The organism is Enterococcus mediterraneensis (genome assembly GCF_900604485.1).
GTDB lineage: Bacteria > Bacillota > Bacilli > Lactobacillales > Enterococcaceae > Enterococcus_C > Enterococcus_C mediterraneensis.
Genome location: NZ_UWOP01000002.1, coordinates 1 through 230,686 on the forward strand (window position 1 = coordinate 1; position 230,686 = coordinate 230,686).

Consider the following 230,686-nt stretch of genomic DNA (forward strand, 5'->3'; position numbering starts at 1 on the left):
ACGGCTACGATAATCACGTCTTTTTGAAATTGTTTTCCTTTGAACTGAGTCATCTTCATTCCTCCAAGCTATCTTTTTCAATTATTTTACCTCAAAATGAGCTTATCGGAAACTTTGCAACAGAACCTTTATTCTCAACAGTAGAAACCTATGATAAACTTAGATTATCAGAATTTTCCAAATGATAATCTAAGTTGTTCAAGAATAGGGGCTGTATGATTTGGTCTATATATTATGACCATTTAGGAAGTTTTAATCATATCAAAAGTAGAGAAAAAATATTCAAAGCTATATTTTCTTAAAATTTCCATTAGTCAAAGAGAGGAGATTAACTATGATAGACAAAAATGAGAAAGAGATTTTATTATTGAATAGCGAGAAAAATTTCAAAGAACTACTTGAAATAATTGAATCAGTACCGAAAAGTAAAAGAGGAATTTCTATTGAAACTCCAGAGAGAGATAAAAATTTTAGAGATGTTTTAATGCATCTTTATGAATGGCACGCAATGCTTGAGAGATGGTATAGAGAGGGTATGGATGGGGATATTCCTTTTATGCCAGCACCTGGTTATAAGTGGAGTAGTATTAAACTCCTGAATATACGGATTTGGGAGAACTATCAAGATGTGACATTAAATCAAGCTATAAAAAAATTGAAGTTAAGTCACCAAAGAGTAACAGACTTAATTAAAATACATACGAATGAAGAAATCGTGACAAAAAAATATTATAAGTGGACGAAAACAAGTAATTTGTTCAGTTATTTTACAGCGAACACATCTAATCATTACATTTGGGCTGTGAAAAAATGTGAAGTTATCGCAAAGGCTTTAAAAGAAATAGAAAATGAAAATTTTGTAAAAACGTCTACTTAAACGAACGAGGACTTTAATAGAGTAAACAAAAGGGAACTTCTAAAAATGGAAGTTCCCTTAATTCTCGTAAAAAATCAACAATATAATTTAACATAGCCAAAAGTAAAAAAATATAAAGAATCTATATCAGACAAAGGTTTTTATGGTAACTATAGTAAAGATAATATTAGAAGTTTTCTAACAAAAAAAGTGGACTCCGTAATTGAAAAAGAAAAAAACAAAAAAAAAAGTAGTTTGTTTAATTTGGAAAAAATTGATTATAAAGCAAATTCAGTAATTAATGAAGAAGATAGTAGGAATGTTCAATTCTATGAAGATTTGATGGATATTTTTGATCCTATTGAATTTGATAATGATGAGAGATTGCTTTTAATCTATGCATTCATGGATGAAACAGCTATTTTTTCAACGGATGAGTCATTTTATAGGAAAGTTATTCAATGGGAAAGTGATAACAATTTAAACAGCTATTTGAGCGATAGAGTATTTGACGTACTAACAAAATTAAGTAACAAAGGGATTTTAAAGGAAGAATACTACAACTACTTAGATGAATATTCGGCACGCTATATTTTGCAGGCACACGATTACAAGAGACTAAAAAAATTTCTATTAGAAAAACAGGATAGAATCTCTACTGTTATTGAAAAATATAAAATGCCAGTAATGGTTGATCCGTTTGCAGATAATAATCTTGATGAATCAGAATTACCATTCTAATTTTGTAGGATAAAATGATGTGATATAAATAATTTTTAGTACTCAAAACCAGTGTTAACAACTATCTTATTTTTCACCTGTAACAACTTGACTAATAGTATTTTGTGAATAGTTAAGGTTATTAAAAATTTTTGGAGGTAATTCGATGCTTTTTTCTGAAAGATTAGGTTTTAAAAAAGTGGAAGATATTATACTTGTAGATAGATTGTCAGAAACTCTTAAAAATAGTTTAGCAAATGTGATTTATGATATTTTTCAAGAGAGTCATAAGATCCATAGTGAGTATGATTATAGGAAAACGGGTTCTTGGAAAATATACTACTTTTTAATAAAAGAGTTTTTTAAAGGACAAATAAATAATAGTTTGGATTGTGGGTATGGTTTTACTGTTTACTATGAGGAGATTATTGATCGTTTAGATAACATGGAGTGGTATGCATATTTTGATTTACTAGAGACTTTAGCAAAGATGAAAATAATAGATATACGAAAAAGGAAACGCATTAATAACATACTAGAATCGGAAAATTCAGGTTATAGATTAAGTGAAAGTAATGAATTTATACCGATAACAGACGACGTTGCTATTAAGAATATAGATGCTGCATCAGAATCAACATTTGAATATGCCAAAAATCATATTCAGAAATCTCTTACATATATAAGTGATAAGCAAAATCAAGACTATAATAATGTTGTCAGAGAAGCAATCAGTGCTGTTGAAAGCTGTATTATTGAAATTTCAGGTTTGCCAGCAACAAAAAAGAATACTTTAGGAACTGCTGTTAAAGCAATTAGGGATAACCCGAATATTGAAATTGATCTTACCTTTTTAAAACCGTTTGAGACTATGTATGGTTTAGCGAGTAATAATGGAATAAGACATGCTGGAAATGAAAAAGCGATTGTGTCTGATTTACCAGATGCAATTTTAGTACTAACAACATGTTCAGCCTTAATTAATTATTTGGGAATAAAATTGCTAAATAATCCTCCAAAATAATGAAGAGTATGTTCGTGAAAGAATAATTGTTCGAAACTAATACTATTTTTACAATGTATATGCATTGTAAAAAATCATAATTAAATTAAATATAAGAGATATTGAACAATATGGATATACGGTATATACTTAATTATAGGAGTTGATTTTATGAATATAAAAAAACGAAAAATTAGAGAAGTAGGTAACTCAATAGTTGTCACTTTATCAAAAGAGAGTTTATTACAAAAAGGATTGAAACCTGGAGATACTATTTTTATTGATGAAGACAAAATGATGGATGCAATCGTGAAAGAAGAAAGCAATTTAGATCTCGAAATTGATATGTATGTGAATCAAGCTCTATCTGAATATGATGCGGCGTTCAAGGAATTAGTTGATCGATGATTTATTTGAGCGAAAGAGACATTGTAAAATTGAATGTTATTCAAATAAAAAGATATTCACCAAAGGAAACAATTGGCGTTATTGATAAAAATGCTTTGAGTATGGCTGTAAATCAACCGAAACAGCATATTTTTGGAAAAGATCTCTATCCCGATGTGTTCAGCAAAGCAGCAGTTCTCTTAATAAATCTGATCAAAAAGCATCCATTTCACAATGCTAATAAACGTACAGCATTTTTAGCTACATATATTTTTCTTAAGCTAAACGGCTGTTCACTGAAAATGGAAAATCAGGAAGTTGTAGAATTTGTAGTTAGAATTGCTACGTATCAGGGGGAGTTTAATGACTTAAAAGAGGCAACAACTGATATACTAAAAAATAATTCCACAAAAATAGGAGCAAACTAGTTATCCAGTTAAATCTGGAGAGTTAGTTTGTTTTTGTTTTGGTTTACATAAGATAAATTATGCGAAGTTCATTATTTTAAAAGCTTAAATAATAAGCTTTTTTATAATACCAATTTATTTATGTAAACCAATGACCTTAATCGCTTAAGCAAGCACGTTATGTAATACTCTACTCTCTCCAAAACTAATGACTATCTATTTTCAAAGAAGCTAGAATGATTATCTGATCCAATGATAATTTATATTTAATTCCTGGTCTACTACTCTTCTTTTAATCAATTAATGTCTAACGTACTGTACACGATAAAGTAGGAAGACTTATTTTCAACTCCGGATTCATTTTTTTAATTCGGTGAAAATCACTAAATTAAGAGTTTATCCAAGTTCATTTTAGCTGAGAATACGCTTGAAAATAATTTTGATGAATTTTCCTGAATTAAAATTTATTAACTTGTTGAGTGATATAATTGTAATGTATTACCAAATAGTTAGCACTTAGATTAGTGATGGAAAGGAATAGTGAGAACAAGATGACTGGTAGAAATCCCAAAGTATTTATATCATATTCATGGGAGAATAAGGAAAATAAAGAATGGGCTAGAGAACTAGCAGACAAATTACTTGAAAACGGTATTGATGCATATATAGATCAGTATGATTTAAGTTTAGGTGATAGATTACCTCAGTTTATGGAGCAACAAATATCCGATTCAGATTATGTTCTAATTATATGTACACCAGAGTATAAAAAAAAGGCAAATAATCGTACAAGTGGTGTTGGGTATGAAGGTCATATTATCTCAGCAGAATTGCTTTCTGGAAAAAATGAACGTAAATTTATCCCAATAATTAAAGAAGGACGTGCAAGCGAAGTACTTCCTACTTTTCTTGCTGGAAAGCTTGGAATTGATTTATCAGATAGCCAACATTATGATGAAAACTTAGATGATTTAATTACAACTATATTTGGTGTTAAGAGAAAACCAGCATTAGGTGATATACCTAGGCATATTAAAGGCAGTCCCTTACTACCTATAGAACATAATGAAAATAAAGATATTGAAATCTTAGGAATTATCACTGATAAAGTAACTGTACCTAAAATGGATGGCTCAAGGGGTTCTGCATTATATAAAATTCCATTTAGATTAAATAGAGTACCAAGTCAGCTTTGGAAAGAGTTGTTTGTTAGAAATTGGAATTCACCACCACGATATACAACAATGCATAGACCAGGAATTGCTTCTGTTGTAGACGATGAAATTTTACTTAATGGAACAACTATTGAGGAAGTCCGGGAATATCATCGGGAAACTTTAAAACTTTGCATTGAAAAAAGTAATACTCAAGAAAAAAAAATATTGCTAGAGGAGGAACAAAAAAAAGAGAGAGAGAATGAGCGAGTCAGATCACATAAAGAAAGTGTTCAGAAATTAGCAGATGAATTAGAGTTCTAGTTGATAGTCAGTTCTTTCTTAATTCGATACACAGTTTGTCTAGTTACATTATAGTCTGTTGCTATTTTTGAAATAGCGACACCATTCTCCAGGTCCTGAACGATGCTTCTATAAACAAGGCGACGTTGAGGATCTTTTGTGTTCGCACTGTATAACTTAGGACGTCCTTTATAGACGCCGTTTGCTTTAGCAATCATTATCCCTTGTGCCTGGCGTCGTTTTGATTCAGTACGCTCTTGTTCAGCAATCATGGCCAAAATTTGAATGATTAGGTCTTTGATAAATTTATCCAGGAGAGGATTTCCGCTTGCTTCAGCCATGATCGGTAAACTGGTGATAATGAGTCGTACATTTTTCTTCTTTAAATAATTCACTGAATCGATAATCTCGTCATAATTTCGTCCAAGTCGATCAATGGCTTCTACAATAAAAATATCTTGCTCTCTGACAAAATCTAAAGCTTCCTGAAAAATCGGACGATGACTAATCGTCGCTCCAGATTGCTTTTCTATAAAAATTTTTTCAGCGCCAAACTTTTTCATTTCTTCAATTTGCCGTTGTTCATTTTGATCGATTGATGAAACTCGGATATATGCAATTTTCAAAAATTTTACCTACTTTCTCGAACTGTTTAAAACACACCCTAATCATACATTTAAAAACCATATTTTTCAATGTTATACCTATGTCTATTTAGGGTACACTTTAAATAGACAATACGGTCTTGAATTATAAAAGCTAAAAAGAAATAAGCACTCGTATAAAACAAGTATGGTTTTTTCCATTTCATAGACTTTTAAGAACAAATTTAGTATGCTCAATGCATGATGATAAAGGTCGTTATTTTTTACTATATTTGTAAATGAAATAAATCTAGTAAAAAATATGATAAAGAATAGATAATTTTTACACAGAGTAAAAGGGAGGAAGAGGAGTGAGAAGAAAACTATTTTTAGGGGGTGTTTTGCTGGTTTTGCTTTCATTTTTTTATGTTAGCGATTTGAAGAAAAAGGACTTAGCAGATGAGATACCACCAAATCGATTGATAGGAGTTGTAGTTAAACAGGATTATGATAAATTAATATTGATTGTAAAAACGACTGAGATTGCAAAAGAAAGTCCGTTAAGTGTTGGAGAAGAGGTTTACTTTGATTTTTCTACGCCAAAAATGAATGATCTAGGAAACTATCCAACTCGAACAGAAAGAATTCAAGCTTTAAAAAAATATACAGTTGGAAGTAAAATTGCATTTGGTTTTGTAAACGAGAGCGTTAACAAGGAACGGGTTTTTGACCTTGCTTTACTTGATAATATTTCAATTTTAGAAAATTAAGGATAGGGTTTAGTTGATAAGGTAAAAGACCTAATCATTGATACTAATGTGGATACTAATAAGATGAGTTATTATATTTCTCCTGCCAAAGTTAAGTCACTGAGTTCCCAAACTAAAAAATTAAATACTGTTAATGTGTTTGCTGCATTTATTGGTCTAACTCCTGGAATAATTCCCTTAGTCTTTGGTTCTTCGGTTTCTGCAAATCAAGTCTTTATAAATACAGCAAAAAAAGGTAAGGGCGTACAATTAAACTATATAGTAATAGTTCAACAGATACTTACAGCACGAATCAAAATTATGTAATAAAATAGTTTGGAGGTAACTACTATGCTAATAACAAAAATTTCTTTAGCTATTGCAGTAATATTAGGCATTTGTTTATATTTTGTGTTGCCACCGGTAAACTTCTTTATATATTTTACTATTCCAGCGGTTATTATTGTTAATGTGATAAGGATTGTTGTAAAAAAGAAACAAGAAAAGTATGCTTAAGATTGGTGAATGATCTCATGAAAGTAAAAAGAGTAGTCGTGATTTTAACGACTATTCTTTTTAAGATCGTGTAAACCATTGTGTAAAATAAAAATACATTAATTAATGTGTGATTATTATGAGTGATAATAGTTTAGAAGAATTTTTAAAATCTAGAGAATCAGATACTTGCAGTGACCCAAAAAAATTAGATTTTTTGGTCTAACTTTTGAGAGGTGGTACAAAATAATGAGTACAACAAAACTTTCCACTACAAAGAGATCACTGATAATAAATTGTTCAATCATATTATTTTGTCTCTAATGACAAATGGAGCTAAACAATTTCCAGAATTAAGAGAAAAAATTGCCACCTATTCTGAGGAGAATTTCGAGGAAGTCGATGAAAATTGATCCATAAATAATGATCAGGTGGTTCGTGAGGAGTTCGATTTACTTGAATTGTTGATCGATCATTTTGATTTAGAGATGCTCCAGATTCTAAAAGAAAAAATAGAGTCAAGAACCTTACGTTACACTGAGTAATTTCATTAATGCAAGGGGAAGACTGGTTGGAGTTTTCATCACTAATCTTTCTTTTTTTATCAGTTTACATAAGATGGATATAATAAACAAAAAAGAAAAACCGGCGCTTATTGATCGTCAGCGCCGGTTGTCATTAACAAAAATCAGTCAGGCGAGAGGATCACCGTATTTTTCCAAATACCCATAGTAGCCCATCTTATATAAACGAATCGTTTTCTGTCGGATTTCATCTGTCGCGAAATCGACAGCTTGTAAGATCAAGTCGGTGAATTCGATAGGGGCGATCCCATTGGCTGTAATCAGGTTTTTATCTCTCACAGCCTGTTGTTCCATAAAATCTTCTTTATTGCGATAATTTTCTATCTCCAACCAAGGGGACTGCGCGTTTCCTGTATGTTTATAGCCTTGCAGCAAACCATTCTTCGCTCTGATTCAGTGTACTGGTAACGTACACGCCTTCCCAATCCGCATATTCATCCAACAAAAATGTAATTGCTCTTTTCATTCTTGTACGCTCCTTTTTTCAGAAATATAATCAGCTGACCGTCGCAATTAAAACAGATAAATAGTCATGTTAGGTTTTCCATCAAAAAGCAAGAGTGTATTTTTTCAATTATCAACAGAGCAGATCTTGGTTTTTCCTACACATAGCTGATGCATTTGTTCAAAAATATCTTATCATTTTATAAAACTCACTACAAAGCATCCAATTTGGCTAAGGACTGTTTTAAGAATTTCTATTATTTATCCAAATTTTTGAAAATACGAGTTTAATGCTGTTTGTTATGGTTAATAATTAAGGTTTACTTAAATTGTTATTTTAGGTAAACTCTAATATTTTGTAATTAAAGTTTACTTTGTTGTGCTAAAAAAGTTAGAGTTCCTCTGCGTTTTTGTTGCGGCACGGATGCTTGACACTTGCAAAGCGTTCAACTTGTAAAGTCAATCAATTGACAGATGCAACACCCTAATGGATATAATTATTTATAAGCAGAAAGGGGAGTTGAAAATGAACAAGTATGTAAAGTTTTTGGTGATGATTCTTGTTTCGACAATTGTCATGTTTGGTATGATGTATTTGAATGTATTTTCTATCGACCACATCTTTTTTAGTCAAACCCGTATTTATATGGCGTTGATGATGGGAGCGGCAATGGCAATCATAATGCTGCTTTTTATGTGGAAAATGTATGAAAACAAAAAAGCCAATATTGGTATTTTAGTAGTGAGTGCACTGATTTTTTGTTTGTCGCTTTTCTTGGTTCGCAGTCAGGCGACAATCAAAGACACGGATTGGATGAAGGCAATGATTCCGCATCATTCGATTGCTGTTTTGACAAGTAATCGGGCGAATCTGGAGGATCCGGAAGTCAAGGAGTTGGCAGAGGAGATCATCGATGCCCAAGAAAGAGAGATCCAACAAATGAAGGAAATGATCAAGAGATTGGAATCTGAACAATAATAAAGGAAAAGAATCGCTACTTAGACGGGTAGAGTAAAGCAGGCAAAGTAGCGATTTTTTGTGGGCTAGTAATGAAAAGGAGAGAAAACCATATCACTATTTAAAAATTTTCTGTGAATAAATAAACCTAAAACAACTTCTCAAACAATTTGCTAAGAAGCTTCAAAATAACAGCGATTGTTCTTTAAAGAACCTTTAAAAATCAAGCGGGAAACTGCGGATTTCATTGACAGACGTGCTATACTATTCTCAGTTTGAAGATTAGGAGAGGTGGTCGCGCCTTGAATGAACGCATCAAAAATAAATTAGCTCTTTTACCGGATCAGCCGGGTTGTTATCTCATGAAAGATAAAAACGGTACGATCATCTATGTGGGAAAAGCGAAAATTTTAAAAAATCGTGTCCGGTCTTATTTCACTGGCAGTCATAATACAAAAACGGAACGTTTAGTTTCAGAGATCGATGATTTCGAATATATCGTGACGGAGTCGAATATCGAAGCTTTATTACTAGAAATCAATCTGATCAAGAAAAACGATCCGAAATACAATATCATGCTGAAGGATGACAAAACCTATCCTTTCATTAAGATCACTAACGAAAAATATCCTCGTTTGATGATCACTCGAAAAGTCTTGAAAGACAAAGCACTATATTTTGGTCCTTATCCTGATGTAGGAGCGGCTAACGAAACGAAAAAAATCTTGGATCGTCTGTTTCCGTTACGCAAATGCGGCGTACACCAAAAAGAGCCTTGTCTGTACTACCATTTAGGACAATGTTTATGTCCGTATGTATTTGATGTCGATCCTCAAGTTTATAAAGACATGGTGGAAGAGATCAAAAGCTTCTTAAATGGCGGGCATACGCATATCCAAGAAGAAATCATGAAGAAAATGGATACGGCGGCACAAAATCTGGAGTTTGAAAAAGCAGCGGAATACCGCGATCAGATCAAAGCGATCGAAACAGTCATGACCCGTCAAAAAATGACGCAAACAGATTTTATGGATCGAGATGTTTTCGGTTATGCAGTAGATAAGGGTTGGATGTGTGTCCAAGTCTTCTTTGTGCGTCAGGGGAAATTGATTGAACGCGATGTATCGATCTTTCCATTTTATAATGAAGCGACAGAAGACCTGTTGACTTATATCGGGCAATTTTATCAAGAAGCAGAGCATATCGTACCAAAAGAAATCTTGATCCCTAATGATATCGATCAAGAAGCAGTCGCAACAGTTTTAGAAACGAAAGTTCTGCAACCAAAACGCGGCGAGAAGAAGAAATTGGTAGAGTTGGCCAATAAAAACGCTCAAGTCGCTCTTTCTGAAAAATTTGATTTGATCCAACGTAAACAAGAACGAACGATTGGCGCAGTTGAAAAACTAGGGAATGCAATGAATATCCCCACGCCGGTTCGAATCGAAGCTTTTGATAATTCTAACATTATGGGGACCAACCCGGTTTCCGCAATGGTTGTTTTTGTTGATGGAAAGCCTTCGAAGAAAGATTATCGAAAGTATAAAATCAAAACAGTTGTCGGGCCAGATGACTATGCTTCTATGAGAGAAGTTATCTATCGGCGATATTCGCGAGTTATCAAAGAAGGATTGACCCCGCCGGATCTGATCATTATCGACGGAGGTAAAGGACAGGTAGATGCTGCAAGAGAAGTTTTAGCCAATCAATTGGGAGTAGATATCCCTATCGCTGGCTTAGCGAAAGATGATAAGCATAAAACGAGTGAACTGCTTTTTGGACCAACATTGGAAACCATTAAATTAGAGCGGAATTCCTCAGAGTTCTTCTTATTGCAACGGATTCAAGATGAAGTCCATCGGTTTGCTATCACTTTCCATCGTCAATTACGCAGCAAGAACAGCTTTGCGTCGAAGTTGGACGGCATTGAAGGACTGGGTCCGAAACGGAAAAAACTGCTGCTGAAGGAATTCAAGTCATTGAAAAATATTCAAGCAGCCAGCATTGAAGAAATAAAAGCAGTCGGTATCCCAGAAAAAGTCGCGGAAAATGTTTTGCAAGAATTAACAAATGAAGTGAAGAAATAGTTTTAATAAGAAACATATCATTGAATCAAAATAAAGTAGAAGCCGAATCGTTCGTGATTCGGTTTTTTCATTTTCCTTCTTAAATAGAACGTTATTTAAAAAGGTCTGGTATCATATTTTTGTTAGAGCTTATACTTGATGGTATAATTTTTTATAAGGGATGAAATGACATTCTTTATTAAACGGTATGTTTTTTTATAATGAAGGAGGAATGGAAATGAAACATGTAAAGGCGTTGGTGGTCAAGGCGATCGTGATTTGGGCAATTCTGTGGGTGGTGCTCACTGGATTCTATGGTGTAAGCTTCTTGGATTCTACGATTGTTGGAGTGATTATTGTAGTGATGATCTACATTTTAGGGGATTTGCTCATTTTAAGAAAGATCGGCAATGTCGTGGCAACGATCGTTGATGCAGGTTCGGCAGGCGTTATCCTATGGTTGTACTTGTATTTCATGAATGATACTGCTGACATCTGGATGAAAGTATTGATTCCGGCTGTGCTGATAGGATTGTTTGAATGGTTCTTCCATAAATGGCTTCTAAAAGAAGGTGTAGTTCCTGACGAAAGAAAGATGGAGGAACGACTTTAATCGATTAATAAATAAGCCAGAATAAAATAAGATATAAAATAAAACGTCCGAGCAATGATTGGTGGAAATTCCTTCTGTGATGTCCGATGAAATTCAACATCACTAAAGAAACGCCATTCTTGTTCGGATTGTTTATTTTAAGATGACTTTCATTTAAGGCATAGTTTTTTAGACATTAGGGGAATTTTGATATAATAGGACCACCTAATAACAGATAGGAGCGGAATAGTGATGGACTTTAAGGGAACGATTCATTTTAATCAGAAGAAACAAAAATCGATTTTCCTGAGTATGGCAGCCTAATCATCAGTAAAAATGAGACTGAAACCAAGCAGTCGGCAGTTAGTTTAGAAATAAAAGATAAAATTGTTGTAGCAATCAAGATGGGTAAAACAAACGAAGAAGGCAAGGAAGTTGATCAACTAGTAAAAATCTTGCCACCAGAAGATATCGAAACGATTTATGTAGCAGAGAAGCTGCTCCAACAAGCAGAAGAAGCAGGAATGACTAATTTGACTGAATCTGCTGAGCGTATAAATATCCCAACCAATCACTTGAAGCGGGTAGAGGAATATACTACACATATCCTGCTTGTTTTGGAAAAATTTGGGATCATTTTACAAACAAAACCTAAGAAAAAACCGGCAAAAGCGCAACACCGCTGGAATAAAGCGGTCAGCCAAATGGAATTTTTTGTGGATGATTTTGACAGCAAAGCGACAATAATCTGGCAAAAACGCAATGAGATGCTGATCAAGGCAGGGGCGGTCATGAAGCAAGAAATGCCTTTGAATAAGGATGGGTCTGTCGGTATGTCAGCGCGAATGGCAGAAAAGATCCGTGCCGAAAATGCGGATAAGTTCAAGGATTTTGTTACTACCGAAGACATTGTATTGAAAAGTGTCAATGAAGTCGGTTTGTTTTTATATTTTGCGGGAACAAACAGCTAGCTAGTATTGAAGGATAAAGATGGCAAGACGATCGATGAATGGACGGTTGTTAAATAACTGATTATGAACAACAAATAAAGCGAGACTGACTCTGAATCTTATAATGATTTAGAGTCTTTTTGTTTGAATTTTCAAAAAATTATAGTTAATTCTCAATTTATTCCTTTTATCCCAAAGAGGTATCTGCTAGAATGAGTGTTAATTATTTGAAAAGGAGTCGAAGTGAATGACAGTGTATAATTTTTCAGCTGGTCCAGCTGTTTTACCCAAAGAAGTATTGGTAAAAGCTCAATCCGAAATGTTGGATTATCAACAAAGCGGCATGTCGGTGATGGAGTTGAGTCATCGCTCCTCCTTATTTGAAGAAATCATTCAAACTGCAGAAAAAAAATTACGGGAATTAATGGAGATTCCTGAGAATTACCGAGTATTATTTCTACAAGGTGGCGCAAGTCTGCAATTTACGATGGTACCGCTGAACTTAGCACAGGAGAAAAAAACGCTGTACGTTGAAACTGGTGTTTGGTCGAAAAAAGCGATCGCAGCGGCACGGTCATTGGGTAATGTCGAGGTGGAAGTCGTGGCCTCCAGTAAAGATGATCAGTTTCGTCATATCCCCGAAATCAAAAAAGAGCAGATCGACCAATCGGCAGCCTATGTACATCTGACTACGAATAATACGATTGCCGGGACAGCTTTTCAGAAAATTCCTGATGTTGGAGATGTTCCTGTCGTAGCGGATATGTCCTCCAATATTTTGGCAAATGACTATAATGTAAAAGATTTCGGCTTGATCTATGCAGGAGCTCAGAAAAATATTGGTCCAGCAGGTCTGACAGTCGTGATCGTCAGAGAGGACCTTCTAGGAGATGGTGTTTTCGCGCCGATGTTGGATTATAAACTGCAGGCTGAAAACGGCTCTTTGTACAATACACCGCCAACGTATAGCATCTACATTGCCAAGCTGGTTTTTGAGTGGTTATTAGCTAAAGGCGGTGTGTCGGCGATTTTAAAAGAAGACAAAGAAAAAGCAGCTTTGCTTTATGAAGCAATCGACCGTTCAGCATTGTTTTCAAATCCGATTGAAAAAACGAGCCGGTCGATCACCAATATTCCTTTTTCAACGGGAAATGCTGAATTGGATCGGCGATTTATCCAAGCAGCGGAAGCACAAGGATTTATCAACTTAAAAGGTCATCGGTCGGTCGGCGGAATGCGGGCGAGCCTTTATAACGCATTTCCTAAAGAAGGAGTTATCGCATTGATCGAGTTTATGAAAGAGTTTGAAACATCTTGCGCTGACTAGCAATAAGCGCGTTTCTACTATTGTAAAAAGATTGAAAAACAGTAAAAAAGGAGGTTACTCAATGTTTCATATCAAAACTTTCAATACGATTGCCCCGGAAGGATTAGCTCGTTTTGACGAAAACTATATTCTCGATGGTAATGATCAGCCAGATGGAATTCTGCTGCGCAGTAAAAATCTGCATGACTATGCTTTTCCTGATTCTGTCACAGCGGTTGCAAGAGCCGGCGCTGGTACTAATAATATCCCAATCGATCAGTGTACAGAACGAGGAATCGTCGTATTCAATACACCAGGGGCCAATGCCAATGCGGTCAAAGAATTAGTGATCGCAAGTTTACTGCTTTCGGTTCGTCCAATCCTTCGCGGAGCAAAATGGGTTCAGACGCTGACAGGTGCAGATGTTGAAGAACAAGTAGAAGCCCAAAAGAAACAATTTGCCGGAACGGAGTTAGAAGGCAAGCGTTTAGGTGTTATTGGACTGGGTGCGATCGGTGCTATGGTAGCAAATGATGCGTACCGTTTAGGCATGGAGGTCGTTGGTTACGACCCTTATGTTTCAGTAGATACAGCTTGGAGCATTTCACGGCGTGTCAAACGAGCCGCGGAATTGTCCGAAATTTTTACCAGCTGTGATTTTATCACCGTCCACGTACCGTTGATGGAAAATACACGGCACTTGATCGATCAAGCTGCATTGGCCCAAATGAAACCAACTGCCTGTTTGTTTAATTTTTCTCGGGGAGAGATCGTGGATACCGATGCAGTGGTCGCAGCATTGGATTCAGAAAAACTAGCCAGCTTTACGACAGATTTTGCCAGTGAGAAATTGTTAGGCCATAAAAAAATCTTGGTACTGCCTCATTTAGGAGCATCTACGGAAGAAGCTGAGGTCAATTGCGCGAAGATGGCAACAGAAACGATCAAGCGCTTTTTAGAAACAGGCACCATCACAAACTCTGTCAATTTTCCTTCAGTGGATATGGCGTTTTACTCTCCTTATCGATTGACGATCATTCACAAAAATATCCCTAATATGCTGGGACAAATCTCGTCAACGATCGCCGAACTAGACATCAATATCGAAAACATGGTCAATCGCGGTCAAAAAGAGCACGCCTACACTTTAGTGGATGTTCAAGAAGACAGTCGGGAAAAAGTCGCACAAGTAGCGGATCGCTTGAAAGAAAATCCAGATATCATCCGGGTGCGAGTGATCACGCAACCAGAAGGAGGATACTGATGGTAAAGATTCGTCCATTTAAAGGAATTCGTCCCCCGGCAGATGCAGCAGAAAAAGTTGCTGCGCTGCCTTATGATGTGGTAGACAGTCAAGAAGCTCGTCAGCTGGCTGAAGGAAATCCATACAGTTTTTTTCATATTGACAAAGCAGAGATCGATCTGCCAGATTCAGTGGATCCTTATGATGACGCAGTGTATCAAAAAGCAGCGGATAATTTAGCGTCTTTCAGAGAAAAAAAGTGGCTGGTTAAAGAAGAGCGTCCCGTTTTTTATCTGTATCAGTTAAGTATGGGGCAACAAAGCCAAACTGGTTTAGTAGTATGTACTTCGATCCAAGATTATTTGGATAATAAGATCAAGAAACACGAATATACCCGTCCAGAAAAAGAACAAGATCGCATCCGCCACATGGAAGCCTGTGATGCCAATACCAGTCCTATTTTTTTAAGCTACCGCAAAGACAATGAGATCCAAGCTCAGATAGATCAATGGCAGAAAAATCACGCTCCATTGTTTGAATTTACTAGTTTCTATGACGTATCCCACAAAGTTTGGCAAATCGACGAACCAACAACGATCGATACCTTTGTAGAATTATTTGAAAAAGTGCCTGCACTATATATCGCTGACGGGCATCATCGAACGGAATCAGCGGTAAAAGTAGGGATGAATAAACAAGGGGGCAGTCCAGAAAGTGAAGTCTTCTTGTCGATCATCTTTCCTGACGATCAACTAAAAATCTGGGAATATAATCGTCTGTTAAAAGCAGATGTCCCGGATAATTTCATGGATCAGCTGCAAGAGGATTTTATAGTTGAAAAAACCGGTCAGACTAAACCTGACAAACTCCATGATGTTCATATGTACTGGGAAAGTGATTGGTATCGTTTGTCTGTTAAACCAGAAAAAATTCCTGATACATTGATCGAAAGCTTGGACGTTTCTCTTTTGCAACGCTATGTATTTGAAAAGGTCTTTGCCACTGAGGACATACGAACAGATCCGCGGATCGATTTTATTGGCGGAGTTCGCGGAACCGAAGAATTGGAACGTTTGGTTGATCAAAAGAAAGGAACCGTCGCTTTTTCTCTGTACCCGACAGCTATGAAAGATTTATTAGCGGTAGCAGATGCTGGAGAGATCATGCCTCCAAAATCCACATGGTTCGAACCAAAATTGTTGAGTGGCTTGTTCCTGCACGATTTAGAAACAAAAGAGCTTTAAACCAGCTAATAAAAATAAAATAACGATTTTCTCTTATCCGGATGACAATTGACTTTTGCTAAGTCGATTGTCATTTTTTTGATCAACCTGTCTATATCCGAACGATATATATTCAATTCCCATGAAATATTGCAAAAAACTAGAAAATGTTGATTAGAATGGTATACTAGTGAAAAATAAAACAAATTAAAATAACGAGGTGCCAATGAATAAAAACAAAGGATCAAAAAATGTATCTCTGTCTGTTATTAAAAAAATGAGTTATTTTATAAGCGGTATTTTTTTAATCACTATCAGTTTGCAGTGGTTTTTATTGCCTTTTAATATTGCATCAGCTGGTGTCGGAGCGATCGGTTTTTTATTGTCACATTTATATACGATTGAACAAACGATCGCGGTTTTTTGTATCAACGTTATTATGTTAGGATTTTGTTGGCTTTTATTAGAAAAGCGCACGTTTTTGAATACTGTATCCGGCAGTTTGTTGTTTCCGATTTTTTTAGGACTGATCCCCCAGTGGGAAATGGTTTCTCATCATGGCTGGTCGCTAGTGTTGGGAAGTCTGTTATTTAGTTTAGGAATATTTCTGCTTTATCAGATCGATGCGTCAAATGGCGGCGTGACGGTCCCACCGCTGATTTTTAAGAAGTATCTGAATTTACCAGTTGCTTACGGGATATTTATGACCAACTTTTTGATCATCTTATTGAACCTGAAAGCATTTGGCATTATTCAAGCGCTTTTGTCGGCCTTTTCTATTGTTTTGATCTCGCTTTCCATGAGTTTTTATCAAAAATACTGGGAAACGATGACAGGAAACTTAAAAAAATTGTTTTGATCAGCGACTGCCATCTGATTGGAAAAGTGCTAAACTGATTAATGAGAGACTGTTTTATTAAAGGGGAGCCAAAAATGGAAGGAATTATTTTTGATTTTAACGGGACTATGTTTCAAGATTCTAAGCTGCACGAACAAGCTTGGTTGGAAATGATCCGCAGATATACACCGCGAGATATTTCAGAACAAGAGATTTTAATGAACATCCACGGACATACCAATGATGAGATCTTGCGTCACTTCGTTTCTAAGGATCTGGATGCGGTGGAAGTTGCAAAGCTTTCTGAGGAAAAAGAGCAGAATTATCGAGAACTTTGTCTGAAAGATCCTGAACAGCTGGTTTTGACAAAAGGATTGCAAAAAGTGTTGGAGCATCTCAAAGAACAGGCGATCCCGCGGACAATCGCCACAGCAACCGGTAAAGAAAATCTGGATTTTTATTTTGATGTCTTTGATTTGGCTCGCTGGTTCACCTATGAAAAAGTGGTCTATGATGACGGGACATTCCCGGGAAAACCACAGCCGGATATTTTTCTGAAAGCCGCAAAAATGATTGAGCTTTCACCAGAAAAATGTATCGTGATCGAAGATGCGTATTCTGGATTACTGGCGGCTCAACGGGCTGGTATCGGCAAGATTATTGCCATTGATCCTTCTAAAAAGAACCAAGATATTTTTCGTGAAAAGAACATGCACCTAGAAGATATCATCCAAGATTTCACTGAGTTTCCGTTGTCGTTGTTTGGAAATTCGGTCGCTGTTGAAAAAAATCAGTAATTGATGAAATGATGCTGGGATAGTTCTTTATTTTAGTTGATAATTAATAGCATTAGAAGCCATCTGCAATGGTTTTCTTGCAGTATGGAATGAAGATTGCTATACTGGCAGTAAGAATTATAGGAGAGGGGGAAACGAATCAATGGTCAGCATGTCAAAAATAACAATGAACGAAATCAGTCTTCGTTATTTCATCAGCTTTTGTCATGCCCTTACCTTCAAAAAAGCGATCAAGGGAGCAGTACGTCCAAAAATCGCAAAAATTGAAGAAAATCAGTGACCATGAGAAGCGTTTCAATCTTCTATCTGTTTATAAAATAACGAGGTCATGATAATTGTCATGACCTTTTTTCGTGGTCTCTGATCTATAAGGAGAGAGACAAATGCTGATACAGGCAAATAAAATTACGAAAAATTTCGGCACAACGCCGCTATTCAAAGAACTAGATGTAACGATCCATCAAGGAGAGAAAATCGGTTTGGTGGGGACAAACGGTAGTGGGAAAAGCAGTTTACTCAATATTCTTGTTGGTACAGAAGGAATCCAAGCCGGGACCGTGGCCCGCAAAAAGGGGTTAGTGATCGGGTTTGTTCCGCAAAAACTATCTACGAGTCCCCAAACGGTAAAAGAATATTTATTGAACAGTTTCCAAGAAATTCGAAATCTGCGGCAGGAGATGCAGCGAATCGAGAGCCGCATGTCAGAGGAAACTAGCGACGTGGAACGATTGTTGAACCACTATGGCAACCTGCAGGAAACCTACGAAAAAATCGGCGGATATACATTGGAAGATCATATAATCGGCACCTTGAAAGGCTTGGGGATCGGAGATAAGTTTGAAAAGCCCCTTCACCAGTTGAGCGGCGGCGAGCGGGTCAGAGTCGAGCTTGCCCGAATCTTGGTGGGGGACGCCGAGATACTTTTATTAGATGAGCCTACCAATCACCTAGATCTTGAAGGGATCCAATGGCTGGAAAATTATTTAAACCATACTAATCAGGCATACTTAGTCATTTCCCATGACCGAGCATTCTTAGACAATGTTGTGGACCGTATCATAGAAATAGAAGATGAGCAGTTAGTGAACTATGCTGGCAATTACAGCAAGTATGCCGAGTTGAAACGAGAACGAGTCGCGGCACTTCAAAAAGACTTTGAATTACAGAAAAAAGAGATCCAACGACTTGTCCTGATGGCTCGTCGGTATCGGCAATGGGCCAATGAAGCGGACAATGAAGATTTTTATCGGAAAGCAAAAGAAGTCGAAAGACGCATCGAAAAATTAAAGACGCAATTAGTCAAGCCGCCGGTACCGCCTAAACGGCGATTGCAGCAGGTGACGCAGGCTGGACGTTCCGGAAAAGAAGTGGTGATCGCCAAAAACATCGGGAAAATCGCTGGTGAAAAGCTGCTGTTTTCTGACAGTCACTTTATCCTTTACCGTCAGGAACGAGTGGCGTTGATGGGGCAAAACGGCAGCGGGAAAAGCACATTGATCCGTTGTCTTTTGGGAGAGACTTCATTAGATGAAGGAGAGATCCGTTTAGGGGCGAATATCAAGATCGGTTACCTACCTCAAAAGTTTTCCTTTGAAAAACCGGATCAGCGGATATTGGATCACGTAAAAACGGTGATTTCCGATGAACAAAAGGCTCGACAAACGTTGGCTCGTTTCGGCTTTTTTGCAGAAGATGTCAATAAACGCATCAAAGATCTTTCCGGCGGGGAACAAATGCGTTTATACCTTTTACGATTGTTGCAGGCTAAAATCAATTTTCTGATTTTAGATGAACCAACGAACCATCTGGACATCTACGGCAAAGAAGAGCTGGAAGAAATTTTGTCTCATTACGATGAAACACTGCTGGTAGTTTCCCATGATCGTTATTTTTTGAAAAAAGTGACCGAGAAACAATTGTTGATCCAAGATAATGAAGTTGTGAAAAAATAATTTTTTTCTGATGGAGACATTGAGCTATCGACCATTAAAAGCTACTTTTCTTCAGGTAAAACGAATCATTTTATCATGACATCAATTATATTCGTTTAGATAACTGATTATATTTCCACCAAAAAGAGCGCGTGAAATGACCGATTTTCATCATTTCACGCGCTACATTATTGAAACTTATACCACAACTGTCTCTTTAAAAACAGGGACGGTTTTTTCTTTTTCTAAAATCAGTACAATCACTCTTCTTTTTTCCAAAAATCAGTAATTGCACCTTTTGCGGAGCTGGAAACCAGATGCGCATATTTTCCTAGGACACCGCGAGAATATAGCGGTGGAATCACAAGTTCGGTTTGGCGTTTGGCAAGTTCAGCTTCTGGAACTTTCATTGTAAGTTCTTTGGTATCTTGATCGATTACGACAATATCGCCGGTCTTCAGTAATGCGATCGGTCCGCCGTCTTGAGCTTCAGGCGCAATATGTCCAACCACCAATCCATGAGTTCCTCCTGAGAAACGTCCATCTGTCAGTAATGCGACTGTTTCTCCTTGACCTTTTCCGACGATCATACTTGATAATGACAGCATTTCCGGCATGCCAGGTCCACCTTTTGGCCCGACATAACGAACAACAACTACGTCTCCATCGACAACTTCATCCGCAAGAACCGCATCGATCGCTTCTTCTTCACTGTTGAATACTTTAGCCGGGCCTTCGTGGCGACGGACTTTTACGCCGGAAACTTTTGCGACCGCGCCTTCTGTAGCCAAATTACCGTGAAGGATGATCAGTGGACCATCTTTCCGTTTTGGATTTTCTAAAGGCATGATAACTTGTTGACCATCCTTCAATGAAGGGACATCCGCTAAGTTTTCTGCAATTGTTTTACCGGTAACGGTCAAACAGTCGCCATGAAGATAGCCGTTTTCATAAAGATATTTCATTACGGCAGGCACACCGCCGACTTCGTACAAATCTTGGAAAACATATTTTCCGCTTGGTTTCAAGTCTGCTAGATGTGGAACTTTTTCTTGGAAGTCATTGAAGTCATCCAACGTCAATTCTACGTTTGCTGCATGTGCCATTGCCATCAAATGCAAGACAGCATTGGTGGAACCGCCCAGTGCCATAACGACAGTGATCGCATTTTCAAACGCTTTACGAGTCATGATGTCTTTTGGATAGATTCCTTTTTCCAATAATTTCATAACTGCTTCGCCGGCTTCGTCGACGTCACGTAATTTTGCTTCGGTCGTTGCAGGGTGAGAAGAGGAGCCTGGCAAACTCATGCCCATCGCTTCGATCGCAGAAGCCATTGTGTTTGCAGTGTACATACCACCGCATCCGCCAGGTCCAGGACAGGCGTTGCATTCGATTCGGCGTACTTCTTCAGCGGTTATGTCATGGTGGTTCCATTGGCCGATCGCTTCAAATACCGAGACCAGATCAATATCTTTGCCGTCAAGATTTCCGGGAGCGATGGTGCCGCCATAAACAAAAATCGAAGGGATGTCTGTATTGGCGATCGCGATCATACAACCCGGCATATTTTTGTCGCAGCCGCCGATTGCTACAAAGGCATCACAGTTATGTCCGCTGATGGCAGCTTCAACTGAATCAGCGATGATATCCCGTGAAGGCAATGAAAAACGCATTCCGGGAGTCCCCATTGCGATACCATCTGAAACAGTGATTGTGCCGAATTGAACAGGCCAACCGCCAGCTGTGATGACCCCTTTTTTGGCAAGTTTTCCTAGATCTGCTAAGTGAATGTTGCAAGGAGTATTTTCTGCCCAAGTACTGATGACACCAATGATTGGCTGCTCAAGTTCTTGGTCGCTCATCCCTGTTGCTCGTAATAGCGCGCGATTTGGTGATTTGACCATACTATCATAAATATTACTTCTGATACGGATATCTTTTTTTGGCTGTTTGTCAGTCATAATATAACTTCCCTTCCAAAACAATCATTATTATTTCAGCGTTAACTTTGAATAATTTAATTGCATTCTAACACAATCTTTTCAAAATTCTAGCCTTAAATAAAAAAAATCACAAAAAACTATTGAAAAAAAGAATGTTTCATGAAAAAATACACATAATCTTTTCTGAATGGAGGAAAAAGGATGAGAGAAGATATCTTGGTAAATGATCGGGCAGCTGCGATCAGTGAACAATTGATTGAAAAATTCGAAATGATCTATGATCCTGAAATAGGATTGGATATATATAATTTGGGTTTGTTGTATGAAGTTGACTTAGACGAAAATGGGCATTGCAAAGTGGTCATCACTTTTACCTCGATGGGGTGCGGCTGCATGGCAACAGTCCCTGGTGAACTCGTGGCGGCACTTAAAGAAATCAAAGAAATCGAGGACGTAACTGTGGAGACAGTTTGGTCACCTGGGTGGAAAGTTACGCGCATCAGTCGTTTCGGCCGAATCTCTTTGGGGATCAGTCCAAAATAGAAAAAAATCCATTCTTGTTTAAATCTGGTCAACAAATAAATAATACGAAAAAATTTCTTTGGCACTTCAGTAAGTCATGAAGGACTAGGAACATCTATTTTCAAAACTATTAGAATATTTTGAAAATATGTTGACATAGATAAACTAAAGGTATACAGTTAGTAAAAATTAAGTTCCACTTAAAACAAAAGGAGAAAAACCTATGAAATTCAGACAATTGAAAGCAGTCATTTTAATTATTAGGTTTAGGACTTAGAACGAGAACAACATCGTTTAAGTCCTGTTTGTGTTTGAATGGGACTTCATGAACCCCATTCATATTGAGTGGGGTTTTTTATTTTAAAAAAATTGAGGTGTTTGTTTTGAGAAGTGATCAGATAAAAAAGGGTATTGATGCTGCGCCTGCAAGAAGTCTATTGTACGCAACAGGACAAGTGAAAAATTATCATGATATGGAAAAACCGTTTATTGCTATTTGTAATTCTTATATTGATATCGTACCAGGGCATGTTCATTTACGGGAATTAGCTGATATTGCCAAAGAAGCAATTCGAGAAGCAGGAGGAATCCCTTTCGAATTCAATACGATCGGAGTTGATGACGGAATCGCAATGGGATATATCGGGATGCGGTATTCATTGCCTAGCCGGGAATTGATTGCTGATTCAGCTGAGACAGTCATCAATGCTCATTGGTTTGACGGAGTTTTCTATATTCCAAATTGCGACAAGATCACACCAGGAATGATCATGGCAGCAATGAGGACTAATGTTCCAGCGATCTTTTGTTCTGGAGGCCCAATGAAAGCAGGTGTTGATCCAAGAGGTCATCAAATAACGTTGTCGTCAATGTTTGAAGCAGTTGGAGCTTACAAAGAGGGTGAAATCTCTAGTGAAGAATTCCGCTTTATGGAACAAAACGCCTGTCCAACTTGCGGCTCTTGTGCTGGAATGTTCACCGCGAATTCTATGAATTGCTTGTTAGAAGTTTTAGGAATGGCACTTCCTTATAACGGAACGACATTAGCTGTCTCAGATGATCGGCGCGAACTCGTTCGACAGTCAGCGTTTAAACTTATGGATCTAGTAAAGAAACAAATAAAGCCGCGGGATATTGTCACAAAAGAAGCAATTGATGATGCTTTTGCCCTAGATATGGCAATGGGCGGATCTACAAATACGGTATTGCATACGTTGGCGATTGCCAATGAAGCGGGAATTGACTATGATCTATCTTCAATCAATCAAATTGCAGAGCGTGTTCCATATATTTCTAAAATCGCTCCGTCTTCGGCCTATTCCATGCATGATGTCCATGAAGCAGGGGGAGTTCCGGCTATTATTAAAGAATTGCTTGATGTAGAGGGCGTCTTGCATCCAGATCGAATAACGGTAACCGGAAAAACATTGCGTGAAAATGTGTCTGAAGCGAAAATCAAAAATTATGACATTATCCATTCAAAAGAAAATCCCTATAGTTCAGTTGGCGGTTTATCCATTCTTTATGGGAATTTAGCACCAAATGGTTCAGTTATTAAGGTTGGCGGAGTAGATCCATCAGTCAAAGTGTTCACTGGTAAGGCAATCTGTTTTGATTCTCATGATGAAGCAGTGGCGGCTATCGATGATCATACAGTAGAAAAAGGACATGTTGTGGTGATTCGTTATGAAGGACCAAAAGGCGGGCCGGGTATGCCAGAGATGCTGGCGCCAACTTCTAGTATCGTTGGAAGAGGTTTAGGAAAAGAAGTTGCTTTAATTACTGATGGTCGTTTTTCTGGTGCTACCAGAGGAATAGCGGTTGGCCATATTTCTCCTGAGGCCGCGGCAGGTGGTCCATTGGCGTTAGTGAAAGACGGAGATGAGATAACCATTGATCTTATCAATCGCTCACTGAATCTAAACGTTGATGAAAAAGAACTTGAACGTCGACAAAAAGAACTGCCAAAATTTGTATCAAAAGTAAAAAACGGCTGGTTAGGTCGCTACACAGCTCTTGTTACTTCAGCAAACACAGGTGGAATAATGAAGTTACCAGAGTAAAAAAAGAGAGAAGGAAAAATAATGAAAGTTTTAGAGTCTATGAGTCAATTTATTTCCAAATATTTTACAGGATTAGTAATTTTGTTAGCTGCGTTATCATATTTGGATCCACAGCCAGGAGTAGGTATTGCACCTTACACATCCTATCTGCTGATGATCGTTCTATTTGGTATGGGGCTTAGTTTGCGGATAGAAGATTTTAAACGGATCGGGAAAAATCCGATACCGGTAGTTTTGGGGACCATTGCCCACTATGTCATCATGCCGGGTCTTGCATTTCTTTTAGTCCATCTATTTCACTTAGAAGGACCAGCGGCAGCCGGCGTTATTTTAGTGGGATCATGCCCTTCAGGAACTTCCTCGAATGTCATGGCTTACTTAGCAGGCGGCGATGTTGCTTTAGATGTTTCCATCGGTTTTCTATCAACATTATTAGCACCATTCATGATTCCATTGCTGGTTTCAACACTGGCTGGAAGTTACGTTGACGTTCCGGCAAGTCAAATGTTTATGAACACGGTAAAGATCGTCCTTATTCCAATTGTCCTTGGTGTAGCAGTTCATACTATTTTTGGTCATAAAGTGGATAAAGTCAACCATGTGACCCCGTTGATCTCACAAACAGCGATTTTATTGATTATTGTAGCTGTTTTTTCCGCAAATCATTCTCAATTTACAAATACTAAAACGTTACTAATTGTTCCTGTAGTGATGTTGCATAATCTATTAGGCTACTTATTGGGGTTTGTGTTTGCAAAAATCGTTCATTTGAACAAACCTCAACAAAAGGCGATTACCTTTGAAGTTGGTATGCAAGATTCTGCGTTAGGAGCGACACTGGCAATGAAGTTCTTTTCTCCTGAAGCAGCGATTGCTTCAACCATTTTCTCCGTTTGGCATAATATATCTGGTTCGATCTTGTCCTCTTGGTGGCGTAATAAATCATTGAAAAAGGAACAAGTTGTTGTCCAACAAGTTAATGTCTAAAATGAATCATTGCAGATAAAGTAGAAAAAATTTTACTAGAGGAAAAATCAGCTTGTCCGAAATCGCTGGGTACAACAAAAGGGCGTGGAGACAGTCTTTAGGTTTGTAAGGCTTATCTGGGCTTTGCGCGATACACTACCAAAAGTTCTCAAAAAACAGTTCTGTTTTTTGAGAACTTTTTCTTTTCCTAGGGATAAAACAAAAAAATAGGATACAGCTTCTTTTACAAAATGTTTTTAGAAGTGCTGGCGAACTCTCAAAAAATTTTTGATGTAGTTATTGACTTCCATATAAATATCAGCTATTATTTGTACAATTCAAAATTATTTAAAAATTCTGTCAATTTAATTGAAAGTTGGTATCTGCATGAATACAATCCAAACGAAAACAGTCTTATTATTATGATTGAGGGCTCGCCTAATTGAAGGAGAGTCCTGTTTCGCATTGTATGGAGCGGGATTTCAGCATCCCATTTCCATGGGATGCTTTTTTATTACTATTGGACAGAAAAAGGAGGAAACAAAATGAGAAAGATTCAATTTTTTGATACAACACTACGGGATGGAGAACAAACGCCGGGTGTAAATTTTGATACAAAGGAAAAAGTTCAAATCGCAAAACAGTTGGAACGATGGGGGATCGATGTCATTGAAGCAGGTTTCCCAATCGCTTCGCAAGGAGATTTTGAAGCAGTAAAAGCCATCGCCGAAACAGTGACCAATATGACGGTTGCCGGCTTAGCCCGTTGCCGAAAACCAGATATCGATCGCGTAACTGAGGCACTGGTCGATGCGAAAGATCCCCAAATCCATGTATTTCTTGCTACAAGCCCGATCCATATGGAAGAAAAATTACACATGACAGAAGAGGAAGTGTTAGCTTCGATCGATGAACATGTCCGCTATGCCCGCGAACGTTTTGAAAAAGTGCAGTTTTCGCCGGAGGATGCTACCCGAAGTGAGAAAGCGTTCTTGTTAAAAGCTGTTCAGACAGCTGTTCGTGCCGGTGCGACGATCATCAATATTCCCGACACGGTGGGTTATTCCAATCCTACTGAGTACGGGGCACTGATTCGCTTTTTGATCGATGGTGTAGCTGATCCGTCCATTATTTTTTCTTCCCATTGTCATGACGATCTGGGAATGGCGGCAGCAAACGCATTGGCTGCGATAGAAGCAGGTGCCAATCGTGTGGAAGGAACGATCAATGGAATCGGCGAGCGGGCAGGAAACACACCTTTGGAAGAGATTGCTTTGAGTTTAGCTACCCGTAAAGATTTTTACCAAGCGGAATCACAAATCACCTTTAAAGAAACCAAGCGGACGAGTGATCTGGTGGCACGTTTGTCTGGGGTAAGCGTACCTCGGAATAAAGCGATCGTGGGAGCAAATGCCTTTGCCCATGAATCAGGCATCCATCAAGATGGGGTACTAAAAAATCCCGGCACCTACGAAATCATCACTCCGACATTCGTTGGCGTAGCAAATAATTCTTTGCCCCTTGGAAAACTTTCCGGACGTCATGCCTTTGCAGAAAAAATGAAAGATCTTGGTTTTAATTTCTCCGACGAGGAACTGCAGCCGATTTTTAAAAAGTTCAAAGACTTAGCTGATAAGAAAAAAGAAATCAATGATGATGATTTATTGGCATTGGTTGCCAGCCGCAAAGCAGCACCTTGCCGCTTGACCGGTCTGCGAGTCAGTTATTCGTTGGAAGGGGTAGAGGCAACTGTCACGATCACAGAAAATGAAAAATCTTTTTCAGAAACCGTACAAGGATCAGGAAGTATTCAAGCAATCTATCAAGCAATCGATCAATTGCTACCTACGACAACCATTCTGGAGGATTATCAAATCAAGAGCATCACAGCAGGAGAAGATGCTCAGGCTGAAGTATATGTGGCACTGATCGATCAAGAGGGACGAATCGTTCATGGGACAGGGATCGATTTTGATGTATTGCATGCTTCTGCCAAAGCTTATTTAGAAGCAAAGAGTCGGGTAAAAAGCCGGGGTGAAAACAAGTGAGTAAAAAAGTTGTTGTACTTGCCGGAGACGGTATTGGACCAGAGATCATGGATGCGGCATTAGTAGTATTTCGAGAATTGATCAAGATCAAAAATTGGAGCATCGACATTGAAGAATTGAATTTTGGCGGAGCAGCGATCGACCATGAAGGCAGTCCGTTCCCGGAAAAAACACGCCAAGCCTGTGAAACAGCGGATGCGATTTTATTAGGAGCAATCGGCGGACCCAAATGGGATCAGGCTACAGAACGACCAGAGCAAGGATTATTGGCGCTGAGAAAACAATTGAATCTTTACGCAAATGTTCGGCCGATCACGATTTCTCCTGTTTTGACAAAATTTTCTCCCTTACGGCCGGAAATCGCCTCAGGAGCAGATTTTGTCGTCGTTCGCGAGCTGACTGGCGGGATCTATTTTGGAGAACCGCGATCACTTTCTGAAGAAGAAGCCATTGATACTTGTTCCTACCAACGTTCAGAAATCGAACGAATTTTACACTTTGCGTTTTCTCTAGCCCGTACTCGAAGAAAAAAAGTGACTTCTGTGGACAAAGCAAATGTTTTGGCCACCAGCAAGCTATGGCGCAAAATCGCAGAAGAAGTGGCGCAAGAATATCCTGATTGCCAATTAGAGCATCAATTTGTCGATTCTGCCGCAATGTCTTTGATTAAGGAACCACGCCGCTTTGATGTCATTGTGACGGAAAATCTTTTTGGTGATGTATTAAGTGACGAAGCATCCATGATCCCAGGTTCGTTAGGAGTGATGCCAAGCGGCAGTTATAGTGAAAACGGCCCATCCTTGTATGAACCGATCCATGGCTCGGCACCGGATATTGCCGGCTTAGGAATTGCCAATCCTGTTTCTATGCTGCGTTCATTAGCGATGATGTTGCGGGAAAGCTTTGGTGAACCAGAAGCCACTGGTTGGATCGAAGAGGCTTGTAATGCTGTGATGGAAGATGGGATCTTTACTAAAGATTTAGGGGGTACTGCATCAACACAAGAGTTTACCGATGCAGTCATGGAAAAGATCAGGAGGTATGCAGATGAGTACACTATTTGATAAATTATGGGAAAGACATGTCGTGGCAGGAGAAGAAGGCGGCGCGCAATTACTGTATGTGGATCTGCATCTGATCCATGAAGTAACTAGTCCCCAAGCGTTTGAAGGTTTGCGTCAAGCGGGACGAAAGCTGCGGCATCCTGAAAAAACCTTTGGAACGATGGACCATAATGTGCCAACTAAAGATATTTTTAATATCACTGATATGATCGCAAAAAAACAAATGGATGCGTTGCGGAACAACTGCAAGGAATTTGGTGTAGAATTTTGCGACAATGGCAGCCAAAATCAAGGGATCGTTCACATGGTGGGCCCGGAATCAGGTTTGACACAACCCGGAAAGGTAATTGTTTGCGGCGATTCCCATACAGCGACAAACGGGGCTTTTGGCGCATTGGCATTTGGGATTGGAACCAGTGAAGTTGAACACGTTTTTGCGACACAGACGATTTGGCAGCAAAAGCCCCAAAACATGGGAGTGAAAATTACTGGTACTCTTGCGCCAGGAGTCTTTGCCAAAGACATCATCCTTGCCTTGATCGGAACATATGGAACAGATTTTGGAGTTGGCTATGCCGTTGAATTTTTTGGTGATACGGTTGCGGCTCTTTCTATGGAAGGCAGAATGACGATTTGTAACATGGCCATCGAAGGCGGGGCAAAAATGGGAATGATCGCTCCGGATGAAAAAACGTTTGAGTACGTCAATGGGCGTCAACATGCACCTAAAAACATGGAAGAAGCAATCGCAGACTGGCAAACGCTATATACGGATCAAGAAGAAGATTACGATGTCATTATTGAATTGGATGCAAACAAGCTCGCACCATTTGTCACTTGGGGAACAAATCCGGAAATGGGGATTCCTGTGACGGGGGTTTTTCCAGAAATCAAAGATATGAATGACGAACGGGCGTATCAATATATGGATCTTGCTCCCGGGCAAAAACCGGAAGAAATTGAGATCGGCTATGTATTTATCGGTTCCTGTACCAATGGCCGACTTTCTGATCTGAAGGAAGCTGCGGCGATGATCAAAGGACGAAAAATCAAAGAAACTGTTCGGGGGATCGTAGTTCCCGGTTCCCGTCCGGTCAAACATGCGGCTGAAGCGATCGGTCTGGATAAAATTTTTACCGAGGCAGGATTTGAATGGCGGGAGCCGGGATGTTCTATGTGTTTGGGAATGAATGCCGATAAAGTACCAGCCGGTGTCCATTGCGCCTCAACAAGCAATCGGAATTTTGAAGGACGTCAAGGAAAAGGAGCGCGTACGCATCTGTGCAGTCCGGCTATGGCAGCAGCTGCTGCAGTATACGGAAAATTCATTGACATTAGAAAGGAAGCTGTTTATGGAAACATTTGATCAACACAAAGGCAGAATCGTTCCATTGATGAATGACAATATTGATACCGATCAGATTTTACCCAAAGAATACCTTAAACGAATCGAAAAAACCGGATTTGGTCGCTTTTTATTCGATGAATGGCGGTATCTGGAGGATCATTCGCCAAATCCAGAGTTCTCATTGAATCAGGAACAGTATAAAGGAGCCTCGATTTTGATTACTGGAGATAATTTTGGTTCAGGATCATCCAGAGAACACGCAGCGTGGGCTTTACAGGATTTTGGGTTTCGGGCAATCATTGCAGGAAGCTATGGGGACATTTTTTTCATGAATGCAATGAAAAATGGTTTGCTGCCGATTACTTTGTCATTAAGTGAACGACAACAATTGGCAAACATTCCTGGTGAAGCAGAAGTTATCATTGATCTGCCTAATCAAACAGTTAATACACCTGTCGGCAACTTCTCTTTTGATTTCGATCATGATTGGAAGGAAAAACTGGTCAACGGGTTGGATGACATCTCTATCACGATGACTTATGAAGACAAAATAGCCGCTTACGAAAAAACGATCCCAAGTTATTATTGAGAAAACAAGTAAGGAAAAAAATGAACATTGAATTATTCAGCACTTATACGACCACCCGCCTGATTGTTATACTTCAATCAGACGGGTGGAATTTTATAGTAGAAAATAATCGATGAAAAGAGAGAAGCTTATCTATATATGTAGTGAAACTTCTATAATAGAAGGATAAAGCTTAGTTATTGAAACTGATTTTCTGGGTTCTCCATAGGCCGTAACCAGCGCTAAGGATAATAATAAGCAATAGGATTACTGTCAGAGTAAGTCTTGTTTTTTCAGTGAAATATTGAACTAAGACCCACATACAAGTTAGCATACTAGAAGAAATATAATAAAGACGTGGTTTATTACGACCAAAATAACAAATAAATAAAAAGTCGACAATTAAAAAAGTCAGCAAAAATGCAGTAATTGCGATAAGCATGGCATTTCTTTCCGATCTGAAGTCATAATAACTTAAAATAGATAAGACGAATGTCAGAATCATCATGATGTATCCAATAAATTTACTTGATTTTAACTTCATAAACTCACTCCTATATAAATTTGTAGTCTGTTAATAAAAAAACAATCTATTACAGATAGTATAACTTGAAACTTCTATATACGTCGTTTACTTTACATAAAATTTTTAAATAAAAAACATCATATTTTTTTTGCAGTAAAGGAAAGTTTCACATCTCATCTTAGAAAAGATTGCCTTTTTCTAAAGGAAGGTCTGGCTTTTTGACGTGGAAACCGTTTTCGTGAGATGATATTTCTATCAAAGTGGAGGTGAAAAAGATGTCAACGATGGTATTTGCTAACTTTCCTGTACAAGATTTAGCAAAAGCGACGGAATTTTATACGAAACTTGGATTTACAAAGAATGAAGAATTTTCTGATGAACGAGCAAGTGGGATGGTTTGGGATGCTAACTTCTGGGTCATGTTATTGACCCATGATTTCTATAAAGAATTTATTGGCGAAAGAGAGCTTATTGATCCTCACAAAATGAGTGGCGTGTTAGTGGCATTCAGTCTTGAAAGTGCCGATGCTGTAAGAAAAATCGCGAAAGCAGCAGAAGAAAATGGCGGGTCTTACTACAAGTCAAAACCTAACCAAGCAATTCCTGAAGAAACGATGCTTGGATATGAAGTTGTCGATTTGGATGGCAATATCTTAGAACCAACTTGGATGGCGATGCCGTAAAAAATGAGCTCTTGAAAAAAACATGCGAAACAGGATAATACCTGTCCCGCATGTTTTGATTTTCAGGGCTATTTTCCGATATCTTCTGACGTGTTGATGATCTTGCCAACAATGCCGTAATCTTTGGCTTCGTCGACGGACATCCAGAAGTTTCGATCAGTATCTTTTTGGACTTTTTCGATGGATTGGCCTGTTGCTTCAGCAATCAATCGATTGATCCGTTCCCGTGTACGGATGATTTCTTTGGCCTCGATTTGGATCTCAGTGGATTGACCCTGAACGCCGCCAGCCGGTTGATGGATCATGTAGCGCGTATTAGGCAAGCTGTAACGGTTTTCTTTTTCCGCGCCTAAATAAATCGTGATCCCTGCACTGGCTACCCAGCCGGTACCGATCACATTGACTTTTGGTTTAATGAATCGGATCACGTCATGGATCGTATCACCGGATTCCACATGGCCGCCTGGACTATTGATATAGACGTTGATTGGATCATCTGATAGAGCGGCCAACAGTAACAATTGGGAAGTCACATCTTTAGCTAGTTCTTGCGTGATTTCACCATAAATCAATACAGTTCGTTGTTCCAAAAGTTTTTTGCGGTAAATACTGGATAGATCATTGCTTTGTTTTTCATTTTCATCTTCTTCATCTAAATAAAACATAAAAACACCTCTTTCATTAGTCATCACTAAAATGATATAGCAAAAACGGTAGTAAAACAATTATTTGCCATCGAAGAAAGACTAACTGACATTAAAATTGAAAAAATATCCGAAAGCCAGCCATTATCCTATTCATTTGTACAAACGAATAGGAGAAAACTGCTTTCGGATATTTATATTACAATGTTAGATTCTGCTCCATCAAGCAAACATTTTCTTCGCTGCCCGTGCCAAGGTCTTCAGGTCTTTATCATAGCGAGGCGTAGGCACTAAGCGGGACATTGGAATACCGGCAAAATGATACGCGGCGATCTCGCCGGAACGAACAGCACTTTGTTCGGTAAAGATCATTTGATAAGGCTGTTCCACAAACTCACCGGTAAACGCCAGATTCGTAGAATGTTGCGGAATGACTTTTGGCCGGTCGGTTTTTGCTCTATTGTTGAAGAGGGCAGAAGCATAAGGCATGTAGACAGGGATGTTGTTGATGACACTGTCTAAGATCTCTGCTTCTTTGTCGCGAATATTACCAGGACCAGGATCGACTTTAGAAAGTTGCCCGATCAGTTCCAGCAGCATTTCCTTGCCGTTCATCTTGATATATTGTTTGTCCACAAACTCTCCGCGGCGGCGAGGGTACAAGAAATAGCCCCAGATAACCGTTTCATTGGGTTTTTGTGTCGTAAAGTGTGGTTGATGATGGACAACGATCGACATATTGACGTCTTTTTGACCCAATGGTGTGATCGGTGAAGTCGAGATAAATGAGTTCAACGCATTCCCCGGTACTTGGGTAGTGATCCGTGTGATTTCATTCAGCAGCAAATGGTTTTTTGTAGTCAGTGTGAAACTGACCCATTCGCTGGCATTACGATCGGCAAAGAATTTGTCGGGATTGCCTAAATTGTAAAAATGTTCACTGGCTTTTTTCCATAGACTGGAAGCGGCGCCGTAATCCATATTTTCAGGAGCAGGGGTTTTATAATCTCCTAATGTCGCGGAATCGGTGATAGAGCCGTTGGTAAAGAACACGGCGGTATCTTCATCTACGGGAATATTTTGTTCTTCATTTGTTTTGGTGTTGATCATTTTTAAACCAGTTACGGTAATTTCATCTTGCATGGCAGTCTTTTTGAATTCCCAATCAATTACTCGACGATTCAAGATGATTTTACAGCCTTGTTCTTTCAAGTAATTGATCAATGGCAGCATGATACTTTCATATTGATTGTAGCGGGTACGGTTGACACCGACTAAATGTTCGATCTGCGTGAATTCATAGATCATTTGATGCATGTAGCGGCGCAGTTCTTGAGCGGAGCTTTGGGTACGGAAGGCAAATGTCGTTTCCCACATGAACCAAAAGTTCGTTTCAAAAAAGTGCGGAGAATCTTTGAAATAATCAGCGATCGTTATATTGTCCAGCTTTTCTTCTTCCGAATCCGGCATAGCAACTAATTTTGTCAGAAGTACGCGGTCTTTGTTGTCCAATCCTAGATGACCGCCGTCGATGATGCCTTTGCCGCCTTCTAATAGACGAGCTTTGTCGAATGTCCGATGTTTCGCATCAAAATCTCTTGTGTCTTCTGCGGCAGTCATCTCTGGTTCAGTCGCAGAAGGAATCCGGTCCAAAAGATCCATCAAATCCACATAAGTCCGATAATTCAGCATCCGCCCACCGCGAGCGACATAGCCTTTTTGGTTTTCCAGCGGGTGATTCTTGTTCCAATATTCATCAGTGACATCTTCAGTGGGCGCGCCGTCATTTGAGCCATGGTCGTCCAATGAATAAAAAGTGATCTGTTCGCCGGACCAGCGGCCTTCTTGGATCAAGTAGACTGCTGCCGCCATATTTGCTAAGCCGGCTCCGATCATGATTGCTTTTGTTTTCATCGTTCTTCCTCCATTCTGATAGGTTTCAACTGTTGCCTAACTAGCGTCATATTCGTCATAGAGATGCCGATCATCTTCAAAAAAACCGGTCTTTTTAGCAAGATAGGCAACACCTAAACCAAGGATACCGGCTGCTAAGCCAAGGTGGAATAGTTTCTTTTTCATGGAAAACATCTCCTTTCTGAGTTCCGTCGTTCTTTCTATAATTCAGCATAGTTCTGCTTAAAAATGAATGCAAATCATAAGCGGAAAAACGATTGCCTCTTTAGACAAATGAGAGTCACTGTCTAATTTTTAGTCAAAAAGGGAGTATTTTTGAAATCAATACAAATGACTTTTGCAAAAAAACAGTCTTTCGGTTTTCCGAAAGACTGTTTTGGATAATACAATCATAATAGATTTAAAAGGAAAGTAAGTGAAACGCTGCTAAGGTTTCAAGACGACTTTGACATTGTTGTCAGCTTTTTTGTCAAAGATCTCGTAAGCCTCTGCCGCTTGGTCCAACGGCATGGAATGAGTAATGATTTGTGTAGGATCGATTTTTTCTTCCGCGATCATCTGATAGATCTCCGGCATCAGATGGATTATCGGAGCTTGACCATGTTTCACGGTGATGTCTCTCATGAACAGCTCGTTCAATGGGTAAGAAGAAGCAGGAGTCATGTAAACACCGGTGATCTGGATCGTCCCGAATTTTTTGACGGCTTTGGCTGCCATCTGGATCGGCAAGATCGTCCCAACTTGGAAGCTCACTAAGTTTTTAGCTTTTTCTTTCAACGGTTCGACACCGTCCATACCGACACAATCGATCACTACATCAGCACCGCCTTTTGTCAGCTCGTAAAGCTCTGTACCTGAATCAGAAGAATCGGTAAAGTCAAAGGTCTCAACCCCATTGTAGCTTTTCGCTAATGACAGCCGATGCTCCACCGCATCGACAGCGATAACTCGTTTTGCGCCTGCCATAACGGCGAATTTTTGGGCGAACAATCCCACTGGTCCGGAGCCTAAAACGATCACTGTATCGCCTTTTTTAACACCGGCGTTCAAAACACTCCAGTAGGCGGTAGGCAAGATATCAGATAAAAACAACACTTTTTCATCAGGGATCGTGGTTTCCGGAACGATAAAAGAAGTCGTATCCGCAAAAGGCACTCGTAAAAATTCTGCTTGTCCGCCTGCATAATTTCCATTCAATTTACCAAATCCGAAAAGACCGCCATAGATTTGATCAGGATTGGAAATGTCACACTGGCTTTCCATATGATGTGTGCAAAAATGACAGTGTCCGCAACTGATATTGAAGGGGATGACGACGCGATCACCTTTTTTTAGCTTTTTGACATCAGCGCCCACCTCTTCTACGATACCCATCGGTTCATGCCCAACAACATAATCTTTTTCAAGGACTGCTTGTCCGTGATGGTACAGATGCAGATCAGATCCGCAAATAGCGGTGGCAGTGATTCGAATGATCGCATCGCGACTATCTTGGATCTGAGGATCGGGAACATTCCGTACTTCCATTTTTTCTTTGCCTTGCCAAGTTACTGCTTTCATAATGGCCTCCTTTGTTTATCAACCGAGTGCTTCTTACAAAAAAATAGGTAACAACAAATATAGTGTGTTCAAAAAATAATCTCTTCTAACAGAACTATATTCTCATTATTTTTTACTTTATTCAAGAAAATGGAACTTGAGGAAATAAAAAAAGTCATTGCTCCTTTCGTTTTAGAAGTATTTAAAAAACAAATAAAAGCTGCTTTTTTATTCTATAAAATGTTTGTTTTTTTATCTTTTTGATAAAAAAGATTGCCAAAAGAAAAGGATAGCGCTATCATTATAGTATCGCAAGATTTAAATTTTGGTTATTTTATAATTTTGGAAAATAATTTTTTTTGTAAATCTAGCGATAATTTGTTGATGGGAACAAGGAGGAAAAAATGAAATCGAAACTATTGAAATGGAGTATTGTACTAGCTGGTACCGCGATCTTGACTAGCGGCTGCGGCAATGGCAGTCAAACTGCCGCGAACACAGATGGCAAAGATGAGGACGGCAAAGTGACCCTTGACTTTTGGTCTTTCTGGGGATCTGGTGCCAGAAAAGATGTCATCAAAGAAATCATTGACGATTTTAACAAATCTCAAGATGAGATCACTGTAAAATATACATATCAGCCATGGGGCGATATTTGGACAAAATCACTTTCGGCGATCACTGCGGGAAATCCGCCTGATGTCATTGTTCAAGACATCAATTCTGTCGGACAGCGAGCAGAAGCCAAACAAGCAACAAATCTGAACGAGTTTATCGCAGACGATTATTCTGAACAGTTTTATCCGCAATTATGGGACACTGTTTTATATGAAGATGATGCTTATGCGGTTCCTTTCAATACCGACACACAAGTGATCTTCTACAATAAAAAGATCTTTAAAGAAGCAGGTATCACAGAAAGCGAATTGCCTAAAACTTGGGATGAGCTGGAGACGATCGCTCACAAGCTGGATGAAAAATCCGGAGATAATTTCTCCCGGATCGGATTTTATCCTCTATGGAGTATCGGAACAGATGTCTGGGCGATCAACGCAGACGATGGGACCAGCTGGTTTGATGAAGATGAGAATGTCAAAGTGGACACACCTAATAAAGTCGCTGCCCTTGAATGGATCCAAAAATGGCAAAAACATTACGGTACAGATACCATCAACCGTTTGGAAGCTGAGTTTGGTTCTGGGGTCTCTGATCCGTTCCTATCAGGCTTAGTAGCGATGAGAGGGCAAAATATCAACTACTATTCAAACTTGCAGGAAAATGCTCCGGAAGATTTTGAATTTGGTGTTATTCCATTACCAGAAAGAACAACTGGTTCCGGACACTGGACTTGGGGCGGCGGTTTTGTGCTGGAAGTACCTTACGGCGCGAAACATCCGGAAGAATCCTATGAGTTCATGAAGTATCTGACTTCTCCAGAGGTTCAGGAAAAATTCGGCGAGAAAAGTTTTGATATCATGGCGAACAAAGAAGCCAATGAAAGTTTGGCCAACAATGATAACTTGACTGATAATGGCCGGATGATCTATCAAATCGCAGATGAAAATCTCGCAAATACCGTCATCACGCCAGTCCCACTGACTGCTCCTGATTATACTTCGTTGATCAAAGAACAATTGGATCAAATTTTACTAGGTAGAAAAACTGCGGAACAAGGTCTGAAAGATGCTCAAAAGAGTGTGGAAAATCTGGTGGAACAAAATAAATAATCAGATGAAGGTACAACTGCGTTTAAAAACGAGTTGTACCTTTGTTTTACCAAAAATCAATGAGCGTATAAGTCTGTTGGGTAGTTTATTAAATGAAGAAGGTGATGGATGCAATGGCAAAAAAAACGTACTCAAAGAAAAAACGGCGAGAGATTTTCTGGGGATATCTCTTTATCGCGCCTTTCATCATAGGATTTGTCGTATTTATGTTAGGACCGATGCTGTTCTCATTTATCGGAAGTTTTACAGATTATAATCTGACCTCCAAAATGAATTTTATCGGATTGAGAAATTTCCAAAGGATGTTTTTCCACGATGATCTTTTTTGGAAGTCATTATACAATACAGTTTATTTTGTTGTCTTCAATGTTCCGTTGACTACGGTCTTCAGTATTTTTTTGGCAGTTTTATTAAATCGAAAATTGAAAGGAATCTCTTTCTTTCGGACCGCTTTTTATCTGCCGGCAATTTTATCTGGTGTTGCTGTTTATATTTTGTGGATGCAGCTGCTTTCACCGTCAGCAGGAATGATCAACACCGCATTAGGCTGGTTCGGTATTCAAGGACCATCTTGGCTGTTTGATCCTCAATGGACCAAGCCGGCATTGATCATTATGAAGATTTGGAGTTCTGGAGGAGCGATGCTGCTTTATCTGGCAACCTTGCAAAATGTTCCACCGGCACTTTACGAATCGGCTGAGATCGATGGTGCCGGAGCGTGGCAGAAGTTTCGCAATGTGACACTGCCTTTGATCACGCCGATCATTTTTTATGATGTGGTCACTTCTTCTATCGGCTCTTTCCAGATCTTCCAAGAAGCATACGTCATGACTAAAAATGGGACAGGGGGACCGTCCAATTCATTGCTTTTTTACAATCTGCATATGTGGAACAAAGCGTTTGTTGGGTTTGATATGGGGTATGCCATGGCGATGTCCATGATCCTTTTTGTGATCGTATTAGTATTGACGTTTATCAATTTGAAATTCGCTAATAAGTGGGTTCATTATTCTGGAGGTAAGGCACATGAGAACAAGCTATAGTGAATGTGATGCAAATCAAACCGTCAAAGTGAAAAAATATGCCAGCTTGAAACGGACCACAAAAATCAAAAACATTGCCAGCTACGCTGTATTGATCTTAGTGGGCGCGATTTTGATTACGCCGTTATTGTGGATGGTCTTTACTTCCCTGAAGCCGATGGAAGAAATCGTTCAATTCCCGCCGACTTTTTTCCCGGAAACGATCCATTGGGGAAATTACGCAGAAGCGATCCGTTCTTTTCCGTTTTGGCAATATGTAAAAAATACATTGTTTATCACCACACTAGTAGTGATCGGCAATGTATTGTCTAATTCGTTTATTGCGTACGGTTTTGCAAAGCTGAATTTTCCAGGTAAAAAAATCTTTTTCGCATTGGTACTTTCTACGATGATGATTCCTGGTTTTGTGACGATGATCCCTCAATATGTACTCTTTTCTAAAATCGGTTGGGTAGGGACCTATCTGCCGTTGATCGTGCCGTCTTTCTTCGGGAGTGCCTTCAATATCTTCTTGATGCGGCAATTTTATTTATCTATCAATGATGAATTGATCGAAGCCGCAGAAATGGATGGAGCCAATCATTTGTATATTTGGAGCCATCTGATGATCCCGTTGACAAAACCTGCGTTGATCACGATCGCCATCAATTCTTTCAATGCAGCATGGAACGATTTCTTAGGTCCCTTGCTTTATATCCAAGATCAAGACAAATACACGCTGCAGATCGGTCTGCAAGTGTTTCAAAACCAATCGACGACCCAATGGAACTATTTGATGGCCGGTGCGACATTGGTATTGTTGCCGACGATCCTGCTGTTCTTCTTTGCTCAGAAATACTTTATTGAAGGAATGGATCTTACGGGAGGCACGAAAGGCTGATGGATACAAAACTGAATAGGTTTATCTTGCGGGTTTGCTTTTGGGTGCCTAAATTAGTTTATTTAAACATTTTATGGGCAATCCATGCATTGCCGCTGATCACGCTGGTTCCTTCAACAAGAGCATTGATCCGAAGTATTCTTCATTTTCAAACAAATACGGAAACAACAGGGATCCGCGCAGTATTCATTGTTTATTTTAAAGAGAACACTTATTTTTCTCGAAAGAAAGAATGGCTGTATTCTCTTTATTTCTGGTTGATCCTCATTGATTACTGGGTGCTGAACCCTGAAACATTTATCGGAGCCAGTATTCGAATCGCGTTGCTCTTATTTTGTTTACTGAGCAGTTTCATTTTGGTCTATCAAACGCTTTTGAGTCATAATCAAGATCGATCGATCTCGTTCTTTTTTGCTTTTTTCAGTTTTTTACGCAATCCATGGATCGCGTTAGGACATGTCGTGCTTACAGTGAGCGGATTTCTTCTCTTGCTTTCTTTTAGTCCGGCATTACTGATTTTTTCAGGGATAAGTATTCTTTTATTTTTCAATCTGCAATATCTACAAGCACTCCCTAAAAAGCATCTATTTTCATTTGAAAAATAATGACAATTCTAGAATTATTAAAAAGAACAAAACAAATATATCCGTGTGTTAGCAGAAGACCTCTCCTGTTGAAGAGAATATCTGCTGATACACGGATATTTTTTGATTTTTTAGCGAGATTAAAAAAGCAAAAAAACTTTTTAATCGTTTTTAAGTCATAATATTTGATTAAATTTGTTGTTTTTGACAAAATTTTAGTAGTGAAAGGAATTCTTATCCCGGAATTTTAAATTTTAGGGAGGTGAGAACATGATCGAATATTATAAAATGACAAAAAGCGGCGTGAACAGTAGCGGGAAAGAAGAAGCGAATTGGCTGAATTTGCAAAATCTTTCAGAAGAAGAGCTGATAAAGGTAACCGATCAATATGATCTTCCACTGGATCTGTTTGCTGGTATCGATGAACCGGAAGAAGTCTCTCGAGTCGAACGTATCCATTCGGAGAAACTAACAAATGTGTACTCGTTGATCGTTTTAAACTTAAGTGCAGAAACAGAACGATCGATCGAAGCGCGCTTGCATCCGATCTCATTTGTCAAAGCAGACGGGTTGCTGATCACTTATTCTAGCAGAGAATCTGACTTTATCCATTCTGTGATCGAGAAATATCGGCAGGAGTTCAACAGTTTTGAAAAAGTCATCAGTTATTCCCTCTTGTCCATTTACAATCACTACCTTATGGAGTTGGAAGAGATCAAGAAACGGATCGACAAATTAGATCAATCGGCACGAAATACGACTGAAAATGAAGAACTATTCAAGCTGGCAGACACCACTCGTGACATTGTTTATATCGATCATACATTAAGAGATCAAGATGAAACACTGAATTATCTTATGGAGCATACCGATTTTCAAAATAAGATCGGCGATAAAGAATTGCTTTACGAAGTTCGTCTGAGACACCGGCAAGTCAATAAATTGATTGAAATTTATCGCGATCTGCTGGAAACAGTCGGAGGATTATTTACCGATATGATGGACAATAATCTGAACCATTTGATGAAGTACTTGGATTCAGCTGCACTGGTCATCTCGATTCCGGCACTGATCTCAGGAATCTGGGGAATGAATACTGGGGGATTACCGGGAGCGAAATCAAACTTAGCGTTTTTTGTAGTGCTGGTTCTTTCAATCATTCTAGCAGCGATCGCTGCGGTTTACCTGCATCGTAAAGATTATTCTAAGTGAGCAAAATCGTTAATAAGAAGCTGAGACAACTTTGCTTTGGGAAATGTTCATACTATCAGCGGAAAATGCCGAAAGTCATTCTTTAAAGCAAGGAGCACAATAATATCTGTATGGATAGTTGTTTTGCCGCAGCTCTTTTTATAACAGAACATTTTAAAAGGGGGGAGAAGAGTTCTATAAAATTCCAGAAAAGAAAGGAGGCGCGAAATGAAAAAAGGCTGGAAAGTTTTACTGGTAATCATATCCATCATTTTAATCTCTACCTTGTTGCCAGTCATGTTGATGAACAACTCGTATTTTGAATTACCATTTGGTTTTGCGTCGATTCGATCATTTTCAGAAATCAATTATTTCTTGCGGCAATATCTGTTTTGGAGTGCTACGATCTTCATTCTTTTATTGCTGATTCTGATAGTAGTGATCCTTTTCTATCCAAAAGCAAAAGAGACGTTTGTTTTAAAAGAGGATAAAGGAACACTGACTTTGAAAAAGAGCGCGATCGAAGGCTACGTCAGTTCTAAACTGAATCAGCGGGAATTTGTGGAAAAACCGCGGATCAATGTTCATGCTACGGAGCGAAAAATCAAAGTCAACGTCAATGGGAAATTAAAGAGAACTTCTTCCCTTATTGGAAAGATGGATGTCTTGATGAAAGAAATCCAACAAGAACTGCAACAAATGCTTGGAAAAGAAAAAGCAATCGATGTCAACGTCAATTTTACCAATTTTGATACAGAGAAATCGAAAAAAAATACTGACTCGCGGGTGCAATAGGAGGGCAACGTCATGAAAGATCTACTTTTAGACTACAAGCTCCCCATCATTGGCGGGGGCATTGGATTAGTCTTAGCAATCTTGCTATTAACAATCGGATTTTTTAAAACCCTTTTGCTGCTGATTATTACATTTTTGGGAGCGGCGATTGGAATGTATGTAAAAAACCACGGACTGTTAGATAATTATCTAAACAATAAATAAAACTTAGGGGGAATCCAGTAATGAACAACAACATGAAACCAGGAAACAACGATGTAAAACCAGTATCAGCACATCCAGATCCAGTTGATCCAAACATAACAGAAAACAAAAAACCATTAACTGAACATCCAGATCCAGTTGTACCAAACGCAACAGAAGAGATCGCTAAAGAAAATGCGAAACGGGAACATGACAGCATGGGCGCTGGACATCATTCAGGACCAGCGGCACCGCATCATGGCGACTCTCAATCCATGCCGCACAACGCTTCTTCTGAAACAGACGGATCAGATATTCGAGGCGAAGTAACTTATGATGATAAAGTAGTCCAAAAAATTATCGGGATCGCTTTAGATAAAATTGATGGACTATTGACTGTTGATGGCGGCTTCTTCTCGAATGTTGCCGAAAAATTAGTGAATACAGATAATCCAGCAGCCGGTATCAATACGGAAGTTGGTAAAAAACAAGTGGCTGTAGATATGGATGTCGTGGTAGAGTATGGCCGCAATATCAAAGAAATCTATAACCAAATGAAGACACTGATCCATGATGAAGTGAAGAAGATGACTGATCTTGAAGTCATTGAAGTCAACGTCAATGTGGCGGATATCAAATCAAAAGAAGAGTACGAAGAAGACAGCGATACAGTACAAGACAAAATGTCTCGCGCTGCCGCAACGACTGGCGAATTCGCTTCACGTCAAACAAATAAAGCTAAACACGCAGTCAACAAAGGCGTGGATAAAGTACAAGAAAACAGAGAACCTCGCGTAGAGTAATCCTCAAATAACTGATCAAAAAGACCTGTGACAGAAGTCAGAGCTAATCGATTATTAGCTTGAGCGGCTTCTATCACAGGTTTTTTAGTGTCACAAATCTGTATCTGATAAATTTTTGAGATACCAGACATTCATTGCCGAATGCTCACTGCCATTCAAAGGATGACCCAGAGATTCGAAACCATACTTTTCATAAAGGGCACAGGCAGATTTCAGATCAGTATGGGTCTCTAAATAACAAGATCTGTAATGTTTTTTCGCAAATGACAAAGCGGTAAGCATCAATTGATGAGATAAACCTGATTTTTGAAATTCCGGATAGAGATAAAGCTTCTGCAATTCACAAATACTTTCAGAAGCTGAAAACGGAGCGATCCCGACCCCGCCGATGATCGTATGTTCATGTTCCAGCACCCAGTAATTTCCCGGAGTGTGTGTCTGATAATAGTCATATAAATGATCAAGATGAGGATCGAAATAGGCGGTACCGGGAAGTGCCAGATCCAGATGTTCAAGAGATCTTTTGACTAAGGTCATCACCGCTTGATTGTCCTCTTTGGTCATAGGGCGCACGTGCATAGAAAAGCCGCTCCTTTTTAAGAATTAGTATAGTGGTCGTTACTTGATTACTAGCATTATACATAACTTCGGTATTTCTGTATAATAAAATAGAAAGAAAATAATTTGCAATTTGAAGGAGAGTTTTTATGAGCCGCATCTATCAAATGACATTTGCCAGTATCTACCCAATGTATGTTCAAAAAGTCGAACGTAAAGGACGGACCAAAGAGGAATTAGATCAAGTCATTGAATGGCTGACAGGTTTTGATGAATCGAAACGAACAGAAATGATCGATACAAAGGCAACTTTTGAAGAATTTTTCGATCAAGCACAACTGAATCCTAATGTATCTTTGATCAAAGGGGTAGTCTGCGGTGTTCGTGTCGAAACCATCGAAGAACCATTGATGCAAAAAATCCGCTATTTGGACAAACTTGTTGATGAGTTGGCAAAAGGAAAAGCTTTGGAAAAAGTATTGAGAAGTTAACTGATCAAAATCAGACATAAATATGAGAACAACAATGAATATTGGAGAATCGAACTTTTTACGCCGTTTTTTAAGTGCTCCCATACAAGTTGCTTCTATTTTAATTAAAACAGCGAAATTGTAAACGGTGTCAATCGGAACTGTCTCGCTTGTCGTGCAAGAATTTTGTTAGTTTGGTTGTTTACGGATTTATTAAATAGAGATTGAAAGCCTATTCTTCAAACAAAATACTAAACAAATCGAAAAGACCATGCTATACTAGCTAATGCAACAGGGCTAAAAACTGTACTAATATTGATGCTTGTTTTTTCTTTATTTAGAAAAAACAGAGCATAAAAGGGGTAATTTTCAATGACCAAAGAGATAAAACAAGGTTCTAAAACTGTAGTAGAAAGTTTGATCAATCATAAGGTAGATTATGTTTTTGGAATCCCGGGAGCAAAGATCGACGGGGTTTTTAATGAATTGGAAGATCAAGGTCCTGAATTGATCGTTACAAGACATGAACAAAATGCGGCGTTTATGGCTCAAGCGATCGGTCGGATCACTGGAGAACCTGGAGTCGTGATCGCTACCAGCGGTCCAGGAGCTAGTAATCTAGCTACAGGTTTAGTGACCGCAACCGCTGAAGGAGACCCGGTGTTAGCGATCGCTGGACAAGTCAAACGCAGCGATCTATTGAAACTGACCCACCAAAGCATGGACAATGCAGCGTTGTTCAAACCAATCACTAAATACAGTGTGGAAGTACAAGATCCTGAAACCATCTCAGAAATCATTGCTAATGCCTATCGTATGGCAAAAAGTTCTAAAAAAGGTGCCAGTTTTATCAGCATTCCTCAAGATGTAGTTGATGCGCCTGTAAAAGGCGAGGTCATCAAACCATTGAAAGATCCACAACTAGGTTCAGCATCAGCTGATGATATCCGCTATTTGGCAGAAAAGATCCGTGACGCAAAATTGCCGGTTTTATTGGTAGGTATGCGTGGTTCCAGTGAAAAAGAAACAGCTGCGATCCGTAAACTAGTAGATAAAACTGACTTGCCGGTAGTTGAAACCTTCCAAGCAGCCGGTGTCATCTCACGGGAATTGGAGGAACACTTCTTTGGACGTGTGGGACTTTTCAGAAATCAGCCTGGAGACATGTTATTAAAACGCAGTGACTTAGTGATCGCGATCGGTTATGACCCTATCGAATACGAAGCTCGCAACTGGAACGCAGAAAAAGATGCACGGATCATCGTGATCGATGAAACACCAGCGGAAATCGATCCTTATATGCAGCCGGAAAGAGAATTGATCGGTAACATCTCCGCTACGCTGGAACTCTTGAACGATTCTTTAGAAACCAATCAAGTTTCAACAGACGCAAAAGAATATCTTGCCTCTTTACAAGAAAAATTGACCGCTCGTGATGTAGTGGAAACACAAGGCGATGAAGGGATTTTGCATCCATTAGAAGTCATCAATACGCTGCAATCAAAAGTCACCGATGATATGACAGTCACAGTCGATGTGGGCAGTCATTACATTTGGATGGCACGACATTTCAGAAGTTATGAACCACGCCATTTGTTATTCAGCAATGGGATGCAAACATTAGGTGTTGCTTTGCCATGGGCGATCTCTGCGGCGTTGGTTCGTCCTGATACGCAAATCGTTTCAGTTTCAGGTGACGGCGGCTTCTTGTTCTCTGCCCAAGATTTGGAAACGGCGGTTCGTAAAAAATTAAACATCGTCCACTTGATCTGGAACGATGGACACTATAATATGGTGGAATTCCAAGAGAAAATGAAATACCAACGTTCATCTGGTGTGGATTTTGGCTCAGTTGATTTTGTAAAATATGCAGAAGCATTCGGTGCTAAAGGACTTCGAGTAACCAATGTAGAAGAATTGGAACAAGCGTTGGAAGAAGGGTTCGCAACAGAAGGTCCTGTGATCATCGATATCCCTATCGATTACCGCGACAATGAAAAATTAGGTGAAACGATTTTACCAGATCAATTTTATTAAGGAAGTGTTAACGTGTTAGAAAAAAATTTATACCAACATGGAACGATGGGTGCTTTAATGGCCGGATTATTGGATGGAACAGAAACAATCTCGAAGATACTTGAACATGGATCTTTGGGAATAGGTACATTACATGGATTAGACGGCGAACTCATTATTTTAGACGGAGTTGCTTATCAAGGTCGTTCAGACGGCGCATTGATCCAGTTATCTGGTACAGAAACAGCATCCTACGCTGCGGTGACCAACTTTATGGCGGATAAGCAATATGATATCGAAGCGATGGATGGGGAAACGCTGAAAAAAGAGATCCTGTCTAATGAAGCAGGAGAAAATCTTTTCTTGGCCGTCAAGGTCACCGGTCTATTCAAAAATATGCACATTCGAATCATGCCAAAACAAGAAAAACCTTATAAACGACTGGTGGAAGTGTCAAAAGTACAGCCGGAATTTCAACAAGAAAACATCCAAGGAACATTGATGGGTTTCTTTACGCCAGCGCTGTTCCAAGGTATAGCTGTCGCAGGATTCCATCTGCATTTTGTCGATGAAGCCAAGACATTTGGCGGTCACGTAATGGATTTTGAAGTGGAAAAGGGGCATGTTGAGATCAGTCAGATCGAATCATTGATCCAACACTTTCCTGTGAACGACCCAACTTTTGTTGAAGCTAAGATCGACTATGCCGATCTGGAAAATGAGATCCAAGCAGCAGAATAACAGAAATATCATTAAAAATAGGATCGTAACGTAAGTAGTTTTGTTTCGATCTATCAAAAAAGGAGTTCTCGAAATATTTCGAGAACTCCTTTTTTATCTCTCATCATCCATCTATAAAAGAGGAGCGATGAATTGTCTAATCCATTGAAGCAATTAAAAATCAGACGAGCAATCCGGTAATGATCGCACTTAAAAAGCTGACCAGTGTTGCGCTCAATAAGATTTTCAAGCCGTGTTTTGCAATCAGATTGCCTTTTTCTTCGTTTAAGCCTTTCATCGCACCAGAGATGATTCCAATAGAAGCGAAGTTTGCGAATGAAACTAAAAAGACAGAGATGATCGCTGTTGTCCGATCACTGAAAGCATACGTACCATTTGCTAATTCTGTCATTGCGACGAATTCATTTGTGACTAATTTGGTGGCCATGATACTGCCGGCATCGACTGCTTCTGACCAAGGAATCCCTGTCAAAAGTGCTAATGGAGCAAAGACATAGCCCAAGATTTCTTGAAAAGAAATCCCGAAAATCCCTGAGAAGATCGCATTGATCATCGCGATCAACGCTACAAAACCAATCAACATAGCTGCTACCGTTACCGCAACATGAAAACCATCTAAGATATATTCTCCCAGCATTTGGAAGAAGGTCTGTGATTTGTCTTCTTCAATCACTAATTCATCTTCATTTTCGTTTAATTCATAAGGATTGACGATGGATGCGATAATAAAACCGCCAAATAAATTCAAGACCAGTGCAGTAATCACATATTTCGAATCAATCAGTGCCATGTAAGAGCCGACGATCGACATGGATACGGTAGACATCGCTGAGATTGCCATCGTGACTAAACGTTTTTCTGTTAAAAGCGGAAGCTCTTTTTTGACAGAGATGAATACTTCCGACTGACCAAGGATGGCTGAAGCAATTCCGTTGTAAGATTCCAGTTTGCCCATTTTATTGATTTTGCTCAATCCTAAACCGATCATACGCATGAACCATGGCAGAATCTTGATATATCGCAAGATACCAATAATTGCGGAAATAAAAATAATCGGCATCAAAACGTTGAGGAAGAAAGGAAAACTGCCTTTATTTGCGATGCCGCCAAAAACAAATTCAACACCGGAATTAGCAAAAGACAATAATTGATCAAACATTTTTGATAAACCAGCGACAACCGTTGTCCCGGCAGTTGTTCGTAACAGCAGAAAGCCTAGAACAAATTGCAGGAAAAACATCCAGACCAATGGTTTCAAACGGATTGCTTTTTTATTTGTACTGATCAGGTAAGCAACCCCTAAAACCACAATAAAACCAATAAAACTTAAAAGATAATTCAAATAATCACTCCTTATAAAATTCGATTTATTGTATCTATTTTTATTTAAAAAAACTATCGAAATCCGATATTTTTTAGCACATTCTTAGATAAAACGTTATCAAAAAATAACGAAAACGGTTTATCGGTAAATAGGTAAGATCATCGGCTTTTTATGTCTGGGATAAAAGAGTTTCACTTAAATCTAAAAGTCTAATTTTTTTCTGTATGTTAGAAACAAGCAGTGTTCTTGCTCCTGTTGATTACTGCGTCGCTTTGGAGAGACGAATCAAAGAAAAAATTTTTTAAGCAAAAAAATTTCAATAAAGGCATCAGAACAAAGAAGAAAAACAGTCGACATTCAGGAGAAACATCTCTATCTAAAAAAATATAAAATAACGTCACTGAAATCATTCAATCACAAGAAGATTTTACAGGAATGGAACGGCTAAATGGTCGAGGATATTTTTCCTTTTAAAAAATCTCAATTTTTAAGAGTAGCAAACTAAGTACAAGAAAAATTTTGCAGTGATGTATACAAATGAGATTTTTCTGGTCAACTCAGCTAAAAGATGTTCTTCAGTAGGTAAAGGTAAAACCAGATCATTGAAGGGATCCAGTTGGGGATCAGAGGTGATCAATACGCTTAAAAATAACTAATAGCAACTGATTTGAAAATAAAAATGGAATTTTCAGAATTTTTAGCAAAAAATGTGTTGACAATAAAAAAAACGAGGTATATATTTAGTTCAACAAATTTTTACACATTTTATTTTAATTTTATAATGAATTGGAGATACCCATCATGGTTAAGAATTTTGCAAACATCGTCATTGTTTTACGATCGAGGACTTAAGACATTGCGCTAAACGCTAATGTTTAAGTCCTGTTTGTCTTAACCAAATGGGATTTAAGACATCCCATTAAATTTTAATGGGGTGTCTTTTTTTTAAGAAGAATGGAGTGGATATATGAGAACAAATAAAAACAAAATGAGATTCTTCGATACATCAACTCAATTTTGCAACAAAATTTATGGAAGGAGGATAGCCAATGACCGATAAAAACTACACGGGAGCAGAGATTTTACTAAAAGTCTTGAAAGAACATGATGTCGATACGGTATTCGGCTATCCAGGAGGAGCAGTCCTTCCACTTTATGATGCGTTGTATGACGATAGTATCCACCATATCTTGACTCGTCACGAGCAAGGCGCAGTACATGCAGCAGAAGGTTACGCAAAAGCAACCGGCAAACCGGGAGTAGTGATCGTTACAAGCGGACCCGGGGCAACAAATGCTGTGACTGGGATAGCAGATGCAATGAGCGATTCTGTACCGTTGATCGTATTTACCGGTCAAGTAGCGACCTCTGGTATCGGCAAGGATGCCTTTCAAGAGGCTGATATTGTTGGAATCACCATGCCGATCACTAAAAATAATTATCAAGTTCGTTACCCAGAAGATTTACCGAAAATCATTGATGAAGCTTTTCATATTGCGACCACTGGCAGAAAAGGTCCAGTCGTGATCGATTTGCCGAAAGATTTGACTGTCAGTCGTATCCAATATACAGCACGCAAGCCAGTTCATCTGGCAAGTTATCAGCCGACATACCAGCCAAATAAATTACAGATTCATCGTTTGATAGAAGCATTGAAGCAATCGAAAAAGCCTGCTGTGTTAGCTGGCGGAGGGATCCATTACGCAGATGCAGTCCCAGAGTTTCGTCAATTTATTGAAAAATATCGTATTCCTACATTGTCAACTTTGTTGGGATTGGGGGCATTGCCGACAGATCATGAATTGTTTTTAGGTATGGGAGGAATGCATGGTACATTTGCCGCTAACATGGCATTGACTGATTGCGATTTGTTGATTAATTTTGGCGCTCGATTCGATGATCGGCTAGCAAGCGCGCCGCAATCATTTGCGCCGAATGCCATCATCGCACACGTCGATATCGATCCAGCTGAAATCGGAAAAGTAGTTAAAACGCAGTTGCCGATCGTTGGTGATGCGAAGGCCGCACTCCAAGCCCTGTTAGCAGAAGACGCTACTGTTTCTTGTAGCAAGTGGCAAGAGCTGAACCAACTTCGAAAGAAACGCCATCCTTTCCATTACCAACCAAGTGAAGAGGAAATCAAACCGCAAGCGATCATTGAAGAAATCGGCAGAATCACCGATGGAGAAGCGATCGTTGTAACAGACGTTGGACAGCATCAAATGTGGGCTGCGCAGTTTTATCCATTTAAAAATACCAATCAGCTGATCACAAGCGGCGGCTTAGGAACAATGGGATTCGGGATCCCCGCTGCGATTGGGGCGCAATTAGCACACCCGGATAAAACAGTCGTATTATTTGTTGGCGATGGCGGGTTTCAAATGACTAGCCAAGAGCTTGCGATCTTGAATGATTATCAATTACCGATCAAAATCATTCTTTTGAACAACGGTTCTCTTGGTATGGTTCGACAATGGCAAGAACGCTTCTTTAACGGCCGCAAATCAGAATCCGTTTTTCACAGTCAGCCAGATTTTATCAAACTTGCGGAAGCTTACGGTGTACAAGCGAAAAAATACGAACAGCAAAATCAGCTTGCGGATTTTGCGGATTTCTTCCAAAAACAGGCACCGGTTTTGATGGAAGTTATGATTCCGGGAACAGAAGAAGTTTTGCCGATGGTTCCTGCTGGTAAACCAAATGATCAAATGTTGGGGGTGGACTAAATGCGGCGAACGATCACAGCGACAGTACAAAATAATTCCGGTGTCCTTAACCGTTTTACCGGTGTTTTAAGCCGGCGGCAAGTAAATATCGAGAGTATCTCGGTAGGTTCTACTGAACAACCAAATATTTCCCGCATTACCATCGTGATTCACGTAAAGTCACCTGCAGAAGTAGAACAAGTGACCAAACAGCTAAACAAACAAATTGATGTCGTGAAAGTCACAGACATCACCGATGAACCACATTTAGAAAGAGAATTAGCGTTAGTTAAAGTGAATGCACCAGCGGCGATCCGCTCGGAACTTTTATCGGTTATTGATCCGTTTCGGGCCAATATCATTGATGTTGGCACAAAGTCAGTGGTGATACAAGTAACAGGAACCAGCGAAAAGATCGATGCGTTTGTGGATATCATCTCTTCCTACGGTGTGAAAGAATTGGCACGTACAGGAGTCACCAGTTTTATCAGAGGAAACTAAATTGCTCTTACAAGCATTTGCTTTTGAGATAGAGAAAAAATTGGAGGAATTAATTATGGCAAAAGTATATTATGACGAATCAGTAGCTACAAACTTCTTGGAAGGTAAAACAGTTGCCATCATCGGCTATGGTTCACAAGGCCATGCCCATGCACAAAACTTACGTGACAATGGTAACCACGTAGTCGTTGGGATCCGTGAAGGAAAATCAGCAACTGCAGCCAGACATGATGGCTTCGATGTCAAATCAGTAGCAGATGCAACGAAAGAAGCAGATGTTGTAATGGTGTTGGCACCAGATGAAGTACAAGGAACACTCTATGAAAATGAAATTGCACCAAACTTAGAAGCTGGTAACGCATTGGCTTTTGCTCATGGTTTCAATATCCATTTTGATGTCATCCAACCACCAAAAGATGTTGATGTCTTTTTAGTAGCGCCAAAAGGACCAGGACATTTGGTTCGGCGGACTTTTGCTGAAGGGTTTGGGGTACCTTCCTTGTTTGGTGTCCATCAAGACGCAACGGGGAATGCTCGAGAAGTCGCATTATCATACGCAAAAGGAATTGGTGCAACTCGTGTAGGTGTATTGGAAACCACCTTTAAAGAAGAAACAGAAACCGACCTTTTTGGTGAACAAGCTGTTCTTTGTGGAGGATTGACCAGCATGATCGAAGCCGGATTTGAAACATTGACTGAAGCCGGCTATCAGCCAGAACTTGCTTACTTTGAAGTTTGTCATGAAATGAAATTGATCGTCGACTTGATCTATGAAGGTGGATTTGAAAAAATGCGTTACTCAATCTCAAATACCGCGGAATTTGGCGATTACGTTTCCGGTCCTCGTGTAATCACAGAAGAAACGAAAAAGAATATGAAAGCCGTATTGACAGATATCCAAAATGGTTCATTTGCGAAAAAATTTGTTGATGACAATAAAAATGACTTTAAAGAATTCCACAAATTACGTGAAAAAAACGGTAATCATCCAATGGCAGCAGTCGGCGCAGAATTGCGTAAAATGATGCCTTTTGTAAATCAGGATTAGAAAGTTGGGGAGCGGATGGAAGAGTTAACATATATGGATGTCGAGGCGGCCTATCAAGTCTTGGCTCCAGCAGTAAATAAAACTCCGTTACAATATGATCGTTATCTTTCAGAAAAGTACGATTGTCAGGTGTATCTAAAAAGAGAAGACCTGCAAAAAGTTCGTTCATTCAAGTTGCGGGGAGCCTACTATGCGATTCATCAGCTGCCAAAATCAGAATTAGCAAAAGGGATCGTCTGTGCCAGCGCGGGAAATCACGCACAAGGAGTCGCTTTTACATGTAAGGAAATGGATGTGAAGGCAACGATTTTCATGCCTACAACCACACCAAACCAAAAAATCTCGCAAGTGGAATTTTTCGGCGGAGAGAATGTCGAAGTCAAATTAATTGGGGATACATTTGACGCTTCTGCTTCAGCAGCAAAAAACTTTGCTGCTGAAGGAGGACAAACATTCATTCCACCCTTTGATGATTATGCGATCATTGCTGGACAAGGAACGACTGCCGTAGAGATTTTCAATGAAGCAAAAGCAAAACAGGTTTCCGTAGACGTTCTCTTAGCAGCGGTTGGCGGAGGCGGCTTGCTAAGCGGCGTTTCTCTTTACGCGAAAGGCGTATCTCCAAATACAAAAGTAATAGGGGTCGAGCCAACAGGAGCAGCATCAATGGCCGCTGCTTTTGAAGCTGGCGCACCTGTAGATTTAGCGGAGATAGAAAAATTTGTTGATGGCGCAGCTGTAAAAAAAGTCGGTCAGCTGACTTATGATATTTGTAAAAAGAACGTTGATCAGCTCTTAGCAGTTCCGGAAGGACAGGTTTGTTCAACGATTTTAGAACTTTACTCAAAACAAGCGATCGTTGCTGAACCGGCTGGCGCGCTAAGTGTCACAGCTCTTGAAGTTATCAAAGATGAAATCAAGGGAAAAACAGTTGTTTGCGTCATCAGCGGTGGGAATAATGATATTAATCGGATGGCGGAAATTGAAGAACGTTCCTTAGTGTTTGAAGGATTAAAACATTATTTTGTGATCAATTTTCCGCAGCGTCCAGGAGCTTTGCGGGAGTTTGTTACCGATATTTTAGGGGAAGGTGACGACATCACTCGATTTGAGTATACAAAAAAGGTCAATCGGGGAACCGGCCCGGTCGTTCTTGGTATCTTGTTGAAGGAACCAGAGAGCTTAGCGCCTCTTTTGGCTAGAATCGCTGACTTTGACCCGTCATTTATTGAATTGAGTCAAAATCCATCCCTATATTCGTTATTAGTATAGTAGAAAAAAGAAAAAGGTATTATTGGGTGAAAGTATAAAATAACGAAATAGATTTTCTTTTATAAAGGAGCGCGACTTATGGAAAAAATGGATTGGGCAAATCTGGGGTTTCAGTATCATAACTTACCCTATCGTTTTGTTGCACATTTCAAAGAAGGGCAATGGCAAAAAGGTACCTTGCAAGAATCAAATGAATTAACAATCGGCGAAGCTTCGACGGCGTTGCATTATGGCCAACAGTGTTTTGAAGGATTAAAAGCCTATCGACGCAAAGACGGAAAAATCCAATTATTCCGTGCAGATCAAAACGCGCAACGTTTGAATCAGAGCGCTAAACGTTTGTTGATGCCGGAAGTACCAGAGAGTATGTTTTTAGAAGCAATCAAAACTGTTGTTCGGGCCAATGAGGAGTTTGTTCCTCCATATGGCTATGGGGCTACATTGTACGTGCGGCCTTTATTGATCGGTGTGGGGAATTGTTTAGGTGTTCAGCCAGCAGAAGAATATCTCTTTATCGTCTTCTGTTCACCAGTAGGCGCCTACTTTAAAGATGGGCTGAAACCTGCTGATTTTATCGTTACGGATTTTGACCGGGCAGCACCTGTCGGGACGGGCGCAAGCAAAGTCGGCGGGAATTACGGCGGTAGTTTGTACCCCCATCTAGAAGCGGTGAAAGCTGATTTTGCGGATTGTATTTATCTTGATCCTGCTACCCATACAAAAATCGAAGAAGTAGGAGCAGCAAACTTCTTTGGGATCACTCAAGATGGAGAATTTGTTACACCGTTATCAGAGTCCATCTTACCATCCATTACGAAATATTCATTGCTTTATTTGGCAAAAGATCGCTTTGGTATGCCAACAATCGAGGGCGATGTCTATATCGATGAGCTGGATCGATTCAAAGAAGCCGGTGCATGCGGAACCGCTGCAGTCATCACACCAATCGGTGGCATTCAATATAGAGATAATCTTCATGTCTTTTACAGTCAGACCGAAGTTGGACCGACGATCCGGAAACTATATGACGAATTGGTCGGTATACAATTTGGTGATGTTGAAGCTCCTGAAGGCTGGATCCAAGAAGTATAGAAAAACGATTCATTTGATCGACTTATAAAGTGGTCAAATGAATCGTTTTTGCGTAGAAATCAAAAAGGAAGCTGTTCATTCGTGTCAGCTTTCTTTTTGATCATTTTTATGTTCAAAATAGGGGATGATCGCTTCAGTTTTTTTTCAATTCGTCCCGCAAAATTCCGTACTTCACGGAATCAAAATATTGGTTCTGCCAGAATCGTACTTTGCGGATGACACCTTCTTTTTGCATCCCAATCTTTTCGCCGACTTTTTGCATCCCAAGATTACCGGACCATGTGGTAAAACCAAGATGCGGTAAATAAGGATAGCGGTCAAATAATTCATGGCACCAAAGTTTTAACGCGGCAGAACCGATCCCATTTCCCCAATCGGCTGGATCATAAATCGTGATACCTGTCTCAAGCCATTGTTTTAACTGACCATCTTCCCAATAAGCAGTGACCATACCTACTAGCTGATTTTCAGTCATGATCAATTTCCGATGAGGATGATTCACCGAGTCTTTGCCCCAACCGGTAGAAAATTCTTGCCAGTTCAACACCGGGTCCTGAAAATACGGACCATTAAATTCCATCCATGTCAAATCAGCATTTGGACCATAACTGATTTCCCATAATGGTTTCAAATCTTCTTGCGTGATTTCTTTCAACCAGATTTTTTTCATAATTACCCCATACACGCTCTCTTTTTTCACATAGTATAGCACCACGACAGAGGCAAAGCAAAAAGAATTTGTGAGAAAAAAGCTGTTGTATGGCCGTTTTTTTAATTACATCGTATTCTTTGAAAACAAAGATATTTGCCGTTCTTTCATCCAAAATAGGTCTAAAGTCCTAGCAAAATTTACTTTACCTGTCGTAGTAGTTGGAGTATACTGATTACAACGACAGATGAAGTAATAATGGAGGAAGCAAAATGATCTCAAGTGATGGCATTCGCGGGTATAATGATGCGATTATTTTGTCAATCCTGAAAAAAAATGATTCTTACGGGTATGAGATTTCAAAAACGATCCGTGAAGTGACGGATGAAAAATACATCATCAAAGAAACGACACTTTACTCCGTTTTTGCGCGCCTGGAAAAAAATAATCTGATCAGTTCTTATCCTGGAGAGATCACACATGGTAAGAAACGGACCTACTATAAAATAACGGAACCTGGATTAGAATATTTGAAGGAAAAACAACAGGAATGGCAATCAACAAAAGCAGTTGTTGATCAGTTTATGGAGGGAAATTAAATGGATACGATTCGCAATTATTTAGAAAGTCTTTTTATCGAAGTACCGAAAACAACAGAGACTGAAAAACTAAAATCAGATTTATTAGCAAACATGGAAGATCATTATCATGAATTGATTGAAGAAGGAAAAAGCGAGCATGAAGCTATCGGAGCTGTTATCGCTACGTTCGGTTCCATTGACGAGTTGTTGGAAGAGTTGAATTTGGAAAAGGAAATGGAGTTTACGCAGCAAGAAACCAACGTCTTCGATTTGGAAGACGCGGAACATTACTGGAAAGAATACAGGAAGGCCAGTTTGCAGATTGCGTTTGGTGTATTCACCAGTTGGGGAACATTGGGCAGTTTTCTATTTTTCATAACGATTGATGGAGTCGCATTGGCGTTTTGTAGTTTATTTTTAGGGATCGCAATATCAGTGGGACTATTCATTATCGGCGGTATGAGATATACAAAGGCGAGTCGGTCAATGGCAAATCTTGTGGTCTCCAGCAAGGTGATGCGAGAAGCAGCATTACGAGAAGATGCCTATCGACGCAGTTTTGCTTTTTCTTTAGTAGTAGGGATCGGATTATGTGTCTTTTCTCTATTTCCGATCATGGCAAGTATCAGCGGCGGCTTTCACCCAGCGTTGGGTATTTTTATGTTCTTTTCAACAGCATCTTTAGGAATCTTTTTGCTGACATACGGCAGTATGATCCGCAATTCTTACCATAAACTAACCAAAGACGGATTTTTATGGTAAAGCCAACATTGAGAAAATTGTATAGCAATATAAAAAGTGGAAACCATTAGTTTGATGATTTCCACTTTTTTGTTGGATCGAAATATTTAAGCACCCAGCCGGAAAGATTTTAGAGAAGTGGCTACTTCATCGTCAGTGATCCCGATATATCTTTTCGTGATCTCTTGAGAACTGTGATTGAAAATATACATCAAAATGGCGATATCTTTAAATTCTTGATAATGATGGTAGCCAAATGTCTTTCTTAGAGTATGGGTCCCTATATCGTGCCGATCCAATTTTTCAGCAGCATCAGTCAAAATTTTATAGACTGTGTTCCGTTTGATGTGCCCGCCTTGTTGACGGGAAGGAAAGAGCCAGTCTTCATCTTTCATATCTTTGATGTATTCATTGATCTCATAGCGGATATTTGTCAGAAAGAGAGGTTTTCTTTTTCTGGTTTTTTCTTCTATTATATAGGGCTGATCACTGTAACGGACATCACCGACTTTCAGCTTCACGATGTCACCCATCCGAAGCCCATTGTTGATTCCAAATAAAAATAAAAATTCATTTCGCTTGCCGAACTCCGTTTTTGAAAGTTCGTGTTGAAAAAGAATAATATCTTTTTCCGTACGAAGGGGTTGGACGTTGTACGTCATTTTTGCTTTAGCCAAAAATCAAACCTCCTGGCATTCTTTTGCGTATTTATTTATGAAAATTCTGACTTCATCATTAAGAGAATTTTGTCTCGTTTTGATGAACTGAAAAAACGATATTTCTAAAAATGGCGATTTAATAGGATTTTCAGTTCACTATTTTAAACAAAATAGTGAACTTATTATAGCACACTCATTTAATTAGTAAAGGATGGATAAAAAAGACAAAAAACAAGTGATGTCGCAGAGGAGGATTCTAAGCCCATGTTTATATTTTTTATGAGTAGGTGTAGGTAACTTGATCTCTGAGTGCGTATTTTTGAGAAACCCAATATTTAGTGGGAAAATACGTGTTTAAATGGCGATTTCTGTAATCTTTATCATAGAAAATCAAAATAATTTATTTAGCGTCCTTCAATCAAAAATGCTTGTGATATACTGAATATAAGGAAACTAGGTGAAAAACAACCTGAAAGGAGAGCGACAAAATGGAAGAATCGATTTTTTTTAATTTGGGAAATGCTATCGCTTCTAACTATGATACAAAGGAATTAGCCCGCACAGCTCAAATTGAATATTCAAAACGAAAGCTTGGAGGTCATTTAGTGATCGTAAAAGATCCTGAGACCGGTGAACAATTTCTTTTTGATACCAGTGATCAATTGGAATCAGCTGAAGACGGAAAACCATTTGTTGAACAATATATCGTGGAGCGGAAAGAATAGCCTTTTTCGATTGGTGTATGCAGTTAGCAAAGAGTCAGAAAGTCATTTTTATTAGTGACAGATTTTTATGGTTATTGTTATTTTAAAAGCAAAATGTGTTGCGTTAAAATGTAAGGGTTTTCTTAGGTGGTGTGTTTCTACCGAACACAAACTAATTGGGTGAATGAAATTTGTTTTCTTCACTTTAATTAAATAAAAATTTTTGGAGGGTTCACATGGAAAAAGTATTTGCCAGTCCATCAAGGTATGTACAGGGTCGGGATGTTTTAACAACAGGGATCACGCATCTTCAAAGTTTGGGAAAGACACCTTTGTTGCTGTGTGACGACGTAGTCTGGGGAATCGTTGGTGAAAAATTCCAAATGAATTTGGAAAAAGCAAATATGCAAGTTACACGAGTCGAATTCAACGGCGAAGCATCAACAGTCGAGATCGATCGCGTCAGTGAAATCGGGAGATCCAATAATTGTGATCTAGTCATTGGTTTAGGCGGCGGAAAAACGATCGATGTGGCCAAAGCCATTAGTGATAATTTGGAAATGCCAGTGGCGATCCTTCCAACGATTGCGTCCACTGATGCTCCAACCTCTGCTTTATCTGTTATTTATTCGGAAGAAGGAACCTTTGAGAAATACTTATTTTACAAAAAGAATCCAGAATTGGTATTGGTGGACACTTCAGTGATCGCAAAAGCTCCTTGTCGATTATTAGCTTCCGGGATCGCGGATGCTTTAGCAACATGGGTAGAAGGTCGATCAGTCATTGAAGCCCACGGGTCAACAATGAGTGGTGGTGCGCCAACATTAGCTGCCGAAGCGATCGCTGCAAAATGTGAAGAGGTTTTATTCGAAAATGGTCTTCAGGCTTTCGAAGCCTGTCGCGCAAATGTTGTTTCACCAGCGTTAGAAGCCGTGGTAGAAGCGAACACATTGCTCAGCGGGATCGGTTTTGAAAGCTGTGGACTTGCTGCGGCACATGCGATCCATAACGGGTTCACTGCATTACATGGAGAGATCCATAGTTTGACTCACGGTGAAAAAGTGGCCTATGGGACATTAACACAACTGTTTTTAGAAAATAAACCGAAGGAAATGTTGGATCGCTTCATCTATTTCTATCAAGCTCTTGATCTGCCGACAACATTGCAAGATTTGAAGTTGGAGGGTGTTTCTTATGGTGATTTGCTGAAGGTCGGTAAATTGGCGACTCAAGAAGGAGAGACTATCCATCAAATGGCTGAAAAATTCACCGCCGAAGATGTTACTGACGCACTTTTTGCAGTTGATGCGTACGTTCGGTCGTTGAGGAATGGATAAGTAATGATCAATTGGTCCATTTAACGGAGACAAAGAGGAAAAAGGGGTATTGATCCGCAATCAATCAATGAGATTTCTGAACTATATAAAAGCGTAGACTGGACGAATTACACAAATAATACCAAAAGATTGTCCAAAGCTTTTGATAAATCTGAATATGTGATAAAACGTGATGAAAAAGACAAAATCAACGCTTTTGTTCGGTGGATCACTGATTTTAGCTGTTTTAGCATTCAGTCACCGTTGGTTGCTCGTGATCATTAAAGGAAACAAAAAAGGTGAGTTGAAGTTCAAACCATATTATTATGACAGCCCTTAAGCAAATCTTTTTGTGATTAAATAAGTTTCTGAAAGCACTGGAAATAAAAGAATATTTACAAAAGCGTGTATGAGGAAAGCGCCATTTGAAGGTTGACCTGATCCAAAAAGTTAGACTTTTATGGAGTGGAGAAATCCACTCCTTTTTCATATGCTAAAAATTATATTTTTAAGCAATTGCTACTGTTTTATGAAATTGGACTGGATTTTGCTAGTTCGATTTTTATTTAATTTATTATTGTAATAGATATAGCAATCGTTCCTTTCAGATTATTCCAAATCGGAAAACTTCTAACTTTAAAAACTTCATCGATTTAACCATAATATACCGAATCCGATGATCATTATCACTCCACCCCATAAAAATTGCCAGAACATACTCCGATCACCTAACATCCAACGAAAAAGGAAAAATTTTCTGCCAAACGCAAATAATAACAGGCCGATCGTAAAAACGATAAATCCAGTAAAGCCTAAGGGATTATTGTTGTATTCATTTATCAATTGATCCATGATGTTACTCCATTCATTTGAATTCTAGTCAGAAAATTTTTTGCCACATCTATTATCCAACGAGTTTATACGTGGTTAAGTGGGTAAACAAGGAATCTGACTGTGTACAGTTTTTACTTTAGTATCTGTACTCCGATAGTATACAGGTGTAGCTGTAAGGTTACTATAAGTTGCCATACGGGTAATCAAATGATAGAGGAAGGGAAAAGAAAAATCAATGTAAAGGGCAAAAGACTAAATTTTTTTAAGTTATAGATAATACACTTGCGGAAGTATTCCTTAGATTTATTAGCTTTTATGTACAAAATAATGATCTTATTTTATATTGTTATATGACCTTAATGCTAAACTGGAAAAGGAAAGCCGTCAACAAAGTACATAACTAGGAGCATAGGGATGAGAAAACAGAGTATTGAGTGTTGGATTTATAACAAAGACTTAAAAAAGTTTTTACTGTTGGAGGTAAAAACACAGGATCTGCAATTTTGGCAGCCGGTAACCGGTGGGATCGAACAGGACGAAACGCCTGAAGAAGCTGCAATTCGCGAAATATGGGAAGAAACAGGTTTGAAAATAAATAGACAGTCTATTTTCGAACTAGGCACCCAGATTGTTCCAATAAATGAGACATTGATCATAGAAAAGACTCTTTTTTTGACATCGGTTGTTGAAGATGAGGTTCGTATTTCCAATGAACATGTCGATTGGAGATGGGAAGACTGTCAGCGTATTCATGATTTTCTTTATTGGGAGAATAATAAAAGCAGTTTCAAATTAGCAGTGGAGCTTGTGGGGGGAAAGTTGTAGATACTGTAATTGAAGAAGTAAGAGCAGATATCCAATGAACTAGGTATTGAAACGTATATTGATTTAAGACAAATATAGTTTAAAAAATCGGCCAAAAGAAGGAGTTTTTTCTACTGAATGTATGGTATTGTTTATATACTTACTTAGGAAAAAGGAGTTTACAAGATGAGTTGTTTAGGAAATATTATTTGGTTCATTTTTGGCGGATTAGCAGGTGCTATCAGCTGGTTTCTCGCTGGCTGTTTATGGTGTATCACGATTGTGGGAATCCCTGTTGGCAAACAGTGTTTTAAATTAGCCTCGATGTCATTAGCACCTTTTGGAAAAGAAGTCGTTTATGAGGGGAATGGAGTCTCAGTTATTCTAAATATTATTTGGCTGTTGGTTTCTGGGATCCCGTTGGCGTTAGCTCACGTCGCAAGTGCCATTTTATTGGCAATCACGATCATCGGTATCCCATTTGCTAGCCAATCATTAAAGATGGCTCGCTTAGCATTGATGCCGTTTGGTGCGAGAATCATCTATACTGATCGTTAGGAAATTTTGATTTGTCGAACCAGTAGTTTTTGAGGATATAAGATTTCATGTTTTAAAAATAAAAAGTGCTGAAAACCTTGATGTGGTGGTTTTCAGCACTTTTTCTGGTGTTAACAGATGGAACAACACCAACAGAAGTGAAGCGGGAGCAGAAAAATCTTCTGTGTCATTTTCGTAGAAAGATTAATTGATCCTATAAGAATATTCCATCTCAAAAATTCTGCACTTGCGGATGTTCTGTTCAGCCTGTTTTTTAGTTTCGTAAATCGCGGCTTCTAACCGATGACTGCCTACTGAAAGAAACGGGCTGTTTTTATCCTCGTTTACATTGAAGCCAAATGATCGCAGTGTTGCTTTTGTTGCCGGCATCACTTGTTTTCCATCTAAATAAATCGCGGTATAGTACTTGTTGGGCAGGTTATCAAAGGTAAAAATGATTTCACCAGTTTTTAACTGGGCTAGATTGATTTTTCTTCCGATATCCTGATAATCGGGATCAAGGTTATTAACTTCGGAAATCGTAAATATTATAGGGAAATCTGCTTTTGGGGATGAGACGCAGGTTTCCTCCTTGGTACTATTCTTACTCCGTCTATCAAAGCTAAGGAATAGGACACTAATCAACAAAATAATCAGAAACAAGAACGCTACGAGTTTCTTCACAGATCGATCCTCCTTTAGTATGAAAAATTTTTGAATCTGAGACGATTATCTTCAAAAACGAAAATATCTTTCCTGAGAGTGTTGATTTCAGAAAAAGCATACAGCTAAAAGAAATCGTTATCAATGAAACAAAAAGTATTTAATTATCTGGTCATCGAACACTTTTTTATACTCTTTCGTCAAGGTCAGTTTATTCTTGTTTTTCACGTTGGATTTTTCAAAAAAGATACTTTAAAAAGGATTGTATTGTAAGCGGTTTTATGATAACGTCCTTTATAGAAAGATAAATGACGAGAAGATTATAACGGATTTGATTAAGGACAAACAACAAGCAGAGGATTTATTGATATGGTTTGAGAAAATGGAGGGCATTCATGAAAAGTAAAGACTCTCATTTAGGCGTCTATGTAGCAATTCTTCTCTACGGTCTGATACCAAGAATTACTATAAATCTACACTTTTTTAATTCAGAATCAAGATCTTCCATTGTCAGTATGGTTACCATTCTCATGTTCGTGATCGCTTATCAAAAGACTGAGAAAGGAAAGTGGGAGCGTCTTGATCTAGGAAATATGGTATTGGCAGCTTATGTACTATGTATTTTATTCACCATTATTCAGTTTTTACCGACTGAATTCATGTAGTAGGCAGTAAAGGAGAAGGCTAAAGATAGAAGAACATAGATTTGTTGCAATTTTGAAAAGAAACTTGGTTACGAGGACTCAAATCAAAACCAAAGGCAGGACACATTTTCGTGGGTAAGCTGATTTTGGCGACTTATACTATTGCTGTATTGTTGCTTTATCTAAAGTTTAGAAAACACAGGAATAAGGAGACGAAAACAATCTTTATTTTAGCGCTGATTGCTTGGGTCGCCTTGTTCTGTCTTTTCTACAGTATTCCAGGATATTTGTAACTAATTTTGCTTTTTAAATCCACATCACGTTAAAAAGCCCGCCGATCCTGAGATCAACGGGCTTTTTTTGTCCAGTAAAATAATTAAAATCTACATTCTAACTAATGAATGGGACCAATATAGAACATCTACTTCCGGTATTTAGAATTATGCTTTCTTCCCAGTCGCCAAGAAAAGTGACGCGTCTTGGTGCATAAACAGTTTTTCCCCATGATGGAAAGTGTGGCTGGTGACAGAAGAGAAGCCGGCTGCTTTTAACTTCTGATGTAATTCTTGCTGGTCAAATCCATTGTGGACCTTTGGATGATTGATTCGATCGTTTTTATCAAAATCCACGATCATCAGCTGTCCTTCAGGAGCTAAAAGTTCATAGAGTTTCTTTAAAATAGTTTCTGTATCAGGAATATGTAAAAGAACCAGTGAAACGAGGATCACATCGGCTTTGACAGTAGGAAATGAAACCGAAGCGTCAGCATGAATCGTTCGTACGTTTTTCAGATTCGCTGTATTGATTTTTTCTTCTGCCATTTTCAGCATCGTTTCCGCAGCGTCCGCAATAATCAACTCTTTAAAAGCATCAGCAAAAGGCAAGCTGACAAGTCCAGTGCCGCCACCGTAATCAAGTAAAACTTTTTGATTGGTGTTTACAGGGAAATACTTTACTACTTCCTCACGGATAATTGCAGCTAATGCCTGCCGGTCTGGTGTGTCGTAATGGTTCGCTATCGTATCAAAAATATTTTTTGTCAAAAGAATATCTCCTTACTGATGGTTACAAATTTTACTCATTATACCACATATAAGTGTGCTTCAAATGCTATACTTACATCAAAGAAGCGATCAATGGAGGAAATATGGAGATTATTTTTGTAAAAGAACCTGCAGAAAAGAGCAGATGCGTGCAGGAAGTATTGTTGGATCTACCTGAATGGTTTGGTCTGCCTGAATCAACACAAGAATACATCGAAAAATCAAAGGAGTTTCCTTTATGGTGCGTGAAGAAAGAAGAAGAGTATCTTGGATTTATCAGCCTTTCTTCAACCAGTGAAGACACAGCAGAGATTTATTGTATGGGTGTCAAAAAAGAAGCGCATCATCAAGGAATAGGGAAGCAACTTTTTCATACGGCAGAAGAATATGCAAAAAAGCAGTATAAATTTCTGCAAGTAAAAACGGTCGATGAAGGGCTTTATCCGCAATATGATCAAACAATCCGTTTTTATAAGTCATTGGGTTTTTCAAAGTTAGAGGTTTTTCCGTATTTGTGGGATGAGTGGAATCCTTGCTTGGTACTGGTAAAAAAATTGGCAGTATAATGAACGGAAGCCATTGGAACTAGCCAAGTATGGCGGATTGCGAAATGGAATATCAGGTGTTATACTTACCGCAAGATCCTAGAGGAGGGACAATCTATGAAAATCTTTATTTTGGTTTTTACCTTATTAGCGGCTCTGATTGGTAGTTATTTTAGCTACGGGATTTTTGCCAGTGATTTGGGACAACTGATCAGCAATAAAAAAGATTCGGGAGCGTCCACAAGTTCTATGATCAAATTTATTTGGCAGGAACTTCTCGACAATTTCAAAAGCACTAAGTAGTCATGTGATTGCAGTTTAGAAAAGCCTCAGCTATGGTCGAGCCTAGACGTACTCAAAAAGCGGTAAAATGATCTAATCAATAAAAAGCAAGACCCGCGGAAATTGCTCCACGGGTCTTTTTATCTATTCATGTTTATTCTGCTTGGTAAGTTACTTCGATATTGCCGTGGACTGCTTTTGAATAAGGGCAGATGTGAGAAGTTTCTTCCATATAGTTTGTGATTTCTTCTTTTGAAAGTCCATCGATGTGGCCGATGATGTTTACTGCAATATGCAGACTTGTTGTGTCGCTCATGTCTCCTAGCAAGCTTACTTCTGCACGGACACTGCGAGGTTTGTCGCCTAAGCCGTCACGTTCTAATGGAAATGACATAGCGCCGTTGAAACAAGCGGAGAAGCCGGCAGCAAATAATTCTTCAGGATTTGTATATCCTTCTTTTTTCGTCATTGTTGTCTTAACATTCAGGTAGCCGGTAACGGATTTGCTTTCTCCTTCGCGTCCGCCTTCGTTGATCACTGTCGCTACTGATAATTTTTTAACCATTTGAATCATCCTCTCTTATTTTTACACCATGATAAATCAGACAAGTAACTCTACTGAAATTACACACATAAAAAGTATGCGAGAGATCTTCCTATTGAATATTCTGCTAATCCCAGTAAAAAACAGCTGTCTGTTTTTTCACGATTAAGTATAAAATAAATATATAAAAAAGTATATTAAATTGCTTGAGGGTTTGTTGGTAAAAAACACACTAAAAGAGGTATTCATAGGTAAAACAAAATTATTTTTTGTATTTATTATATAAAAAAATATATTAAAAATTATTTGGTTGTAACATACTAAATAGAGAAGATTGATGTTATCCAATGATATCTCCATAGTTCGGTAAGAAAATTAATTGAAACAATGAGTAACTCACATGAATATGATGAACATTCGTTGTCTTTCCCGTTATGGAATGGTTTCTTAAACCCTTTTCAATTGTAGTTAGCCATCTAATAAAACGATGTGATACAATGATAACAGACATTACATACTAGGAGCATCAACGAATGGATATACAACGTTTTATTGCAGCCCGAAAAGCGCAAGGATTTTCACAAAAAGAGTTAAGTGAAGGAATCTGCACCCAAGCCACACTGAGCCGCTTTGAAAATAACGGTCAGATTCCGACGATCAAGATTTTGATCAAACTATGCAACCGCCTGCAGTTAAGTTTAGGGGAACTTTTCCCAAATGTAGGGATTCAAGCGTCTAAAGTCAATAAACAGCTGGAACAGTCGGAATTTAATCTGGTTACCAGTGAATATGAAGAAGCACAAAAAATTTTGGATCAGATTTCACAAAGCGAATTGCAAAGTCCAACACAAAAATGGCACTATCTTTTTTTAAAAGGTTATTTAAGTGCTTTGCAAGGCGGCGAGATCACAGAATCTTTCTTTTACTTTAATCAAATCTTATCAGAGTCTCCCAAAGAGAAATCATATATTTTTGTCCTATTAGCGTATACGGGTTTGGGGCTGACATATGCGAATGAAGGGGATCAAGAGAAGGCGGAATACTTTTTTGATAAAGCAGTCAGCGATGTCTATCAATATCCTATTGAAACGTCAGAGGATATTTGGCGGATATTGAATATCTTGTTTTATTCCGGAACATTTTATGCCAGCATCAAAGATTATAGTGTCAGTGATGCGTTGTTGCAGCATGGAGTCGCGATCTGTTCAGATAACCATGTGACCTATTATCTTGCGCGGCTGATGTTCCAATTGGCAAAAAATGCCCTAGTACAAAATAAAGAAACTGAGATCGTTGAAGAGTTTATTTCCGATGCGCGAGCTTTTGCGAAGATCAATAAGAATGCGGTGGAGCTTCGTGAATTAAAAATCTTGCAGGAGCGCTTGAAGAAACGCAAATCGCAAGATTGACCTAATGATTTTTTCCAAATAGCGGACATTAAAAGACAGTTTTTACGATTCAATAAAAATAGATATGTTATTTATACGCATCAAAGCAATAAATTTTTATTTGCTTTGGTGCTTTTTATCGTGCGGTTGATAATCTAGGAGAAATAGCGGACCGGGTTGGAGCAAAACACAAAAAAGCACTTTGGAATCAACTGTTAAAGCTGATTAATTGAGAGTCATTCTCAACTATAACAAATAAATTCTACAAATACAACATTGAAAAATACGATATATAGTGTGATAATGATTTTCGAACACAATATATTGTATTTTTTAAAAGGAATGTTATTTAGGAGTGATTCATTTGCCAAAAATATATACCGCAAAATATGAAGAAAAATTGAACCAAGATATTCAGCAATTTGAAGGACTGTTTCCTATCAAACCGGAGATGTCTATGACATTTGAAGGCATTTCTCGCTTGATCATGCTGGATCGTTATGCGTCTAAAGATCCTAATGGTCATACGATCACTGTAGGAGACTTAGTTGTTTTAACAACACAGCCCCATCCCCAATATCCAGCACGGGGAATCGGTATCGTTAGGGATATTACAGATGACCGTTTGATTATTGAAGTGGAGGAAGAATTTCGCAGCACGCTGACAGATCCGCTAGAAATGTCTTCAGGATTAGTAGAACGAAATAAAAACGAAGTCGAGAAACCTTTAGAAATCTATTATGAGCAAATAGCCAAACGTGTCGCTCATGGTATCGCTAAAATGGAAAAAGATCCTCAAAAGAATGACTTTGAACAAGTATTCTATAAACAATTGGTCGAGCAAAATCTGATTCCTGCTGGGCGTGTACTATACGGCGCCGGGACAGATTCCGAAGTTACCTACTTCAATTGTTTCGTGATGCCTTTTATCCATGATTCACGGGGCGGATTAGCCAAACATCGGCAGGAAGTCATGGAAATCATGAGCCGCGGCGGCGGTGTCGGTACCAACGGCTCAACGTTACGTCCGCGGGCGGCGATCGTTCATGGCGTCAATGGCAAATCATCAGGATCCGTTTCATGGTTGAACGATTTAGCCAATTTGACCCACTTAGTAGAGCAAGGCGGTAGTCGTCGCGGTGCACAAATGATCATGATGGCAGATTGGCATCCGGATATTTTTGAATTTATTATTTCGAAAATCCAAAATCCCTCTGTCTTGCAGCGCTTGATCGCAACGACAGACAGTCAGACGGTAAAACAACTTGCCACAGAAAAATTATCCTTTACACCTTTATCTGATGCGGAACATGAATTTTATACAACTGTTCTTGAACATAAAGAAAGCTATGCTTTAGAACAAAATGCTTATTTGAAAGAGATACAGCAAAAAATCAAACAAGGTGGAAGCTATTCTGTCAAAAACAGCGAATTTTTATCAGGAGCCAATATCTCAGTATGTTTAACAAAAGATTTCATGACAGCAGTAGAACAGAATGCGGACTATGAATTGCGTTTCCCAGCGATTGAGGAATACAACTCAGAAGAAATGGCAGACTATGATAGAAACTGGGCAGAAATCGGCGATGTCAGAGAGTGGGAAGCAAGCGGGCGAAAAGTGAAAACCTATGCTACCATCAAAGCTCGAGAGCTATGGGATCTGATTACATTCTGCGCGACATATTCCGCGGAACCAGGGATCTTTTTTATTGATAACGCAAATGAAATGACAAACGCCACGGCTTATGGGCAAAAAGTCGTCGCTACCAATCCTTGTGGAGAACAACCCCTTACGCCGTATGCAGTCTGCAATTTGGCTGCCATCAACTTGGCCAATATGGTAAATCGCAAAGAGAAGAAAGTAGATTTTGAAAAATTAGCGGAAGTCGTTCGCGCAAGCGTCCGTTTTCAAGATGACGTTATCGATGCAACGCCGTATTTCTTTGATAAAAATGAAACACAAGCAAAAGGGGAACGTCGTGTTGGGTTAGGTGTGATGGGTCTTGCAGATCTATTGATTTATTGCGAGAAAGTTTATGGTTCTGAAGAAGGCAATCAGTTAGTTGATCAAGTCTTTGAAAAAATCGCTACGACTGCCTATACAGCTTCGATCGAATTGGCAAAAGAAAAGGGCAGTTTCCCTTTTCTTATTGGGAAAAATGAAGAAGAAACCCAAGAGTTGCGGAAAAAATTTATTCAAACAGGTTACATGAAAAAAATGCCGCAAGAAATCCAAGAAGACATCCTGAAATACGGCATCCGCAATTCCCATTTGCTGACAGTTGCACCTACTGGATCAACGGGCACAATGGCTGGTGTTTCGACTGGTTTAGAACCATATTTCGCCTTTTCGTATTTCCGAAGCGGCCGTTTGGGTAAATTTATTGAAGTCAATGCCGAAATCGTGGATGAATATCTCACTGAGCATCCAACCTGTACCAAAGAACAATTACCAGAATTTTTTGTTTCAGCTATGAGTCTTGATCCAGAAGCACACGTTGGGGTACAGTGTACGATCCAACGTTGGGTGGATAGTTCGATCTCTAAGACTGTCAACGCACCAAGAGGTTCACAAGTAGCACAAGTTGCTGAAATCTACGAACAACTGTACAAGGGTGGAGCAAAAGGCGGTACCGTTTATGTCGATGGGAGTCGAGATAGTCAAGTGTTGACTTTGGAAGCAGAAGAGAACGAACAGATGGATCTTTTAGATGAGCAACAAATTGTGTCTGTCGATGAACAACTTGCAGAAGGCGAGATTTGCCCCATCTGTCATGAAGGAACGATCGAAGAAATCGGTGGATGCAGTACCTGCACAAACTGTAAAGTTCAACTTAAATGCGGGTTGTAAAAACAATGAAAAAAATTGTTATTGTATTTTAACTGCTCTTTTTTTAAAATAAACGAGGACCATAACGGCAAGAATTTTTAAGGAGTGAGAATAATGAAAAAAATCATCACCGCGAGTCTTCTCGTGATAAGTACCTTGGTGATCGGTGGTTGTAGTACTCCTGCAACAGATACTGCTGCAAGTACGACTACGGAGAAAACAACTCAACAAACTGTGACGATCACTTTAAAAGAAGACAAGCAGCAAATCGATTCTAAAAAAATCGAAGTCAAAGAGAAGGCAAATCTATTTGATACGATGAAAGAAAACTTCACGATCAAAGATGAAGATGGGTTCATCACGTCAATTGAAGGCCATGAGCAAGATCCAAAAGAAAATAAATACTGGACCTATACTATTAATGGAGAGCCTGCTATGAAAGGCGCAAAAGAAACCATCCTGAAACAAGGCGACAAGGTTGTTTTTGAATTGGAGAAAACGCAGTAAACAATTATTTTAAAAAAAGTAATGTAGATGTTACTTGTAGCACCGTAAATGAGTTATTGAATGATAATAAAGAGACGATTCATAAAGGCACGGGGTGGATGCTATAAGCAATTGAGGAGATTATCCAAATAGATTACTTGCTTTTTTAGAAACTACTGTAAGTAATACTGCTGATATTAAAAATTAGTACCTATAATTGTAAAAAGCAGTTAACTCTACTCTATACATGGAAAATAAGTTTTAGAATTAGTACAAAAGGTATTGTTTTTATTCGTTTTATGATACGATAATTACGTAAGATTCCTTGAAAATCTTACTACCAGGTAGGCATTGCTTATCTGGTATTTTTTATGCTCCTATCTCACAAATAAGAAGTAAATCATGTTGGCAAATATATTCTGCTGAATTAAAATGAGCATAATAGATCATATACCCATTGAAGGCTTTTCAAAAGGAGTTGGATAAAAGTGTGTCATGACTCAAATGGATTATTTACTATCGCGGCAGGCAGACGTCACAGTGTGGCTATCAGATCGGACACTACCGTTGTTGTGACTCCAGATAAAAGCAAGCAATTCAAGACTGATCATTGGAAGGATATCCAATCTGTTGCGATCGGTAATGTGCATCTTGCGACGAATACCGGTAATGAACACATCGTTGGGCTGAAAAGCGATGGGACTGTCGTAGCGACTGGGTGGAACAAGCACAATCAATGCGATGTCAGTGATTGGCACGATATTGCAGCTATTGCGGCAGGCTGGCGGCGAACGTTAGGATTGAAAAAAGACGGTACGGTGATCTCTGTAGGCAGAGAGAATGAAGGACAGTCTGATGTAGCCCACTGGCAAGAAATCAAGGCCATTGCTGCAGGAGATTGGCATACCATCGGGTTAAAAGCAGATGGGACTTTGATCTCTACTGGAAATAATATGCGGGGACAATGCAATGTAGAGGATTGGGAGAGTATCCAATCTATTGGAGCGGGCTATCTCCATACTGTTGGTCTCAAGAATGATGGTACCGTAACAGCTGTTGGCTGGAATGAGTATCAGCAATGTGATGTAAGCAGTTGGCGTGAAATTACCATGATTGCAGCGGGAAGCTATCACACAGTAAGTCTACGCTTAGATGGGACAGTCATAGCAACTGGTGATAATCGATTTGGGCAATGCAATGTAGAAAATTGGCAAGAGATCATTGCCGTTGCAGCCGGTTGTTCTCATACCATCGGCTTAAGATCGGATGGCTCTGTGGTAGCTACGGGAGATAATGGTTATGGTCAATGCGAGGTAACAACTTGGCGTAATCTCAGAACGGATCAAAGTAAGAAACAAGTGTAGTGAACATAAATTTTTAGGGGAAATCAACTATCAATCAATAAAAACCACCTGCCGATGCTCGTAGACAAAGCATCAGCAAGTGTTTTTTTATCTTATTTCATAAGAGATCGTGATCGCTGTCTCCTGTTTCGCGACATGATCTTTATTTTTAGGGGAAGGTTTTATTTTTGTGTTTATAATCTTAAGGGCTAATCGTCGTCTTCATCTTCGTCATCAAGGTCTTGACGAACGGTTTTTCCTTGCAGGCGTTGGACTTGGTAAATGACATCTTTGTTGAAGCTCAACAATTCAACGAGTAGTTGTTGCAAGCCGTATTTTTCTTCTTTTTCAGCTAACTTGATGCCCCGTGTAATGAAGACGTTTTGGAAATCAAAGTCCTTTGCGAAATTTTCCAGCATAGCGGTCGCAGACAAGTACTTGTTTTGACCGTGCTCAGGGATCTTGCCGTAGCGGGTTACTTCTTCCAACGTAGTAGGGATCACTTCATTTTCGATCACTAGTTCGTGAGCGATTTTTTTGAACCAAGCCGCTTCTTGATCGGCAAATCCTTCAAAGACGGTACTCAATTCATTGGCATTGGCGCCTAAAACGTAGAATTGTGCTTGTGTCAGCTTCATTTCTTGCAGTTTAAAATTGGCTAAAATATGACCGACCATTGCGCCGGCAGTTGGTTTGTGATGATCAAGATCCGCTTTTTTGACTTCTTCGGCAAATTTTTCTTCGACTGTACTCATTGATTTACGCCTCTTTCACTTTCGTTGATTGGACTTCATAACCTAATTTTTCTACAACGGCAGACAATTGTTCGGGGCTGACTTCATCTGGATCGAAGTTAGCTTTGATTTTGCTGGCATTGAATAAGACTTTTGTATCGCTCACTCCAGGTTGTTGAGAAACGGCATTCTCGATTTTTTGCATACAGCTTGGGCAAGACAATGTATCTAATTGCATGATGATTTTTTTCATAGTAGATTTTCCTTTCTTCTTCTTGATGCTTTTATTGTAGGGCAGAGCTGTCGGAAAGAACTTGATGACTATCAAGTTTTTCAACTTTTTTATGGTCGAAGTACAACAAACGCATAGCATTGAAAATAACGACTAGAATGCTGGCTTCATGGACGAACATTCCGCTGGCCATGTAGATGAAACCGGCGAACAAACCGATGAGCAGGAATAATACGACTCCGATCGCGATCACGACGTTTTCTCGAGTGTTCAAGACAGTTTTTTTAGCTAAGCGATAGGCATGGACTAATGCTTCAAAACTGGATTGCATCAAGACGACATCACTGGTTTCAATAGCGACATCGGTTCCTGAACCCATTGCGATACCGATATCTGCGGTTGCTAAAGATGGTGAATCATTGATCCCATCACCGACAAAGGCGGCACGACGACCTTCATCTTGGAATTTTTTAACGAATTGAACCTTTTCATCCGGCAGTAATTCAGCGTGGACTTCATCGATCCCTAACTCATTAGCGACATAATCGGCGGTGATTTGGTTGTCACCAGTCAGCATCACCAAATGTTTGGCACCGGCTTGCTTCAGACGAGCCAACTGTTCAGCAACTTCTGGACGGATCACGTCAGAAACACCGATGATCTGGGTAATTTTTTTATCGATAGCGACGATTATGATGGAGCTGCCGGTTTTTTGCAGTTGCAGCAGATCTTGTTCTTGTTGCGGTGTCAAAGATAGTTTATGAGTCGCGATCAATTTGGCATTTCCGGCACAAACTTCATGACCTTCGATTTCAGCTGAGATTCCTTGTCCTTTGATGGTTTGGTTATTTTTGATTGCCAGTTGTTGAAAGTTCAATTTTTTCTCGTTGGCATAATTAATCACAGCCCGTCCAAGCGGGTGATCGGATAATGTTTCTAGCCGCGCAGCTAAAGCGAGACTGAGATCTTCGTCATTTGTATAGCTTTTGATATTGGATACAGCAGTGGTTCCTTTTGTTAAGGTACCGGTTTTATCAAAGACAAAGGTATCGATCTTGGAAAAAGTATCCATCGCTTCGCCGCCTTTGACTAAGATGCCGCGTTTTGCACCGTTACCGATACCGGCCACATTGGAAACGGGAGCACCGATCACTAAAGCCCCAGGACAACCAAGAACCAAAACGGTGATCGCTAGACGAAAATCCCGGGTGAACAAACCGACAAGCAATGCGATCAACAATACGGCAGGTGTGTAGTATTGAGAGAAACGGTCAATAAATTTTTCTGCATGAGATTTGGTATCTTGTGCTTCTTCGACTAATTCAATGATTTTCGCAAATGTCGTATCGTCACCGACTTTTGTCGCTTCGATCTTTAGATACCCATCTGCTAAGATAGTTCCAGAGAAAACCTCATCTCCTTGGGTTTTGACGACTTGTTTGGATTCACCGGTAACAGCCGCTTCATCCGCGTAACCTTTTCCGTCAATAACTTGCCCATCTACAGGGATCGCACCGCCAGTCTTCACTAATACGATGTCGCCTTCTTCCACGTCATCAATTTCGACTTCTTCGATGGTACCATCCGCTAAAACAATGCTGGCGGTAGTAGGGGCCATTTCTGTCAAAGCTTTGATGGATGCTCTTGTTTTCGTCAATGTTTTTTGTTCCAAGTAGCTGCCGAATAAAAACAAGAAAGTCACGATAGCTGATTCATTGTATTCTCCAATGATAAAGGCACCCACTACCGCGATCGTTACTAAAAGGTCGATGGAGATGACTTTGACTTTTACTGCTTGATAGGCATGGATCGCAATTGGGATCACGGCGATGATGGAGGCAACGGCTAATGCTGCTTTGTACAAAAACACGGCGCCGACAAATTTACCGATAAAGCCTAAAACGATCAAGATGGCTGATAAAACAGTGATGTGGTTACTATGATCTTGGATCCACTTTTGAAATTTCATTTTTCTTCCTCTTTTCTTTCTCTTTCTTACAAGACACAGTATAGAGACTATTGGGCGATAAAAAATTGACCAGTATCAAGTTTTGAAAAAGATTGTGCGGGAGGAGGTAGTAATAGGTGATTTTTATAAACAAAAACCAAGCGGGCTCCTGTTGAACAGAGGCACCGCTTGGCAATCACATATCTAAATGTTTATTTTCTTTTTTTAGAAAAAAGAATTCGTAAACTTTCTAAGAGAAGTCGCTTTTCACTGGTAGCTTTTGATCCCCCGTAGAGAGATTCTTCGTAGCGGCTTGTTGCTTTTTGCCAGTTGCCATCTAGTTGCCATTTTTCTTCCGCCCGCTGACTATAAGCGGTTAATGTCTCTGCTGGCTTGCGAGGCAGTTTTCTTGAGAACAAGAAAAGCAGGGAGCGATAGCCAGATTCAAAGGAAAGTATATTGAGTGCAAAAGACAAGAGGTGATATACCCAAAATCGGGCAGTTATGACTAGTCCTAATAGTAAAGGGATAAAGAGCAGACGTAAGTCAAATAGATAATGTGTTTCAGATCCTTGGGCAGCTTCCACAGTACTGCTCACTAAAGTCTCCTCACTAGGAGCACTCGTCTCTAATGGATTTGTTTCCGAAGTCTCTGTCTCTGCAGTTGGTAGGGTTGTCTCTGTCGTAGATTCTTGTGAAAAGGTATCAGAAAAAGCCGGTGTCGGCTCAAAGGGCAGCCAGCCATAGTCAGTAAAGTAAACTTCCGGCCAAGAATGGGCATCAGCATTGCGGATCGTGACTTCGACACCATTTTCAGTTGTTGCAACAGCTCCGTTATTAAAGCCCTTCGCCCAACGTGTCGGAATATCCAGGCTACGCAGCAGAACGATCATAGCTGTGGAAAAATTGTCACAATAACCCACCTTTGAATCAAAAAGAAAGTAATCTACATACTCACGATTTTCTGGAGTGACTTCTGTATCGATCTTAGAATAGCGGAATTCTCCTGAACGCAGATAGTTTTGGATCGCTTCCACTTTTTCCAACTGACTCTGAGCATCCTCGGTAATCTCAGCAGCCAACTCCCGGACTCGTCTTGGCACTGAATCCGGCAATTGGGTGTACATTGCCATACCAGGCAGAATCGGTGCTTCTTGGATCGTAGGCCTTTGAAGGGGACGGAATATCAACTGTTGTTCTGCCGTTGATGCAAAAAAAGAAATCCGTTCAGTACTCCTGTCAAAGCGAACTTCATTTAATACAGTCGGGATGTTCCATTGAATATTCCCATAAGGCTGAGGCAAATAAGGGATTGCTTCACTTGGTGTGATGGTTACAGTCTCGCTATCAGCTACCAGTGTTCCAGGATAAGTAAAAAGATAAAACGGATTGGAAGGATATCCTCTATTTTCTCCGATATCTGTCCATCCTTGGCCGCTGTAATTATGTTTTGTTTCTACTCGCCAATAGCTTGGAGAAGACATTTGAGCGGTAAATAAAATAGTAAAGTCATCTGCTAGAGGACCGCCAAGAACCGTATCATCTTCAGAGAAGCCGCTTCGTTTGAGAGCACCTGAACCGCCCCCGTAATCAGCGATCGCGTCAAAAATTCCTGCCTCGTTGATCCGATTCCGCAATGGTTGCCCCCAAAAGAAAATTTCTCGTTGTACTTGCGGCAGACTGATTGGGAAAAGAAAAGCGAATACACCGATAAGACTTAAAAAGAGGAGCAAGCGGTTATTTTTGGCTGATTTATTTTCAATCATTTTTTCAGTGAGCAGAAATCCACAACAACTGATAGAGATCAAAACACCTTCAAATAATAAGGTTTGATGGCTAAAGATAGTCAATAAAATCAAATAACAGATAGTAAAAAATACGGCCAAGCGCCACCGATGAAAACGCAAAATCAATAGACTAGATAAAAGCAAAAAGAGCGTCATAAAGAATACTGCTGTATCGACTGGTAAATGAGAGGCTGTTCCTTGATAGATCAGCTGCAGCTGTCCATAAATTTTCTGGACAAGAGCTGGCAGCCATTCGCTTAAAGAGAGGCCTGGTTCCACAGGGATCGTCAAATGCAGCACCCACAAAGTCAGTAAAGAGATTCCAAAGAGCCGTATGATCCGTAACCGCAAAGAAAGCAAAAGATGCAAAAGAAATAAAAAGAGGTACAACGGCCAAGTTGGTGAAAGCTTATTGGCAATAGCAAAGGGTGTGATCAATGTTGCCAGCAATAAATAAGAAAACAGCGAAAACAGCCAGTGCTTTTTTGAATTAATCATCGGTACTCACCGCCTTTGGTAGTGTCCAACTCTGCTTTTTACCATGTATTTGCAGCATTTCTTGCTGTTCGATCAAGGTGACGGAGTTATGCTGCTGCAAGAAAGCAATGCTAGGTGCTGTTGTTTCATTACGTTCACTAAACAGCAGAATCTGACGATTTTTCGGCAAAACGCCAGCAGGGGGGCCTTGCTGATACACCGCCCATTCTTCCGGTGTGATGTGTTGAGAGAGCACCCCGGATTTTGACCAAATCAAGAAATGAAAGTCATTTTTATGCTGTTGATAGAAGGAATAATACAAATTGATCAACTTTTCTGAATCCGACCATAAAATTATCAGAACCGGCTGATTTTCTTCCGGCAAGAGTTCTCGTGTGATCAAATCCTCTGTCCGAGCAGAAAGCTTCCAATTGATTCGATTCAACGGATCTCCATACTGATAGTTTCGATGGTCAGCGATCTCGGAAGAAAAATAATCTTTTTCGTAAAGCAGTCTATTTTTCAGTAAAAAAGTATAAAGATTTCGACTGTATTCAAAGTCTGGTTTCGGCAAAACCAGCACTTTTTCCTTTAATATATAGGTTTTCTTTCGTTGCAATTTACCTGTCAGATCACTGATTTCTAAAGTGAGAGGCAGTGAATCAACGATGCCGCGATGCTTGAAAAAAACCGGCAAATAGAGCTCTTCATTTTTATTTAAAGAAATCGCCTTACCATTGAAGGACAGGTAAGGCTCTAGAAATAGCCGGCGATCAAAAACTATTGGTAATTGCTCTTGAGTTTGGGCATGGGCGACAGTTTGTCTTAAGGAAAAGGAGAGCAAACCAGCCGGCATTAGCCACATAAACCAGTTGACGAAACAAAATAGTAAATAAAAATAGAAAAGGTACCAGCCAAGGGAATAATCGAAGCCAAATGCGTACAATCCCAGTCCCAGCAAAACGGATACTTGCAAAGTAAAATGAAGAATCGTTTTTATCATTCGGCTACCTCACTGGAACAGGGATTTGATCAATGATCTCACGAATGATCTCATCAACTTGTTTTTGAGAAAAATCTTTGAGGATCAGTCGATGGTGAAAAACTGCCGGGACAACGGCTTGCAGATCATCTGGTGTCACATATCCTCGTCCCCACGTCAAAGCGTATGCTTTTGCCGCTTGGATAAATGCTACACCGGCCCGAGGGGAGATGCCTAAAACCAGATCTGGATGTATACGAGTTGCTTGAATCAGCTGCAAAGCATACCGGAGAAGTTCGGGAGCGATGTGGACTTGCTGAACAGTATACTTTAAAGTCGTTAATTGATCTAGGGACAAAACAGGAGGGACCGGCTTAGAATCATTCCTCCCAGCTAACATCTGCAGTTCAAACTTTTCGGCTGGATAACCTAATTTCAAACGAAACAAGAACCGATCCAACTGGGCTTCCGGAAGCGGGTAGGTTCCTTCATTTTCTAAAGGATTTTGTGTAGCAATCACGAAAAAGTGTGGATCTAAGGATATTGATTTTGATTCGATCGTCACCTGTTTTTCTGACATAGCTTCCAATAAAGCCGCTTGCGTGCGGGGTGTTGTTCGATTCAATTCGTCTGCTAAAAGGATCGTGGTAAAGATCGGACCTTGATGGAATTCAAATTGGTTGGTTTGCCGATTAAAGATCGAGACACCTAAAAGATCGCTAGGCAATAGATCAGGAGTGAATTGGATTCGTTTGAAATCGGCTTGGATCGCTTGCGTCAATGTTTTTGCCAATAATGTTTTTCCGACACCCGGAATATCTTCAAATAATATATGTCCATCCGCCAACAATGCTGTGACTGTTAAACGCAGAATCTCTGTTTTACCAAGGATGTTTTGTTGTAGGGCAGCCATTAACTCGTTGATTTTTGTCTCCGCATACTGAAAAGGTTGTGTCTCCATCTTCGTCACCGCTTTCATATTGTGGTTAGCGCAAAATAACGACTAGAAAATACGCCGTTTTATTTAAGAATCGTTTAGTTTATTATCCCAAATTTTCTCCATTACTACAAAGGCTTTTTCTGATGGTTTTATAATAGAAAACTTTATAAGTAAAATTACTGCATAACATTTTTTTCTTGATAAAGAAAATTATTTATAAATATGGTGAGGAAAAGATATTTATAGTCTTTTTTACCGGCACATATTATAGATCTACTTTAAATATATACTTTAAAAACTGAAATGAGCTATTTTTTGCTTTTAAATACTTAGTAGAAAAGAGGAAGAGGTAGTCATAGGGAATTTAGATTGTTTAGGCAGTTGTAACTAGCTAAAAAAACAGGTATGTTCGGTAATTTTTATCGAAACACAGCTTGATTTATATATGCCGTGAGTTTTTTAGGTGGAGAAATTTACTTTTTTTCAAAGCTCTTATTGACTTAAAGTCCAGGTTAAGTTGTACACTGGAAAAACAGAGGAGGATGACTATGATTTTAGAACAAATTCATGACCCACAGGATTTAAAAAAACTGACGAACGAAGAATTACATACGCTCGTGGATGAGGCGCGGGAGGCATTGTTGCAAAAGGTCAGCCGGCATGGTGGGCATAATGGACCAAATCTAGGTGTAGCGGAAATGACAGTGGCTTTACACTACGTTTTTGATTCTCCAAAGGATAAAATTATTTTTGACGTATCTCACCAATCCTATTTCCATAAAATGCTGACAGGACGGGCACAAGCCTTTATTGATCCTGCACATTACGATGACGTTTCAGGTTATACCAACTCCAAAGAAAGCGAACATGATCTATTTACAGTCGGTCATACGTCTACATCACTTGCTTTGGCAAGCGGCGTCGCAAAAGCGCGGGATTTAAAAGGCGAAGACGATAACGTTGTCGCGATCATCGGGGACGGTTCTTTGTCAGGCGGTTTGGCCTACGAAGGCTTGAACAATATCATTGAGCTGGGGACAAACACGATCGTGATCGTCAATGACAATGATCAATCCATCGCGGAAAACCACGGCGGTCTTTATCGTAATCTGCGGGAATTGCGGGCGTCAAACGGACAGGTAGAAAACAACTTTTTTAAAGCATTAGGCTTTGAATATCATTATCTTGATAACGGAAATGATCTAGACGCGTTGATCGCGTTGTTCCAACAAGTAAAGGATACAGATCATCCTGTGTTGCTGCACATCCATACTATCAAAGGAAAAGGCTTCAAATTTGCAGAGGAAAACCGTGAAAAATTCCACGCAGGCGGTCCTTTTAGTTTAGAGACCGGGGAATATCTTTCAGCCGGCAATAAAAAAGACACCTATAACAGTGTGACGACGGAATATCTGATGAAAAAAATGGCGGCTGATCCTACCATTGTAGCGGTAAACGCCGGAACGCCGATGGTTTTATTCAATCAAGAACAACGGGCAAAAGTCGGCAAACAATTTGTCGATGTCGGTATTGCGGAACAGCAAGCAGCGACAATGTTAGCCGGGCTTGCGAAAAATGGTGTCAAACCAGTTTGGGCAGTCACTTCCACCTTTATGCAACGAAGCTTTGATCAGATTTCCCACGATTTGGCATTGAATGATCTTCCAGGAACGATCTTGGTTTACGGAGCTTCTGTCCACGGGATGAATGACGAAAGCCATATAGGGATCTTTGATATTCCTTTTATGAGCCACATCCCGAATGTAGTTTATCTGGCACCTACGAACAAAGAAGAATACTTGGCGATGCTGGATTGGTCTTTGGAACAAACGGATCATCCGGTTGCTATCCGGGTACCAGTCGGAGCGTTAAAGGAAACAGGAGTAGCTGACACCACTGATTATTCCCAACTTTATAAAAATCAAGTTACGAAAGTTGGTTCAAAGGTTGCTCTTGTCGGTGTAGGGAATTTTTATTCGTTAGCAGAAGAGATCGCCAAAGAATTGGATGCCAAGTATGAGATCCAAGCAACAATCATCAATCCTAAATTTATTTCAGGACTTGATACAGATCTATTGGATCATTTAACAGACGACCATCAGCTAGTAGTTACACTGGAAGACGGGATCGTCGACGGCGGTTATGGTCAAACGATCGCCAGCTATCTCGGCAATACCGATGTGAGGGTTCAAAATTATGGTTTGGAAAAAGCCTTCCATGATCGTTATAATGCAGCTGAACTATTGCAAGAAAATGGTGTTACTGTTGAAAACATCACCGAACAAATCGTAAAAGCTCTGAAGGGTAAACATGTCCTGTCAGCAAACGAAAGTACTCGCTAAAGTAAAGACACGACAATAGCTGATCTTGTTTGAAAAGGATTTGAAGTTAAGTATAACCAGAAAGGCTGATAGAAATGACGATCTCAGAAGCAGCACGGACGGATCTGACCGCCGTGACATTACGGTATTATGAACGAGTGGGACTGTTCCCGTCTATCAAAAGAAAAAACGGCGGCGTTCGGGATTATTCTGAAGAAGATATCGAATGGATAGAATTCATCAAGTGTATGCGCAGTGCAGGGTTAAGTGTTGAGTCATTGATTGAATATACATATCTGTTATCAACAGGGTACAGAAACCCAGACAGCCCGCAAACAACTATTGATAGAAGAAAGAGAACAATTAGTGTTGAAATATCAAGAATTAGGCAGAACACTGGAACAATTGAATAAAAAAATCGCTCATTACGACAAAATCTAGGAAAAACAAAATTTACAGTACGAACGTTCATAGAAGGACTACGTCAAGAATAGTGCAAAAAGAGTGGGGATCGACTTCTGAAGATATCTCAAGTGCCGTCGTCTTTGCTATCGATATGCTGGGCTGGATGTCAGTCAGCAATATAGTCGTACGACCAAAAACACAAGAAGTGTAGCGTCGCAAAACTCTCATTTAACAAGCGCATCTTTTTGCAAAAAAACCATCCAGTGCTATAACTAAATATGAACCTTTAATAGATGGAAGGAGTTTTTTCATGTCTACACTAAAAAATAGTCTTACCTTTAAACGTGGATTATCTTTAAAAAACCGTATCGTCATGGCACCTATGACGACCAAAATGTCTTTTTATGATGGTGTGATCACCAAAGATGAACGAGAATATTATGGACTGCGGTCTGGAGAGGTGGGCGCTGTCATCACCGGAGCAGCTAACGTACAAGCAAACGGTAAAGGCTGGGAAGGGGAATTAGGGGTCTATGATGACCGCTTTATTCCTGGATTAGCCAAACTTGCGGCGACGATCAAACAAAACGGCACAAAAGCGATCCTGCAGATTTTTCATGGTGGACGGATGACAAACTCTGAAATTTTGCGGAACACGCAACCAATCGCCCCCAGTGCAGTTCCAGCAGAACGGGAAAATGCCGAAACACCGCGAGAAATGCCTTCTGAAGAGGTCTTTTTGCTGATTGAGAATTTTAAAAAAGCTACGATCAGAGCAATCAAAGCCGGTTTTGACGGTGTGGAACTTCATGGGGCTAATACCTATTTGATCCAACAATTCTTTTCGCCTCATTCCAATCGACGGACGGATGAATGGGGTGGTAGTTTAGAAAAAAGATATCACTTCATCGATCTATTAGTAGATGCTGTGACAGAAGCGGTAGACAACAGCGGCGTGAAAGATTTCATCGTAGGCTATCGTTTTTCTCCTGAAGAATATGAAACTCCCGGGATCCGTTTTGAAGATACACTGTACTTAGTAGATCATTTGGCAGATAAACCATTAGATTATCTGCATATCTCATTGAATGATTGTAGCCGCGTGTCCGTTAGTGAGGAATACCAAGAAAAGCCGATGATCCAATACGTTCATGAAAAAATCAAAGGACGGGTACCATTGATTGGAGTAGGAGATGTCCGCTCCAAAGCAGATGCAGAAGAAGTATTGCAGTATGCGGAAATGGTGGCAATCGGCCGCTCGATCCTGATCGATCCTCATTGGCCAAGCAAAGTTTTGAACAATCAAGAAGAACTTTTACGAACCAAGATTTCCCAATATGACCGTGAAGAATTGTTACTAGGAAATGGCGTTTGGGAATTTCTTGAAGGTATGATGCCAGAACGCTTGATCGAAGAAAAATAGAATTTTCAAATTTCTAGAAAAACCCTAGTAGAGGACCAATCTCTAAAAATGGTCTTATACTAGGGTTAAATAATATATTCAACTATTTAATCAACTTTCAGCTGCAACTGGAAGATACAAGTGTTTAATTTGTTTTAACTTATTTATAGAGTTACTTCATATGCTTCCGTATTTTATCTGGAATCATCACTACTTCGGTTATTAGATCAACCGGTTTATAGTTGGTATCGATACATTCTTTCCAATATTCCAGATGCTTCTTGTCGATCCAGTTTTCAGAATCTTCTACATTCAGACCTACTGGATTCTGAATAGAATACCAATACAAAAATTCTTGACCATCTAATTCCTCTCTAAAAATTGTCTCTACATACATTTTTTCTCGCTCCAATGTAAGCAGCATTTCTTCCATATTATCTTTGAGAAATTTCAACCATTTATCAACCTGCTTAGTTTTTCCCTCTTTTACTTTGAATCTAGTTAGTTCAACTTGGGTCATAACAGTACACCTCTTGTTTTAGGGTTAGTCTATCATAAATTATCTGTTATGCTATTATTTTAATGAGAGGTTTTAAATGTGATGGAATGAGCCTATAAAAATTGTGGATACGCTAATGTAAAAGGATTTTGACAAACAAAAACCAGGATGTACAAGGTATTTGCTAGATATGTGGGATTCATTATGACATGATGATCACGAAAGGAGAAGAGATATGGAGATCGGCAAAAAATTAAAAGAAGCACGGGCAAGCAATAAATTTACTCAAGAATATGTAGCAGAAAAGATCAATGTCTCACGGCAGACAATTTCAAATTGGGAGAATGAGAAATCTTATCCTGATATCATCAGCGTTATCAAATTGAGTGATCTTTACCAAATAAGTCTGGACAATTTATTGAAAGGAGATCAGGAGATGATGGCACATTTAGAAGAAAGCACTAATATCGTCAAAAGCAATCAAAAATTGATTGGAGCAATCATTGTTCAAATCATTTTAATTGGATTCTTCATTCTTGTTGGCCGCTTTATTCCGGAAAATGAATATTATCTGGCAGGAGTATTTTGTCTAGTTGTGATCAGCTCGTCATTTTTACTCTATCAAATAATAAAAAAACTGTAGGAGGAAAAAAATGAAAGGACAGTATATTTCTTTAGTAAGCGCGGCGGCTGTTGCGTTGGTAGGCATGATCACGATTATTTATCAAATCTACCAAATCGTTGTGATTGATGCGAAAGCCCGTAATTTGAAACACCCTAAGTTTTGGGGGTTATTAGCGATGAACGGCAATAATTCCAGTGGGATATTAATGTATTTGATTGCTAGAAGAAAATATCCCATCGTGGCTCTTTCTGATGCAAAACGAGCAGATATCGAAAAACGGAAAAAAGCAGCGGGAATCGGGCTGATTTTTCTAGCTGTTGGCTCCATTGGGCTGATCATATCTAGTTTGTTTTTTTGAATATTTCTATAAGTCTTTTAAAAGTTTTTATAGAAACGCCACACTATGCCAATAGTTGTCGAAATTTTCAGTTATTCCACAAACGTAGATTTTCTGATATGATAGTCAGTGCTATGAGGAGGAAAAATAATGAAAAAATTGATAAAGATTATTGGTGGTTTAGTGTTAGCAGTTGTTTTGGTTTTTGGTGTCTATCTGGCTTATTTATTTTTAAGCTACGATCGGTTGCCGGATAATCAAAAATTGTCTGTTGAGCATCAGCAATCCAATACATTACAAGTAGATACGACTTATAAAGCACTGACTTTCAATATCGGTTTCGGTGCTTACTCGCAAGATTTTAGTTTCTTTATGGATAACGGAAAGTATTCCCGTGCGTATGACGAAGCAGAAGTAAAGAAAAACATGACCGGTATTACAAAAGCCGTAGCGTCTGCAGATCCGGATATCGCCTTCTTTCAGGAAGTTGATGTAGAAGGGGACCGTTCCCGACACGTTGATCAAGTCGCTTGGCTGGAAAACAACTTAAATGGTTATTCTAGTGTGTTTGCCCAAAACTATGATTCAGCTTATCTATTTTATCCCTTTACCCAACCTATTGGACAAGCTAAATCAGGATTAGTTTCTCTTGCGAAGGCAGAAATCACCGGAAGTACCCGGTATTCTTTGCCGATTGAAACGAATTTCAATAAATTTTTTGACCTTGATCGAGCATTTTCAGTCACGCATGTTTCAGTAGCAAACAATAAGACATTAGCGATGATCAATCTCCATTTGTCCGCCTTTACAAAAGATCCAAAAGTCCATGAAGCACAGTTGACAAAATTATTTTCTAAAATGACCGAGGAATATGAAAAAGGACATTACGTGATCGTTGCTGGTGATTATAACCATGATTTGTTAGGGAACAGTCCGGAAATCTTTGGCACGAGAAAAGAAAGAGAGACTTGGACACATCCATTTCCTTCAGAGAAATTGCCAGCACATTTTTCGATCCCGACTGATGACTTGAAAAAAGCTAAAGTCCCTTCTGTACGGGCATCAAATATTCCTTACGATCCCGAAAAAAGTTATGTTTCTCTCGTAGATGGCTTTTTAGTTTCCGATAATATCAATATCAAAAAAGTCCAAGTATTAAATCAACAATTCATGAATTCCGATCACAATCCAGTAGTTATGGAGTTTCAACTTACGAAGTAGAATCTACCATCCGTTTATGCGGGTGGTTTTTTATTTGCAGAAAAAGAGACTGCTAACTTTTTGGATTGATTTTGCTGTGTTTATAGAGCTAAACCATTACTTTTGTCTATCCATCTGCAACCGCTTGCGGTATAATAATGAAAGTGTTTTATTGAAGTTGGAGGAGTATATGATTAATCGTAAAAAAACAGTTCCAGTTCTGATCATTTTGATCAATTTTTTGCTTTACATCAGTTTAGGTCTGCCTGATGCGGTGATGGGCAGCGCGTGGCCGATCTTGCGGTTGGATTTTGGATTAGATTTATCTGCCGTCGGATACTTGACGATGATTGGTGTTGTTTTCTCATTCTTATCGACATTGGTTTATCCGCGTCTTGCTCGAAAACTTACATCAGATCAGTTTATGTTCTGGAGCATGATCTCTGTTTTGATTGGACTGGTACTCATGCTTGCAGGAAATGCTGTTCCGTTATTGGTAGCTTCCTGCGTTTTCCTTGGTATAGGGCAAGGTGCCATTGATATTGCAGTGAATAATTTTGCCGCAAAACATTTCTCAAGCGGCATGATGAGTGTGCTGCATGGCTGTTATGGGGTAGGGATCACGTTGAGCTCATTGATCATTGCTGTAGCTTTGGATACGAATTTTTCTTGGCGGGGCGGGGTCATCTTGATTGGACTCTTACAGCTGGTGATTCTTGTTGTGTTTTTTATCAACCGCAGACATTTTCGCGAAAAGGACGAACAGAAAGAGACTGCTCAAGAAAAAATACATTTTGGCAAATTGGATATATTGATGATCGCTTTTTATTTTGCCTATGCATTAGAGGTGATCATTGGGAAGTTTCTTTCCAGCTATCTAGTAGATTTTCTTGCCATGCCTTCCACACTTGCGGCCACCATGGCGACGATCTATTGGGGCGGTTTGATGGTTGGCCGTTTTGTCACCGGGATCACTACAAGGATTCTTTCAGATAAAACCGTGCTCTTTTTACATCTTTTTTTGACTTGTGGAGCGGTAAGTTTGCTTTATATCCAGCATAATGCGATATTTGGAATCGCAAGTTTTCTGTTAGGTTTCGGGCTTTCTGCCGTGTATCCATTGATGATGATGGTGCCATATAAGCTTTACAGTGGGGCAAAAGCAACACAAGCAGTCAGTTTTAATGTTGCCGGCTGCCAAGCAGGGATGGTCGTTCTTCCAATCGTTTTTGGTGTTGGCTACGAACGGATCGGGCTGCAATGGTTCCCACCGTCGATCCTGCTATGCGGGGTAGTAATGATCGTTATCGCCAGTATCGTTTTTAAAAAATTATAGGACAAAAACTGCGATGCCATGTTTGATCTACTCAACACAGGTATCGCAGTTTCTTTAAATATTCTCAAAAGAGCTTGATTAAAAGAAGCTCTTTTTTATTTTCCCCAAACCTCTTCAGCGATTTCTTGTAGAAGTTTGATTTTGTTCCATTGTTCATCTTCTGTCAATTTGTTTCCTTCTTCCGTCGACGCAAAACCGCATTGAGGGCTGATAGAAAGATTTTCCAGCGGGACATATTGAGTTGCTTCTTGGATTCGGGCTTTAACGGCTTCTTTGTCTTCTAATTCCGGTGTTTTAGAGGTTACCAAGCCTAAAACGACTTTGCTGTCTGGATTTGACCAATAGCGTAATGGTGAGAAGTCGCCAGCGCGGTCTGTATCATATTCTAAAAAGAATCCGTCATAGTTTGTTGCAAAAAGTTCTTCAGCGATTGGTTCGTAACCGCCGGAAAACAGCCATGAAGAAGCATGATTGCCGCGGCAAATATGTGTAGTAATCGTCATATCATCCGGTTTGACCGCCAGCGCTTGATTGATAATATCAGTACAAATTTTTGCCACGTCTTTATAATCGATTCCTTTTTCTTTCAATTCAGCTTGTTTGCTGCTATCAGCTAAAAAGGCCCAGTTAGTATCGTCAAATTGCAGATAACGACAGCCTAATTCATAAAAACGAGTCACTGTTTTTTGATAAGCTTGTGCTAGGTCATTGTAAAATTCAGTCAGGTCTGGATACACTTCTCTGATTTTTGAAGTACCGTCATTTGCCAATAATTCTTGACGTAAAAGCATAGTTGGACTTGGAATCGTTGCTTTCGCCATATGGTCACCGTCTTCAGCTACCGACTTCAAATAGGAAAAATCCGCAAAGAAGGGGTGATCTTCATTGAATGCGACTTTATCGACCACACGAACATTATAGGAAGGGGCCGCTTTTCCGTGGAAATGCTGATTGTAGCCAGTTTCGGGAACATAGCCTTCAACCCCGTTTAAATTTTCTAAGAAATCAATATGCCAAAATCCTCGGCGAAATTCACCGTCAGTGATCCCTTTCAAGCCTAGCGCTTTTTGTTTTGCTGCTAAATCGCTGATTGCTTCGTCTTCCAATGCCCGTAATTCAGACTGCGGCATTTGCCCTTGAGCCGTAAGCTGGCGCGCTTGTTTTATTTTTTCGGGTCTTAAAAAACTTCCCACATGATCCACTGTAAATGGCACTTTTTTAACAGACATAAAATAACCTCCATTTTTATTTATTTTGCTATTTTAATCCTAATAGGCAAGAAAGTAAATATTTAATTTTAAAATATTCGAATAGTAAAAAACATTCTGAAAATAAATTTAAACATGCCTGACAGAAAAAGCAGAGAAAGGATATCTATGATCCGATTCTCTGCTTGTTTTTATAAATTATTCAATGCGTCTTTTGTATCGTCATTGGCGATACTGGTGTAAAGCGTTGTAGTAGAAGTGTCCTTGTGACCGAGCTGTTTGGCGGTCAATGTCAGATCAAGTGTGTTCAAGTACAAGCGGGTCGCCATCGTATGCCGCATTTTGTGGGGGGAGATACGGATCTTGAAGACCTCGGAGTATTTTCCCACCATTTTTTCAATAGCAGATCCCGTCATACGTTTGGCTTGTTTGCCGCTTCTGGAAAGGAAGAAGGCGGTTTCTTCCGAATCAGGCTTATAGCGGCTTTCTCTGATTTTAATATATTCCGCTAAATATTCCATCGCTTTAGCGCCGATATAAACGGCATCATCTTTTGCACCTTTACGCACAACTCGTACGCGATTTTTCTCAAAGGACAGATCTTCCAAATCAATATTGACTACTTCTGATAGACGCAGACCGGAGTAGAGGATCAATGCATTGATCGCTAGGTCCCGTTCTTTGTCCCGATCGTAAAACTTTCTGGCTTGAGCAGATATCTTGGTGGGATACACAGTTTCAATGAAATCAAGATATTCCTGGGTCTGTTCTCCTAAAAATAAGTAATCGGAGATCTTATCGGCACGTGCCTGCAATGTCATTTTGACCGCGACACCTTTGACTTCATTCATTGGATTATGATCGAGGTAAGGTTTATGCAGCTTGTTAGCTGAACTTTCAGTCAAAAACTTGAATAGAACTTTCAACGCAGTGATGGCACGTTGCACGGTTACAGAAGATAGCTTGCTTTTTTTTGCTTTCCGTTTTACCGGCTCATTTGTGTCGATTTTTCTTTCAGTCGCTGGAGAGCGGAGAGGCTTTCTGGTTTGCAAGAAAGCTTTGTAATCATTTAGTTCTAATACTGTCAATTTGCGCATCGATTCGATTGAAATCTGTGCGGTTTCTGATTCAGCAACCAATTTATTTTCTACAAGGTATTCAAAGAAGGGACGATAATTTTTTAAATATTCGTAAATCGTCAGGGGAGAATATTGGCCCACGGTTTTTACTTTTACAAATTCCGCCACAAAGTCAGGCATATTGGTAAGTTCTTCTTGAATACATTCATAAACACGTTCTTCATCCATTCTTTTTCATTCCTTTCTATCTATAGGGTGGGAGAGTAACGCTTAATTATATTATAATTGGTATATACCAAAATGTCAACGAATAAAATTGATAATAATCATATTTATAGCGTAAATAATCAAGCTTAATTTTGATATAAAGTAAAATCTTCTTAATTGGTATATATAAAACAGAGAAGCAGCAAAGTGCGTTCATTTTTCTAAAAAGACGGTTTTTTTAAGAAAGTTTGTTATTTTATAAAAAATAAAAATATAGGAGAGTTTTAAAACCAGCTTAATAATGACGAATAAGAACTATAAAAATTGTAAAGTGAGCGATTTAGATGATTAGCTGAAATCTAGTTGTTAAATGTCTAACGATGATTTATTTGGTTTTAGAATTACCATATCAGCGACTGAAACTTTTAATTTGAATTGCAGTTGCATATTTTTGCTAGATTTACAGATGGATCCTGGATAAATTCTTTCTAAATCATGCTAAATCATGCTAAATCATGGATCAGTAGATCAAATTTTGTGCGAATAATTTCTTACAGATGGTTAATATCATTGTGGAAACGAATAATTTCTTTAGGAGAAAATTATTTATGATACAATGGATTTTTTTTAGTATCCAGTATAAATCTGGATATACTATTTTGGGTGTATCTGGGTGTTTTTATGGCTATGTAAGTTTTATGTTGTCCATCTTTCCTGAAAATATGTATTTTTCTGAAAGATGGATCGAAGCTTAATACCCCTCTTAAAAAATTCATTAGTGTTTTATTTTATATTTATCAATGAATAAGTTGTTCTTTGTACAATGATTTTTTTGAGGAAATTTTTATCATGCAGGAAGAAAAACATGCCTTAAAAATAGCAGATGACAATTTTTGGGCTGCTTTAAATCAAAAATACTACGCAAAAGTTCATGCAATTACATAAATCTAGGAATTTTAATGAAAAATATTGGATTTGCTGAAGCTGCCGGAAATCTCTTTGAACCGGCAAGATTTGCAATAAGTCTGTTCATAACGTATCACCGAGCGTAAACCAAACCCAAAAAAAGCGAAAGCCGTGTGGAAGCACTCCAAACGGCTTTCACTTAAAAATTACTTTCTCACCAGTTCATAGATTTGGTCCTCGATATGAATAAACACTGATCGATGAGTATCATATTCAGGGTACATAAATGTCGCAACATAATATTTTTGTCCATTTAATTTGATCATGTCGCCTTTTTTTTGATCAAAACTTTGTTTCGTCTCCGGATCACTGCTTAAAGTGATCCCAGCACTGTTCATTTTGATTTTTGCTGCTTCACCCATTTTTAAATATAATTTGAGCGTGGTAGGCGTTGCTTCAGCAAAGATCTCTGATTTAAGATTTTTATCTTTTGCTTTGAATTCTAGCGTTGGCAGTGTCTGTTGCGGCACGTTTTGGATCGGCAGCTCCCAGTGCCCTGTTTCTTCAGTAACATCATTTCCCGTCAAATTCAGCTGTTTTGCGGTTTCAGAACGAGGATCATTGGCCATTTTTATTGCTGAAATCGTTGTAACGACCAATTTCGCACCTTGCATTTTTTTCTGTAAGTCTAAACTACCATGCATGGTTCCTTGGATAGCAAAATCAATCACTCGATTGCTTTTATCTAGTCGATTTTCCATCGTATATGACTCGATTGCTGACTTACTGTTTTTAGGAGCTGAGCCGCTATTGAAATCAAATAGAATGTTTTGCTGCTTATCGACTATTGCAAATTTGATTGCATATCTTATATGAATATCTTCATTATTTTCGAACATTAATAGTTCTGAGTCATCAGGCAACACTGCGGACAAAGAGATCCCAATCTCATTTTGATCAAAATAGATCTCATTTAAGCGAACTGTGATCCTATTATCCATATCTTCAATGTCTTGTGAAGCCACAAAATCTGAACGAAGCAGTTTTTCGGACGTGAACTGGCCAAAGTGTAAGAAATTTCTCATGGCCGTACCGACAGGTGTAGCATATGTGATGAGAAAAAGCACACAGATAGTAACAACTGCACTGGCGTAATAAATGATTCGCAGGTTGATTTTTTTCTTTTTTAGTTCTTTGTTGTGCTTTATTTTAGAATATGTACTGTCCAATGACTGACGGACGAGCGGCGGTATGTCGTCAGTTTGTGATACTGCTTTTTTGATTTTTTCATCGAAACGATCCATTTTTTATTCCTCGTCTTCCATTAATTTTTGTTTGAGAAGTGCTTTGCCTCTTGCTAGTTTGGATTTTATCGTCCCCACCGGCTCATTCAAGATCTCGCTGATTTCTTTAATACTAAAACCGCTGTAGTAATATAAAATAAGCGGGATCCGATAGATGGAGGAAAGATTTTTAGTAACATATTCCCGCAACCACTCGCTCTCCCCTTTTTTGCTGGTTAAGATACTGTTTTCTTGATCGAAAGTTTCCATGTCCGCGACTACGAAACGCTTCTTTTTCTCGAGCAGATTTTTGCATTCATTGATCAAAATACGGCACAGCCATGTATGAAAATATGTGTCATTTTTAAGTGTAGTAATTTGAACATATGCTTTTAGCAGGGTATCCTGCAAGACGTCGCCGCAATCTTGCTGGTTTCCTAATATTTTATAAGCGATATTATAAAGCCGCTGTTCTTGTTCTTTGACAAGCAGCACAAAGGCTTCACCGTCCCCTTTTTTCGCGCGCCTGACTAGTTTTTTATCTGAGCTCACTGATCCTGTCTCCCTATTCTATTGTTTTTCAAACTTCTGTATCTATGTATTCAACTATTAGACAAATGAACAACGGAAAAGGTTGCATGATACTAATAATTATTTTAGTAATCGTCATTCGAATACGAGTAAGTAATACGACTCTTATAATAGCAAATCTGTTAGAATAAAATTTAATGGGGAAGAAAGAGGTCCCTATTGTAGAGTAGTTTTTTGAAATTTTTACTATATAGTCACAGAAAAAATTATTCATGTGCTTTACCTTCGTATGGCTGTTTTCTAAGTATTCCTACTCTATCCATTCCTTTTTTACACTCGACGTCATTATTATAATCCTGCTTAGCAGCGAAAATATACTCAAATATTTTTGGCTAAAAATAAACGATTGGATAGAACTAACTCGGAACAAAAAAAGGACCAGCGTGTTAACGCTGACCCCTATTTAGTCTTTATAGTGATTCAGATAAACATACCGATAACTTCTACAACTTCGATCCAAGTCAACAAATCGCATTGTTCGATTTTCTCAATATTTCTCGTAGTAAAATCGACGGACCTTAATTGATGGGTCACTACTTCCCCTGAAATTTTTTGAGGATCTTTTATTTTGATATACGTAGCAAATCCTCTTTCTGTAGAGGTGATAGGACAAACGAGACAAAAGCCTGTATTTTTGTTAAACGCATCTCTGCTCACGACCAGAGCTGGTCTACGCTTTTTGATTTCTTTCCCTTTTGATGGATCAAAGTCTATCCAAATGATATCTTTTTGTTTTGGATAGTCCATTAGTATTCTTTCCCTTCTAGGTTCATTGAATCCCACTCAAGATCTTCTTCAGTAATGGAATCTCTAAACCCCTTCCAGTCCTCGGTATCTTTAAAAATATCGGATTTTTTAGGCTTCAAAATATATGCTTCTCCAACTTTTAGAATTGTAAACTTTTCACCGACTTCTGGCGAAATATCTTTTGGGAAAATAGCGCCAACAGAGTTCCCTATTTTTCTAGCAACTGTTTCCATATTATCGCCTTCCTTACTATGTTAAATTAAGTTTAACGTGATTTAACCCAGATGTCAATAGAAAGAGATCAGTAAATTAATACTGACCCTTTTTGAAACATTCTCTTATTTTGCGTGTACATTAATTAGCGAATTTCTTTTTGTTGGCTGATTCTGATTCTAAAAACCTAAAATTCATTGGACTTACTGCTCTTCTTCTCTTTGTGATATGCTAGAAGCCTAGTTAGTCAAATATTTAATAACTAAGGAGTGCTTTTTTTGGAAGAAGTAACCATAAATTACGGCGGATTAGATCTGGTCCATCTTTACCAAGAGCTTGAAGAAAAAAATATTCACCTGAACGACTATGCAAGACGGATATTGGATCATCCTCGTCTTATCCTTAGTCCAGAAAAAAGTAGTATAGCAGGCGTGGTTATTTCTCTTGCAGAACTGGGGTTAACTAAAGGTACATCTTTATCAGACATTTTTTCAAGCGCTTATACCCACGGTCTGACCTCCTGTACGTTGGAAATGGCTCTTTATTTCCGGATCAGTTATCATCACCTTGTCGATAGTTCAGGACTAAAATCACAAGGAAAAGCTCCTGCCGAGGCCATTACAATTGCTTCGATACCTTTAGAAAGTTCTGATGATTTTCCAAAGGGTTTGTATATTCGTAGAATTGACGGTATTGACTGGCTACGAGGCTATACATGCGACAATCGATACCATTTCGCACCAGAAGATAAATTTTTATTTAGTGGTGTTTTTAAAGGTTAGTTCAACTAATCTTTTTTACCTTGTTAGCCATTCCATAGTTTCTGTCATTAGTTAACTACCTTTTGTTTCCATACGTTGACTATAAAATTAATAAGAGCTACACTTTTCTATATGCGATTCGGGAGGCAAAAAACATGATACTTCTTCGCAAACTAAATTCTGATATACTTTTATACATCGGAATGATCCTTGTTGTACTAAATGCTATTTTTTTAGATTCCAATCTTTTCCTAAACATTTTAGGTTTCACTCTTATCCTATTTTCCAGTGATATCGCAAAAATACTTACTAAGTTTCTAAAAGATGATCACTAATTGATTATCTTTTTTTAGGAGAGATCTCTGGTTTCTTCCGTAGCGGCAGTGACGGTTGAAGCGGCGGAAGTAACAGTTTAGAAAATAAAAAAATCAGTCTAAATCCCTTAATACTAGGCTTTTAGACTGATTTTTATGATATAATTAGATGACAGTAAAGTTTAATGACGGTGGCTATCTCTTCGAAAGTGAGGTGGTGCGTATGAACGTACTTCCAAAATCTAATGAAAGGAGAAGCCTTTTGTCTGCATATGAAACAATTCAGATAATCCTTGGTTTTGGTATGTTTACCATCGCATTGATTAGTCTGGTTGTGAATGTGCTGAAAAACGACAAAAAGAAATAACCGTCTACTTTAGCAGGCCGACGATTATTTCTAGAAAGTAATTAAAATCTGCCACCGTCTTAATCGGTGCTGTCTAAGGGGAGTTGTTGGCGCAACTCCTCTTTACGTATTCATTATACCATATATCAAAGGATAAGAAAGGTGAAAGCCTTTCTTTTTTCATTACCTCTTATGTTAAAGAGAAAGATTCTTACTAGAGATTCTTTTTCAAAAAATTAAAATCAATGCGTGGTCCCGACATTCAGTTCGATATCATCTTTTTGTGTAACTGCTGCTTCGATCGCCAACTCGATCGTTTTTGCGATGGTTGTAATCGGCATTGTTGGTGTATCCACCGGTTTCCCTACCCCTTGGCTTGTCTCAAAAGGTACGTGGATGAAACCGCCTTTGACAGTTGGGAATTCTTTTGCGATGGTATACAGCAGATTGTACATGATTTCGTTGCAGACAAACGTTCCGGCAGTATAAGAAATATAACCTGGCAGTCCATGGTCATTAACATGCTTGACCATTGCTTTAATCGGCAATGAAGTAAAATAAGCTGTGTCACCGTCTTCTTGAATCTTGGCGCCTAACGGCTGGTTTCCTTTATTATCTGGAATCCGTGCTTCGATCAAATTGATCGCTACCCGTTCAAAGGAAACTGCCGCACGCCCACCAGCTTGTCCCACACATATAACAATGTCCGGCGTTTCTTGTTGCATCGCAGCTCGTACTTTTTCTCCGCTTTCACCAAAAACAGTCGGTACTTCTAATTTAACGATCTCTGCTCCAGCGATGGTATCAGGTAGTAATTTAACAGCTTCATAGGCAGGATTGACATTTTCTCCACCAAATGGATCAAATCCAGTTACTAAGACTTTCATATTCATTCAACCTTTCTTATTTTAAAATCAACATATAAACGATTTGGAAAACCAACATAAACAGTGCGACAAAAATTTGATTTTTGATTACGCCGTATTTGTCTTTCATTTCTAAAATAGCTACCGGTACGATGTTGAAATTAGCGGCCATCGGTGTCAGCAGCGTTCCGCAGAACCCGCAGCTTAAAGCCACCATTGTAACCAATGCCGGATCTGCACCATAGGCTAAGACAAATGGTGCGCCGATTCCGACAGTCATTACAGTGATCGCGGCAAAAGCATTTCCCATAATGATCGTAAAGATGACCATCCCGATTGCATAGATGATGATCCCTACTGTCATGTTTCCTTCTGGTACAATCCCGCTGACGCCATTTGAAATGACTTCGCCAACACCGGCTTGGGTAAATACTGCTCCCAATGAGGCCAACAGCATCGGCAACATCGATAGTGGTCCGACTGTTCCCAACATCTCTACGGCATCTTTAAAGAAAGTCGCCGGTTTGTTGTCTTTGGAAAAAAGCATCATCAAAACGATCGCTAATAAAACACCCAGTCCGACACCTACCAATGCCCCCAGTTTGGTAAATAGCGCGACAATGATCGCTACAAAGCCGATACTCAATGCCGGCAGAAAGATACGATTGCCGATCTTGTCAGCCATTTTTTCCATATATTCTTTGCTGGCGGCTTGGCTTTTTCCTTTTACGACCTTTTTCAAGATAGCAGGTATCGTCATCAGTAAAATCATAATCCCTACCCAAACACTCGGGATCCAACGTCCAAAGCCAATCACTACGCCTAGGATCAGCCAAAAGATTCCTGTACCTAATCGACTTTTATTGCTTTGATCCATTAGATTGTAAATTCCTGTGCCAATCAAGATCAAACCCATGATCATGTAAATGATCTCTAAAAGCTTCTCACTTAATAATACCTCTGGACTAGAAAAAAATGACATCTATTTTGCCCCCTTTTCTTCGCCATAATATTTCTTCATTAAGCGTTTGTCTTTAAAATAAAAATAAATGCATGCTACAACTAAGGCTACAAGGGCTACCGGAATCTCAACCACCATCAAACGAACAAGAGATACTTCATACCCTAGACTTTTTAATGTTGATTGTACCAAAAGTGCCCCAGCGCCACCTATAAATAAGTTTTGACCAAAGAACCAAGTGATATTTTCCATAGCAGAAGACATTCCTTTCAATTCTTCAGAATAGTCTTCGTTCTCCGGCAGCTGTTTTGATTCTACCGCACCTTCCATCATTGGATAGACGATAGGGCGAACAAAACCTGCTACACCCCCAAAGCTGACGTTAAACGCCGCAAAAACCGTACGGAAAACACCATAAATCATTAAGATGGTACTGGTGTTCACTCGTTTGGCTTTTTTTATCATACGAGCCGCGGATTCTTTCAATCCATTTCTTTCCAACGTACCTGTTGCCAACATAATAATAATAAAAATAGCCATGCCTCGATTTGCTACAAAACTCGTTCCCAAAGTCTCCAGCATCGCGGTAAATCCTAATCCGCTTACCAGCGCTGTTGCAATGAGGGCGATCACAACGATCAGTATCGAGTCTAACTTCAGCGCAAAGCCGATGATCACGATCACGACTCCGATCAAACTTAAAATATTTGCATCCAAAAAATAATACCTTCCTTCCACTAAACTAAAATCTATTTTACAGCAGTTTCAATAAACTTCAACCGAGCTTTCCACTCCCCTTAACGTTGTAGCGATTGCTATAAAGGGAATGGTAACGATTACTGATAAATTTTCAGAAAATATAAAAAAATTAAAATACTATTCTGCCGGTATCTCTGTCCCTAAAAAAACTGCCTATCCTTTAAACAAGGATAAGCAGCCCAAGTTATACAATTTTTATTCTTTTACATAATCAGCAGCTTGGATTCCCGCTTGTCGGCCAAAGATGATGATTTCTGCCACAGAGTTCCCACCGATTCTATTTTGTCCATGAAGACCGCCAGTCACTTCACCGGCAGCGAACAATCCTGGGATCGTTTCGCCGTCTTTTTTCAATACTTCCGTTTTGCTGTTGATCTTCACACCGCCCATTGTGTAATGGATACCTGGTGCTATCTTGATCGCATAAAACGGTCCAGTGCTCAAGTCATGTTCCATCGCGGTCGTCCGATCAAATTCAGAATCGCTTTTATCTGCAACAGCTTTGTTCCAAGTATCAACTGTTTGAACTAAATCATCACCAGCAAACTCAAGCTTGTCACTTAATTCAGCGACTGTTTTTCCTTCAACGACATAACCTTGTTTTGCATAAAATTCAATAGCTGTCGCACGATCGCGGACACCTTGGTCAAAAATCAGATACGCAGATTTTTCAGGCAGTTTATTGATTGCTGCAGTAACATTATCGCGTGTGTCTAACTCGTTTACAAACCGCTTGCCGTTTTCATCTACAAGAATTGCGCCTTCTCCGCGGACTGCTTCGCCGATCAAGACACCTTTATCCTGTTGAACAGTCGGATGGACTTGGATGTAATCCATATCGACAGAATATCCGCCAACTGATTCGATCATTTTGATTCCATCTCCGGTACTACCTTCTTGGTTCGTAGTTACGACTCCTTTTAGATCAGGACGTGCTTTTTCGATCATTTCAGGGCTTGCACCGTATCCGCCAGTTGCGACGATCACAGCTTTTCCTGAGATTTCTTTTTCAGCTTGTCCTTTAACACTGACTTTCACACCTGTTACTTGGTCATCTTCTTTTACTAGTTCTTTCACATCACTGTTGACGAAGATCGGGATGTCACGTTTTTGGACATTTTCTGATAATCCTTTTACCAGATACTCACCGACTGCTGATCCATCTTCCGGACGATGCGTGCGTTTTGTACCCATTCCGCCAGTGATTGTTAAATTATTCAAGCGGATGCCTAATGAGTCCAACCAATCAATAGCGTCTGCGGAATGATCAACGAAATAACGCAACAATTCTTTATCATTCGTGTCATGTCCGCCTTTTAATGTTTCTTCGTAGAATTCATCATTGCTGTCAGTGATTCCTTCTTCTTTTTGGAATTTTGTCTCTGATGCATTCATTCCAGAAGATGCTTTATTGGTATTACCACCGACTACCGGCATTTTTTCAAGGATCACTGGATTTAAACCGGCATCTTTTGCTTCGATCGCCGCAGACATCCCAGCTCCACCTGAACCTACGATGATGATGTCATAAGCATCTTTCATCTCTTCTGGGTCGTTATAAGTTTGTGCTGTTGCTCCTGAAGATACTTCTGCCTTGCTTGAACTATCCGCTGATACATTTTCATTTCCATTATCTGCGGAACATCCGGCAGCTAGAAACAATGCACCTGCTAATAATCCCAAAATTTTTCGTGACTTTTTCATTATATGAACTCTCTCCCAACTATTTGGATGTAACAGACACGATTTCTGAAACATCTATGTAAATTAACATTGTATATTTTCTCACATACAGGTTTTGTTTTCAATGCTTTTTTAATAAAAAAACTATTAATGCGCGTAGTTATTTAATTTCAAACATATTTTAAAAAATAATTATTTTCACAATGTTGACTCTATCATCAGGATTCAATCCGCAACGTTTTCCTTCAATAAGAATAAAAAAGAGCCCAACAACTAACGAAACAACAAAATCGTTTGATCAATGACCTTGCGTTTGCTAGTTGTTGGGATCAATTTAGCTATTGTACTTTTTTCTATTATTACCGTTTCAAATTATTCTGTCACCAAATCAAGAGGAGAGTCGATTTTTTCTTCCACTTTTTTACCGGAGAAATGGTCAAATGCAGCTTGCAAAGCAAGTTTACCCATTTCTTCAGGTTTTTGAGCGATAGTAGCGCTGATCTTACCATCTTTGATTGCTTTCAGTCCATCTTCGGTGCCGTCAAACCCAACGATCACAAAATCTTCGCCTTTACTGCTGGCAGCTTCTGCTGCGCCGAGAGCCATTTCATCATTCTGTGCGAAGACTCCTTGCAAATCAGAGTGGGCTTGCAAAATATTTTCCATGACTGTTAATCCTTTTGCTCGGTCAAAGTTTGCTGATTGTTTATCAACGACATCTAATTTTCCTTCTGCATAATCATCGAAGCCTTTTCCGCGTTCCCGAGTCGCAGATGCACCCGGAACACCTTCCAATTCAGCGACCTTGGCATTTTCACCTAATTGTTTGATGATATATTCTGCCGCCATTTTCCCGCCTTCTTCGTTATTAGAAGCCACAGTCGTCAAGAGTTCTCCTCCATCACTGCTGCGGTCGATAGCGATCACTGGGATATCCGCATTGTTGGCCGCTTCAACTGCTGGTACGATCGCTGAGGAATCAACTGGGTTCACTAAGATCACGTCTACATTTTGTTGGATCAGATCGTCAATATCATTGCTTTGTTTTGCTGTGTCATCTTGCGCATCTACCACTTTGATCGTTGTGTCATTTTCATCTGCTAATTTTTGGATTCCATCCCGCAATGAAACAAAGAACGGATTGTTCAATGTTGAAACAGAGACGCCAACTGTCAATTCTGAGGGCTTCTTCTCATCGACTTTTCCATCTGAACTGCTTGAACCGCCTTCTAAACCTGTCGTTCCGCATCCGGCTAACATCAGTGCACCAATCGCTAATACAAAAAATTTTTTCATCATATTTCCTCCTTTAAATATATGGACAAACGTCCTTATTTCTTTTTACGATCCAGTAATACAGCGATAACAATAACGATTCCTTTGACGATTTGTTGATAGAAACTGGAAACACCTAATAAGTTCAAACCATTATTCAACGTTCCAATGATCAATGCCCCGACCAGTGTCCCAAAGATCCGCCCTTTCCCGCCAGAAAGACTGGTCCCGCCTAAAACTACCGCTGCGATAGCGTCCATTTCATAGGCTTGACCTGCTGTGGGTTGTGCGGAATTTAAGCGGGAAGTAATGATCATGCCGCTGATAGAGGCCATCAATCCGGAAAGAGAATAAATCAAGATTTTGATTTTATCGATTTTTACCCCAGCCACAAAAGCCGCTTTTTCATTTCCGCCGATCGCGTAAGTCTTGCGTCCAAAAGCCGTCCGATGCAACAATACGAATAAAACCAGAAACATAATAAAGAGCAGAATAACCGGAAATGGAATGCCTAACACATAGCCTCGTCCAATAAAACTAAAGAAGAAGCTGTCTCCCAAGCCCGTGATCGGATTTCCTTTTGTATAAACAAGTGTCGCTCCGCGATAAATCGTCATCGTTGCCAATGTAGCGATAAATGGTGCCATATTCCCTTTAGAGATCAATAAACCATTGATCGCACCTAATATCGTTCCAGACAACAAGCCCAGCAGCACTGACACTGCCACATTCATCCCATTAGCAATAAATCCTGCTGTTAACGCACTGGATAATGCTAATGTCGAACCGACAGAAAGATCGATACCGCCAGTCAGAATAACAAAGGTCATCCCAAACGCGATAAAGCCGTTTGCCGCCACTTGACGTAGTAAGTTCAGCAGGTTGTTAGGGTTCAAAAATTCACTGTTCATGATAGAAACGACGACGATCAATACGATCAAAGCGAGAAGCGGTCCTAGTTTTGAAATGATCTCAGCCGCGTTGAACTTGCTTTTAGTAACACTTTTTTGTTTTTCCATCTTATTTTCCTCCTGTCGCGTAGGTCATGATCTTCTCTTGTTCAAAATCTGCCTTTTGCAATTCTCCATTGATCTTTCCTTCATGGATGATCAAAATACGGTCACTGATTCCCATAACTTCCGGTAAATCACTGGATACAACAATAATGGCTACTCCTCTTTCCGCAAGCTCGTTGATCAAAAGCCGCTGGATCAATAATTCGGCAAATTCCTCTTCCACCTTTTTATCTACCAATCCCCTTTTGATAAAACCGTCGATGGAAGGCAGACTGATGTTGTCCAACACAGGAAAGTCCAATACTAACCCTTCAGATTTCCGATTCTCAGTCAAAAAGCCGATACCGTTTTGGATCGATTTTGTTGGCGTTTCGATTTTTTTCTTTTCCCCATTGATAGTTAATGTTCCGGATTCTATCGGGTCAAGCCCAAAAATCCCGCGCATGATTTCGGTACGCCCAGAACCCATTAATCCAGAAAAGCCCAGTATTTCCCCACTTCTGACTGAAAAAGAGATATCTTTGAACAGACCATTTGCAGCGGTCAGATGATCGACAGTAAAAATAACTTCACCGATGGGGCTCGTTTTTTCCGGGTAATAATCTGAAATCTCCCGGCCTACCATTTTCTTGACGACTTCATTGACGTTTGTTTTGGCGGTATCTGTCGTATCGATGGACAGCCCATCTCGCATGACAGTGATTCTATCACTGATCAAAAAGATCTCTTCCATCCGGTGAGAGATATAGACAATGGCGACTCCTTGCTCTTTCAGTTGATAGATGATCTTGAACAATGACTTGATTTCCGTGTCAGATAAAGCTGCCGTCGGTTCATCCATGATCAAAACCTTTGCATCTGTCATGAGAGCTTTAATGATCTCGATGATTTGTTGTTGCCCCACAGACAAATCTTCTATCTCGACATCCAAAGGCAGATCGATCCCTAAGCGCTCCATATACTCCACAGCAATCGTTTTCATTCTTTTCGTATCCAAAAGCCCAAAAGAATTCTTTAATTCATTATTTAAAAATAAATTTTCTAAAACGGTCATTTGCGGCCATGAATTCATTTCCTGATGAATAAAACTGATCCCGAATTCTTCCGCTTCTTTGGGCCCGGAGAATATTTTTTCCTCTCCATCAATAAGGATCGACCCGCCATCTTTTTTGTGAAGGCCTGTCAAAATATTCATCAATGTTGATTTTCCGGCACCATTTTCTCCCATCAATGCATGGATTTCTCCGCTGTTGATTTCAATACTAACGTCTCGCAATACTTGATTTGTTCCAAAAGATTTAGAGATATTCTTCATTTCAACATTCATTTATAGAACCTCCTTAAAATCAAAACTGGCACACCGGAAATACGCCTTCTACCTATTGACCGATTCGTAACTAAATATCCCTAAAAAATAACTGCTGATTGCAAAATGATATTTGCATAAGGTGTATTTTCGCCAGTTCGGATGATCGTTTTTGAGCGGCTTGTTTGCTTTTTGAAATCTTCATGACTAATAAAGACCACATCAATTCCATCAGGTAACGCTTCCAAAATTTTCTTTAACTGATCAGGGTTCTGCTCTTTGATCTCTTCTGCTAGAAAAACTTTTTCGACGGCCATATCTTCTAGAACTGTATCCAGCACTGAATCAAAGCTGGGAATACCTAAACGCAATGCCAGATCGATTTTTTCAACTCCTGAGGGAACCGGCAAGCCGGCATCCCCTATCGTAAGCTGATCTGTGTGTCCCAAATCCGCCAATACTTTAGCGATATTGCTATTTAAAATCCCATTTTTTTTCATAGCTTGAATGCTCCTTCATCATTTCTAGTGTTGGCATGCCTCCTTGCGCCCCGAATCCTTGCACAGAAATGGCTGCTGCAAGATTGGCAAAGCCTAACGCTTCAGGCAGCTCTTTCCCGTTTAATAACGCAGTTGCCATAGCACCGTTGAATGTATCCCCAGCACCGGTGGTATCAAGAGGCTTGACCTTAAATGCCGGTACGACCACTTCTTCTTTTCCGTTATGGAATACCGCTCCTCTTGATCCTAACGTGATAATGAGCTTGTTGGGATATTTCGCTAGCACTTCCTTTTGTGTTTGGCCGGGAAAAAGAATCGCCGCTTCATGCTCATTTGGCGTAAGATAACTCACCTTTTCGATATATTCTTCTGAAATAGAGCGTGCCGGCGCAGGATTCAGCAAAGTATCGATAGTATGCTCCCAACAAAAATCAATGATCGCTTCGTTGGTGGCTTGCGGTATCTCATTTTGTAAAATCACCAGATCACTTGCTAATAATTGGTCACTGAATGTTTCAATATCTTGCGGCAGCATCTCATTATTTGCACCAGGAATCACGATGATACTGTTATCCTCTTGAAACAATACGATATGGGCTGAGCCGCTCTCGCTATGTGTAACCCGTTCCACATGACTTATATCAACACCAGTGCTTTCAAGATTTGCTATGATAGCTGTACCAAATGCGTCATTGCCTACTTTACCTACCATTGACACCTCTGCCCCAAGCCGGCTGGCAGCGACCGCCTGATTTGCTCCCTTACCGCCAAATGCGGTGGTAAAGTTCTTGCCAATCACTGTTTCTCCTTGATTCGGCTTGATATCGGTAGTCACCACAAAATCAGTCGACATACTCCCCACTACTGTAATTTTCATTTGCGCCCCTTCTTTCTCAATGTATCTCGTTCAATAAGTGTAACTGGTAGTACGATTTTCTTTTGGTTTACTTTTTTATTATTCATCAGTTGGTAAAGCATTTCCGCTCCCTGATAGCCGATTTCATAAGCCGGCTGATGGATCGTCGTCAACGGCGGCACTACTAGATTGCTGATAGGAATGTCATCATATCCTATCACCTGTAGATCCGCAGGTACACGGATATTCCGGCGGTAAGCTTCTTGGATCAACGCGATCGCATGGATATCACTTGGTGCGATCACTGTGTCAATCAGCGGAAAATGTTCAAATACTTCCTGCGCCGTTTTTACAGCATCCTCTAGTAAAAAAGAGGAAGAATGTACAACGAAATAACGGCTTTTTGATTGATTCAATATCTTGATCATTCCTTGAAGGCGTTCATGGGAACGATCGACTTCCTTAGGGCCAGCGATCACAACGATTCCTCCAGGAGCAGTTTCTAAAACAGCACGTGCCGCTAATTCACCTCCAGACAGATCGTCCGCATGAATCGAATACTCAGAATCCGTACCGACTCGATCAAGAAAAACAAGCGGTTTAAATTCATCATAAGTAATAATATCGCCATCTACCGCTGATAAAACTCCGGCAATATTGTTCTGACTAAAAGCATGGATATAATCTACTGCCCGTTCAGAATTCTCTTGGACATTACCTAAAATGACCTGATACCCTTTTCCATGTAAAAAATCTTCCACACCTTTTGCTAAAAGCGGAAAAAAGGGATTTGAGATGTCTGGCAATAATAAGCCGACCAATTTTGATTTTTTTTGATAAAGCGAACGCGCTACTTCGTTCGGTCGAAAATTTAAATCTTTGATTGCGCGATTGATTTTTTTACGGGACTCTTCACTGACATACCCGCTTCCATTGATAGCTCTTGATACTGTCGCGACAGATAAACCAGCAAGCTTTGCAACATCTCTAATGGTCGCCATTTCTTCACCTTCTAAAATAAGTAACCGTTTACACACATACTATAATCCATTTCCAAATAAATTTCAACTATATATTTATTTTTGAATGAAATTGAATAAAACAAAGGACTGAATTGGTAAACAATACTTTCAGTCCCGTTCTTGACTTTATTTAGTTACCCGTAAAATCAATAAATCCTAAATTATCGTCGATCATACCGCCATCCCCGCTCAAAGTAAACATCCCTCGATTCGTTTGATAACGGATCGTCATGTTAGGATCTAAATCGACTGATGAATAACCTTTGATCCAGATATCCCCCAAGTTGCTAGGGACTGCTGTATCATAATCTGCCGCGGTTTCGGCGGCATCAACGATATTCAACGTAAACTGGACTTGCATATGGATCATAGCGTGCTGCGAGTAAGGACCTACACCGTCCTCAAAGGTCAATAGTAATTTCTTTTTATCGTTGAGGTGCGATTGGATCTTTTGGAGCGCTGGTTCGTCAAAAGTTATTTTCATGATTTTTCCCTTCTTTCTTAAAATGGTGCAACTTTTTTATCTTTCTTCTAGATTTTTTTGGATTTATTCCATTATTTATTTTTATTATATTCCTTTTTTAAAATTGTAGAACGTCAATTTTTTACCAATAAATGAAAAAAAGGATTCGTGTTAACAAAAAATAAGACCCTTGAAAAAGAATTTCAAAGGGCCGTTTTATCTGTTCATAAATTCTAAAATTGTGAAAATACTCCGACCTCTTATTCCCCCGGTTTTAATTGTGTAGATGCAAATAAAGCTTTGACAATGATCGGTGTAATAACGGCGGCTGCGATTACTTCTGGAATCCCATTGGTTACAACAAGCGCGCTTAGAGTTGTAAATAAGGCGGAAGTATCCACGCCGTAAGTTTTCGCTACCAGATTAGTATAGAGAAGTCCCATCAATCCCAACACTAAGACCGTGTTGGTCAAAGTTCCGAAAATCGCAGCAATCACTGAAGAAAATACAACCTTTTTAGACTTGCGATATAGCCATTGGAATAAGAATCCTGACACTAAACCGACAAGGACTCTGGGAACGACTGAGATGATCGGATTTGTGAAGACTGCGATATCTAAAGGCGTAGACGGAGAAGTAAACGCGCGAATGATCGTAAAAATCCCCCACATCAGTCCGATGAACATCCCATCTTTCATGCCTAGTGTAATTGCGGCAACAATGACAGTGATATGGATGATGGTGACACTTACTATCCCTAAAGGAATATAGCCAAAAAACGGAATCATGGCTTGAACAATAATAATCGCAGTTAAAATTGCCCGAATCGTTAAACGATAGGTTTTATTTTTTGTATTCATATAAGAAGCTCCTTTTAATGACCTATTTATTAAATTTATATTATTATACTGCATACGTAATGAGAATGTCTTCAATAAGAACAAATTGTTTCTCAATACCAAAATACCGTTGCTTGGAAGTAAATATTTTATAAAACAAATGCCTCCAAAATTTTGGAGGCATTGTTTCAGTCTTGATTGTCTACAGAAGTATCGCTTTTTGCGGCACGTTTTTCTGCCAATTTTTGATTCAATTCCTTGTCATAATTGCGCGCAGCTGGTGTCAAGAAAGTAATCACACCACAAATCAATGTCCCTACGCCGGCAAGGATAAAAATCTTTTCTACACCTATTTTATCCGCCAAAGGACCTGCAAAAATCAAGCCCACAGGTCCGGTGATACTCATCAATGAATTCAAAACACCCATGATTCGTCCCAAATATTTTGGCTCAAAGCTTTGTTGGATCATCGCCATCAATAATGTATTGAAAAACGGTGTAGCGAGCCCGGCAAAAATATTCAGAATCACGAAATAAACAAATCCACGATTAGTTCCCGGTAAAAAGCCGCTGAGACCGATAGTGATCCCAATCACTGTATATGCAGCGAATATCGGCTTCATTCGATCGCTCCATTTACCAAAGATCCCGATGATTGCTCCCCCTGCCAACATCCCTACCGAATAAACAACTTCAATCAAACCGGCTTGTCCCACAGTTCCATTAAAATAATCCATTGTCATCAACGGATAAAGACTAGCGGCCGGCATGAATATCAATGTAAACACCGCACCGATGATCGTAATGTACCATAATCCTTTATTTTCAACGAGCTTTTTCAAACCAAATTTTGAATCTGCTAAAAGATGGATGCTTTCTCCTTCTGAAACGACATGAGGAATCGTCACCAGCGCTAACATCCCTACTCCCAAAATTGCTCCTAATACATCTGTCAAAATCAAGAAATTCATTGGAATGACAGAAAATAAAAATGCTCCTAACGCCGGTGCGATAATAAAGTTAGCCGATTGTACCGCGCCTAGCTGACCATTGACTTTTGTTAGTTCTTTTTCTGGAACCATCGTTGGCAAGATTGACTGGATCGTCGGCATTTGAAATGTCTGCGCAACGGAACGCACAAAAAGCGAAACAAAAACCAGCCACAGAGGAAATTCTGATGCAAGCGTCCCTGCGATCGATAAGACAATCGCAAAGATCGCGACAACGACATCCGTTACGATCAAAAGAACTTTTTTATTCCATCGATCGATCAATGGTCCTACAAAGGGTCCTAAGACTACCATTGGAATCATGCCTAGCAGTGTCGCAAAACTTAAGATCGTCGCAGAGCCTGTTGCTCTAGTCAAATACCAAATGATCGCATACTGCACCACCATGCTAGTGATCCCCGAAAGAAATTGACCTGCCAGAAAAAGATAAAAATTCTTGCGCCATTTATTTAAATTGAAAGATTGCGAGTCAGTCATAACAATAACACCCCTACCTGTAAAATACGTATTCCTAAATTCCCAAACAAACAATTATCTCTTATCGATCATGATGGCACGCAACTTTCTTTCGTCATTGTTCGTTGATTTTATCGTAATTTTAAAGAAGGAACAAGCAAAAAGGCAGTCTCTTTTGTAATTTTATTGCTCTTTTTATTCTATCGATCTGCTGGTAAAAATAAGCACTAACCTTTCTTTTTTTAGCTTTAAAAAACTATCTCTGATTTGATTTTCCCTTACTTTCTAGAACAAAATATATAAACCATTCAACAAAGAATGCTGTGATTTTGATTCTATATATAATAATCATAGATACGTCAGAATCGAGGGATTAAGATGAAGCAGTCAAAATACGTAAAGCCTCTGATGACTTTTTCCTTTTATTAATAAAATACAATAATTCTCTTTAAATTCTGGCAGTTTACAGGTACAAGCTGATAATAAAGCATCTCCCACAGTTTTTCTTCTTTTGAAACTCAACAGAAAAGCTGGCTTTAAGTATTTTTATCAGTGCCATGTTATAATTATCTCTGTAACATAACAATAGTTTAGGAGGGAGCAGGATGAAACAGGCATTTCCGTTTTTGACATATAGCGGTCAGGCTGAAGCGGCAATCAATCTTTACCATACAGCTTTTCCTAGTTCTCAGATTACTAAGTTGAATCGTTATGGAGCGGCCAGCAAGGATGAATCAAATTTGATCCTTGAAGGTGAATTACAGTTAGGCAATATTACACTTGGATTTTTAGATATGACAAAGGACTCTCCCGCCCCAACTCCTACTTGGGCATCTTCTATTTTGATTGAAGTTGATGATCAGGCAGAGTTTGACCAAGCTTTCAACACGTTAAAAGAAGGCGGCACCGTAATCATGCACGAAAAAAATTTCGATAAGTATACAGAGATCTGTTGGGTTACTGATAAATATGGTTTTACTTGGCAGCTGCTTTTTTGATAGTATAAACGACTAAAAAACGGTATTTGTTCTCTCCGTAAGTTGAGAGATAAATGCCGTTTTTATTATGTTGCAATGGTTTTTACAAGTCATATATCGACCATTTCAAAACAGCCCTCACAAGATCATCGCTTAGTTCATTGATCCTCTAACTAATTTTGATAAATTGCTGGCATAAACTGATTGGAAAGCACATAGAAATCACTCATCTGACTTTGGAGTTTTTTCAATCAGCAAAAAACTTTTCGTTTGTCTGATCAATTGCTTTTAAGGTAGTTAAAAAAAAACGCAGAATCAAGATAAATTATTTCAAATAAATCCTTTGATTAAAAAATGAAAAAGAATTATAAACAAGCCGCAAAGAAATCGGTTTTGCTAATTATGAACATCTTTAGTTATAAAAAAGAAAAACAATGTAAGATGGTCTGAAATCCATACTCATTTTTGTTAGTATGTATAGCAGCAAGCAGAGTGATACAAGGATTCATTTAACACCAAATTGGACAAATTCTAACTATATCAAGTAAAAGTATGAAAATTTATTACAACCTAATTGCCTTTTACCTGCTATAATTTAGCAAAGGAGGAGTTAAGGTGGAAAGTATTTTACGGGAAAAACTAGCTTCTAAAGAAATTGTTTTTTCTGATCAAGAAGTATCTTGGTTGGTGGAAAACATTGGGAATCCTAAAGCTGAAATTCGTGATAAACTGGTTTATTTATTACTTGTTCGTGGACTTTCAGAAAATTTAATGACAAAAGATCAATATCGATTTTTAGTGAAGCAAACAATTGATAATGAATTGTTATTTTACCATATCCATCGAGGTTTACCGGCCACACTGACCAGAACATTCACTGCTTTGCTTATTTGTGTTTTAGTTTATGTCGATGGAAAAAAGGACTCTGGTTACTATGGGCTTTTGACTGAATCAGAACGAGATTATTATTTTCACTCAGCCATTAAGTATTTAGAATTAGAACAAGATTTTACTGGTTACTCCGATAATTATGGTTGGGTACATGCTTTTGCCCACGGTGCAGATTTGTTACTTTATTGTATGCTGCATGAAAAATTCCCAGACAATTTAAAATCAAAAGCGCTAGAAGTGATTTCTGGTGTTTTCAAAAGGTTGCCTGAAGCTTTTGTAGATGAAGAAGAACGCAGATTAGCAACTGTTATCTATGAAAATATCTTAGCTGGTCACTTAAAATCTGAAACCGTGGCGACGTGGATTAACCAACAAAATTTTCCTTTGCATGAGAGGATTGATTTTAGCCGACTAGCAACGTTTAAAAATTTCTTAGCAGCTATCTATTTCCATTTGTTACCTACTGACAAATTAGAAGGTCCTTTAAAGAATAGTTTGTTGAACTATCTGAAAGATTATTAACCGCTCACTAGTTCAATTCAAATAATCCAATTAGAACAAACAGCCCGTCGATCCTGCGATTGACGGGCTTTCTTTCACTTTTTGCGAAGTTTTCCCCTTTTCAGTGACGCAGTGGATACTCCCACTGTGGCGGACTGTATGCCTTAGTATTGATATGAACGACGGGTCTTATTAGGACGATCAGCTTTCTGCTTTTTAGGTATTCAACGCCTCTACTTCCGCTACTGCCAATGATTAAGTTATATACACTGAGCACAGATATACATATGATTCTGATTCGAAATGAACAAAATCAAGTCTCTTTTTCTGCAATGATATCCAAAAGCTTCGTAATGAGGCAATATCATTCACCTTCTCTTTGGATCGTATAGATAATGAATATCCTCTTGATGTCAAACAAACTGAAGTTCCAAGATTCGCTTTCTTTGTATCATCCAGGAGCGAGCAGTTCTTCGTTTTCTTTTAAAAACTTTATATCGTTTTTATATTTTTCTATATGCCCATCTGCAATATTGACTTGAAAATTCTTTTCACCACTTTGAGCTTCTTTCTCCATAAATTCAATCAAATAGTCCAACCTTTTAACCAAACAAGGAACTATTAAGGAATACTCGCTTTTTGAAAGTCCATAAGCCTCCAAAAACAGTCTTAACCTTACCTGCATCTCAGTAGTGACTTCTGTTGTATCATCAAAATATAACGGAACCCATCGATATGCTCCGTAAACGACATCCCACAATCTAGTCCCAGGCATCACGGTATCAAAATCAATTATTCCAGTTGCTATTCCATCAATTGTCGTGACGTTGTAAGGGGCAAAGTCTCCATGACACATCACCTCGTGGGGCATATCATAAGTTAACATCCATTTTTCTTGACCGCTTAATGATTTTAGAAAATCGGCTCCTTTATCATGAAAGTCTCTCAGTAACTTCCCCGCAGATATAATTGATTTATGAGTTAAAAGTTTAGCTGGCAATGGATAACTGTAAACCTCTCCCGGTACGTAAGAGAGAATTTCGTTCCCATCCTGATCAAAGCCTAATGGTTCGGGTACATATGTAACATTCTTATCTCTTAAATATCTTAAAAAATTCTGGATATCAATAGACCATGGTTTTTGTGGTCGTATAACTTTTTTATCTTTTATCTTTATTTCCGGTCTGCCTATATTCCTTTCCATGACAATTCCTCCTCCGTATTGTCAGTTTCTTAAAACATAAATACAGCTGCCCCATTCATTTTCCATGATACACATTTTCTTAATGATACCCAACATTCGTGTATTGCAAGCTCCATTCATGATACTCCCGGCTTCTTTTCTCCCACAACATCCAAGGGTTTCTGCAATGACGCGATACCTCGAATCTGCTCTACTAGCAAGTGATCGATATATTGAAGAGATTGTAGAGCCATCTCTTTGGTGCGCAGGATATCATTTTTATCAATATCTTCCAACACCTCACGAACGATATCCAACGAAAATACCGCTCTTTGGATTGTACGGATAATAAATACCCTCCTGATATCAGACAGGCTGAAGATACGGAAGCCGCTTTCTTTATGCCGACTAGGCTCGATCAATCCCTCCCTTTCCCAATGACGAATAGCTGAAGCTGATACGTTCGCTTCTTTTGCCACCTCTCCAATCGTGAAAGATTTTTTTGAGTAATATTTCATATCAGGAAGATCTGTTAAATCTTTAGAATCAAGGATAGCCAAGGTTTTATAGACGATTTCTTTTTCAGTGTGGAGATCGACTTGGGCTTTGTTGATTAGCCACAAAGCATCATGGATATCTCCACTTATGATTTTTGGCATAACTCTTTTGACCAGGTCCATCCCAAATCCCGTATTTAATGCACGGATACATTGAAAATACGCTTCATGCTCTTTTGAATAGATACGATATCCATTTTCAGCTCGCTCAACTTTTGGAACGATTTCCCATGCTTCGTAATGTCGCAATGCGCTTGTGCTTATATTCAACTTTTTCGCTATCTCGATGCCTTTCATTATCCACACCTCTTTTCTTTACAAATAAACATTAAAGTTCATGACGGCTTTTTTTATACTAACTTTGTTTTAACTATGTCTATAGTAACAAAACCTTATCATTTGCACTAATATTATATGATTAAAGAGTAAGGTGGATTTTGGCACTTTACAAATACCTAACTCAAAGGAGAGCTTATCTATGAAAAAACAACAAGAAAAACAAACGGTCGTCCCTTATTTTATGGTTCTAAACGCGTCACAATTTATCGAATTTACTGAAAAAACGTTTCAGTCTGAAGTATTGAAGATCAATAAATTGGAAGGTACGGAAGGCATTATTCACGCTGAAATGAAAATCGGCAACAGCATTGTTTATTTTGCGGATACTTCCGCAGATGGCAGCTGCGGTCCTGGTGTATGCGGAGAATTAAAAAATGATGGACTGATTCCAGTTCAGATGTATGTTTATGTCGAAGATGCGATCGAAACGTACCAAAAAGCAGTGGCAGCCGGCGCAATGTCTGTAATGGAACCAACAGAAGAGATGGGATCTATGGGTGGTTTTGCGGATCCCTTAGGCAATCTTTGGTGGGTTCAATCAAAGGATCGCTCAGAAAAGTGATAGTATTTGGCACCAAAAACGGGCACTATAATTTTTAGAAATTGTAGTGCCCGCTTTACGTTAATAGATACCTGTTTCTTACTCAAAAAAGACAACCTGAAAGTATGCTGACAATCAGGTTATCTGAAATTTTTTTCACAGTTTGTTTCGCTATTCATAATATACATACTAATTCTTCTACTTGTTAATTATGATTATCTTACGTTCCTAGTATACTAAATTTTCTTTTGAAAAAATTCATCGCTCATTTCTATCAATTGTACCGGAAGATCCAATCTTGTGGGGTTCAACGAAAACAAAATGCTTACAACATTAGCACCCTCACTAAAATAGTAGATATTCTTCTTTTATCTAGGAATAACCATCAAACGTTCTTCGCTCATCGTATGGATAGCAATTGGTCGTTGATAAAAATCATTCAATGTAGCTTCATTTAGTAATTCTTTACGGAGTCCTTGTTTATAAATCTGGCCATTTCGGATCATTAACAGATGATTGATAAATGGTAAAATTTCCTCTGTATGATGGGTCACATACAATAAACTTGGCGCATCTATCTCTTGTTTCATTCTTTTGATGCGCGCCAATAGATCTTCTTTTGCAAATAGATCCAATCCATTACATGGTTCATCTAAAATCAATAATTCTGGTTTAGCCATCAATGCACGTGCAATCAGCACGATTTGTTTCTCTCCTTGAGACAAGACCTTAAATGCTTTGCCAATTAGTTTTTCAGCTCCAAGTGAACGTAAAAGCTGTTTAGCTTCTGCTAGATCGCCTTCTGAATATGTTTGATAGATTCCGATACTGGCAAATTTTCCTGATAAAACAATGTATTCAGACCGTTCTTCTCGATGGATGCGTTCTTGTAATGACTGGCTCACCCATCCGATTCGTTTCGTCAAATCAGGGATTGACGTTTCCCCAAATAATTCTCCCAAGACAGTTAGCTTTCCCTCAGAGGGCCACAAATTACCTGATATCATGTTCAACATCAAACTCTTTCCAGCACCATTTAACCCCAGTATTGCCCAATCTTCACCAGATTTGACGTGCCAATTGATATCTTGTAAGAGGACGTTTTGTTCGCGAATAAGTTTTACGTGGTCAAAATTTAAAATTTCCATCCTTTTTCTCCCTACTTTCAGCTATATTAGCAAATATCTATTACTAATTCTATTTTATAGTGTGCTTGCATACAGATAATAAAAAAACTAAAGATTATCTATCAAGGTGGGCTTTAGCCCATCAGTACTTTTTCTTATAATCTCGTCGAACTACTCTCACCTTTTGACGCCGGCCAAACAACGCTTGACTGACATTTAGAAGCTCATATAAATCTATACGTTTCTTTTCGGCTTTTGATTTGACGACTCAAATCTAAAAATGCGGACTTTTGCTTTTTTCAAGCCTTTTTTATATCGAATAAAATATTTTATCTAAAAAAATCCGCAGCTTGCCTCATTCAAGACAACAACTACGGATTCTCTTATTATAATTTCGCTTCACGAACTCGTTCGTTGATATCTACGGGTTTTCCCGCCCGCTTCAAGTCGTAAAATTCAGCGGTGGCGGTAAACAATAGGTCGCTTGCCGAATTCACAGCCGTTTCTACAGAGTCTTGGATCACACCGATCACAAAACCTACGCCCACCACTTGCATGGCGATATCATTAGGAATATTGAACAAGCTGCAGGCTAATGGAATCAGCAATAAACTTCCGCCAGCGATCCCAGAGGCTCCTGTAGCAGAGATCCCAGACAGCAAGCACAAAAGAAATGCCAATGTGAATGGTACATGTATACCCAAAGTATAGGCAGTGGCCAATGTCATGATAGAAATCGTCATAGCAGCTCCCCCACTGTTGGCAGAAGCGCCTAATGGAATCGAAATAGAATAAGATTCCTTGTTCAGCTTCAATCTCTCAGACAACTCCATATTGATAGGAATATTGACCGCTGAACTACGAGTAAAGAACGCTGGGATCCCGCTTTCTTTCATACAATAAAAGGTCAGCGGAAACGGATTTTGTCGCAGCAATACAAAGACCATCAATGGATAAACAATATACGCCACAAAAAGCATCGTGCCGACTACTAACAAAATCAGTTTCCCGTATTCAGCCATCCCGCTCAATCCGATATCAGAAACGGAACGGAAAACTAAGCCGATGATCCCAAAAGGTGCCAACTCGATCACGATTTGAACAACATTGGAGACAGCTTCAGAAATATCCGTAACGACCTTTTTAGTCGTTTCACTAAATGCCCGCAAACTTAACCCAATCACACAACTCCAAACTAAAATCGCTAAATAATTGCCTTCTGCTACTGCTTTGACTGGGTTCATCACGGCATTCGTCAAAATACCGGTTAAAATCTCCTTCAAATTTTGCGGTGCTTGATATTTAGTCGTCAATTCCGGTAAAACCAATTTGACTGGGAAAAGATAGGACGCGACAACAGCTGTTAGAGCAGCAACTAAAGTAGCCGCTAAATAAAGAACGATCACGGTTTTCATATGTGTCTGCTGCCCTTTGGAATGTTTCGCCAATGAAGCAAGGATCAGTGTAAAAACTAAAACCGGCGCGATACCTTTTAATGCCTCAATGAATAAATCCCCTAAAATCCCGATCGGTTCCCAGGAAGGAACAACAACTCCCAAAATCCCACCAATCAAGATCCCAATAATAATTTTTTGTATCAATGACAACCTTTTATAATTCTTCATGAAATTCCCCCTTTTTAAATCTTTATGACATTTTAACAAATTTCTTAATTTTCACAAGTTTTTTCTGAAAATTCATGTAATTTATTTTAATTGTAATAAATAATATCCAAATAGACCTTACGATATTGGTACAAAACAGCATCGATTTCTTGTCTAACTTTGATAGATATATTTTATTATAAGTATATTATTCACAGAAATATTCAGTAATGAGTATACGTCTTTTCCAACCAAAAAACCCATGACAATTTTTGATTGTGATGGGTTCTTTGATTGATACTATAAACTGTTTTTAATTTAAATCGATGCGTACATCTACCGTTTGTACCGGAATATCATAGAAAGGATCTTCCCGTCTTCCTAAGAAATCTTTGGCTTGTTGCGGGAATAATGCGTACATCAAGACATCTTCTTCTGATTTAGCATATTCTTTGATCTCTTCTGCAAAACCTGGTAATTGCGGTTCGATCAGATCCGCTGGTCGGACGGTCACTACTTCTTCGGTGCCGATGATTTTTTCCTGCACCTCTTTTGCAATCGGTGCTGGCGGACGTCCATATAAACCTCGGACGTAGTCTTTGATCTCATTTGGCACTAGTTTGTAGCGCTCGCCGGAAATAACGTTCATCAATGATTGGGTCCCTACCATTTGCGACAATGGTGTCACCAATGGAGGAAACCCCAGATCAGCACGGACTTTAGGGACTTCTGCTAAAACTTCTTCGTATTTATCTTGGAGTCCCTGCTCTGTCAATTGGCTCAAAAGGTTAGACAGCATTCCGCCAGGAACTTGATATATCAATGTTTTTGGTTCGATATCTTTTACTTTTGGATTCAAGATCCCTTCATTGCGGAAGCGATCACGGATCGGATTAAAGTATTCCGCCATTTCGGCTAGTTTCTCCATCTTCAGACCTGTCTCAAATCCCATATCTTCTAGCGCAATAGCGACTGATTCAGTTGCTGGCTGACTTGTTCCACCGGCAAAAGAAGAAATCGCCGTATCGATGATATCCGCGCCGGCTTCGGCAACCTTCAGATATGTCATTTCGGAGATTCCGCTGGTAGCATGGGTATGGACTTCTAAAGGCAAAGCCACAGCATCTTTGATCTTAGCCACCAATTCATAACCGGTTTGCGGTGTTAATACTCCCGCCATATCTTTGATGCAGATGGAGTCCGCCCCAGCTTCAGCCATTTCTTTTGCCAATTTAACAAAATAATCTACCGTATGGATCGCACTCGTAGTATAAGAGATCGCTGTTTGGCAGTGGCCGCCGGCTTCTTTAGCAGTGGTGATCGATGTCTTCAGATTACGAGTATCATTCAAAGCATCAAATACTCGGATCACATCGATCCCGTTTTCAACTGATTTTTCTACAAATGCCCGAACCACATCATCAGCGTAGTTTTTATAGCCTAATAGATTTTGCCCTCGCAATAGCATTTGCAATTTTGTATTTTTAACTTGTTTACGGATCTGCCGCAATCTTTCCCATGGATCTTCATCTAAGAAACGGATACATGAGTCAAATGTCGCGCCGCCCCACATTTCAAGGGCATGAAATCCTGCCTCGTCCATGGTTTGAAGAATCGGCAGCATATCTGAAGTCGGCATCCGAGTCGCGATCAAACTTTGCTGTCCATCCCGCAACACCGTTTCCGTAAAAAGGATTTTTTTAGTCATTACAGTGCCCCTTTCCATTGTTTATAATTGTTGCGATTGCCTGATGCATCTCGGCTACTGTGTGTTTTCGTGAGCGTCCGCATTCTTTGGCATCTTGTTGGCAAACATAGCAGCGTCTTCTTGGCAGCCCGAGTTCTTGTCGGCTGACGCTCTTGATGTCGCCATCTTCCAGCCAAAGCACGTCTAAGTCCATCAAGCGGCCATAAGGATGGGTCTCTTCGATTGTCACCATTTGTTTTTTCAGTTCTTGGCTGGTTAAGGAAACAGCCAAGTAATATTCCGGACCGGTTTTTTTGCTGCGATAAAGATGGGCGACCGAAACATTGAATAATCGGCTTTCAATTGTTTCGATCATCTCTTCGAAAATTTTCGTTAAAGTAGGTGAATTTTTCACCGGTCCGGGAATGTTCATTGTCGCTGATAACAACGCCGCGTCGTGATTAGCTGTCAAGATTTCTTTTTGAGCAGCTGCTCGGCTCTCTCTAGCTTCCAGCATTTCAGGCAGAATGATCGTTGGTCCATCAAATAGATCATTAGACATTTTTTACCACATCGATCAATGTACCATCTCGGTATTCGATCAATGCAACGACTTTATCGCCGTATTGGATCGGTTCCGGTTTGCCAACGATACTGTAGGCTTTTTCTTTTAATTCTTCGATCGTGTATTGAGGAACATCCAATTTTTTAAAGTGTTCCATCAAATCTGGTCGGTTCGGATTGATAGCGACCCCGACTTCTGTGACAACGACATCCACACTGGTTCCTGGGGTCACCACAGTATTGACTTTGTCAACAATTGTTGGGATACGTCCGCGAACGATCGGTGCGATCACTAAGCTCATCTTGCACGCCATACTTGTATCTGAGTGTCCACCAGACGCACCGCGGATTACACCATCTGATCCGGTGATCACGTTGATGTTGAAATCTGTGTCGATCTCTAAAGCAGACAAGATCGCGGTATCCAGCTGATTGATCACGGAGCCTTTGCTCAAAGGTGAAGCGTACATGTTCGCATCGATCTCATAATGATTGCTGTTGGTTCCTAAAGAAATCGCTGACGGATGATCGAAGTCCTGGACATCCATGATTTTTTCGACCAAACCTTCTTCCAGAAGTTCCACCATCGCATTGGTGATCCCACCAAGTGCGAAACTTGCTTTGATACCGTCTTTCAGCATTGCTTCCCGCATAAATCGGGAAACTGCTAATGCTGCGCCGCCGGTTCCGGTTTGGAAAGAAAATCCTTCTTTATAATAAGGCGAATTGGTGATCACTTTGGCTGCATATTCTGCGATCAATAATTCTTTCGGATTTTTTGTGAAACGAGTCGCCCCTTTTGCGATCCCTGCTGGATCACCGATAGCATCGACTTCAACGACATAATCTACATCTGTTTGTGGGATGCTGATCGGTGTATTAGGAAACGGCACTAAGGTATCGGTAATGATCACTACTTGATCGGCATATTTTGCATCGATCATCGCGTATCCTAATGATCCGCAAGTCGCTTTTCCGACAGTTCCATTGGCATTTCCATATTCATCAGAGCTTGGCGCTCCGAGAAAAGCGACATCGATATGGATATCACCGGCCGCGACAGCTCTGGCACGTCCCCCATGAGAACGGATCACTACCGGATTTTCCATGATCCCAGAAGAGATCGCCGCACCGACTTTGTCTCTCAAGCCGCTGGAAGTGATATTAGTAACCACACCATTTTTGATGTGTTCGATCAACGGTTCATGGACATTGGCGATAGAACTTGGCGCGATGGAAAGGTTTTTGATCCCCATATTTGCGATTTCTGCCAAAACCATATTCATGACATAATCCCCTTCACGAAAATGATGATGGAAGGAAATCGTCATGCCGTCTTTCAGGCCGGTTTTTTCGATGGCTTCTCGAATACTGCCTACTATTTTGTTATCGCGAGGTTTAACCGGTTTGATTTTGCGGTTAGCCTCTTGATAAGGTGTGATATGTGCAAGTTCTCCTTCGTATACGCCATATTGATCGGCATATGTTTGAGGGATCTCTTTTCCTACTTTATTCATGACCATGACTAAATATCCTCCTCAGTGATCAATTTCGCTGCTTTTGCCAAAGCAATCACACGTTCTGCTCGTTCAACGATCGGTTTGTCGATCATCTTGCCGTTTAAAGCAATCACACCGGAACCTTTTGCTTCCGCTTCACGAATCGCCCAAATGACTTCCTTGGCGTTTTGGATCTCCCGCTCATTAGGGGCATAGATCTCATTGACGAGTGGAATCTGACGAGGATTGATAACAGACTTGCCATCGAAACCAAGTTGTTTGATACGCATCACTTCTTCTTTGAAGCCTTCTGTGTTATCGACGTCGGAGTACACCGTGTCGATCGCCGCGATACCGGCAGCCCGCGCCGCGTGTAAGATCATGCTGCGGGCAAAGAATAATTCCTGTCCATCAGGATAGCGTTTTGTTTTCATGTTGGTGACATAATCTTCTGCCCCCAACGCGATACCGATCAAGCGGTCTGATGCTTTGGCAATCTCAGGCGCATTTAAAACACCCGCTGCTGATTCAATGGCCGCCATCATCTTAGTGGTTCCCACTGTGATGCCATTTTCTTCTTCTACTTTAGTGATTACTTGATCGACATCCACGATATCTTGCGCGGTCTCTGTTTTAGGCAAACGGATAACATTCACACCTGCCAAAACCATCGCTTCGATATCGATTGCTCCGACTGTATCTAACCCATTGATCCGAACAACTGTTTCGACACTGCTGTAATCAAATGTCCGTAACGCGAAGTGTACCAGCATCCGTGCGGAATCTTTTTCTTTTAATGAGACAGCATCTTCCAGATCAAACATGATCGAGTCTGCGCCATAAAGCGGTGCGTCGCGCAGCATCGCTGCATTGGCACCGGGAACAAACATCATCGTTCTTCTTAAGCGTTCCATGAATCTATCTCCTTCCAATCATAGGTCTCTTTTTCAGCCCCGCGATGTGCGGCTGTAATCGTCCGAGCTTGGATGGTACAGTCTAACGCGCCTTTATCGATAGCTGTGATCTTAGCGGCTGTTACGCCTAAATTTTTAAGTGTTTCTTCGATCACTTTGCGGATTTGCTGACCGAATTGTTTTTCCACGCTGCTTTCTAGATCAATGGAAATCTCATCGACTTCATTTGCATCGATGGTGATCATGATGTCACTGGATTCAACGGTCCCAGCGACTGCATTTTTAACTATTTTCACGATGTTGCTCACCCCTATATCTTTTTATGCGCTTTTAAATAATCATAAGTTGTTTCTGGCAAAAATGCCGCCAGCAGCTGTTCATCTTTGTTTTTGATCGCTTCACGTACTTTTGTCGCACTAATGACTTGTTGACGGATCTCTTTTCTAGGTAAAACTACCAGTTGGATCTCGTGGCCGAAAACTTCCGCCATGCTTTGGTTGTAGATCTCCGTCACTTTAGAAAAAGGTTCTTCCCCGACATAGCGTTTGGTAATGTTCAGTACCGGCGCGATTTTTTCTTTAAACAATGCCGCGTCAAAACGTGCTTGGACCTTGGCTAGGTCAGCTTCCGCACGATCCTTCAAAAAATACGATGGGAATGTCGCCGAAGAGACCAGATAATCATTTGTCGGTACAACGGTAACATTGTCCAGATGAGCCACCCCTAGCTTCACCAGCTCCAACCGTTCTTTTGTAGTAAACTCGGAACGATCTTCGGATACGACAAAGACATATACTTGCCGATTGGCTTTTGCGGCGGTCTCCACCAGGTATTGATGCCCCTTCGTGAAAGGATTGGCGTTCATGACGATCCCGGCTGACTGTTCGTTTTTCCGTACTTCTGTCAGTTGTTGGAGGTACATTGAAAAATCCGGTGTTCCTTGTTCCATGAAAAGGATCTGTTCACTGTTGATGATTTTTCGAAAACCCAACGAATGAAAGATCGCTTCGTTTTGCGGTTTTGTATAAAGGAAGATATGGGTATTCCCTTCTTCTCTCATACGTTCCATCAGATGCATCACAATTTGGGTCAATAGATTCTCAGATTGAAAATCTTTGCAGACTGCGACACATTTAATGATGTTGCGGTCAAAAGAACCGATCGCCGCCAATCGTTCACCAGCGTATATCCCAACAGTATATTCCACTTGTTCTTTTGGACTCAGACCGGCTTTTGTCATCAATTCGGACCAACGCTCATAGGCTTTTTTATCCCGATCCAGCCATAATCTTTTTAAGACGAACATGCTTGCATCCCTTCCTATTTCTTAGTGGCAGGAAAGACTTTCAATAACGCCTGAGAAACCAAATACAAAATAAACAATACTAAGAAGACGCCGCCCATTCCGAAAAGCATCAATTCCAATGCTGTCCAAATATCTGCCATATCAAAACTCATTTTCTCTCCTCCTTAACTAAAGAATGCCAGTAATAATCCGCCGGCGATAACCGAAGCGATTTGTCCTGAAACATTCGCACCGACAGCATACATCAATACAAAATTTTGCGGATCTTCATCTGTAGCCATTTTTTGGATCACGCGGCTGGACATTGGAAATGCTGAGATCCCAGCGGCACCGATCATTGGATTGATCTTTTCTTTACGGAACAAGTTCAATAATTTTGCGAACAAGACACCGCCGATAGAATCCATAACAAATGCCACCAAACCAAAAGCGATGATCATCAATGTTTGGATATTCAAGAATTGATCAGCCTGCATTTTGAATGAGATCGTCAAACCTAACAGGATGCTGACGATATTGACCAGTTCATTTTGCGCGGTAAGAGAAAGACGTTCCAATACGCCGCATTCTCGCAATAAGTTACCGAACATCAAGAATCCAACTAACGGAAGTGAGATCGGTGCGATGAAGCCTGCTACGATCGTAATAATGATCGGGAATAGAATTTTTGTCATTTTCGACACATTTTCTGCTTTGTAATGCATCCGTATTTGACGTTCTTTTTTCGTTGTAACAGCTTTGATGGCAACTGGTTGGATGATTGGAACTAACGCCATGTAAGAATAAGCTGCCACCGTGATCGGTCCTAATAGATTTTCTGCCAATGTATTAGCAACAAAAATCGAAGTTGGTCCGTCAGCGGCGCCGATGATCCCGATAGAAGCAGCTTCCCGAATATCAAATCCAAATAAAACTGCAACAATGATCGTAAAGAAAATCCCGAACTGCGCTGCCGCTCCGAAAAGCAACATGAATGGATTTTGTAGTAATGGCCCAAAATCGATCATTGCGCCGATTCCGATAAAGATCAGTAATGGAAACAGCTCGGTGCCGATCCCTGCTTTGAAAAGAATATCAAAGACTCCTTCTTGCTCGACACCGCCTACAGTTTGTGTCAAAACGCCGGTGCCTGGAAAATTGACTAATAACGTGCCCAGCCCCATCGGCACAAGCAATGTCGGTTCATATTCTTTTTTGATCCCTAAATACATCAACAACGCCCCAATGAGCATCATAATAATCTGCCCACCAGTAATTGATGTGATCCCTTGTATAAGTGTTTCCACAATTTCACTTCCTTCTAATTTGTTCCATTCCGCTTAATTGAATGTTGGAGAAAAATTTCCCTTAAAAATTTTTAATCGATCGTGATCAATGCATCGCCAGCATTGACGATCTGTCCTTGTGTCACATGGATACCAGAAACTGTTCCTGCTTTTCCAGCAACTACTTCATTTTCCATTTTCATAGCTTCTAAGATCATCAGTGGTTGATTTTCTTGTACCTGATCTCCTACATTAACTAATAAACGCAAGATCGTACCTGGCATCGGCGCAGTCATGGCATCACTGCCGGCAGCTGCTGTTGGCGCGCTTGCCGCTGGAGCTGGTGCTTCTTGAACAACTGGTTCAGGTGCAGGTTGCGCAGCAGGTGCAGATTGCTGAACCGGTGCAGCCGGTTGTGGGACACCCCCGATTTCTTCCATTTCTACTAAATATTCTTTACCATCAATTGAGATTTTAAATTTGCGTAACATATTACTCCTCCAATCTATTTTTTCCTTGCTATTTTTCTAACGATCAATCGGCTGTCATCCTGCATCTCAGCGGCTAAACTTGCGGCGATGATCGCCACAGTCCGGGCTTCTGGATTACGCTGCAGAATTTTTTTCACTACAAACTGCCTTTCCGGGTGATCTCCTGCTGCGATCGCTGTCGCGATCACACTGACTAATTCGTAGTCCTTTTGATCTGCTTCAATAAATTCCGGTATCGGCTCCCATTGTTCTTCTTTAGAAATGTCGTTTTTAGAACTGTCATTTTTGACTAAGGGAGGTCGTTCCTCCGTCTCTTGTTCTTTTGTGAACAATCTCTTAAACAATCGCATATCCCCACTCCCTTCTAGTAATCTTTTGTCATGTTTATTATATTCGTTATACATTTGTGTACTAGCTGACAGATCAATAAAAATTGTTCTTTTTCTGTTCCAATTAAGCGTTTTTTCTAAGAAAGCCTATCATATCAAGGTTATGCTGGGCGTTAAGAAAATATTAATAAATTTTTAAGTACCTGATAAGAATGTTGGATAAAAATTGTTTTTTTTCTGTTTTTTTATTCGATTCTTCTTTTAACTTTTTTTATTTTTGATTATTCTTTGGTCAACAAGCGGAATCAAATTATTAAAAAGCTTAGATTGTGAAATTATTAATAATATCCTTTCGTTTTTTTATTGATGACGCTTGACAACGCTTACAAAAAGTGAGGAAGGAAGAAGTAAAAATGTTATTAACCGTATTGTCCTATGCTATGATCATCGTCTTCATGTTCGTGATCATGCGGAAAAAAATGTCCCCGTTCACTTCATTAGTCGTGATCCCATTGATCTTTACGATCATCGCTTTGTTGACGGGTGTTTCAAACAAAGGTAATCTCGGTGATTTCGTATTAGAAGGGATCAAAACGACTTCTAATACAGGGATCATGCTCCTGTTTGCTATTTTGTACTTTTCTATCATGTTGGATGCTGGTTTATTCGATCCGATCACCAAAAAAATGATCTTGTTTGCGAAAGGTGATCCGATGAAAGTATTGATGGCAACAGCAGTCGTTGCCGCTGCTGTTTCTCTAAATGGGGATGGAACCACCACCACATTGATCTGTTGTTCAGCATTTATTCCGATCTATAAAAAATTGGATATGAAAATGATGAATCTCGGTGTATTGATCATCTTGCAAAACACGATCATGAACCTATTGCCTTGGGGCGGACCAACTGCACGGGCAATGGCTGTGTTGAATGTGGATGCAGACATCTTGACCTATCTAGCACCAGGGATGATCCTTTCCATTCTTTATGTCATCTTTTTCGTTGCTCGACGCATGGGTAAACAAGAACGTGCCCGCTTAGGTATCACTGAACTGACAGCTGCTGAAATCGAGGAAATGACCACGGTTACAGATCCAGAGACATTAGAGATCCGTCGTCCTAAAAACTTCATTTTCAACGCTGTATTGACGATCGGATTGATTGCTTGGCTAGTAGGTGGATCATTTATCTCAGCAATTGAAATGCCGCCGCTCTTCTTATTCTTGATCGGTACTTGTATCGCATTGATGGTCAACTACCCAGTATTAAAAGATCAGTCCGCACGTATCGGTGCAAACGGCGGCGACGCTGTTCAAGTAGTTATCTTGGTATTTGCCGCAGGTGTTTTCATGGGACTATTCCAAGGCTCTGGAATGGCAGAAGCCTTGGCAAACAGCTTTACCCAAATCATCCCTAAACAGCTGGCTGGTTTCTGGGGATTAGTCATCGCATTGATCTCAGCGCCAGGTACTTTCTTTATTTCCAACGACGGCTTCTACTTTGGCGTCTTGCCAGTCCTAGCCGAAGCCGGTCAAGCATACGGCTTCACAAATATGGAAATGGCTTTAGCTTCTTTAATGGGGCAAGCGTTCCACTTATTGAGCCCATTAGTCGCATTCATCTACTTGCTGTTGCGTTTGACAGGTTTGGATATGGGACAATGGCAAAAAGAAGCCGCTAAATACGCTCTTGGTATCTTTATCATTTTTGTTGTTACGATCGTTCTTTTGGGACATATGCCATTATACATCCCACAATAAATCCAGCATCATCAGACCGAGGCGCTCACTACGCCTCGGTTTTAGTTTAACAAACAAAATGAGAAAGACGCAAATTATCGCTGGAATATTCTTGTTTCATCAATTATTATGAAGAAAATCATTCCAAAAAAGGAGACAGTTATGAGCCCCATCATTGCAGCGGTCAATAAAAATCTGGATCTATCACAAAATAAACCATTGAAACACTTAGTTTATGAAGCATTCCGTAAAACCATCATTCTAGGAGATATTCCTGCTGGTGAACGGATCAATGAAAAAGAGTTTTCCGAAACATTGAATATCAGTCGTACCCCTATCCGCTTTGCTTTACAAAAATTAGCGGCAGAACAATTAGTAGAACATATCCCTAAGATCGGTGTGATCGTCAGAGGAATCAGCATCAAAGACGCCTATGAAATTTATGATATAAGAAAATCACTGGATACGTTGGCAACGATCCGAGCAATGGAAAAAATGAACGAGCAAGACTTTGAAGAATTAAAAGCCCTTTTAGAACAAGGGGAAGCTTTTAATCGTGAGGATAAAGTTGATGAACTGCTTACGAACTTTTCTGATTTCAATTCATTTATCTATCAAAAAAGCCAGATGCTGCGTTTGAAAGAAATCGTGACAGAACTGCAAGCCTATCTGGTCTATTTTCGCGATATCGCGATCCGGGCATCTGAGCGCCGTTCAAAAGCGTTGGAAGAGCATTGGCTGATCTATCGCGGCATGAAAACAAATGATATCGAGCAGATCACGCTGATCACCCATGAACACTTGGACCGCTCACTGCAATTCATCATCAAAGAAATGGAGCGTCATCAAATTGAGTAACCCCTTTTCAAAGCAAATAGCCGATTATGCGGAAAAAGCCCTTTTCTACGAGGTTTTTTTGACGCCAAAACCGGGACTGGTAGACCGGCAAACCAACGGCGCCCATCAAGATATGGATTATCAGACGTTTATAGCAAGTATCCAAGGTTTGTCGCCGTTTTTTGTGGAATATTTTGAAGCCGGCTATACCCATCAAGGCGATTTGGAAACATTGTTTGACAAGCTGCGGCAACTGGGGATCTTTGCGGAAAAAGCGATGCTGACTGCTACAAACGGCGTCAATACCCACAAAGGCGCTAATTTTTCATTAGCGGTTTTATTGGGGGCAACAGGGTTTTATCTTCAGTCCTGTCAGCAATTGCCCTTCTCAGAAAAAGATACCGCGGAAGTCCTGAAAATCAGCGCGTCAATGACACAAAATCTGATCCAAAAAGATTTTAGCGATCTGCATCTAAAAACGACACTTTCCTACGGTGAAAGATTGTATTTGGAAAACGGGATCACCGGTATCCGCGGGGAAGCTGCAAAAGGATATCCAGCGCTGGCTGATTTCGTACTGCCCTTTTTACGAACAGCACAGCCTGAAGATCCTCAAGTTATCTTGTTGCGGGTACTGGTCCTTTTGATGAGCGAGATCGAAGACAATAATCTTTTGCATCGCGGCGGTTTTTCTGCTTGGCAGTTAGTAAAAGACGAAATGAAAAAAATCCATCAAGCCAATCTTCCTAGTGAAAAATTGGTTGATGAATTAATAAAGTATGATGCTGTCTTGATCCAGCGTAATTTAAGTCCGGGCGGTGCCGCGGATCTGCTGTCTTTAAGTATTTATTTTGCTTTATTGGAAGGCATCCTTCCTGATCCTGCTATTCCTCTCCCGTCGGTATGAAGGTATAGCCGATCCCCCAGATCGTCCGCAGGTAGCGGGCATTTTTAGGATCGTCTTCGATTTTATTGCGCAGATGATTGATAAAGACCATGATCGTGTTGTTGTCTAGTTCACCGTCTTCCCAGACACTTTGATAAATCTGTTCTTTTGAAAAAACCTGATTAGGATGCTCCAAAAAGAACTGCATCAGTTGTGTTTCTTTTGAAGAAAGCTTGATCAGCTGATCCTTTTTGAAAAATTGATACCGTGTTTTATCAAATCGAAAATCCCCTATTCGTAATTCATCACTTGGTGCGGAGTAGCTTTGCTTTTTGATGACTTGGCCGCGATTGAGCATGGCTACGATTTGCGCCTTCAGCAGTTTAGGGGAGAAAGGTTTTGTGATATATTGATCCGCTCCGACTTCCAGTCCTGTGATCATGTCATCTTCGCTATTTTTCCCGCTGAGAAACATGATGGGCACTAACGGATCTTTTTCGCGGATCAATTGTGCAAGGTGATACCCATCATTTTCATATTCCAATGTAATATCTAAAAGATACAGATCAAAAGTAACCCGCGACATGATATCGATGGTCTTTTCGATAGAATCGCTTTGATAAATCAAGATCCCAGTAGACTGCAAAGTCTTCCAGATCAAGCGGCGGATCGCCGGATCATCATCGACGATCAAAATTTTATTACTATGCATTTTAACTTCTCCCTCTTTTGGATTTTTGAAAGGATCTGCTATGCAAAACAAACCTTCAAGCAAATGGCTGCATCTCAGTTTGATCGGTGTAGCTCTCTTAACGATCGTAGGGATCGTTTTAACTGTCATCAGCTATAATAGCACACGAGATCACGCTTTAAAAATGGGTAAAAATCAATTAGTCAAAATCAATGACTATGCTACCAAGATCTTGTCCTTGTCTATCAAGAATTACTCAGATATTTTAGAAAATTATACCACTGACTTTTTTAAAGAGTCCGCTGGAGACAAATTATTAGAAGAAAACAAATTAAATCACGAATTTCGCCGCGCAAATAAAGCGCTGGAGGCTGTATACTTTATTGACAGCAACGGAAAATTACTGGAAGGCTACCGTTTCACAAATGATACTTTGCAAAAAACCGACAAAATATCCGCCGCTGTCCTCAAAGATCCTTATTATACACAAGCACTGCAGGGTACAGTCGAAGGCAACGGCGCTGAATATTTTACTGAACATGCGTCCTATATCAATCTTTATCAAAAAGTAGTCGATACTGCCGGAAAAATGCAAGGAACTTTAGTAGTTCCTCTAAATCTTGAACAGCTGTACGAAAATGAGATCTTGACTACCGATAATGACTATTACGGATATACGATGATCAAAAACCAAGAATTCCAAGTGATCGCTCACCCTGACAAAAAACAAATCGGCTGGGACATCATTGGGGATCGTAAGAAAAGATATCCCGATTTGGATTTCTCAGATTTAGAACGTCTGCAAAAAGTCCAAGCAAGTAAATCTCATGGCACGCTGACCTATTACTCTTACTGGTGGACGGATAAAACGCCGACGAGGACACTAAAAATGAGCGCTTTTCAACGTTTGAAAATCGGTAAAGCCCATTGGATCATTGCCAGCAGCGCTGACTTCAAAGAAAGAAACGGACTGGTTCTGCAAGAAATCTTAATCCTTATCGGCTTGTTTTCACTGCTTTTAGCGCTGACACTTTTAATCATTTTAAGTCTTCGGAGTTACTATCGACGAAATCAGATCTATGTTGAAAATATCCGTCTCAAAGAAACCCAAGCACTGCAACTGCAGCAATATAAATTGGAAAAAAGTTTCTTGCAGGCTTCCAAATTGGAAACGATCGGTTTATTGACTACTTCTATCGTCCATGATATGAACAACTTCTTGACGCCTCTGTTGGGAAATCTCCAGCTTTTGTTGGACGAACATCAAGAAGATGAAGTACTGCATGGAGATCTGCAAGAAGTCTATCAAGCTGCTCAAAAAGGGCAACGTTTGGCCAACAACGTGCTGCGCTTTTCTAAAAACACTGCCACTTCCCGATCAAAGCATAATTTGAAAGCTGTGGTTGATGAAGCCGTCCAAACAATGCGTTTCCTTATTCCCAAATCAGTAGAGATTCAGTTGAAAACGAAACATGTTGGGAAAAGTATGTTCGAAAAAGATGATTTGCAAGTACTGCTTTATAATCTGATCACTAATGCTTATCAAGCGGCGGGAAACGATGCCCAGATAAAAATCCATTTGAACAAGCCCACAGATCTCCAAAAGAAATACTTTGAAGGTCGTTCAGCAAAATATAAAACAAAAGATTTTGCGATTTTACAAATCAAAGACAATGGACCTGGTATTCCGAAAGAAATTCAGCAGGAGATCTTCACACCTTTTTATACGACAAAATCGGCAGATGGCGGGACTGGCTTAGGTTTGTTCATCGTTTCCTCCATCATCAAAAAACATGACTGGCTGTTGACACTGGAAAGTTCTGAGACAGGGACTGCTTTTATCATCGCGATCCCTACCTCTTCTAAAGTCCAGTAGAATACCTTTCGAAACAAATCCCAGCGGTAACGTTATCTTTTACGTTGCCGTTGGGATCTTTGCTTCCAAATTTATTTTGATTTTTTCGTATGGAAGGCTTTGATTTTTTCTAAAAGCAGAAGGACTAAAACCAAAACAAGAATCGCTCCGGATAAAAACAGGGTTTCCAATCCGCTACCATGAGCCAACAGCAACTCTCTAAGGATTGCTGTGATACTGATCAAAATCAAATACCTCACTGGAATATGGTGACCTTCTTTGACATATCTCAACAGCATCAAGATGATTTCCAACAAAATAAACAATGTCGCGATTTCTTCGATCAAAACAGATAACGAGCTGAAGGAATGCAGTGGAATCATTTGGCTGAAGATCGTATAAACTGCTTCCCCCATAGTAATCAATACGATGATGATCAAAACTGCTAACAAAACATCGACACTCAAGCTGATCGTTTTTTCAAACCTGTCAAATTTCCCTCCCATACGCTTCTCCCCCTATGTCATAATAAAGCTATTATAGTAAACGATTTATTAAGTTGTATCAAAAAGAACAGGGAAAGAACAAAAATTATGCTTGTTTTCTATTGATCAAGAGAATAAGCAGGTCTTGTTAAAGTTTTTTAAAGATGTTTTGCCTATTTAGCTGGTTACCTCTTTCTATAAAAAAGTATTACTTACCACGACTTTTTGAAATACCTGCATGACTGGCCAGCCCTAAACCGACACCTAATAACATCCCCAGACCGATCATGATCCATAAAACGATTCCCCAGATTGTACCGTCATAATAGATTTGTCCAAAAATACCGATGATCGCACCCAAAACGATTCCAAGAATGATCCGACTGCCATAGGCCAATCCAATGGCTTCTTCCGTTGCCGGATCGATACTTTCATAATAAGCGATTCGTTCCAGCTCTTTTTCTTCTTCTGGTCTTGTTCGCTTGACATAGAAAACACTTTTAGCTTTTTCCAGCGCGTCTGCCTCAGATAAATGCTCCTCAGCAACTAATTGGTTCATATAATCTCGCATATAACTCGTCAACTCTTCGACGTCCTCTTCCCGATTTGTCGAAAAGTTCTTTTTCGTCTTTTCTTGTAATTCTCTGGCCTTCAATTCTAAACGTTCAAAATAACTCAATTCATTTTTATCAAGTGTATTTTTGATTGTTCTTTAGCGAATTTAGTGATCGCTTCTTCTGTTTTTGGTGTAAATGTCATTTTTCTTCGATCCCTTCGTAATAAGTATCCATCAATTTTTTGATAAAGTTCCATTCTTGTTTTTTATGTTTGACAAAGGCGAGACCTTTATCTGTTAAATGATAGTATTTTCTTCTGGCGGCCTGCCCTTCTTGCCAATAACTTGTGACATAGCCGTTTTTTTCTAATCGTTTGAAGGAGACATATAATGTGCCCTCTTTTAATTCGAAGGCCTCATCGCTCAATCGTTTGGCTTCTTTCGCGATTTCATAACCGTAACTGTCTTCTCTCGCTAAGATACTCAAAATGATTGGATCGATATAACCTCTCAAAATTTCCTTATCCAGTTCCACAGAATAACCTCCTCTATCTATATACATCGCTTTACAAAGTAAGATAAAACGATGTATGTAATTTGTCAATCTGTTTGAACCAAAAAATTGAGGTATTATTCCAATTTATCTATTTTAATGCAAGAAAAAGCTCTCTAAACAGTCAAAAACCTGACCGCTCAGAGAGCTCGTATTTATTTTTCACTTAATAATGTTTCTATTGCATCAGTCATCTTTTGCGGATCGGTTTGAGGAGCAAAACGCTGTACTACCTGCCCATTGCGATCGATCAGGAATTTAGTGAAATTCCATTTTAAGGCTTTTCCGATCGTACCTGGTGCTTGCTCTTGCAAATAGCGAAATAACGGTAACGCGTTATCTCCGTTCACATCATTGATTTCATGCATCGGAAATGTCACGCCATAGGTCATCCGACAATTTTCTGCGGCATCCTTGCTAGAATCAAGTTCTTGCTTAAATTGATTAGAAGGAAAACCTAATACTACCAGTCCTTGTTTTTGATATGTGTCATAGATTTCTTCTAGTCCCTTGAACTGCGGAGCCAGACCGCATTTGGTCGCCGTATTAACGATCACTACCACTTTATCGCGATAACGCTCCAATGAATAAGTCTCGCCCTCTTCAGACGTGACTTGAAAATCATAAATCGTCATGTCTACCCCTCCTTGATCCTATTGTACCTTGACACTCCCACGACTTAAGTCGCAAGTCTCATTCCTACGGAATTAAGGTGGGATTCTTTGGTGCCAGACCGTACGCTGTCCATTTCTGTTTTGTACTAGCCCAAAGCTAAGGGTATGCCAATACCCCGTCCTAAACCAGAGCATATAGCTGTTTAGGCTACTCGACTTTTATCATCAAGTACAGGTGCATAAATGATATTTTTTGCACCGACAATATCTCTATGACCGATATATCCACAATCAGAACAATAATACTTTCGGTCTTTTGCATGATGTTGGTACCCACAATTCGGACATCTTTGACTGGTGTAGGCTGGATTAACATATTCAACTTTAATACCAACTAAATTTGCTTTATATTCGATAAAAGATGCTAGACGATAGAATGACCAATTACTTAAAGAATGGTTGTTTTTACGACTTTTTCTTGTCTGTTTGCGGATATTCGCCAATTTTTCTAAACGAATAATTCCGATATTATGATTAACAGCAAAATCTACGATTTCCCTGCTGATTTTATGATCTTGGTCTTTCATCCAACGCTGTTCTTTATCTTTTGATTTTTTTAAGGCGCTTAATTTCTTAGCTTTTCCTAACTCTTTTCTACGAGAATTATGATAGCGTCGAATATATTTATTCATACGTCCATTGACAGAAAATTTAACTTCGTTATCCTCTGTGCAACATACCGCAGGAATCTTAATACCTAAGTCGACACCCATTATTTTCGTCGATGTGTTTAGCTTCTCAGACATTTCAATAGCAATCTGAGCCACATAGTGAGCCCCTTTTCTAGTGATCCGTAGAGTGCCGATCTTACTAGCATTTTTTAAAAGAGAGCGCTCATATTCAGGAATATCTGCCGCAATTTCAATCTTCTTGGACTTTCCATCAATCACAAAGGGCATCTTAATTCCAGAAGGGCAAATAGTGAAATTCTGATTATTCCAAATAATAACTGGTTTCTTCAAGACAGGGATATTCTTAAAATGACTTTTCTTTGCTTTTTGAAAAACGGATTTTGCGTCGCGGATAGCTTGATTTTTAACGGCACTATTCAATGGAGCATAAACGTCTTTAGATGTTTTTTTCGTTACTTTCTCAGCCACAATCATTTCAGAAACTAATAAATTGACTGTCTCAATATAAGCCAAAGAAGACGTTTGAATTAATTCTGTTTGTGCATTTGTTGGATCAAGCTTTATTTTTACCGTCATTGCTTGAGACATGGTCGTCATCTCTTTCGTTGATTTTCTACGTATCGTTTAATTGTTTGGCTAGATACATTTCCTGCGGTAGAAACGAAATAACTGCTTGTCCAGAGGTTGGGCATAGCCTTTAACTCTGGAAATTCATCACGCAAAATTCTCGAAGTACCCCTTTCACTTTCGCCATTATGTCCGCAGGACTATACGTCGGCAGCGCATTCAAAAACAAATGACAATGGTCTGTATCTGTTTTTAAAGCAACAACCTTAAAATCATGATTATCAGCAATTTGATTAACTAACTCTTTAAACCGCAAATCAAGTTTTGAATTTAAAAATATTTTCCGTCGGTATCTAGGGCAAAAAACAAAATGATAGTTGATTAAACTTACTGTTGTCTTGGTTCTACGATATTCTTCCATGAATTCATTGTAGCATATTTCCGTATGCTAAGTTAATCAGCAGAACATATGGTTGTGTGCAACAAAAAAACGAGAAAGGATAGATTTAGGTTTTCGAGTTCTCAGTAGAGAACCCTCATACCTATTTCACTATCATCCCACGATTAAAACCGTGGGCTTTCTCGTTCAGAAGTTCTGTAAATTGAAAAATAAACCTTACAGGAGCATCGATGAGGCGCTAAATGAACAAAAAACGGAGTGGATCTCTCCACTCCATAAAAATTTCACTTTTGGGGTCACTACAAAAGACCTTGTATTTTTATTTTCATATTCTGCTTTCTAAAAAGCACGCAATACTTGATGATAATACGTAGATAAGACCGGTAAAAAGTAGATCACCAGCAAAATCGCTACGACTATCAGCAATTGTCTTCTCTGTTTTTTTCTGCGCACCATATTGACTGATGTCTGCAGAAAATAAAGAATAAATTTCAATCCTGTCAATAATGTAGAAAAAATAAGTGCTGGAGAATAGGAACTCTTAGTCAGCAATGAAACAAGCTGTTCTTCTCCTAAATAATGGTGAGTATAGGCGATGTATAAAGCATAAAGCAAAATCCCGCCGATACAGTAATTTGTCAATTTGTTTACCTTTTTGAACTTCACAACAATAACTCCTTCAAACGTTTGTAACTAAGCGTTTCAAACACACTATTTTATAACAGCAGTTTTCAAAGCCTATTGTTGATTATATCATGAATGTCAAGGGACTAAGCGTGATTGGATAACGAGTTTTCTTTAAAACCTAAGAACAGATACGCAGAATAAAATCATCTATCTTCTATATTACTTTTTTATCTGCCCTCACCAGCATAAAGCTATCAAAAGCCCACCATCATGCTGAAACACACTTATACTTCTACTGCATCTTCTGTTATCTCCTCAAGGGAGTAGATTTTCGCTTCTTTTAGATTCAACTTTTTAATATAAACCGCTGTAAGACTGACCAAAGTCAAAGCAATTCCTGTCAAAGCAAAAAGCAGAAAATCAAAAAACGCTTTATTCCCAAAATCTAAATCAAACAGAAAGCCATACAAAGCTCCACCAACCGGCATAGCGGCAGTAGCGATCGTCCCAAGAACAGTGAAAAAGCGTCCTTGGATCTTGCTTGGAATCTCTTTTTGAAGCCATACAGAAATTGGTATATTGAAAAGCGTTTGGGCAAATCCATAAACTACTAACATTAAGCTTATGACAATCGTGACCAGCCAAGAAATTCTAGGTAAGAAAATGACTGTTCCGAGTATTCCTACCATTAAAGACATAAGAAACGAAAGGCGCCAAGAAAACAGAAACGGGTGATGCGGTTGCTGCATTCTTGCGATAATAAAACCGCTGATCAACATGCCAATACTAAATGCACTTTCGGTAACCCCATACTGAAAATTAGAGATTCCCAAATCTCGAATCAGCAGCATGGGTAAACCTACTTGAAAGACACCGCTAAAAAAATTCAAACCCGTACACATCAAAATGAAAGCAAACAAAAATTTTTGCTTTCTCACATAATTGATTCCTTCTCGGAAAGTCCCTTTGTCGTTGTCCAATTTTTCTTCTTTTTTTTCGACTAACGAAAAATCCAATGTCAGTGTGATCAGTAACGTTATACACTCGGTCAGGATCTCTAACGCGATAAATAGCCAGAAAGGAAGAAAGGCATATAGCGCCGCTCCCGCAACAGAGGAAATTATCCCTGATAGACTGGAAGCACTGCTGGTATATCCCGCAAGCTTACCTAAATCGTCTTCTAAAACGAGATGGACTTTCGCGGCTTGTTGTGCGGAAGAAGTAAATTGATCACTCGCTTGGATCGCAATCTTTAATACAACGACGACCGCTAAAATGTGCTTCGGTCCGTTTAACCAGAAAATCGTAAATAGAACCATTGAAAAAATAGTAAATAATTGGCTGATGATAATAACTTTTTTTCTTGAATAACGTTCAACAACTGGTCCAACGATTGGCATCAACAGCATACTCATTATCGGCCAAACGATCAACGAAATCGCAAAACTCATTGAAGAGCCGGTTTTCTCAAGCAGCATCAGACTGAGCCCAAAAGAATAGATTGAACTGCCCAATACCCCGACCAGACTGGAAATGACTGATTTCCAAAGCTGGATTTTTGATTTTTCTTCAAGTGTTTTCATACGGATCCTTCTTTCCACTCCGCTGATCATTGAAGCAGTCAGCGGACTCCTTCTTTAGCTGGTCGATTCTAGCCTGTTACGCAAATCGATTTCATCCAGTGCATGAAAAACGATCTTTTGGTTGTCCCAAAACCCATCTTCTGCGTAACGCGGAACTAAATGAACATGAAAATGCGTATTTTCCATCATAACTTTTCCATTGTTTTGAATAACGGTGACTCCTAAGACATCTGCCAACTTTTCGATTTCTTTGATAAGCTGTTGTTCGAGAAGGATCAATTCTTGCAACAATGGAAATGGAAATTCAGCTATATTCATGAAATGTCCTTTAGAAATAATCAGTAAATGCCCCACTTGGATCGGATCAGTATCATACACTAAAAAGAAAGAATCCGTTTCTTTTATTATTTGAGATTCTTCAATTTTCGAACAAAAAATACAACCCAAACTAACACGACCTAGCATTCTCTATATTCTCCCCCGTTATCCCGTAATATACTTCATCCCATTTTTTAAATTGATTATCGTCCCCTTGTTCTTCTGATAAAAATATCCAACATCTATTTATTCCTTCCCAGTCATCAGTCAATCTTTTAATGTGTCTTCCATCTTGAGAAGCTGGTGCATATCGGTTAATTTCTGCTTCGCACCTGTAAAAAAAGGCCAGGCGTCGATATCATCATTTTTCTTTCTAGGAATAATATGAAAATGCAAATGCTTAGAAGGTGACAACATCGTTTCATCGTCCGCTTTTATTAAATTTATTCCATCGAATCCGCAATTATCGACACAATGAATTGAAAGTTCTTTGACCATAGTCATTAGATCCATCAACAGATCAAACTCGCAGTCGATCAAATTTTTCACATGTTTTTTCGGAACGATGATCATGTGTCCATCCACATCCCCGGCATCCTCTAAATAAACAAGAACTGTTTCACTTTCAGCTATTTTTCGGGCTGGGTCATTTTCTTTAATGATCTCACAAAATAAGCAACGCTCCATTCCTCCACCTCTAAACTTATAAACATCTATCCTGTTGGCGATCGTTTAATAAACAGCGGCACGATACTCTTCTAATTCTTTTTGATTTCCGAAGACAAAATGCCCCGGCTTTACTTCGCTGAAGACAGGTTTATCTTCTGAGTAATCATGCATGTTTGGATCATATACTTGCAGTTTTTTCTTCCGCGCCAAAATAGGATCCGGAATAGGGACAGCCGAAAGCAGTGCTTTCGTATAAGGATGCAAAGGATAGTTGAATAGTTCCTCTGTTTCCGCAAGTTCAAGAATGTGCCCTTGTCTGATAACAGCGATCCGATCTGAAATAAAACGAACAACAGAAAGATCATGCGCAACAAAAAGATACGTTACTTGCCGTTTTGCCTGAGCATCTTTTAACAGGTTCAATACTTGAGCACGAATGGAAACATCTAACGCAGAGATCGGTTCGTCCGCTACGACCAGTTCGGGTTCCATTACCAAAGCACGAGCGATACCGATCCGTTGGCGTTGTCCCCCGGAAAACTCATGAGGATACCGATACATATGCTCTGGCAGTAATCCGACTTCTTTAATGATCTTTTCGACTTTTTGCAGACGTTCTTCTTCTGATGAAAATAAATTGAAGTTATACAATCCTTCTGAAATGATATATTCAACGGTCGCACGCTCATTTAATGAAGCGGAAGGATCTTGAAAAATCATTTGGATTTTCCGAACAGCTTGAGCGTGTTCTTTTTTTGAAAGAGCACCATTGATCCGCATGCCTTCAAAAAAGATATCTCCCTTACTGGTTTCGTTCAATCCCACGATTGCTCGGCCGATCGTTGTTTTTCCCGAGCCTGACTCTCCAACAAGAGAGAAAGTTTCACCTTTATAGATATCAAAATTCGCGTTTTGAACAGCGACAAATCTATTTTTTCCTTCCCCAAAAGAGATTTCTAAATCTCTTACGCTTAGCACAGTTTGTTTCTCACTTGTCAAACTTATCGCTCCTATCTTCGGTATCATCGATATCCAAATGTTCTGTTAGTTCAATCATCTTTTCATGAAGATTTTTGATTTGCTCTGGTTTTTCCACTTGAGGTGCTCGAGGGTCCAGTAACCAGGTTTTCGCAAAATGTGTTTCTGATATTGGGAACATAGGCGGTTCTTCCTTAAAATCGATTGCCATAGCATATGCGCTTCTTGGAGCAAATGCGTCCCCTACGATGTCTTTATATAAAGAAGGCGGCGTACCGGGAACCGAATATAACACGTCTCCTTTTTGCGCTAATTGAGGAAGCGCCGATAAAAGACTCCAAGTATATGGATGACGAGGATCATAAAAGATTTCTTCCACTGTTCCGCTTTCGATGATCTGTCCACCATACATTACAGCTACTTTATCAGCAATCGAAGCAACAACACCTAGATCATGGGTGATAAAAATCGTTGTGAATTGGTATTCTTCCTGCAACTCTTTGATCAACTCCAAGATCTGCGCTTGAATCGTTACATCCAGAGCAGTTGTTGGTTCGTCACAAATCAAAATTTTAGGACGGCAGGCCAACGCAATGGCGATAACGATCCGTTGTCTCATCCCGCCGGAATATTGAAAAGGATACTCATTATATCGTTTTTCCGCGTTAGGTATACCGGTTTTTGTCATCAGATCGATTGCCAATTCTTTCGCTTCTTTTGGCGTTTTCTTCTGGTGTTTGACGATAACTTCTGAAATTTGCGATCCAATCGTTTTGATTGGATTCAAAGAAGTCATAGGATCTTGGAAAATCGTGGCTATTTCTTTACCACGTATCTTTTCCCAATCAGAATCTTTTTTCAACTCATTCAATGGTTGACCTTTGTAGTAGATGGTTCCATTCGTTATGAATCCATTTTGTTCCAGCATACCAGTAAACGTTTTTGTCAAAACAGATTTGCCGGAACCGGATTCGCCAACGATTGCTAATGTTTCTTTTTCTTTCAATTCTAGTGAAATATCTCGTATCGCTTTAAGCTCGCGGTGGCGAACTTTAAAACTAACGGACAAATGTTCCACGGATAAGATCGATTCATTATTCATTGTTTGCCTCCTAAAGATGGGTTCTTGGATCTGCCGCATCTGCAAGTGTTTGCCCAACAATGTATAAAGAAACTGATACCAAGGCCAACACAGCAACTGGAATCCAGAAGAGATAAGGATAGTTACTCATATTACTTGTATATTTAGAAATCAATCTACCTAAAGAAGGTACATCAGAGCTCAACCCTACTCCTAAGAACGAAAGGAATGTTTCGTAAGAAATAAATGAAGGAAGCGCACGGGAAACATCTGTTACGATAACTGAGATCAGATACGGCAAGATGTTGCGGAAGATCATGCGTAATGTAGGCGTTCCTAATGTTTTTGATGCCAAGTTATACTCTCTGTCCCGGATGATCATCACTTGGACCCGTATAAAATAGGCAACTCCCAGCCAACTGGTGACACTCATAGCAAAAATGAGATTCCAAAAACCAGATCCAAACGTATAAGATAAAACGATAACGATCAGCAATGTGGGAACATTAGAGACCACGTTATAGATTTCCAACATCACGCGGTCGATTTTTTTCGATGTCCCCCAAATAGCGCCAACCACAACGCCGATGACTGTAGTGATCAATGTCGCGATCACACTGATAGAAATGGATGTTTTGGCACCAGCCCAAACGGCATCAAACAGTGACATACCATTTGCGTCGGTCCCAAACCAATACTTGAGACTTGGCGGATTGTAGCGTTTCGAAAAGTCATTGATATCTTTTACATCCATGAACTCATAACCGCTGAACATCGGTTGTATAAAACTTATCAATAGGATAGCTATCATTAGAATCAGCATCAGGATCGCTACTTTATTTGAGAAGAATTTTCTCATGACAGAGCGCCAGTAGGAATATTTAGGCGTATCGATTTTTTCAGACGCCAATGAATTGACTTGAACAAAAGAAAAGTCGTTTTGAACATCTTTGTTTACATTTTCCACACTATTTCCCTCCTGATGACAGTTTGATTCGTGGGTCGACTAATGCCATAGCGATATCGCCGAATAAAATAGAAAAGACAGATACCGTCGTAAATACGAAGACGATCGCGATAACTAACGGATTATTGTGGGCAATGATCGCATCAGGCAGCATTTTCCCCATACCAGGAGCGGCAAACACCGTTTCTGTAATCGTCGCACCGGCGATAGCTCCAATAATGCTTCCAGGTATACCGTTTACGATAGGAATCGCAGCGTTTTTGAAGATATGCTTCCGCGCGATCTCTCTAGTACTCAGACCTTTGGCTTTGGCGAATTTAACATAATCAGAAGATTGTTGATCGATCATGTATCTTCGCAACCAGATCACGATCCCTGAAACTGACAATAGTCCTAAAATAACAGTTGGTAAGATATACGAACGGATGCTTTCTGCGCCTAAAGTTGGGAATGAATCCGGCAAATCAAACCAAGAGCTTCCAATAAATCGGAAGAAGTAAATAAAGGCTAAGCTGGGAACAGAAATCAAGACAGTGACTAAACCAATCCCGATTTTATCTGGTAATTTTCCTTTATAGCGCGCCATCAGCATCGCTGACGGAATACCAATCGCATAAGCGATCAATACCGCAACTACACCCATTCGGAAAGAAGTCCCCATCATTGAAGGATCTTCAAAATTCGAATCAGTGATCGTATAGTTATCAGAATAGAACTTTTTATCTCTGGCAGAGATGTTTGACGTTTTTTGATACTGACGTGAGTAAATATCCGCGGAAGAACGCGCAGTCATTCCGTTCTCGAATTTTGTTTCTACAGTATCCGCTTTTCCTTGACCGCCAGATACGATAGTTGTTACATCTTGACCTGCAAAAGTCGGATAGGATGTTCCTAAATTTAAATGAAAAATATTTTGGTGGATATACGGAAATTGTCCATTAAAATAAATTTGATATTTATATTTAGTCCCAGAACCTACAAGCGCCCAACCAGCAAGTTCATCTTTTTCGATCTTCAGATACCTTTTCAAATCGGGATTACTTGCATCCTTGACTCGCCATGGATGATCTACTTGGATCATATCTGCGTAAAAATTGACGACTCGCTTCAACAAAGGAACATCTTTTACTGCATAGTAATTTTTACTGATAGGAAATCGTTTGAGCGTCCATCCGTTCTGTTCAGCCCATTCTTGATATTTTTCCGCTGTCTCCGCAGAGGATAACTCGGTGTTTTTCTCCTTGGTTGATAATGCGGCATTTTTTAACTTTTTAGAATTGTAATATTCAATGTATCCCATTTTACTGAAGGCGGTGTTTTCATACTCCGCCAGTTCATCAGGCTTTGCTTTTAATTTTCCGTAATTTACATCGTTCGCAAAAATCGTTTTTCTTGGAACTAGGGAGTAAATCACAGCGTATGTTAAAGTCGTTACAAGAAAAATGCTGACTATGGAACGAATAATCCTAAATAATAGGTATCTTTTCACAATTTCCCTCTCCTTACTAATAAGTAAAAAAGGCTACAATCAATATTGATAGCCTTTTTTACTATTCATTCAGCTAATTATTTTGAACTTGATTCTTCTGCTTTTTTAGCGGTTTCTTCTTTTTTCGCTTCCCAAGCTTTTTGTGCTTTATCGTGTTGCTCAGTTGTTACAATATCTGATTGAACTTCCACGTATTTAAGTTTGTTTGCTGCGATTCCAGCCCAACCATAAGGTGCACTGAATGGAACGACATTCGTTACACGAGGTGTGCCACCGTCTGAGTAGATCGGTACTTGCAAAGCGTTGTCCAACAACCATGCTTCCGCGTCAGCGTAAGCAGTGTAACGTGCATTCACATCATCAGTGATTGCAGAAGCTTTATCTAACAAAGCGTCATACTCGCTAAGTTTGATAGCTTTCTTCGCGTCTGTTGAAGGATCTTTTCCTTGAACGATTGATGAAGCTTCTAAACCTAGTGTATGGATCATGTCACCTGCACGAGAATCATAGATATTCAAGTAAGATGATGGGTCAGTAAAGTCTGGACCCCAACCAGAAGCTGTTGAGATATCGTAGTCACCAGCTTGCCCTGTTGTTGCTTGATAAGTGGCAGCCAAGTATTTATCTGCGTTCAGTAAGTTGATATCTACTACGACATTTTCAGAACCAAGTGATTTTTCAATTGAGTTTTTCAATGATTTCATTGCATTGACACTCATTTCGCTTGTTTCTTGGACTGGCAAGTCAAGATGAACGGGGAATTCTACGCCTTCGCCTTCAAGTTCTTCTTTGGCTTTTTCAATATACGTCTTAGCTTTGTCGGCATTGTAATAAGCGTCATGTCCATCTGCTAGTTTTACATCGCCAAAGGCTTCTTTATCCAACGCTTGCAATTTGCTTTGGACTGTATCTCCGTAAGGTTTACCGTCGATTGATACGAATTCGCCAGGAACCAGTGTATTCCGCAAAGATGTATTCGCACCTTCGTCTCCGACTGTTTGTGCATTGTAACTCTTCTTATCGAAACCGAACAAGACAGCTAAACGGAAGTCACGGTTCAAGATTGCTTTATGAGTACTTTCCTTTTGTTTATCTGTAGTCTTTTTAGTTGCGTCGAAAGTGCCACGGTTGAAGTTAAATGTCATGTTATAAGTCGAACCACCAGTTTGTGACCATGTCACACCATCTGGGTAAGCTTTTTGCACATCTTTATATCCTGGAGAGTTAGGATATACTCGAGCAGCTGACAAGTCGCCTTTTTCATAAGATTTAAACAAGCCGTCTGGATCGCTTCCGTCATTGTACGTATATTTCACGGTATCAAGATGAACATTGTCTAAATCCCAATAAGATTCGTTTTTCGTATATTCAATAACTGATTTTGCGGTATTGTTTGATAAGATAAACGCACCGTTATATAGGATAGAATCAGGTGTTGGCTTCCCGAAATCTTTTCCTTTTGATTTAAGAAACTCTTCATTGACAGGATATAGGATTCCGTAAGTTGTTTTTGAGTTCCAGTAAGATTCTGGTTTGTTCAATGTGTATTGAAGAGTGTAATCATCCACTGCTTTTACACCGACTTTAGAGAAGTCATCTGTTTTCCCAGCCACGTAATCAGCCAATCCTTTGATACTATTGGCAACGATATATAGTGTTTCTGATTGTGTATCAGCAGCGTGCTTCAAACCGGTAACGAAGTCATGCGCCGTCACGTCAGCACCGTATTCATTTCCTTCGCTATCGACCCATGGAACACCTTTACGAATATGATAGGTATAGGTCAATCCGTCTTCACTGACTTCCCAAGACTCAGCCATGTCGGCTTTTAAATTCCCGTAACGATCATTTTCAAGCAGCCCTTCTACGAAGTTTGTATAATGGTCACTGTTTGTTTGTCGTGAAGAAAATGTATAGTCCAATGTTTCAATATCAGTCGCATAGACTGTCTTATAATCCGAAACCAACTCACTTTTTTCTGTTTTATCTCCACTTGCGTCCTTTTTCTCGTTTCCGCTACTACATGCTCCTAGTACGAACACACTTACTAAAAGCGCGGCTAGAACTTTTTTCATAGATATCCCCCTTTTTCTACCTCTCTTTGGTTCTAGATTTAAGCGAACGTTTTAAAGAAATAATAGCAAATCAATTGCGCTCAAATAAATTAGAATCAAATGAAATTATTGAAATAATACATTTGATTTTAATAGATGTCAATAGAATCCGCACAAATAATTTGAATTGTCTGAATTTTATATTTGTAACTCAATTATCTTAATTTTTTTATGGATTTTTGCTTAAAAACATGAAGTCAGACAGAAAAATAAAATAAAATTGTTTTAAATTTCAAAAAACAAAAAGCGCAACCTCTGATAAAACAGCGTTGCACTTTCGTATGAAGAATAAAAATTTTTGGTAGCTAGATTTTAACACTTATTAAAAAAAGTACAATATAAAAATATAATTTTCAGCAAAAATAAATATATATACCCAAAAAAGGTTAATTATGCACATATAAACATCTGAATTTATCTGCACACTTTTTTAATAAGTGTGTAATCTTCATAAGTTATATTGAGCTTTTCTCATATTTCTATCTGAATGTTCTTTACTCGTCCAGGATAATCTCTTTTCCATACCATTCAGCTTTATAAGACAGTTTGGTCAAAAAACGCTGCCAATCAGTGGAATAAAATATTTTCTCTGATTCTTCCTGTGATGGCAGGTTTTGGATATAGATCCGATCATATTCTCGAACTAAATGTATCGATAACTTGTCAAACAGCGCGTTTTTTTGGTTTTGGCGATGGACGTACAACCGATTGACACGCTGCTTTTGTTTTTGATAATTCTGGGCTTGCGATAACTTTTTATGCTGCTTAAGCGCCGCATGTTTTCTCACCCCTAATCGTTTTTCTGCTTTTCTTATTATTTCTTCCGTTTTTAAGATATCCAGATAGTAGTGTTCCAAACACATCTCAGGCTCGATTAGTCGTTCTCTTGAAAAGTGGATTTTGATCGTTTTATTGGTCTTTTTGATGATTGGTATATCTTCCTCACACAGAAGTGAAACATAAAATTCCTTACTATCTTCCGCTGAAATAGTTGCTGTTTTGATATTACCCTTGATTTCTCTATGTAGTTCTAACGGGATCAACGATTTCAACTTGGGCACTTTCAACATTCCATCTTGAATGTAGACTGTATGCTGCTGATTATTAGTAGTATAGGATTGCCAACGGCTGCGTTTGCTTTTGAGCTTTGGATAGCTGGCCCTTCCTTGATAGTAATTCTTGAACGCCCGATCTAAGTGCCGCTGTGCATTTGCTAAAGCTAAACTATCCACTTCTTTCAAAAATGGAAAATCTTTTTTCAGTTTTGCAGGTGACAAGCGCTCCTGCATATTTGAACCGCTTTTTAATAAAGTATTATAAGTAAATCGTACACATCCAAAGGTCTTAATCAGAAAAACTCGCTGTTCTTCTGTTGGGTATATGCGAAATCTATAGGCTTTCATCCTCAGCATAGTCAATCCCCTAATCTGTTTTAAATAAGAATATAGATAACTTTTCTTATCAAAATATTATTTTAGGGAATATAACATATATTTTTTTAAAATCCCACATTTTTTAAAGAATAACATATCACTTTGTATGATACTTCGACTATAAAAATGGTTTCTAATACCCATTAAAAAAATTCCTAGAGCTTTTCTCTAGGAATCTTCTTGTGTTCAAAATATTCATTCTTTCTCAGTGAGGTAGGGATTTTTTATTAATTCGATCCCTAAGAGATATCTTTGATCACGTCGTTCATATATATGGTATCAGCCACCATCTCAAGCTTTTGATAATACGCCCCTCACGAATCAATTCCGGTTGCTTCGATAAAAGTGGGCACAACGGAAGTAGTCAAAAAAACAAGGGACAACCAAATGAATAAACATCCTCCGCTACTTTGACCCGTCAGCCATATCTGTTATTTGGGTCCATCCTTATAAAGCCTAGTGTTCCACCCCAAAACAGCTTGGGTTCATCGATTTTTGCTGAAAGTTCAAAATCAATGAAAGTTACAGCCAAGTTTTTTCCAACAATAACATTATTATGGAACAAATCTCTAAAAACAGTCCATTTTTGTGCAGTAAACAGAGCTGTTGCCAAACATTCAAGATGTTTTTTAAATCAGCTTCCGCATTTGTTTTCTCGTGACGTCCTCCAGCAAAATACTCCGCCACCATTCAAATCCAAAAGGGCATGCTTTTTGACAGGTATCTTAAATGATGCTTGATGCTTGCAAATGACATGATACGCGTTAGCGAAGCCTTCATTAAACTCCGAAGGTAAAAATGATAGATGGATCTTCCATCCTTGATTCGGTAAAATCTGTTTGTCATTTATACAATACAACCATAATGGATCATAGTGAAACTTATAGCCATCTTCCTTAACACTGAATCGATTCAACAATTTAATAACGCTATATTCCATATTGGACTCCTTTATAGCAAAATCGATTGCGTAAAGTATTTGTCGAGTACTGGATTGTGGTGGTGAGAGACAACATACACCATTTGGTCCAGATCTCTAAGGAAATGCTCCTCGATTTGTTGGGCAGTCTGTTGATCAAGACCGGACGTGCTTTCATCTAGCAACAAAATCGATGGATGCACCAAAATAGCGCGGGCTAAAGCGACTCTTTGTCGTTGACCGCCTGACAATGTCGAACCATTAGTGGTCAAGACTGTTTGCAAGCCTTCTGGTAATTGCTCGATAACTTCTGTCAAATTAACGATGGCTAAGGCTTCTTCGATTTTGGACTCTTCAAAAGGCTGTCCTAATGTCAGGTTGAATAAAATCGTATCATGGAAAATATACGGAGCTTGAGGAACGTACAATGCTGATCGTTTGGCATCGACAGCTTTTCCTTCTTGATCCTGCCAGCGGATCTCACCTTGATAATGATCCGTGAATCCGGACATTATTTTCAACAGTGTGCTTTTCCCGCTGCCGCTTTTTCCAATGATCTTCACCTTCGCATTGTCTGGAACTTTTAATGACACTGGTGCTAACCAATTTTTGTTGCCGTCACCGCTAGTCACTCCAACCAGCTCCAAACTTGGATTGCGGACAAAATCAAAGTCTTCGTTTTGCATATCGTCTGCCAGATCCAACTCTTGATACTTGGCAAACAATGGATCGACCGCTTTGATCTTGACGACAAGACTGGACAATTGACCAAGCGACGTAAAAATCACTCCCGATAATGATCCAACCGCCAGCAGCACCCCTGGTTTTAAGATATGACCCAACACAAGAAAGCCAGTCAATCCTAGAATAATAAACTGACTTGCTACACTAAGTAATGAGGTGATCATATCGACAGTTATTTCTTTTTTCTTTAAATCCATTTGAGCTTTTTTAACCTTTTCAGAAGCTTCAGAGATCTGAAGCGGCAGTACCTTCTTTCTCTTGAATGCGGTCAAGGTATCAAAGCCGTTCAGCAAACTTTCTAAGTGATTGACAAAACGCTCGTTTTCTAATGTAAGAGCTAATGATGATTTTTCGATCATCCGCTGCACGATTTTAGGCAAAAAGGTCAAGACAACTGCCAACAGAAGCGACGCCACAACTAAGGACCAATGAAAATACAAAAATGCGGAAACCGGAAAAATGATACCTGTTAGATAAAGCACAAAATTGTAAACCACTTGGATCCCTTTTTGATCGATCTGTTCGATATCATTCGTTAACCAAGAAGTATATTTTCCGACAGGTCCATTTTCATGAAACTCATCATAAGAATAATGCGCGATCCCTTTAGCCAAATCGCGACGCATCCGTACATTCATTTTCTGGATCCCCAAAACTTCAAAATAATCTCCCATAATTGAGAAACTGATATTCGCTACAGATAACAGTATGTTTATCCCGATCCACATAAGAAATTCTGTTCTCGAATAATCGATCAGGCTATTCGCCAGATTACCGATCGCGACTTGTCGAATAGTTGAAACGGACATTGTAAGAATGATCAAGAGAAATATAAAAAGAACCAGCTTTCTCTCCATACGGAAATATTTTTTTATCGACACTGTGATCCCTCCAAAGCCTATAGTTTAAAAAGAAGCTGTACCCAAATTTGATTGGATACAGCTTTTCATTTACTACCCGCCAGATTTGCAATAAGCGGGTATTCATCTGTTTGATCCGTGTAAGACCGAAAAATCCAATATATTAGCTAGACAGTTTGTTCAAATCTCGGATATGGCTGACATCAAGAATGGAGATTGACAGCCCCTGCTGATTTACAATGAATTATAATATTTTCATCCAGAACAATATCTATTTTTCCTGAAAATGAGTCATTCTCAGAATATTGATTCAGGTCTGCCAATGTTTTTATTTTTTTCTTGTTGAACTTTTTGCTTACTTTTGTTGCTTTACGTACTTTTCTATTGATTTCTGATTTTCTCATCTCCAACTCTGCCTTCTTATCTGCCAACGTTTTCAGTTTTTCCTTGTTGAACTCTTCGCTTACTTTTGTTGCTTTACGTACTTTTCTATTGATTTCTGATTCTCTCATTGCCAACCCCGCTTTCTTATCTGCCAACGTTTTCAGTTTTTCCTTGTTGAACTCTTCGCTCACTTCTAGCGCTTTACGCACTTTTCTATTAATTGCCGATTTTCTCATTGCCAACCCCGCTTTCTTAACTGGCTTTTTGTAAATATTGAAAACTAAACGGTTGCTGCTTTTTGGGAGTTTTAGTAACTAAATAAGGTTTAAAGTAAAAAAATAACTAGCTAAGCTCACTTCCTGTTGCTGATTGTTAGGGCCACAACATTTTAGATCACTTCAGCTAGCAGAATAGCTGCAAAAGACCGATAGATTCTTCTCTTTCCAACCTGCTTGCGGTTATAAGGGAAACTTCCAAACTCACAAAGATAGTAAAAAACCATCGCTGCTATCTTCTTTTACTGAAAAATATGAATATATACTCCAATAATTGTTTGAATATTCTATCATTACCTGTATAATAGCAGTTACCAAAATAACTGACGTTTTTTGTGACGAAATGTTCCCTATTTTTTTGAGGAGGCGAATGAACATGGAGCAACATATACTACTAAGAAAATTGAGAACAGATCGTAAACTGTCTCAAAGTTTTTTAGCCAAAGGCATCACTACCCGAGAAGCCGTCACCAGATTTGAACACAGGGGATCCCATATAGCTTCGACTACCTTGTTTCTCTTTTTAGAAAAAATGAACATTTCTCCCGAAGAGTATTATTTTTTGCTGAATGATTGCAAATTGACGGAAAAGCAGCAAATCAATCTCGAAGGAGCTGCCTATATAAATCACCCTAATGAACAAGCGGCCTATTTAAAACGGCTGGAAACTGCCTTTTTCAGTTCAAGTGACCCCTTCTATTCATTGATCAAAGCTCAATACAAACTATTGTACGCTAAGTTCAATGATGGTACTGAACAGCTTTTAGACTGCGAGAATGACAGACAGACGATCATTACTTATTTGAACAGGATCGAGGATTGGGGCTGGTTCGAACTTTCCTTATTTTCCAATCTGCTCTTTATCTTCGAGTCTTCCTATATCATAGATACTTTCAAGGTGACTATTAAAAAAATGCGGATGTATTCTCAGCATCCCTCTTATAAAAAAGGCGTTTCTTTTTTTATAAACAACAGCCTGATCCTGTTTTTGAGTCGAAGGGAATATGACTATATCGATGTGATTTTGCCTTATCTTGATGAACTGACAAAAGACATAACCTACTGTAATGAAAGATTTGCTTATTTGATTTTCAAAAAGATCGCCCACGCTAGAGAAAATTTCAAATTAGCTGATATTCAAAAAGAATTGGAGATGCTCTCCGCTTTAGGTTATCAACAAAAAGCAAACCAAGTGATCCATCAGCTTTCCTCTTTGCTTCCATAACTAGTATTTCCGAGCTGCTCGTTTTTTGTGGCCTTAGCTTAGTTGAGTATTTTTGACTCCATTCTTCGATTCTCCCCCACTGTCATCGTTCTTATTTTTCTGGATATTGGTCCGTTTGTCTTAATAGTAGAAGATGATTTAATTACTACCATATATGATAATGGTTCGACGCGATGGAGCTTCATTTTATATAACGGCTAATACATTCCAATTGAATACAGCATGTTGCCAGTGAATATAAAGCATTTGATAGGGAATATAAACTTAACACTTTTATTTTAGCAACTTGAAAGTGATATGAAAGGCATCAAAAAGACTGATAGATCAGTTTTTTCGTTGCCTTAAAAATATAAATCTTTTTAATATATTAAAAAAACATCGAAGTACGGTTTAGCACGTACTTCGATGTTTAAGCATAGGATTACGTTTGATCTGTTTGTTGATTATTTATTGATCAGATAAAAATAATGTTGAAAGCTATTCCTCGATCACTTGCTTTTTACACTGCCGATCACTTCATTGGCTTTTACCAAGCTGCCAGTCTCAATCGATAACGTATCAACTTTGTCAGCATTCGTAAAGACTACGATCATATCTGATTTTTTATTTGCTTTTTGTAATTCAGCTAGATCGACCAACGCGATCATCTGTCCACGGGCAACTCGTTGTCCTTCTTCTACATAAAGTGTAAATGGTCCGCCTTTTAGGTTCACGGTATCGATCCCCATGTGTAACAGAACTTCGATGCCTGAATCGGTTTTGATGCCGACAGCGTGTTTTGTTGGGAAGATATTCATGATGGTACCTGCGATCGGCGCAAAGATCTCACCACTTGTTGGTAGAACAGCAAAACCGTCTCCCATCATTTTTTGTGAAAAGACATCATCTGCTACTTCTGTGACTGCAACCATTTGACCGTTTGCCACTGCAAAAATATCTTGGGTTTGTGGACCGGTTACGACTGTTTCAGTTTCAACAACAGCAACGGTTGGTTTTTCAACGGCTTTACCGATTCCACCATGAAGTTTCGCCATTTCGTCAGCTACAAACTGGACTTCCGTTCCAACGATCACCTGGATGTTTTTGCCATCAATAACTTTTACTCCCGGTACGCCGGTAGCTTTGATTTTTCCTTGGTCGACAGTTGACGTATCATTTACTTGCAGACGCAAGCGTGTCGTACAATTATCAATAGATGTTACATTTGCAGCTCCACCCAAAGCATTGTAGATTTGATTTGCCAGTGTTGCAAATTTACTGTCGCCAGCGGCCACAAACTCATCTACATCTGTTTCTGCTTCACCGGCGCCTTCTTCACGACCTGGTGTCATCAAATTGAATTTCTTGATCACAAATAGGAACGTAAAATAGTACACAATTGCCATGATCAATCCTAGAACTAATAACATCAATGGTTGATTAGCGATCGGTACGCGCAGACTTAAGAAAAAGTCGATGAATCCAGCACTAAAGTTGAACCCTGCTGTCCAATGGAAGGTTGCCGCAATAAACATAGAGATCCCAGTCAATACAGCATGGACAACATATAAAGGCCAAGCGACGAACATAAATGAAAATTCTAATGGTTCAGTCACCCCAGTAAAGAAAGAAGCAAATGCAGCTGCTAACATCAATGAAGCAGTCACTTTCTTCTTCTCTGGACGGGCACATTGGTAAATCGCCAACGCGCCAGCAGGCAAGCCAAACATCATTACTGGGAAGAAACCAGCTTGATACATGCCGGTAACGCCTTTCACGCCTTCACTTGCCCAGAATTTACCGATATCATCGATCCCTGCCAAATTAAACCAAAACACGTTGTTCAACGCATGGTGCAGACCAGTTGGGATCAGTAATCGGTTGAAGAACCCATAAAGACCCGCTCCTAATGCCCCCATGCCGGAAATCAATTCACCAAAACTTACTAACGCGTTGTAAACTGGCGGCCAAATAAAGATCAATAAAGCAGAAATAATTGCCATTAAACCAGCTGTTACAATCGGCACTGCGCGCTTTCCGCTGAAAAAAGATAACGCCATCGGTAATTTCACACTGCTGAAACGGTTATACATTGCACCGGCGACTAAACCAGCTAGGATCCCGATAAATACATTTTTATTATTGATTGCGCCAAATGCGACATTGACTTTTTCTACATCGACTTTGGTAAACAATGCCACAGAAGCACTATTGACCAATGTAACAGGTGTCAAAAACGCCACCAATCCGGCTAGCGCAGAAGCGCCATCTTTGTCTTTTGACATTCCCAATGCTAAACCGACTGCAAATAAAATCCCTAAGTTATCTAAGATCGTGCTGCCAGCTTTGATCAAAAAGGCAGCCAAAATATTGTTGCCGCCCCAGCCGCTTGGATCGATCCAATAACCGATACCCATGAATAACGCGGCTACTGGCAATGTTGCTACTGGTAACATCAGGGAACGACCCATCCGTTGCATATATGCTTTCATCTTCTTCTCTCCTAGTCCTTTGCCCCTCGCAAGCGTTCGATATGAATGACTAAATAGCCAAGCTCTTCACTTGTCGTAGACATTTGATATTGTTTCGTTAAAAGTACCCGGATTTTTTTGGCAACTGCATAGCTTTCCGGATATTTGCGTTTAACCATTTCGACGATTTCTTCATCTAAAACGGCATATTGTTGGTTGTGGTAACGTTGCAGCAATAAGCGGAGATGATTCGCCAATCGCGAATAATTCAACGCCATTTGTTCTGAATGGATATCGATCATAAGCTCTTTTTCGATCAACTGGATGATTTCTGAAACGATCGTGACTTCACGAATACTGCGATGATTGCTAGTTTGTCCGCTGCGACCGCTGTGGATATGGATCGCAATATAACCTGCTTCATCATAGGTATAAGGAATCGCCAATTCTTTATTCAAATAGTCTACTGCCCATTGAGCGATACTGAATTCCTCGCTATACAAAACTTCGATCTCTCGCAGTAATTTATTGCGGATCACAATACCGTTTTGTATATTTTCAGCAGCAAAAGCAATATGATCTGTCAATGCGATCAATACATGCTCATTCAGCTTTTCCATTAAAACGGTCTCCGCGTGATCAATTATATGTTCCGCGGCAAAGAGAAATTTCTCATCGATCTGATTCAGCAAGCTTTGCAGTTTCATTTGTCCTTCCGGTTCCATAACGAACATCCGCTCGATCTCACGATGGAAAATCAGATCGTTGCGCTTTTTATCGAACCCAACACCTTTACCGATCGCGACTTTTTCTTGACCGTCGTCATCAACTAAGACCGCGTTTTGATTCAAAATCTTTTTGATTTTCATAATAAGAATCCTTTTCTGCAGAATTAAACTTATTTCATTAACTGTTTTCTTCATCAACACCTAGGATTGCTGACAAAAAAAGCATGGAAAAATCCCGTGATAAGTCTCCCTATCGACGAAATCTTTCCATGCCTAGTATAACCTAGTCACATGAAACAATATGTTAACGGCTCTAATTGTATAGACCAAAAAACCATTTGTCAATACCTTTTATTACTTTTTTATTATAAGAATAAAGAAAGCGGAATTATAGCATTTTATTGCGATCGGCTTTGGATAATCTATTCAATAACTTTTAAAAGATCTTGTCTATACCCTACTGGCTGCTCAATACCAGCCAAGCCGTCAGCAGATGCTCCAGCTAGATAGTGTTGCAGCTGCCCACAAGATCCGTCAAAGACTACCTCTAATTCTGTCAACTGTAAAAAATCTGCTGGATGCATCAGAGAAGGTCGTTTCGGCAAAGTAACTGCTTGGGCGTTTTCCAAAATTTCACTAACGAATTGAGAACAGAAAAAATGCCAAGGACGCTTATTCTCGATGTTCAATCTACATAAAAAAAGACCTAATAAATTGTAACGATATCTGTTACGCATAGTAAGCATAGCAAAAATCTGCTGTTGTGCTAATTGTAAAGAACGCTGGTCTACCGGCAAACGTAATAATAAACAAGGCGTATGGGGATGATTTTTATAAAAACCCGACGCGATATTCTCTTCAATAAACCCTGCAGGCAACGGAAAAAGCGGCTGTGTGCGGGCAAAACTATACATTTTTGTCAGCTTAGGGTCAAATACCAAAGCAATATGCGTAAATGTTTCCGCAGTACTAAAGCGAATCATTTTTGAAGTATAAGTTTCTGTCGAACTTAAAAAAAGATATATATAAGGCATAGTCTGCCTCCTGTTCAAATTTAAATGTTGAGTCTCTTACGGAAAAAACCGCTGATATCCTCAGTTATTAGATAAAAAAGTAGCTCAAGCATAGCAAATAATGTCAAAAAAACATAGAGTTTTCGAAATATTTCATCTTCTATGGTAAAAAGTTCATTTTTTTATTAGCAAAACAATAAACTTACTCACAAAAAGAGCTTTGATTGGGCTGCGAATGCTTTGATAAAGTATAGTAACAGTAAGAAATAGTGAAGTTGTTGGGAAGAACAGCTAGATTGAGGAGGAGTTACGTTGACAAAAAATAAGTCTGAGATACTAACCATGATTTATAACTTGATCATCAATCCCAATACTCGCGAATGGGAGCGCCAGAAACTGATCGAGACTAAAAACAAATTGAAAAACGATCGATTGTTTTGGTCCGAGATTGAAAATTTAGAAGCTGTCTTGCGCCCTTTAGCTATCAGAAATAACCTTACTCCCGACGTCAGTGATTTTTATTTGAAAATCACTGACGATTCTAACGATGTAAAAAACTTTGATTGGTCCAAACACAAAATAACGGATCTCAACTATCAGGAGCAGGCAGTTTTTGCCGGCGGCTGTTTCTGGTGTATGGTACAACCTTTCGAAACCAAACCAGGGATCTTGTCCGTATTATCTGGATACACCGGCGGACACATTCCAAATCCTAGCTATGATCAAGTCAGCAGCGGCACGACAGGACATGTGGAAGCTGTCGAAATTATTTTCGATAAACGGATCATAAGTTATGAAGAGTTGGTGACACTATACTTGCAATTAACTGATCCGACAGACAGCTTCGGACAATTTCAAGATCGCGGCGATCAATATCGGCCGATCATTTTTGTCCAAAATGAAGCGCAGAGACAGATCGCGGAAAAATCCAAAAAAGAATTACAGGAATCAGGTAGATACAGTCAGCCAATCGTAACTGAAATCAAAAAAGCCATCACCTTTTGGCCAGCAGAAAATTATCATCAACAGTTTTATAAAAAACAGCCAAAAAGATATAAACGAATCAAACACCAGCGACAGCAGCTCTTGAATTACCAACGGCTGATGAATAAGTTGCAGAGAACGTTTAGAAGAGGATAAATGTTGTCAGCATACAAATGAGTCTTAATTTAAGATCTATATAAAATATACGAATGAAAAAAATTGAAAACTGCTTTACATTCACTATCTTTCTTATCTAATCCAATATAGATGAAAAAGAAGTATCTATGTGATTATGCTTCGGAGCATAGTTATTAAAAAGGAGGAACATTATGATCAAAGTTGTTTTTACATATAGAACAGCCAAAGAAAATTTACCTGAATTAATGGATAAATTTGCCGAATCCGCGAATAACCCCAAATTTATATCGGATGTAACAAGCAGTAAAATTGATATGTTTAAAAGAACAGATGGTGATTATGTCTATGTGGTGTTAGACATCTATTATAATTCACGTGAGGATTATGAAACGAGGACGAGATTTGAACGGAGTTTAGCCGAATGGAACGAGATTTGGTTCTCACCTAACAATAAACATGAAGAGATCAGTGTAGAGGTTTTTGATATTCTATAAAAGTTTTTGTTTGATTTTTATAGCATTAACAGATTTTGCCTATCCAGTAATAGACACCTAGGCTAACCTTTTTTCGACAAAACAACTCCTTGTCATATGAAGATGGTAACAAAATTGACAAAATTCCTATACTTTGAAAATTAATACTTACAAAAAAACAAACCGAGTCCTTTTTGAAAGGGTCTCGGTTTGTTTTTCCCACTCAGTTTTCAACTATGATAATATCTCAATCAATCCATCGAGATATCGTAAGATTTTTCATCTTCTTTGACTTTCGCTTCTTTTTCTTCTACCAAGCTAGGGTCCATTTTATTAGCTGCTAGTATGAATGGTGTCCAAATCAATGCAGCAACCGTTAAGTTGACCAACGTCAATACGATAGCACGCCAGTCTCCAGCGGTCGCTAAGAATCCACTAAGAACTGTCGGCATTACCCAGATCACATTCACTACGACCGGACGAACCAGTCCTGTCATTGTCGCAAAATAAGCGATAGTTGCGGTTGCTAACGGTGCTAAGATGAATGGGATCATCATCAACGTATTCAACACGACAGGTAAACCGAACATCACCGGCTCATTGATATTGAAGAGACCCGGTGCGATCCCTAACTTACCGACTGTTTTGTAATCTGCACGTTTAGAAAAGAGCAAAATTGAGATCAGTAACACTAGCGTTACACCAGCGCCGCCTGGCCATACAAATGCTTCAAAGGATCCGGCAACCCAGCGGAACGGAATCGGTTCACCATTTTGGAACGCATTCGTATTTTCCACCATTGCAGTACCATAAAGAGTTTGAAGTACCGGTGACATGATATTAGTGCCGTGAAGACCGAAGAACCATAATACATGGACTAATAACACGATCACAAAGACTGCGCCATACCCTTGTGAAAGATTCATCAACGGACGTTGGATCATGTCTGAGATCCAATCGATCAATGGCATACCGACTGCTTGTCGGAAAACATAATGAATCGTTCCGACTGTGTATAAAGCGACTGCCGCAGGAATGATCGCCGCAAATGCTTTAGAAACAGCAGGCGGTACAGAATCAGGCATCCGAATAATGATATTTTTACGAATCAAGAATGCAAAAATGATAACTGAAATAAAACCAAAGATCATTGCAGTGAAAAGACCTGAACCTCCCATATAGCGCCCAAAGTTAAAGTAACCCCAAGCTCCTAATGTTAACGATTGTCCGCCTCCCTCAACTGCTTCTAATACACCGCCAGCCTCTGAAATCATTTCTGCTGTTTCTGGATTCAACGTTTCCGGCAATGTCAAAACAGCTGAAGCTGCATCTGGTAAACCAATAATAAATGCGACTGTCGAAACGATACTTCCAGAAACTGGGTCGACTCCATAAGCACGTGCTAAGTTTGCTCCCAATGAAATCGCAAAGACCACCGCCATGACTGCGAGAGTTCCGTTCCAAATCAAACCATTCACGCCGATGACCGGTGTGAAGAAATTCGTAATAGCATTATCAGGACCTATATATGTATTCGGAAAGTCCCTCATAAAAGCGTTCAACAGCACAGCGATGGCACCAGCCATAGTTGCCGGCATCGTACCGATAAAAGCATCTCTTAGCGCCACTAAATGTTTTTCGGAGCCGATCTTTGCCGCGATCGGCAAGATATAGCGCTCCATCCAATTCATTAACCCTTCCATTGTTTGTCCTCCTCTTTAATCTGATTCCTTCTTTCCTTAAAATTCTACGTGACAATAAATCCTTACAATAACATATATACTATTTAAAAAAACATCTGTCCTCCTTTTGTATTTTTATATATTTATTATTGTATTATCATTTTATCATAAATTATTAATTTTATAAAACGTTTACATCTTTTTAAAATAACAAATATTCTGTAACAGACTATATAAAATCAAAAAAGAAGACCGTTCGGAGAGAGTCAGATAAGATCCGACTTTTCTCCAAACGGTCTGCAAATGAGCAATCAATCCAGCTCCAATGCGCCTGTATATAATTGATAGTACACACCTTTTTCAGCCAATAAACTGTCATGATCCCCACGCTCAATGATCCTTCCATGATCCAAGACCATGATGACATCGGAATTTTTGATGGTAGACAATCGGTGGGCAATGACAAATACTGTACGTCCTTGCATCAAGGAATCCATCCCCCGCTGAACGATCCCTTCTGTCCGGGTATCGATACTGCTGGTAGCTTCATCCAAAATCATAACCGGCGGATCAGCGATGGCTGCCCGAGCAATCGCCAATAATTGGCGCTGGCCTTGAGATAGGCCTTCACCATCGCCAGTGATCACTGTATCGTACCCATCAGGAAGATTCGCAATAAAGTCTTCTGCATTGGCAAGTTTGGCGGCATTGATCACATCTTCATCGGTAGCATCCAATTTTCCATAACGGATATTCTCTCTGACAGTTCCGGTAAACAAATGGGTATCTTGCAAAACGATCCCCAATGAACGACGCAATGAGTTTTTTTGGATCTTTTTGATATCGATCCCGTCATAACGGATCTTTCCTTCTTGAATATCATAAAAGCGATTGATCAGATTGGTGATTGTGGTTTTTCCGGCACCGGTCGCTCCAACGAATGCAACTTTTTGACCAGGTTTTGCATATAGATTGATATCTTTCAAGACCATTTGATTGTCGTTGTATCCGAAATCAACTGATTCGAATACCACGTCCCCGGTGACTTCCGTGTAAGAAACACTGCCGTCTTTTCTCGGATATTTCCATGCCCAAGTGCCTGTACGGGTTTTTGATTCGATCAAATCCCCCGCTTCTTTTTTTACATGAACCAGTGTAACCTTACCGTCATCGACTTCTGGCTCCTCATCCAATAGTTGGAAAAGTCGTTCCGCGCCGGCTAACGCCATGATAACAAAATTGATCTGTTGAGAGATCTGTGCAATCGGATTGTTCAATGAACGACTCAGCTGTAAGAAAGAAGCCAATTGCCCAATCGTCAGCTGGATCGCTCCTCTAACAGAGAGTAATCCTCCTACCACAGCAATCAAACAATATTGGATATTCAATAAATTCATCATGATCGGCATCAACGAGTTTGCATGGACGTTGGCACTGGTAGCATTACGGCGCAACTCTTCGTTCAATTCATCAAAACCTGTGATAACTTTTTGTTCATGATTAAAAACTTTGACTACTTTTTGCCCGTGGACCATCTCTTCGATATAACCATTCAGCTTTCCTAACGAATGCTGTTGCGCACCAAAATAACTGCCCGCTTTTCCAGAGATGATCCGAATCATGATCATCATGAATGTGACTGAGACCAGAACGATCAGCGTCATTGGCACACTCACAGAAAACATAGCGATGAAAACTGCGATAAACGTGACAAAAGCGGCAAATAAATTGGGGATACTTTGAGAGATCATCTGACGCAACGTATCGATATCATTGGTGTAATAACTCATGATATCCCCTTGGGTCCGCTGATCAAAATAACGGATCGGCAGTGTTTCCATATGAGTGAAAAGGTCGTCACGGATTTTTTTCTGTGTTCCTTGAGAGACTGTCACCATGATAATATTGAACAGCCATGTAGCTAAAATACCCGCCAGATAGATTGCACCCATACGGATAATAGCTGTCAGCAATCCAGAGAAATCTCGACTGTTACCTTGGAGGATCGGCGTGATATAGTCATCGATGACAGTTTGCAAAAATAATGAACCGCGAACATTCGCAAAAGCAGAAAATAAGATACAGATGACTACTAACAAAAGCTGTAATTTATAATCCTGCCACATATAGCGGAACAATCGTTTTAATGTCGCTGTTGGTCGTTCAGAACGTCTAGTATACGGCTTAATTCGCTTCATGACTGCCAAATCCTTTCTGTTGAGTGTCATAGATTTCCTGATAGATGGCGTTTTCTTTTAATAATTCATCATGGGTACCGATACCGTGGATCATCCCTTTGTCCATAACGATGATTTTATCCGCGTCAGAAACAGAAGAGATCCTTTGGGCGATGATAAAGGTTGTGGTTCCTGGGATCTCTTTTTTCAAGCCTTGTCGGATCAATGTATCGGTTTTGGTATCTACCGCTGAAGTTGAATCATCTAAAATCAGGATCTTCGGTTTTTTCAAAAGCGCGCGAGCAATCGTCAATCGCTGCTTTTGACCACCGGATACGTTCGACCCGCCTTGAGCAATCGGTGTTTGATATTTTTCAGGAAATTCTTGGATAAAAGGATCAGCTTGAGAGATCTTAGCCATTTTCTCGATTTCTTCTTCGCTGGCGTTTTCATCTCCCCAGCGTAAATTGGAAGCAATCGTTCCCGAAAACAGGACGTTGTTTTGCAAGACCATCGAAACATTGTCCCGTAAAGTGACCAGATCGTAGTCTTTCACATTGACGCCCCCTACCAGCACTTCGCCGCTGGTAGCATCATAAAGCCGTGGGATCAATTGTACCAATGTAGATTTCGAACTCCCGGTACCGCCGATCACTCCGATGACTTCTCCGGCTTCGGCTTTGAAGGAAACATGTTTCAATGCCAATTTTTCCGGATCGTTGGCATAACTGAAGCACACATCCTTAAACTCAACAGCACCATCAGAGATTTCGGTTAATGCTTTTTCATTATTTGCCAGATCGCTTTCTTCATCCAATACCTCTACGATCCGTTCTCCACTGGCACGGGCGATCAAGATCATGACAAATATCATTGAAAGCATATTTAAACTCATCAATGTCTGCATCGCATACGTAAACATACTCACCAATTCACCGGTAGTCATCTGTGCATCGACTACTAGATGCGCCCCCAGCCAGGACAGCAAAAGCATCGTCGCATACATACAAAATTGGAGCAATGGCGCATTGAAGGCTACTGTACGCTCTGCTTTTGAGAATGTATTGAAGATCTCAGCAGAAACGTTTTCGAATTTTTCCCCTTCATGCTTTTCACGAACATAGGATTTTACCACCCGGATCCCTTGCAGGTTTTCTTGGACAACGTTATTCATTTTATCGTAAATCCGAAAAACCTTTTCAAATAACGGATGGGCGATCCGTACGACGATAAACAGCCCTACTGCTAAAATCGGCAGAACAATCAAAAAAGTAGATGCCAGCTCAGCATTGATGGAAAATGCCATGATCAATGAAAAAATCAGCATCAACGGACTGCGAATCAGCATCCGGATCACCATTTGATATGCATTCTGAACATTCGTTACATCTGTGGTCAACCGAGTCACCAGACTGTTGGTAGAAAAACGGTCGATGTTGCTGAAAGAATAGCTTTGGATCTTACGGAACATCGCGCCACGCAGATTTTTCGCAAACCCCGCCGAAGCGATCGCCGCGAACCTCCCTGATAACGTTCCCAAAACTAAAGCAAGCAATGCACAAACTAATAAAATCGCGCCATAAAACAAAATCGCCTGCTGGTCGCCTTTTTCAATCCCCCGGTCAATCAGCATCGCGATCACTAATGGAATAATAATATCTAACGCGCACTCCCCTGCAACAAAAAGCGGAGTATAAAAAGTAGGACGCTTGTACTCGCCCACATGTTGTACTAATTTTTTTAACATATCTATCCTCCTTTTATTATTAAGTATAAACTATTTTTACATAACTGGGATGAAAGAAGTATTGAAAAAATGACTTATAAAGACTATTTCTTTTTCTCAAGAAGTTGCTATAATACAGAAAACAGGAGGGAAAAAGTATGAGTGAAAAACAATACTCTTTTGAATCAAAGATTTATTCTTCCGAAGTGGGCAAAGGCGGCGCCTATGTTATCTTTCCCTATGACGTGCGTCAGGAATTCAATAAAGGCCGCGTAAAAGTCCATGCCACTTTCGATGAAGAACCCTATGACGGCAGTATCGTCAACATGGGCATAAAAAATCCTGACGGCTCCATCTGTTACATCATTGGAATCAGAAAAGATATTCGTAAAAAAATCGGCAAAGATATCGGCGACACCATCCAAGTTACTATCCAAGAGAAGATTGAATAAGCAATAGTTACAAGAAAAAGACTAATGATCAATAAAGCGACCCTCAGAAGTTAGGTAAAATGAGGGTCGCTTTATTCTTATTCTATATTACTTGTCATCTTTTCGACGTTTTTTCTTATTGGCATTTTGCAGCTGCAGGATCGCTTGTTCCATTTCATACGCAGCCTCTGGATCTTCTTCTTTTGCCAATAGCTGCTCCAGCTGATTGATCCACTGATCCGGTTCTTTATTTCCTAATCTGCCGATCGCCCATGCTGCCGTACCTCGGATCACCGGCCGCACGTCTTCTTGGGCGCATAATAAAATTTCCGGCAGTGCACTGCGGTCCCCAAGATTGGCTAATGCGATGATCGCGTTTCTCTGTAGCGGTTTTTTCCCTCGCCAAGACCCAGCCAAATGACCGAATTGGAGTTTGAAACCTTTATTGGATAATTGAAGCATCGGTTTTAGTTTTGGATAGACTGCATCCACTTCCGGTTCCATTTCTTCATGAAAATGGAAATCTTTGCCTTGATTGTAAGGACAAACCAACTGACAAATATCACAGCCGTAAATGACGTTGCGGATCTTCTTCCGGTATTCTTCCGGCATCATCCCTTTAGTCTGTGTTTGATAAGATAGACAGCGCTGTGCATTCAAGCGTCCGTCACCCAATAATGCTTTTGTTGGACAGGCAGTCACACACCGAGTACAGTCCCCACAGCCGAACGGCACTGGCTCATCTACTTCAAAACGGATGTTGGTTACGATCTCACCTAGATAAACAAAAGAGCCGAACTCTTCTGTGATCAATAAACCGTTCCTTCCGATAAATCCCAGACCCGCACGCTGCGCCACTGCTACGTCTACCAACTCGCCGGTATCCACTTGCGGGGCAAAGCGCCAGTTTTCTTGTTCTTCGATGCTTTCTGCTTGTGTTTTGATAAATTCGATCAATTTTTCTAAGCGATCTCGTAAAATATTATGATAATCGATCCCCCAAGAAGCTCTTGCAAACATGCCACGTTTTTCATCCCGCGGGACTTCCTGATGCATTTTCGTTGGATAAGCTAAAGCGATGGCAATGATTGTTTGCGGATTTTCAAACGTTTTTTCCGGATAGATTCTTTCTTCTACTACTTGATGTTCAAAACCGGAGTTATAGCCCCGTGCCCGCTGTTCATGCAGTGAAGCTTCTAATTCATAAAAAGGCTCCGCGGAAGCGAATCCGATTTTATCGATCCCGATGCGCTTGCTTTCTGCAATGATTTTTTCTTTTAACGATTGCATGCTTACTTCCCACTCCCTTTCTTTTGATATTGCTGAAACATTTGGACGAAAGGTTTTTTCAACAACAGATAAAACACGACTGTACCAATCCCATGCATAACGTCAAATGAAAGACCCGCAAGATAATACGGAATAAATTGTTTTACGCCCCAAAAAGGTGCAAGCATCGCTGAAACTAGGAGTCCATAAAGAATACTGGCAAAAAAAGCCAGCAGCAATTGAGCAAAAGGTGCTTTCTTTAAGGGTGTGTATTTTCGAAGAATACCTGCGAACAAAATAATACACGCAAAAGATAAAATCTGTGCGATCGTCCAGATACCCATTCCTAAATAAAAATTTGTGATCAATATAGATAGCGAACCGATGATCAGTGCAGGAACAATACCAATATGAACTGTCACAATCAACAGTACAGCTGTTATCGGTTGTACGTTGGGAAGAACAGAAGTCAGTAAACGTCCAACGACACATACAGCTGTCAATAACGCCATAACGGCAACTTCGCGGGTTGTAAATATATTTTGCTTTTTAATCTGAAATTCCTCCAAACGTCTTTGTTGTTAGTTTAGCACAGGATCCCTCTCGCAGGAATCAGAGGAAAGAAATTTATTTATAATAATTTTATGTTGCCAGCTTTTCCATTGGTAAATAATAATAAAAAGCCCTATGTTCAAAATAGGGCTTCTCGAACATAGGGTTTTTATATTTATTGATGATTTATTTGTGATGCTGGAAACGCATCTTTTTTTCGTGACAGCTCGTGAAAACTTCGCAACAAATCATAGGTCGTTCGATACCCTTCACAAGCATCTGCAGGCACTTCATATCCATGAGTCACCTCCGCCAGCTGTGCTAATTCAGATGACACATCCGCGCAAGGATCTTCTTCCGTCTTAGCTTTGATCCTCACAAAAAGCTCACGAACGTCACTCAGCTCCGGATGATGTGCTCCATGGACTTTTACTATGCGGTCAGTAAAAAAATCTAATTTTGAAAATTCCTTTTCGATAAACAACTCTTCTGTCATAAACTGATCCCTTCTTTCTGGTTACTGGTATCAGTATAGACGACTATTATTTGTCAAAAATTGATGGGTATCAAGATTGTGGGATTTCTTCTTTAGATTTTTTCTTTATTCGTCATTTTAATAAATGGCAGATAAATAATTACGCCTAAAGCAATTAAGAAAACTTGTAATAAAGAGGCTCTCCAGTCTCCATTAGTAGCCAAATATCCTGAAATAACCGGTGGTGTCGTCCATGGAATCAAAACAGAAGTTTTAGCAATCAAGCCCAAGCTGGTTGCATAATAAGCAATCGTTGTCGTCACAAGCGGAACAATCACCAATGGAATACCTAAAAGCGGATTAAAGACAACTGGGATACCGAACATCATAGGTTCACTTACATTAAATAAAGAAGGAATCGTACCAACTTTTGTGATCGAGCGATAATCTTCACGTTTTGAACCAATATAAACAGCTATTACTAGACAAATCAGCATACCGCCTCCGCCCATCCAGCCAAAAGCATCCAAGAAGGGTTTCGTTACGATATTGGGCATTTCTGTACCAGCTTTTAAAGCATCCATGTTTTGTTGTAAAGCTGTCAGCATGATCGGTTCTCCTACAGAACCAAGAATAAATGTACCGTGTAAGCCAAATGCCCATAATAAATTACTTAAAAAAACATAAAGCAACAATCCGCCGATTGATTGAAAAGAAGCAACTAACGGCGCTTGGAAAAATTTCGCGATCAAAGCTGGCAAATCTGTATGAGCTCCCCAAACCACTAAAACTTCTATTAGGGCAAAAATCAACGTAACTAAAAATGCGGGAATCAATACATTGAATGATTTGGCGATAGAAGGCGGAACGCTTTCAGGCATTTTTATTTTTAGCTGTTCCATCTTTGTAAATTTGCATAATAATGTTACAGAAAAAAGTGCTGCAATAATAGCAAGGAACATTCCAGTCGCGCTTGTTTGTGTTTGTGTCAAAACTGCTCCAGCTGTGACGGAATTCCCATCAATATCACTTAGTGTCGTTTGAGCAGGTAAGACCAATATCGATGAGATCAATCCCACTACTCCTCCAACTAGTCCTTCTTCTCCATAGCTGACGGCTAGCTTATAACCAATCGTCATAGCGATCAATAATGCTAAAATACCTAATGTGGAATTATAAACTTGATTTCCCAAATCCATCCATTTAGCTGCTCCCTCAATATTTCTAAGCAGCCCATTTGCTGGACTCAATACAAGATTATTAATAAGAACCCAAAAGGAAGCAATGATCGTTACAGGGATCAGCGTTACAAATCCATCACGAATTGCTGTGATATGGCGCTGTGAAGAAAACTTATTAGCAAAAAGCAGCATTTTATCAATCAGTTGATTTGAATCATTCATTTTTTTCTCTCCTTCTCTAAAAAACAATAACATCACAATAAATCTCAAACATCCGATTCCATGGTGAGGATAATTTCTGTATGTTAAAATTTTGCTTTGCAAAACTGTATTGTAAATATTTTTTCGACAGTGAAAGCATTTCTGTATGGATTTGATCCATAACTTCCTTATCTTTGTCTTTCAGGTCAAAATAGTTTAGACCCATACTAGGCAGTTTCTTTTTCGTTATATTCATACGAATAATAGCCTGATAAAAAGCATCTTCAAAAATATTGGAAACTAAATTATTTTTAAGTGCATTACTATCTATTTCGTCTTGTGCAAAAGACAGAGCAGAAAGAGTACTCCCTAATGAATTACAGTTTGTATTCCAAGCTTTATAGCAGATCAGTTGTTCCGCTAACTTCTTTTGATCGAGCAGTTGTAAAAGTTCTAAATCCCCGCCATTAGCAAAAGCGCTATCACAAATCCCGACTTTTTTTCCTTTACGAATAAACTGTTCGATTTGATCGACAAATGTCAACAAATGCCGATAACTGTCATAAGTAACATCTTTATTCATGAATTGATCCCAAGATTCTTGCATTTTTTTACCGGGAACGTTATAAGCAAGAACAAAATCTGCCTCTGATTCGTCAGCAACTAAACGCATACCGGCAGCCATGACGTGAGCCTTCAAACTTTCATTGATGATGCGATCTTCATATAGAGGAACCAATGTTGGCCCCAAAGTCGAAGCATACTGGACAAAAATTGTTGGCTTTGTTCTTTTCCATTCATTGTAAGCACGCGCTAATAAAGTAAACCCTACCTCATCTGCACCAGGATAGACCATAACTTTATCTTTTAAGCCATTCTCCTGAATCGTTCCATAAACTTTCTTTTGATCAATCGCAGTGTAACCATAAGGAGCTGAGTCATCTTGAGGAATACTCAAGAAATCAATGACTCCTTCTTTTACTAGTTGAATATTCATTAGATTAGCGGTTACATTAAATTTTCGACGAAATTCATAATCTTGGATGATCTCTTTTGGAAGTTCATTTTTTAAAATTTCTGATTCTTGCTGTTCTGCTGTGGTCAGCTCTTCCCGATCTCTTTTATCTGATAACCATCCATATCTAAAAATTCTTTCCCCATAGTTCTCATAATAATCCGGTTCTTCATCTGAACTGTTATATCTTGGCGTGCGCATGATCAAATTTGACAAGAAAATTTTCTTTTCTGGGTAATTCTTTTTTAGTGTTCGAAGATTCACTTCATAATTTTTTAAGTCATCGTGAGTGAGATGATGCAATCTAGAAGGCAACAATCCTCCATATAAAAGCATTTCTGCTGAAATCACTAGATAATCTGACCGACAGATCTCTGCTTCAATAAAACTCCAGATTTCAGTTGTATCAGCAGCAGTTTTTTTATACCCCATTTTTTCTATCGGTAAAGAAATTATTTCAACCTCTCGTGAAACTTCAGCCGCTTTTATTGGATAAACAGCATTGCATGGGCGCTCATCCAAAGGAATATAAAGTATACGCAAATTTAATTCATTCCTTTCGCATATGAATAGATTTCATCAACGATGTGTCCAACCGTTTTCTGATATCGGCCTGCTTGTTGGATGATATCAGAGGCTGCTTCTCTGACCGCATACGCATGATCAGTCAATTGAAACATGGAAACATCACTTTCAGCATCCCCGGCCACATAGACATTTTCTCTAGAAACAGCTAATCTTTTCATGATAAAAGACACAGCATTTCCTTTTGAAACTTTTTCAGAAAACACTTCTAAGGAAGATGGACTTGTTTGAACGATTCCTACCTTATCTTTCCCCAAATTCGTTTCGATTCGTTCTTTGATTAACGCAAAGTCGCTAGCTGTCCCAAAAGTCAGATAAATCATCAGTTCTTCAGCGTGCTGCAAGACATATTCAGGAAGATTCTCAATTACAATTGAAGTATCAACGAATTCAGCAACGTTTTCAGGATCTCTCGGACTTGGAAAGAGACGATTTTGCATAGTAGAAACTTCCGTACGCAAATTCATACCAAAAATAGCTTGATTTAAAGAAGCAATATATTCGCTAGGAATACTTTCATTAAAAACTGCTTCATCCTGAGCATTTTTAATGACTGCTCCATTCTGACTGATGCGAAATTCTCCTTGGAAACCCAACTGCTGTTCAACGTATCGAATATCGCTGTCCATGCGCCCAGTACAAATCACAAAATGTCCGCCATCTTCACAGAATTTTTTGATTTTTTTCAAGCTGTCATTGTCTATCTTTCCCTTGGCATCTAATAAAGTACCATCTAAATCGCAAATCAATAATTTATTTTCCATTAATTTCAAAGAGTTTCGTCCTCCTGTGCTTTCTTTGCAGCTTCGGCATAGCGTTTCGTGATCAGTTGAGGTCGCGTGATAATGGATCCGACCACTACAGCAAAAGCGCCTAATTTCAATGCTTTAGTTACTTGCCCCGGCTGGTCTGTATGTCCTTCCATAATTACAGGAACCTTACAATGATCAATAATTTTTTGTAAAAGTTCAAAATCCGGAGTATCGGTTTTTTTAGAATAATCCGTATATCCCGCCATCGTCGTCGAAATAATATCGAACCCAACTTCTTCAGCAGTGACCGCTTCTTCAAAAGTAGAAATATCTGCCATCGCTATTCTTCCTGCATCATGGATCTGTTTTACTAAATCGATGATTTTTTCATTATGGGGACGTTTTCTTTTTGTCGCGTCCAAAGCGATGATTTCTGCTTTTGTAGACAAGAGTTCGGAAACTTCTTTTGCTGTTGCTGTGATATATACTTCAGAATCTGGATAATCTCGTTTGATAATACCAATCAGCGGCAGGTCAACTACCTTTTTGATTTCTTCGATATCTTCCACGGAGTTCGCTCTGATACCTGCAGCTCCACCTTGTTGAGCAGCCAAAGCCATTCTGCCCATGATAAATGGACTATGTAGTGGCTCGTTTTCCAATGCTTGACAGGATACAATAAGCTTTCCTTCTAGTTTTTCTAACATGAGATTCCTCCTCATTAGCTTTCTATTTTTTTATACAAATCAATGATCTCTTTCGCAAGATCTGTAAAAGTAATCGCCGTCATTAGATGATCTTGACTATGAACTGTCAGTAGAGTGATTTCCATGTTATTTCCTTGTGCTTCTTGCGTTAGCATATTGGTTTGAGAATGATGGGCTTTTACCAGCGAATTTTCTGCATCTGCTATTTTTTGCTCTGCTTCGATAAAATTTCCGATTTTTGCGGCTTGAATTGCTTCCATGGCATCGCTTTTCGCGTTACCGCCGTACATGATCAAACCCATAAGCGCTTCAAGATTTTTTTCATTCATAAATGTTTCTTCCTTTCATTGATTTTTGCTTGTTCAGATGATCATGATCATCTAGCATGCCATAAATTGTTGTATTGATCATATTTCCTTTCATCTTCTCCCTGGCACAATATTACACCTTTTTTCACTTTTTGTAAATGTTTTACATTATATTTTTTATTTTGGTGGATTATTCCACTTTTGTGTCACTTTTCTTTTTAATTGGCAAAAATTTCAATCTTTAAATGGCGAAAAACAAAGAGCGTGAGACCCTATCCTTATCTCACGCTCTTTGTCTATTTTTCTAACAAATCAAGTATTTCTTGAGGAGAATCAATAATTATATCTACACTTTGAAATTTTTCTATATTTTTGGCTCCCCATTTAGCTAAACCAAATGCTATCCCACAAGCTTTCGCACTTTGCATGTCATATAATGAATCACCAATATAAATCGTTTCTTCTTTTTTTATGCCCAATTCATCAATTGCCTTTTGTATGGGGTCCGGAAAAGGTTTATGCAACTTAGTATCTGAAGCTGTAATTTGTATATCAAAATATAGATTTAAATTAAATCGATCAAACTCATTTTTCATTTCTTCTTTTGTTTTAGATGTGACAAGTCCTAATTGAATCCCTTTTACATGCAATGTCTGTAATGTTTCTTCTATATGCGGAAAAACTTGAGCATTGTCTGCTAATAAAAGTACGTTTTCACCCCATTTTGATAAGAGAGTTTCCTCTTCTTCTTCCGTATTTATAAACTTTTTAATGGCTTCTCTTCCGGGAATACCTAAAATATAATGTAATTCTTTAATCGGGATTTCCTTCTCTAATTCTTCACGCAATGTTTTTTGCAGAGAATGTGTCATAACATATTCTGTATCAATAATCGTTCCATCAACATCAAATAATATCGTTTTAATCATAGCTATTCTCCTTTGTGTAGATGATTTTGCTGTTTCCTATTCTAACGGCTAATTCTTCAGGAATTTTTTTATCGGTTACCAAGTAGTCGAGTTCTTCAAACGTATAGATAAGATAATTATGAGATAAGTTGATTTTTGTATGGTCGCATAGCAGTACGATTTTATTACTTTTCTCTCTAATTGCCTGCTTCATTGCTATATCTTCTTCATGGGCATAATAGATTCCTTGATTATTTATACCTGCACAACTTAAGAAAGAAATATCAAACCGATACTTAGTTAATTCCCAGATTGGATATCCACCAGTAACTGAACGGCTTTCTTTATTTAATGTTCCTCCAAGAATCGTAGTAGGGATTGAAGTAGTCTTCAAAAATTGATCGGCAATGTCAATCGAGTTTGTCACAGCCAAGTTTATGTTTCTATTCGCTAAATATTGAGGCAAAAGAGAGATTGTGGTCGACACATCTAAATATACGGTTTGCTTTTCAAGTAATAGTTTACTTGCTTCTTTAGCAATTTGCTTTTTCACTTGAAGTTCTTGATCTGTTCTTCCTAAATATCCATCTATTTTATTAAACGAATTTGCTAAACTGATACCTCCGTAAGTTCTAATCACAAGGTTGTTATCCGCTAGTTTTATTGTATCTCTTCTAGCCGTGTCTCTAGAAGCACCTGTAAGCTGCATAATGTCTTGTAAAGTCAATGATTTTTCTTTTTCCAGTCTTTCCATAATTATCATCAATCTTTTTTGTTGATTCACCTATTCAATCCCTTTCGTAAAAAAATAAGTAATTTTAAGCATATAAATATAATAGCTTAAAATTACTTAAATGTACACTAGTATATAGTGTACAGAAAATCAGGCGTTTCTGAACAGTCTATTTATGAGCTTCATTCAGTATAGAAACAAAATAGTGAATATAAAGCAAATAAATATAGGATAGGTTTTACTTATTCTTCACCGCTGCTATTTTACTAGGAAATCCTACGACAATTTTGAGATTGCTTTTTTTCTCCCTGAAGACAAAAAGATGCACTTATATACAAATAAAAACTCCCTATATAGTAGTTAGGGAGTTTTATATCTTATCAACGCATCATTGATGTGATTTTACTTTTATGTGAATATCATACGTTATTATCAATTATATTGTAAAGCATTTCCACGTGACAGTTTCCCATCTTGCATGGTGTAAACTTGGTCGACTTTGTCTAGTAAACGTAGATCATGGGTAATCATAACCACACCTCGATTATACTCGTGAGCAATTCGTGCAAGTAGATCAACAACTTGATGCGCACGTTCTGTATCAAGGCTAGCTGTGGGTTCATCAGCTAATATGATGCTTGGGTTATTATATAATGCGCGAGCAATTGCTGCTCTTTGTCGCTCTCCACCGGATAAATCTTTCGGATAAGATCGTAATACCTTGTTTAGATCCAGCAGATCTAATAGTTCTTCACGATTCATTTTTTTTGAATTTGGCTTATCTAAACGATCTATTAAATCTAACTGTTCTTGAACATTCAAAAATGGAATCAAATTTGATGCTTGTAAGATAAAGCCAAATTCCTTAAAACGCAAATTTGTTTTTTCTTTTTCAGTCATTTGTATTGTTTCTTTATTTTTTATAATTATTTGACCACTAGTTGGTGTTTGCAAGTTTCCTAGTGTCGTTAAGAAAGTTGTTTTTCCTGATCCTGAAGGACCAACAATAGCAGTAAACTCTCCTTCCTTTAATTCAAAATTGGTAGGGAATAGAGCTTGTGTTAATGTATGTCCACTTCCATATGTCTTGGTGACATTCTTCATTTCTACTAAATTCATTGTTTATTCTCCAATCGCTTCTATAGGATCAATTTTCAAAATCTTAGGCAACGAGATTAGCCCTCCCAACAGAGCCATTATAATGATTGCTAAACCTAGAAGTGAATAGGCTAGCCAGCTAGGGTAAAAGAAAAGGGTTGCCGGTAAAACAAATTTTACTGCCCATACGCCAATAAGTGCCATTAAAACACCCATACCTGATAAAACGAATATTTGACAAAATAGAGACCAGATAATTGTTTTGGATTGAATACCTTGTGCACGCATAATGCCATAAAGCCCTAGTTTTTGAATCATGATAATGTAAATGAAAATACCGACTACTAAACAAGTAATAACTACCAGAGCTATGATCATTCCCATAAACACATTTACTTCCGGTGTATAGCCAGGAATATTACTGATCATATCTTGTTCGGTTACTTGTACCAAGCCCTCCCCAGAGACATCAACATCATTGTTTAGAACAATTGCTGAAATGGTTTTGGTTGTTTTATCCGTATGCTGTAACTTCCAGTAGGTAGACAAATCAGTATAAATGACCGGCACGGTAAAAAATTTACTGTCATTCGTTATACCGACGACTTTATATTCGTCAGTACTTCCATTTAACTGTATCTGATCGCCCATTTTAATATTATAATTTTCCATCGATTGATCAATGATAACTTCATTCTTACTTTCAGGATAATGACCTTCAATAAGTTTAGGGGCAATAAAACTGTCCCAATTTTGAGCAAAAATTGAGATATTCACTGTCGTATCATCATTTTTTAGATTTGTTACAGCAAACATATATCCTAGGGGTGCCGCGTCATCTGACAACTTATCTTTATAGTTATCTTCAGTAATAAAGGAGGCTGTTAGATTCTTATTTGCATATTTTGAGAGTACTACTCCTGTTGAATCCCAGTTATCCGCTGCGGTTCGGTTATCTCGAACTAAACCAATTGCTAGGCTTGTCATAAAGAAGACCATAAACGATATAAGGAAAACTGTAACTAGGACAAGGCTGTAACGAAGTTTGTTGTGTAAAATTTCTTTTATTGCAAGATACATTATTTTTATTCCTTTCTATTTTTAACTCCATTGTAAATTAAGTCTACAATTTCTTCTAAACGTTGATTTTGTTGCTGTTCAGTCATTTTTTTATTAAAAATCAGACATTGAACAAACAACATAAGAATCTGACTGGCAATCGCTGAGAACAAGCTCGTTAACGTGATTTTTTCATCTATTTTCGAAAAAAGGGAATGTTCTCTTGTCCAATTATTCTTATTATTGGAATCAATATATGAGAAAAAATCTTGTTGTAACTCTTCGTTTATTAGTATTTCGGACAAGAAAATTAAGACAATATCTTTATTTTCCATTAGAAATTGATAACGATTAAAAACGATGTAATGAATAATCTCTTTTACTTCTGCTTTTTTTTCAAGATCTTCAAAAAAATCGGAAGTAAAAGCAGGTAATATGTGATCTAAAATGGGTGTAAGTAAATTCATCGTTAAATCATGCTTATTTGTAAAAAACTTAAAAATTAGCGCTTTTGAAAAACCGGCTTCTTTCGCGATTTGACTGGTTGAAGTGTTGGATATTCCTTGTTTTGAATAAAGTCTAATAGTAGCTTCTAATATTTTCCGCTTGTTCTCTGGCATTTCAGCCATATTTAGCCACTGTTCATAATTCGTCATAATCGTTTCTGACATTTCATACCTACTTTCTATAATATCCCACATCGTGACCGATCGGTCACGATGTGGGATTATAATATCATCTAAAAGTAAATTAGTCAAAAAAAAACGCCTAATGCAATTTATGCTGATAAATACCTAAATCTATATGTTACTTAATAGGAACTTATTTCTAATGAAAAAAAGCTCTATTTCTTTCCAATAGATTTCTTCATTGTGCTATTCAAATTGCGTAAAGAACTATACAAGAAGAATTTTCGTCAGATAAAGAGAAAATGGATGATTGTCATTTATATATGAAAAATATTGCCATTTAAATAGAAAAGTGACACACTTTTGTTCTGTCCTCAATCTAAGAAAAAACTACTTTCAACAATAAAAACAAGCTATAATAGTAGTACATCATTTCAAATCACTATCCTTAGAAAAGAGGCAAATCATGGATATTTTAGCGATCATCAGCAGCTACTTACCTTCTTTAAGCAAATCTGAACAAAAAGTAGCACAATATATTTTGAGCAACTCAGATGAGGTTGTAAATCTTTCAATTAATGAATTAGCTTTACTAGCTGAAGTTGGCGAAAGTACCATCGTTCGTTTCACACGAAAAATTGGTTTTGCCGGCTTCCAAGATTTTAAAAAAGAGTTGATTCGCTTTGAATCGATCCAAACTAAAGTAGAGAATCAAGTAGATAACACACCAAAAGAGATAACCTATGGCCATATTTTAAAAAGTCTTTCTGAAACTAAAGGATTTATTGATGAAAAGACTATTCGTCAAGCTGCTCAAGTACTTTATCAAGCAAAAAAGATCTATATTTTTGCAGTAGGCACCTCTGGAATAACTGCCCAGCATATCAGTAATCGTTTAAAGCGGCTGGGTATGACTGTCGAATATGTTCAAGATAGCCATCTACAAAGTATTGATGCTGCTTTGACAAAAAAAGAGGATGTTGTTCTGGCTGTCAGTACTTCAGGAAATACGAAAGACGTTTTACAGTGTGTTCAGTTATCAAAGCAAAACAAAACAACAGTAATTGGCATTACCAATTATCTAAAGTCAGCTATTTCGCAAACAGCAGATCTCTCTCTTATTGCTTCATCGAAGGAATTTTCCTCTGATTCTGGTTCATTCAGTGCGACTATCAGTCAACTGTACCTAGTCGACATCCTTACAAAATATATCATCGAACAAGATGCAGACCATTTTCATGAAATGAGACAAAGGACCAACCAAGCGTTGATCAAGCGTATATAAAAAACCCAGTGATCATTCTTTGATATGCTCCCCCTATATAGGACACTGAAATATAAAAGTCCTGTATAGGGGGTATTTTGTATGCCAAAAAGAAAGATGAAACTCACTCCAGAAAAACGAGTAGAACTAGTAGAGAGCTATTTGAATGGTGAAGACAGTATGACCAGCCTAGCTCGCACTGCAGACATTAGTTGGGCTGCTTTAAGGAACTGGATTATGCTTTATGAGAATGGGGGTCCTACTGGCTTATTAGCAAGACGGAAGAATACACACTATACAATTGAAACAAAGATTCAGGCTGTAAATGATTACCTAAATGGTTTAGGGAGTCTGTCGGAAATTACTAAGAAATACGGACTAAGACAGTCTAAACAACTACGAGATTGGATAAAGATATATAATACTCATGGAAACTTCAAAACAGGAAGCGGTGGAAGTCAAATGAGTCAATCAAGAAAAACAACCTTCAAAAAACGGGTGGAAATTGTCCATTATTGTATTGTGCATGATCATAACTATGGCAAAACGGCTACCAAGTATCAGGTATCGTACCAACAGGTACGTAATTGGGTACTAAAATATGAGGAAATGGGCGAAGCCGGCCTAAAAGATCGCCGAGGACATCGAGCTGGAACAAAACCCAGTCGGACACCTGAAGAAGAAATGCGTGATCAACTGGCTGAACAAGAACGCAAAATCAAACGGTTAGAAATGGAAAATGACCTCTTAAAAAAAGTCAGGGAGTTAGAAAGGAAGTGGGACTAGACCTCATCCGTCATATCTTTGAATACCAAGCAATTAAGGAACTTCATAATCTCAAAAATTATTCGATAAAATTAATGTGTGATTTTTTACACGTCTCCAGATCAGCGTATTACCGTTGGTTAAAGCAACCAAAATCAGCTCAAACTATCTTTAACGAGCACCTGGCAGACCTAGTAAGATATATCTATGAAGCAGATAACGACAAGGGGTATCGGAGAATCCGCGACGATTTGGTTCAAGACTTTGGTTTGCACGTCAATGACAAAAGAGTATTGCGGATTTGTCGTAGTCTTCAAATTAAATCTACCGTCAAACACCATCCAAACGGAATTACTAAAGCTTCCAGTAATCCTTATCATATTGCCAAGAACTATCTAAATAGAAATTTCCATGCAGATAAACCAAATGAAAAATGGCTAACTGATGTCAGTGAATTCAAGTACACTCTAGGAAACCAAGTAAAGAAAATTTACCTTAGTGCCATTCTAGACTTAGCAGATCGGCGTATTGTCTCTTTCATCATTAGCGATAGAAATGATAATAAGTTGGTTTTTGATACCTTTGACGAAGCGATTCGACTTGAGCCTGAGGCTCATCCGCTATTCCATAGCGATCGAGGGTTTCAGTACACCAGTAAAAACATGAGAACTAAAATCAAAAATCAAGGGATGAAACAAAGCATGTCTCGTGTTGCCCATTGTATTGATAATGGACCAATGGAAGGATTCTGGGGAACATTGAAACGTGAAAAATACTATCGTCGTAAATTTACAAGACGCGAAGATCTCGTATCGATGATCGAAGATTACATCAACTACTATAACAATGGTCGTTATCAACGATGCTTGAAATCCAAAACTCCATTACAAGTTCACCAACAGCTTTTAATGGTAGCTTAATAATCGTATCTCTTAGATGTGTGAAATGTCCTTTATTTCGTACATCTAAGGGATACGTCAACCGAGCGCAGTTGAAGTTTAAACAATGAAAAACAAAAGAACTGTTTGCCACAAAATTAGCAAACAGCTCTCTAAAAATTTTATTATATTTCCGTGTCCACTTGACGGGGAGCCAATCACTTCTTAATGAATTGATCACTGGGTTTTACTTTGGCTATCCCATCAAATATTCTTGTTTTATGTCTCAGATAATACTCTTTTTGTTTTCAGATCTTTTATTTACCCTAATTCAAATTTTAAAACTGTTTTGCTCTTTTTTCAGGATATTAAAATAATGAATAGTATAAAAGAATCTTTTCTAACATGCTTTGTTTCTGTACTAATTATCTAAAGAAACTCAACTTATCCTTTCTTTGACTACACGTACAAAATTGCTAAGTTTTAGTTATTCCCCTCTGCAAAAAACTTTCGCCAATGCCGCAGCAGTCAACCCAATATTTTTGAGGGTCGTCTTTTTGTCCATTGCTTCTTTTAGTGAACAAGGTCCTTGTTGAATACTAAAACTGCCTAAAAAATGATCTTCCAGCTCACTGATTCCTTCTGCCTTACTTCCGCATAACGCTATCACAGGAATATCAGCTTTTTTTGCTAGTTGAGCTATGCCAAAGGGAACTTTTCCTTGCGCTGTTTGGGCATCTAGACGTCCTTCACCAGTAAAAATCAGGTCGGCCCCGCTTATTTTTTCTTCCAAATCGATCAGCTGGCTGATCGTTTGAAAACCTGATTGGATCCTTCCTCCCAGTGCCAAGACTGCTCCGCCTAATCCGCCGGCCGCTCCAGCACCCGCTTCATGATTAAGGTCGATTTTATATTGCTCAAAAATTTTTTCAGCAACTCGTTTTGCCTGCAGGTCCATTTCCTCGATCGTTGTATTTGAAGCGCCTTTTTGCGGACCAAAAATCTCGGCAAAGCCGTTTTTCCCTGTATAAGGATTGGTTACATCCGCTAGTGCGATCAATGAAACGTTTCTAACCGCTTGACGTGCAGGTCCTAGATCAAAATCAGAAACCGACAGCAATGGATTGCCATTTTCTGGAGTCTGGATCTTGCTTCCTAAACTCTGCAACAAACCTAATCCGCCATCGGAAGTTCCGCTGCCGCCTAATGATAAATAAACCGCTTGGACACCTTTTGCTATCGCGTCTTTGATCAACAAACCTAATCCGTAAGAGGAACCTTGCCGAACAGTTTCATCAGAAGGCGTAACAAAATGTATACCGATAACTGAAGCTGACTCGATGAAAGCCATTCTTTTACCAGCGACATTACTTATCAAATACTGGACATTGATCCCTCTCCCCAACGGATCGACACTTGTACAAGATATTACTTCACCGTTTAGCCCATGTTTTAACGCATCGATTGATCCTTCGCCACCGTCAGCAATCGGCAGATTGATTTTTTCTGTCCAGATCGTATCTGGCAATGCATCCAAAACAGCTTGATTCAATTCCTTCGAAGCGGCACTGCCTTTGAAAGAATCAATTGCAGCAATCACCTTCACTCCGTTCACCTCCAAATCGCATGAAATCTACAACAAAATTTTATATCTGTCAAAATTCTATACATTATTTATCCGTCGTATTAAGAGCTTGAACGAACCGCTCTGCAATTTCTTTAGGACGAGTAATCGCTCCGCCGACGACAATGCCGGCAACCCCCATCTGCTTGATTCTTGCGGCCTGCTCTGGATGATGGATTCGCCCTTCTGCGATTGTTGGAATACCCGCTTTTACTAATGAAGAAATCAAAACGAAATCTGGTTCCTCGCTTATTGGACTTTTTTCTGTATAGCCGCTCAATGTCGTTCCCACAAAATCAACCCCTGCTTCAAAAGCATTGCGCCCTTCTTCAAATGTAGAAATATCTGCCATCAGTAATTGATTAGGATACTTTTCTTTTATTTGGCAAATGAAATCATTGATACTTTGCCCATCTGGACGCGCTCGTAACGTACAATCCAAAGCAATCACTTCTACGCCGGTTGAAACTAATGCATCGACTTCCTTCATAGTAACCGTGATAAAAGGTTTCGCCGGAGGATACTCCTGTTTGATGATTCCAATGATTGGCAGATCTATTTGCTCTTTTATCTGTAAAATATCACGGACTGAATTAGCGCGGATCCCCACCGCACCTGCTTCGGCTGCTGCTTTTGCAAATAGCGGCATGATTCCTCCTGTTTCTGTATACAAAGGCTCTCCTGGAAGAGCTTGACAAGAAACAATCAGCCCACCAGCAATCAATTCTAAGAATGTATCTTTTTTCATGTTTGATTCTCCTATTCGTTTATCCAACTAGAACCCAATTATACATCAACTTGTTATCGTTTTCTTATACAAGAAATATAATTGATCGAAATCTCTAAGCTGCATACTCAGAATATGGATGATTTTTCAGATATTGTTGCTACCAAAATAAGACTCCATATAAAAAAACATCGAAGCAGTTAAAAAACTGACTTCGATGTTCGTAAGGAACTGATTGATCTCTTTGTCAAAAAGCCTATAACTTTTAGTCGAAGGAAGGAATCAGAGTATCTTGATGTTCTTTTTCCAAAAACTCATGAACTTCCGGACTAGTCATAGCTTTTTTCAATTCTTTGATCTTGGCAGAATCTTTATTATCTTCCCGTGCTACCAAAGAGATCGCAAAGCGACTGTCGATTTTCTTTTCCAATAAAATCGCATCTTTAGGTTTCAAACCGATTTTTGCGATGTAGGTTGGATAGTCATAGACCATCGCTACATTTTTTTCATTATAGGCTTCTGCCAGATTTAAAAGATCCACTGACAACCACTTGAAGTTATGAGGATTTTCCACAATATCTTTCAGGGTCCCGTTGAAGCCGACATCATTTTTTAATTTGATCAAACCAGCGTCTGCTAAAATGGCCAATGCTCGGCCTTCATTGGAAACATCATTTGGCAAAGCAATCGTTGCTCCATCTGGCAAATCAGCGATATCTTGATAGTTTTTAGCATAAAATCCGACTTTTGCGTCATAGATTTTTTGGATTGCTACAAGATTGGCATCTTTTTCTTCATTGAATTTTTCCATGAATGGTTCATGTTGAGCAAAATTGGCATCTACTTCTTTATTTTTCAATAATTCATTGTATTGGATATTGTCATTGACTTGAACGAGTTGAATATCCCAACCGTCTTTTTTAGCAACCTCTGCGGCTTTTTTCACCACGTCGGTCATTGGGGTAGTTTGACTGGCCACTTTGATCACTTTATCTTCACTACTTTTGTCACTGCTGTTCCCACAAGCCGCTAATAAAAGCGCTGCTCCTAAAACTGCGATCCCTACTGTGATTTTTTTCATCTATTTTACTCCTTTAATTTTTTATAAATCCTCATTGTCTGCATCATTCCAACAAACAAATAGAGAGGAATTATTTTCTTTGATCGATCTTTCTTGCGATCATCGTCCCTAAAATCTGGATACCGAAAACAAAAAGGATCATGATAACGATCGTTGTGTACATAATGTCGTATTCATAACTTTGATAACCATAGCGAATCGCGAAATCCCCGATTCCGCCGCCGCCCACGATCCCCATAACCGTAGAATAAGAAACCAGACTGATGGATGCTGAGGTAAAGCTCAAAACCAATCCGCTGCGAGCTTCTACAAACAAAAACTCCAACAGCAGTTGGCGACGAGTAGCTCCTAAAGAAGCCGCTAATTCCAAAATCTCCGCCGGTACATCCAGTAAGACCTGCTCCACCAAACGGGCATAGATCGCCGCTCCCACAAAACTCAGCGGAAAGGCGGCTGCATAAGTACCAAAAGCCGTGCCCATCACAAATCTAGTCAATGGGATCAAAGCGACGACAAACAACAAAAACGGAAAGGAGCGCACGATATCAACATAAAGATTCAATACCCAGTACAGGCCCTTATTAGGAGCCACTCCTTTTTTTCGTGAAAGAAAAATATATGTTCCAATAGGCAACCCAATGATCAATGACGCTGCCATTGCGATCCCCATCATAATCAGCGTATCTCCAATGGCTTGAATCATTTCCGGACGAAATTCGTTGAGTCTTTCCCAATAATTCATTCCTGCAACCTCGCAATCACACGTTCTTCATAACTAGCAGTGCTTTGGAGCGAAAGATTATTAACAGAAGTGATCCCCTTTAATTGCCCCGCCTCTAAAATCGCCGCCCGCTGACACAATGCCTTGACCGCAGCTAATTCATGGCTGACAAAAATGATGGTAGGCTGAAATTCATGATGGATCCTTTTTAAGAGCTCCAAAATGTCGGCGGTGCTTTTTTCATCTAGCGCAGAAGTTGGTTCATCACACAAAATGATTTTCGGATCATTCACCAAAGCCCGTGCGATTGCCACTCGCTGCTTTTGTCCTCCGCTCAACTGCCGCGGATAATTATCTGCCTTTTCTTCCAACCCTACAAAATGCAGCAATTCTCTGACTTTCTGCGGGTCTTTGTGTCCCAGTAATTTCAGTGGCAGAGCAACGTTCTCAGCGACCGTACGATTATAGAGCAGATGGTATTGTTGAAAGATCATGCCGATTGATTGCTTCAATTGGCGGATCGCTTTTTGATTCAGTTTTGATACCTCTTTGCCATCTAAAAATAGTGAGCCTTCAGAAGGGGCTTCCAATAAGCTCATTATTTTTAATAGTGTAGATTTGCCTGCACCGCTTTCCCCAACGATCCCAAAAATCTCATGAGACGCAATCGTTAAATCCAGCGGAGCTAATACAAACTGCTGGTTGTACTTTTTTGCGATACCTTTCAGCTCGATCATTTATAGTCTCCTTGATACCTTACTAATTTCTTTTAGCTTATTTTTTTATTCTGCAGCAGTCCATCCCCTCAAAGGACCAATAAGAATCTCTTAAAAGCGAAAATAATACTGCTTACATTACTGTAATATTTTTCAGAAAAATGTCAACTAAAAAACAGCTATATTCTCTATTAAATTCCGTTTTTACTATAAGATACACTGTTTTAAATCTGTATTAATCTATATTTTTAAAAGTAGTGTTCAAGAAAAGCATTCTTCATGGAGCTTTATCCTCACAAGATCTCCTATTGTAATTAGTTTGCGCATTTTCTCACTCCTTTTATTTTTGATTGAAACTATTTTGAGTAAAAAAAAGAACGTCGAAACGTTCTCTTTCTCACCATTGATTTCAACGATAACGGCAAATCCTCTCTTCCAAACCATCAAGGACACTGAAAAATAAAAAACCGACTAAAGCGATCATCGTGATCCCCGCAAGCATTTGTTCATAGTCCATTTTCGACCAGGCACTCAAAACCAGATAGCCTAGACCATAAGTAGTATTATAATTCTCCGCAAAAAACAATGATGCCAGTGCGATTCCGACACTTACTCGCAAACTTGCTAACAAACTCGGCAGGATAGCCGGTCCGATCAAAAATAAAAGAACATCACTGGTTTTTGTCGTATAATTTCTCATCACTTGAAAATACTCCTCAGAGATCTCTTTCACACTATCACGGATCGATACGATGACTTGTATCGAGATCACTGCAAAGATCAGTAAAATCTTTGATAGATTGCCCAAACCGAAAAAGAGCATAAAAATCGGTAAAAAAGCGACTTTTGGCAATGGATACAAAAAATAAAGCAACGGACCCAACAAACGATTGATTTTTTGAGACCTGCCTAATAAGATGCCCAGCGGAACCCCAACGATAATTGCTAAAAATAATGAGACCAATACTCTGAGGATACTCGCGCCGGTATGCAAAAAAATCACATTCCGCAACTCCCACATACGTTGGAAAGTTCGAAAAGGGTCCGGTAATGATCGGTTGGCAGTAAGGATACTTAACACCCACCAAAGAAGAATGAACGAAAGAAGTCCCAGCAGAAACGAATATCCTTTTTTTCTCATTGTTCTGCCCCTTCCAATATTTTTCTTAAATGAATGCTGAATTCATAAAAGCCAAGAGCATTGCGCCGATTTTCCAAATGAAAAATCGGATTTTGAAAGACTTGAAAGCTTCTGTCCCGCAAAATAATAATAGTCTCTCCTAAATAGGCTGCTTCTTCCGTATCGTGAGTTACAACGATCAAACCGCTTTTACGCTTTTTTTGTTCAAGCAAGATAAATTCCTGTGTTTTTTCTTTCGTTTTCTGATCCAATGAAGAGGTCGGCTCATCCAGTAAGAGAAAATCCGGATCGGTCACCAATCCTCTTGCCATTGCTGTCCGCTGTTTTTGCCCACCGCTCAGTTGAGACGGATAATGATCCCTGATAGTTTGGATCTTCAACTCCTCCAATAAAAAATCGACCCGCTGATTCCGCTCAGCTTTTGCCATCTTGCTGATTTTCAATGGCATTTCGACGGCCTGTTTGACCGTTTGCCAGGGAAACAGCCGCAAATCTTGAAAAACGATCTCGACTTTTTCTGGAGAAGTTTCATTGAATTTGATTTTTCCCTTATCAGGTTGCAGAAGCCCTTTTATCAATGACAATAAAGTACTTTTCCCGACTCCTGATTCTCCTAACAAAACATACGTATGCTCTTTTTCAAAGTCAAATGTGATTTTTTCGACTATTTTTTGCTTATCATAACTAAAACTGACATCATCAAATTGAATCGCCAACAAGTCTTCCTTCTTTCAAAAACGATTGTATTATTTTTCACAGTATATGCTATACTGTTCCTTGTGATTATGAATAGAAAGTAAAGGTGAACCAAATGTTTCGAACACTTGTATTCCACGAAATACGCCCTCAGGAAGAACTCAGCGAACAGGTCCGACCTATCCAAGTAGCGGATGGGTATCAAGACGCGCTGCCTCTTCCACTTTTCAATAGTCTTTCTCATTTTAAACAACAAATAGCGTTTTTAAAAGCGGAAAATTATCACACATTGAGTTTGGCAGAGGTCAAAGCTTTTTACACAGAACAAAAACCATTGCCTGAAAAAGCGATTTTGATTACTTTTGATGACTGCTATCAATCGATGAAAAAATACGCCTACCCGATTTTAAAAGAAGCAGGTTTTCAAGCTGTCGCTTTTGTCGTCAGCGGTTGGCTGTTTTCTGAAGCCAGCCCCTACAACCAAGAAAAATCACAGACTCTCAGCTTTGAGGAGCTCGCAGAAATGACTGATGTCTTTACCTACGCCAATCATACCGCTCACTTCCACGAACGTCGCGGAACAGTTGAGTCCAAATCCATGTGGTCGACTGCTGAAGCCTTCAAAAAAGATTTGCTGGAATGCGACCAGTACGTTGCTGAAAAAGATGTCTTCGCGTATCCGTTCGGCTTGTATGATCAAAAAACTGTGACGACATTAGCTGATTTAGGCTTTGTATTGTCCTTTACGACGAAACCTGGGGTCAATACTGTTACAACTTCGCCATTGGAACTGCATCGTGACGTCATCCCGTTTTCGATGCCGCTTGAAATCTTCAAAAAAACCATCAGAAATAAGGAGTTTTCTCAATGAAAAAATTTGCCGCTTTAGGTTTGTTCGCCCTTTCAATGACACTATTCTCTGCTTGCGGACAAACAAGCCAATCAACTTCAGCTACCGACACTTCGACAGCTGAAACCCAAAAGGTAACAGATCAAACACTGAAAATCGGCGTTCTGCCTGCTGAGTCTGCGATTCCCATCATCCTTGCAAAAGAAGAAGGATTTTTCAAAGATCTTGGTTTGAACGTTGAGATCAAAGCATTTACATCTCCTAATGATCGGAATGTCGCGATCCAAGCAAAAGAGCTGGATGCGACTATCAGCGATGTAATGACCGAAGCTACTTTTAAACAAAACGGCATCGATATGACGATCACTTCAGATATTTTAGAAGATTTCAAGATCTTAGCTTCCCCCAATTCTGGATTCAAAGAGATGAAAGATTTCGATGGCAAAAAGGTAACGCTTGTCCCAAATTTCATTCTTGAATACATCATGGATCAATTTGCGAAAAAAGATGATTTTACTTACAAAATCGTCGACATTCCTTCTTTTTCAGCCCGTTCTGAAGCACTGCTGAATGATCAAGTAGATGGCGCTGTTTATACCGAACCGCAAGCAAGCATGCTGGCTTCACAAGGGGCAGTGATCTTAGGCAGCTCTAAAGAAGCTGGCATCAAAGGCGGAACGATCCAATTCATGGATAAAGTCTTGGATAAACGCCCTCAAGACGTACAGGCCTTTTATACCGCTTATAACCAAGCAATCGACTTTATGAATGAACATAAAGCTTCCGAATATGCGGATATACTTGCTGATTATCAATTTCCAGAAGCTATGAGCACGTATCTGGATAGTCAAAAAGAAAAATACCCTCATGCACAAGCAGTACCAAAAGATCAATTTGAAAATATCATTGCTTGGACGAAGGAAAAGGGACAGATTGATTCTAGCTACAGCTATAAAGACTTGACAGATTTTGGCTATTTGAAGTAGAAAGTAAATAATAAAAAAAATCCGAATAAGAATCGAGTTTCGTGATTACCGGTTTGAACGTCAACAATGAAGATGTGCAAACAGGCTGGAAGAACTCTTTTCTTATTTGGATTTTTCTATTACTTAATAGCTACTGCTTTATTTTTCTAGAATATTTTGGATCTGCCGTTTTTCTTCTTTTGATAGGTGGCTATTTTTCAGCGTACTCAGATTGTCATCCAGATGGTGGATTTGTGTGGCTCCAACTACTACTGAAGTGATTTCTTCTTGGTCCAACAACCAGGCTAGCGCCAACTGTGATAAAGTCTGGTTCCGTTGACTAGCGATTTTCGCCAGCTCTTGTAATTGTTTCTGAGTCTTTTCTCGACCGGCGCCTTCTAAAATATGCTTGTTGGTACGATGGATCGGCAGATCTTCTGCAATTTTCTCACTCATTTTATCTGTCAGAAGCCCTTCTGCTAACGGACCATAAGCGATTCCGCCAATCCCATTGTCATTCAAAAACCCTAACAGACCGCTATCTCTGGCTTCGCGGTTCATCATATTGTAAGACATTTGATGGATCACAAAAGGTGTTCTTCGCTCTTTGAATAAACGAACCATCTCGGCTGTTTCTTCCACATTATAATTAGAAATACCGATATAATAGGCTTTCCCTTGTCTTACGATCAAATCAAGAGCTTCAGCAGTCTCTTCAAAAGGCGTATTGGGATCTGGTCGATGGGTATAAAAAATATCTACGTAATCCAATTTCATTCGTTGTAAGCTGTGATCCAAACTGGAAGCAATATACTTTTTTGAACTCCATTCGCCGTAAGGTCCCGGTCCCATGTGAAAACCAGCTTTAGTTGAGATCACCAATTCATCCCGATAATCAGCGAGATCTTCTGTCATGATTTTGCCAAATACTTTTTCAGCATCCCCTGGTGTTAAACCGTAGTTGTTAGCCAGATCAAAATGGATGATTCCTTCATCAAAAGCATGAAGAACTAATTCTCTTGTCCGTTCATAGGTGGATAAGGCATGTCCGCGCCACAAACCTAATGAGATCGGTGGAAGAATCAGGCCGGATCTTCCGCTTCGGTTGTAACTCATCTTGTTGTATCTTTGTGGATTTGCAGTATACATTTCTTCATCTCCTTTACTAACTTTAGTTTATCACATTTTGGACCTTTCTGACCTCTTGTGACAGCTCAGCAAAAGACATTGGATATTCCAAGATGACTATCGGTTGGTTTTTGATGAAAAACTAGAGGATTCGTCCTTGAAAATAGACTAGGCAGATCTGGATTTTGAGTCACCTAATCTTCCTTCCGCATTACGGGCGGCAGGAGATGCTAACTTCACTACTCTTGCTTCCCTGCTTTCTATGTGGATTTTCCGGATCGGGATGGGATATCTCGTAGGTGTCGTCTTGGGATACGGGTTAACTGGTATCTATTTCGTTATGACCGTGGAATGGGGCGTGCGGGGATTGATCTTCTTCCTGCGCTTCAGAGGATCGAAATGGTATCAGCATAAGCTGACTTAACCTAATTTTTAACTTGCAACACCCCGCTACCTTACGCTGATAAATAAGGTAGCGGGGTTGTTTTTACTGTATATCCATTTTCTTGATGGTGTGATCATTTTGCATTACAGAGATGGTATATGTTTCTCCTCTATAAATGGTGTTGAAGCTGATTTCTTCTATTTCTTTAGGTAAATGGGGTTCGACTTTCGGTCCATTTTCATCAAAAAACAAATGGCAAAATCCTTCAATGATCGTTAGGAATGTTCCACCCATTGATGCCGTATGGATACCGTCCTTCGTGTTTCCATGGGTATTATCCAAATCGACTCGGGCGTTTTCCAGAAAATATTGATATCCCTTTTCTACATTGCCCAAACGACTATAGACCGTTGCGAATGCCGAATAGGAAAGTGTGGAATCATGAGTCGTGATGCGATCATAATATGCTACTGTATCAGTTGCTACTTTTTCGGTGAAATCTTCCGGAAACAACATGAGTGCCAATACCGCATCGGCTTGCTTCGCTACCTGATAGCGATAGATCATTAACGGATGATAATGCATCAAGAGTGGATAGTGGGTTTCTTCTTTTGTCAACGGCCAAAAAGCTTTGTTTAGGAAATCGCGATCCTGTGCAATGATTCCTAGTTCTTCATTCATCGGCTTAGCCATGTGTATTGCTTTTTCTCTCATCTGATTCAGTTCTTCGTCCGTGACCTGCCACTTTTCTTGGATCTCTTTCCATTTATTAGGATATTCCGTTTTTATTTGTTGTGCTAAACGATCCACCCACTCAAAATGATGCTGAACCATTCGATTAGTATAGAAATTATCATTCACCAGTACCGAATATTCATCAGGACCTGTCACCTTATCAATATGGTAGCTGCCGTCTCGATAATAGCCGATCTCATTGAAAACCCGCGCAGTCTCTAACAGCACGGAAAAACCGCCTTGGATCATAAAATCCATGTCATTTGTCTGCCGATAATAACTGATAAAGGCATAAGCGATATCCGAATTGATATGATGCTGGGCGGATCCGGCTTCAAAGAAAGCTGAAGATTCAGAACCAGAGATCGTTCGCCAAGGATAGAGCGCTCCTGATCGATATCCGAATAACCGCCGATTTTCTTGGGCTTTCGCTAATGTGTTGATACGAAACTGCAACATCTGCTTAGCAATCTCTGGATTCAAATGGAGAAACACTGGGAATACATACATCTCTGCATCCCAAAAATAATGACCCTCATAACCGCTGCCGCTGAGTCCTTTGGCGGCGACACTGGTCTGTCCATCTGTCCCGACAGATTGCAATAATGCATAGGTGCTGTAATTCACGCTTTCCTCTAAAGGAAGCTCACTTTTTATCCTGATAGCTGCGGTTTGCCAAAATTCTTTCAAATATTCTTCCTGCAATGTCGCTAATGCATCAAAATCCAGATCAAGACCTTGTTGGTCGTTTTCATAGAATCCATAACTAAGGATTTTTTCATAGCTGGTATTTTCCAAAGCGGTCTGTACAACGATCCGCTCCTCTAGCCATCGCGTAGCAAGATGTCCGCCTTTTATTTTCCACTGCAGTTGGGCTTTCAAATGAGAGTTTTTCGTTTCAAACCAACAAGCGTTCTTTTTTGTTGGATCCTCGGTCACCTCCAATGAGTGGATTTCGTGGCTCATTCGGGGATCATTTTTATCGATGGTTTTGACTGGTTGGAAATTAAAATGAGTCTCTAATTCAATTGGCTCCTGATGATTGATTCGTTCAAAATCGATTTTCATGGCAAAAAGATTTTTATAGGTAAATGAAGCAAGCCGATAAATCGCGATTTTAGTCACTCGTCCTTTAGGAGACTTCCACACCAATTTACGGACTGTCATCCCCTTTTCCAGATCGACATAACGTTCGGACTCTTCTACCATTCCTTGATCGATCCGAAAAGCTTCCTCACCGATTTTGATCAAGGTCGTCTGTCCGTCTACTACGCTGATCATCGTTTCTCCTGTCGGGGTAAAACCCGCCATTTTTTCCGGATAAGAAATGGTTTTCGTTTCATAAAAACCATTCAGATACGTCTCACGATTGGTAGCGAAAAAATCATAATAGGCCTCTTCCAAGTTCCCTCGCACCCCAATAAATCCGTTTCCATTGAATAAGATACTTTCCGCTTTTTCCAGTTCTTCTTTTGTGTAATCATTTAAAGAAATCTTCATGCATATTCTCCTTTTGATGTGAGATCAGTTTATGTGTGAACCTAAGTCAATATATCGGAAAAGAGAATCTCGATCCTACTTTTAGGATACTGGGAGATTCTCTTTTCTGCTAGTATAATTCTAACTTCTTTGGATATAAATTAATTCATACAAAGCATTTCGCAGATCTTCGTTTTCAATCTGCTGTAAGAAAGCTGTCAGCTTGAAGCCGTCAGTAGTTTCTTTGAAATAGCACCAGATCCGTTCCTTTTCGGAAAATGGAATTTCTGCCTTATTTAGGAGATCAAAAAATTTATCGCGAATAACCTGTGTTTGAACTGGCTGAAACCCTTCTACGTTAATTGTTATAGCATTAGAAAAAGCTGCGTCGATCAAGAAACTTCTTTCAGATAACTTTAAATCAAAAGGTAAAGTCTGTCCCAAATCACCTTTTGGTTCAAACATCTCAGTTCCGCAAAAAGTCAATAAATGTTCTCTTTCAGAAGGCAGAACCTGATTTGGATCTTCTACCATAATTGTAACGACTTTTTGTTCATAATCCAAGCGTATCGTTGTAACTGCTCGGTTTCCATCTTTTTCTTCAATCAGCTCAAAGTGATTGCTTTTTCCGGGAAAAATCTTCCACTGTAAACGTAGTGGCAACTCTTCACTGTTAGTTTTTTTGAGATCTCCGTCAAAAGGAATGATTCCACCCGCCTTTACAAAAACAGGGATCGAATCTAAGGAGCGATAAACAGACAATTCAACATTTCCGGAATAGCGCAAATTTGTAAAAAGATCATACCAATCCCCTTCAGGAAGATACAGGCGATTTTCTGATAAATGAAGTTTTTTATTTTCAGGTTTTATAATAGGGCTGACTAATAACTCTGATCCAAAAAAATATTCGTCTTTGTAAGTATACGCGTTGTCTTCTTCAGGATGATCGTAGTAAAGCGGACGAACAAGAGGCAATCCCTTTTCAGCAGTTAAAACATTCATGGTATAAAGATATGGGATTAACTCATGACGCAGCTGTAAAAATCGAATCATGTTCTTCTCGATATCCATTCCATAAATCCACGGTTCTTTACTGAAGAAAGGACTGCTGGAACTGTGAAGCCGATTGATCGGACTGAACACCCCAAATTGGACCCAACGCAATGCCAGCTCTTCGTCTTTGTAACCGTGCATGTGTCCCCCTATATCATGGCTCCACCAAGTATAGCCGATATTACTTGCGGTCGCAGTCATATAAGGCTGAAAGGCCAATGAGCGCCAGGTCACGATTGAATCGCCAGAAAATCCAATAGGATAACGATGACTTCCTGGTCCAGCGAAACGGGACAAAATCACTGGATCTTTCCCCTGTTTCTTCATATCTAAAATATGATAGTGATTCAATGTCCACAATGGATCAAGACCAGGAATACTGCTCTGTTCTCCTTGCTGCCAATCCAGCCACCAAAAATCGACTCCAATTTTTTCCAATGGGTGGTTGATTTCTTCAAAATAAACCTTTCTGAATTCCGGATTATTGAAATCGAACTTTGCCGGCTCTTGAATCTCCGAAGCCAAATTCAGTCTTTCAGCGACAATTGGATATTGTTCTTCAAACCCTCTGATTCCATCAGCTGGATGTACATTTAAAGTTACAGCCAATCCCCGTTGATGAAGCCAATTCAAAAATTCTTCTGGATCTGGAAAAAGCTCACGATTCCATGTATACCCTGTCCAACCACTGCCATATTTTTCCGGAATATCAGTCAGATGCCAGTCCATATCCAGTACTGCCACAGAAAGTGGAATCTCTTTTTTTTCAAAACGCGTGATCAATTCCCGATATTCCGATTCAGTATATTTCCAATACCTGCTCCACCAATTCCCCAATGCATATCTAGGCAACTTTGGGGGATGACCCGTCAAATGAAAATAGTCCTTCAGCGCTTCTTGGTAATCATGCCCATAGGCGAATACATAGACATCTTTTCCCGAATCACTCCTTGGATGAGGATCACCGTTTTTATCTACTAATAAGGATGCCGAGTCATCCAAAATGCTAAATCCATTTCGACTAAGAATCCCATCCTCTAACGGAACAGCACCGTCAATTTCATCCACTGTCCTAATTGTTCCCTTTAAATTTTCTGCTTCTTCCCCAAAGCGCCACTGATTATGGTACTCAGTAAAGTTGTAAGAAAAATCGATCGTCAAACTTTTATTATTAAATTCCTGATTCTTATGATAATGAAGATGATAGCTGGTGGTGATGATCTCGATCATATCTTCTCTTTCAACAAGCTGATAGGGGACCTCTTCAAAATCTCTATTTATAACGACTTGAGTCTGGCTATCCGTAAAAATGCCTTTTTCAGAATATTCTAGTCGTAAAAGCTTTTCTGTTAATAGCGAAAAGCGATATTTTTCTCCTTGAACAATTGTTTGAACCATTTAAAACACCTCATCCTGATATCTTTATTTCAACACGACACTCTTGGTTATCACAACAGAAGAGAACTCGCAAGTTTTGTGGTTTAACGTTAAACTAAATTCTTTTAAATAAATCCCTAGCATTCAATTATGAAGCAGGGATCGTAATTTTAATAAACGATTGTCATAATGTTTCCTGGCTGTTTTGTTGGTTTTCTAAGCAGATACACATTAGACGAATCATTATTTGATTTTTTTTACAGTTTCTCGAATCTTTAATTCCCCGGATAGATTCGTCAACTGTGCTACTTCTTTCTTATGATCAATGATATCAACTAACATCTGCATCGCCATCATACCCTTTCGTAGTTGATCCAGCTTCACTGTCGTTAATGGCGGATCCGTGAACTCTGCATATTTTATATCATCAAAACCAATCAGCGACAGCTTTTCTGCGGAATAAGCTTGATGCTTTTTTAAAAAATATAGGAAACGGATCGCCAGATAGTCAGCGGTAACCAGCACAGCAGAATAATGGTCTTTATCTGTCAACATATCTTCAAAGTCATTGTGGGTATACGCCAAATCATTTTTGACAGATAATTTTGCTTTCTTCAGCGCATCCAGATAGCCGAGATAGCGTTGTTGTACAACACTAGTTTGATGAATATCAAAGCCATAAGAAAGAAAAGCAATATCTTTATGTCCGTTTGCGATCAGATACTCTGTGGCCATTAGCGCAGCATGATAGTCATCAGTATTTAGAAAATAGCGGTTAGGATATACTTCAAGTCGGGAATATATTTTTTCATCCAAATGAGTATCAACAAAAATAATAGGGACATGGATACTTTTATTGACCTCTTCAAAAAGCGGCTGGCTGAAGCCGACAGCAATAAAGCCGTCAAAACGCCAGTTTTTTTGAATCATTTCAATATCCTTTTGTGAAGTTACTTTATGGACCAGCGTAAAAAATCCATTAGGCTTTGTGATCCGCTCGATTCCTTCTAATACTTCGGCAACAAAAGGATCAGTAAAATCCAATCGAGGAGTTTGTGAGAAATACAACAGACCAATCAAGCGAGAGGATGATTGAACCAAAGCACGTGCATTCATATTTGGTGAATAATTATATTTTTTGATAATCGATTCGATAAGTTCACGTTTATCATCTGAAACGCGATGAGCTTTGTTATTGATAACGTTAGAAACGGTAGTTACACTAACGCCTGCTTCTTCAGCAATTTTTTTTATCGTAATTTTCATTCTCATCGTCCTTTCAGGTGGTGCTAAAGTAATTATAGCTGATTATCCAAAATGTTCAATTACTTAATCGAACCGCTAGCCACACCGGCAATGAACCGTTTTTGGAAAGCAATATAGATCACGATAACAGGAATGATGGAGATAGATGTGGCAGCAAAAAGACCACCATAATCTGTTCCATACTGTCCATTAAACAAACGCAACCCTACAGAAAGCAGTTGTTTCGATTGATCATCAATCATCAAATATGGCCACAAGAAGTCTTCCCAACTCCAAAGAAATTGAAAAATCGCCAAACTGGAGATAGCATTTCTGGACATCGGCAAGATGATTCGATGAAAGATATAAAAATCGGAGGCTCCGTCCACTCGTGCCGCTTCTAATAATTCATCAGAAATTTGTGAGATAGACTGTCGAAACATAAATATTCCGAATCCACTGACCATCGAGGGTATAATCAGTGATTTATAGGTATTCAACCAACCAAAGTCCACCATCATTTCGTATTTAGGAATGATCGTCACTGCCCATGGCAGCATCATCGTACTCAAGACAACACCAAATAAAAGATTCTTCCCTTTAAAATGAAATTTTGAAAAAACGAACCCCATCAAAGCACTAGTGTAAATAATGATTGCAGTCGTTAAAACAGCAACGAACAAGCTGTTAAAGAACATCCTCATAAAATCGAATTTTTCCTGAACCCCGGTAAAGTTTGCCAAAGTCGAAGGTGTAGGAAATAATCCTCCGCCTATTTTTACGATCTCACTGTTAGGCGCAAAAGCGGAAAGCAGCATCCAGATAAAAGGAATGATCGTGATCAATGCCAATACTAATAAAAATATATTCAACACCAGAGATTTCACTTTTTCCATTATGCTTCATTCCTTTCACCTGTGACTTTAAACATGATGATCGTTAAAATCCCGATAATAACAAACAAAATAATCGCCATCGCTGAAGCTGTCCCAAAATTGTATTTTACAAAGGCCTCATCAAAAATCAAATACGAAATAACATATGTAGATGTTCCGGGGCCTCCATTTGTCATGATTAAGATCTGGATATATGCTTGCAAATAAGTGATCAGCGATGTAATAACAACAAAAAGCGTTGTCGGTTTCAAAAGCGGTAACGTAATCCGCCAAAAAGTCTGCCAGCTGGTAGCCCCGTCGATTTTAGAAGCTTCAAAAACATCTTCTGGAAGGCCCATTAAACCACCTAAAAATAAAACCGTTGCATAACCGAAATCTTTCCAAATTGTCATGATAATGATTGCCGGTAATGCCCATTGAGAATCCTTCAGCCAGTTGATATCCAAATTGAATACTTTATTTATCAGACCAAATTGTGGATCGAACATCCACATCCAAACAAAGGAAACTGCCACTAATGGTGTAATGGTCGGCATATAAAACAATCCTTGAAAAAGGGTTTTGACTTTTGTTAACCTTGAAGATAAAAGCAGTGCCAAGCCTAAACCAAAAACGATCCGAAAAACTACTGCGAAAAAAGCAAACACCATTGTATTTCCCATTGACTTCCAAAAAAGTCCGCTTGTCAGCACCTCTTTAAAATTTTCCAATCCTACGAAGTTATATTTATCAATCAGAGGATTCCAGTCATGTAAGCTCCCCGCAAATGCTTTATAGATGGGATAAACCAAAAAAATAGCAAAATACACAACTAATAACAAGACCGCGATATTCTTCAAATTGATAAAAGAGCGTTTAGGTTTTATTGTTTCCATAGTGAATCACCCCTCTTTTTTATTAGGGATTGCGACATGAGCTTTCCTATCGTCGAAGCTCAACGATAGATTACTTTGTCATGCCGCATCCCTGAAATTACCGATTAATTTGCTTCATCAATAAATTTATAAGTATTTTCCAGTGAAACAAAATCCGTATCCCGCATATCTTTTTCCATTTGTTGCTGACCGGATTTTAACGCACCATCTAAATCTTTTCCGTTAAATAAAACATCTTCCATGGTCTTTGTACCTGTAGTTTCAATTGTTGCTGGAAATGGACCAGGCCAAATCAAGCGATCTACTCGCGGTGCGATTACCTTCAATATTGGATTATCCAGAATTTCAGCGTTATCCGCTAAAGATTTCTTGGTTGGGAAAGAAGCAAGAGACAGCGCGCCCGCTTTTGAATATTCATCATTAGCCAGACAGTATCTTAGAAAATCTTGTGCTACCGCTTGCTGTTCTTCTGTTTGATTCTTATTGATTCCTGGTGTGCTTTCACCATTGTAACGGTCATAAGCCATTGGCACCGATTCATCCGGAGTTGGTGTTGCAAATACACCAAATTCGATATCAGGATAATTAGTATTCAATTCATTTAAATAGAATCCCCATTTATAAACCATCGCAGTTTGACCATTGCCAAAACTTTGGGAAGAGTCTGCTCCAAAATCTTTTGAGCCGACTTGGTCTTTTTCATACAAATCAAGTAAAAATTGCAAGTTTTCTTTGGTAGTGTCATTATCGTAGTTTGCGACTTTGCCATCATCTTTGAAAAGCAACTCACCTTTTTGATAATTCAAGCCTTGATAGATTGCACTGTAAGTTTCACCATTCCAGTTGAATCCGGCTTGTGTGATTTTATCGCCATCTTTTTTCGTTAGTTTTTTAGCAACTTCCCGGAATTGATCCCATGTTTTAGGGATATCCTGATCAGTTAACCCAGCTTCTGCCCATAATTTTTTGTTGTAGTAAATGTTACCCGTGTTGATCATGCTGTCGATATAGTAAACTTTGCCATCGATCACGTGAGGATCTACCGACGTAAAGTCTGCCTTTAAATCTTCTAAATCGATATCATATGGCTGTAAATAAGGGATCAATAAATCATGTTGAGAATTGTGGATATTGAAAACCGCAGGGCCATTTTTTCCTTTCAAAGCCAAAGGTAACTTAGTCCAATAATCTTCCCAAGGATGGTTCACGACTTTAATAGAGACATTAGGATAAATTTTTTCATATTCTTTTGCCATTGCAATCGCTGGATCGCCTTCATTCCATGTCCAATATTCAATATCAATCGGTTTTCCGTCGTTTACTAACTTATTGGGATCAAATTTTACTTGATCACCAAGAACTTCCATTCCCTTATCTTCTTTTGTATCTGTCGTACCACCAGCACTTCCGCCCTGACTACCATTTCCACATGCCGCTAATCCCCCAGCCATCAAAAATGTTGCTAACATCACTAACATCTTGCTTTTCTTCATGAAGCTTTCCTCCCTTTAGTTTAACGTTCAACTTCATCAGTAGTTTAACGTTAAACTAAATAGTTGTCAACGCTTTCAATAAATTTTTTATTTAATAATTGTCGTAATCTATAGTCTGATTGAAAATATTCGCTATTCCCCAACAAAAAATAACAAGCAAAACATTCAGTTATTTTTTACCTTGTCATTGTGGGATACTACAACAATCTAAATACCTAAAGAAGCTGGAAAAGCAAAATTTTCTCTGCCTTTCCAGCTTCTTTGTAAAACAATTCGATCTTCAAAAAAACTGACTAATTAACCACAATAATCCCATAATTCAACACCATCGCAAAAAGCACCCAAAGATAATACGGTACCAGCAAATAAAAACTGATTTTTTTCTTGTGCCATAATAAATAGAGAAACCATGTCAATAATACAGCTAACAACGTGATATCGATCACTGCCAGCCAGTTTGCTTTAAGATTGAAGAAGAAAATAGTCCAAAGCAAATTACAGATTAACTGAATCCAGAAAATTGTCAGCAGATTATTTTTATCTTTGCCGTTTTTTAGCTCCAGCAGTGTATAAAGACAGATACCGATCATAGCGTACAGAACCGTCCAAACGGGACCAAAAAGCCAACCCGGCGGCGCAAAAAATGGTTTCTGCAAGGAAGCGTAGTATTCACCTAAGTCCCCGCTCAACAATCCCACTAAAAAACCTAATCCCACGATACCAACCACACAAAACCAAAACTTTTTATCTTTCAGCATGATACTCCTCCTCTTTTTCGATAGAATACCCCATTTTTTTGCAGCTTCAGAGCAAACAAAGGGGATAATTCCATCCTACCATAGCCTTTTTTGGGACGCGAAAAAGATGATTTCAAAAATTCCGGCAATAAATTTGAAATCACATTGAAGCTTTAAAATAATTGAGATATTAACCTCATAAAACTATTGAGTAAAAGAAAAATAGACAAAAAGTTCAAAAATAGAAGAATGCTGATTCATTTGCTTTCTTAACTGTATAGATATTTTTTTTAATATATTTGTAATACCACTGATAAACGATATCTTCGATGCACCTCTCTCCCCTAGATTAACTTACAAAGTTTACATTATTGCAAAAACCTCGCATTTATGGTTTAATATTTTAAACTAATAAACCATAAAGGCGGAATCTCTTTGAATGATTATTCTATTCTAAAACAAGATCTGCATGACTTGAGCGATTTTTTAATTGCTTTGGGAGACGAAAAAAGACAGGCAATTATTATTCAATTACTTGAAGAAAAAAACTGTGGTGGTTTACAAGTTACCTCATTAGCAGAAACTACCAATTTGTCTAGACCAGCAATTTCGCATCATCTAAAAATTTTAAAGGAGGCAAAAATTGTAAATTATAGACAGGAAGGAAAGAAAAATTTTTACTACCTTAATCACGAACAAACTGAAATCAAAAAGCTGCAATCCTTTCTGGACAAAGTGATTCGTATTATGAATGAGAAGGATAATTCATGAAAAAAGTATTGATTGTTGAAACAAATATACAGAAATATGCTGGCACAAACGAAGCGACCGGACTTTGGCTTGGCGAGAGCATTGAATTTATTGATGAACTTCATAAACACAGCATTGAAGTCGATTTTGTAAGTCCATTGGGAGGATTTGTACCTCTGGATCCTCGAAGTATGAAATATATAGACAAGTCCATTATGGCGATTTATTCAGATAAAAAATTTGTCCGTGAAGGCTTGATAAATACGAAAAAACCAGAAGAAATAAATCCTGCTAACTATAGTGCTATCTACTTTACTGGTGGACATGGTGTTATGTGGGATTTCCCTGATAATAAAAAGCTGCAAGAAATTGCTTTAGCCATCTATGAAAATGATGGATATATTTTATCTGTTTGCCATGGAATTGCCGGGCTGCTTAATATTAAAGACAGACAAGGGAATTTTTTGATTTCCGGAAAAAAAGTTACAGGTTTTACAAAGACCGAGGAAATTTTAGCTGGAAAATTAAACGTGGTACCATTCTTAAATCAACAAGCAGCTGAAGAAAGAAATGCGATATTTCAAAAGAAAAGGTTTTATAAAGAATTTGCTTTAAAAGATAGTCGAATCATCACAGGGCAAAATCCCTTTTCTGTAAGAGCTGTTGCAAAATTATATATTGAGGAGTTAAACATATGCAAACCATCTTAGGTAGTAATGGACAGATCGGTCATGAATTAGCAAAAGAGTTATACAACAATTACACAAAAGATATTCGGTTAGTAAGCCGCAAACCTAAAAAAATCAACCCTAGCGACCAGCTAATATCAGCCGATTTAATGGATCTTGATCAAACAAAAAAAGCGATTGAAAATAGCGATATTGTATATTTTACTGTTGGTTTACCAATGAACTCTGAATTATGGGAAACAAATTTTTTAAAAATCACTAAAAACGTCATAGAAGCTTGTAAGGAATCTCGTAGTAAACTTGTTTTTTTTGATAATACTTATATGTATCCCAAAAATAGTACGCCGCAAAAAGAAAATACTAAATTTTCTCCTTTAGGTAGAAAAGCAGTCGTACGTTCTGAAGCGGCTGAATTAGTTTTAAGTGAAATAGAAAATGGACATTTAGAGGCTGTTATTTGTCGTGCGCCAGAATTTTATGGACCGGATAAAACTCAAAGCATAACTAATACTCTAGTTTTAGATAAAATCAAAGTTAACGACACTGCTAACATACCCGTTAGTAAAGATACGTTGAGGACTTTGATCTGGACTCCTGATGCCAGTCGCGCAATGGCTTTAATTGGAAATACTCCAAGCGCCTATGGTCAAACTTGGCATCTTCCTTGTGATGAACCTCATACTTATCTAGATATGATTACTATTTCAGAAAAATTACTAAACAGAACTGTAAAATATAAAGTCATTCCTTTATGGCAGTTTAAGCTTGCCAAGTTTTTCAGTAAAAAAGTTAAGGAATTAGACGAATTGCTGCCTAGATATGAAGTGGACAATATTTTTATATCTGATAAATTCAAAAAGGCATTTCCAGATTTCAAAATCACTTCTCTTAAAAAAGGAATCGCTCAGCTGCTGGGTGAAGATTAAGGCTCCTTCCCTTTTTTATTTTGCGTTGAATAGACAGAAAAGGATCAAACATTAATCGTTTGATCCTTTTCTATAAATTTTCTAAAGGCTACGGCTTCAAAGCGTCATTCTTTTTCCGCCGCTTCTGCCAACAACAAACTTCCAATGATCCCACTTTCATTTGGCAGTCCCCAGCGAACGATATATTCTTCTGGAGCCGGTGTTTCCATATAGCCGGCCATTTGTTGGAGGAATTGCTGGCGAATCTTTTGCAAAAGATGCTCTTGATTCATCACGCCGCCTCCCAAAATGATTTTTTCAGGGGCTAGTGTCAGCGCGTAATTCATTAAAGCCTGCGCGATATAAAAGGCTTGGATGTCCCAAACCGGATGATCTTCCGGCAGTTCTTGACCTTTGATTCCGGTACGAGCTTCTAATGATGGTCCCGCCGCTAAGCCTTCCAAGCAGTCTTTGTGATAAGGGCAGGTGCCTTCATAGGTGTCTTGCGGATGGCGTTTGACATAGATATGTCCCATCTCGGGATGCGCGATTCCTTGGAAAATCTCGCCATTTAATACGACACCAGCACCGATCCCCATTGCTTTTAATGGATACGCGTCAAAAAATTGAAAAACCTTTGCCAACGTCTCTTCAGGGGTCGTCGTTGGGATGCTGACCTTTTCAACTATTTGTTGGTTTTCATCTGCCACAGCGCAGACAAATTTTGTTCCTCCAGCTTCAATACCACCGAAATACATTATTTCTCCTCCTCGATAGCGATCGTTCGGATCTCATAAGGATGCAGTTCTTCTGAGACGGTCCCGATCGGTTCTTCTAACAGATTCAACAGCTGAGATTTTGTTTGTTCACCTTTTGAAATCGAAAACGCTGCCGTCTCATCACTTAAATTATACCCTCGCAGGATCAATTTATCATCACTTTCTCGGCGTTTTAATGCCGTTACGGCAAAACGGGGACTATCGATCGCTACATATTGGCGCTTAGTAGGCAATATTCCTTCATGATGAGTCGTCTGACCTGTGATAAACGGTACTTGATCCAAATGGGCATCAAGGTAGGTGGCAAAACGTGTTTCTGGTGCGCCATGGATCTCTAAGCCGTAGTGGAAAGTATGTTCTCCCAAGCACTGGGCTTCTGGTGTTGGAAAATAGCCCCAGTCTCCCAGTTCACCGACACAGCGCAATAAGGTCAATGCGATAGTATCATCCACAATCTCATACTCATTCAACCCAAAGTTGGAGATTGTCACGCCAAAAGTGTCCTGATGCAGATTGACGAAAGCGTGTTGATGTTGCGGATTGGTAGGATTTTCCCAATGGGTAGAAACTTTGTTAGACCGTTTGACCGTTTCATAGATACTGTCTGCTTCATGGGTTTCCGCATGAATCGTTGTCGGGAACAACGCCCGCAGCCGATGATCTTTTGCTTGGTTGTTGACAGACGTTTCAAAAAACAGCTTACGGCTGACATTATTGATGATAATAGTCGTTTCCAGAGTCAAAGGGATCAGTTCTGCTGAACGTTGCGCTTTTCGATCACGAAATTCCACGACTGCTTGTTGTTCGCGACTCAGCTGCTCATCTGCTGATGCCGGGATATTCAGAGTTTGTGTGACAAGAACTTTTCCTTCTACCCCATTATCTTCTAAAACAGTGATCTGATGAGGAAACTGTGTTGATAAAATAGGCCGGTCTCCTTTAGGTTGTTTAAAAATATATTCGTTGCCGATATCACCGACATCTTCGAAAACCAGCAGATTTTTTAGTGTTTTGCCGGTTTCTTTATCGGTCACTGTCAAAGAACCGTCATTCTCAATAGCGGCTGTTAGCCATTGATTTTCCAAACGGCGGCCGTTTTCATGGATAAAGCCAGCTTCTTCTGCAGTTTTCCCTTCAACCAGTCCAAATGTTTGCCAAGAAAAGCCTGGCATCTGTTCCACCGCAAGTTTAACAGTCACGAATTTTTCCATGTAAGGAACACGGAACGCCTCTTTTGGCAAATCATAATTGAAACGGACGTTGGCTTCACTGACTGTTGCCGAAACTTCTTGGCCGTTTTCATCCACTACATGATACGTCACGGCAGGTTCTGCTTCCAGTGCTTCAAACAATCGGTGCGGCTGCCCTTCTTTGAATAGTTTACGAGACAAGGTCACCTCTACTTCTGCTACACCGCTTTTAGCAGATCCATTGGTATTGAAAACTACAAATGGTTTGCTTTCTTCTGGAAATTTGCTAGTGTCGATGGCTTGGACCAGCGCTTGTGTGGCTTCTTCTGCGATATATTTTCCTACCTCGTCAGCCTTTTCAAAGCGCGGCATCATTTCCCGATGAACAGCATCTACCGAACAGCCGCAGATACTGTCATGAGGATGGTTTTGCATCAATGTTTTCCATGCGTAAGTTAATTGGTCATGAGGATAGTTGCCAGTAATATCGTACGCCATCGTTGCCAACGGTTCCGCGATATTTTCCAATTGGCGGGAAACTTTGGTATTCCATTGTTTCAAATATACCCGAGCAGATGCGGTATTGGCCAAGGTGTACCATCCATCGGTTTCTTGGCTTGTCAGCTCACCATGGACTGTTCCCAAGTCTTCTGGCAGATCATTTTGGACGGCTTCCAAATAGTCGGTAAAATTCGAATGAATAAATTCATATTCCGGAAATAATTTGTTGGCCAATTGAATTGCTGTCGTAACATCTTTTTGGACCGGTTGATGATCCACACCATTCATCATCAAATAGTGATTGGTGGAGCCGTACTTTTCGACATCCGCTAACTTTTGCTGCCAAAAGATCTTAGCTTCTTCTTCCTCTGTCGGCAATTCGTTACCGTTGCTGTACCAGTTGGCAAACAATAAGCCAAAGATCTCACTGCCGTCTGGTCCTTGCCAATGCATCTCCGAGTATTGAGAAGTATAGTTGTCATCCGGCAAAACCTCATTGTCAAAGCCGATGGGTTTCACACCGCGACCGAATGCGGCACTTTTCAAATTGGCTTGCAGCATCATCTGCGGAGTTTGTCCCATATTCCCGAAAGTATCCGGGAAATAGCCCAACATGACCGGCTGCCCCCATTTTTTGCTTTCGGCCATCCCTACCAGCATGTTGCGGACATTGGATTCTGAACTGGTCAAAAAGTCATCCTGCAAAATGTAGAATGGACCGATGCACAGTTTCCCGTCGGTAATGGCTTTTTGGACTGCTTCCCGTTTTTCCGGACGGACTTGCAGATAGTCATCTAGGATGATCGTTTGTCCATCCAAGTGAAAGCTATTGAATTCAGGATCTTTTTCGAATAATTCCAATAAATCGTCCATCAAAGTCACCAGACGCATATGGTGTTGTTCATAAGCCATATACCATTCACGATCCCAATGACTGTGGGAAATGATGTAGACTTTTTTCTTCATTGTGTTTTCCTCCTATTTTTCGACACGGATATCAAAATAATCCATCACTAATTCGCAAAACATCATGTTCGCCCACGAGAACCATTCCCGTGTGTATTGATTCGGATCATCTACGTCAAATCCCTCATGCATCAAATGGGTGCCGGCATCCGTAGCGACTAATTGATTTAGGATCCGTTCTTTTTCTTGCTTATCTTCTGTCGTCATCCCCTCCATCGCTAAAGCGATTGGCCAGACATAGTTTTCTGGCGTATGGGAAGAACCGATACCTTTGGCGAATTTTCCTTCATAATAATAAGGATTTTCCTTGCTTAGCAGGGTCTTGCGAGTCCGCAGATAACGGGGATCATCCATTTGTCCATAACCGAGATAAGGAGCAGCGATCAAATTTGGGACATTACTGTCATCCATCAAGGTAGCGTTACCTTTGCCGTCTACTTCATAAGCATAGATATCTTCACCTTCTTGATTAGTTGTTCGACCATATTCTTCGATGCCTTGTTGGATCTCCTCTTTTAATTTATGAGCTTTCTGCAGGAGAGCTTCTTCTGGGAGGATCGTCGCAAAGATGTCTTCAAGATAGCCTAAAACGACTACAGCGAACATATTGGAAGGAATCAGATAGCCGTAGACACAAGCATCGTCGCTTGGTCGGAAACCCGACCAAGTCAGTCCCACAGACGCAACTTCCGCCCCCCGTCCTTCATTGATCAGTGTATCTTCTTTCCGATCAGTATCTCTGACAAAAGTATATGGAGAATTGGCATGGTCTTGTTCAGTGGCAAAAACATCTAGAATCTTTTTCACACCCGACACGAAGGATTCATTAAATTGATCCGTCCGTCCAGTATTTTTATAAAGCAGATATGCCAACTGGATAGGATAGCAAAGTGAGTCGATCTCGTATTTTCTTTCCCAGATCCAGTCATTCATTTGGGTGTGATCTGTCTGATGTCCCGCACCATTTGCTGTCTCGTTAAAAGCGTTAGCATAAGGATCGATATTGATATAGAAAAACTGCCGCTTGACTAGCCCTGAGATCATCTCCGCTAGTTCATCGTCTTCTTTAGCGATGACCAGATATGGTCTTACCTGAGCGGTAGAATCTCTCAACCACATCGCCGGTATGTCTCCTGTCAGTAAGAATGTCGTTCCATCTTCTTGTCTTTTGACAGTAGTTAAAAGCATATTAGCAAAGGCCGCATTGAAATTTTCCGCCCAATCTCGGTGTTCTTCACCACATTTTTCAGTTATTGATTGCATAAATTTTTCAACAGATTTTGGTATATCTTTATATGCCATATTTTCTTTCCTCCAGTAAATGATATATCATTACCCGCTCATTATACCTCTTGACCTTCTGATTGTCTACGCTTCCAAGAAATAAAAAAGCATTTACTTTTGTATTTGATATGGTATCATCAGAATATGATATATCATTAAAAGGCGGTTTGACTATGAATCAACCATTATATAAAACAATTTTTCATGATCTGCTTCACAAAATATCTAACGGTGAGCTGTCTTCTGGTGATCGTTTGCCGACAGAAAAGGAACTTTCAGAAACTTACGGTGTCAGTCGTATCACGTCAAAACGTGCACTGACCGAACTGGAACAAGCTGGACTGATCTATCGCGTACGCGGAAAAGGCAGTTTTGTCCAGAAAAAGCCGACTGCGACCCCCTCTGTGGAACCTACGCGTCGTCTGCTTTTTCTGCTTCCTTTCATCAATGACCTTTCAGTAGGAAATTTTACGGAAGGCCTCGCCCCCGTTTTGCAAAATAAAGGATATGAAGTCCTTATGACGACCTCTGATTTTCTTTTGCAAAAAAAAGCCGAAGACCTGCAAAAGGAATTCGACGGATTGATTTATTATGCTACTGATACCGATCAGCATTTGGATCTGCTCTTTGAACTTTCACTGGTCCAATATCCAGTGATCATTCTAGATAAAAAAATCTATGAACTGCCCTATCCAACAGTCTTTTCAGACAACCGAGCCGGTGGACAGCTCGCGACCGCTTATTTAGCGGAGCAGGGACACCAAAGAATCGCTTATATTTTTGGTCAAAATCTTCATCCACAATCCGTTCGCCAACGATACTTAGGATATATCCAAGCAATCAACCAGGCAGCATTGACATTTCACACACTCTTGGATGATCCTGAAGCGACCATTGATCACTTGCTGCCGTATCTTCAAGAACACGAGATCACAGGCCTTGTCTGCGAGAACGATCTAGTAGCGATCGAAGCCATGCGCCTGATCAAACAGCAACAAAAAAGCGTACCTGAGGATTTTTCAATTGTCGGCTTTGATAATATCCAAGCGGCCGCTCTCATTGATACACCGCTGACTACTGTTGCTCAAGACTTTCTTCTGCTGGGACAAACGGCCGGAGAATGCTTGATCGATTGGATCGAGACCGGTCAAATGCCCGAAGATCAAAAAATACCTGTACAACTGATCAAACGAAATTCAGTAAAGGAGAAGGAAAATGAACATTGAACAAATCGATACCCGTCATGGAACAGCCAATCAGTACAATTTTTCTCATGGGAACTGCTTACCTTATACCGGAGTTCCTTTTGGGATGAATTATTTCGCGCCGCAAACCACTGACCAAAAAGGCAGCTGGTGGTTCCACCCAGAAGATGTGGTCTTTCAAGGCTATCGTCTCACCCATCAGCCTAGTCCATGGATGGGAGACTTCAGCTCTTTGTTGCTTACACCGGTCAGCGGTACATTCGAGGAGCTTTCGCTTTTTCATGCCCAGAGCTCTTATCGGCCGCAAGAAAGCCGCTTTGCTCCTACTCATCTGACTATCAAACAGCTCCGTTACCAGATCACTTCGACTTTGATTCCAAGTATGTACGGCGGTATTTTGACCATTGATTATACAAAAGATAACAGTGGATTGTTGCTGACTTTGCCGGGAAAATATCAAATAACACAAGTCGACCCTCATCATCTAGCTTTTCAAGTGATCAATTTCAGCGGCAGTGAAGACGACCAGTTTACTTTTTATGGTGTCTTACATTGCGAACAGCCTTTACAAGGTTCGCTGGAAGAACAAGGAGAAGATGGACACATTCTCTTATCGTTTGGCAATATCAAACAGCAAGTGATCCGTTTAGGCACTTCCTTTATCAGTTCTGAGCAAGCGATGCTTAATTTGCAGCGTGAACAAGGACAAACTGCCGTTGATTATTTAGCCAACAGCACACAACTATGGCAAAGCTATTTCGATCGGCTAAAAGTAGAACACGAAGATATTGAACAGACAAAAACCTTCTATCATAATCTGTATCGTGTCTTTCTGTTTCCGCAAACCTTTTATGAACGCAATGAAAACAAACAAGCGATCCACTATGATACTTTTCATAAAGAGGTGCGGTCAGGCGTTTTATATACCAACAACGGATTTTGGGACACCTACAAAACAGTCTATCCCCTGTTTTCATTGATCGCGACCGAAAAATACGAAGAAATGCTGGAAGGTTTTTTGAACAGCTATCGGGAGACCGGCTTCTTGCCAAAATGGCTTTCTCCAGATGAACGCGGTTTGATGCCAGGCACATTGATCGATGCCGTGATCGCAGACGCTGCCGTAAAAGATATCCGAACTGATCTATTGCCAGAATTTCTTGAAGCGATGATCAAAGGCGCAACCGTCCAAAGTGAGAATCCTAATTACGGTCGGCAAGGAACCACGGATTATCTAAAATATGGCTACCTTCCTAATGATTACCATGAATCCGTTAACCATACATTAGACTATGCGTATAGTGACTTTTGTATCTCACAAGTAGCTAAAACTTTAGGTAAAACCGAAATTACAGAACACTACATGCAGCAAGCGCTCAATTATCGTCGACTTTTTGATAAACATGAAGGCTTGATGCGGTCTAAAGACCGAAACGGCGCTTTTCGCGAATCCTTTGATCCCTATCGCTGGGGTACTGATTACGCAGAAGGAAGCGCATGGCAAAGCAGTTTCGCGGTGTATCAAGATTTTGGAGGTCTGATCGCCCAATACGGCGGTCCAGATATTTTTGAGAAAAAGCTGATCCAATTATTCAACCAAGCTCCGGTCTTTCAAGTAGGAGGCTATGGATTTGAGATCCATGAAATGAGTGAGATGGCAGCTTTGGAGTATGGTCAAATGGCAATTTCCAATCAGCCAAGTTTCCATTATCCATTTTTATTCAGCTATATCGGCAAACCGGAAATGGCCCAACCAGTACTGAAGCAATTGATGACCCAAGCCTTCACTTCGTCCCCTACCGGCTATCCAGGAGACGAAGACAACGGAAGTATGGCTGGCTGGTACATTTTCAATAGTCTAGGCTTCTATCCTGTAACACCCGGCTCTGGTCAATATGTCATTGGAATGCCTTTGGTCAAATCAGCGGAGATCAAGCTTTCCAGCGGAGAAAAACTATTCATCACCGCAGATCCATCATTGCCGCAGCAACAATTTATCCAAGAGATCATACGGGATCAAAAAGAACACTCCGCCCTCTACTTTGAATATGCTGACCTAACGAATGGTGGAACTATCCATTATCAACTAGGGGTCGTTCCTCATCCAAAAACTTACACAAAAGAAGAGATTCCGTTTTCTTTGACCTAGTACAAAAACCCCTGACGAAGCGGATTTCGTCAGGGGTTTTATTCGATTATTCGTAAGATAAGTCATATAAAAAACAGTTTCAAATCCCTTCATACCCCTTTTCATAAATATCCCTAAACTCTTTTGGCGTCAGCCCATTTAATTTTTTAAACATTTTAGAAAAATAGTTGGTATTATTATACCCTACTGCTTCAGAGATCTCATTGATCGTTTGTTGGGTTTCCAGTAACATCTCCTGCGCTTTTTTGATTCGGACTTGATTCAAATATTGATTGAAGCTCAAATCTGTTTCTTTTTTGAATAATTGCCCCAAATAAACAACGCTCAAGTGTAATTCTTCAGCGATTGTTTTTAAGGAAAGATCTTCGCCGGATTGTTTATGGATGATTGAAACCACCTTTTGAATAGTGTCCGAATAGCGTTTATTTTGCGGCTGCTCTTTGATCACTTCTAAGATCTGATCGAAAAGGCGGCGTAATTCAAGAATCGTTTCGCTTTTCCGTATCTTTGCTACGATCCGTTCATAGTCTTCAGGTGTCAGCACAGGAGCATAACGATACAAGTCAATAAACAGCAAAAATGAAACAGTCCGAACATGTTCTGGTCGTGCTTGAATTTTTAACAGTTCATCAAATACTTGATCCAATTCCTGCCGAATCGTCGCCATATCCCCAATCATCAGTGCTTTGTTGAATGATAAAAAAGGCAACTCTTCCTCTTTTGCTGACATTTCTACTTTCAAAATATTTTTGACTGGCAGCAAGTCGGGATAAAATTCCTGCAATGATTGGATCTGTTTGATTTTTTCATAACTTGTGTAGAGCGTTTCCCACTCGGTCACTGTTTCGCCGATAATAAGCTGCCATGAAGTACTAGTGAGTTTTTCTTCTAAATGATGGATGTCCAGCAATAATTGACGATGGCTACCCTCGTAAATCAAAAGATAACTATTTTCCGATATATGTGAAGTGATAGAAAGCATTTGACGACGAGCATCAAAATAGTTTTGTATTTTCTGCAGATTTTCAAAAGAACCTTGGGCAACAAGGGGTGTGAATGGTCCTGTCACTCTTTGGGCTACTTGATTTTGCAACGTGTGGAATTCAGCTTCATTCATTTCATCATGGACCCAGCGAAGCACAGCCGTCTCCTGAAAAATTTTCTGCTGTTTTTGCCATGCCGCTTGTTCATCGAGTTCTTGGCGAATTTGTAAAAGGGTCGTCTTCAACTCTTCTTTATCGACCGGCTTTACCAAGTAATTCTTGACTCCTAAAGCAATCCCTTTTTTTACATATTCGAATTCCTGATAACCGGAGAGAATAATAGTGAAGAAACGATGTCCTTGCTGTTGCGCGTTTTCTACTAGTTCGATCCCACTCATTTCAGGCATCGTGATATCTGTGATCAGCAAATCGATAGGATGTTGGCTCAAATACGCTAGCGCTTCTTTGGCACTCTTCGCTGTTTGAACGATATCAAAACCTAATTCCTGCCAAGGCAGAATGTACTTTAAGCCTTCTAAGATCATATATTCATCATCGACTAACAATACTTTATACATGGTCAAACGTCCCTTCATAAACGAATCGAATCGTGATAATTGTTCCCGCCATTTGATCAGAGTCGATCTCCATAGAATAGCTGGAACCAAAGAAACTTTTCAAACGTTCATGGACATTTCGAAGTCCGATAGAGGTCGCTGTATCCACTGCCGGATCTGACAAGCTCTGTATTACTTCTTGCAAACGTTCAGGACTCATCCCTTTGCCATTATCTATGACTTTGATGACAGTCTGATTTTGCTCCATATAGGCTTTAACACTGATAGCATTGTCATTGCGTGTATAATCGATTCCATGAACAAAATAATTTTCAATCAATGGCTGGATGGTGAATTTAGGCAACTGAATCTTTTTCAAAGCATCTTCTATAACAAAATGATAGGCGATGCGATCCGGATATCTCATTTGATATAAGTAAACGTACTTTTCACAAAATGAGAGTTCTTTTTCTAAACTTGTCGTTTTTTCTTGAGAGGTATTATTCCGCAATAATGCTGAAAAAGCGTATACCACATCTGCCAATTCTTCCTGTTGGCGACTTAAGGCGTACATTCGGATATATTCCAATGTATTATATAAAAAATGTGGATTGATCTGAGATTGGAGTGCTCGCATATTGGCGTCTCTTTGTTTGATTTCCAGATTGTAGATATCCTCAATGTATTGATCTAAACTGGCAATCATAAAATTGATAGCTGTCGCTAAATCGTTCAGTTCTCCCTGCACCAGAGAAGGATCGATCCTTGTTTTTAGATTCCCTTCGCTCACAGTCTCCGTCACATTGACGATCATCGCCACTTGCTTAGAATAACGCTTAAATGTCCGTTGCAAGATCACCAACAAGATACCTGCGATTAGACTTCCTACAAGAAAAATCACCGTAGAAGATTGGAGGACATTTTTCCAAAACAATCGTTTGCTTGTTAATAAGATAACGGTAGCTTGACCGCTGTCTGAATTGACACGAACAAAATATTTTTTAGAAAACAATGGTGTGATTTTTTCTCCTGATTGGACTGCCTTCGTCAATTGTTGCTGTTCTTTGGAAGAGGTCTGCGTAGTATTTGAAAACATCAGTTCACCCGCGTCATTAAAAATGAAGCTATCGATCCCTTCCTCAGCGACTGTCTCTACCAAACTGCCAAGTGCCGCTTCTCGTGAAAATACACCATAGATCGTTCCCAGCGGCTTTCCTGTGTACTGGTTCTGAATGACCCGTACCATTGTCAGTCCTTCCGGCTCAGGGATCTGTCCGCTTACTTTCTGCCCATTTCTTATTAAGCGATCCGCTCGCAGATAGGTTCCTTCTGCTTCATCTAAACTGAGATAAATTGCGGAAAGATCTGAGAATGTAAAAAACTGATTCTGCAGTAACGACGGAAACCGCACATCTGTTTGATTGATTTCCCATGCTTCAGCCGTATAATCAAAATACTCAGTGGGCGTCATCCTCAGGTAATTGCGGAGATTTTCTACTTTGGCTTGTGAGCCGACTAGATCTGTATATATTCCGTCCATCACATTTTTCTGATTCGCGATATAGTTGTCCAGTTGATAGACCACTGCGTTCATTTTGGTATCTAGTGAAACATGCGTATTATGCCCTATAAAAACGCAAGAAGCAGCTACCGTTAGTAGGATGATTCCTACTAACAGTAAGCTGTAAATCTGCATCAATTGATTGATTAAATATTCTTTTTTAAAAAGCTTCTTTATAATTCGTTTCATGTGTCTCCAACTTTCCATCGATCAGCGCACGGTTTTTTTTTGTTGTATAGCCGCACCACATGCTGATCATTGCAAATGTTGCAAAAAGCAGCAATCCTTTGAATTTCCAGCTGATCAACAAGATACTAGCCACTCCTAAGACGACTTTTAGAAAAACACCAAAATTCAAAAAGACACTGATAAATGCTAGTTTGATCAAATCTTTAAAGCCGATCGTATAACTCGTTTCATAAAGTATCATATAGAGATACATCACACCTAGCAATAGTAAGATAAATAAAAGGAGAAAATCAATCAGCAGCCACAACAGGCCTGTCAGTTGAAGAGAAAGATAAAGATTGTATGCAACAATAAAGAAAGCCCCGGCAAATACAAGGAAATCTCGATTGCTCGTTTTAAAATTCTGTTTCCAGCAAGTGAATGCTTTTTTAAAGGTTATTTCTTGATAGTTGATCCGCGCTTCTTCCAGCAGGTCATAGATCGTTTGAAAAGCGGGTCCGATCCCTAAGACAATTCCCCCGGCAAAAGATAAGATGACAAAAAATAAATTCAATTTTATGACTGTCCAGCTAAGATAAAACAAGCGTTGAATCCCTGTACTTTCCATGACTCTTCCTCTTTTCTATGTATAACAAAGGATGCAGCAAATTACAAGGCGATGGATATCCAAACTATACTAGTAACGCAACAGTATACAAACTGCTTCGTTATATAGATTAGATATCCTGATCAGCCTTGAATGTGTTTCTTTTTAGTTATTACTTGCTTTCTGCAAGAAATTCATCCAGTTGTTTTTGCATTTCTTTTTGTACTTTGTCCCAACCGGCTGTTTTTAGATCATCATTTAATTTTGGCAGTGTTTCTTCAGGATCGACTGTTCCTGTACACAAACTTGAAACATATCGATTCATGACATTTGCGATATTTGTGATCTCTGTTTTCACATTATCTTGTTTGAAGTTGAAGCCAAGAATTGGTGATTCAACAGAATTTTTGATATTTTCATCACGTTCTTTGATCATTTCATCTGTAACTGATTCTGGTGTATAAAGGATCATATTATTCCCTGTGTTCCAAGCAGCCAAGTGTGTATTTGGTTTATAGCCATCTAATAATTTCACATGGTTGTCACCAACTTTTTCCCATTGTTCGCCTTCCACACCATAGACCAAACCATTCAATAATTCTGGATTGCTGTTCAATAAGCCCAACAATTCCACAGCTTTTTCTTTGTTTTTAGACGTATTTCCTACAACGTAGTTCGCCATTTGGGCTTGTGTCGTTGATTTTAATTGTTCTGTCAAAGGTTTAGAAACTAATTCTTTACCGGCAGCGTTCGTCAATGTTGTATCGCCGTAATCCATAGGTCCTTGGGTTTCTTCACGCATAAACCAAGTATTTTTATCTAGGTCATAAGGTTGCGTACTTGTTGCGGCATCTTTTGGAATCAGTCCTGCTTCATACCATTCATGCATGACTTTCAGATTGTCGATCAATTCTTGATCTTGGTATTGATTGATGATCTTTGGTGAACCTGATTCATCGATCTTCACTGCAAATGGATAATCTTTACCGATTGGGTAATCATAATTCCCACCTGTACGGAAGCTTTGGCCAATCGCAAAAGCGGCAGTGTTAGGATCTTTTTCATGGAATTGTTTCAAGACTTCCGTTGCGCTTTCATAGCTATTGCCCACTTTGCTGATATCGATGTTGTATTTATCCGCAAGTTCTTTATTAAAGGTCAGCACTTGTTGCCCGTAAACGTTGCCATATACTGGAAATGCGTATAATTTTCCGTTGATCTTGTTTCCTTTGATATAGCTTTCTGGTAATTGATCATAAGCATCTTTCGCCAATTTTGGAGCCAATTCAGTTAAATCTGCGTAAGCACCTTTTTGCGCATTTACCACATAGTTTTGGGCTAAAGAAAGATCATAGCTTTCACCTGAAGCCACAACAGTAGACATCTTCGAATCCCAATCGCCCCAACCAACAAATTCTATTTTTAACTTAGCATCGATTTCTTTTTCAATGATTTTATTTGCATTGTCGATCAGTTTATCATAATTATCTGGTTTATCCCCTACAAGATACATCAATAAAGTCGGCGTACCGTCTTTTGATCCTCCTGATGAGTCATTCGCCTGAGAACTTCCACATGCGGACAAACCTAACGTCAATGCAGTCGCTCCGGCAAAACCTAAAATTTTCTGCCATTTCTTCATTTCTATTCCTCCCATTTTTTATTCTTTGACACCGCCGATAGTCAACCCACCCACAAAATAACGTTGGAAAAATGGATAAGTCAAAGCGATCGGTAATGTTGATAACACAACGATAGCCATTCTGGCCGATTCACTAGGCAACGAGGCCAGTCCACCGGAGACCTCTGCCGCCATTCCGGTACTGCGAGATAAAAATTCCAAATTGTTTTGGATCTTCATCAATAAAAATTGTAGAGGTACTAAATTTTCATTTTGAATATAAAGCAATGCATTGAACCAATCGTTCCAATAGCCTAGTGCCGCAAACAAACTGATCGTGGCAATTCCTGGAACTGCTAATGGTAAAACGATTTTAAGGAAAATCTTCATTTCTGAAGCGCCATCCATACGTGCGGATTCGATGATACTGTCTGGTACAGTCTTTTTAAAGAAAGTCCGCATTACCAAAATATTGAAAGGTCCTAATGCCAATGGCAAGATCAGTGCCCAGATCGTATCTTTCAAATGCAGCATATTCGTCATTACCAAATAATTTGCCACCATCCCTGGTGTAAACAGCATCGTGATCAAAGCAAAGACCGTGAAGAACCGGCGAAACGGAAAGTTCGAACGAGAAATCGCATAGGCATACAATGAAGTCATTGACGAATTCACTACCGTTCCTAATACTGTAATAAATACGGTAACTCCCAATGCCCGAAGAATTCTGCCGCTCATCGCTCCTTGAAAGACGTATTCATATGCCGCTTTTGAAAACTCTGCTGGCCAGAAACGATAGCCATTTAACGCCAGCGAATTTTCACTCGTCAAGGAAATGATGATAACGAAAAAGAACGGCAACACACAAGAAAGTGCAAAAAGTGCGATAAGAATATTAAAAATCAAGTTAGCTGTTGGATTGAAGGAGCGAACCTTTACATTATAAACTTTTTTCTTTGTCATGCTTGTTCCTCCTAAAATAATGCTGAATCTGGTTCAACTTTACGAACTACTTGGTTGGCGATCAACAGTAGGCAGGCCCCAACAACAGATTGATAAAGCGCTGCTGCTGCTGTCATCCCAACATCTCCTGTAGCAGTCAAACCATTATATACATACGTATCTAATACCGATGTTACATTATATAGTGCACCGGAATTTCGTGGAATGATATAAAACAAACCAAAGTCCGCTCGGAAAATACCGCCGATATTCATGATCAATAAAACAGACATCATCGGTACGATCTGCGGAATCGTCACATTTTTTATCTGTTGCCACTTGTTGGCACCATCCACCATTGCCGCTTCATAGTATGTTGGATCGATCCCCATCACAGAAGCATAGTAAATAATACTGTTGTATCCGAGCCCTTTTCAAACATTCAAACAAGGATAAACAATGGGTAAAACACTTGATAGAACAGCTATTTTTTGAGAAGTATTGAACATTTATCTGTAAAAAAAACAGAACGGGTTATCTAGCTTATTTCCCATGAACTTCTTATTTGATTCCCATCTTGATGAGTAAATCTGTAAATGACTTATCGAAATTGAAAAATTAACGAAAAAAAACGGTGAGCTTCATCGCTTTTCGCAACAAGATTCTAACAATCAATGCTCAAATCCAAGTATCCAGGTTCAGAACAAGATTTATCAATACCTATAGGATGTACAGATGAAAAAAGATCTGATCAAAGATAAATGATCAGATCAATTACAAAATGGATTTGTTTACTTAGCGCTACAATATGATGAAATATGATGAAATTTTTGCTAACAGGATGCGCTGTATCTTCCTATTATAATCTTAAATCATTAGTCCGTCTCCTGCTTTTCTCCATTAACTACTAACTGTTTCTGTAAATTTTTTAGATATGGGTAGGTAATATTCAATGCATCCATCAAAAAAGCATCTGACTTATCACTATGCTCTTGAATATAGGCTAACGTCGCTTCTCGAATCAATTGTGTCGGATTCACTGGAAAACCGATCCGTGCTTGTTCTCTGGCAATCAACTTATTCAATGCTGTCCGGGACATCAAAACAGGTACCTCCCCTTTTGCATTTTTACGCATAGTGGACTTGAAAAACAAATCTGGGCTTTCAAATTTGTTCTGTAGCGGTTGTACATAGTTCATATATTTATGGATAAAACGTTCTTCTTCCGGAGAAAAAGAAAAAGTTTTCAAGCGAACGGAAAAACCCGCCATAGTCATTTGAGCAATTGTAACGCGTTTAGAAATCAACAGTAATGCCAATCTAGTTTCCATCGTCAATGTCTCGTTTTCCAAAACGCGAGGAAGCTCGCCCAACCATTTGAACTCCACTCTCCGACTTGGCTTACTCTTGACTTTTTCTAACTTCAAACCAAGTGTTGGTAATTCATGGATATAACGCTGTTTCATCAAAAATTCAAAATAACTGCGCAAAATCGATAAATGACGCTCCCGTGTATTATAAGAAAAACCTCTGCCACCGTCTTCTTTTATTCGCACAAGATAATTTAAATAAAGCCGAACTTCATGTTCAGTGATATTATCGATGGTTTGTACATCTTGATACCCGGTTCCGGCAGTTTCGATATAGGCAAAAAAATCACGGATTGCTTTCAAATAAGTTTCCAATGATAAATCAGTCAATTCTTTTTTGATCGTCAAATAATCAACATATTCTTTTTCTTTATAAAAAGCCATCAAAAAACCTCCTTTTGCTTTCTGGCTGCTTTGAATTTGCGGTACTTTTTTTGATTGTACCATATTCCTTGATTTATTAAGGAAAAATAGCCAGTAAATAAGCTTTATGGTCAAAAAAATCCCATTGCTTTTCAGCAAATGGGATTTGATCAGCATACTTTTCTAAAGGCGTCTCACTTAATAGAATAATTGCCAGGCATTATAGACATTGATCAGTAAAACCAGAAAAATGATTCCTTGAAAAACCGTTGTTACTCGTTTAGGTGAAAAAATAATACTCAGATTCGTTCCTAAAAGTCCGCCTAACACTGCTGCCGGTACAACAAAATACAACATTGTAAGATCAAATCTGCTGAATCCTGTGGTGCCTGCAATCGTAAGAATCTTTGCTAATTGTGAGAAAAAAATAGTACCAATCGAATAGACGGTAGCTTCTTTGATTGGCATCGAGAACATCAGCATCAGCAAAGAAACATTGATTGCTCCCCCACCAATCCCTAATAAACTGGCTAGAAAGCCTAATACCAATCCAGAAACCACATACCAGCTGATATTTATTAATCTGAAATTTTTCCAATCATACTTTGTATAAAAGAATGCAAATAATAGCGTCAAAACCGTCAGGATGATTTGAATCAAGTTTACTTTTTTCTCGTTAAAGATGGTCAAGAAATAATCAAGCGCAATATTTCCTAAAAATCCGCCTGCCACAGCACCAAACGAGATCCACCCGAGTGCCTTCCAATCCATCCGCAACCCACTTTTTAATTGACGTAGCGTAGACACAATGGCCATTGTAAAAACTGCAACCGATGAATAAAAAGAAATCGCAGCAACTGAATGCGCCCCCACAAAATCGAATATCGGTTTAATGATCACTCCGCCTCCCATACCTGAAATAGCTCCTAAAGCATTGGCGAAAATAATCACTAAAAAATATATGAGTCCTATCATTATGTCGCCTCCTCTTTGACTCTATATTCTCCATCACAAAACATTTATATCTAGTTTAACAAACGTTTTCAATCATTGCCATCCATTCCAAAATTTCTATTGATAAGCTGCGTCCATTTACCTTAAACTAAATCGTAAATTCTCTTTTCAGAGTTCCTTGTATATTTTATTTAAGGTTTACCACAATTAAAAAAATCTATTTATAGTTTACCTTATTTATTAAAGTAAACCTTATATAGAATTGAGGTAAACTTAATTTTTTCGGTAAACCGCAATATTTGGTTTACTTTAATTATTGAAGTTTACCTCATCGACTTAGTTACAATAAACTTTTATATAATCAAGTATACTATATATTCATAATAAAAGTTTACTTTAAAATTTAAGGTAAGTTAAATATTTATCGATAAGGTATACCTATTTAATTAAAGTAAACTTTATTCAAAAATGCCTATATAGCGAAGTTTTTGTTAAAGTATTTTCTTAATAAAGGTAAACTTTATATTTAATTATAAGATTTACTTTTTTAAAATAAAGGTTTACTTTAAAAATTTAAGTAAACCTTTATTTGTAACATATAAAGTAAACTTCAATAATATACGGTTTACCTTTTTACATAAATATTATGGTTTACTTTTTTATATTGCAAATCTATATATAATGTGGTAAACTTCAATTAAGACGCTTAAAGAAATAATTATACGGTAATTAAGGTTTACCTTTTTATATAGGAGGAAGAGTATGGAATCCAAACGAGCACAAACATTTGTCATTGGTAACTTTAAAGGCGGTGTAGGTAAATCAACAACTGTTCAAATGGTTGGATTTGAAAGCGCTGCTGTTAAAGAACGTAAAACACTGATCATCGATTTAGATCCTCAAGGAAATACCAGTGATGTTATGCAACTGACCGCAGAAAATTTCCAAGAAGAAGGAATCGAATTTTCAAAAACAATTTGGGATGCCGTACAAGGGGCACCAATCGATGAATGTATCTATCCGATCATGCCAAATCTGGATTTGATCCCGGCAAATATCTTATTCAGCGAATTCCCAGATTATTTGATCCAACGTTTTGAAGGAAACAAACTAGAACAATTCAAGTATTTTGCAGGTTTGATCGAGCCTCTGAAAGAGATCTATGATGTCATTTATATTGATGTACCGCCAACAATCTCTACTTATAGTAACTGTGCGATGTATGCGGCAGAATACGTGATCATTATCTTGCAAACCCAAGTGAAATCACTTAAAGGAGCACAATCATATATCGATTATATGAACTTTTTTGTAGAAACCTATGATACTGATCTTGAAATCGTAGGAATCATTCCATTCATGATGCAAAAAAGAGATGCTGTGGACCAAGAAGTGTATCAACAAGCCAAAGAATTATATGGATACCATCTTTTAAATACCGTTGTTTTGAACCAAAGTCGTTTAAAACGCTACGATGGGACCGGAATAACACTAGATGTCTACAAAAACGGCAATCTTGATATCTGGGATGCAAAAGCACACGCTGTTTTCATCGATATACTCAACGAATTGGACAATCATATCGAGTGGTTGAACGGCGATCAAGCAGAAACCGAGTAGGGGGGATAGCAAATGGCTCGTAAAATGAGAATGAATTCTCTCATCAACAAAAATAACCAAACGCAAAGTGCCCTTGAAGAGATGGGGAAAATCAATAGTGGCAACTCCGCGTTAAAAAAGCTGCAAGAATTCAATAAAGCAAACGCTAAAGGCAGCGAAGAAGAAGATAATCAGAAAAAAACAGCTAGCTCGCAACAAAATGCTGCTAGAACAGCTGTTAAAGAGCAGCCTGAAAGCCGTCAAGAGATTCAACCCAATGAAGCTATCAAACAATCCGTATCAAATGTCGTCACTATCACTAGTCGCGAACGCAAAGGAAAAGTCGGGCGTAAGCCTATTTATACTGATCCGTTGCAAAAAGCTCTGGAAATGCAAAAAATATCGGCCCGAACCAAAGCAAAACTGACGAATTTGATTGACAAAAAATTCGATACCTATACACCAGACCAAATGATCGACTACTTGTATCAATATTACTTCGAAAAAGGGCTGAGTGTTGAGGATCAGGAGTTCTTATTGAAAGAAGAAGAGAAGCTTTTACAAGAATATCGGGAGAAACCAAAGTATCAAAAATTATTCTTAGAATTAAAAAAAGATTAGAATAAAATAAATTTTTAATTATTAAAGTAAACTGGATTGTTGAAAATATCTATATTAAAGTTTACTGCAAAATAGAAAAGTCCGTAAAAAAAGTAAACCGCAAATTATGTAAAACATACATTACGGTTTACTTTTTTTACGTCTTTTTCTGAAAATAAAATCAAAAAAGATTGATACTATCCCTTTAAACATCTTTGAAAGTTTCATTTATACTATATTTAGGTAAACTTCAATAATAAAAAAAACATTATTACGGTTTACCAAAATTTAGATATTTTCATTATTTAGGTTTACTTAAATAAGAGAAATAAGCTAAATGAAGTTTACCTAAATTAAATTGTGGATAATTTTCCGCTTTACTTATTCAAAATATAAATGTTATCCTAGCATTGTGGATAAATGAATGAGAAAAAATGTCTTTTAGTTATCCACTGTTAATAACTAAAAAAAGCCAAGAGATTCGCAGTCTCTTAGCTTAAGGATTTACATTTAGATATCAACTTCGCAACTTGATATCTACAATCACCAAGGATTCGCAGTCCTTGTTAAATTAATAAGAAATCCATTTAATCTAGAATAAGTATAGCAAAATTCTGCCCTCATGACAATAACTGAGGTTTATTTAGCTAGCAATCAGCCCTTATTTTTATGATTTCTTATTAATTTAGATCATAAGAGAGGGGCTTTTTTATGTGCAAATTAGACAATGAAATGTCGTTGGACAACCTGCCGCAAAGCAATTATATCCAAATCAACACTAATTTTTTCAATAATCCTTTATATGCCGAGTTATCGATGCAGGCAGTGATGCTGCATGCCCTTTATACCATGAGAATGACCTGCAGTATGTATAATTCTCAAAAAGATGGCGCTTGGCAAGATGATGAAGGCCGCTTTTTTATCTATTTTACCAATGATGAAGCCGCTGATTTGTTAAATATTTCCACACGCAAAGTTACTGAGCTGCGGAATGATCTGGTCAAGCTGGGACTGATCGAAGTTGTGAAACATGGATTAAAAAATTATCGCATCTATGTCGCTAATCCACAAAATCCTGAACCAACCGTAAAACCAAAACTGGCTTATAAAAATACGACGACTGCCAAAGCTCGCAAAATCCGTAAAGAAGCGCCTACTGTGGCATTGACTTATACCTGGTCTTTAGAACAACAGACGGAGTCCCCTGTAACCATTGAGAACGCAGAATCTGCTACATCGAAAACGCAAAATTTGCTGATAAGTACAGAGAAATTACAAGTTAATCCAAAAGAAACAAGAGAAACAGAAGAAACAACTAAAACAGATTCGCGACCGCTCACTGCTAAAATCAAAGAGGAGACCACTGAACTGCTTTGTGAAGGACTGGTTCATCGCTACCGCGATGTTTTGGGAGAAGCTGCATTGAAACGGATCCAGCAAATGACTAAAAATGACTATAACCAAATGAAGTGGTTTATCGATACAATTTTTAAAGCCAAATTTGAAACAGTCAAGCGCTTCCGGCAGGCTGGTTTGACAACGGAACATTTAGATTTATTAACGTTTGAAGGAAATCCTTATTATCGTACTGGCCTTGAGTCAGCACTGATAGTGGCATTTGAACAGATTTATCGTTACAAACAAATTACGAATCCCGCCGGCTTTTTCTATACGTTTTTCCGCGGATATTTTATCGAACGCACGAAACAGTTTTTTGAAGATCAGTTTGAATTGGATGCAGAATTGTTGCGGATATTTGACAGAGTAAAAAACCGAAAAACAGTGCAAACAGTAGGGTAGAGGCTTTCTTTAAGTTAAAGGGGTGTCCCAGAAGTTATTAAGATCGATTCCATGTGGTTTATCCAAATACAAAAAATATGGGCACCAGCTTCATGCAACAGAAGCTGATCCCCAACAATTGGATGAATGTTAGTTATCCAGTAAAAAACTTATAGTTCTTTCAGCAATACTTCAAATGGTTGATCATTTAGCCTAAAAGTCAGCAGACTCCCGCTGAGTGTAACATCCTTGAGTGCAAGAGGAGTTTCATGTTTAGGATCTCCTAGACAGGCGTAGATGACTGTATACTTGCCCGGTTCTAAATGAAGAGTAGCCAGAGGGAGAACAGTCCGGTCAAACAGTAAGTTCGTATTAGGCTCCGGCATCGACAGCTCACACTGCATACCAGGTGTAAAACTTTTTAAGGCCGTTGTACCGACAGAACTACAGTAGCGTATAGTATCAGCTGTTGTTTCCAGAATTTTTCCGTCAGCCGGTGCTGAAAAGCTTCCTGCTAAGAGATTGATCTCTCGATTTGTGTCTATCTGATGGACACGAAGATGCCAAGGATAGTGAGGGACAATGAAATTTTTTATGCTGCAATCATTGTAAGGCTGCCATTTAGAGTAAACATATTGATCGTGGATCGCGTAATCTTCGTAACCGAACGCGGTTTTGAAGTGCGTGTTGGTTTCTGAGACAGCAAGTGTGTTGTCGAAGGCCCGTGTTTAGAAAATACCAACTTTTTGCATAATATTCCTAGATTACTTCCAATGACTCTTTATTGTTTTCAAAAACAACCGCTTTAGTTTGCTGCTCTATTTTGCTATTAAAAAATTTATCCTAAAAGAATTATTTTAGGTATGGACGTTGTTATTTTACGCTTTTAATAAAAAATTCTGTCAGTTTAAAACTAAAGTTTTTAGTTTTATTACTTTTGCTCTCAGTTGTTAAAGTGTAGGAGGACAAAATATTCTAGAAAATTTATTTTGTGAAAAGGACTATATTATGTAAATGTTATCTTGCTAGGAGTGACAAAATTTCTATTTTGAATTTACTTTTACTAAAAGTGAAATCATAAAAATCTCTATAATAATATCAAAAACTCACAATAAAACCTTTATATTTGATAAAAAACGTATATAATTGATACAATTAATTGTAGATAGAAGCTAATTGTATTGATGGGAATGGTTCGAAAATAAGGGTGTGAAGAGTATGATAAAAATATTTGGGTCAGCTGCATGTCCAACATGTAAAAAAGTAGAGCAGTGGCTGATTGATAACGGGCTTGAATTTGAAGCTGTCGAAGTCTATGGGACAACACTTACAGAAGAAGATGCAGATCTGCTCTTAGACCTTAGTTCAGGAAACGTAGATTTGATAATAGCGGAATGGTGTGAAGAATTTCAGCGTTTAAACCTTGAGACTGCGGATTTATCTAGAGAAGAAGCAAAAAAAATACTCTGTCAACATCCTGCCGTTTTACGTCGACCAATCACGGTGTTTGACGATATCATCATTATTGGGTTAGACGAAGTCCTGTTGAATTCAGTTTTATATGAATGGAATGGTTGATGCGGTTTTGTGCATTAAACAGTACTAATAAACAACCTGGCTTTTTACAAAGGAGCTTCAGGTTGTTTATTTGTTTTTTACTGCTTTTTACTAGTCGTATGTCGTTGTTTAACAAAAGAAATGTAATCTAAGATACTAGTCATTTCTTCATTAGTAAAGGATTCATCGATTTGTTGGGCGACTGTTCGCTGTTTTTTTGTTAAAAAATCGGCACTGCGTTCCCGTCCAAGTAAATAGTCGATGGAAACCCCAAAATAATCTGCAAGCGCAGTCAGTGTATCGCGATCTGGACTGCGATCCCCACGTTCATATCCTGAGATCGAAACTTTTGAGACATGGACGATCTCACCTAGTTCTTGTTGGGTAAGTTTGTTCTGTAAACGCAACTCTTTTAATCGTAAACTAAAATTCATGTCATCACCTCAGTTTACTATTATTTTAACGTTAACATATAGTTAACACAAATGAATGAAATAAAGTTAACAAAAAGTATACAATACATATTGACATTTTACAAATAGTTAACTAAACTTTAAATAAATCCTACTATAACAGTGATAAAAATGAATTAGTTTTACAACTATAAAGAAAGGCGAGTTAACTAATAGTAATCTTTAATAGGACTGGTTAAATTTTTTTCGGCTTTTTTAAAAGCGCTTACCAAAGAAAAGCAATCGAATCAAAACTAACCCACTGGCAAGAAAACAACCTGTAAAAACAGCAAAAACCCAACGGAGCAAAATACTGCACGTTGGGTTTAGATGAAAAAGGAGAGCCAGAAAATAAAAATAAACTTTGCTGTTTCACCGGGGTATATCAACTGTTTGTTGTTTTATTTTTGTGCTTTCCCATAATCTTTTTCCAGTTCTTCTTGGCTGGTAGCGAGTTCGATAGTAACGTGATCCTTGACGCCATTTTCTTGTGCTAATTTTAAAATCGTCTGCTTGATCTCTAAATGATTTGTTAATGCGTCAGAATCGATCAAGACTGTCACGATCAAGGCGTTTTCTTCACCGTTAAGAGACCAAACGTGGAGATGAGAAACGTCTTGGACTTTCGGGATTTTTCCAATTGCTTCAGCCAAATGGGGCAGATCCACTGTATCTGGTGTACCGTCTAATAAAATATTCATAGTGGATAAAAACTCCGGGATCGTTTTGTAAAGAAGATAAAGAGCGATCAGGATCGACAAAATCGGATCAAGGCGGTAGAAGTCTGTTAGATTCATCAGCAAACTTACAATCAAAACACCGACCCAACCTAGAACATCTTCTAACATATGTAAATTGAGCAGGCGCTCGTTTTTGCTGGTTCCTTTACTCAATACCCATGCCGCATAACCGTTCAACGCAATAGCCGCCAATGACAGCCAAAACATTCCGCGGTCATTGACTGGTTCCGGATGGATTAGGCGGGGGACACTTTGATAGATCATAAAGACTGACCCGCTGATTAGGATCAATCCGGTAAGCAATGCGCCGAGCAATGAAAAACGGGAGTAGCCAAAAGTGTAACGATCGTCTTGCTTTTTTTCAGAATAACGTTGAAAGAACCAAGCAAAGCCGATAGATACAGAATCACCTAAATCATGAACAGCATCAGACATGATGGAAACGCTGTTAAATAAAAAGCCAAAAAGAAATTCACCAATGGAAAAAAAGAGATTGATGAAAAACGCCAATTTGATATGCTTTTTCGCTTGTTGCGATCCTGAGACAGGAGTATGTGTCTGCTTACTCATGAGGATGACCTCCTTTGGCTTTTTAGTAATAAATACAACCAACGTTATATGAATGTCTATTCATATTAAGAGTATCATATCTTGATATGAATGCAATATTTTTGTCTTTAGTAAGAACGGTCAAATCTAATCACAGAGGTAATAACAAGAGAGGGGAATTCAGCATGACAAACTATCTAACGAAAAAAAATCAGCCTATTAAAGCGGTCACTCACCAAGAGATTTATAGACTGCAGGAATGTGTGCAGCAACTGGCTTCATGGGAGGAGCCATTAAAAGTCATCAATATGTATTTTAAATCAAGTGATGCGCCATTGAACAAGAAAAAGCTGGTTGCTCAATACCACGGCAATGCTTGTTTGTTCCAAACCTTTTATGAAGATTACTTGCAGCAATTGACAAAAATCGATAAGAAATTTCAAGAATTACGACTTGCAGAAAAAGTCAAATGTTGATTTTTACGAAAAAAAGGAGTGGATTGCTCCACTCCTAAAAACAAATTTATTAAGTTTACTCCAGACAGCCTGATATAAAAACTGCTATTGCCGATAAAATAAATGTTTTTCAAGTATCGTTAAATATGATTTTTGTCATCCATCCGTTTTGTAAGATCAGGAGCAATTTTGCCCTCTTTAGGCGGCGTATCTACTAACGGTGTGTCTGCATTGTCAGTATCAATATCGATTCGTTCCGGATGGTCTAAATCATTTTGCGGAGTTGTCGCCTGCTCAGTTCTTTTCGGCATATCTTCTTCATCGATAGTCGGGATCGTAGTAGGGGCATTTTCTACCAATTCTTCATCATAGACTACTAGAATATTTCCGCTTGCCAGTTCATCTTGGTACTGTTGAACTTTGTCTTTAAACGTATCTTGTTCTTCTCCGCCAAAGAAGTCCTTGATTCTTTCCCATAAGGATTCTTCAGTCTCGCCATCATTCAAAGAGAACGTTGTTTCGACTGGCAAATCTGTTTTCTCCTGAATATCCGGGTGTTGAGACTTGTCGACTACTAAACAGATAGATTCTTTTGGATAACCACTGGCAATCAATTTATCAGCAGCAACCTCAGCTTCAGCTAAATTAGAAAAATTACCTTGGATGATTTTACTCATATAACTCCGTCCTTTCTATTTAAGTGCAACAAACGATTGTGAAGAAACGACCAAGTGACATGACAAACGACTATAAGTTAATCGGCTCTCCGCCAGTAACTCCATAGATTTGTGCAGTGACATAGCTCGCATCATTTGAAGCAAGGAAGACATAGACTGGTGCCAATTCAGCCGGTTGTCCAGCACGTCCCATCAGACTTTCTTGGCCAAATTCTGGGATGGCATCGCTCGGTTGTCCATGATCCAATTGCAGTGGTGTCCAGATAGGTCCTGGGGCAACACCGTTTACGCGAATCCCTTTTTCAGCGAATTGATTTGCTAAGTTCACCGTAAAGTTAGCAATCGCCGCTTTAGTCGCAGCGTAATCTGTTAAGTTACTGCTAGGGTTGAAGGCTTGGACGGAAGTTGTGGTTATAATTGCGCCGCCTGCTGGCAAATGAGGTTCCGCTTCTTTAACCAACGCAAACATCGAAATGATATTGACCATAAATGTGTCTTTCACTTGTTCGATAGGAAGCGCGGTAACTCCCGGACGAGAGATCTGTTGTGCCGCATTCAGGACCAATGTATCCAAGCCGCCAAGTTCAGCAACTGCTTGTTCCACGATTTTTGCCGGTGCAGATTCATCCCGCAGATCATATGGAAGCAAGACCACTTTACGATCCTCTTTTTTGATCAATTCAGCAACTTCATTTGCGTCTTCTTCTTCACCTGGGAAAAAATGCAGAGCGATATCCGCGCCTTCACGAGCAAATGCAATAGCAGCAGCACGACCGATTCCTGAATCTCCGCCAGTGATCAAAACGCGTCGATTTTCTAATTTATGATTACCGACATAGCTTTCTTCGCCGCAATCAGGTTTAGGTGTCATTTTTGCCTGCAATGCAGGAGTATCCTGTTCTTGTTTCGCGAATTTTTCGGTGTGATACAGTGTTCTAGGGTCTTTTAAAATTGGTTCTGTCATGTTATGCACTCCTTTTCTCTTGATATCTTAATCTTAGCGGAAATAAAAAAAAATCAAAAGAAATACGCATTTCTAATGATTTTTATTTGTTTATTTGATCAAAAGAACAGATAAAGCAAAAAATAAAAAGCTGAGTAAGATATGTTTCACATCTCACTCAGCTTTTGTTTAATCTAAAAGGACAGCAGTTCCGCTGCAAGTTACCATCAGCATACCATTGTCAGATCCGAGCACTTCGTAGTCCATTTTCATACCAACGATTGCATCGGCATCAACTTTTTTTGCACGTTCGACCATTTCAGCGATCGCTTCTTCACGGGCGACCAGTAATTCATTTTCATAGCTTTTAGAACGTCCACCTAAAACATTACGAACACTGGCACCGATATCTTTGAATACGTTGATCCCAGTAATGACTTCCCCAAAGACGATTCCTTGGTATTTAGCGATGGTACGCTTTTCTACTTGATTTGTTGTTGTCACAATCATTTTTCTACCTCCTTTTTTTATTAGTATACACTATTGCAAAGTGAAACAACTGTTCCAAAGCCCTCAAATCCAGAGGCTGATAGAAAATACTATAGAATAAATTTCTATCAGACGGAGGTAGCTTATGAAATTTTTTCCAACGCCTCAGCGATAGGTTCGTCGCCATCACCCATTAGAATGACTTTTTTGTAGGTATTGGTCCGCTCCAATAATTCTGCTAGAACAGCAGCGACGTTTTCAATGGAATTTTTCGTTCCGCTTTTTACGTCAATAGTGATCTTGCCGCTGCCGGCAGTTTCTTCCAAGCTGCCTGGTTGTAAGATCGTATAATCCAAATCAGTGTTTTCCATCAACCAATGATCAGAGAAAAACTTCGCGATATTGTAATCAGTGATCTCAGAACTCCATTTTTCAGGTTCCAATGCGAATAACGAGCTTAGGTGGATATAACGACGGATCCCTTTTTGTTCAACGGCTTTCATCAATTTTACAGCACCATAAAGATCAGTCTGGAGTAAATCTTTTCCTCGCGATCCGGCTACGAAATATACCGCATCAGCATCAGCCAATTTTTCAGCGATTTCAGAAACTTCAGCATGTAAATCTAAATGAATCGGCTGTACATGATCGGTGGGGGAAATTTTTTCCTCGCTTCTGGCTGCGGCATAGACGAAGTGGCCTTTGTTGACTAATGCTGTAATCAAATCTTCTCCTACTCGGCCGGTTGCGCCGGCGACAAATACTTTCATTTGACATCCTCCTCTTTTCTTTTTATGCTAACGCAAGAAAAGTGCAAAAACAACTGATAGCACTTATAATTGGTTGGGTCATAAATCAGACAATTGGCTGTTTCTATTTGTTGCTTGCTCTTTTATAATGAAGGGCAAGGAGAAGATGCCTGTGAAAAAAATGATTTTAACGATCGCCGGTTCAGACACATTGGCTGGCGGCGGATTGCAATCAGATTTGAAAACTTTTGAAAACTACCAATTATTTGGTTTAACTGCGATCACTTGTATCGCGGTAGTCAAGGATCATCAATTTGAAATCAAAGACTTACCTGCAGAGGTGATTTCTGAACAATTGGATACCATTAAAGAAACGATCAAACTAGACGGCATCAAAATCGGTTTGATCCATAGTCTTGAAGGAATCGAATTGGTGCGGGAATTCCTCACTCATTACAAGGTTCCGATCGTGTTGGATCCAGTGCTGGCTTTCAAGGAAACGGATCAGATCTATAATCAGACTTATAAAGATGCATTAGTAGAAAAGCTTTTTCCATTAGCAGAAGTCGTAACGCCTAACTTGAAAGAAGCCGAGATCTTAAGCGAAATGAAGATCACAACGATTGCTGAAATGAAACAGGCAGCACAAAAGATTCTGCTTTTGGGGCCGAAAACCGTTGTCATCAAAGGCGGCGAAAGATTATCAGGAACGTTGGCTTCGGATTTGTATTATGATGGGGAACAGTTTGAGCTTTTTTCCAAACCTAAATTGGCAAAACCCACGATCAACGGTGCCGGCTGCACATTTGCCTCGTCGATCGCGGCGAATCTTGTTCAAGGAAAACCGCTCATTGAAGCTATTGCCAAAAGCAAGGCATTTGTTTATCACGCTATTGAAAATGGAGTCTATCTAAATACGGCAGAAGGCAATGTTTGGTATGGAGGAATCGCAGGGAGGGAAGAAGATGTTTAAAACAAAAGAAATGACACAAATCGCATTGATGGTCGCTTTGACCGTGGTATTGTCCATCATGTTTATTATTCCAGTCCCGGCTACAAAAGGTTTTGTGACTTTATGTGAAGTTGGGATCTATACTTCCGGATTGCTGTTTGGACCGATGGGCGGCTTGATGGTAGGAGCATTGAGCGGCGGCTTGATCGACATCATCTCGGGATATCCGGAATGGGCGTTGTTTTCGATTTTGATCCACGGTATTCAAGGATTGATTTTAGGCTATCTTTATCAAAAGATGCCTAATTCCCGGGGGATGGCGATTGGACTTGCTTTAGGCAGTATTTTTATGGTGGTGGGCTACGGGTTTGCTACGGCATTCCTATATAGTTGGCCGGCTGGGATCGCTTCAATACCCAGCAATATCGTCCAAAACTTGTTTGGCATCGCAGTAACGATCCCTTTATATCAAGCGTTGCACAAGATCGTACACCGCCTGCAGTACAAATAGAAAGAAGGCTTTCCAATGGAAATGGAAAAGGAAAAATTACAACAACAAGTAACAACGATCGTTGAAGAAGTATTGGCAGAGGCAGATTTAAAATCGGGAAATGTTTTTGTTTTAGGCTGTACAACGAGTGAAATCGTCGGCGGCACTATCGGAAAAAATTCCAGTCAAGAAGTCGGTCAATGGGTGATCGAAACAATGAAAAAAATCCTGGACCCTAAAGGAATCTATTTGGCTGTTCAGGGTTGCGAACATATCAATCGTGCATTAGTGGTAGAACGGGAAATCGCAGAGAAAAAAGATTGGGAGATCGTTTCCGTCAAACCGGCATTGCATGCAGGAGGTTCTTGTTCCGTAGCGGCCTTTGAGCAATTCAGCGATCCAGTGGAAGTGGAACATATCGTGGCTCAAGCAGGGGTCGATATTGGCGATACTTCTATCGGAATGCATGTGAAACATGTCCAAGTACCTGTCCGTCCTTCAATCAAAGAACTAGGCGGCGCCCATGTAACTGCGCTTCGCAGCCGTCCCAAATATGTTGGCGGTCCGCGGGCAGAATATTAAAAACAATACAATAAATCCTAAATCGATTTTCAAAACCAGCCTTCAGCGAAACTGTCTTTTGCTGAAGGTTTTTTTATTGAAAAAAAATCATTTAATCGGCCGAGTTTCAGGTGTATATTTTGTATCTCCATTTGAAAAAAATATTTGTTTACCTTGTTATCTTATAGGGGTACAATTGACACTAATAAGTAAGAGAGGTGTGGAAAAATGATCGAATTTATCAATGTCAATAAAACTTACGGCACAACTCAAGCGCTGAAAGATTTGACTTTAACTATCAAACAGGGCGAGATCTTTGGCTTTTTAGGTCATAATGGTGCCGGAAAATCAACAACGATCAAAAGCTTAGTCAGTATTATCCAGCCAACATCAGGAAGAATCACAGTAGAAGGATTGGATTTGGTGGAAAATCGGTTAGAGATCAAGAAAAAGATCGGGTATGTACCGGATTCCCCGGATATTTTTCTGCAATTGACAGCTGGCGAATATTGGGATTTGATCGCGGCGGCCTACGAGCTGTCGGAGCAACAAAAAGAACAGCGTGTAACAGAACTAGCTGGGCTTTTTGATATGCAAGTTCATCAAGACGAAACGATTTCAGGTTTTTCTCACGGGATGCGGCAAAAAACGGTATTGATTGGTACATTGCTGCCTGATCCTGATATTTGGGTATTGGATGAGCCGTTGCAAGGGCTTGATCCGCAAGCTGCATATGATTTGAAAGAGATGATGAAAGCCCACGCCGCTAAAGGAAAAACAGTTATTTTTTCAACGCATGTCTTAGATACAGCTCAACAGTTGTGTGACGAGCTTGCTATCTTGAAAAAAGGAGAATTGATCTACAATGGATCAGTATCTGATCTGTTAGAGCAATCACCGAATGAATCATTGGAAACGATCTATTTAAAAATGGCTGGACGACAAGGCGCACAATCCGCAAAACTGGAGCGTGAGGCGGATGAATAAACGGCAATTAGTAGAGTTGACCCGTGTGAATTTACGGTATGCCAATCCTCAAGTGACTGAAAAGATTCGGAAAAAAGGCAAGAGCGGCAAACAATTGTCCCGTTCTCTCATCAATCAATATATTTTATCTGGATTGGTTTTTATAGTGGTTTACGGCTTTATGATGATAATGACCGATTTCAGTCGAATGCCGGGATTTTTTACGTATTATGTCGCGCTTTTTGGTCTTTTAGGTTTGTCACAAGGTATCACCGTTATCTACAATGTTTTCTTTGAAGGGAATGATCTGCAGACTTTTTTGCCGTTACCGTTTAAGCAGGCACAGATTTTTTTAGCAAAAATTTTAGTAGTAGCATTGACCGTCACGCCGTTTGTTTTTCCATTATTGATTTTATTTCTTTTAACTGGTTGGCGGGCAGGGGTCTTTTTACCGGTTACTATTCTGCTGTCTGTAATTTTATTTATACTGTTTCTGCTGATCACATTCAGTATCTGCAGCCTGATTGTTTTTGGTATGGCTCGTACCGCTTTTTTTCAAAAGCATAAACGCTTGGTAACGAGTCTTCTGCTAAGCGGATCGATGCTCGTCGGAGTGGTTGGGATCTTGCTGATGAATACTCAAAACTCATCTTTTGAGGTGGACGGCAGCTTTGCAGATCGTGGAGCTATCGCATTTTTATTGCCCCTCTTTTATGCCGTCAAAGAGCCTTTCACATCGGTTGGGGCGCTTAGCATCGCAGGAGTGCTTTTGCTTGCGGTATTGTTGGCTATGATCATCAATAAAGCTTTATTACCTAAACTTTATGAACAGTTAACGGCTGCCAATCAGTCAGCCGTTTCTAAAAGAAAACGCAAAACACATCAAAATTTACGACAATTGTTGTTCAGTTACAATTCACAATTGGTGCGGGATCCTAACTTGATTATGCAAGTAATGTCAACGTCTTTGATGACACCGATAATTTTTATATTTGCGTTTGCTTTTGGCGGCAAAATCGCTTTGCGAGATCTGGATATTCGCTTTATCGGTGTAGTTTTTGTAACAGGGATCGTACTGGCTGCGCTGACAGTCAATCAAACTTCTTTTATCAGTAATCTGATATCACTTGATCAGGAAAATTTTTTATTTATCCGTTCATTACCGATTTCGTTAAAAGCATATCTAAAAGAAAAATTTCGTTTCGGCTGTCTGCTCCAAATGGTGATCACAGGACTTATCGCGTTGCTTGGCGGTTTTAGTTTCGGTCTGCCATTGATATTTATTGCAAGCTTAGTTTTGGGTTCTCTATTAGGAAGTTATTTATTGTCGCTGCGTTATTTTGCCAGAGATTATCGGTTGATGTTTTTATATTGGACAAATATTAGTCAGCTGTTTTCTCGCGGCGGGGGAAATACCGGAATGATTTTGGGAATGCTGCTTTCCATGTTTATAAGTATTATCCTGTTGGTGATATATGGGATGGCGGCATTATACTTCTCTTTTTGGCTGGTCAACGGGATCGCGTTTTTATTGATACTGATTGCCTGTGTCTGGTGGATCACATATTATCAAAAGCGTTTTTGGTCTAAATTAGAGTAATGAACTTTTTTTGTTGTTATTTTTTAAAAATGTGCTTGACTATTGGTTAGTTCCAGCGTAATATTCGTAACAACAAATGTTAGGCAAAAGAGTAGTAGCATGTTTGTTACCTTTTCAGAGAGCTGATGGTGCTGTGAATCAGTAGGGGCATAGATGTGAATGGACTTTTGGACTGGAGCCTTGAACATAAGTAGGGGCTTTCGGGAACTCCCGTTATCGAGTACGGCCGTTGTTGGACGGCTAGTGAGGTACATGTTTTTTGTGTACGATTTTGAGGTGGCACCGTGGAATTTCCGCCCTCAAACTGGACATCAGTCTGGTTTGGGGGCTTTTTTTATTATAAAAAATCATAAGCAAGAGAAGTAGTTGAGGTTAGAAAGATTACAGAAAGCTTCTGTCGATGAGAATGGAGCATTTTTCACTGAATGAATGGACTTGTTGGAGCATCCTTGAACAAAAGTAGGGGATGACGGGAACTCCCGTTACAGAGGAAGGCTGTTGATAGACAGCTGACAGAGATGCTTTTTTGGCATAAATCGAGGTGGTACCGCGTATCTTACGCCCTCAAGACAGACGTTTTGTTTGTCTTGAGGGCTTTTTTATTTGAAAGGATGGGAACAATGAAAAAAATCAAAAAAATCAACGGCGATTGTTTAACACCGGTTTCTCTATATTTTCGTTTGAACCAGCACGCCAATTGTCTATTAGAAAGTATTCCCCGCGAATCTGAAAAGGACCGTTATTCGCTGATCGCATTAGATCCGGTGCATCATCTGCAATATCGTGAAGGCGTCTTTCAAATCGATCAAAAAGCATATCCTTGCACCGATCCTTTGAAGGAAGTCGAAAAGTACGTTCTGAAAGACGATGACAGTATCGCAGAGTTGCCTTTTCAAGGAGGCGCGATCGGCTATATCGGTTACGATATAGCGGCGGCTTATGAAAATATCGGTACACCGCCGCGAGATGAATTGGAGATTCCCGATCTTCAACTGTACTTGTTTGAAACTTTCGTAGTCTACGATCATCAAATGCAAGATCTATATCTGATCGCCGGTAATACTTACAGCGGCTGCGACGAAGAAATCCTAGATGACCGTTTAGCGAAACTGCAAGAAGAGATCCTCCGTGAGCATCCTTGCGAACAGCAAGCAGTGACAAAGACCACATTGGATTTTATCAGCAATTTCACTGAAGAAGCCTATCAGGCGATGGTTGAAAAAGCCAAACAGAAAATCACGGAAGGAGACATCTTTCAAGTCGTTCCTTCTCAGCGCTTGACGGCTCCTTTCACACAGGACCCGTTTGGTTCTGTTGCGAAGTTTGAAAATCAAACGCGCCCTCTCTGAACTCCAAATATCTTAGGCTGTTATTCCCATTAATACCTTGATTTCAGTAGACACCGAAAAGCCGAAGAGCGTTCCATTTCTTCGGTTCTTTTTATATATTCCTCGAATGGTCTCCATGCCCTTAATCGTGGAAGAGGCTGTACGGAGACTTTGATAAAATTTATTTCGTCGTTTAATAGGTCGATGGTCTTGTTCTATTAAATTGTTAAGATACTTCACAGTTCGGTGCTCTGTCTTAGTATATAAACCCACACTCTGTAACTTTCTAAAGGCGGAGCCAAGAGAAGGTGCTTTATCGGTCACAATTGCTTTCGGCTCACCAAACTGTTTATGGAGTCGTTTTAAGAAAGCATAGGCTGCTTGCGTATCCCGTTT

General features: G+C 39.3%; 226 protein-coding genes, 5 pseudogenes and 2 other annotated features (1 of these 233 cut by a window edge). Of the genes and pseudogenes, 103 read left to right on the top strand and 128 right to left on the bottom strand.

What is annotated here, in order from left to right; translation table 11 throughout:
• From EFB00_RS13560 to EFB00_RS11910, 7 genes are all read left to right on the top strand, one after another.
• On the top strand, positions 1-185 hold a 185-nt coding region (locus EFB00_RS13560; RefSeq protein WP_206423505.1), incomplete at its 5' end, for a hypothetical protein.
• A 149-nt stretch (positions 186-334) separates the two neighbouring features.
• A complete protein-coding gene (locus EFB00_RS11885) occupies positions 335-877 on the top strand; it encodes a ClbS/DfsB family four-helix bundle protein (RefSeq protein WP_071874410.1) in 543 nt (180 codons plus the stop codon).
• A 243-nt stretch (positions 878-1,120) separates the two neighbouring features.
• Positions 1,121-1,597, top strand: a complete 477-nt coding sequence (locus EFB00_RS11890; protein WP_086294028.1) for a hypothetical protein — start codon at positions 1,121-1,123, stop codon at positions 1,595-1,597.
• A gap of 145 nt (positions 1,598-1,742) precedes the next feature.
• Positions 1,743-2,600: an AbiJ-NTD4 domain-containing protein gene (locus EFB00_RS11895; protein WP_241153456.1), complete on the top strand. Its 858-nt coding sequence runs from the start codon at positions 1,743-1,745 to the stop codon at positions 2,598-2,600.
• A gap of 150 nt (positions 2,601-2,750) precedes the next feature.
• Complete coding sequence (locus tag EFB00_RS11900; RefSeq protein ID WP_002287931.1) at positions 2,751-2,987, top strand: AbrB/MazE/SpoVT family DNA-binding domain-containing protein; 237 nt, start codon at positions 2,751-2,753, stop codon at positions 2,985-2,987.
• Positions 2,984-3,394, top strand: a complete 411-nt coding sequence (locus EFB00_RS11905) for a type II toxin-antitoxin system death-on-curing family toxin (RefSeq protein WP_122647106.1) — start codon at positions 2,984-2,986, stop codon at positions 3,392-3,394. Before EFB00_RS11900 ends, EFB00_RS11905 begins: the two co-directional genes overlap by 4 nt.
• Positions 3,395-3,924: 530 nt before the next feature.
• A complete protein-coding gene (locus EFB00_RS11910) occupies positions 3,925-4,851 on the top strand; it encodes a toll/interleukin-1 receptor domain-containing protein (protein ID WP_010729765.1) in 927 nt (308 codons plus the stop codon).
• On the opposite strand, the gene EFB00_RS11915 is transcribed toward EFB00_RS11910, so the two are convergent.
• Entirely contained in the window at positions 4,848-5,456 is a 609-nt protein-coding gene (locus tag EFB00_RS11915; RefSeq protein ID WP_122647107.1) for a recombinase family protein, read from the bottom strand. The genes EFB00_RS11910 and EFB00_RS11915 overlap by 4 nt on opposite strands.
• A 329-nt stretch (positions 5,457-5,785) precedes the next feature.
• Between EFB00_RS11915 and EFB00_RS11920 the strand changes: the two genes are divergently transcribed.
• The 3 genes from EFB00_RS11920 (at position 5,786) to EFB00_RS13500 (ending at position 6,679) form a co-directional block, all read left to right on the top strand.
• Positions 5,786-6,184: a hypothetical protein gene (locus EFB00_RS11920; protein ID WP_122647108.1), complete on the top strand. Its 399-nt coding sequence runs from the start codon at positions 5,786-5,788 to the stop codon at positions 6,182-6,184.
• A 63-nt stretch (positions 6,185-6,247) separates the two neighbouring features.
• On the top strand, positions 6,248-6,490 hold the full coding sequence (locus EFB00_RS11925) for a hypothetical protein (protein ID WP_241153457.1): 243 nt from the start codon (positions 6,248-6,250) through the stop codon (positions 6,488-6,490).
• A 24-nt stretch (positions 6,491-6,514) separates the two neighbouring features.
• The gene (locus EFB00_RS13500) at positions 6,515-6,679 is read left to right on the top strand and encodes a hypothetical protein (RefSeq protein ID WP_164709486.1); all 165 of its coding nucleotides are present in this window, start codon (positions 6,515-6,517) and stop codon (positions 6,677-6,679) included.
• Between the two features lie 671 nt (positions 6,680-7,350).
• Here the strand turns inward: EFB00_RS13500 and EFB00_RS11930 are convergent.
• Positions 7,351-7,708 (bottom strand): annotated as a pseudogene (locus EFB00_RS11930) (type 1 glutamine amidotransferase family protein).
• A gap of 504 nt (positions 7,709-8,212) precedes the next feature.
• On the opposite strand from EFB00_RS11930, the gene EFB00_RS11935 reads away from it, so the two are divergent.
• From EFB00_RS11935 to abc-f, 11 genes are all read left to right on the top strand, one after another.
• Entirely contained in the window at positions 8,213-8,665 is a 453-nt protein-coding gene (locus EFB00_RS11935) for a DUF305 domain-containing protein (protein WP_122647109.1), read from the top strand.
• Positions 8,666-8,946: 281 nt separating this feature from the next.
• Positions 8,947-10,731: an excinuclease ABC subunit UvrC gene (gene uvrC, locus EFB00_RS11940; RefSeq protein WP_122647110.1), complete on the top strand. Its 1,785-nt coding sequence runs from the start codon at positions 8,947-8,949 to the stop codon at positions 10,729-10,731.
• Positions 10,732-10,948: 217 nt separating this feature from the next.
• Entirely contained in the window at positions 10,949-11,323 is a 375-nt protein-coding gene (locus tag EFB00_RS11945; RefSeq protein WP_122647111.1) for a DUF2512 family protein, read from the top strand.
• 383 nt (positions 11,324-11,706) lie between these two features.
• The gene (locus tag EFB00_RS11950) at positions 11,707-12,273 is read left to right on the top strand and encodes a hypothetical protein (RefSeq protein WP_241153458.1); all 567 of its coding nucleotides are present in this window, start codon (positions 11,707-11,709) and stop codon (positions 12,271-12,273) included.
• Between the two features lie 226 nt (positions 12,274-12,499).
• Positions 12,500-13,579, top strand: a complete 1,080-nt coding sequence (gene serC, locus EFB00_RS11955) for a 3-phosphoserine/phosphohydroxythreonine transaminase (protein ID WP_122647113.1) — start codon at positions 12,500-12,502, stop codon at positions 13,577-13,579.
• A 61-nt stretch (positions 13,580-13,640) separates the two neighbouring features.
• Positions 13,641-14,822: a phosphoglycerate dehydrogenase gene (locus tag EFB00_RS11960; RefSeq protein WP_122647114.1), complete on the top strand. Its 1,182-nt coding sequence runs from the start codon at positions 13,641-13,643 to the stop codon at positions 14,820-14,822.
• The gene (locus EFB00_RS11965; RefSeq protein ID WP_122647115.1) at positions 14,822-16,045 is read left to right on the top strand and encodes a DUF1015 domain-containing protein; all 1,224 of its coding nucleotides are present in this window, start codon (positions 14,822-14,824) and stop codon (positions 16,043-16,045) included. The genes EFB00_RS11960 and EFB00_RS11965 overlap by 1 nt, the downstream gene beginning before the upstream one ends.
• A gap of 205 nt (positions 16,046-16,250) precedes the next feature.
• A complete protein-coding gene (locus tag EFB00_RS11970) occupies positions 16,251-16,883 on the top strand; it encodes a YitT family protein (RefSeq protein WP_122647116.1) in 633 nt (210 codons plus the stop codon).
• A gap of 74 nt (positions 16,884-16,957) precedes the next feature.
• Positions 16,958-17,659: an HAD family hydrolase gene (locus EFB00_RS11975; RefSeq protein WP_122647117.1), complete on the top strand. Its 702-nt coding sequence runs from the start codon at positions 16,958-16,960 to the stop codon at positions 17,657-17,659.
• Between the two features lie 142 nt (positions 17,660-17,801).
• A complete protein-coding gene (locus EFB00_RS13505) occupies positions 17,802-17,939 on the top strand; it encodes a hypothetical protein (protein WP_164709487.1) in 138 nt (45 codons plus the stop codon).
• Between the two features lie 103 nt (positions 17,940-18,042).
• The gene (gene abc-f / locus EFB00_RS11980; RefSeq protein WP_122647118.1) at positions 18,043-19,611 is read left to right on the top strand and encodes a ribosomal protection-like ABC-F family protein; all 1,569 of its coding nucleotides are present in this window, start codon (positions 18,043-18,045) and stop codon (positions 19,609-19,611) included.
• Between the two features lie 239 nt (positions 19,612-19,850).
• Here abc-f and ilvD (EFB00_RS11985) read toward each other — a convergent pair whose 3' ends face one another.
• Positions 19,851-21,554, bottom strand: coding sequence for a dihydroxy-acid dehydratase (gene ilvD / locus EFB00_RS11985; RefSeq protein WP_122647119.1), 1,704 nt, complete (start codon positions 21,552-21,554; stop codon positions 19,851-19,853).
• A 183-nt stretch (positions 21,555-21,737) separates the two neighbouring features.
• On the opposite strand from ilvD (EFB00_RS11985), the gene EFB00_RS11990 reads away from it, so the two are divergent.
• The 8 genes from EFB00_RS11990 (at position 21,738) to EFB00_RS12030 (ending at position 31,324) form a co-directional block, all read left to right on the top strand.
• Positions 21,738-22,079 (top strand): metal-sulfur cluster assembly factor, encoded by a 342-nt coding sequence (locus EFB00_RS11990; RefSeq protein WP_122647120.1) that lies wholly within the window; start codon positions 21,738-21,740, stop codon positions 22,077-22,079.
• A gap of 362 nt (positions 22,080-22,441) precedes the next feature.
• Positions 22,442-24,121 (top strand): dihydroxy-acid dehydratase, encoded by a 1,680-nt coding sequence (gene ilvD / locus EFB00_RS11995; protein ID WP_122647121.1) that lies wholly within the window; start codon positions 22,442-22,444, stop codon positions 24,119-24,121.
• A 21-nt stretch (positions 24,122-24,142) separates the two neighbouring features.
• Positions 24,143-25,108, top strand: coding sequence for a bile acid:sodium symporter family protein (locus tag EFB00_RS12000; protein ID WP_122647122.1), 966 nt, complete (start codon positions 24,143-24,145; stop codon positions 25,106-25,108).
• Between the two features lie 524 nt (positions 25,109-25,632).
• A complete protein-coding gene (locus EFB00_RS12005) occupies positions 25,633-27,135 on the top strand; it encodes a 2-isopropylmalate synthase (protein WP_122647123.1) in 1,503 nt (500 codons plus the stop codon).
• Positions 27,132-28,199, top strand: a complete 1,068-nt coding sequence (gene leuB / locus EFB00_RS12010) for a 3-isopropylmalate dehydrogenase (protein WP_122647124.1) — start codon at positions 27,132-27,134, stop codon at positions 28,197-28,199. The genes EFB00_RS12005 and leuB overlap by 4 nt, the downstream gene beginning before the upstream one ends.
• Positions 28,183-29,565, top strand: a complete 1,383-nt coding sequence (leuC, locus tag EFB00_RS12015; RefSeq protein WP_122647125.1) for a 3-isopropylmalate dehydratase large subunit — start codon at positions 28,183-28,185, stop codon at positions 29,563-29,565. Before leuB ends, leuC begins: the two co-directional genes overlap by 17 nt.
• A complete protein-coding gene (leuD, locus tag EFB00_RS12020; RefSeq protein ID WP_122647126.1) occupies positions 29,552-30,136 on the top strand; it encodes a 3-isopropylmalate dehydratase small subunit in 585 nt (194 codons plus the stop codon). The genes leuC and leuD overlap by 14 nt, the downstream gene beginning before the upstream one ends.
• Before the next feature lie 780 nt (positions 30,137-30,916).
• The gene (locus EFB00_RS12030; protein WP_122647128.1) at positions 30,917-31,324 is read left to right on the top strand and encodes a VOC family protein; all 408 of its coding nucleotides are present in this window, start codon (positions 30,917-30,919) and stop codon (positions 31,322-31,324) included.
• A gap of 68 nt (positions 31,325-31,392) precedes the next feature.
• Here EFB00_RS12030 and EFB00_RS12035 read toward each other — a convergent pair whose 3' ends face one another.
• From EFB00_RS12035 to EFB00_RS12050, 4 genes are all read right to left on the bottom strand, one after another.
• Entirely contained in the window at positions 31,393-31,989 is a 597-nt protein-coding gene (locus EFB00_RS12035; RefSeq protein WP_122647129.1) for an ATP-dependent Clp protease proteolytic subunit, read from the bottom strand.
• A 201-nt stretch (positions 31,990-32,190) separates the two neighbouring features.
• Positions 32,191-33,882 (bottom strand): oleate hydratase, encoded by a 1,692-nt coding sequence (locus EFB00_RS12040; RefSeq protein WP_122647130.1) that lies wholly within the window; start codon positions 33,880-33,882, stop codon positions 32,191-32,193.
• A gap of 36 nt (positions 33,883-33,918) precedes the next feature.
• Positions 33,919-34,047 carry a methanol dehydrogenase gene (locus tag EFB00_RS12045; protein ID WP_122647131.1) on the bottom strand — a complete coding sequence of 43 codons (129 nt, stop codon included), beginning with the start codon at positions 34,045-34,047 and terminating at the stop codon, positions 33,919-33,921.
• Positions 34,048-34,308: 261 nt separating this feature from the next.
• Positions 34,309-35,442: an alcohol dehydrogenase catalytic domain-containing protein gene (locus EFB00_RS12050; RefSeq protein ID WP_122647132.1), complete on the bottom strand. Its 1,134-nt coding sequence runs from the start codon at positions 35,440-35,442 to the stop codon at positions 34,309-34,311.
• A gap of 383 nt (positions 35,443-35,825) precedes the next feature.
• Here EFB00_RS12050 and EFB00_RS12055 point away from each other — a divergent pair, with 383 nt between their 5' ends.
• From EFB00_RS12055 to EFB00_RS12090, 8 genes are all read left to right on the top strand, one after another.
• Positions 35,826-37,148, top strand: a complete 1,323-nt coding sequence (locus tag EFB00_RS12055) for an ABC transporter substrate-binding protein (RefSeq protein WP_122647133.1) — start codon at positions 35,826-35,828, stop codon at positions 37,146-37,148.
• A gap of 104 nt (positions 37,149-37,252) precedes the next feature.
• Positions 37,253-38,191 carry a carbohydrate ABC transporter permease gene (locus EFB00_RS12060; protein ID WP_420889766.1) on the top strand — a complete coding sequence of 313 codons (939 nt, stop codon included), beginning with the start codon at positions 37,253-37,255 and terminating at the stop codon, positions 38,189-38,191.
• A 133-nt stretch (positions 38,192-38,324) separates the two neighbouring features.
• On the top strand, positions 38,325-39,071 hold the full coding sequence (locus tag EFB00_RS12065; RefSeq protein ID WP_420889767.1) for a carbohydrate ABC transporter permease: 747 nt from the start codon (positions 38,325-38,327) through the stop codon (positions 39,069-39,071).
• Entirely contained in the window at positions 39,071-39,676 is a 606-nt protein-coding gene (locus tag EFB00_RS12070) for a DUF624 domain-containing protein (protein ID WP_122647136.1), read from the top strand. Before EFB00_RS12065 ends, EFB00_RS12070 begins: the two co-directional genes overlap by 1 nt.
• A gap of 249 nt (positions 39,677-39,925) precedes the next feature.
• The gene (locus tag EFB00_RS12075; RefSeq protein WP_122647137.1) at positions 39,926-40,867 is read left to right on the top strand and encodes a magnesium transporter CorA family protein; all 942 of its coding nucleotides are present in this window, start codon (positions 39,926-39,928) and stop codon (positions 40,865-40,867) included.
• Positions 40,868-41,074: 207 nt separating this feature from the next.
• Complete coding sequence (amaP, locus tag EFB00_RS12080) at positions 41,075-41,641, top strand: alkaline shock response membrane anchor protein AmaP (RefSeq protein WP_122647138.1); 567 nt, start codon at positions 41,075-41,077, stop codon at positions 41,639-41,641.
• A gap of 12 nt (positions 41,642-41,653) precedes the next feature.
• The gene (locus EFB00_RS12085) at positions 41,654-41,845 is read left to right on the top strand and encodes a DUF2273 domain-containing protein (RefSeq protein WP_122647139.1); all 192 of its coding nucleotides are present in this window, start codon (positions 41,654-41,656) and stop codon (positions 41,843-41,845) included.
• 20 nt (positions 41,846-41,865) lie between these two features.
• Entirely contained in the window at positions 41,866-42,627 is a 762-nt protein-coding gene (locus EFB00_RS12090) for an Asp23/Gls24 family envelope stress response protein (RefSeq protein WP_122647140.1), read from the top strand.
• 90 nt (positions 42,628-42,717) lie between these two features.
• Here the strand turns inward: EFB00_RS12090 and EFB00_RS12095 are convergent, their stop codons facing one another.
• The gene (locus EFB00_RS12095; protein ID WP_122647141.1) at positions 42,718-43,206 is read right to left on the bottom strand and encodes a GNAT family N-acetyltransferase; all 489 of its coding nucleotides are present in this window, start codon (positions 43,204-43,206) and stop codon (positions 42,718-42,720) included.
• Positions 43,207-43,334: 128 nt separating this feature from the next.
• Between EFB00_RS12095 and EFB00_RS12100 the strand changes: the two genes are divergently transcribed.
• From EFB00_RS12100 to budA, 3 genes are all read left to right on the top strand, one after another.
• On the top strand, positions 43,335-43,676 hold the full coding sequence (locus EFB00_RS12100; RefSeq protein WP_122647142.1) for a DUF2200 domain-containing protein: 342 nt from the start codon (positions 43,335-43,337) through the stop codon (positions 43,674-43,676).
• A gap of 351 nt (positions 43,677-44,027) precedes the next feature.
• Complete coding sequence (gene alsS, locus EFB00_RS12105) at positions 44,028-45,692, top strand: acetolactate synthase AlsS (protein WP_122647143.1); 1,665 nt, start codon at positions 44,028-44,030, stop codon at positions 45,690-45,692.
• 12 nt (positions 45,693-45,704) lie between these two features.
• The gene (budA, locus tag EFB00_RS12110; protein ID WP_122647144.1) at positions 45,705-46,412 is read left to right on the top strand and encodes an acetolactate decarboxylase; all 708 of its coding nucleotides are present in this window, start codon (positions 45,705-45,707) and stop codon (positions 46,410-46,412) included.
• A 160-nt stretch (positions 46,413-46,572) separates the two neighbouring features.
• Here budA and EFB00_RS12115 read toward each other — a convergent pair whose 3' ends face one another.
• Positions 46,573-47,754 (bottom strand): NupC/NupG family nucleoside CNT transporter, encoded by a 1,182-nt coding sequence (locus EFB00_RS12115; RefSeq protein WP_122647145.1) that lies wholly within the window; start codon positions 47,752-47,754, stop codon positions 46,573-46,575.
• 1,031 nt (positions 47,755-48,785) lie between these two features.
• Between EFB00_RS12115 and ilvB the strand changes: the two genes are divergently transcribed.
• From ilvB to EFB00_RS12140, 5 genes are all read left to right on the top strand, one after another.
• Complete coding sequence (gene ilvB, locus EFB00_RS12120) at positions 48,786-50,462, top strand: biosynthetic-type acetolactate synthase large subunit (protein ID WP_122647146.1); 1,677 nt, start codon at positions 48,786-48,788, stop codon at positions 50,460-50,462.
• A complete protein-coding gene (gene ilvN / locus EFB00_RS12125) occupies positions 50,463-50,942 on the top strand; it encodes an acetolactate synthase small subunit (RefSeq protein WP_122647147.1) in 480 nt (159 codons plus the stop codon). It abuts the gene before it with no gap.
• A gap of 55 nt (positions 50,943-50,997) precedes the next feature.
• Positions 50,998-51,990: a ketol-acid reductoisomerase gene (gene ilvC, locus EFB00_RS12130; RefSeq protein ID WP_122647148.1), complete on the top strand. Its 993-nt coding sequence runs from the start codon at positions 50,998-51,000 to the stop codon at positions 51,988-51,990.
• Positions 51,991-52,005: 15 nt separating this feature from the next.
• A complete protein-coding gene (gene ilvA, locus EFB00_RS12135) occupies positions 52,006-53,262 on the top strand; it encodes a threonine ammonia-lyase IlvA (RefSeq protein WP_122647149.1) in 1,257 nt (418 codons plus the stop codon).
• Between the two features lie 78 nt (positions 53,263-53,340).
• Entirely contained in the window at positions 53,341-54,354 is a 1,014-nt protein-coding gene (locus EFB00_RS12140) for a branched-chain amino acid aminotransferase (RefSeq protein ID WP_122647150.1), read from the top strand.
• A gap of 133 nt (positions 54,355-54,487) precedes the next feature.
• On the opposite strand, the gene EFB00_RS12145 is transcribed toward EFB00_RS12140, so the two are convergent.
• Positions 54,488-55,027 (bottom strand): GNAT family N-acetyltransferase, encoded by a 540-nt coding sequence (locus EFB00_RS12145; RefSeq protein ID WP_122647335.1) that lies wholly within the window; start codon positions 55,025-55,027, stop codon positions 54,488-54,490.
• A gap of 248 nt (positions 55,028-55,275) precedes the next feature.
• Here EFB00_RS12145 and EFB00_RS12150 point away from each other — a divergent pair, with 248 nt between their 5' ends.
• Both EFB00_RS12150 and EFB00_RS12155 read left to right on the top strand, forming a co-directional pair.
• Entirely contained in the window at positions 55,276-55,602 is a 327-nt protein-coding gene (locus EFB00_RS12150) for a PadR family transcriptional regulator (protein ID WP_122647151.1), read from the top strand.
• Positions 55,603-56,346 carry a permease prefix domain 1-containing protein gene (locus EFB00_RS12155; protein WP_122647152.1) on the top strand — a complete coding sequence of 248 codons (744 nt, stop codon included), beginning with the start codon at positions 55,603-55,605 and terminating at the stop codon, positions 56,344-56,346.
• A gap of 86 nt (positions 56,347-56,432) precedes the next feature.
• Here EFB00_RS12155 and EFB00_RS12160 read toward each other — a convergent pair whose 3' ends face one another.
• Positions 56,433-56,987 carry a tyrosine-type recombinase/integrase gene (locus EFB00_RS12160; protein ID WP_122647336.1) on the bottom strand — a complete coding sequence of 185 codons (555 nt, stop codon included), beginning with the start codon at positions 56,985-56,987 and terminating at the stop codon, positions 56,433-56,435.
• 485 nt (positions 56,988-57,472) lie between these two features.
• Here EFB00_RS12160 and EFB00_RS12165 point away from each other — a divergent pair, with 485 nt between their 5' ends.
• From EFB00_RS12165 to EFB00_RS13510, 3 genes are all read left to right on the top strand, one after another.
• Entirely contained in the window at positions 57,473-57,709 is a 237-nt protein-coding gene (locus EFB00_RS12165; protein WP_122647153.1) for a hypothetical protein, read from the top strand.
• A gap of 215 nt (positions 57,710-57,924) precedes the next feature.
• The gene (locus EFB00_RS12170) at positions 57,925-59,025 is read left to right on the top strand and encodes a glycerol dehydrogenase (RefSeq protein WP_122647154.1); all 1,101 of its coding nucleotides are present in this window, start codon (positions 57,925-57,927) and stop codon (positions 59,023-59,025) included.
• A gap of 172 nt (positions 59,026-59,197) precedes the next feature.
• Positions 59,198-59,344, top strand: a complete 147-nt coding sequence (locus tag EFB00_RS13510) for a hypothetical protein (protein ID WP_164709488.1) — start codon at positions 59,198-59,200, stop codon at positions 59,342-59,344.
• Positions 59,345-59,649: 305 nt separating this feature from the next.
• Here the strand turns inward: EFB00_RS13510 and EFB00_RS12175 are convergent, their stop codons facing one another.
• Positions 59,650-59,856: a hypothetical protein gene (locus EFB00_RS12175; RefSeq protein WP_122647155.1), complete on the bottom strand. Its 207-nt coding sequence runs from the start codon at positions 59,854-59,856 to the stop codon at positions 59,650-59,652.
• A gap of 396 nt (positions 59,857-60,252) precedes the next feature.
• Here EFB00_RS12175 and EFB00_RS12180 point away from each other — a divergent pair, with 396 nt between their 5' ends.
• Entirely contained in the window at positions 60,253-60,663 is a 411-nt protein-coding gene (locus EFB00_RS12180) for an NUDIX hydrolase (protein WP_122647156.1), read from the top strand.
• A 165-nt stretch (positions 60,664-60,828) separates the two neighbouring features.
• Positions 60,829-61,200, top strand: a complete 372-nt coding sequence (locus EFB00_RS12185; RefSeq protein WP_122647157.1) for a YccF domain-containing protein — start codon at positions 60,829-60,831, stop codon at positions 61,198-61,200.
• A gap of 183 nt (positions 61,201-61,383) precedes the next feature.
• Here EFB00_RS12185 and EFB00_RS12190 read toward each other — a convergent pair whose 3' ends face one another.
• On the bottom strand, positions 61,384-61,863 hold the full coding sequence (locus EFB00_RS12190) for a hypothetical protein (RefSeq protein ID WP_122647158.1): 480 nt from the start codon (positions 61,861-61,863) through the stop codon (positions 61,384-61,386).
• Positions 61,864-62,237: 374 nt separating this feature from the next.
• Here EFB00_RS12190 and EFB00_RS12195 point away from each other — a divergent pair, with 374 nt between their 5' ends.
• Positions 62,238-62,507, top strand: a complete 270-nt coding sequence (locus EFB00_RS12195) for a hypothetical protein (RefSeq protein ID WP_122647159.1) — start codon at positions 62,238-62,240, stop codon at positions 62,505-62,507.
• Positions 62,508-62,926: 419 nt separating this feature from the next.
• On the opposite strand, the gene EFB00_RS12200 is transcribed toward EFB00_RS12195, so the two are convergent.
• Positions 62,927-63,529 carry a class I SAM-dependent methyltransferase gene (locus tag EFB00_RS12200; protein ID WP_122647160.1) on the bottom strand — a complete coding sequence of 201 codons (603 nt, stop codon included), beginning with the start codon at positions 63,527-63,529 and terminating at the stop codon, positions 62,927-62,929.
• A gap of 104 nt (positions 63,530-63,633) precedes the next feature.
• On the opposite strand from EFB00_RS12200, the gene EFB00_RS12205 reads away from it, so the two are divergent.
• Both EFB00_RS12205 and EFB00_RS12210 read left to right on the top strand, forming a co-directional pair.
• Entirely contained in the window at positions 63,634-64,095 is a 462-nt protein-coding gene (locus EFB00_RS12205) for a GNAT family N-acetyltransferase (RefSeq protein ID WP_122647161.1), read from the top strand.
• Between the two features lie 96 nt (positions 64,096-64,191).
• Positions 64,192-64,377 carry a hypothetical protein gene (locus tag EFB00_RS12210; RefSeq protein ID WP_122647162.1) on the top strand — a complete coding sequence of 62 codons (186 nt, stop codon included), beginning with the start codon at positions 64,192-64,194 and terminating at the stop codon, positions 64,375-64,377.
• Between the two features lie 133 nt (positions 64,378-64,510).
• Here the strand turns inward: EFB00_RS12210 and EFB00_RS12215 are convergent, their stop codons facing one another.
• Positions 64,511-64,921 (bottom strand): Ohr family peroxiredoxin, encoded by a 411-nt coding sequence (locus EFB00_RS12215; RefSeq protein ID WP_122647163.1) that lies wholly within the window; start codon positions 64,919-64,921, stop codon positions 64,511-64,513.
• 512 nt (positions 64,922-65,433) lie between these two features.
• Between EFB00_RS12215 and EFB00_RS12220 the strand changes: the two genes are divergently transcribed.
• From EFB00_RS12220 to EFB00_RS12240, 5 genes are all read left to right on the top strand, one after another.
• A complete protein-coding gene (locus EFB00_RS12220; protein WP_122647164.1) occupies positions 65,434-66,309 on the top strand; it encodes a helix-turn-helix domain-containing protein in 876 nt (291 codons plus the stop codon).
• 352 nt (positions 66,310-66,661) lie between these two features.
• On the top strand, positions 66,662-69,139 hold the full coding sequence (locus EFB00_RS12225; protein WP_122647337.1) for a vitamin B12-dependent ribonucleotide reductase: 2,478 nt from the start codon (positions 66,662-66,664) through the stop codon (positions 69,137-69,139).
• Between the two features lie 93 nt (positions 69,140-69,232).
• On the top strand, positions 69,233-69,625 hold the full coding sequence (locus EFB00_RS12230) for a DUF4430 domain-containing protein (protein ID WP_122647165.1): 393 nt from the start codon (positions 69,233-69,235) through the stop codon (positions 69,623-69,625).
• On the top strand, positions 69,607-69,732 hold the full coding sequence (locus EFB00_RS13815; RefSeq protein WP_122647338.1) for a DNA alkylation repair protein: 126 nt from the start codon (positions 69,607-69,609) through the stop codon (positions 69,730-69,732). The genes EFB00_RS12230 and EFB00_RS13815 overlap by 19 nt, the downstream gene beginning before the upstream one ends.
• Before the next feature lie 360 nt (positions 69,733-70,092).
• Positions 70,093-70,968, top strand: coding sequence for an RCC1 domain-containing protein (locus EFB00_RS12240; protein ID WP_206423506.1), 876 nt, complete (start codon positions 70,093-70,095; stop codon positions 70,966-70,968).
• Positions 70,969-71,156: 188 nt separating this feature from the next.
• On the opposite strand, the gene EFB00_RS12245 is transcribed toward EFB00_RS12240, so the two are convergent.
• The 6 genes from EFB00_RS12245 to EFB00_RS12270 all read right to left on the bottom strand — a co-directional run bounded on the left by EFB00_RS12245 (position 71,157) and on the right by EFB00_RS12270 (position 78,068).
• Complete coding sequence (locus tag EFB00_RS12245; protein WP_122647167.1) at positions 71,157-71,702, bottom strand: ferritin-like domain-containing protein; 546 nt, start codon at positions 71,700-71,702, stop codon at positions 71,157-71,159.
• 4 nt (positions 71,703-71,706) lie between these two features.
• Positions 71,707-71,934, bottom strand: coding sequence for a heavy-metal-associated domain-containing protein (locus EFB00_RS12250; RefSeq protein ID WP_122647168.1), 228 nt, complete (start codon positions 71,932-71,934; stop codon positions 71,707-71,709).
• A 31-nt stretch (positions 71,935-71,965) separates the two neighbouring features.
• Positions 71,966-73,882: a heavy metal translocating P-type ATPase gene (locus tag EFB00_RS12255; RefSeq protein ID WP_122647169.1), complete on the bottom strand. Its 1,917-nt coding sequence runs from the start codon at positions 73,880-73,882 to the stop codon at positions 71,966-71,968.
• Between the two features lie 191 nt (positions 73,883-74,073).
• The gene (locus EFB00_RS12260) at positions 74,074-76,146 is read right to left on the bottom strand and encodes a transglutaminase TgpA family protein (RefSeq protein ID WP_122647170.1); all 2,073 of its coding nucleotides are present in this window, start codon (positions 76,144-76,146) and stop codon (positions 74,074-74,076) included.
• Positions 76,139-77,128, bottom strand: a complete 990-nt coding sequence (locus tag EFB00_RS12265; protein ID WP_122647171.1) for a DUF58 domain-containing protein — start codon at positions 77,126-77,128, stop codon at positions 76,139-76,141. Before EFB00_RS12265 ends, EFB00_RS12260 begins: the two co-directional genes overlap by 8 nt.
• A gap of 4 nt (positions 77,129-77,132) precedes the next feature.
• On the bottom strand, positions 77,133-78,068 hold the full coding sequence (locus tag EFB00_RS12270; protein ID WP_241153459.1) for an AAA family ATPase: 936 nt from the start codon (positions 78,066-78,068) through the stop codon (positions 77,133-77,135).
• Between the two features lie 527 nt (positions 78,069-78,595).
• Here EFB00_RS12270 and EFB00_RS12275 point away from each other — a divergent pair.
• From EFB00_RS12275 to EFB00_RS12285, 4 genes and pseudogenes are all read left to right on the top strand, one after another.
• Positions 78,596-80,389 (top strand): 1-deoxy-D-xylulose-5-phosphate synthase, encoded by a 1,794-nt coding sequence (locus tag EFB00_RS12275; protein WP_122647173.1) that lies wholly within the window; start codon positions 78,596-78,598, stop codon positions 80,387-80,389.
• 74 nt (positions 80,390-80,463) lie between these two features.
• Positions 80,464-80,809 (top strand): annotated as a pseudogene (locus tag EFB00_RS12280) (MerR family transcriptional regulator).
• A gap of 52 nt (positions 80,810-80,861) precedes the next feature.
• The gene (locus EFB00_RS13760; RefSeq protein WP_277424036.1) at positions 80,862-80,984 is read left to right on the top strand and encodes a hypothetical protein; all 123 of its coding nucleotides are present in this window, start codon (positions 80,862-80,864) and stop codon (positions 80,982-80,984) included.
• A 99-nt stretch (positions 80,985-81,083) separates the two neighbouring features.
• Positions 81,084-82,196 (top strand): NADH-dependent flavin oxidoreductase, encoded by a 1,113-nt coding sequence (locus EFB00_RS12285; RefSeq protein WP_122647174.1) that lies wholly within the window; start codon positions 81,084-81,086, stop codon positions 82,194-82,196.
• Between the two features lie 151 nt (positions 82,197-82,347).
• Here EFB00_RS12285 and EFB00_RS12290 read toward each other — a convergent pair whose 3' ends face one another.
• Positions 82,348-82,695, bottom strand: a complete 348-nt coding sequence (locus EFB00_RS12290) for a DUF6176 family protein (protein WP_122647175.1) — start codon at positions 82,693-82,695, stop codon at positions 82,348-82,350.
• A 214-nt stretch (positions 82,696-82,909) separates the two neighbouring features.
• Here EFB00_RS12290 and EFB00_RS12295 point away from each other — a divergent pair, with 214 nt between their 5' ends.
• The 4 genes from EFB00_RS12295 to EFB00_RS12310 all read left to right on the top strand — a co-directional run bounded on the left by EFB00_RS12295 (position 82,910) and on the right by EFB00_RS12310 (position 86,172).
• The gene (locus EFB00_RS12295) at positions 82,910-83,317 is read left to right on the top strand and encodes a helix-turn-helix domain-containing protein (protein WP_122647176.1); all 408 of its coding nucleotides are present in this window, start codon (positions 82,910-82,912) and stop codon (positions 83,315-83,317) included.
• Positions 83,318-83,327: 10 nt separating this feature from the next.
• The gene (locus EFB00_RS12300; protein WP_122647177.1) at positions 83,328-83,657 is read left to right on the top strand and encodes a hypothetical protein; all 330 of its coding nucleotides are present in this window, start codon (positions 83,328-83,330) and stop codon (positions 83,655-83,657) included.
• Positions 83,658-83,786: 129 nt separating this feature from the next.
• Positions 83,787-84,857, top strand: a complete 1,071-nt coding sequence (locus tag EFB00_RS12305) for an exonuclease/endonuclease/phosphatase family protein (protein WP_122647178.1) — start codon at positions 83,787-83,789, stop codon at positions 84,855-84,857.
• Between the two features lie 169 nt (positions 84,858-85,026).
• Positions 85,027-86,172, top strand: a complete 1,146-nt coding sequence (locus EFB00_RS12310) for an MFS transporter (protein WP_164709489.1) — start codon at positions 85,027-85,029, stop codon at positions 86,170-86,172.
• Between the two features lie 95 nt (positions 86,173-86,267).
• Here EFB00_RS12310 and EFB00_RS12315 read toward each other — a convergent pair whose 3' ends face one another.
• The 6 genes from EFB00_RS12315 to EFB00_RS12340 form a co-directional block, all read right to left on the bottom strand.
• Positions 86,268-87,401, bottom strand: coding sequence for a 5-methyltetrahydropteroyltriglutamate--homocysteine S-methyltransferase (locus tag EFB00_RS12315; protein WP_122647180.1), 1,134 nt, complete (start codon positions 87,399-87,401; stop codon positions 86,268-86,270).
• A 170-nt stretch (positions 87,402-87,571) separates the two neighbouring features.
• Positions 87,572-88,687 (bottom strand): tyrosine recombinase XerS, encoded by a 1,116-nt coding sequence (xerS, locus tag EFB00_RS12320; RefSeq protein ID WP_122647181.1) that lies wholly within the window; start codon positions 88,685-88,687, stop codon positions 87,572-87,574.
• A 1,091-nt stretch (positions 88,688-89,778) separates the two neighbouring features.
• On the bottom strand, positions 89,779-90,876 hold the full coding sequence (locus tag EFB00_RS12325; protein WP_122647182.1) for a DUF4179 domain-containing protein: 1,098 nt from the start codon (positions 90,874-90,876) through the stop codon (positions 89,779-89,781).
• A gap of 3 nt (positions 90,877-90,879) precedes the next feature.
• Positions 90,880-91,407 carry an RNA polymerase sigma factor gene (locus EFB00_RS12330; protein ID WP_122647183.1) on the bottom strand — a complete coding sequence of 176 codons (528 nt, stop codon included), beginning with the start codon at positions 91,405-91,407 and terminating at the stop codon, positions 90,880-90,882.
• A gap of 459 nt (positions 91,408-91,866) precedes the next feature.
• Positions 91,867-92,193: a type II toxin-antitoxin system PemK/MazF family toxin gene (locus tag EFB00_RS12335; RefSeq protein ID WP_122647184.1), complete on the bottom strand. Its 327-nt coding sequence runs from the start codon at positions 92,191-92,193 to the stop codon at positions 91,867-91,869.
• Positions 92,193-92,426 (bottom strand): AbrB/MazE/SpoVT family DNA-binding domain-containing protein, encoded by a 234-nt coding sequence (locus tag EFB00_RS12340; protein ID WP_122647185.1) that lies wholly within the window; start codon positions 92,424-92,426, stop codon positions 92,193-92,195. The genes EFB00_RS12335 and EFB00_RS12340 overlap by 1 nt, the downstream gene beginning before the upstream one ends.
• A 249-nt stretch (positions 92,427-92,675) precedes the next feature.
• On the opposite strand from EFB00_RS12340, the gene EFB00_RS12345 reads away from it, so the two are divergent.
• Complete coding sequence (locus EFB00_RS12345; protein WP_241153460.1) at positions 92,676-93,188, top strand: helicase; 513 nt, start codon at positions 92,676-92,678, stop codon at positions 93,186-93,188.
• A 516-nt stretch (positions 93,189-93,704) separates the two neighbouring features.
• The gene (pepG1, locus tag EFB00_RS12355) at positions 93,705-93,848 is read left to right on the top strand and encodes a type I toxin-antitoxin system toxin PepG1 (RefSeq protein WP_338133847.1); all 144 of its coding nucleotides are present in this window, start codon (positions 93,705-93,707) and stop codon (positions 93,846-93,848) included.
• A gap of 221 nt (positions 93,849-94,069) precedes the next feature.
• On the opposite strand, the gene pcp is transcribed toward pepG1, so the two are convergent.
• The 13 genes from pcp to EFB00_RS12420 all read right to left on the bottom strand — a co-directional run bounded on the left by pcp (position 94,070) and on the right by EFB00_RS12420 (position 106,860).
• The gene (gene pcp, locus EFB00_RS12360; protein ID WP_122647189.1) at positions 94,070-94,714 is read right to left on the bottom strand and encodes a pyroglutamyl-peptidase I; all 645 of its coding nucleotides are present in this window, start codon (positions 94,712-94,714) and stop codon (positions 94,070-94,072) included.
• Between the two features lie 16 nt (positions 94,715-94,730).
• Complete coding sequence (locus EFB00_RS12365; RefSeq protein ID WP_122647190.1) at positions 94,731-95,675, bottom strand: DUF979 domain-containing protein; 945 nt, start codon at positions 95,673-95,675, stop codon at positions 94,731-94,733.
• A complete protein-coding gene (locus EFB00_RS12370) occupies positions 95,676-96,371 on the bottom strand; it encodes a DUF969 domain-containing protein (RefSeq protein ID WP_122647191.1) in 696 nt (231 codons plus the stop codon). It lies immediately after the preceding gene.
• A gap of 237 nt (positions 96,372-96,608) precedes the next feature.
• Positions 96,609-98,117: a flavocytochrome c gene (locus tag EFB00_RS12375; protein WP_122647192.1), complete on the bottom strand. Its 1,509-nt coding sequence runs from the start codon at positions 98,115-98,117 to the stop codon at positions 96,609-96,611.
• 351 nt (positions 98,118-98,468) lie between these two features.
• The gene (locus EFB00_RS12380) at positions 98,469-99,395 is read right to left on the bottom strand and encodes a D-ribose ABC transporter substrate-binding protein (protein ID WP_122647193.1); all 927 of its coding nucleotides are present in this window, start codon (positions 99,393-99,395) and stop codon (positions 98,469-98,471) included.
• Positions 99,396-99,427: 32 nt separating this feature from the next.
• Complete coding sequence (locus tag EFB00_RS12385) at positions 99,428-100,390, bottom strand: ABC transporter permease (RefSeq protein ID WP_122647194.1); 963 nt, start codon at positions 100,388-100,390, stop codon at positions 99,428-99,430.
• A gap of 1 nt (position 100,391) precedes the next feature.
• Positions 100,392-101,714 carry a sugar ABC transporter ATP-binding protein gene (locus tag EFB00_RS12390; protein ID WP_122647195.1) on the bottom strand — a complete coding sequence of 441 codons (1,323 nt, stop codon included), beginning with the start codon at positions 101,712-101,714 and terminating at the stop codon, positions 100,392-100,394.
• Between the two features lie 80 nt (positions 101,715-101,794).
• A complete protein-coding gene (gene rbsD / locus EFB00_RS12395) occupies positions 101,795-102,193 on the bottom strand; it encodes a D-ribose pyranase (protein WP_122647196.1) in 399 nt (132 codons plus the stop codon).
• Positions 102,168-103,070 carry a ribokinase gene (rbsK, locus tag EFB00_RS12400; RefSeq protein ID WP_122647197.1) on the bottom strand — a complete coding sequence of 301 codons (903 nt, stop codon included), beginning with the start codon at positions 103,068-103,070 and terminating at the stop codon, positions 102,168-102,170. Before rbsK ends, rbsD begins: the two co-directional genes overlap by 26 nt.
• A complete protein-coding gene (locus EFB00_RS12405; RefSeq protein WP_122647198.1) occupies positions 103,067-104,050 on the bottom strand; it encodes a LacI family DNA-binding transcriptional regulator in 984 nt (327 codons plus the stop codon). Before EFB00_RS12405 ends, rbsK begins: the two co-directional genes overlap by 4 nt.
• 151 nt (positions 104,051-104,201) lie before the next feature.
• The gene (locus EFB00_RS12410) at positions 104,202-104,555 is read right to left on the bottom strand and encodes an iron-sulfur cluster biosynthesis family protein (protein ID WP_122647199.1); all 354 of its coding nucleotides are present in this window, start codon (positions 104,553-104,555) and stop codon (positions 104,202-104,204) included.
• 239 nt (positions 104,556-104,794) lie between these two features.
• Positions 104,795-105,394: an ECF transporter S component gene (locus tag EFB00_RS12415; RefSeq protein ID WP_122647200.1), complete on the bottom strand. Its 600-nt coding sequence runs from the start codon at positions 105,392-105,394 to the stop codon at positions 104,795-104,797.
• A 167-nt stretch (positions 105,395-105,561) separates the two neighbouring features.
• Positions 105,562-106,860 (bottom strand): MFS transporter, encoded by a 1,299-nt coding sequence (locus EFB00_RS12420; RefSeq protein ID WP_122647201.1) that lies wholly within the window; start codon positions 106,858-106,860, stop codon positions 105,562-105,564.
• A gap of 584 nt (positions 106,861-107,444) precedes the next feature.
• Between EFB00_RS12420 and EFB00_RS12425 the strand changes: the two genes are divergently transcribed.
• Complete coding sequence (locus EFB00_RS12425) at positions 107,445-107,837, top strand: VOC family protein (RefSeq protein ID WP_122647202.1); 393 nt, start codon at positions 107,445-107,447, stop codon at positions 107,835-107,837.
• 594 nt (positions 107,838-108,431) lie between these two features.
• Positions 108,432-109,229, top strand: coding sequence for a DUF2785 domain-containing protein (locus EFB00_RS12430; protein ID WP_122647203.1), 798 nt, complete (start codon positions 108,432-108,434; stop codon positions 109,227-109,229).
• A gap of 430 nt (positions 109,230-109,659) precedes the next feature.
• On the opposite strand, the gene EFB00_RS12435 is transcribed toward EFB00_RS12430, so the two are convergent.
• Together EFB00_RS12435 and EFB00_RS12440 are read right to left on the bottom strand one after the other, a co-directional pair.
• Positions 109,660-110,412, bottom strand: coding sequence for a phosphotransferase (locus EFB00_RS12435; RefSeq protein ID WP_241153461.1), 753 nt, complete (start codon positions 110,410-110,412; stop codon positions 109,660-109,662).
• Positions 110,413-110,528: 116 nt separating this feature from the next.
• Entirely contained in the window at positions 110,529-111,245 is a 717-nt protein-coding gene (locus tag EFB00_RS12440; protein ID WP_122647205.1) for a MerR family DNA-binding transcriptional regulator, read from the bottom strand.
• A gap of 181 nt (positions 111,246-111,426) precedes the next feature.
• Between EFB00_RS12440 and EFB00_RS12445 the strand changes: the two genes are divergently transcribed.
• Positions 111,427-111,849 carry a VOC family protein gene (locus EFB00_RS12445; protein ID WP_122647206.1) on the top strand — a complete coding sequence of 141 codons (423 nt, stop codon included), beginning with the start codon at positions 111,427-111,429 and terminating at the stop codon, positions 111,847-111,849.
• Between the two features lie 347 nt (positions 111,850-112,196).
• On the opposite strand, the gene EFB00_RS12450 is transcribed toward EFB00_RS12445, so the two are convergent.
• From EFB00_RS12450 to EFB00_RS12505, 12 genes are all read right to left on the bottom strand, one after another.
• Positions 112,197-112,976, bottom strand: a complete 780-nt coding sequence (locus EFB00_RS12450) for an ABC transporter ATP-binding protein (protein WP_122647207.1) — start codon at positions 112,974-112,976, stop codon at positions 112,197-112,199.
• A 365-nt stretch (positions 112,977-113,341) separates the two neighbouring features.
• Positions 113,342-114,580 carry a serine/threonine transporter SstT gene (sstT, locus tag EFB00_RS12455; protein ID WP_122647208.1) on the bottom strand — a complete coding sequence of 413 codons (1,239 nt, stop codon included), beginning with the start codon at positions 114,578-114,580 and terminating at the stop codon, positions 113,342-113,344.
• A gap of 292 nt (positions 114,581-114,872) precedes the next feature.
• Positions 114,873-116,267 (bottom strand): oxaloacetate decarboxylase subunit alpha, encoded by a 1,395-nt coding sequence (locus EFB00_RS12460; RefSeq protein ID WP_122647209.1) that lies wholly within the window; start codon positions 116,265-116,267, stop codon positions 114,873-114,875.
• A complete protein-coding gene (citX, locus tag EFB00_RS12465; RefSeq protein ID WP_122647210.1) occupies positions 116,260-116,808 on the bottom strand; it encodes a citrate lyase holo-[acyl-carrier protein] synthase in 549 nt (182 codons plus the stop codon). Before citX ends, EFB00_RS12460 begins: the two co-directional genes overlap by 8 nt.
• Positions 116,801-118,333, bottom strand: coding sequence for a citrate lyase subunit alpha (gene citF / locus EFB00_RS12470; protein ID WP_122647211.1), 1,533 nt, complete (start codon positions 118,331-118,333; stop codon positions 116,801-116,803). The genes citX and citF overlap by 8 nt, the downstream gene beginning before the upstream one ends.
• Positions 118,334-118,335: 2 nt before the next feature.
• Positions 118,336-119,223, bottom strand: a complete 888-nt coding sequence (citE, locus tag EFB00_RS12475) for a citrate (pro-3S)-lyase subunit beta (RefSeq protein ID WP_122647212.1) — start codon at positions 119,221-119,223, stop codon at positions 118,336-118,338.
• A complete protein-coding gene (gene citD, locus EFB00_RS12480; RefSeq protein WP_122647339.1) occupies positions 119,211-119,519 on the bottom strand; it encodes a citrate lyase acyl carrier protein in 309 nt (102 codons plus the stop codon). The genes citE and citD overlap by 13 nt, the downstream gene beginning before the upstream one ends.
• Before the next feature lie 14 nt (positions 119,520-119,533).
• Positions 119,534-120,529 (bottom strand): [citrate (pro-3S)-lyase] ligase, encoded by a 996-nt coding sequence (citC, locus tag EFB00_RS12485; protein WP_122647213.1) that lies wholly within the window; start codon positions 120,527-120,529, stop codon positions 119,534-119,536.
• A 14-nt stretch (positions 120,530-120,543) separates the two neighbouring features.
• Positions 120,544-120,681: an OadG-related small transporter subunit gene (locus tag EFB00_RS12490; protein WP_122647214.1), complete on the bottom strand. Its 138-nt coding sequence runs from the start codon at positions 120,679-120,681 to the stop codon at positions 120,544-120,546.
• 12 nt (positions 120,682-120,693) lie between these two features.
• Positions 120,694-121,815 (bottom strand): sodium ion-translocating decarboxylase subunit beta, encoded by a 1,122-nt coding sequence (locus EFB00_RS12495; RefSeq protein ID WP_122647215.1) that lies wholly within the window; start codon positions 121,813-121,815, stop codon positions 120,694-120,696.
• Between the two features lie 71 nt (positions 121,816-121,886).
• Complete coding sequence (locus EFB00_RS12500) at positions 121,887-122,285, bottom strand: acetyl-CoA carboxylase biotin carboxyl carrier protein subunit (protein ID WP_122647216.1); 399 nt, start codon at positions 122,283-122,285, stop codon at positions 121,887-121,889.
• A 14-nt stretch (positions 122,286-122,299) separates the two neighbouring features.
• Positions 122,300-122,635, bottom strand: a complete 336-nt coding sequence (locus EFB00_RS12505; protein ID WP_122647217.1) for a hypothetical protein — start codon at positions 122,633-122,635, stop codon at positions 122,300-122,302.
• 392 nt (positions 122,636-123,027) lie between these two features.
• Here EFB00_RS12505 and EFB00_RS12510 point away from each other — a divergent pair, with 392 nt between their 5' ends.
• From EFB00_RS12510 to citG, 3 genes are all read left to right on the top strand, one after another.
• Positions 123,028-124,374 (top strand): CitMHS family transporter, encoded by a 1,347-nt coding sequence (locus EFB00_RS12510; RefSeq protein ID WP_122647218.1) that lies wholly within the window; start codon positions 123,028-123,030, stop codon positions 124,372-124,374.
• Between the two features lie 141 nt (positions 124,375-124,515).
• A complete protein-coding gene (locus EFB00_RS12515; protein ID WP_122647219.1) occupies positions 124,516-125,211 on the top strand; it encodes a GntR family transcriptional regulator in 696 nt (231 codons plus the stop codon).
• The gene (citG, locus tag EFB00_RS12520; RefSeq protein WP_241153462.1) at positions 125,204-126,097 is read left to right on the top strand and encodes a triphosphoribosyl-dephospho-CoA synthase CitG; all 894 of its coding nucleotides are present in this window, start codon (positions 125,204-125,206) and stop codon (positions 126,095-126,097) included. Before EFB00_RS12515 ends, citG begins: the two co-directional genes overlap by 8 nt.
• Here the strand turns inward: citG and EFB00_RS12525 are convergent.
• Positions 126,075-126,788 carry a response regulator transcription factor gene (locus tag EFB00_RS12525; RefSeq protein ID WP_122647221.1) on the bottom strand — a complete coding sequence of 238 codons (714 nt, stop codon included), beginning with the start codon at positions 126,786-126,788 and terminating at the stop codon, positions 126,075-126,077. The two genes, citG and EFB00_RS12525, sit on opposite strands and share 23 nt — an antisense overlap.
• A gap of 40 nt (positions 126,789-126,828) precedes the next feature.
• On the opposite strand from EFB00_RS12525, the gene EFB00_RS12530 reads away from it, so the two are divergent.
• The gene (locus tag EFB00_RS12530) at positions 126,829-128,643 is read left to right on the top strand and encodes a sensor histidine kinase (protein WP_122647222.1); all 1,815 of its coding nucleotides are present in this window, start codon (positions 126,829-126,831) and stop codon (positions 128,641-128,643) included.
• A gap of 71 nt (positions 128,644-128,714) precedes the next feature.
• Here EFB00_RS12530 and EFB00_RS12535 read toward each other — a convergent pair whose 3' ends face one another.
• The 19 genes and pseudogenes from EFB00_RS12535 to EFB00_RS12630 all read right to left on the bottom strand — a co-directional run bounded on the left by EFB00_RS12535 (position 128,715) and on the right by EFB00_RS12630 (position 146,891).
• Positions 128,715-129,128, bottom strand: coding sequence for a phosphate-starvation-inducible PsiE family protein (locus tag EFB00_RS12535; protein WP_122647223.1), 414 nt, complete (start codon positions 129,126-129,128; stop codon positions 128,715-128,717).
• Between the two features lie 187 nt (positions 129,129-129,315).
• Complete coding sequence (locus EFB00_RS12540; RefSeq protein WP_122647224.1) at positions 129,316-129,786, bottom strand: hypothetical protein; 471 nt, start codon at positions 129,784-129,786, stop codon at positions 129,316-129,318.
• Between the two features lie 76 nt (positions 129,787-129,862).
• Positions 129,863-130,198, bottom strand: a complete 336-nt coding sequence (locus EFB00_RS12545) for a PadR family transcriptional regulator (protein WP_164709490.1) — start codon at positions 130,196-130,198, stop codon at positions 129,863-129,865.
• Positions 130,199-130,371: 173 nt separating this feature from the next.
• Positions 130,372-130,851, bottom strand: coding sequence for a glutathione peroxidase (locus EFB00_RS12550; protein ID WP_122647226.1), 480 nt, complete (start codon positions 130,849-130,851; stop codon positions 130,372-130,374).
• A gap of 182 nt (positions 130,852-131,033) precedes the next feature.
• A complete protein-coding gene (locus tag EFB00_RS12555; RefSeq protein ID WP_122647227.1) occupies positions 131,034-132,110 on the bottom strand; it encodes an RNA-guided endonuclease InsQ/TnpB family protein in 1,077 nt (358 codons plus the stop codon).
• A gap of 5 nt (positions 132,111-132,115) precedes the next feature.
• Positions 132,116-132,510, bottom strand: a pseudogene (gene tnpA / locus EFB00_RS12560) (IS200/IS605 family transposase).
• A 318-nt stretch (positions 132,511-132,828) separates the two neighbouring features.
• Positions 132,829-133,155, bottom strand: coding sequence for a hypothetical protein (locus EFB00_RS12565; protein ID WP_122647228.1), 327 nt, complete (start codon positions 133,153-133,155; stop codon positions 132,829-132,831).
• 245 nt (positions 133,156-133,400) lie between these two features.
• Positions 133,401-134,699, bottom strand: a complete 1,299-nt coding sequence (locus EFB00_RS12570; protein ID WP_164709491.1) for an MFS transporter — start codon at positions 134,697-134,699, stop codon at positions 133,401-133,403.
• Between the two features lie 54 nt (positions 134,700-134,753).
• Entirely contained in the window at positions 134,754-135,164 is a 411-nt protein-coding gene (locus EFB00_RS12575; protein WP_122647230.1) for an HIT family protein, read from the bottom strand.
• Positions 135,165-135,284: 120 nt separating this feature from the next.
• Entirely contained in the window at positions 135,285-135,704 is a 420-nt protein-coding gene (locus EFB00_RS12580) for an HIT family protein (RefSeq protein WP_122647231.1), read from the bottom strand.
• 45 nt (positions 135,705-135,749) lie between these two features.
• Positions 135,750-136,685 (bottom strand): ATP-binding cassette domain-containing protein, encoded by a 936-nt coding sequence (locus EFB00_RS12585; RefSeq protein ID WP_122647232.1) that lies wholly within the window; start codon positions 136,683-136,685, stop codon positions 135,750-135,752.
• A complete protein-coding gene (locus tag EFB00_RS12590; protein WP_122647233.1) occupies positions 136,675-137,766 on the bottom strand; it encodes an ABC transporter ATP-binding protein in 1,092 nt (363 codons plus the stop codon). Before EFB00_RS12590 ends, EFB00_RS12585 begins: the two co-directional genes overlap by 11 nt.
• Before the next feature lie 10 nt (positions 137,767-137,776).
• Positions 137,777-138,712: an oligopeptide ABC transporter permease OppC gene (gene oppC, locus EFB00_RS12595; protein WP_122647234.1), complete on the bottom strand. Its 936-nt coding sequence runs from the start codon at positions 138,710-138,712 to the stop codon at positions 137,777-137,779.
• 1 nt (position 138,713) lies between these two features.
• Positions 138,714-140,201, bottom strand: a complete 1,488-nt coding sequence (locus tag EFB00_RS12600; protein WP_122647235.1) for an ABC transporter permease — start codon at positions 140,199-140,201, stop codon at positions 138,714-138,716.
• Positions 140,202-140,278: 77 nt separating this feature from the next.
• Entirely contained in the window at positions 140,279-142,276 is a 1,998-nt protein-coding gene (locus EFB00_RS12605; protein ID WP_206423508.1) for a peptide ABC transporter substrate-binding protein, read from the bottom strand.
• 533 nt (positions 142,277-142,809) lie between these two features.
• Complete coding sequence (locus EFB00_RS12610; RefSeq protein ID WP_122647237.1) at positions 142,810-143,727, bottom strand: RNA-guided endonuclease TnpB family protein; 918 nt, start codon at positions 143,725-143,727, stop codon at positions 142,810-142,812.
• Positions 143,728-144,382: 655 nt separating this feature from the next.
• Complete coding sequence (locus tag EFB00_RS13850) at positions 144,383-144,688, bottom strand: class III lanthionine synthetase LanKC N-terminal domain-containing protein (RefSeq protein ID WP_122647239.1); 306 nt, start codon at positions 144,686-144,688, stop codon at positions 144,383-144,385.
• Between the two features lie 11 nt (positions 144,689-144,699).
• Entirely contained in the window at positions 144,700-146,292 is a 1,593-nt protein-coding gene (locus EFB00_RS12625) for an ATP-binding cassette domain-containing protein (protein WP_122647240.1), read from the bottom strand.
• 182 nt (positions 146,293-146,474) lie between these two features.
• A complete protein-coding gene (locus tag EFB00_RS12630; protein ID WP_122647241.1) occupies positions 146,475-146,891 on the bottom strand; it encodes a hypothetical protein in 417 nt (138 codons plus the stop codon).
• 415 nt (positions 146,892-147,306) lie between these two features.
• On the opposite strand from EFB00_RS12630, the gene EFB00_RS12635 reads away from it, so the two are divergent.
• Entirely contained in the window at positions 147,307-148,155 is an 849-nt protein-coding gene (locus EFB00_RS12635) for an Rgg/GadR/MutR family transcriptional regulator (protein ID WP_164709492.1), read from the top strand.
• A 488-nt stretch (positions 148,156-148,643) separates the two neighbouring features.
• Here EFB00_RS12635 and nagE read toward each other — a convergent pair whose 3' ends face one another.
• From nagE to EFB00_RS12650, 3 genes are all read right to left on the bottom strand, one after another.
• On the bottom strand, positions 148,644-150,626 hold the full coding sequence (gene nagE, locus EFB00_RS12640) for an N-acetylglucosamine-specific PTS transporter subunit IIBC (RefSeq protein ID WP_122647243.1): 1,983 nt from the start codon (positions 150,624-150,626) through the stop codon (positions 148,644-148,646).
• Between the two features lie 11 nt (positions 150,627-150,637).
• Positions 150,638-151,474, bottom strand: a complete 837-nt coding sequence (locus tag EFB00_RS12645; protein ID WP_122647244.1) for a PRD domain-containing protein — start codon at positions 151,472-151,474, stop codon at positions 150,638-150,640.
• Positions 151,475-151,755: 281 nt separating this feature from the next.
• Positions 151,756-152,367: a hypothetical protein gene (locus tag EFB00_RS12650; protein WP_122647245.1), complete on the bottom strand. Its 612-nt coding sequence runs from the start codon at positions 152,365-152,367 to the stop codon at positions 151,756-151,758.
• A gap of 291 nt (positions 152,368-152,658) precedes the next feature.
• On the opposite strand from EFB00_RS12650, the gene msrA reads away from it, so the two are divergent.
• Together msrA and EFB00_RS12660 are read left to right on the top strand one after the other, a co-directional pair.
• Complete coding sequence (gene msrA, locus EFB00_RS12655; protein ID WP_122647246.1) at positions 152,659-153,486, top strand: peptide-methionine (S)-S-oxide reductase MsrA; 828 nt, start codon at positions 152,659-152,661, stop codon at positions 153,484-153,486.
• 173 nt (positions 153,487-153,659) lie between these two features.
• Positions 153,660-153,962 carry a hypothetical protein gene (locus EFB00_RS12660; RefSeq protein WP_122647247.1) on the top strand — a complete coding sequence of 101 codons (303 nt, stop codon included), beginning with the start codon at positions 153,660-153,662 and terminating at the stop codon, positions 153,960-153,962.
• 230 nt (positions 153,963-154,192) lie between these two features.
• Here the strand turns inward: EFB00_RS12660 and EFB00_RS12665 are convergent, their stop codons facing one another.
• From EFB00_RS12665 to EFB00_RS12675, 3 genes are all read right to left on the bottom strand, one after another.
• The gene (locus EFB00_RS12665; protein WP_122647248.1) at positions 154,193-155,644 is read right to left on the bottom strand and encodes a PTS sugar transporter subunit IIC; all 1,452 of its coding nucleotides are present in this window, start codon (positions 155,642-155,644) and stop codon (positions 154,193-154,195) included.
• Between the two features lie 290 nt (positions 155,645-155,934).
• Complete coding sequence (locus tag EFB00_RS12670; protein WP_122647249.1) at positions 155,935-157,821, bottom strand: ABC transporter ATP-binding protein; 1,887 nt, start codon at positions 157,819-157,821, stop codon at positions 155,935-155,937.
• Positions 157,808-159,547, bottom strand: a complete 1,740-nt coding sequence (locus tag EFB00_RS12675; protein ID WP_122647250.1) for an ABC transporter ATP-binding protein — start codon at positions 159,545-159,547, stop codon at positions 157,808-157,810. Before EFB00_RS12675 ends, EFB00_RS12670 begins: the two co-directional genes overlap by 14 nt.
• A gap of 137 nt (positions 159,548-159,684) precedes the next feature.
• Here EFB00_RS12675 and EFB00_RS12680 point away from each other — a divergent pair, with 137 nt between their 5' ends.
• Positions 159,685-159,978, top strand: a complete 294-nt coding sequence (locus EFB00_RS12680; protein WP_122647251.1) for a DUF1905 domain-containing protein — start codon at positions 159,685-159,687, stop codon at positions 159,976-159,978.
• A gap of 87 nt (positions 159,979-160,065) precedes the next feature.
• Here the strand turns inward: EFB00_RS12680 and queG are convergent, their stop codons facing one another.
• The 13 genes from queG to EFB00_RS12745 form a co-directional block, all read right to left on the bottom strand.
• Positions 160,066-161,247, bottom strand: a complete 1,182-nt coding sequence (queG, locus tag EFB00_RS12685) for a tRNA epoxyqueuosine(34) reductase QueG (protein WP_122647252.1) — start codon at positions 161,245-161,247, stop codon at positions 160,066-160,068.
• Positions 161,248-161,249: 2 nt separating this feature from the next.
• Positions 161,250-161,738: a hypothetical protein gene (locus tag EFB00_RS12690; protein ID WP_195805065.1), complete on the bottom strand. Its 489-nt coding sequence runs from the start codon at positions 161,736-161,738 to the stop codon at positions 161,250-161,252.
• 215 nt (positions 161,739-161,953) lie between these two features.
• Positions 161,954-162,274, bottom strand: a complete 321-nt coding sequence (locus EFB00_RS12695) for a hypothetical protein (RefSeq protein WP_122647253.1) — start codon at positions 162,272-162,274, stop codon at positions 161,954-161,956.
• 92 nt (positions 162,275-162,366) lie between these two features.
• On the bottom strand, positions 162,367-163,656 hold the full coding sequence (locus tag EFB00_RS12700) for a PTS sugar transporter subunit IIC (protein WP_122647254.1): 1,290 nt from the start codon (positions 163,654-163,656) through the stop codon (positions 162,367-162,369).
• Between the two features lie 16 nt (positions 163,657-163,672).
• Positions 163,673-165,193 carry a DUF4127 family protein gene (locus tag EFB00_RS12705; RefSeq protein ID WP_122647255.1) on the bottom strand — a complete coding sequence of 507 codons (1,521 nt, stop codon included), beginning with the start codon at positions 165,191-165,193 and terminating at the stop codon, positions 163,673-163,675.
• 2 nt (positions 165,194-165,195) lie between these two features.
• Entirely contained in the window at positions 165,196-165,999 is an 804-nt protein-coding gene (locus tag EFB00_RS12710; protein WP_122647340.1) for a Cof-type HAD-IIB family hydrolase, read from the bottom strand.
• Between the two features lie 5 nt (positions 166,000-166,004).
• Positions 166,005-166,694, bottom strand: a complete 690-nt coding sequence (locus tag EFB00_RS12715; RefSeq protein WP_122647256.1) for an N-acetylmannosamine-6-phosphate 2-epimerase — start codon at positions 166,692-166,694, stop codon at positions 166,005-166,007.
• Positions 166,695-166,708: 14 nt separating this feature from the next.
• Complete coding sequence (locus EFB00_RS12720) at positions 166,709-167,023, bottom strand: PTS lactose/cellobiose transporter subunit IIA (protein WP_029486167.1); 315 nt, start codon at positions 167,021-167,023, stop codon at positions 166,709-166,711.
• 275 nt (positions 167,024-167,298) lie between these two features.
• Positions 167,299-167,931 (bottom strand): HAD family hydrolase, encoded by a 633-nt coding sequence (locus EFB00_RS12725; RefSeq protein WP_122647257.1) that lies wholly within the window; start codon positions 167,929-167,931, stop codon positions 167,299-167,301.
• Positions 167,924-168,694 carry a DeoR/GlpR family DNA-binding transcription regulator gene (locus EFB00_RS12730; RefSeq protein ID WP_122647258.1) on the bottom strand — a complete coding sequence of 257 codons (771 nt, stop codon included), beginning with the start codon at positions 168,692-168,694 and terminating at the stop codon, positions 167,924-167,926. Before EFB00_RS12730 ends, EFB00_RS12725 begins: the two co-directional genes overlap by 8 nt.
• A 381-nt stretch (positions 168,695-169,075) precedes the next feature.
• The gene (locus tag EFB00_RS12735; protein WP_122647259.1) at positions 169,076-169,762 is read right to left on the bottom strand and encodes an ABC transporter ATP-binding protein; all 687 of its coding nucleotides are present in this window, start codon (positions 169,760-169,762) and stop codon (positions 169,076-169,078) included.
• A 3-nt stretch (positions 169,763-169,765) separates the two neighbouring features.
• A complete protein-coding gene (locus tag EFB00_RS12740; RefSeq protein WP_122647260.1) occupies positions 169,766-170,821 on the bottom strand; it encodes an ABC transporter permease in 1,056 nt (351 codons plus the stop codon).
• Between the two features lie 5 nt (positions 170,822-170,826).
• Positions 170,827-171,471, bottom strand: coding sequence for a TetR/AcrR family transcriptional regulator (locus EFB00_RS12745; RefSeq protein WP_122647261.1), 645 nt, complete (start codon positions 171,469-171,471; stop codon positions 170,827-170,829).
• A 424-nt stretch (positions 171,472-171,895) separates the two neighbouring features.
• Here EFB00_RS12745 and EFB00_RS12750 point away from each other — a divergent pair, with 424 nt between their 5' ends.
• The 3 genes from EFB00_RS12750 (at position 171,896) to EFB00_RS13575 (ending at position 174,378) form a co-directional block, all read left to right on the top strand.
• On the top strand, positions 171,896-172,714 hold the full coding sequence (locus EFB00_RS12750; protein WP_047936980.1) for a MurR/RpiR family transcriptional regulator: 819 nt from the start codon (positions 171,896-171,898) through the stop codon (positions 172,712-172,714).
• 81 nt (positions 172,715-172,795) lie between these two features.
• Positions 172,796-173,479, top strand: coding sequence for a helix-turn-helix domain-containing protein (locus EFB00_RS13570; RefSeq protein WP_206423473.1), 684 nt, complete (start codon positions 172,796-172,798; stop codon positions 173,477-173,479).
• Positions 173,470-174,378 (top strand): IS3 family transposase, encoded by a 909-nt coding sequence (locus tag EFB00_RS13575; protein WP_206423472.1) that lies wholly within the window; start codon positions 173,470-173,472, stop codon positions 174,376-174,378. The genes EFB00_RS13570 and EFB00_RS13575 overlap by 10 nt, the downstream gene beginning before the upstream one ends.
• Before the next feature lie 445 nt (positions 174,379-174,823).
• Here the strand turns inward: EFB00_RS13575 and EFB00_RS12760 are convergent, their stop codons facing one another.
• From EFB00_RS12760 to EFB00_RS12790, 7 genes are all read right to left on the bottom strand, one after another.
• On the bottom strand, positions 174,824-175,942 hold the full coding sequence (locus tag EFB00_RS12760; protein WP_122647262.1) for a glycerate kinase family protein: 1,119 nt from the start codon (positions 175,940-175,942) through the stop codon (positions 174,824-174,826).
• Between the two features lie 64 nt (positions 175,943-176,006).
• Positions 176,007-176,708, bottom strand: coding sequence for an N-acetylmannosamine-6-phosphate 2-epimerase (locus tag EFB00_RS12765; RefSeq protein ID WP_122647263.1), 702 nt, complete (start codon positions 176,706-176,708; stop codon positions 176,007-176,009).
• Between the two features lie 244 nt (positions 176,709-176,952).
• Positions 176,953-177,768 (bottom strand): MetQ/NlpA family ABC transporter substrate-binding protein, encoded by an 816-nt coding sequence (locus EFB00_RS12770; RefSeq protein ID WP_122647264.1) that lies wholly within the window; start codon positions 177,766-177,768, stop codon positions 176,953-176,955.
• Between the two features lie 70 nt (positions 177,769-177,838).
• The gene (locus EFB00_RS12775; protein WP_122647265.1) at positions 177,839-178,510 is read right to left on the bottom strand and encodes a methionine ABC transporter permease; all 672 of its coding nucleotides are present in this window, start codon (positions 178,508-178,510) and stop codon (positions 177,839-177,841) included.
• Positions 178,507-179,226, bottom strand: coding sequence for a methionine ABC transporter ATP-binding protein (locus EFB00_RS12780; RefSeq protein ID WP_122647266.1), 720 nt, complete (start codon positions 179,224-179,226; stop codon positions 178,507-178,509). The genes EFB00_RS12775 and EFB00_RS12780 overlap by 4 nt, the downstream gene beginning before the upstream one ends.
• Positions 179,227-179,614: 388 nt before the next feature.
• Positions 179,615-180,346, bottom strand: coding sequence for an ABC transporter permease (locus EFB00_RS12785; protein WP_122647267.1), 732 nt, complete (start codon positions 180,344-180,346; stop codon positions 179,615-179,617).
• Positions 180,343-181,062 carry an ABC transporter ATP-binding protein gene (locus EFB00_RS12790; RefSeq protein WP_122647268.1) on the bottom strand — a complete coding sequence of 240 codons (720 nt, stop codon included), beginning with the start codon at positions 181,060-181,062 and terminating at the stop codon, positions 180,343-180,345. Before EFB00_RS12790 ends, EFB00_RS12785 begins: the two co-directional genes overlap by 4 nt.
• A gap of 95 nt (positions 181,063-181,157) precedes the next feature.
• Here EFB00_RS12790 and EFB00_RS12795 point away from each other — a divergent pair, with 95 nt between their 5' ends.
• The gene (locus EFB00_RS12795; RefSeq protein WP_122647269.1) at positions 181,158-181,913 is read left to right on the top strand and encodes a polysaccharide deacetylase family protein; all 756 of its coding nucleotides are present in this window, start codon (positions 181,158-181,160) and stop codon (positions 181,911-181,913) included.
• Positions 181,910-182,878, top strand: coding sequence for an ABC transporter substrate-binding protein (locus tag EFB00_RS12800; protein WP_122647270.1), 969 nt, complete (start codon positions 181,910-181,912; stop codon positions 182,876-182,878). The genes EFB00_RS12795 and EFB00_RS12800 overlap by 4 nt, the downstream gene beginning before the upstream one ends.
• A gap of 138 nt (positions 182,879-183,016) precedes the next feature.
• On the opposite strand, the gene EFB00_RS12805 is transcribed toward EFB00_RS12800, so the two are convergent.
• On the bottom strand, positions 183,017-184,006 hold the full coding sequence (locus EFB00_RS12805; protein ID WP_122647271.1) for an aldo/keto reductase: 990 nt from the start codon (positions 184,004-184,006) through the stop codon (positions 183,017-183,019).
• Between the two features lie 262 nt (positions 184,007-184,268).
• Between EFB00_RS12805 and EFB00_RS13515 the strand changes: the two genes are divergently transcribed.
• Positions 184,269-184,409 (top strand): hypothetical protein, encoded by a 141-nt coding sequence (locus tag EFB00_RS13515; RefSeq protein WP_164709493.1) that lies wholly within the window; start codon positions 184,269-184,271, stop codon positions 184,407-184,409.
• Between the two features lie 63 nt (positions 184,410-184,472).
• On the opposite strand, the gene EFB00_RS12810 is transcribed toward EFB00_RS13515, so the two are convergent.
• From EFB00_RS12810 to EFB00_RS12840, 7 genes are all read right to left on the bottom strand, one after another.
• Complete coding sequence (locus EFB00_RS12810) at positions 184,473-186,605, bottom strand: glycoside hydrolase family 65 protein (protein WP_122647272.1); 2,133 nt, start codon at positions 186,603-186,605, stop codon at positions 184,473-184,475.
• A 120-nt stretch (positions 186,606-186,725) separates the two neighbouring features.
• Entirely contained in the window at positions 186,726-189,035 is a 2,310-nt protein-coding gene (locus tag EFB00_RS12815) for a glycoside hydrolase family 31 protein (protein WP_122647273.1), read from the bottom strand.
• Positions 189,036-189,257: 222 nt separating this feature from the next.
• Positions 189,258-190,280, bottom strand: a complete 1,023-nt coding sequence (locus EFB00_RS12820; RefSeq protein ID WP_122647274.1) for a LacI family DNA-binding transcriptional regulator — start codon at positions 190,278-190,280, stop codon at positions 189,258-189,260.
• A 59-nt stretch (positions 190,281-190,339) separates the two neighbouring features.
• The gene (locus EFB00_RS12825) at positions 190,340-191,155 is read right to left on the bottom strand and encodes a carbohydrate ABC transporter permease (protein ID WP_122647275.1); all 816 of its coding nucleotides are present in this window, start codon (positions 191,153-191,155) and stop codon (positions 190,340-190,342) included.
• Positions 191,155-192,030, bottom strand: coding sequence for a carbohydrate ABC transporter permease (locus EFB00_RS12830; RefSeq protein WP_122647276.1), 876 nt, complete (start codon positions 192,028-192,030; stop codon positions 191,155-191,157). Before EFB00_RS12830 ends, EFB00_RS12825 begins: the two co-directional genes overlap by 1 nt.
• Before the next feature lie 104 nt (positions 192,031-192,134).
• Positions 192,135-193,523 (bottom strand): extracellular solute-binding protein, encoded by a 1,389-nt coding sequence (locus EFB00_RS12835; protein ID WP_122647277.1) that lies wholly within the window; start codon positions 193,521-193,523, stop codon positions 192,135-192,137.
• Positions 193,524-193,816: 293 nt separating this feature from the next.
• Complete coding sequence (locus EFB00_RS12840; RefSeq protein WP_122647278.1) at positions 193,817-194,281, bottom strand: TspO/MBR family protein; 465 nt, start codon at positions 194,279-194,281, stop codon at positions 193,817-193,819.
• Between the two features lie 414 nt (positions 194,282-194,695).
• Here EFB00_RS12840 and EFB00_RS12845 point away from each other — a divergent pair, with 414 nt between their 5' ends.
• Genes EFB00_RS12845 through EFB00_RS12855 form a run of 3 tightly spaced genes read left to right on the top strand, consistent with a single transcriptional unit; the run spans position 194,696 to position 196,625 of the window.
• Positions 194,696-195,031: an ArsR/SmtB family transcription factor gene (locus EFB00_RS12845; RefSeq protein WP_122647279.1), complete on the top strand. Its 336-nt coding sequence runs from the start codon at positions 194,696-194,698 to the stop codon at positions 195,029-195,031.
• Positions 195,028-195,720, top strand: a complete 693-nt coding sequence (locus tag EFB00_RS12850; protein ID WP_122647280.1) for a type 1 glutamine amidotransferase domain-containing protein — start codon at positions 195,028-195,030, stop codon at positions 195,718-195,720. Before EFB00_RS12845 ends, EFB00_RS12850 begins: the two co-directional genes overlap by 4 nt.
• The gene (locus tag EFB00_RS12855) at positions 195,705-196,625 is read left to right on the top strand and encodes an NAD-dependent epimerase/dehydratase family protein (protein ID WP_122647281.1); all 921 of its coding nucleotides are present in this window, start codon (positions 195,705-195,707) and stop codon (positions 196,623-196,625) included. Before EFB00_RS12850 ends, EFB00_RS12855 begins: the two co-directional genes overlap by 16 nt.
• A gap of 104 nt (positions 196,626-196,729) precedes the next feature.
• On the opposite strand, the gene EFB00_RS12860 is transcribed toward EFB00_RS12855, so the two are convergent.
• The 3 genes from EFB00_RS12860 to EFB00_RS12870 are packed head-to-tail and all read right to left on the bottom strand — an operon-like array spanning position 196,730 to position 201,342.
• A complete protein-coding gene (locus EFB00_RS12860) occupies positions 196,730-197,362 on the bottom strand; it encodes an ROK family protein (RefSeq protein ID WP_122647282.1) in 633 nt (210 codons plus the stop codon).
• The gene (locus EFB00_RS12865; RefSeq protein ID WP_122647283.1) at positions 197,362-200,040 is read right to left on the bottom strand and encodes an alpha-mannosidase; all 2,679 of its coding nucleotides are present in this window, start codon (positions 200,038-200,040) and stop codon (positions 197,362-197,364) included. Before EFB00_RS12865 ends, EFB00_RS12860 begins: the two co-directional genes overlap by 1 nt.
• Before the next feature lie 12 nt (positions 200,041-200,052).
• Positions 200,053-201,342, bottom strand: coding sequence for a glycoside hydrolase family 125 protein (locus tag EFB00_RS12870; protein WP_122647284.1), 1,290 nt, complete (start codon positions 201,340-201,342; stop codon positions 200,053-200,055).
• Between the two features lie 155 nt (positions 201,343-201,497).
• Between EFB00_RS12870 and EFB00_RS12875 the strand changes: the two genes are divergently transcribed.
• Both EFB00_RS12875 and EFB00_RS12880 read left to right on the top strand, forming a co-directional pair.
• Entirely contained in the window at positions 201,498-202,550 is a 1,053-nt protein-coding gene (locus EFB00_RS12875) for a GntR family transcriptional regulator (RefSeq protein WP_122647285.1), read from the top strand.
• Positions 202,540-204,678: a GH92 family glycosyl hydrolase gene (locus tag EFB00_RS12880; RefSeq protein ID WP_122647286.1), complete on the top strand. Its 2,139-nt coding sequence runs from the start codon at positions 202,540-202,542 to the stop codon at positions 204,676-204,678. The genes EFB00_RS12875 and EFB00_RS12880 overlap by 11 nt, the downstream gene beginning before the upstream one ends.
• A gap of 79 nt (positions 204,679-204,757) precedes the next feature.
• Here the strand turns inward: EFB00_RS12880 and EFB00_RS12885 are convergent, their stop codons facing one another.
• The 8 genes and pseudogenes from EFB00_RS12885 to EFB00_RS12920 form a co-directional block, all read right to left on the bottom strand.
• Entirely contained in the window at positions 204,758-206,239 is a 1,482-nt protein-coding gene (locus tag EFB00_RS12885; protein WP_122647287.1) for a response regulator transcription factor, read from the bottom strand.
• Positions 206,232-207,968, bottom strand: coding sequence for a sensor histidine kinase (locus EFB00_RS12890; protein WP_122647288.1), 1,737 nt, complete (start codon positions 207,966-207,968; stop codon positions 206,232-206,234). Before EFB00_RS12890 ends, EFB00_RS12885 begins: the two co-directional genes overlap by 8 nt.
• Entirely contained in the window at positions 207,940-208,575 is a 636-nt protein-coding gene (locus tag EFB00_RS12895) for a YesL family protein (protein WP_122647289.1), read from the bottom strand. The genes EFB00_RS12890 and EFB00_RS12895 overlap by 29 nt, the downstream gene beginning before the upstream one ends.
• Positions 208,576-208,726: 151 nt before the next feature.
• Entirely contained in the window at positions 208,727-210,196 is a 1,470-nt protein-coding gene (locus EFB00_RS12900; RefSeq protein ID WP_122647290.1) for an ABC transporter substrate-binding protein, read from the bottom strand.
• A gap of 18 nt (positions 210,197-210,214) precedes the next feature.
• A complete protein-coding gene (locus tag EFB00_RS12905) occupies positions 210,215-211,138 on the bottom strand; it encodes a carbohydrate ABC transporter permease (protein WP_122647291.1) in 924 nt (307 codons plus the stop codon).
• Positions 211,139-211,149: 11 nt separating this feature from the next.
• Positions 211,150-211,551, bottom strand: a pseudogene (locus EFB00_RS12910) (ABC transporter permease subunit); the annotation flags it as partial.
• Positions 211,552-211,992: 441 nt separating this feature from the next.
• Complete coding sequence (locus EFB00_RS12915) at positions 211,993-212,871, bottom strand: tyrosine-type recombinase/integrase (RefSeq protein WP_164709494.1); 879 nt, start codon at positions 212,869-212,871, stop codon at positions 211,993-211,995.
• A 177-nt stretch (positions 212,872-213,048) separates the two neighbouring features.
• Positions 213,049-213,825, bottom strand: a complete 777-nt coding sequence (locus tag EFB00_RS12920) for a sulfite exporter TauE/SafE family protein (RefSeq protein WP_122647293.1) — start codon at positions 213,823-213,825, stop codon at positions 213,049-213,051.
• Positions 213,826-214,566: 741 nt separating this feature from the next.
• Between EFB00_RS12920 and EFB00_RS12925 the strand changes: the two genes are divergently transcribed.
• The 3 genes from EFB00_RS12925 (at position 214,567) to EFB00_RS12935 (ending at position 217,803) form a co-directional block, all read left to right on the top strand.
• Positions 214,567-215,424, top strand: a complete 858-nt coding sequence (locus EFB00_RS12925) for a ParA family protein (RefSeq protein WP_122647294.1) — start codon at positions 214,567-214,569, stop codon at positions 215,422-215,424.
• 12 nt (positions 215,425-215,436) lie between these two features.
• Complete coding sequence (locus EFB00_RS12930) at positions 215,437-216,024, top strand: hypothetical protein (RefSeq protein ID WP_122647295.1); 588 nt, start codon at positions 215,437-215,439, stop codon at positions 216,022-216,024.
• A gap of 690 nt (positions 216,025-216,714) precedes the next feature.
• Positions 216,715-217,803 (top strand): replication initiator protein A, encoded by a 1,089-nt coding sequence (locus EFB00_RS12935; protein ID WP_122647296.1) that lies wholly within the window; start codon positions 216,715-216,717, stop codon positions 217,801-217,803.
• 149 nt (positions 217,804-217,952) lie between these two features.
• Here EFB00_RS12935 and EFB00_RS13820 read toward each other — a convergent pair.
• A pseudogene (locus tag EFB00_RS13820) lies at positions 217,953-218,489 on the bottom strand (DUF2264 C-terminal domain-containing protein); the annotation flags it as partial.
• 511 nt (positions 218,490-219,000) lie between these two features.
• Here EFB00_RS13820 and EFB00_RS12945 point away from each other — a divergent pair.
• Entirely contained in the window at positions 219,001-219,360 is a 360-nt protein-coding gene (locus EFB00_RS12945) for an ArsC/Spx/MgsR family protein (RefSeq protein ID WP_122647341.1), read from the top strand.
• A gap of 77 nt (positions 219,361-219,437) precedes the next feature.
• Here EFB00_RS12945 and EFB00_RS12950 read toward each other — a convergent pair whose 3' ends face one another.
• Complete coding sequence (locus EFB00_RS12950) at positions 219,438-219,773, bottom strand: helix-turn-helix domain-containing protein (protein ID WP_122647298.1); 336 nt, start codon at positions 219,771-219,773, stop codon at positions 219,438-219,440.
• A 419-nt stretch (positions 219,774-220,192) separates the two neighbouring features.
• Positions 220,193-221,101 carry a cation diffusion facilitator family transporter gene (locus EFB00_RS12955; RefSeq protein ID WP_122647299.1) on the bottom strand — a complete coding sequence of 303 codons (909 nt, stop codon included), beginning with the start codon at positions 221,099-221,101 and terminating at the stop codon, positions 220,193-220,195.
• Between the two features lie 164 nt (positions 221,102-221,265).
• On the opposite strand from EFB00_RS12955, the gene EFB00_RS12960 reads away from it, so the two are divergent.
• Positions 221,266-221,556, top strand: a complete 291-nt coding sequence (locus EFB00_RS12960) for a hypothetical protein (protein ID WP_122647300.1) — start codon at positions 221,266-221,268, stop codon at positions 221,554-221,556.
• 119 nt (positions 221,557-221,675) lie between these two features.
• Here EFB00_RS12960 and EFB00_RS12965 read toward each other — a convergent pair whose 3' ends face one another.
• The 4 genes from EFB00_RS12965 to EFB00_RS12980 all read right to left on the bottom strand — a co-directional run bounded on the left by EFB00_RS12965 (position 221,676) and on the right by EFB00_RS12980 (position 224,414).
• Positions 221,676-222,212 carry a general stress protein gene (locus EFB00_RS12965; RefSeq protein ID WP_122647301.1) on the bottom strand — a complete coding sequence of 179 codons (537 nt, stop codon included), beginning with the start codon at positions 222,210-222,212 and terminating at the stop codon, positions 221,676-221,678.
• A gap of 70 nt (positions 222,213-222,282) precedes the next feature.
• A complete protein-coding gene (locus tag EFB00_RS12970; RefSeq protein ID WP_122647302.1) occupies positions 222,283-223,176 on the bottom strand; it encodes an SDR family oxidoreductase in 894 nt (297 codons plus the stop codon).
• A gap of 168 nt (positions 223,177-223,344) precedes the next feature.
• Positions 223,345-223,665, bottom strand: a complete 321-nt coding sequence (locus EFB00_RS12975; protein WP_122647303.1) for a heavy metal-binding domain-containing protein — start codon at positions 223,663-223,665, stop codon at positions 223,345-223,347.
• A gap of 122 nt (positions 223,666-223,787) precedes the next feature.
• On the bottom strand, positions 223,788-224,414 hold the full coding sequence (locus EFB00_RS12980) for an NAD(P)H-binding protein (RefSeq protein ID WP_122647304.1): 627 nt from the start codon (positions 224,412-224,414) through the stop codon (positions 223,788-223,790).
• 145 nt (positions 224,415-224,559) lie between these two features.
• Between EFB00_RS12980 and EFB00_RS12985 the strand changes: the two genes are divergently transcribed.
• From EFB00_RS12985 to EFB00_RS13015, 6 genes are all read left to right on the top strand, one after another.
• Positions 224,560-225,366 (top strand): bifunctional hydroxymethylpyrimidine kinase/phosphomethylpyrimidine kinase, encoded by an 807-nt coding sequence (locus tag EFB00_RS12985; protein ID WP_420889765.1) that lies wholly within the window; start codon positions 224,560-224,562, stop codon positions 225,364-225,366.
• Positions 225,359-225,856, top strand: coding sequence for an ECF transporter S component (locus EFB00_RS12990; RefSeq protein ID WP_122647306.1), 498 nt, complete (start codon positions 225,359-225,361; stop codon positions 225,854-225,856). Before EFB00_RS12985 ends, EFB00_RS12990 begins: the two co-directional genes overlap by 8 nt.
• Positions 225,857-225,877: 21 nt before the next feature.
• Positions 225,878-226,417, top strand: a complete 540-nt coding sequence (locus EFB00_RS12995) for a TIGR01440 family protein (RefSeq protein ID WP_122647342.1) — start codon at positions 225,878-225,880, stop codon at positions 226,415-226,417.
• Between the two features lie 207 nt (positions 226,418-226,624).
• A complete protein-coding gene (locus EFB00_RS13000; RefSeq protein ID WP_122647307.1) occupies positions 226,625-227,383 on the top strand; it encodes an ABC transporter ATP-binding protein in 759 nt (252 codons plus the stop codon).
• Positions 227,376-228,962 (top strand): ABC transporter, encoded by a 1,587-nt coding sequence (locus EFB00_RS13005; protein ID WP_122647308.1) that lies wholly within the window; start codon positions 227,376-227,378, stop codon positions 228,960-228,962. The genes EFB00_RS13000 and EFB00_RS13005 overlap by 8 nt, the downstream gene beginning before the upstream one ends.
• Positions 228,963-229,034: 72 nt before the next feature.
• Positions 229,035-229,266 (top strand) — a binding site (T-box leader).
• A 37-nt stretch (positions 229,267-229,303) separates the two neighbouring features.
• Positions 229,304-229,531: a binding site (T-box leader), on the top strand.
• 51 nt (positions 229,532-229,582) lie between these two features.
• Positions 229,583-230,311: a chorismate-binding protein gene (locus tag EFB00_RS13015; protein WP_122647310.1), complete on the top strand. Its 729-nt coding sequence runs from the start codon at positions 229,583-229,585 to the stop codon at positions 230,309-230,311.
• Positions 230,312-230,323: 12 nt separating this feature from the next.
• On the opposite strand, the gene EFB00_RS13020 is transcribed toward EFB00_RS13015, so the two are convergent.
• Positions 230,324-230,686, bottom strand: partial view of an IS6-like element ISS1N family transposase gene (locus tag EFB00_RS13020; RefSeq protein ID WP_002319817.1) — the 3' portion only. The gene runs 318 nt beyond the window's last position; only the last 363 of its 681 coding nucleotides appear in the window; its start codon lies off the right edge, out of view; the stop codon is at positions 230,324-230,326.

Bases quoted from the DNA above. Each gene is read 5' to 3' on its own strand.
- EFB00_RS11885 (WP_071874410.1), top strand. From the start codon at position 335: ATGATAGACAAAAATGAGAAAGAGATTTTATTATTGAATAGCGAGAAA.
- EFB00_RS11895 (WP_241153456.1), top strand. From the start codon at position 1,743: ATGCTTTTTTCTGAAAGATTAGGTTTTAAAAAAGTGGAAGATATTATA.
- EFB00_RS11900 (WP_002287931.1), top strand. From the start codon at position 2,751: ATGAATATAAAAAAACGAAAAATTAGAGAAGTAGGTAACTCAATAGTT.
- EFB00_RS11905 (WP_122647106.1), top strand. From the start codon at position 2,984: ATGATTTATTTGAGCGAAAGAGACATTGTAAAATTGAATGTTATTCAA.
- EFB00_RS11910 (WP_010729765.1), top strand. From the start codon at position 3,925: ATGACTGGTAGAAATCCCAAAGTATTTATATCATATTCATGGGAGAAT.
- EFB00_RS11925 (WP_241153457.1), top strand. From the start codon at position 6,248: ATGAGTTATTATATTTCTCCTGCCAAAGTTAAGTCACTGAGTTCCCAA.
- EFB00_RS13500 (WP_164709486.1), top strand. From the start codon at position 6,515: ATGCTAATAACAAAAATTTCTTTAGCTATTGCAGTAATATTAGGCATT.
- EFB00_RS11935 (WP_122647109.1), top strand. From the start codon at position 8,213: ATGAACAAGTATGTAAAGTTTTTGGTGATGATTCTTGTTTCGACAATT.
- EFB00_RS11945 (WP_122647111.1), top strand. From the start codon at position 10,949: ATGAAACATGTAAAGGCGTTGGTGGTCAAGGCGATCGTGATTTGGGCA.
- EFB00_RS11950 (WP_241153458.1), top strand. From the start codon at position 11,707: ATGGGTAAAACAAACGAAGAAGGCAAGGAAGTTGATCAACTAGTAAAA.
- serC (WP_122647113.1), top strand. From the start codon at position 12,500: ATGACAGTGTATAATTTTTCAGCTGGTCCAGCTGTTTTACCCAAAGAA.
- EFB00_RS11960 (WP_122647114.1), top strand. From the start codon at position 13,641: ATGTTTCATATCAAAACTTTCAATACGATTGCCCCGGAAGGATTAGCT.
- EFB00_RS11965 (WP_122647115.1), top strand. From the start codon at position 14,822: ATGGTAAAGATTCGTCCATTTAAAGGAATTCGTCCCCCGGCAGATGCA.
- EFB00_RS11970 (WP_122647116.1), top strand. From the start codon at position 16,251: ATGAATAAAAACAAAGGATCAAAAAATGTATCTCTGTCTGTTATTAAA.
- EFB00_RS11975 (WP_122647117.1), top strand. From the start codon at position 16,958: ATGGAAGGAATTATTTTTGATTTTAACGGGACTATGTTTCAAGATTCT.
- EFB00_RS13505 (WP_164709487.1), top strand. From the start codon at position 17,802: ATGGTCAGCATGTCAAAAATAACAATGAACGAAATCAGTCTTCGTTAT.
- abc-f (WP_122647118.1), top strand. From the start codon at position 18,043: ATGCTGATACAGGCAAATAAAATTACGAAAAATTTCGGCACAACGCCG.
- ilvD (WP_122647119.1), bottom strand. From the start codon at position 21,554: ATGACTGACAAACAGCCAAAAAAAGATATCCGTATCAGAAGTAATATT.
- EFB00_RS11990 (WP_122647120.1), top strand. From the start codon at position 21,738: ATGAGAGAAGATATCTTGGTAAATGATCGGGCAGCTGCGATCAGTGAA.
- EFB00_RS12000 (WP_122647122.1), top strand. From the start codon at position 24,143: ATGAAAGTTTTAGAGTCTATGAGTCAATTTATTTCCAAATATTTTACA.
- EFB00_RS12005 (WP_122647123.1), top strand. From the start codon at position 25,633: ATGAGAAAGATTCAATTTTTTGATACAACACTACGGGATGGAGAACAA.
- leuC (WP_122647125.1), top strand. From the start codon at position 28,183: ATGAGTACACTATTTGATAAATTATGGGAAAGACATGTCGTGGCAGGA.
- leuD (WP_122647126.1), top strand. From the start codon at position 29,552: ATGGAAACATTTGATCAACACAAAGGCAGAATCGTTCCATTGATGAAT.
- EFB00_RS12030 (WP_122647128.1), top strand. From the start codon at position 30,917: ATGTCAACGATGGTATTTGCTAACTTTCCTGTACAAGATTTAGCAAAA.
- EFB00_RS12035 (WP_122647129.1), bottom strand. From the start codon at position 31,989: ATGTTTTATTTAGATGAAGAAGATGAAAATGAAAAACAAAGCAATGAT.
- EFB00_RS12040 (WP_122647130.1), bottom strand. From the start codon at position 33,882: ATGAAAACAAAAGCAATCATGATCGGAGCCGGCTTAGCAAATATGGCG.
- EFB00_RS12045 (WP_122647131.1), bottom strand. From the start codon at position 34,047: ATGAAAAAGAAACTATTCCACCTTGGCTTAGCAGCCGGTATCCTTGGT.
- EFB00_RS12050 (WP_122647132.1), bottom strand. From the start codon at position 35,442: ATGAAAGCAGTAACTTGGCAAGGCAAAGAAAAAATGGAAGTACGGAAT.
- EFB00_RS12055 (WP_122647133.1), top strand. From the start codon at position 35,826: ATGAAATCGAAACTATTGAAATGGAGTATTGTACTAGCTGGTACCGCG.
- EFB00_RS12060 (WP_420889766.1), top strand. From the start codon at position 37,253: ATGGATGCAATGGCAAAAAAAACGTACTCAAAGAAAAAACGGCGAGAG.
- EFB00_RS12065 (WP_420889767.1), top strand. From the start codon at position 38,325: ATGGTCTTTACTTCCCTGAAGCCGATGGAAGAAATCGTTCAATTCCCG.
- EFB00_RS12070 (WP_122647136.1), top strand. From the start codon at position 39,071: ATGGATACAAAACTGAATAGGTTTATCTTGCGGGTTTGCTTTTGGGTG.
- EFB00_RS12075 (WP_122647137.1), top strand. From the start codon at position 39,926: ATGATCGAATATTATAAAATGACAAAAAGCGGCGTGAACAGTAGCGGG.
- amaP (WP_122647138.1), top strand. From the start codon at position 41,075: ATGAAAAAAGGCTGGAAAGTTTTACTGGTAATCATATCCATCATTTTA.
- EFB00_RS12085 (WP_122647139.1), top strand. From the start codon at position 41,654: ATGAAAGATCTACTTTTAGACTACAAGCTCCCCATCATTGGCGGGGGC.
- EFB00_RS12090 (WP_122647140.1), top strand. From the start codon at position 41,866: ATGAACAACAACATGAAACCAGGAAACAACGATGTAAAACCAGTATCA.
- EFB00_RS12095 (WP_122647141.1), bottom strand. From the start codon at position 43,206: ATGCACGTGCGCCCTATGACCAAAGAGGACAATCAAGCGGTGATGACC.
- EFB00_RS12100 (WP_122647142.1), top strand. From the start codon at position 43,335: ATGAGCCGCATCTATCAAATGACATTTGCCAGTATCTACCCAATGTAT.
- alsS (WP_122647143.1), top strand. From the start codon at position 44,028: ATGACCAAAGAGATAAAACAAGGTTCTAAAACTGTAGTAGAAAGTTTG.
- ilvB (WP_122647146.1), top strand. From the start codon at position 48,786: ATGACCGATAAAAACTACACGGGAGCAGAGATTTTACTAAAAGTCTTG.
- ilvN (WP_122647147.1), top strand. From the start codon at position 50,463: ATGCGGCGAACGATCACAGCGACAGTACAAAATAATTCCGGTGTCCTT.
- ilvC (WP_122647148.1), top strand. From the start codon at position 50,998: ATGGCAAAAGTATATTATGACGAATCAGTAGCTACAAACTTCTTGGAA.
- ilvA (WP_122647149.1), top strand. From the start codon at position 52,006: ATGGAAGAGTTAACATATATGGATGTCGAGGCGGCCTATCAAGTCTTG.
- EFB00_RS12140 (WP_122647150.1), top strand. From the start codon at position 53,341: ATGGAAAAAATGGATTGGGCAAATCTGGGGTTTCAGTATCATAACTTA.
- EFB00_RS12150 (WP_122647151.1), top strand. From the start codon at position 55,276: ATGATCTCAAGTGATGGCATTCGCGGGTATAATGATGCGATTATTTTG.
- EFB00_RS12155 (WP_122647152.1), top strand. From the start codon at position 55,603: ATGGATACGATTCGCAATTATTTAGAAAGTCTTTTTATCGAAGTACCG.
- EFB00_RS12160 (WP_122647336.1), bottom strand. From the start codon at position 56,987: ATGACGTACAACGTCCAACCCCTTCGTACGGAAAAAGATATTATTCTT.
- EFB00_RS12165 (WP_122647153.1), top strand. From the start codon at position 57,473: ATGGAAGAATCGATTTTTTTTAATTTGGGAAATGCTATCGCTTCTAAC.
- EFB00_RS12170 (WP_122647154.1), top strand. From the start codon at position 57,925: ATGGAAAAAGTATTTGCCAGTCCATCAAGGTATGTACAGGGTCGGGAT.
- EFB00_RS13510 (WP_164709488.1), top strand. From the start codon at position 59,198: ATGAAAAAGACAAAATCAACGCTTTTGTTCGGTGGATCACTGATTTTA.
- EFB00_RS12175 (WP_122647155.1), bottom strand. From the start codon at position 59,856: ATGGATCAATTGATAAATGAATACAACAATAATCCCTTAGGCTTTACT.
- EFB00_RS12180 (WP_122647156.1), top strand. From the start codon at position 60,253: ATGAGAAAACAGAGTATTGAGTGTTGGATTTATAACAAAGACTTAAAA.
- EFB00_RS12185 (WP_122647157.1), top strand. From the start codon at position 60,829: ATGAGTTGTTTAGGAAATATTATTTGGTTCATTTTTGGCGGATTAGCA.
- EFB00_RS12195 (WP_122647159.1), top strand. From the start codon at position 62,238: ATGAAAAGTAAAGACTCTCATTTAGGCGTCTATGTAGCAATTCTTCTC.
- EFB00_RS12205 (WP_122647161.1), top strand. From the start codon at position 63,634: ATGGAGATTATTTTTGTAAAAGAACCTGCAGAAAAGAGCAGATGCGTG.
- EFB00_RS12210 (WP_122647162.1), top strand. From the start codon at position 64,192: ATGAAAATCTTTATTTTGGTTTTTACCTTATTAGCGGCTCTGATTGGT.
- EFB00_RS12215 (WP_122647163.1), bottom strand. From the start codon at position 64,921: ATGGTTAAAAAATTATCAGTAGCGACAGTGATCAACGAAGGCGGACGC.
- EFB00_RS12220 (WP_122647164.1), top strand. From the start codon at position 65,434: ATGGATATACAACGTTTTATTGCAGCCCGAAAAGCGCAAGGATTTTCA.
- EFB00_RS12230 (WP_122647165.1), top strand. From the start codon at position 69,233: ATGAAAAAAATCATCACCGCGAGTCTTCTCGTGATAAGTACCTTGGTG.
- EFB00_RS12245 (WP_122647167.1), bottom strand. From the start codon at position 71,702: ATGAGTACAGTCGAAGAAAAATTTGCCGAAGAAGTCAAAAAAGCGGAT.
- EFB00_RS12250 (WP_122647168.1), bottom strand. From the start codon at position 71,934: ATGAAAAAAATCATCATGCAATTAGATACATTGTCTTGCCCAAGCTGT.
- EFB00_RS12255 (WP_122647169.1), bottom strand. From the start codon at position 73,882: ATGAAATTTCAAAAGTGGATCCAAGATCATAGTAACCACATCACTGTT.
- EFB00_RS12260 (WP_122647170.1), bottom strand. From the start codon at position 76,146: ATGATTAATTCAAAAAAGCACTGGCTGTTTTCGCTGTTTTCTTATTTA.
- EFB00_RS12265 (WP_122647171.1), bottom strand. From the start codon at position 77,128: ATGATAAAAACGATTCTTCATTTTACTTTGCAAGTATCCGTTTTGCTG.
- EFB00_RS12270 (WP_241153459.1), bottom strand. From the start codon at position 78,068: ATGGAGACACAACCTTTTCAGTATGCGGAGACAAAAATCAACGAGTTA.
- EFB00_RS12275 (WP_122647173.1), top strand. From the start codon at position 78,596: ATGATTTTAGAACAAATTCATGACCCACAGGATTTAAAAAAACTGACG.
- EFB00_RS12285 (WP_122647174.1), top strand. From the start codon at position 81,084: ATGTCTACACTAAAAAATAGTCTTACCTTTAAACGTGGATTATCTTTA.
- EFB00_RS12290 (WP_122647175.1), bottom strand. From the start codon at position 82,695: ATGACCCAAGTTGAACTAACTAGATTCAAAGTAAAAGAGGGAAAAACT.
- EFB00_RS12295 (WP_122647176.1), top strand. From the start codon at position 82,910: ATGGAGATCGGCAAAAAATTAAAAGAAGCACGGGCAAGCAATAAATTT.
- EFB00_RS12300 (WP_122647177.1), top strand. From the start codon at position 83,328: ATGAAAGGACAGTATATTTCTTTAGTAAGCGCGGCGGCTGTTGCGTTG.
- EFB00_RS12305 (WP_122647178.1), top strand. From the start codon at position 83,787: ATGAAAAAATTGATAAAGATTATTGGTGGTTTAGTGTTAGCAGTTGTT.
- EFB00_RS12310 (WP_164709489.1), top strand. From the start codon at position 85,027: ATGATTAATCGTAAAAAAACAGTTCCAGTTCTGATCATTTTGATCAAT.
- EFB00_RS12315 (WP_122647180.1), bottom strand. From the start codon at position 87,401: ATGTCTGTTAAAAAAGTGCCATTTACAGTGGATCATGTGGGAAGTTTT.
- xerS (WP_122647181.1), bottom strand. From the start codon at position 88,687: ATGGATGAAGAACGTGTTTATGAATGTATTCAAGAAGAACTTACCAAT.
- EFB00_RS12325 (WP_122647182.1), bottom strand. From the start codon at position 90,876: ATGGATCGTTTCGATGAAAAAATCAAAAAAGCAGTATCACAAACTGAC.
- EFB00_RS12335 (WP_122647184.1), bottom strand. From the start codon at position 92,193: ATGGACTATCCAAAACAAAAAGATATCATTTGGATAGACTTTGATCCA.
- EFB00_RS12340 (WP_122647185.1), bottom strand. From the start codon at position 92,426: ATGGAAACAGTTGCTAGAAAAATAGGGAACTCTGTTGGCGCTATTTTC.
- pepG1 (WP_338133847.1), top strand. From the start codon at position 93,705: ATGAACGTACTTCCAAAATCTAATGAAAGGAGAAGCCTTTTGTCTGCA.
- pcp (WP_122647189.1), bottom strand. From the start codon at position 94,714: ATGAAAGTCTTAGTAACTGGATTTGATCCATTTGGTGGAGAAAATGTC.
- EFB00_RS12365 (WP_122647190.1), bottom strand. From the start codon at position 95,675: ATGTCATTTTTTTCTAGTCCAGAGGTATTATTAAGTGAGAAGCTTTTA.
- EFB00_RS12375 (WP_122647192.1), bottom strand. From the start codon at position 98,117: ATGAAAAAGTCACGAAAAATTTTGGGATTATTAGCAGGTGCATTGTTT.
- EFB00_RS12380 (WP_122647193.1), bottom strand. From the start codon at position 99,395: ATGATGAAAAAATTTTTTGTATTAGCGATTGGTGCACTGATGTTAGCC.
- EFB00_RS12385 (WP_122647194.1), bottom strand. From the start codon at position 100,390: ATGGAAAAACAAAAAAGTGTTACTAAAAGCAAGTTCAACGCGGCTGAG.
- EFB00_RS12390 (WP_122647195.1), bottom strand. From the start codon at position 101,714: ATGAATGTTGAAATGAAGAATATCTCTAAATCTTTTGGAACAAATCAA.
- rbsD (WP_122647196.1), bottom strand. From the start codon at position 102,193: ATGAAAAAAAATGGGATTTTAAATAGCAATATCGCTAAAGTATTGGCG.
- rbsK (WP_122647197.1), bottom strand. From the start codon at position 103,070: ATGAAAATTACAGTAGTGGGGAGTATGTCGACTGATTTTGTGGTGACT.
- EFB00_RS12405 (WP_122647198.1), bottom strand. From the start codon at position 104,050: ATGGCGACCATTAGAGATGTTGCAAAGCTTGCTGGTTTATCTGTCGCG.
- EFB00_RS12410 (WP_122647199.1), bottom strand. From the start codon at position 104,555: ATGAAAATAACTTTTGACGAACCAGCGCTCCAAAAGATCCAATCGCAC.
- EFB00_RS12415 (WP_122647200.1), bottom strand. From the start codon at position 105,394: ATGAATACAAAAAATAAAACCTATCGTTTAACGATTCGGGCAATTTTA.
- EFB00_RS12420 (WP_122647201.1), bottom strand. From the start codon at position 106,860: ATGACTGACTCGCAATCTTTCAATTTAAATAAATGGCGCAAGAATTTT.
- EFB00_RS12425 (WP_122647202.1), top strand. From the start codon at position 107,445: ATGAAACAGGCATTTCCGTTTTTGACATATAGCGGTCAGGCTGAAGCG.
- EFB00_RS12435 (WP_241153461.1), bottom strand. From the start codon at position 110,412: ATGGAAAGGAATATAGGCAGACCGGAAATAAAGATAAAAGATAAAAAA.
- EFB00_RS12440 (WP_122647205.1), bottom strand. From the start codon at position 111,245: ATGAAAGGCATCGAGATAGCGAAAAAGTTGAATATAAGCACAAGCGCA.
- EFB00_RS12445 (WP_122647206.1), top strand. From the start codon at position 111,427: ATGAAAAAACAACAAGAAAAACAAACGGTCGTCCCTTATTTTATGGTT.
- EFB00_RS12450 (WP_122647207.1), bottom strand. From the start codon at position 112,976: ATGGAAATTTTAAATTTTGACCACGTAAAACTTATTCGCGAACAAAAC.
- sstT (WP_122647208.1), bottom strand. From the start codon at position 114,580: ATGAAGAATTATAAAAGGTTGTCATTGATACAAAAAATTATTATTGGG.
- EFB00_RS12460 (WP_122647209.1), bottom strand. From the start codon at position 116,267: ATGACTAAAAAAATCCTTTTTACGGAAACGGTGTTGCGGGATGGACAG.
- citX (WP_122647210.1), bottom strand. From the start codon at position 116,808: ATGTCTAATGATCTATTTGATGGACCAACGATCATTCTGCCTGAAATG.
- citF (WP_122647211.1), bottom strand. From the start codon at position 118,333: ATGGTCATGAATAAAGTAGGAAAAGAGATCCCTCAAACATATGCCGAT.
- citE (WP_122647212.1), bottom strand. From the start codon at position 119,223: ATGGAACGCTTAAGAAGAACGATGATGTTTGTTCCCGGTGCCAATGCA.
- citC (WP_122647213.1), bottom strand. From the start codon at position 120,529: ATGTTCGTCTTAAAAAGATTATGGCTGGATCGGGATAAAAAAGCCTAT.
- EFB00_RS12490 (WP_122647214.1), bottom strand. From the start codon at position 120,681: ATGAGTTTTGATATGGCAGATATTTGGACAGCATTGGAATTGATGCTT.
- EFB00_RS12500 (WP_122647216.1), bottom strand. From the start codon at position 122,285: ATGTTACGCAAATTTAAAATCTCAATTGATGGTAAAGAATATTTAGTA.
- EFB00_RS12505 (WP_122647217.1), bottom strand. From the start codon at position 122,635: ATGCGATTGTTTAAGAGATTGTTCACAAAAGAACAAGAGACGGAGGAA.
- EFB00_RS12510 (WP_122647218.1), top strand. From the start codon at position 123,028: ATGTTATTAACCGTATTGTCCTATGCTATGATCATCGTCTTCATGTTC.
- EFB00_RS12515 (WP_122647219.1), top strand. From the start codon at position 124,516: ATGAGCCCCATCATTGCAGCGGTCAATAAAAATCTGGATCTATCACAA.
- EFB00_RS12525 (WP_122647221.1), bottom strand. From the start codon at position 126,788: ATGCATAGTAATAAAATTTTGATCGTCGATGATGATCCGGCGATCCGC.
- EFB00_RS12530 (WP_122647222.1), top strand. From the start codon at position 126,829: ATGCAAAACAAACCTTCAAGCAAATGGCTGCATCTCAGTTTGATCGGT.
- EFB00_RS12535 (WP_122647223.1), bottom strand. From the start codon at position 129,128: ATGGGAGGGAAATTTGACAGGTTTGAAAAAACGATCAGCTTGAGTGTC.
- EFB00_RS12550 (WP_122647226.1), bottom strand. From the start codon at position 130,851: ATGACGATTTATGATTTTCAAGTCACGTCTGAAGAGGGCGAGACTTAT.
- EFB00_RS12555 (WP_122647227.1), bottom strand. From the start codon at position 132,110: ATGTCTCAAGCAATGACGGTAAAAATAAAGCTTGATCCAACAAATGCA.
- EFB00_RS12570 (WP_164709491.1), bottom strand. From the start codon at position 134,699: ATGAAAACACTTGAAGAAAAATCAAAAATCCAGCTTTGGAAATCAGTC.
- EFB00_RS12575 (WP_122647230.1), bottom strand. From the start codon at position 135,164: ATGCTAGGTCGTGTTAGTTTGGGTTGTATTTTTTGTTCGAAAATTGAA.
- EFB00_RS12580 (WP_122647231.1), bottom strand. From the start codon at position 135,704: ATGGAGCGTTGCTTATTTTGTGAGATCATTAAAGAAAATGACCCAGCC.
- EFB00_RS12590 (WP_122647233.1), bottom strand. From the start codon at position 137,766: ATGAATAATGAATCGATCTTATCCGTGGAACATTTGTCCGTTAGTTTT.
- EFB00_RS12605 (WP_206423508.1), bottom strand. From the start codon at position 142,276: ATGAAAAAAGTTCTAGCCGCGCTTTTAGTAAGTGTGTTCGTACTAGGA.
- EFB00_RS12610 (WP_122647237.1), bottom strand. From the start codon at position 143,727: ATGCTGAGGATGAAAGCCTATAGATTTCGCATATACCCAACAGAAGAA.
- EFB00_RS13850 (WP_122647239.1), bottom strand. From the start codon at position 144,688: ATGGAATATAGCGTTATTAAATTGTTGAATCGATTCAGTGTTAAGGAA.
- EFB00_RS12630 (WP_122647241.1), bottom strand. From the start codon at position 146,891: ATGAGAAAATCGGCAATTAATAGAAAAGTGCGTAAAGCGCTAGAAGTG.
- EFB00_RS12635 (WP_164709492.1), top strand. From the start codon at position 147,307: ATGGAGCAACATATACTACTAAGAAAATTGAGAACAGATCGTAAACTG.
- nagE (WP_122647243.1), bottom strand. From the start codon at position 150,626: ATGAAAGCATATATGCAACGGATGGGTCGTTCCCTGATGTTACCAGTA.
- EFB00_RS12645 (WP_122647244.1), bottom strand. From the start codon at position 151,474: ATGAAAATCAAAAAGATTTTGAATCAAAACGCGGTCTTAGTTGATGAC.
- EFB00_RS12650 (WP_122647245.1), bottom strand. From the start codon at position 152,367: ATGCCTTATATATATCTTTTTTTAAGTTCGACAGAAACTTATACTTCA.
- EFB00_RS12660 (WP_122647247.1), top strand. From the start codon at position 153,660: ATGATCAAAGTTGTTTTTACATATAGAACAGCCAAAGAAAATTTACCT.
- EFB00_RS12665 (WP_122647248.1), bottom strand. From the start codon at position 155,644: ATGGAAGGGTTAATGAATTGGATGGAGCGCTATATCTTGCCGATCGCG.
- EFB00_RS12670 (WP_122647249.1), bottom strand. From the start codon at position 157,821: ATGAAGCGAATTAAGCCGTATACTAGACGTTCTGAACGACCAACAGCG.
- EFB00_RS12675 (WP_122647250.1), bottom strand. From the start codon at position 159,547: ATGTTAAAAAAATTAGTACAACATGTGGGCGAGTACAAGCGTCCTACT.
- EFB00_RS12680 (WP_122647251.1), top strand. From the start codon at position 159,685: ATGAGTGAAAAACAATACTCTTTTGAATCAAAGATTTATTCTTCCGAA.
- queG (WP_122647252.1), bottom strand. From the start codon at position 161,247: ATGCAATCGTTAAAAGAAAAAATCATTGCAGAAAGCAAGCGCATCGGG.
- EFB00_RS12690 (WP_195805065.1), bottom strand. From the start codon at position 161,738: ATGGCGTTATTGACAGCTGTATGTGTCGTTGGACGTTTACTGACTTCT.
- EFB00_RS12695 (WP_122647253.1), bottom strand. From the start codon at position 162,274: ATGACAGAAGAGTTGTTTATCGAAAAGGAATTTTCAAAATTAGATTTT.
- EFB00_RS12700 (WP_122647254.1), bottom strand. From the start codon at position 163,656: ATGAATGATTCAAATCAACTGATTGATAAAATGCTGCTTTTTGCTAAT.
- EFB00_RS12710 (WP_122647340.1), bottom strand. From the start codon at position 165,999: ATGGAAAATAAATTATTGATTTGCGATTTAGATGGTACTTTATTAGAT.
- EFB00_RS12715 (WP_122647256.1), bottom strand. From the start codon at position 166,694: ATGTTAGAAAAACTAGAAGGAAAGCTTATTGTATCCTGTCAAGCATTG.
- EFB00_RS12720 (WP_029486167.1), bottom strand. From the start codon at position 167,023: ATGAATGAAAAAAATCTTGAAGCGCTTATGGGTTTGATCATGTACGGC.
- EFB00_RS12725 (WP_122647257.1), bottom strand. From the start codon at position 167,931: ATGATTAAAACGATATTATTTGATGTTGATGGAACGATTATTGATACA.
- EFB00_RS12735 (WP_122647259.1), bottom strand. From the start codon at position 169,762: ATGAATTTAGTAGAAATGAAGAATGTCACCAAGACATATGGAAGTGGA.
- EFB00_RS12740 (WP_122647260.1), bottom strand. From the start codon at position 170,821: ATGTATCTTGCAATAAAAGAAATTTTACACAACAAACTTCGTTACAGC.
- EFB00_RS12745 (WP_122647261.1), bottom strand. From the start codon at position 171,471: ATGTCAGAAACGATTATGACGAATTATGAACAGTGGCTAAATATGGCT.
- EFB00_RS12750 (WP_047936980.1), top strand. From the start codon at position 171,896: ATGGATATTTTAGCGATCATCAGCAGCTACTTACCTTCTTTAAGCAAA.
- EFB00_RS13570 (WP_206423473.1), top strand. From the start codon at position 172,796: ATGCCAAAAAGAAAGATGAAACTCACTCCAGAAAAACGAGTAGAACTA.
- EFB00_RS12765 (WP_122647263.1), bottom strand. From the start codon at position 176,708: ATGAAAAAAGATACATTCTTAGAATTGATTGCTGGTGGGCTGATTGTT.
- EFB00_RS12770 (WP_122647264.1), bottom strand. From the start codon at position 177,768: ATGAAAAAAATCACAGTAGGGATCGCAGTTTTAGGAGCAGCGCTTTTA.
- EFB00_RS12775 (WP_122647265.1), bottom strand. From the start codon at position 178,510: ATGAATTATTGGGAAAGACTCAACGAATTTCGTCCGGAAATGATTCAA.
- EFB00_RS12780 (WP_122647266.1), bottom strand. From the start codon at position 179,226: ATGATCGAGCTGAAAGGTATCGCAAAAAAGTACAACCAGCAGTTTGTA.
- EFB00_RS12785 (WP_122647267.1), bottom strand. From the start codon at position 180,346: ATGAGAAAAAAAGGATATTCGTTTCTGCTGGGACTTCTTTCGTTCATT.
- EFB00_RS12795 (WP_122647269.1), top strand. From the start codon at position 181,158: ATGTTTCGAACACTTGTATTCCACGAAATACGCCCTCAGGAAGAACTC.
- EFB00_RS12800 (WP_122647270.1), top strand. From the start codon at position 181,910: ATGAAAAAATTTGCCGCTTTAGGTTTGTTCGCCCTTTCAATGACACTA.
- EFB00_RS12805 (WP_122647271.1), bottom strand. From the start codon at position 184,006: ATGTATACTGCAAATCCACAAAGATACAACAAGATGAGTTACAACCGA.
- EFB00_RS13515 (WP_164709493.1), top strand. From the start codon at position 184,269: ATGGGATATCTCGTAGGTGTCGTCTTGGGATACGGGTTAACTGGTATC.
- EFB00_RS12810 (WP_122647272.1), bottom strand. From the start codon at position 186,605: ATGAAGATTTCTTTAAATGATTACACAAAAGAAGAACTGGAAAAAGCG.
- EFB00_RS12815 (WP_122647273.1), bottom strand. From the start codon at position 189,035: ATGGTTCAAACAATTGTTCAAGGAGAAAAATATCGCTTTTCGCTATTA.
- EFB00_RS12820 (WP_122647274.1), bottom strand. From the start codon at position 190,280: ATGAAAATTACGATAAAAAAAATTGCTGAAGAAGCAGGCGTTAGTGTA.
- EFB00_RS12825 (WP_122647275.1), bottom strand. From the start codon at position 191,155: ATGGAAAAAGTGAAATCTCTGGTGTTGAATATATTTTTATTAGTATTG.
- EFB00_RS12830 (WP_122647276.1), bottom strand. From the start codon at position 192,030: ATGGAAACAATAAAACCTAAACGCTCTTTTATCAATTTGAAGAATATC.
- EFB00_RS12835 (WP_122647277.1), bottom strand. From the start codon at position 193,523: ATGAAGAAAAGCAAGATGTTAGTGATGTTAGCAACATTTTTGATGGCT.
- EFB00_RS12840 (WP_122647278.1), bottom strand. From the start codon at position 194,281: ATGCTGAAAGATAAAAAGTTTTGGTTTTGTGTGGTTGGTATCGTGGGA.
- EFB00_RS12850 (WP_122647280.1), top strand. From the start codon at position 195,028: ATGAAAAAAGTATTGATTGTTGAAACAAATATACAGAAATATGCTGGC.
- EFB00_RS12855 (WP_122647281.1), top strand. From the start codon at position 195,705: ATGCAAACCATCTTAGGTAGTAATGGACAGATCGGTCATGAATTAGCA.
- EFB00_RS12860 (WP_122647282.1), bottom strand. From the start codon at position 197,362: ATGTATTTCGGTGGTATTGAAGCTGGAGGAACAAAATTTGTCTGCGCT.
- EFB00_RS12865 (WP_122647283.1), bottom strand. From the start codon at position 200,040: ATGAAGAAAAAAGTCTACATCATTTCCCACAGTCATTGGGATCGTGAA.
- EFB00_RS12870 (WP_122647284.1), bottom strand. From the start codon at position 201,342: ATGGCATATAAAGATATACCAAAATCTGTTGAAAAATTTATGCAATCA.
- EFB00_RS12875 (WP_122647285.1), top strand. From the start codon at position 201,498: ATGAATCAACCATTATATAAAACAATTTTTCATGATCTGCTTCACAAA.
- EFB00_RS12880 (WP_122647286.1), top strand. From the start codon at position 202,540: ATGAACATTGAACAAATCGATACCCGTCATGGAACAGCCAATCAGTAC.
- EFB00_RS12885 (WP_122647287.1), bottom strand. From the start codon at position 206,239: ATGTATAAAGTATTGTTAGTCGATGATGAATATATGATCTTAGAAGGC.
- EFB00_RS12890 (WP_122647288.1), bottom strand. From the start codon at position 207,968: ATGAAACGAATTATAAAGAAGCTTTTTAAAAAAGAATATTTAATCAAT.
- EFB00_RS12895 (WP_122647289.1), bottom strand. From the start codon at position 208,575: ATGGAAAGTACAGGGATTCAACGCTTGTTTTATCTTAGCTGGACAGTC.
- EFB00_RS12900 (WP_122647290.1), bottom strand. From the start codon at position 210,196: ATGAAGAAATGGCAGAAAATTTTAGGTTTTGCCGGAGCGACTGCATTG.
- EFB00_RS12905 (WP_122647291.1), bottom strand. From the start codon at position 211,138: ATGACAAAGAAAAAAGTTTATAATGTAAAGGTTCGCTCCTTCAATCCA.
- EFB00_RS12915 (WP_164709494.1), bottom strand. From the start codon at position 212,871: ATGGCTTTTTATAAAGAAAAAGAATATGTTGATTATTTGACGATCAAA.
- EFB00_RS12920 (WP_122647293.1), bottom strand. From the start codon at position 213,825: ATGATAGGACTCATATATTTTTTAGTGATTATTTTCGCCAATGCTTTA.
- EFB00_RS12925 (WP_122647294.1), top strand. From the start codon at position 214,567: ATGGAATCCAAACGAGCACAAACATTTGTCATTGGTAACTTTAAAGGC.
- EFB00_RS12930 (WP_122647295.1), top strand. From the start codon at position 215,437: ATGGCTCGTAAAATGAGAATGAATTCTCTCATCAACAAAAATAACCAA.
- EFB00_RS12935 (WP_122647296.1), top strand. From the start codon at position 216,715: ATGTGCAAATTAGACAATGAAATGTCGTTGGACAACCTGCCGCAAAGC.
- EFB00_RS12945 (WP_122647341.1), top strand. From the start codon at position 219,001: ATGATAAAAATATTTGGGTCAGCTGCATGTCCAACATGTAAAAAAGTA.
- EFB00_RS12950 (WP_122647298.1), bottom strand. From the start codon at position 219,773: ATGAATTTTAGTTTACGATTAAAAGAGTTGCGTTTACAGAACAAACTT.
- EFB00_RS12955 (WP_122647299.1), bottom strand. From the start codon at position 221,101: ATGAGTAAGCAGACACATACTCCTGTCTCAGGATCGCAACAAGCGAAA.
- EFB00_RS12960 (WP_122647300.1), top strand. From the start codon at position 221,266: ATGACAAACTATCTAACGAAAAAAAATCAGCCTATTAAAGCGGTCACT.
- EFB00_RS12965 (WP_122647301.1), bottom strand. From the start codon at position 222,212: ATGAGTAAAATCATCCAAGGTAATTTTTCTAATTTAGCTGAAGCTGAG.
- EFB00_RS12970 (WP_122647302.1), bottom strand. From the start codon at position 223,176: ATGACAGAACCAATTTTAAAAGACCCTAGAACACTGTATCACACCGAA.
- EFB00_RS12975 (WP_122647303.1), bottom strand. From the start codon at position 223,665: ATGATTGTGACAACAACAAATCAAGTAGAAAAGCGTACCATCGCTAAA.
- EFB00_RS12980 (WP_122647304.1), bottom strand. From the start codon at position 224,414: ATGAAAGTATTTGTCGCCGGCGCAACCGGCCGAGTAGGAGAAGATTTG.
- EFB00_RS12985 (WP_420889765.1), top strand. From the start codon at position 224,560: ATGCCTGTGAAAAAAATGATTTTAACGATCGCCGGTTCAGACACATTG.
- EFB00_RS12990 (WP_122647306.1), top strand. From the start codon at position 225,359: ATGTTTAAAACAAAAGAAATGACACAAATCGCATTGATGGTCGCTTTG.
- EFB00_RS12995 (WP_122647342.1), top strand. From the start codon at position 225,878: ATGGAAAAGGAAAAATTACAACAACAAGTAACAACGATCGTTGAAGAA.
- EFB00_RS13000 (WP_122647307.1), top strand. From the start codon at position 226,625: ATGATCGAATTTATCAATGTCAATAAAACTTACGGCACAACTCAAGCG.
- EFB00_RS13005 (WP_122647308.1), top strand. From the start codon at position 227,376: ATGAATAAACGGCAATTAGTAGAGTTGACCCGTGTGAATTTACGGTAT.
- EFB00_RS13015 (WP_122647310.1), top strand. From the start codon at position 229,583: ATGAAAAAAATCAAAAAAATCAACGGCGATTGTTTAACACCGGTTTCT.